The sequence below is a fragment of the Brucella tritici genome (genome assembly GCF_008932295.1).
Classification (GTDB): domain Bacteria; phylum Pseudomonadota; class Alphaproteobacteria; order Rhizobiales; family Rhizobiaceae; genus Brucella; species Brucella tritici.
Window position 1 is genome coordinate 110,287 of sequence record NZ_WBWA01000002.1, and the last position, 228,894, is coordinate 339,180.

Below are 228,894 nucleotides of genomic sequence, written 5' to 3' on the forward strand. Positions count from 1 at the left end.
GCGCGCCAAGCAGGAGAGCGATCCGAAAGCCGTCGAAAAAGCCGCGCGCGCTTCGATGAAACTGCATGTGCAGGCGATGGTCGATTTCTGGAATATGGGCATCCCGACCCTCGACTATGGCAATAATATTCGCCAGATGGCACTGGAAGAAGGCCTTGAAGACGCCTTTGCCTTCCCCGGCTTCGTGCCGGCCTATATCCGCCCGCTGTTCTGCCGCGGCATCGGTCCGTTCCGTTGGGCGGCCCTTTCCGGCGACCCGGAAGATATTGCGAAGACCGACGCCAAGGTGAAGGAACTGCTGCCGGACAACAAGCATCTGCACAACTGGCTCGACATGGCGAAAGAACGCATCGCGTTTCAGGGCCTGCCAGCGCGCATTTGCTGGGTTGGCCTCGGCGACCGCCATCGCCTCGGCCTCGCCTTCAACGAAATGGTCCGCAATGGCGAGCTGAAAGCGCCTATCGTCATCGGTCGCGACCATCTCGACAGCGGCTCGGTCGCCTCGCCGAACCGCGAAACGGAAGCCATGAAGGACGGTTCGGATGCCGTGTCCGATTGGCCGCTTCTGAACGCCCTCCTCAACACCGCTTCAGGTGCAACCTGGGTGTCACTGCATCATGGCGGCGGCGTCGGCATGGGCTTCAGCCAGCATTCGGGCATGGTCATCTGCTGCGACGGCACAGAAGATGCGGACCGCCGTCTGGAGCGCGTTCTGTGGAACGATCCGGCCACCGGCGTCATGCGCCATGCCGATGCGGGCTATGAAGAAGCGCTCGACTGGGCCAAGCAGCAGGGTCTGCGCCTGCCCGGCATTCTTGGGAACTGAGGTCGAATGGCCGTCACTCTTCTCAAGGCCGAAAATCATCGCCGCATGCCGTGGAAAAACGGCGGCGGCGTGACGGTTGAGATCGCCGTCCACCCGCAAGGCGCGTCAGTCGATGATTTCGACTGGCGCGTTTCCATGGCAACGGTCGCCAGCCACGGTCCGTTCTCCATCTTCCCCGGCATCGATCGCACCTTGTCGGTGCTGGAGGGCGACGGCATCCTGCTCGATGTCGACGGACAGGTGAGCACCCTCACCCGCGAAAGCACCCCCTTGGCTTTTGCGGCTGACAGCCGTTCGGCAGCGCGCCTGATCGGCTCCGCCATCACCGATCTCAACGTCATGACCCGACGCGGGCATTTTATCCATATGGTCCGGCGCCTGCCTGTCGGGGGCACCACACTCACCCAGGCCGACGGGAATCCGGTGCTTATCTTCTGCGCCGAAGGTCAGGTCGACCTGACATTTGTAGGTAAAACCGCAAAACTTGAGCAGCATGATTGCGCAGTCTTCACGAACTGCGACGCCTTGCCTCTTGAACTAAAGGGGAAGGGAACTGCTTACCTGATCGCAATTAATCCAGCCTGACCAGTAGCTTATGACTGTTCGCAGGGGATGGGAGGGCTCAAATATCCGCGACGAACTCTCTGGACAGACGACACGGTCCTGTTAATTTGACAGGAATGAAGGGACAAAAAAGTCTCACTATAAAAGGGGTACTACACATGAAGAAATCATTGCTCGCCGGAGCAGCACTAGCAGCATTCACGATCACATCGGCTGCGCACGCGGAAACTGCCGTTTCCATCGGCCTGTCCGGCTGGACCGGTTTTGCTCCGCTGACACTTGCGAAAGAAGCCGGTATTTTCAAGAAAAACGGCCTCGATGTGACGCTAACCAAAATCCCGCAGGCAAGCCGCCATCTGGCGCTCGCTTCCGGCGATATCCAGTGCGCGGCCACCACCGTCGAAACATGGATCGTCTGGAACGCGGCTGGCGTGAAAACCAAGCAGATATTCCAGATGGACAAGTCCTATGGTGCTGATGGTATCGCGGTACGCGCCGATGTGAACTCCTTCGCCGACCTGAAGGGCAAGACGGTTGCCGCTTCTGCACCGGGCACATCGCCTTACTTCCTTCTCGCCTTCATGCTTGCCAAGAACGGCATGACCACGAAGGACGTCAAGGTCGTCAATATGGAGCCGGGACCGGCTGCGCAGGCTTTCGTGGCAGGCCAGAACGACGCCGCCATGACCTACGAGCCTTATCTTTCCACCGTGCGCGCGGCACCCGACAAGGGCAAGATTCTGGCCACCACGCTCGATTATCCGGCAGTCATGGATACGGTCGGCTGCACGCCCGATTTCCTTGAAAAGAACCCCCAAGCTGCCAAAGCACTCGCCGACAGTTATTTTGAAGCGCTGCAATTGATCGCTTCCGACAAGGCCAAATCCTATGAAATCATGGGCAAGGACGTGAAGCAGTCGGGCGAGGATTTCGGCAAATCGGCCGATTATCTCCGCTGGCAGGACAAGGCGGCAAACCAGAAGTTCTTCGAGAAGGAATTCAAGGAATTCTCGACCGAAGCCGCCGACCTCCTGCTGCAGGCAGGCGTTAACAAGTCGAAGCCCAATCTCGATGATATCGTGGACACAAGCTTCATCAAGTAACATCGTTTCATGCGCCAGCCCGGACCAAGTGTCCGGGCTTCCTCATTTTCCGCCTGTCGAGTGCGGCAGATACGCGATCAAACGGAAAAATATATGCAGCCCTTGCAGCCGATAGGCAGTCAGCCCCGGATATTACTGGGTATTCTATTCTTCATTCTCTTTTTTGTGTTCTGGGGTATCGCCACTCTGGGCGGCTTCGTTTCCCCGACTTTTCTTGCCGATCCCATCACCATGGTGAAGGACGGCTGGGACCTCATTGCCAATCAGGGTTTCCTGAACGATATCGGCATGACGGTCTGGCGCGTGCTGGGCGGCTTCGTGCTGGCAAGCGTCGTTGCGATACCGCTCGGGATCGCCATGGGCGCCTACAAACCCATCGAAGCCCTGCTGGAGCCCTTCGTATCCTTCGCCCGCTATCTCCCGGCTTCCGCCTTCGTGCCCCTGCTGATCCTGTGGGCAGGCATTGGTGAAACCCAGAAGCTGCTGGTTATTTTCATCGGTGCGGTGTTCCAGATCATCCTCATGATCGCCGTGACCGTCTCCAATACACGGCGCGATCTTGTTGAAGCCGCCTATACGCTCGGCGCATCGAACAGCGGCATCATTCGCCGTGTCCTCATGCCTGCCAGTGCTCCGGACATAGCCGAAACGCTGCGCCTCGTGCTCGGCTGGGCCTGGACTTACGTGATCGTGGCCGAACTCATCGGCGCCTCGTCCGGCATCGGTTACATGATTATCAACAGCCAGGCGCTGATGGCCACCGGCCAGATCATCTTCGGCATCATCGTCATCGGCGTCATCGGCCTGATCTCCGACCTTGCCTTCAAATATTTCAACCGCTGGCTCTTCGCATGGAGGTTCGCATAATGGTTACGAAAGGCGATCAGGAACTTGTCATCAAGGGCGTGAGCCGCACCTTTCCGGGCGTGCATGGCGGCAAGCCGACACTGGCATTGCAGCCGACCGACCTCGTCATCCCGAAAAATGATTTCGTGACCGTTCTCGGTCCCTCGGGCTGCGGTAAGTCCACGCTCCTTCGCATCATCGCCGGTCTCGACAAGCCGACCACCGGCACCGTGACGCTGGAAGGAAAGCCTGTGACAGGCCCCGGTGCGGATCGCGGTATGGTCTTCCAGTCCTACACGCTGTTTCCGTGGCTCAATATCCGGCAGAATGTCGGCTTCGGGCTTCGTGAAAAAGGCGTGCCAGAAAAACAGGCGCGCGAAATCGTGGATAGCTATATCGACAAGGTCGGGCTGCGTGGTTTTGAAGATCACTGGCCGAAGCAGCTTTCGGGCGGCATGCAACAGCGCACGGCGATTGCCCGGGCACTCGCCAACGATCCAAAAATCCTGCTTCTCGACGAGCCGTTCGGCGCACTCGACAACCAGACCCGCGGGCTGATGCAGGAGCTTCTGCTCGGCATCTGGGAGCGGGAGCACAAGACAGTGATCTTCGTCACCCACGACATCGAGGAAGCCATCTTCATGGCGACCCGCGTGGTTACGATGACCGCTCGTCCGGGCAAGATCAAATCGATCACGCCAGTCGATATCGCGCATCCGCGCACCTACCACGTCAAGGCAAGCCCGGAATTTTCCGAACTGCGCCTGAAGTTGACGGAAGAAATCCGCAGCGAAGCCATTGCGGCAGCAAAACAGGCTGCCTGAAAATAGCTGTTTCCCATTGCAGCCGAGTGACTTATGAAAAGACTGCGACTTGATCGCAGTCTCTTCGTTTCAGGACACATTCCATCATGGCCGTTTCAGCAGAAGAACTCGAAAACCGCATCGTCTATGTCAACGGCGAATATGTCACCGCCCACGATGCGCGCATTTCCATCTTTGATCGTGGCTTCCTGTTCGGTGACGGTATTTACGAAGTAACCGCCGTGCTGGAAGGCAAGCTCATCGACAGCGAGCCCCATATGCGACGCCTGCGCCGCTCGACCGGCGAGATCGGCATTCCGATGCCGATGAACGAAGACGAGATCGTGGCCATTGAGCGCGAGTTGATCCGCCGCAACAATCTGACCGAAGGTCTGGTCTATCTGCAAGTGACGCGCGGCGACGGACGCGACCGCGATTTCATACCTGCAAAGGGCATGAAGCCATCAGTCGTCCTGTTCACACAGGAAGCCAATCTGCTCGACAAGCCCGCATTGAAAACCGGTGCCCGCGTGCTTTCGCTGGACGACCTGCGCTGGAAGCGCCGCGACATCAAGACGGTCTGCCTGTTGCCGCAGGCACTCGCCAAGGAAATCGCCAAGAATGCCGGTTGCGACGAAGCATGGATGATCGAAGACGGCTATGTGACTGAAGGCGCATCGTCCACCGCCTATATCCTGACCAAAGACGATGTCGTCGTCACGCGCCCGAATAGCAATTCCATCCTGCCCGGCTGCACGCGCATGTCGCTGCTGCAACTGATCGCCGAGACCGGCATGAAGCTGGAAGAGCGCCTCTTCACCATCGATGAAGCCTACGCGGCCAAGGAAGCCTTCCTTACCAGCGCAGGCACATTCGTCACACCGATCACCGTCATCGACGAGAAGACCATCGGCACTGGCAAGCCAGGACCAGTGGCCCAGCGCTTGCGTGAGATTTATCTTGATCACGCCCGCCGCACGGCGATCTAACAAAACAGAACCGCGCCGGAATTGCTTCCGGCGCGGTCTGGAGCTTCGCCCGCCCCCCGACGGCGAAGCCGCTGAAACATGTGACGCTGGCCTCCTTTGCAGGCCGCCAGAGTCAGAACATCAGCGCTTCTGGTTGTAGACGTCGATACAGACCGCACCCAGCAACACGATACCCTTGATGACCTGCTGATAGTCGATACCGATGCCGAGGATCGACATGCCGTTGTTCATCACGCCCATGATGAGCGCGCCGATCACGGCACCTGTCACACGACCCACACCGCCATAGGCGGAAGCACCGCCGATAAAGCAGGCCGCGATCACGTCCAGCTCGAAGCCGATACCGGCCTTGGGCGTTGCCGTATTCAGGCGCGCCGCGAAAACCAGACCGGCGAGAGCTGCCAGTACGCCCATATTGACGAAAGCGAGGAAGGTCAGCCGTTCGGTCTTCACCCCGGAAAGCTTGGCCGCATGGCGGTTGCCGCCAACCGCATAAATCTGCCGCCCAAGTACGGTCCGATTGGTAAGAAACGCATAGGCTGCAATCAGAACGGCCATGATGATGAGGACGTTCGGCAAGCCGCGATGCATGGAAATCAGCAACGACAGATAGGCAATCGCTGCAAAAAACAGGACGTTTTTGATGACGAACAGGCCAAAGGGCTCGGTTTCCACTTCATGCGCGATATGACGCTGACGCGATTTCACATTCTGCCAGATCATGAAGCCTGCCAGCAGCACGCCGATGATGAGCGACGTCAGATAGACGCCGCCTGTCGTGCCGATGATTTCAGGAATGAAGCCGGACGAGAGTTTCTGGAACACGACCGGGAACGGGCCGACCGATTGTCCGCCAAGCACGGCAAGCATGAGGCCCTTGAAGACCAGCATGCCTGCCAATGTGACGATGAAGGACGGAATATTGAAATAGGCGACCCAAAAGCCCTGCATCGCACCGATAATGCCGCCTGCCAGCAGGCACAATATGGCTGCGATGGGAAACGGCACGCCCCATTTGACCATCATCACAGCAGCAAGCGCACCGATAAACCCGCAGACAGAGCCAACCGAAAGGTCGATGTGGCCGGTGACGATAATGAGCAGCATACCGAGCGCCATGATGACGATATAGCTGTTCTGCAGGACCAGATTGGTAAGGTTCAGCGGCTTCATCAGCACGCCGCCAGTCACGATCTGGAAGAAGATCATGATCGCGACCAGCGAGATCAGCATGCCGGATTCGCGCAGATTGTTCTTGAGATAACGCCCCACGCTGCTCGCCGGAGCTTTCGATCCACTGCTTCCGATGATATTCTCGCTCATTGCCGTTTTCCCTTGTTCCGCATGATGGCGCGCATGATGTTTTCCTGCGTTGCTTCCTCGCCGGCGACTTCGCCGACAAAGGCACCTTCATGCATGACGACGATGCGGTCGCAGATGCCGATCAGCTCCGGCATTTCCGAAGAAATGACGACCACGCCCTTGCCGCTATCCGCCAGTGAATTGATGATCGTATAGATGTCGTACTTCGCGCCGACATCGATGCCGCGCGTCGGTTCATCAAGGATCAGCACGTCAGGCCCGGTGAAGAGCCACTTCGACAGCACCACCTTCTGCTGGTTGCCGCCCGAAAGCGTGCCTGTCTCCTGATAGACGTTGTGGCAGCGAATGCTCATCTGCTCGCGATAGGAGTTCGCGATCTTCATTTCGCGAATATCGTCGATGATGCCTTTCGGGCTGACACCGCGTAAATGCGCGAGAGAGATGTTGCGCGAAATGTTTTCGCCCAGGACGAGGCCGAGCTTCTTGCGATCCTCGGTCACATAGGCAAGCCCCGCCTTGATGGCCCGCGCCACAGTGGAAATATCGGCGTTGTTGCCGTTGATGCGCGCCTCGCCGCTGATATTGGTGCCCCATGAACGCCCGAACAGGCTCATGGCGAATTCTGTGCGGCCTGCGCCCATCAATCCGGCAATGCCGACGATCTCGCCTGCCCTGACTTTGAACGACACGTTCTTGACCGAGTGCCGTTCTGGATGCAGCGGGTGATGCACTGACCAGTTGTCGACTTCGAAGATCACCTCGCCGACCTTCGGATCGCGCTTCGGGTAACGACTTTCCAGATCGCGGTCGACCATCTTGCGAATGATGTCGTCTTCCTCAACCTCGCCCGCATTGCAATCAAGTGTCGCCACAGCCTTGCCATCGCGCAGCACAGTGATCTTGTCGGCAACCTCGCGGATTTCATTGAGCTTGTGCGAAATGAGGATCGACGTGATGCCCTGCGCGCGAAACTCGCGCAGAAGCGCCAGCAATGCCGCGCTGTCCGTCTCGTTGAGGCTTGCGGTTGGTTCATCCAGGATCAGAAGCCGCACGCGCTTCGACAATGCCTTGGCGATTTCGACAAGCTGCTGCTTGCCGACACCAATATCGGTGACGAGCGTATCGGGCGATTCAGACAGGCCGACCTTCTGCAAAAGTTCGCGGGTGCGCTTGTGCACCGTGCTGCGGTCGATGACGCCGTAGCTTGCCGGCGGATTGACGAGGAAAATGTTCTCGGCAATCGTCATGAGCGGTATGAGCGCCAGCTCCTGATGGATGATGACAATGCCAAGCGCCTCGGAATCGTTGATGTCGCGAAACTGCCGTTCTTCTCCGTCGAAGAAAATCGACCCCTCGTAGCTGCCATGCGGATAAACGCCTGACAGGACCTTCATCAAGGTCGATTTGCCTGCTCCGTTCTCGCCGACAAAGGCGTGAATTTCGCCCGGCATGACCGTGAAATTGACATCGCTCAGCGCTTTGACGACACCGAAGGACTTGCTGATGCCGCGCATTTCCAGAAGCGGCTTACCGGCAATTTCCGGCTCACCGTCTGGCTGCTCGCGCAGGACAGGATTGGCTACATTCATCGCTCGCTCCCATTACAAATCTGCTTTGCCATTGCCCTCAACGAAAAGACAACGCTGTCAACCGTCGAGCCTACCCCAGCCGAAGGGCCGGGGATTTGGGGCAATGGCATGCAGAAAGGTTACGGGCATATCCTCCGATACGCCCAAAACCGCATTACTGGATCTGGTCTTCCTTGTAGTAACCGCTATCGACCAGAACCTGCTTCCAGTTCGACTTGTCGACGATCACCGGCTTGAGCAGATAGGACGGCACGACCTTGACGCCATTGTCATAGGTCTTGGTGTCGTTGACTTCCGGCTCCTTGCCGGTCATCAGCGCATCGACCATGTCAACCGTGACCTTGGCGAGTTCGCGGGTATCCTTGAAGATGGTCGAATTCTGTTCGCCAGCGAGGATCGACTTCACCGAAGGCACTTCCGCGTCCTGACCCGAAACGACTGGCATCGGCATGTCGCCACTGCCATAGCCTACACCCTTGAGGGACGACAGGATACCGATGGAGATGCCGTCATAAGGCGACAGGACTGCATCGAGTTTCTTGTCGGAATAATAGGCCGAAAGGATCGAATCCATGCGGGCCTGAGCTGTTGCACCGTCCCAGCGCAGCGTTGCGACCTTGTCCATGCCGGTCTGGCCGCTGCCGATAACGACTTTGCCGCTATCGATATAAGGCTGCAGAACGGACATCGCGCCGTTGTAGAAGAAGTAGGCGTTGTTATCGTCCGGCGAACCGCCGAAAAGCTCGACATTGAACGGACCCGGCTTGTTCTTGAGGTCCAGCGCGGTTTCGATGGATTGGGCCTGCAGCACGCCAACCTGGAAATTGTCGAAGGTCGCATAATAATCGACATTCGGCGTATCGCGGATGAGGCGATCATAGGCGATAACCTTGATGCCCGCATCATGTGCCTTGGCCAGAACATCGGAAAGCGTCGTGCCGTCGATGGATGCAACGACGAGAACCTTGGCGCCCTTGGTCACCATGTTTTCGATCTGCGCCAGCTGGTTAGGTAGATCGTCTTCAGCATATTGAAGATCGGTCTGGTAGCCGCGTTCCTTCAGCACCTTGACCATGTTGTCGCCATCGGCAATCCAGCGTGCCGAAGACTTCGTCGGCATGGCGACGGCGACAAGACCCTTGTCTTCCGCATGCGCCAGACCGCTAAAGGCAAGCGCGGCCATCGCGACTGCCAGTGTTAGAGATTTCATGCCTGCCATTGTCTCACTCCCAAATTGGGACAGGCTTTTCCGCCTGTCGTTCTCCCAAAATTTCCGCCCCCGCCTTCCGGCCATGCGGAATTCCTTCAATCGCGAGCCTCCTCAGTCCGCGATCTTGTCCCATGCCGCAACCGCGCGTTCAGCGCGTTCGCGAACCTCAGCGACCGTCAATCCGGCCTTGTAAAGACTGGAACCGAGGCCAAAGCAGCTCACTCCCGCAGCCCGATAGGTCGCAAAATCAGCCTCTGAAACACCGCCCACGGCGCCCACCGGAATATCCTTCGGCAAGACGGCGCATATAGCCTTGATACCGTCCGCGCCCAGCACGCTGGCCGGAAAGAATTTCAGCGCCGATGCACCTGCCCGGATTGCCGAAAAGGCTTCCGTCGGCGTGAACACGCCCGGCATCGTCACCATGCCGTGCTGTCCGGCACGGCGGATGACATCCGGCTCGACATTGGGGCTGACCAGAAGCCTGCCGCCGACATCGTTGAGACGGTCCACATCTTCGACGCTCAATACGGTCCCGGCCCCGATCAACACGCCCGCAGGCGCAAGCTTCGCCGCCTTCTCAATCGAAACGAAAGGCTCCGGCGAATTGAGCGGAATTTCAATCGCCTCAAAACCGGTCTCGATCAGTGCACCAACGATTGCTTCCGTCTCTTCCGGACGAATACCGCGCAGGATAGCGACCAGCGGATAGCGCAGCTTTGGCCATGCGATGCGGTCGCTCATTGTTCCGCTCCTCCGAAAGCGTGTTTTGCGGCCATAAACAGACCGTCACGCACCAGCTCATCGGCTGCAACGCGCCTGACTGTCAGCCCTGCGATTTCAAGCGCGCTGGCATAGAGCGCGCCCATTGTGTCGTCCGAGAGGAGCAGTACTTCTTCGGGTTTGCCGTAAAGCGTACGCCCGCCTGCGACTTCCAGCCCGATCAACAAGCCCGACAAACGAGCCTGCTGGTCGGTCGGCTTGCGATCATGCACGAGCCAGCCTGCGCGAATGGAAAAAAGCGCATTGGAAATCAGCGCCGGGTTTTCGAGTGACGCTCTGACACCGGCCGCAAAAGCCTCACCATTCGGCTCCACCGCACCCGCACCTTCCAGCGCACCGGCCAGTACCGACTTGTCCTTCAAAAGGGCGAACATTTCGCCGGTCATGAAGGTTCGGTAATCGGCAAGACCGCCATCGGCAATCCGCACCCATTTGGCATGAGTGCCGGGCATCACCACTACAGCATCCCGTGTTCCACGATGCACAAGTCCAAGAAGCTTCGTCTCCTCGCCGCGCATAACATCGGGCGCCGTTTCGTCCCGACGCGCAACACCCGGCAGCATGATGACGTGACGGCGCGCAGGCACGCGCACCGCAGCCTTCACGATGCCATCCAGACCAGCGGGCAGGCTCATATAGGGTGCTTCAATCCAGCCGGTCCGCGATCCGGCCATGCCGCAGATCACCACGGGCAGATCATCCGGCGCGTCGACAGAAGCAAGGTGCCGTTCGAGCGTTGGCTCGAAACCGGCTTCCTTTGCCTGCAACAGGCCGTCATCGCCACGGCTTTCGCCCAGCACATTGCCATCGGCATCCAGCGTCCAGAGGCGGAACCGGGTGGTGCCCCAGTCCGCAACTGCCGCGAATGGCTTTTTATCGAGAGCCATCCGGGGAACCTTAGTGGTTATCTCGCGGCAGGCCACGCGTATGCGCGATGTCCTGATACTTGACCGCGTTTTCGAGAACCGCACCGGTTTCCATCTGGCCGACAACCGCGCGCTGGATTTCCTGCCACGGCGTCTGGCTTTCCGGATATTTGTAGCCACCGGCAGCTTCCAGCGCCTTGCGACGCTCCGCCAGCTCTTCGTCAGAGATCAGAATGTCCGCGCTGCCGCGACCAAGATCGATACGCACGCGGTCGCCGGTCTTGAGAATTGCCAGACCACCGCCAGCGGCAGCTTCCGGTGAGGCGTTGAGGATCGAAGGCGAACCCGACGTGCCCGACTGGCGACCGTCGCCGATGCATGGCAGCGAAGTGATGCCCTTCTTCAAAAGATAATCCGGGGCGCGCATGTTGACGACTTCCGCCGCACCCGGATAACCGATCGGGCCAGCGCCGCGCATGAACAGCACCGTATTCTCGTCGATTTCCAGCGCCGGATCGTCGATGCGATGATGATAATCTTCCGGTCCGTCAAACACGACCGCCTTGCCTTCAAAGGCATTCGGGTCCTTGTCGTCGGACAGGTAGCGGTTACGGAACTCGTCCGAAATCACGCTGAGCTTCATGATCGCCGACGAGAACAGATTGCCGCGCAACACGCGGAAACCGGCATGCTTCTTCAGCGGCTGGTCGTAGGTCTTGATGACATTGCCGTCTTCAATGCTCGCGTTCTTGCAGTTCTCGCCGATGGTCTTGCCGTTGACGGTCATCGCATCCTCATTGATAAGGCCCTGCCCCATCAACTGGTTGACGACGGCCGGTACGCCACCGGCATGGTAATAGTCCTCGCCGAGATATTCACCGGCGGGTTGGAGATTGACCAGAAGCGGAATTTCCTCGCCATATTTCTGCCAGTCATCGACCGTCAGCTCCACGCCGACATGGCGCGCAAGCGCGTTCAGATGGATCGGCGCATTGGTCGAACCGCCGATAGCGGAATTGACGCGGATGGCATTGACAAAGGCATCCTTGGTCAGAATGTCCGATGGCTTCAAATCCTCATGCACCATTTCCACGATGCGGCGTCCCGAAAGATAAGCAACTTCCTGACGGTCACGATAAGGAGCAGGAATGGCGGCGGAGCCCGGAAGCTGCATGCCGAGCGCTTCGGCGAGCGAATTCATCGTCGTGGCCGTGCCCATCGTATTGCAATAGCCGGTCGATGGAGCCGAGGAAGCAACGAGCTTGACGAAGCCCTGATAGTCGATTTCGCCCTTGGCAAGCAGCTCGCGCGCCTTCCAGACGATAGTGCCGGAACCTGTGCGTTCGCCGCGGAACCAGCCATTGAGCATTGGGCCGACCGAGAGCGCGATAGCTGGAATATTGACCGTCGCCGCTGCCATCAGGCAGGCAGGCGTGGTCTTGTCACAACCGATTGTCAGCACGACGCCATCGAGCGGATAGCCGTAAAGCACTTCCACGAGGCCAAGATAGGCAAGATTGCGGTCCAGACCAGCGGTCGGGCGCTTGCCGGTTTCCTGAATAGGATGAACCGGAAATTCGATAACGATACCGCCTGCCTCACGAACGCCCTCGCGGACGCGCTTGGCGAGTTCCAGATGATGACGGTTGCAAGGTGAGAGGTCGGAACCCGTCTGCGCAATGCCGATAATCGGACGACCGGACTGCAGCTCTTCCTGGCTCAGGCCATAGTTCATGTAGCGCTCCAGATAGAGCGCCGTCATATCGACGTTATCAGGATTGTCGAACCAGGCGCGAGAGCGGAGCTTTGGCGTTTTCGGAGAGACGGGCTTGTTCATTTCATTGTCCTGCGTGGGTGAGAGACCAGAAAGCGGTCTCGATTCCTTCGACGCCGATCCTTAAAATCAGATCGACATTCCAAATGTTTGGTTCATCGCGCATCTTGTCCGAAAACTGTTTCACACTTTTCGGGATGCGCTTTAATCTTCAAATGCTTCAACCACATGCCGCTTTCCAAGCAGAAACGCATCGGCCACATGGGTCAGCGGAGCGAGATCGACATCCGACCGCCCCGCGCCGATCAATTGCACGAAACGCTTGTAAAGTCGTTGATATTCGCGGTCCGGCTCGGCCATTTTCTCGGTCCCGGCAATGGTCAGGCGGCTGCCTCCATGGCTGAGCAGAACCGTGCCCTTATCGGTCTCCACACGAATATCCCAGGTCTGCGGGCCTGTCTGCCGCCAGTCCAGCTCGAACGAAACCGGAATGCCGCTTTCGGTCTGAAACTGGAGGTCGGCTGCAATGGGTGCCGCACGGTTTTCAGGAAAGTACAGATCGGACTGCGTCAGGAAAAAGCGTTCGGGCAGGATATGCGTGACGATGGAAAGCGCATTGATGCCAGGATCAAACACGCCAAGTCCACCCGGCTCCCATATCCATTGCTGGCCCGGATGCCAGTGGCGGACATCCTCCTTCCACGTGACCGAAACCGAGCGGATTTCCGCATCGTTCAGAAATTCCCGTGCCGGTTCGACCGCTGCCGCCTCGCGTGAATGCCAGGTGGCGTAAAGCGTTACATCTTCCGCTTGCGCAAGACGCTCCAGCGCCTGCACTTCCGAAATGGTCGCGCCCGGAGGCTTCTCCAGCATCACATGCTTGCGCGCCTTCAAGGCGGCGTAGGCCTGGCTAAAGCGCCCTTGCGGCGGCGTGCAGAGCGACACCGCTTCAATGGCGACATCGCTGCCAAGCAACTCATCGATATCATGAAAAGACGGCAGGCCATCCAGCCCCGCATTGCGGCTGGCAATGGCTTTCAGCTCAATGCCATCAACGGCTTCAATGGACGGCAGATGCTGGTCACGCGCGATCTTGCCCAGACCGACGATTGCGAGAGCGATGTTCGATTCCGCCGCCATTTCAGAGTGCCTTCACGACAACGTTTTCGGCCGCCGCCTGCGCCAGCCTGTTGACCAGCGGATAGCGGAATGGCTTGGCGGAAATCTCGAACTGGTCACCAGCTTCCGTCTTCACGCCCTCCGAAAAAGACAAGGTTGCCGTGCCGAAGAAATGGACATGAATATCGCCCGGACGGCGGAACAGCCCATATTTGAAATGATGGTGTTCCAGATTGGCAATCGTGTGCGACATGTTCGCTTCGCCCGACAGGAACGGCTTTTCGAAGATCACCTCATTGCCGCGACGAATGCGCGAAACGCCTTCCACGTGGTCAGGCAACGCTCCCACATAAAGCTCCGGCCCCAACGACGCCTGACGCAGCTTGGAATGGGCAAGCCAGAGATAGTTCTGCTTCTCGGTCACATGGTCGGAAAATTCATTGGCAAGGCAGAAGCCGAGCCGGAACGGCGTACCGTCCGGGCCAATCATATAGATGCCTGCAAGCTCCGGCTCTTCGCCGCCGTCTTCGGCGAAGGAAGGCGAAACCAGTTCGCCGCCGGTCGCGACCAGCGCGGAACCATCACCCTTGTAGAACCATTCCGGCTGCACGCCGGTCTCGCCCGGCTTCGGTTTGCCACCTTCGACACCCATCAGGAACATGCGCATGGAATCGGTTGGCTTTTCGGCAGCCTGCGCCGCCTTGTGCATCTTGTCGCGGCCATCGGCGGAGCCCAGATGCGTCAAACCAGTACCGGCAACGATGAGATGTGCCGGATCGGCATGTGTAATCGGCAGGCCGACACGGCCCGCAGCCAGAGCAGCGTCAATATCGACCGCCTCGCCCTTACCGCTGCGTGCGACTTGCTCCTCAAGGCTGATACCCGCTGCAATTGCCGCCGTGGCCAGCTCATAGGTCGTTGCCACGCCCTTGACGACATGCGCCGCTCCCTCACCATTGCAGGCAGCCACACGCATTTCTCCGCTTTCATCGCGGAACTGGACCAGACGTAACATTAAACCTCCCATTTTCCGCATACCCATTGCGGAATTCACCCCGACCGCTTGAAAAACACCATAAGGCGCCAATTTACGGTTCGTGTTATTAATATGACTATTTTGCCGTAACCCGCTTTGTCAAGCAAGCTGATGCCCCTCTAGGCGCAGTTCACGAAGAGCAGATGGGCACAGCGAACACAAACCATTGTTTTATATTTATAAATGGGAATATTGCCCGTTTGTCGCACCGGCATTTTGTTGGGAAATGTCGAAAGGCGCTTGCCATAAAGTAATATTATATGCTTCATAAATGCGAAGGCCGGGAGGGCCTTATTGGGAGGAACTATCATGAAACGCAGTTTGACGGTCCTGACGGCCGCCCTGATCTCTGCATCGTCTTTTGCCCTGATTTCGAGCGCATCCGCTGCATCACTGACGGTTGGCTTTTCGCAGATCGGTTCGGAATCGGGCTGGCGTGCCGCAGAAACGGCCTTGACCAAGCAGGAAGCCGAAAAGCGCGGCTACACGCTGAAATTCGCCGATGCCCAACAGAAGCAGGAAAACCAGATCAAGGCCGTTCGCGGCTTCATCGCTCAAGGGGTCGATGCAATCCTCATCGCACCGGTGGTCTCCACGGGTTGGGACGCCGTTCTGAAGGAAGCCAAGGAAGCCGAAATTCCGGTCGTCCTGCTCGACCGTCAGATCGATTCACCGGAAGACCTTTATCTGACCGCCGTTACCTCCGATCAGGTTCATGAAGGCAAGGTCGCCGGCGACTGGCTGGTGAAGGATGTGGGCGACAAGCCGTGCAATGTGGTTGAGCTTCAGGGCACCACCGGCTCCTCGCCCGCCATCAACCGCAAGAAGGGCTTTGAAGACGCCATCAAGGGTCACGACAACATCAAGATTTCCCGCTCGCAGACGGGTGACTTCACCCGCACCAAGGGCAAGGAAGTCATGGAAAGCTTCATCAAGGCCGAGGGTGGCGGCAAGAACATCTGCGCCGTCTACGCTCATAATGACGATATGGCTGTCGGCGCCATTCAGGCGATCAAGGAAGCTGGCTTGAAGCCGGGCACCGAGATCAAGATCGTGTCGATCGACTCCGTGCCGGACATCTTCCAGGCCATGGCGAACGGCGAAGCCAACGCGACCGTCGAACTGACGCCGAACATGGCAGGCCCGGCCTTCGACGCGATTGAAGCCTTCAAGGACAAGGGCACCGTTCCGCCGAAGTGGATCCAGACGGAGTCGAAGCTCTACACGCAGGCTGACGACCCGAAGGCCGTCTATGAAGCCAAGAAGGGTCTCGGCTACTGATCCTCTCGTCCTCGGGCCGCGTTTGTCGCGGCCCGGAATGACCTTTGCAAAATGCAATGGAAGACTGCCATGGCTGCAAAAGACGCTCCATCGGCGGCCGCAATGCCGCTTCTTGAAGCCCGTTCGATCACCAAATCCTTTCTGGGCGTGACCGCGCTCGACCATGTCGATTTCATGCTCAACCGGGGTGAAATCCATGCATTGCTTGGCGAAAACGGCGCTGGCAAATCCACGCTCATCAAGATATTGACCGGCGCCTATCATGGCTTCGACGGTTCGATCCTGCTTGAGGGCCAGCCGATTGCGCCCGCCTCCGTGGCGGAAGCGCAGACGCTTGGCATCGGCACAGTCTATCAGGAGGTCAACCTTCTCGAAAATCTGACGGTTGCACAGAACCTGTTTCTGGGACGCCAGCCGAAACGTTTCGGACTGGTTGACCAAGGCCGGATGGAAAAGGATGCGGCGAACCTTCTTTCCCGCTACGGCCTCAGCATCGATGTCGGTGCGCCTCTGTCCGCCTATTCGGTCGCCATCCGGCAGATCATTGCGATCGCGCGCGCCGTCGACCTTTCGGGCAAGGTACTGGTGCTCGACGAACCGACCGCCAGCCTCGACGCACGCGAAGTCGAGATGCTGTTCGGCGTGCTGCGCCAGTTGAAGGCCGAAGGCCTCGGCATCGTCGTCATCACCCATTTTGTGGATCAGGTCTATGCCATAGCCGATTGCGCCACCGTGCTGCGCAATGGATGGCTGGTCGGCAGCCGCAACCTGTCGGAACTGCCGCGCACTGATCTGATTTCCATGATGCTCGGCCATCAGTTGCAGGAAACCGTGCGTCGCCAGCTCACCGAGGAAGTAAGTCGCGAGACGGTGGCCCCGATCCGCTTTGCAGGCTTCGGCAAGAAGGGCAGCGTTGCGCCGTTCGATCTCTCGATCAAGCCCGGAGAAGCCGTTGGCATTGCGGGGCTGCTCGGTTCTGGCCGCACCGAAACTGCTCTTTTGATGTTCGGCGTCGATCAGACCGATAGTGGCACCTTGACCGTCGACGGAAAGGAAACCAGGCTCCCCTCGCCTGTTGCAGCCATTTCGGAGCGCTTCGCTTTCTGTCCGGAAGAACGCAAGACAGACGGCATCATCGGTGACTTCTCGATGGCGGAAAACATTGCGCTGGCGGTTCAGGCGAAGCGCGGCTGGTCCAGACCGATTTCGTCGCGCGAGAAGACGGCGCTTGCGCAGCGCTACATCAAGGCGCTCGATATTCGCCCGCCGGATCCTGACAAGCCGATCAAATTCCTGTCCGGCGGCAACCAGCAGAAGGCCATACTGGCACGCTGGCTTGCCACCGATCCCCGCCTGCTGATCCTCGATGAACCGACGCGCGGCATCGATATCGGCGCCCATGCCGAAATCCTGAAGCTCATCGGCGAACTTTGCGCTGAAGGCATGTCTCTGGTCATCATCTCTTCGGAATTCGAGGAGCTTGCCGCCGTCGCCAATCGCGTCATCGTCCTGTCCGACCGTCGCCATGTGGCGGAACTGAAGGGCGATGAAATCACTGCCGACAATATCGTGCGTGCAATCGCTGAGACCGGAAGCGAAAAGGAAGCTGCAGCATGATTGCCCGCATGACCAGAAAACTCAAAAGACTGGCGCCGCAACTGGCCGCCCTTGTGCTCATTCTGGTGGTGAACACCATCATCGCACCCGGCTTTCTCGACATTTCCTTCCAGAACGGGCGGCTCTATGGAAGCCTGATCGATATTCTGGTGCGTGCAGCGCCCGTTGCCATTCTGGCGGTTGGCATGACGCTGGTAATCGCAACGCGTGGCATCGATCTGTCGGTCGGCGCGGTCATGGCGATCAGCGGTGCTTTTGCCGCATCGCTCATCGTCGCGGGCTATCCGCTTGCAATCGTCATTCCGGCAGCGCTTGGCGTGGGCCTTCTGTGTGGCTTGTGGAACGGCTTTCTGGTTGCGGTCTTCGATATCCAGCCGATCATCGCGACGCTTATCCTGATGGTGGCAGGGCGCGGCATCGCACAGCTTATCACCGAAGGCGCGATCCTGACCTTCAACAATGATTCCTTTGCAGCGCTTGGCTCCGGCTCCTTCCTCAGCATTCCGATCCCGGTCCTGATATGGATTCTGGCCGGTCTGGTCGTGGGCATTGCAGTCCGCACCAGTGCGCTTGGCTTCCTGATCGAGGCGACCGGGATCAACCGTCGCGCAGCGATGCTGGCGGGGGTCAAGGCCCGCTTTCTCCTGTTCAGCGTCTATGCGGTTTCCGGCGTTGGCGCTGCCCTTGCAGGGCTTATCGCGGCTGCGGATATTCGCGGCGCGGATGCCAACAATGCCGGGCTGTGGCTTGAACTCGACGCCATTCTGGCCGTCGTCATCGGTGGCACCTCGCTCAATGGCGGGCGCTTCTCGATCATGGCCTCGCTGCTCGGTGCGCTCATCATCCAGTCGATCAACACAGGCATCCTGATGGCGGGCTTTCCGCCGGAATTCAACCTCATCATCAAGGCCGTCATCATCGTGATCGTGCTCACCTTCCAGTCACCGGCCATTGTCCAGCTCATTACCTTCCTGCGCTCGGAACGCAAGGGCAATGGAGCCAATCCGGTCCACCAAAGCCAGCAGGGAGCACGGCAATGAAAGCACTGCGCAATCTGCCTTTCCTGACCACGGTTGCAATTTTCCTGCTCGCCTATGCGATCTGCATCGTCCAGTTTCCGAACATGCTGTCGACGCGGGTGATCGGCAACCTTCTGACCGACAATGCCTTCCTCGGCATTGCAGCCGTCGGCATGACATTCGTGATCCTCTCCGGCGGCATCGACCTGTCGGTCGGTTCGGTCATCGCCTTCACCAGCGTCTTCGTCGCCGTGCTGGTCGGGCAGCTCGGCGTGCATCCGCTTGTGGCTTTCGCGCTCATACTGGTGATCGCGGCATTGTTCGGGGCGTGGATGGGCATGATGATCCATTTCTTGCGGATTCCACCCTTCGTAGCAACGCTTGCGGGCATGTTTCTGGCGCGCGGCGCGGCCTTCCTCATCTCGACGCAATCCGTGCCCATCGCGCATCCGTTTCTCGACACCTTGCAGGGACTTTATTTCCGCCTGCCGGGCGGCGGCAGGCTGACATTCATCGCCATGGTCATGCTTGCGGTCTTCATTGTCGGCGGCATCATCGCCCATCGCACGCGGTTCGGCGCCAATATCTACGCGCTGGGCGGCAACCAACAGTCGGCAGAGCTGATGGGCGTTCCGATTGCCCGCACGACAATCGGCATCTATACGATGTCGGGTATCCTTTCCGGCCTCGCCGGGATCGTCTATACGCTTTATACGTCGTCCGGCTATTCGCTGGCGACGGTGGGGGTAGAACTGGACGCCATCGCTTCGGTGGTGATCGGCGGGACATTGCTGACAGGTGGCGCAGGCCTTGTGGCCGGAACATTCGTCGGCATTCTCATACAGGGGCTGATCCAGACCTACATTGTTTTCGACGGAACGCTGTCTTCCTGGTGGACGAAAATAGCAATCGGTATATTGCTGTTCCTGTTCATTGCTCTGCAACGAGGACTTGCGTGGTTCTCTGATCTAAGGCGCATCCCGAAAAGTGGGAACCGGTTTTCGGGCAAGATGCGCGTTGAAACAAACAGCTAGCCAGGCAACGAATGAAGGAGGCCTGAATTGGGATTGCTGGAAACGGCCATAACCGGACGCAAGCGCCATAACAGCCACGCAGTCGTGGTGGGTGAACTGGGCCGTGGCATCGTCGCGGGAACCATTCCCGCAGGGTCCATCCTTCCGGGAGACCATGAATTGTCGCTGCGCTTCGGCGTTTCCCGCACCGTTCTGCGCGAGGCGATGAAAACCCTTGCCGCCAAGCGCCTCATCGAACCCAAGGCCAAGGTTGGCACACGCGTTCTGGGCCATGCAAGCTGGAACTTCTTCGATCCCGACGTGCTGACATGGCGCTTCGAGGCAGGCTTCGATGAAGTCTTCGTGGATCATCTGGCCGAAATGCGCATGGCGCTGGAACCGGCAGCCGCAGCGGCCGCAGCAGAGCGTGCCACCAGCGACGAGATTGTCGAACTTTACGCGCTCGCCGCCAAGTTCGACGATCCGAACCACACGCCTGAATCCATCGCCAAGGTTGATCTGGAGTTCCATCTGGCCATTGCGCGCATGTCCGGCAATCCGTTCATGCGCTCGGTCAGCGGATTGATCGAGGCGGCGCTGGCAATCTCGTTCCAGCTTTCGTCTCCGGCCTCATCGCGGGAAGGTATTGCCGAATGCGCGGCCAATCACCTGCGCATTGCCCACGCCATTGCGTCGCGTGATCCACAGAAGGCACGCCAGGCCATGGAAAGCGTCATCAAGCTCGGCGTCGATCGCATCCGGGATGTGATCTGAAGGTTACGATACCTTCAGATCAAACTGCGGCTCGCCGCGCAGCGTATTACTGACCGTGCAGATTTCCTCAGCCATTTCGGCGAGACGATGCTTTTCGTCGTCGGTCAGATCACCGCCGAAATGGAAGGTGATGTTGAACCGTTCGATACGCGACGGTCCTTCATGCGCCTTGTCGCCCTTCACTTCCACCCGCACATCGGTCAGCTTTTCCTTCAGTTCGAGCTTGGTTGCGGCAATGCGCGCGCTGAGCGCCATGCAGGCCGCGACCGACGAATAGATGAGATCGAGCGGATTGAAGCCCGCTTGACTGACACTCGTAACGAGCTCGACCACGCCGCCGGTCGGCGTGGTGATGACGGGGAGCTTTCCATGCGGCATTTCTGCGACGGCGCCCGTCTCGCGGGTTCTGACTTTCAGTTCGCTCATTCCTGAATTCTCCTGTAGTCCACATGCCGTGCCAGCCAGCAGCCGACGGTCATGCCTGTTATCTCGCCTTTGGCATCGCGATGGAAGACAAGTTTCCATTCGCCCGGCGACGGCGCATCCATCGAGCGTTGCACCGGCAGCAGCCAGACATCCGGCCCCGCCTCATAGAGCGAATACATATCGCTCTTGCCGAGAAATCCTTCAAAGGCCCCGTAAAAAGCACCGCCCTCATTGACGATCAGAAGATCGGCCTCAAGTTCGTCGCTGCGATAACGCCCCGCAACATCCTGCTTCGCCGCACCTTGCAGGCGTTGCATCGTGAGGCTCAGATTTTCATCCTCACGCGCCAGATGGATCGTGTCGCCATCGCGGCGGATCGTGGTCATCGAGGAACGCGCTTCGTTCTCGCCCACGACGTCCATCATTTCCGGGCCAGTGCCGAAACGTGCCTTCATGCGTCCGCGTCCGGCATCTTCAAGGCTCAGCACGAGGCCGGTTTCATGGTCGAGCCATGAACCGAACCAAGCGGCATCGGCTTCCACCCGCACCGGTTCCGATGTGGAAACGCCAAGCGCAATATTCATCAGCTTGAAGGCGACGTCGGACGCCCCGCCCTCAAAATTGAACAAAGCGATTGCCGAGAGACGCTCATCAGCGCAATGCCAGCGCTGGCTGCGCCAGCCGCGCAAAGCACCGCCATGGCCGGTCAGTCGCTTGCCGCCTGTTTCCTCGAATTTGAGGCCAAGACCATAAGGCGCTGCTGCACCATCGCTGAAAGTCTGCGGTCCGCTCAGGCGACGATAGATTCCATTTTCGTCGTCGCGGGTCGCATCGATGAACTGTTCCCAGGCAATCATGTCGTCAAGCGACGCGCAGATGCCGGCATCGCCCATCCAGTGGAGGCGATTGACGGCAGGCAGGAAGCCGCGCACCGTATCGCCCTCATAGCCGATGCATTCGTCGAACAGCGCGGTATCGGGGATAAGCTCCGCCGTCTTCATGCCCGCAGGCTGAAAAATGCGTTCCGACAGAAGTTCGATAAGCGTACGGCCTGTATGCTGCTCGATCAAATCAGCCAGAATGCGGAAATTGCCATTGCAGTAGGAATAATGCGTGCCCGGTGCAAAATGCGTGGTCTTCAGGCGGCGCAGCAGGCTTTGTGCCTGTTCGGGCATAAAGACGCCTTCCGGATCGGCCCCGCACAGAACCGTCAGCGCCCAGTAGTCACGCAGGCCCGACTGGTTGTTGCACAGATCGCGCACGCTGGGACGCTTTTCCGCAAATTTGTCGAGATAGCGGGCAAGCGCATCGTCAAGAACTTCCGGCTCGCCGACACTGTCGAGCAGAACGGCGCAGGTGAACTGCTTGCTGACGGAGCAGATTGGCATGCGCGTTTCAGGCGTCATCGCCTTGCGCGCGGCAAGATCGGCAAAGCCCCATGCATGGCGCAACACGACCTTGCCATCTTTCAGCACCGCGACAGCGCCGCCCGGCCCCTTATAATGCTGCGGAATGGTACGAACGAAGGCTTCAAGCGCTGAAAGATCGAATTTTGACATGATTGCTCGGGCGACTCAGATGAAAATCAACTGTCGCCACGAGGCATCATTTTGTCCTTTCGATCAAGGCCATGGCCGCATGCGGATTATGCGCCTTATAGCCGCTGATGACATAGAGGTAGACATCGCGGGCGACATGATCGGCAACAGGCGGCGTGACGGTTTTCAGTCCTTCGGGAAGCTCTCCCGCCGCAATCGCCTTGGCGCGCGCCGCCCACTGGTCGAGATGGCTTTCGCTATAGCCGAGCGGTTCATTTTCTTCTGTGCCCATGATGCGAAGATAGGCGAAAGGCGCGGTCATATCGGCGAACTGCGGAAAGTCGCTGTCGCCTGCAATCACGACGGCCACACCATATTCACGCAGCAGGGCAATGAACTCCGGTGAATTGAAACTGTCGTGGCGCACTTCCACCGCATGACGCACATCGCGCCCGTCGACACGCTTCGGCAGAAGCTTCAAGAAAGCCTCGAAATCTACGGGATCGAACTTCTTTGTTCCCATGAACTGCCAGTTGACGACGCCGAGCTTGTCCTTCAGCTCCATCATGCCGCCGGTCATGAACCGCTCGATGCTTTCGCCCGCCTCCGCCAGCACGCGGCGGTTGGTGGAAAAACGCGGTGCCTTCAATGAAAACACAAAACCTTCCGGCGTTTCATCGTGCCATTTGGCGAAGGTCGTGGGCTTCTGCGGACCATAATAGGTGCTGTTGATCTCGATGGATGTGAGCTTGCTTGAAGCATATTCAAGCTGGCGCTTCTTCGACAGCTTTTCAGGATAAAAGCTCTTGTCCCACGGTTCATAGGCCCATCCGCCAATACCGACGCGGATCTTGCCTGTGTTTTCCCTGGCCATCGCCATTCCTCCATACCGGTGCATCATGAGTTCATACAGTTTAGTCATGATGTTTAATCTGTATTCGCACCGCTGGCTATGTTCATATCAGCGTGCTTGACTGGGAGGAAAAGCAGACGGCTGAGGGTAAAACTCGGCCGCGAGACTAAGGCCCGGTGCACCTGTCGGCCATTTGGGTGCGTCTGACCATGAGTTCCCGTTCCCCCAAACACATGAATTGTCCGGATTTTCGGGACGATCTTTTTGAAAAGAGGCGGAAAAACCGCCCTTGCAAGGTAAGCCGGAATGGCGAGCCAGACATGGTGAGATTGAGGAAATGCATACAATGACGAGCAAACCCAATGCCCGTACCGGAGGCCAGATTTTGGTGGATGCGCTGCGCATCCATGGGGCCGACCGCGTCTTCTGCGTACCCGGCGAGAGCTATCTCGCCGCGCTTGACGCCTTTCATGATGCCAGCGACGCGATTGACCTGATCGTCTGCCGGCAGGAAGGCGGCGCGGCCTATATGGCGGAAGCCTATGGCAAGCTGACCGGCAAGCCCGGCATCTGCTTCGTCACACGCGGTCCAGGCGCAACCAATGCCTCGGTTGGCGTGCACACGGCTTTTCAGGATTCAACGCCGATGCTGCTCTTCATCGGTCAGGTCGCCAGCGATCAGGTCGAGCGCGAGGCATTTCAGGAAATCGATTACCGTCGCATGTTCGGCCAGATGGCCAAATGGGTCGTCCAGATCGACGACGCCGCCCGCATTCCGGAACTCGTCAGTCAGGCCTTTCACCGCGCCGTCAACGGACGTCCCGGCCCGGTCGTGATCGCCCTGCCGGAAGATATGTTGACATCCTATGCCGCCGTCAGCGACGCACCAGCCTTTAAACAGGTTCAGATGCATCCGGGTGCGAACCAGTTGCAGGACATGCAGGCGCTGCTTTCAAAGGCCGAGCGGCCTCTGGTGATCGTCGGCGGTGGCGGCTGGAATGCCAGAGCCATTGGCGACCTGCAGAAATTTGCCGAAAACATGCACCTGCCCGTCGCAGCGTCTTTCCGCTGCCAGGATATGTTCGACAACACCCACCCGCTTTATGCTGGCGAAATGGGAACCTCGATCAGCCCCAAGCTGGCGCAGCGCGTTCGCGATGCCGATCTGCTGATCGTGATCGGTGCCCGCCTCGGCGAAATGACGACGCAGGGCTACGAACTGGTATCCATTCCGGTGCCGCAGCAGAAGCTCGTCCATATCCATCCGGGCGCAGAAGAACTGGGCCGCGTTTATCATGCAGACGTTCCGGTCAATGCTTCCATGCCTGCCTTCTGTGCGGCAGCGGCAAAGCTTGCGCCGGTTGCCGATCCGCGCTGGAAGGCATGGACCGACAGCGCCAATGCCGATTACCGCGACAACATCAAGTCGCCGGTCATCCCCGGCGATGTGCAGATGGGCGAAGTGATGGAATGGCTGCGCGCACATCTGCCAGCCGACGCCATCATCACCAATGGCGCAGGCAACTATTCCGCCTGGCCGCACCGCTTCTACCAGTACCGTACCTATCGCAGCCAGTTGGCCCCCACCAACGGCTCGATGGGCTATGGCGTACCGGCTGCGGTCGCAGCCAAGCTCACCGCGCCGGAACGCACGGTGGTGGCTTTTGCGGGCGACGGCTGTTTCCTCATGAACGGTCAGGAACTGGCAACGGCGGCGCAATATGGCGCCAATGCCATCTTCATCGTCGTCAATAACGGCATGTACGGCACGATCCGCATGCATCAGGAACGCACCTATCCGGGCCGCGTTTCCGGCACCGGCCTTGCCAATCCCGACTTCGCAGCGCTTGCACGCGCCTATGGCCTGCATGGCGAAGTGGTGGAAAAGACCGCTGATTTCGCACCGGCCTTCGAGGCTTGCGAAAAGTCCGGCAAGCCGGGCCTCATCGAAATCCGCATCGATCCCGAAGCGCTTTCACCGAAGATGAGCCTCAGCCAGATGCGCGAGCAGGGTCTCGCCAAGCAGAGATAAAAGCAAAAAGCCCCGGTTTTCCGGGGCTTTTTCATAGAAGGCTCTGATCTTTACTTTACAGGCGGCGCGTACATCAGCCCGCCCTGGTTCCACAGCGCATTGATGCCGCGGTCGATCTTGAGCAGGCTGCCCTTGCCGATCGTGCGCTCGAACATTTCACCATAATTGCCGATCTTGGAGACGATATTATAGGCCCATTTCGGCTCAAGTCCGAGCTGCTGGCCGCTATCGCCTTCCGAACCGAGGAAACGGCGCACGTCCGGCTTCTTGGAATTGAGGTCCGCCTCTGCCGAAGCCTGCGTAATGCCCAGTTCCTCAGCCTCAAGCATTGCAAACAGGGTCCAGCGAACGATGTTGAACCATTTGTCGTCGCCCTGGCGGACGGCAGGTCCGAGCGGCTCCTTGGAAATCACTTCCGGCAAAACGGTGAATGCATCGGGTTCGGCAAGCTTCAGACGTTGCGCATAAAGTGCGGACGCATCGGTCGTGTAAACGTCACAGCGACCCGTTTCAAACGCCTTCAGGATACCATCGGCAGAATCGATCACCACCGGCTCATATTTGATATTGTTGGCATTGAAATAATCGGCAGCGTTCTGTTCGGTGGTCGTACCCTGTTCGGTGCAGACTGACGCGCCGTCGAGTTTCAGCGCGCTATCGATGCCCAGATCCTTGCGGATCATGAAGCCCTGACCGTCATAATAGGCCGTGCCGACGAAATGGACACCCATGCCCGCATCGCGCGAAAGTGTCCAGGTGGTCTGGCGCGAAAGCAGATCGACCGTGCCCGACTGCAACGCAGTGAAGCGCTCCTTGGTCGAAAGCGGTATGAAGCTCACCTTGTCAGGATCGCCGAAGACTGCCGCCGATACAGCGCGGCAGAAATCAATATCGAAGCCGGTCCATTTTCCCTGATCGTCGGGCGACGAAAAGCCTGCAACGCCCTGACTGACGCCGCAATTGATCTTGCCGCGCTCCTTCACGGTCGAAAGCGTATCCGCCTGCGCCCCACTTTGAGCAGACAGGGCAAAGCCCGCCGCCAATAACGAACCCAAAACTATTTTTTTCATTGTTCCTCCTCCCAGAGTTTCAGGCCAGAGTTTCGGCCCAGAATTTCGAAAAAGCCGATCCATTGCCCGGCAGCATGCCGCCGGGCCTGTTGTTATTCACATTCACTCGAAACTAGAGCAGTTCCTGTTTTGATTGAATCATTGGAAATGCTCTATCTGTTTGTTTTTACGCATGTCTTTATCCCGAAACCGGTTACCGCTTTCGGGAGACATGCTCTACTTCAGCGCAGCCGCGAAGCTATCCTCCAGAACGCTCAGCAGATGATCGGCATTGGCGCGCGTGAAGATCATCGGCGGGCGCATTTTCAGAACATTGTCGAACGGACCTTCGGTTCCCATCAGGATGCCGCGTTCGCGCGCGCCATCATTGATCTTCTTGGCCAGAGCCGTTGCCGGTTCCTTGGTCTTGCGATCCGTGACCAGCTCGATACCGAGGAACAGCCCCTGCCCGCGCACATCGCCGATGATATCGAAGCGCTTCTGCATCGAACGGAACCCGTCGATGAGATAGTTGCCTATATCGAGCGCGTTGCGGCGCAGATCGTTGCGTTCAATCACATCCAGCACTGCCAGACCTGTCGCGCAGGAAACCGGATTGCCGCCGAATGTGTTGAAATATTCCATCCCATTGTTGAAGCTGTTGGCTATTTCACGGGTCGTTACCACAGCCGACATCGGATGACCGTTGCCGATGGGCTTGCCCATGGTGACGATATCCGGCACCACGTCCTGCATTTCAAACGCCCACCAGTGGCTACCGACACGGCCGAAGCCGACCTGCACCTCATCCGCGATGCAGACACCACCAGCCGCCCGCACCATCGCGTAGACCTCCTGCAGATAGCCTTCCGGCAGGAAGACCTGACCGGCGACGCTCGGGATCGACTCGGCAATGAAATAAGCCGGGCCGCGTCCAAGGCTTTTGATGGCCTCGATCTGCTCGGCAATGCTTTCAGCAAAGCGCTTGCCATGTTCCGCCAGCGGCCAGTTTTCCGGCGCGCGGTAGCTGTCGGGGATGACGGCCTCGAACACATGGTCCGGACGTCCCTTGCCGCCCTTGCGCTTGTATTTGTAAGGGCTGAGATCAATCAGCTCCTGTGTCGTGCCGTGATAGGCCCAGTCGAGCACCAGCGCATCGCGCTGGCCCGAATGCGCACGTGCCATGCGCAGCGCCAGACTGTTCGCTTCACTGCCCGAGCAGGCAAACGAGGCTACCGTCAAGCCTTCCGGCAAGGTCGCCGTCAGGCGCTCGGCATAGGAAATGATGCTGTCATGCAGATAACGCGTATTGGTGTTGAGGATCGCGGCCTGTCTGGCAATCGCTTCCACCACTTGCGGATGAGCATGACCGAGATGGCAGACATTGTTGAAGCAATCGAGATAGGCACGGCCCCGATTGTCGATCAGCCATGCCCCTTCGCCGCGCACGAACTTGATCGGCTCGGAATAGGAGATGGAGAGGTTCGGCAGCAGAATATCCTTGCGGGCGCTGACGATTTCAGCGCGCGTACGTCCGGTCTGGTGGAACGCTTCTGCCGGAATATCGGCAAGGACTGCGGCATCCGGGAATATATCAGCCCAGACATCGAGATAGGCATATTCGCCAACGCCCAGAATTTCCGCTGCCGTGAGGCCGGTATCGGTCGAAATCTGGAAATGGAGATGCGGCGTCCAGCCACCATTCTCGTGCATGTCGCCCATAGCGCCGACAAGATCACCGGCGGCGAGCTTTTGCCCCGGCTTCAACCGGGCAACAGCTTCATGCGCCATATGGCCCCAGAGCGTGATGAAAGCCGGGCAGCCTTCCGGCTGATGCTCCAGCGCGATAAGCCCGCCATAGCCGAGCGGCGCGGTCTCGATCTCGACGCTTTTCACAGTGGCTGCAAGCGGCGTGTAGACGGGCGTGCCTGCCGGCATGAACAGGTCGAGGCCCAGATGGTGGACACGCCGCTCGCCTTCGACAAAGCGCGAACGGAACGCCTCATCGGTATAGACAGTACGCTTTTCGCCCCATGGACCGATGCCGAGCTGCACATGGTTGCGGGCGCAGAAATCGTCCCACCAGGCGGTCGCTTCCTTCGGGCGCTGCCCGGCGGAATCGACCGTCATCACATGAGCCGGGTCGCCATAGGGCACCAGCGCCTTGGTCATGGTCGCCGGATGCGGGTGAACGATCGGGGCGAAGTTCTTTCGGTTGGCACTGATCCAGTCGCGCACCGCACCCGCACCGTCGACAGCATCGAAACCGCAGGCCTTGCGCAAAATGGCGGTGGCAAAGCGCGGGTTCATGGCATCGAGCTTGTGCAGAAGCCGCCATGCAGGCGCTTCGCTGATCGCAAGATAAGGATTATCATCGGTCTTTTCGCGGCGTGAGGCCGACAGCGTGACGCTCGTGACGAGGCGCATCGCAATCAGATCGAATATGAGATCGATTTCCTGCGGCAAAAGCGGATATTTCGCATGGAACCCGGCAGCAAGAGCTGCGGCTGCACCAATCGGGTCGTCCATGTCCAGAATGGAATAGGCAGCGGCAATTGCCACTTCGGCGACCAGAACGGTGTGGACCGCATCGCCGAAATCGATCAGCCCGGCGATACGCTCGTTGTCCTGTGGGTCGACCAGCACATTCCAGTCATTGGCGTCGCTGTGGATCACCTGGGCGCGCTGGAGCGGCAGCTTTGGCGCGACATCGCGCTCGAAACGAACAAGGAAACGCTCGACGACGGCGCGGTCTTCCGGCTTGTCGATGAAATGCAGGCGGTCACGCGCCCGGCCCGCATGGCGCACGTCCCAGTCGAAATCGCGCAAGGCGCCCGGATGAATGAAGCCCTGCAAGGCGCGGTCCAGTTGCCCCAGCGCACCGCCCAGATTGTGCATCAGCGTGTTGGTGCGCTTGACCTCGGCCAGCGGCGTTCCGGGAAGCCAGCTTGCCACCCGCAACGCATGCGGCTTGCCCGCTTCCTTTTCGATAGAGGCCAGCACCTCACCCGACAGGCTCGCCTTCAGGCGCGGCACGGCAAGCGCCGGATCGGCCTTGGCCAGATGCTGCAGCAGCGCGGTCTGGAACTCGCTTTCGACACGCGGCTCGCTGGCATTGACGACCTTCAGAATCCAGCCCCCCGATCCATTGCCCGTCTTCAGCCGGAAATTGCGGTCGCGCTCGCTGTCGAGCGGCGAGGCACTCGCCGTCACGCCGAAATGAAGCTGGGCCAGCACTTCAGCCTCTTGCGGAGAAAAATCGGGAGCGGGATGCGAAAGATCGGTCATGGGAGGCGCTTCACGGGTTGAATATGAATGGGAAGTAACAGGATGAGCTTGGCATGTCCGCGATTTTCAGGCATCAGAAAAGGCGTCGGTCAGACCGGCACTTTGCCGGAATGGACCGGTACATTTACGGCAGCACGAAAGAACCGACCATGCGGGAACTGGATGCGAAAGATCGCGAGATACTGGCCATTCTCTCCAAGGAAGCGCGCATTCCGCTGAAAACGCTGGCGGGCCGCATCGGTCTTTCGCGCAGCGCAACCGGGGAGCGCGTCGCCAATCTTGAGAAGAATGGTGTCATTCGCGGCTACAGGGCGGATATCGGCCAGATCGACAAGAATGTCATTCGCGCCATGATTCTGGTCAGTCTCAAGCGCACCCCGGCACTCGGCCTCCTCGATGAACTGGCGCGTCATGCCGAAGTGCGCCGGGTCTCCTCGGTGAGCGGCCAGCTCGATTTGATTGTCGAGGTTGAAGTCCCCTCCATAGACCGGCTCAACAGCCTGCGCGATCTCATCGCCACTCATGAAACTGTAGAGGATCTCACTACGGCAATTGTGCTTCGCCGTGATATCGAGCGTGAAACCGTTTGAAATCAGGCTCCACAACTTTAGTTTGGACTACTACAATTTAAGGTAGACATTCTACCGCAAGTCGAACATAACGCCCCTGGGTTGAAAAGGAGGGGACATGAAGACGCTTAATCTATTCATTATCGGGTTCGGCTTTACCGCGCTCGTCATCACATGCATTTTCGCCATTGGCGGCGGTACGATCTGACCGGCAACGAACGACAATCTCCCTATAATTCATGCCCGCAGCAGGGATTCCCCAAGGAAAATTGCTGAAGATTCGCGCACCGAGCGGATCATGAAATCGCTCAGCACCCGGATTCGCGGTGCGGCCACCACATCAATGTGGCAGCTCATCCAGTATTCACGCACCAGATGCATTTCGCGCGGCAGAACCGGAACCAGTTCCGGATGCCGACTGGCGATGAAGTAAGGCAGCACGCACAGGCCATAGCCGATCTGCGTGGCGATAAGCTGCGCATGGATGCTTGAACTTTGATAGGTGCAGCGCTGCCCCGGCAGGATTTCGCGCATGTAATCGAGACCGGGCGTGAACACCATGTCGTCGATGTAGCCGATGAACGGGTGCCGTGCCATATCCTCGCGCGTCCTGATCGGCGGATGCCGCTCCAGATAATCGCGATGACCATAAATAAAAAGCCGATACGGCGTCAGCTTCTCGCTGTGATAGGGGCCGGTGCGCGGCATATGCAGCGTGATCGACAATTCCGCCTCGCGACGTGACAGCGACATGATCTGCTGGATCGTCACCACCTCCACGAACAGGCTCGGATAGGATTGCGCCAGCACCGGCAGACGGTCGGCAAGAAAGAAATTGCCGAAACCTTCCAGCGTCGAAAGGCGAACGACGCCTGACAGCGCCGCCAGATTGCCGGTGGCTTCGGTCTGGAACTTCATCGCCTCACGTTCCATGACTTCGGCGGAGTTCACCAGCCGTTCGCCGATCGGCGTCAGCAGATAGCCGCGCGGATTGCGCTCGAACAGCTTGGTCGCAAGGGCCTGTTCCAGCCGGTCGATCCGACGCAGAACCGTGACATGGCTGGTGCGCAATTGCCGCGCCGCCGTCGAGAGCTGGCCGGTGCGCGCAACCGCAAGAAAATATTGCAGATCGTCCCATGTGAACTGCCGCATGCACCCCTCCCAAACAATTGCAGCAGCTTATGCTGCTCTATCTGTACGTTTTTGAACAGACGGTGTTCAAAAATTGTTGTTCGTGTACGCATTTGTCAATGCTACCGTTCTAATTCAAAGCCCGAGCGGAGGAACAAATCGGGCGCAAGGGAGGGATGAACGACAAAGAGGATAAGTCGTTTCCTGCCTGGCAAAGACTGCTTGAAGGAGGATGCCGTGCGGTTTTTCCGCAATGGCTCAAAGTGTTGATTGGGAGGAGCACTTCATGAAATGTCTCGCACTTGCAACGGCAGCGCTTTTCGCCGCCACGGCCATTTCGTCGGCAGCGGAAATTTCCGACGGCAAGGTCAAGATCGGCATTCTGAACGACCAGTCGGGTGTCTATGCCGACTTCGGCGGCAAATGGTCGTTCGAAGCTGCCAAGATGGCAGCCGAAGATTTTGGCGGCAAAGTGCTCGATGCGCCAATTGAGATCATCACGGCGGACCACCAGAACAAACCGGACGTCGCCTCGAACATTGCCCGCCAATGGTACGACACGGAGCAGGTCGATTCCATCATGGAACTGACAACCTCGTCGGTCGGCCTCGCTGTGCAGGCTTTGTCGAAAGACAAGAAAAAGATCACCATCAACACAGGCGCAGCCACGTCGGAACTGACCGGCAAGCAGTGCACGCCTTATGGCTTCCACTGGGCCTATGACACCCATGCGCTTGCCGTCGGCACTGGCGGCTCGCTTGTGCAGCAGGGCGGCGATACCTGGTTCTTCCTCACTGCCGATTATGCATTCGGCTATTCGCTGGAAGAGCAGACAAGCAAATTCGTCGAATCCAAGGGCGGCAAGGTGCTGGGTTCCGTACGCCACCCGCTGGCAACGACCGATTATTCCTCCTTCCTGCTGCAGGCACAGGCCTCCGGCGCGAAGGTCGTGGGCCTCGCCAATGCCGGTCTCGACACGTCCAATGCGATCAAGCAGGCGGCTGAATTCGGCATCGTTGCCGGTGGACAGCGCCTCGCGGCCCTGCTCTTTACCCTGTCGGAAGTGCACGGTCTCGGCCTCGAAGCCGCTCAAGGCCTGACGCTGACTGAAGGTTTCTACTGGGATCGTGACGATGAATCGCGTGAATTCGGCAAGCGTTTCTTCGAGCGCACGGGCCGTATGCCGAACATGATCCAGGCAGGCACCTATTCCGCTGTCACCCAGTATCTGAAGGCGATCAAGGAAGCAGGCACGGATGAAACCGAAGCCGTCGCCAAGAAGCTTCATGAAATGCCGGTCGAAGACGTCTTTGCCCGTCATGGCAAGGTCGGCCCCAACGGACGCATGATCTATGACATGTATCTGATGGAAGTGAAGAAGCCTGATGAAAGCAAGGCGCCATGGGACTATTATAAGGTTCTAGCAACCATTCCCGGCGATCAGGCCTACATGAAGCCGGAAGAAAGCGGCTGCCCGCTGGTAACGCAGTAAGAGGCTGGTTGAATGAACGCAGCAACTGGCAATATGACGGCCCTGCCTGAAGCAGGGCCGAACGATGGTGGCTCATCTGGCGGTCGGACGGTTCTTTCGGCGCGCGGACTGGGCAAGTCGTTTGGCGGCTTTTACGCGGTGAAGAATGTCGATCTTGATGTGGAACATGCCCGCGTTCACGCGCTGATCGGCCCGAACGGCGCAGGCAAGACCACTGTTTTCAACCTCCTGACCAAATTCTTGCAGCCGTCGAGTGGCGAGATCACGCTTCTGGGCGAGACCATCACCAAGACCGATCCGGCCAGGGTGGCCCGCATGGGGCTGGTGCGCTCGTTCCAGATTTCAGCAACCTTTCCGCATCTGACTGTCCTGGAAAATGTGAAGGTCGCATTGCAGCGCCCCAACGGGCTTGCCACGCAATTCTGGCGGTCGCTCTCGGCACTCGACCGGCTCGATGCGCAGGCCGTCGAGCTTCTGGAACGTGTCGGCCTTGCCGATGCCCGTCATGCGCAGGCCGCCGATCTGTCCTATGGCCGCAAGCGCGCACTTGAGATCGCCACCACGCTGGCGCTCGATCCGAAAGTGCTGCTGCTCGACGAGCCGATGGCAGGCATGGGCCATGAAGACGTCCACATCATTGCCGCCCTCATTGCCGATGTGGCGAAGGACCGCGCGGTGCTGATGGTCGAACACAATCTCAAGGTGGTGGCCGACATTGCCCACCACGTCACGGTGCTGCAGCGCGGCGAAATCCTCGCCTCCGGCGATTATGCCACCGTCTCCAAAGACGAGCGCGTGCGCACCGCCTATATGGGAACCGAACATGACTAGAGGCCAACCGCTATTATCCGTGCGCGGGCTCAATGCCTGGTATGGCGAAAGCCATGCCCTGCACGGCGTCGACCTCGATATCTGGCCCGGCGAAACCATCACGCTTCTGGGCCGCAATGGCGTCGGCAAGACGACGACGCTGCGCGCCATCATGGGTATCATCCGCAAGCGCACCGGCAGTATCACCCTCGGCGGCAAGGACATCATGCGTGTGCCTTTGCACCGCATCGCCTATGAAGGTCTGGGCTTTGTGCCGGAAGAACGCGGCATCTTCGCCACGCTCAGCGTGCATGAGAACCTGCTACTGCCGCCGGTCGTCGCCAAAGGCGAGCAGAGCCTGATGTCATTGGACGAGATTTACGCGCTTTTCCCCAACCTGCATGAACGGCGCACCAGCCCCGGCACCAAACTGTCGGGCGGCGAACAGCAGATGCTGGCCATTGCGCGCATCCTGCGCACCGGCGTGAAGGTGCTGCTGCTGGACGAGCCGACCGAAGGTCTGGCGCCTGTCATCGTGCAGCGCATCGGCGATGTGCTGGTGGAATTGAAGAAGCGCGGCATGACCATCCTGCTGGTCGAGCAGAACTTCCGCTTTGCCGCCAAGGTCGCGGACCGCTTCTATCTCATGGATCATGGCGTGGTGACGGAGAACTTCCCGACCGCCGAGCTGCCCGACCGCATGGCAGCCCTGAACGAAGCCTTGGGAGTCTGACATGACAATGATCTTCGGTATCCCCCTGCAGGCGCTTCTCGGGCAGTTGCTGGTCGGCCTCATCAACGGCTCGTTCTATGCCATGCTGAGCCTTGGCCTTGCCATCATCTTCGGGCTTTTGCGCATCATCAACTTTGCCCATGGCGCTCAATATATGCTGGGTGCCTTTGTCGGTTATCTGCTGTTGAGCTGGCTTGGCATCGGTTATTGGCCAGCGCTTATCCTCGCCCCGCTCATCGTCGGGCTGGGCGGCGCGATCGTCGAGCGCGTGGCCCTGTCGCGGCTCTACAATCTCGACCCGCTCTATGGCCTGCTCTTCACCTTCGGCCTTGCCCTCGTGATCGAAGGCACGTTCCGCTATTATTATGGCGCTGCCGGCCAGCCCTATGCGGTGCCGCCTTCGCTTGCGGGCGGACACAATCTCGGCTTCATGTTCCTGCCGAACTATCGTGCCTGGGTCGTCGTCGCCTCGCTCTTCGTCTGCCTTGGCACCTGGCTCCTGATCGAAAAGACCAAGCTCGGCGCCTATCTGCGCGCCGCAACGGAAAACCCCACTTTGGTAAAAGCCTTCGGCATCAATGTGCCGCTGCTCCTCACCTTCACCTATGCGTTGGGTGCGGCGCTTGCCGGTGTGGCTGGCATCATGGCCGCGCCGATCTATCAGGTCAGTCCGCTGATGGGCTCCAACATCATCATCGTGGTCTTTGCCGTGGTGGTCGTCGGCGGCATGGGCTCGATCCTCGGCGCCATCATCACCGGCTATGTGCTGGGGCTGGCGGAAGGGCTCACCAAGGTCTTCTATCCGGAAGCCTCCAGCATCGTCATCTTCGTCATCATGGCTATCGTCCTTCTGGTTCGACCCGCCGGACTGTTCGGGAAGGAGGCCTGATATGGCTGATACCGCTCTCAAGCCCGCCCTCAAGGCAACCGCGACCCCGCGCGACAGCAAGGCGCCTGCCGTCAACAGCCTCTCGATCATCGTGCTCGGCATTGCCCTCGTCGGGCTGCTGGCAGCACCCTTCATGGTCTATCCCATCTTCCTGATGAAGATGCTGTGCTTTGCGCTGTTTGCCTCCGCCTTCAACCTTCTGTTGGGCTATACCGGCATTCTATCCTTCGGCCATGCGGCCTTCTTCGGCGGTGCTGCCTATATCACGGCCCATACGGTGAAAGTCTGGGGTGTCACGCCGGAACTCGGCCTCGTGCTGGGCGTTCTCGCCGCAGCAGCGCTTGGCCTCGTCATCGGTTATCTCGCCATTCGCCGCCAGGGCATTTATTCGACGATGATTACGCTGGCGCTGGCGCAGATGTTCTTCTTCTTCTGCCTGCAAGCCTCCTTCACCCATGGCGAGGACGGATTGCAGGGCGTGCCGCGCGGGTTTCTCTTCGGCATCATCGACCTCAACCAGCCGATGAACATGTATTACTTCGTGCTGGCCGTGTTCGTCCTTGGTGTCTTTATCATCTGGCGCATCATCAACTCGCCCTTCGGCATGATCCTGAAATCGGTGCGCGAAAATGAAAACCGCGCGATCTCGCTCGGTTACTCCGTCAACCGCTACAAGCTTGCAGCCTTCGTCATGTCGGCAGGGCTTGCAGGCCTCGCGGGCGGCTTGAAAGCGCTTGTCTTCCAGTTTGCAACGCTGACCGATGTCGGCTGGCAGATGTCGGGCGAGGTCATCCTGATGACGCTGCTCGGCGGCATCGGCACGCTGATCGGACCCATCGTCGGCGCCGCCTTCGTCGTCGCACTGCAGAACTATCTCGCTACATCCGACTTCCCAGTCACAATCGTCACGGGCCTCATCTTCATGGCATGCGTCCTCCTCTTCCGGAAAGGAATCGTAGGCGAGTTCTATGCATCGCGGATTGGAAAGAAACTCTTCGGCTAACCAACATTTCGGGAGCCGCACGCTCGCTCGATAGCGGCTTCGCCTTTTACTGGATATGAGATCATGACCGACACCTACGATTACATCGTGGTTGGCGCGGGCACGGCAGGTTGCGCCCTCGCGAACCGGCTTTCCGCAGACCAGAACCGCTCCGTACTGCTGCTGGAAGCAGGCGGAAAAGACAATTACGCCTGGATTCACATCCCGGTTGGCTATCTCTATTGCATCGGCAATCCACGCACCGACTGGTGCTTCACCACGGAAGCCGAACCGGGACTGAACGGACGTTCGCTCGGCTATCCGCGCGGCAAGGTGTTGGGCGGCTGCTCCTCGATCAATGGCATGATCTATATGCGCGGTCAGGCTCGCGACTACGATCTGTGGCGTCAGGCCGGGTGCGACGGCTGGGGCTGGGACGATGTCCTGCCGCTGTTCAAGAAGTCGGAAGATTATTTTGCAGGCGCTAGCGATCTGCACGGCGCGGGTGGCGAATGGCGCGTCGAAAGCGCCCGCCTGCACTGGGATATTCTGGATGCCTTCCGCGACGCAGCCGTATCTGCGGGCATCCCCGCCATCGACGATTTCAATCGCGGCGACAATGAAGGCGTGTCCTATTTCAAGGTCAACCAGAAGCGCGGCATCCGGTGGAATACGGCCAAGGCCTTTCTGCGCCCGGCACGAGGCCGCAAGAACCTGCGTGTCGAAACCGGCGCGCATGTGCGCCGCATCGAGATCGAGGAACTGCGCGCCACCGGCGTCACTTTCGACCAGAACGGCACCACCCGCACGGTGAAGGCAAAGCGCGAGGTCATTCTCGCTGCCGGTGCGGTCGGATCGCCGCAAATCCTCGAATTGTCGGGCATCGGGCGCGGCGACGTGCTGCAGCAGGCGGGTATCCCGGTCACGCTGGAGCGCAGGCAGCTTGGCGAAAACCTTCAGGATCACCTGCAATTGCGCTGTGCATATAAGGTCACCGGCATTCCGACGCTCAACGAGAAGGCAAACAAGCTGGTTGGCAAGGCGATGATCGGGCTGGAATATCTGCTGCGGCAATCCGGGCCGATGTCCATGGCGCCAAGCCAGCTCGGCGTCTTCACCCGTTCGGACCCGTCCTTTGAGACCGCCAATCTGCAATATCACGTGCAGCCGCTCAGTCTCGAAAAATTCGGCGAAAACGTTCACCCCTTCCCTGCCTTCACGGCAAGCGTGTGCAATCTGCGCCCCGACAGCCGCGGCTCGATCCATATCAAATCGCCGGATCATCGCGCCCAACCGGCAATCAAGCCGAATTATCTCGCCACCGAAAGCGACCGCCGCGTTGCCGCCGACGCCATCCGTATCACGCGCCGTATCGTGGCACAGGCACCGTTGCAGAAGTTCCGCCCCGAGGAATTCAAGCCCGGCCCCACTTACGAAACGCAGGAGCAATTGGAAAAGGCGGCCGGCGATATCGGCACGACGATCTTCCATCCGGTCGGCACCTGCCGCATGGGACAGGACGCGGAAGCAATCGTCGATCCGCGCCTGCGCTTCAACGGCATTGCGGGCCTTCGCGTCGCCGACGCCTCGGTCATGCCGACCATCACTTCCGGCAACACCAACTCGCCGACTCTCATGATCGCCGAGAAGGCCGCACAGATGATTATTGCCGACAACCGCTAGAACCAGATTCCTGTGAAGACGGTGAGCGGAAATGGCAATCCGCTCACCGTCTTGTGAACGCAATTTCGGCATCATCGCTCTGGCAAATTCTGAAATAATTTTCCTTGTTTATTGCCCGACAAAAGGGAATTATCGGCAACAAGGTGGGCAGGGGGAGAAAGATCATCTCAAAAGATCGCTTTCCGGGACCGGCTCTCCAAAAGTCTTTAAACAAGGAAAACAAAATGTCGTCAGTCCTTTCCCGCTATACGCTGACCCGTCGCGCCGGTCTGAAAGCCCTCCTCTTCACCGCAGCCGCACTGACTGTCGGCTTCGCGTCGGCGCCGAGCCACGCAGAAGACAAGACCATCAAGGTCGGCATCATGGGCGGTGAAGATGAAGACGTCTGGAAAGTCGTTGCCGAAGAAGGCAAAAAGCACGGCCTCAACATCGAGCGCGTGACCTTCAACGATTACAACCAGCCGAATGAAGCTCTGGAACGCAAGGAAATCGACGCCAACGCCTTCCAGCACAAGCCTTATCTGGATGAGCAGATCAAGCAGCACGGCTACAAGATCAGCGTTGCCGGCTACACCGCCGTCTGGCCGATCGGCATCTATTCACGCAAGCACAAGAGCCTTGACGAGCTGAAGGAAGGCGCGGTGGTCGGCGTGCCGAACGATCCGTCGAACGAAGGCCGTGCGCTTCGCGTCCTGGAAGAAAAGGGCCTCATCAAGCTTAAGCCGGATGCAGGCATTCTGGCCACCCCGATCGACATCGTCGAAAACCCGAAGAAGCTTGAGATCAAGGAACTCGACGCCGGTGTTGTTGGTCGTTCCATCGACGATCTTGATGCAGCCATCGTGAACAACGACTGGGCAGCAAAGGCAGGCCTCAACAAGGAAGAGGTAATCGGCTGGGAATCGAAGGAAAACAACCCGTACAACAACTTCATCGCAGTCCGCACCGAAGATGAAAACGCCGAATGGGTGAAGAATCTCGTGGCTTCGTTCCAGAACGACGCCGTGAAGGCCGAAATCGACCGTGCCTACAAGGGCACCGGCATCCCGGCCTGGAAATAATTGCCTTTGATGCTTGAAAGACCGCGCCGGAACCGTTTCCGGCGCGGCTTTTATTGACGTACCGACAAAAATTGCCCTAAAGCATCGCCACAGCAAAAGCTGATGGCTTGAGCGAGGCATCATCCTTCCTTGAACCTTAATAAAACAGCCGCTGTTCGCAGCGGCGCATCAAACTATAGAAGAATCGACCGTGACCATTGAAAAGCCACCCGCCACATCAGCGCCCATCGTCGAGATGAAAGACGTGCGCCGAATGTTCGGCGATACGGCAGCTATCAACGGCGTTTCGCTTTCCGTCGCGCGCGGCGAAATTCTCGGCATCATCGGTCGCAGCGGCGCGGGCAAGTCCACGCTGATCCGTTGCGTCAACGGCCTTGAAAAGCCGGATGCCGGTTCGATCCTGATCGAAGGGCGCGAAATCACCGGCCTTGGCGAAGACGCACTGCGTCCCGTGCGCCGTCGCATCGGCATGGTGTTCCAGCATTTCAACCTGCTTTCAGCCAAGACGGTTGCGGAAAACATCGCTTTGCCGCTGAAGATCGCGGGGAAGCCGAAGGCTGAACGCGCCAAGCGTGTTGCGGAACTTCTGGAACTGGTCGGCCTTTCCGACAAGGCAAAGCACTATCCCGCCCAGCTTTCCGGCGGCCAGAAACAGCGCGTTGGCATTGCCCGTGCCCTTGCTGCCGAACCGGCTGTACTGCTTTCGGACGAAGCGACGTCCGCGCTCGACCCGGAAACCACCCAGTCCATTCTGGCCCTGCTGAAAGACATCAACACCAAGCTCGGCCTTACCATCCTGCTCATCACGCATGAGATGGAAGTGATCCGCCGCATTGCCGACCGCGTGATCGTGCTGGACCACGGCGCCATCGCCGAGGAAGGCCCGGTCTGGAAGGTCTTCGCCAATCCGCAATCGCCCGTCACGCAGAGCATGTTGCAGGTGCTGACACCGGAACTGCCTGCCATCTGGCGCGACCGGCTGGAGAAATCCGGCGCCCTCGCCGTGCTGAAGGTAAAGCTGTCGGGCGCAGCCGCAAAAGGCGCGTTCTTCAACAATGTCGCTGCTGCCACCGGCGTGGCACCGCAGCTCATCCATGGCGGCATGGATACGATCCAGGGTGAGCCGGTCGGCACGCTCTTCATCGGCCTGCCCGCACAGGACAAGGCGAAACTCGACGCCGCAATCACCTATCTCAACATCCATGCAGACGCCACGGAGGTACTCGGCTATGTCTCAGGCGATGCTTGATCTTCTCTGGCGCTCCTTCTGGGAGACCATCATCATGACCGGCTTTTCGAGCCTGATTTCGCTCGTCGTCGGTCTGCCGCTGGCACTCATCATGATCCTGACGGAGCGTGGCGGCCTTGCACAGAACCTGACGCTGAACACGATCCTTGGCGCCATCATCAATGGCTTCCGCTCGGTTCCGTTCATTATTCTGCTGGTGGCGCTCATTCCCGTCACGCGCTTCATCGTCGGCACGTCAATCGGCACATGGGCCTCCATCGTGCCGCTTTCCATTGCCGCTATTCCCTATTATGCGCGCATTGCGGAAGTATCGCTGCGTGAAGTGGATCATGGCCTCATCGAAGCCGCACGCTCCATGGGCGCAAATCGCTGGACCATCGTGCGCGAAGTGCTCGTCCCCGAAGCCCTGCCCGGCATCATCGCAGGCTTCACGGTCACGATCATCACACTGGTCGGCGCATCGGCAATGGCGGGCGCTATTGGCGCAGGCGGTCTCGGCGATCTCGCCATTCGCTACGGCTATCAGCGCTTCGAGACGCAGATCATGATCGCGGTTGTAATCATCCTCATCATCATGGTTTGCGGCATCCAGTGGATCGGCGACCGGCTGGTGAGCCGTCTCGACAAGCGCAACCTACGCGCCTGATCTGTTCCCTGCCCGCTTATCTCTTCCTCTCACGGAAACCCGCTTCCAGCGTGTTTCCGTCGGGATCGAAGACCAGCGCTGCGTAATAGCCCATTTCTTCCGGCCCCTGATAGGCGGGGCCGCCGCTCTCCCTGCCGCCAGCCTTCAGCGCGGCCTCATGAAACGCCTCCACCGCCTCGCGGCTTCCGGCTGTAAACATGAGATGCAGACGGTCGCCGGGCTTGTCATCGCCATCACCCGCCCCATCGTGGCCGCCGTGAATCCACAGAAACGGAACCGGTGCCCGTTCTCCCCCGCTGACGAAGAAACCGCTGCCTGATCGGGCAATGACCTCCAGGCCAAGTTCGGGCATGCAGCTTTCGTAAAAAGAAAGGCTGCGATTGACGTTACGGGCTTTGAATCCGATGTGATCGAAGAGCGACATGAGATTCAATATATCGCGGCCAACTATAAAGAAAAGCGGCGCTTTCGATTTTGGAAAACGCCGCTATCACTCTTCAATTCTTGATAATATCGAAGGTTATCCGCGTGTACGGGCCAGACCGTCTTTTGCAGGCTGGTATTTCGGATCAAGCTGCACGGCACGCGAATAGGAATTCGCAGCCTTGGCCTTGTCGCCATTGTGCTCGTAGACAAGCGCCTGATTGGCCCAGCTTTCCGCCACGTTCTGGTCGAGCGTGATGGCGGTGTTGAAATCGTCGAAGGCGTTGTCGTAATCGCCAAGCGCCACATAGGAAATGCCGCGACCATTATATGGCTCCGGCGCCGTGGAATTAAGCGATATTGCCTTGGAGAAATCTTCGATGGCCTGCTTGTGCTGACCCTTGGCCTGATAGATCAGGCCGCGATTGTGATAGGCGCGACCATCGGTCGTCTGCAGGGCGATAGCCTGATTGAAGTCGCTGAGCGCCTGATCGAGACGTCCGGCCTGACGGTAGACATTGCCTCGCCCGATATAGGCGGCGTCATATTGCGAATTGAGCTGAATCGCCTTGCTGTAATCCTGCACGGCCTTGGTACTGTCGCCCATATAGCGATAGACCAGCGCGCGGTTGGCATAGGCCTGATAGAAATTCGGATTGAGCGCTATTGCCTGATCGAAATCGCGCAGCGCTTCCTTGTAGCGCCCGGACTTGCCATAGGCGGAACCGCGCACATTGTAGCCTTCCGGATCACGCGGATTGCTCTGGATCACGCTTGTCAGCGAACTGATGTTCTCGCTCGACCCCTGCGCCTTGTCGACAGTGCTGAGTGCCGTGGTTGTGGAGCTTTGGCAGCCGGCAACGGTCAAAGCCAGAAGTGCGGCGGCAATGAGAAGGCCGTTTCGGCCTGTTCCACCCAATGCTTCAATTCCCGAAACTTTCGTTCCGGACGATTGCATCATCTTCACGCGCGTGGGCAACGACTGCATTCCTTTCAGCTCGCATAGGGCGCAAGACCCTTCTGCCTCTTCTCCATCCCGTGCCAGCCCGGTTTCCAGGGCCTGCTCATGCCGGGCTATTCTGTCTGTTACGGTACTATACTGGCGTCAACCAGCAGATAAAAACAGCAAAAAGGCGGCATACTCTCAAGCTTGGTTTATAATTAGATAGTCCGCCTGACAGTTGGATATCCTAATCATTTGTTTTTACACATAATGGCGCGCGAGAAGTCCAGAAACTTTTCGTAACGCCGCATTAAAAATGGAAGCGGAATAGATGAAATTATATCTCGCTGACATGGATCGCGTCACACTATGTCTGGAAACGATCTCAAATATCTAAAGTCAAAACGTGCAAAATCCGGCGCAAGCGGAAGCCAGCACCGGAAAGCAAAAAAGGCGCCGTTCAACAGCGCCCGTTTTTAAAGTCGATCAGCGAGCGCCCGGACGGCCGCCGATGAGGCCTTCACGCTGAGCGCGCTTGCGGGCCAGCTTGCGTGCGCGACGAACGGCTTCTGCCTTTTCGCGAGCGCGCTTTTCGGACGGCTTTTCATAGTGGCCGCGCATCTTCATTTCGCGGAAGATACCTTCGCGCTGCATCTTTTTCTTGAGAGCGCGGAGAGCCTGATCAACATTATTATCGCGGACGAGTACCTGCACGTGTATTCCCGTATCGGTTAGAATTTCGGTTAAGCCTGAGGCCGTTAGGGGGTCTTTTAACGATTTCAGCCGGTCTGACCGGCCGATCAACGCCCAAAGGCTCCCAAGCTTCGCAACGGATACGCTGCAAATTGGTCGTGGCTATTACCAGAAAGAGCCAACCCTGTCCACCTCAAGATGCAACTTTGCCCACCGGCTTGCGTGAATTACCGGCTTGCGCACGATTTACTATGGTCGCAATCGCGTGAATAGGCTAAATGGCGCACGTTTCCCGCATAATTCGGCCTCAATGGCTACGCATAGCATTTTGCCAGCAAACCGATAATGCCCCCTCTCATTTTATCCGATTCTCCTGATGCCCCTCCGCAAACGACTCGTTATCCAGTTCACAGGCTATGAAGGCCTGCACCCGAAAGCCGTCCGCGTGCGCCACGCCCAGGCCCTGAAGGATTTCGACCGCCTGTGGAAGGCAAAGACCAAGCTTCCGCCCATGACGGAAGAGCCTGATGATTGCGGCACGACCACCGCCGTCACCATGGGCAATGGCTGGCAGACGGAAACCGAGTTCTGCCAGTTTGGCACTGCGGATATTTTCGACGATTACGCCGCGCGCTCGACACCGAAGCGGATGCTGACCGGCTTTCACGCATTCCTGAACATCCTCTTCACCGGAACGCTGTGGCGCTATCTGACGACGAGCTGGCGCTTTGTCCTGTTTTTCCTGTGGCCGTTTCTGCTGTCGCTGGCGATTCTGGCTATAGCTGCCCTGCTCGCCTTCGCACCGATAGCCGCAGGCATTCCGACGCTGCATCTCTTATGGTCGGTGCCGTTAGCCGCCATCGTCGCGACCCTGCTCGTGCGCAAGCCCGGCGACCGGTTTTTCATGTCCTATCTGCTCGACGACTGGTCCGCGGCCTATGATCGTATTCACGGGCGAAACGAAAAGCTCAACCAGCGGCGCAAGGCCTTTGCAGAAGCCCTGAAACGGAAGATCGAAGCCAGCGATGCCGATGAAGTCATCATCGTTGCGCATAGTCTCGGCACGGTTCCGGCAGTGGAAGCGCTTGCCGATCTGCAGCGCGAGCGTCCCGATCTTCTGGCAAAACAGCCGGTCTCTCTGCTTGCCATCGGCTCATGTCTGATGATGATCGCGCTTCACCCCAAGGCGAAATCATTGCGCGAGGACGCGCGGGTGGTGATCGAGGAAAGCCCGGTCCTGTGGTCGGAATTCCAGGCGCTGACCGACATCATCCACTTCTACGGTTCGGACCCGGCCAAGGTCCTCAAGCTGAAGACCGCCAACCCGCCGCTCATCAACCGCATCCGCTTCAAGAACGTGCACAGCGAAAACCGCTACAAGCGCTCGAAAGGCAATTTCTTCCTGATGCATCTGCTTTATATGCGCGGGGCGGAGAAGAAGAATTTCTACGACTTCGGCATGTTCCTGCACGGCCCGTTCTTCTTCCGCGAGCTGATGACGGAGCACAAAGAAAAAGCCGCCCCTCTCGATGAAGAAGGACGGCTTCCGGTTCAATACCGCAAAGCGGCTTAACCCTCCGGTGGCGCTACAACGGCAATCGTCAACCAGGTTGCCGTCAGCGCAGGCTTCAGCGAGTTTTCGATTTCCAGCGTCACATCATAGTGATTGACCACGCGGCCTGACGGACGGATATCCGCATCGGCAAGCTTGAAGCGGGCGCGCACGCGCGAACCGGTTTTGACCGGCGACAGGAAGCGCAGCTTGTCGAAGCCGTAATTGATGCCCATCGTAGCCCCCTCCAGCATCGGAAGCGCTTCATAGGCCAGTGTCGACAAAAGCGACAGCGTCAGAAAGCCATGCGCAATGGTGCCGCCAAACGGCGTTTCCTTGGCAGCGCGTTCCGGATCGACATGAATGAACTGATGATCGTCGGTTGCATCCGCGAACTGGCTGATCATTTCCTGCGTGACTTCGCGCCACTCGGAACATCCGATTTCCGTGCCGATTGCCTCGCGCAACTGGTCGAGCGTGATTGCGTCTTTCATTCGCTGGCTATTCCTGCTGATGTGATTTGCATTGTGTTTAACCAATAAAACTTAGGCGGCAACCAGAATTTCCCGGGCAATATCATCCCAGTGCGAGAAAACCTGATGCGCACCCTTGCCCGTCAATTTTTCTGCGTGCCCGGCATAAGTATGTCCGCCGCCAGTATAGCCGAATGCCGTCATGCCTGCCGCGATGGCTCCTTCGACACCGAAGGGTGAGTCCTCGATCACCACGCAACGCGCCGGATCGACACCCATTTTGTCGGCTGCGAACAGGAACAGGTCCGGCGCTGGCTTGCCGCGCTTGACCATGCTGGACGAATAGACCGCATCGCCGAAATAGTGGCTGATACCGGTCTTTTCCAGACTGAACGCGATGCGTTCGGGCTGCGACGACGAAGCCACGCAGCGCTTTTGCGGCAGTTCGCGCAGAAAACTGGCGATGCCAACGGTGGGCTGCAAGGCTTCGGCAAACAGGATCTTCGTTTCGGGCCAGAACTGGCTCGTGGCCTCTTCCGGCAGACGGTGTCCGGTCATATCCTCGATCATCTTCATGATATCGGCCTGCTTCATGCCGATGCCCTTGGCGACTGTGCCTTCCGGCAGTTTCATGCCGTGATTGGCATAGACCTGCTCAAAGGCAAGACAGGAAAGCGGCTCGCTATCGACGAGAACACCGTCACAGTCGAAGATCACGAGATCGAAAGGGGATACGCTGCTCATTTTGGCTCCGGTGGCCCTCTAAAAGGATGTATATTTTGTCGCGCAGTTTGAAGGTGCGCGCATGCCAGTGTTGATATAGAGACTGTTCATCCAATACGCATCTATAACAACATAAGCGTGACAAAATTACCGCGAAGAAGCGGCCTTGAAGTTTTGCGGAGAGTTTCATGACGACAAATGTGGCACTGGTTGGACTGGCGCGCGATCTTGCAGCGCGGGCCGAAACCGGCAAGCCGATCCGCATCGGTCTTATCGGCGCTGGCGAAATGGGCACCGACATCGTCACGCAGGTCGCGCGGATGCAAGGCATCGAAGTCGGAGCGCTTTCCGCCCGCAGGCTTCCCAACACGTTCAAAGCTGTGCGCACCGCCTATGGCGACGAAGACAACGCGCAAGAAGCCAATAGCGAAGCGGCAATGACCCGCGCCATCGAGAATGGCAAGATCGCCGTCACCGGCGACAATGACCTGATCCTTTCCAACCCGCTGCTCGATGTCATCATCGATGCGACCGGCATCCCGGAAGTGGGTGCCGAGACCGGCATCAAGGCGATCCGCAACGGCAAGCATCTCGTCATGATGAATGTCGAAGCCGATGTCACCATCGGGCCCTATCTCAAGGCCGAGGCCGACAAGCAGGGCGTGATCTATTCGCTGGGCGCTGGCGATGAACCGTCATCCTGCATGGAGCTGATCGAATTCGTGTCCGCCATGGGCCACAAGGTGGTAGCCGCTGGCAAGGGCAAGAACAATCCGCTCAATTTCGACGCCACGCCTGATGATTATCAGGAAGAAGCCGACCGCCGGAACATGAATGTCCGCCTGCTGGTGGAATTCATCGACGGCTCCAAGACGATGGTTGAAATGGCGGCCATCGCCAACGCCACCGGACTTGTGCCGGACATTGCGGGCATGCACGGCCCCAGAGCCGCAATCGACGAGCTGAACCGCACTTTGATCCCGAAGGAAGACGGCGGCGTGCTCAACAAGTCGGGCGTGGTCGATTATTCCATCGGGCGTGGTGTGTCGCCCGGCGTCTTCGTCATCGCCAAGATGGAGCATCCCCGCCTTGTCGAGCGTCTGGAAGATTTGAAGATGGGCAAAGGCCCCTATTTCACCTTCCACCGCCCCTTCCACCTCACTTCGCTGGAAGTGCCTCTGACCGTGGCGCGCGTGGTGTTGCACGGCAAGGCCGATATGGTGCCGCTGCCGAAGCCGGTGGCGGAAGTCTGCGCGGTTGCCAAGAAGGATTTGCAGCCCGGCGACCGTCTCGATGCCATCGGGCAATATTGCTACCGCTCATGGATCATGACGACGCCTGAAGCGCGTGCGGCCAAGGCCATTCCCTGCGGCCTTCTGCAAAACGGCTCGGTCATCGCGCCGATCAAGAAGGGCGAACTCATCACCTATGCCAATGCTGCACCGCAGCCCGGCTCGAAGATCGCCGAACTGCGCGCTTTGCAGGATGCGATGTTAGGGGAGTAAGGGAGTAAGGGAGTAAGGGAGTAAGGGAGTAAGGGAGTAAGGGAGTAAGGAAATACGGTCCGTATATTTGTAAGTCAAACATACTGCCCTATTCCCCTACTCCCCTATTCCCTTCTTAGTGGTCCAACGCCTTCACAATGCTCTCGACCATCTTCTTCGCATCGGCGAAGAGCATCATGGTGTTGTCGCGGAAGAACAGTTCGTTTTCCACGCCCGCATAGCCTGAGCCCATGCCGCGCTTGATGAACAGAACCGTGCCGGCCTTGTCGACATCGAGGATCGGCATGCCGAAGATCGGTGACTTCGGATCGGTCTTCGCGGCCGGATTGGTGACGTCATTCGCGCCGATCACGAAAGCCACATCGGCCTGCGCGAATTCCGAATTGATGTCTTCCAGCTCGAACACTTCATCGTAAGGCACGTTGGCCTCAGCCAGCAGCACGTTCATATGTCCCGGCATACGACCGGCCACCGGATGGATGGCGTATTTGACTTCCACGCCTTCCGCCTTGAGCTTGTCGGCCATTTCACGCAGCGCGTGCTGCGCCTGTGCGACCGCCATGCCGTAGCCCGGCACGATGATGACCTTGGAAGCGTTCTTCATGATGAAGGCCGCATCGTCGGCAGAACCCTGCTTGACCGGACGCTGTTCAACCTCGCCCGCCGGGCCGCCAGACGTATCGCCGCCAAAGCCGCCAAGAATGACCGAGATGAACGAGCGGTTCATGCCCTTACACATGATGTAGGACAGGATCGCGCCCGACGAACCGACCAGCGCGCCAGTGATGATCAGCGCCAGATTGCCAAGCGTGAAGCCGATGCCTGCCGCTGCCCAGCCCGAATAGGAATTGAGCATGGAGACCACGACCGGCATGTCCGCGCCGCCGATCGGCACGATGATCAGCACACCGAATACCAGCGACAGAAGCACGATCAGCCAGAACACGAAATGGCTTTCGGTGTTCACCAGCACAACAACCAGCAGCACGATAGCTGCGGCCAGCGCGGCATTGATGACATGACGTCCCGGCAGCATGATCGGCTTGCCCGACATGCGACCGTCGAGTTTGAGGAAGGCGATGATCGAGCCGGTGAAGGTGATCGCGCCAATGGCGACGCCCAGCGACATTTCGATCAGCGCCTGACCATGGATCTGACTTACTTCGCCGATACCGAAGGAATGCGGCGAGTAAATTGCGGCAGCGGCCACCAGAACGGCAGCAAGGCCGATCAGCGAGTGGAACGCGGCGACAAGCTGCGGCATGGCCGTCATGGCGATGCGGCGCGCAATGACTGCACCGATGCCACCACCGATGGCGATGCCGATGACGATCAGCGCCAGACCGCCGAAACTTGGACGCGCCAGCAGAAGCGTGGTGACGATGGAAATCGCCATACCGATCATGCCGTACATATTGCCCTGACGGCTGGTCGTCGGATGCGACAGGCCGCGCAGCGCCAGAATGAACAGCACGCCGGAAACGAGGTAAAGGAAGGCTGCGAGATTAACGCTCATAATGGTTCAGCCTCACTTTTCTTTTTTCTTGTACATGGCGAGCATGCGCTGGGTGACCAGGAAGCCGCCGAAAATGTTGACGCTCGCCAGAATTAGCGCAATGAAACCGAAGCCGGTTGCCCAGCCCGAAAGCGAAAGGCCGACGGCCAGAAGCGCACCCACCACGATCACCGATGAAATGGCGTTGGTAACGGCCATCAATGGGGTGTGCAGCGCAGGCGTAACCGACCACACGACGTAATAGCCGACGAAAATCGCCAGAATGAAAATCGCAAAGCGGAACACGAACGGATCGATCGCGCCGCCCGATGCGGCATGCGCGGCAGCCGCCGCAGCATCACCCAGACCACCGGCGTTTTCCGCAGCCTGACGGACAGCATCTGCGGCCTGGTTCAGGCTCTCAAGAGCTTTATCGAGACTAGTTTCGGCCATTATGCCTCTCCTCCATCAACAGGAGACTTGGGGGAAGACGAAGACTTTGCGGCAGCCTTCGGTGCTTTTGCAGGCGCTTTTTTCGCCACTTTCGGTGCCGGTTTGGCATCGCCGACTACTTCTGCCTTCGCCACTTTCGGCTTCGGTGCCGCTTTCGGCTTGGCAGCGGGTTTCGCTGGCTTTTCGGCTGCAGGCGCGGCATCAGCCTTGGCGAAAGCCGGATGCAGGATCGCGCCCTGATGGGTCAGAAGCGTTGCCTTGACCAGCTCGTCCTGCGGATCGATCTTGAGCAGCTTGGTTTCCTTGTCGACAAGCGTTTCAAGGAAAGCGATCAGGTTGCGCGCATAAAGCTGCGATGCGCTCGCAGCGATGCGGCCCGACATGTTGAGATGGCCGACAATTCTGACGCCATTCACTTCGGCAACTTGACCGGGCACAGCGCCTTCGACATTGCCGCCGCGCTCGACGGCGAGATCGACCAGAACGGAACCCGGACGCATGGAAGCGACCATTTCCTTGGACACCAGACGCGGGGCCGGACGGCCCGGAATGAGCGCCGTGGTAATGACGATATCCTGCTTGGCGATATGGTCGGCAACGAGTGCGGCCTGCTTCGCCTGATATTCCTTCGACATTTCCTTGGCGTAACCGCCAGAGGTTTCGGCAGCCTTGAACTCATCATCCTCGACGGCGATGAATTTCGCACCGAGCGAGGCGACCTGTTCCTTGGCGGCAGGGCGAACGTCGGTAGCCGTCACGACCGCACCGAGACGGCGTGCCGTTGCAATGGCCTGAAGACCGGCAACGCCTGCCCCCATCACGAAAACCTTGGCGGCGGGAACCGTACCGGCTGCCGTCATCATCATCGGCATGGCGCGGTCATAGACTTCCGCCGCGTCGATCACGGCCTGATAACCGGCAAGATTTGCCTGTGACGACAGCACGTCCATCACCTGCGCACGGGTGATGCGCGGCATGAACTCCATGGTGAAAGCAGAAATTCCGGCCTTGGCAAGTGCCGCCACCGCATCTTCATGACCATAGGGATCAAGCATGGCAAACAGTGCTGCGCCCGATTTATACCCTTTGAGTTCCGTATCCGTAGGACGGCGCACTTTCAAAATGACGTCTGCCGTTTTGGCATCCGCCGTCGTGCCGATGCGGGCACCGGCTGCCGTAAACTCGGCATCGGGAATGCGCGATTTCTCACCGGCGCCTTTTTCGACGACGACATCGAAGCCGAGCGCGATGAATTTCTTCACCGTCTCCGCCGATGCCGCAACGCGGGTCTCGCTGGGATCACTCTCTTTCGGGATAAATAACGTCTGGGCCAAGCTGGTTTCCCTTTCGTGGCGTTCATCCGGGGTTGATTCCGGTCGGCAGAATTACGGGCTTCGGAACATCTTGCAGCCAAATCTTTCCGTTTGGCGTCGCATAGATGCGGCTGGAATACTGGTTGGGCGCAAGGCGCTCCAGAGCTCGTTAAAATAGACTGAGATACAGACATGCATAAACCCTCGGCACGGTACCCCATGCCAAGGCATTCGATCAAATCGTGCGGGTTAATCCCGGTTCAGCACCAAAGCTGCATCGAACCGCTACCGGATGTATTTATCCGGCAGGGAATGAATGCGCTAGAGGATGAACCAGGCAGCGACACAGACTAGAATGAAAAGAACGGTCGCGGAGAAGAAACCACCAGCAAAAAAGCCGAACGCCATGGCAATCATAAGGGCAACGAGCGCCACCGTGGCCCATTTAACCAGGCCCGCAAAACCGGCATAAGTTTTCTCATGCTCAGCATAGTCCATCGGTGCGCCAAGTTCAGCCGGAGCCGTTGTATGATGTTCTGCCATTTTAGTTCCACCCATTCAGAATTTCCGCCCATACACCGTCATGTTAAGCGAAAATAACTGCAATCTTCAATGTGCGACCGAATAAACCCATGCATTGACAGCAAGGCTTTTCGTCGCAGCTACCCTCTCTCCGCAGAAGCGGTTCCGCAATCTTCGTAAAGCGAAACTACCCCTCTGGCTACATTTAATTGTTTAATATCCGGCGTTGTTTTTAGATTCTTATACACCGAGGCCAGTATATTTCGCCGTCGGCAAAATCGTCAGCGGCACGGAACTGCCGCGCATGTCGCCGAACATCGCTTGGCGTTCATGCGGCTGCGACTTGAAAAACGGAAAACGCACAGCCACCGCATCGCGGATATTGCGAATGGGAGCGGCGCCGAGCCCGACCCTGATTCCATAGCCCTCATGTTCGCGCGCATCGGCCATGACAGAAGTGCCGAAAATGCGCTTGTAGAACGCCATATGCTCCGGCTTGACCGAGGCCAGGCATTGATCCGCCGCGAAAAATTCAGACGCCATCGCCGCTATGCGCAGCGTTATGTAAGGAATGGCCGGATATTCGCTCAAAAGCTCCGGATCAGCGGCAAAACGGGTCGGATCGACAAAATGCATGCCGCTATTGAGCAGCGGATCGAGAATATCGGGGAACAGCGCATAGCTCGTGCCGCGACGATGATCGGGCGTGATGTGATGGATGCGTAGCGTGCTGACCAGTTGCCCGTCCACATATACGCCATAGACAAAGGCATGGCTGTCGCGGTCGATATCATCGACGATCGACGGCACTTCCGCCTCGTGCATGACATTGCGCGTACGATAGGAGCGGTAGCGCAGACGACCGATTTCCTCGAGATCCTCCGCGTGGACGATGCGGCGATATTCCACCCGATCGAGAAACTGCAACAGCTGTCGCGCGAAATTAGACAATGGCGGTTTATCGCCTGTAACAGCCGTATTCGTCATGCAATCGATTTTCCGCACCCCACAAATCAGTGCGCAGAATATGCACCTTTAACAGCGTGTAAAGATATAACTTTGTGCGCTGCCTTCCTATTGCCTTGCAATCAACACTCCGTCGCCACAATTGAACAGCGCTTTTGCGCGCTAAAAGCGGGATGAAAATGCAAAATGGCCCCATTCCGGGCCATTTTACGCTTCTGCCTTAATTTGAAAACGGACCCTCAAAGCGCGTTGGCGATAGCCTGAAACGCATGGATCGTTTCGTCCTTCATATCCTGTCCGTCGACATTGTAACTGGAATGCGCCGAGGTCTTTGCAATCACCACACCCTGGGCCGGATTGACATAGATGAACTGCCCATAGATGCCGACGGCGCTAAAGTCGCCCTGCCAGTCAACCGGCGTCCACCACTGATAGCCATAGCCGAAAGGAATCTTGCCAAGCGCATCCTTGCGACCCGGCATCAGATAGGGCGCATCCGGCGTTACCGAATCGTGCACCCATTGCGCGGGTACAAGCTGCTCGCCCTTGAAGTTGCGACCCTCATTAAGATAGAGCAGGCCGAAACGCGCATAGTCACGAAGGACTGCATTCATGCCAGCCGAAGCAGCAGCCTCGCCATGCGGGTCCACCGCCCAATATGCATCGGCCTCGGCCCCAAGCTTCGACCAGAGCTTGTCCTTCATGTAATCCTGAAAAGGAATACCGGTTGCGCCCTCCAGAACCAGCCCGAGAACCTGGGTATCCGCCGACACGTAGTGGCTGAGAGTTCCCTGCGGGCGCTCATTTTTCAGATGCGCGGTGAAATTCGTGATCGAGCCGGTCAGAAGCTCGACAGCATATCGAACGATATCGGAATTGAGATCGCCATAGTTCTCGTTGAATCCGATACCGGATGCCATCTGCAGCACGTTCTTGACGGTCACACCTTTGTAGCCGCCCTCAGCCAGCACCGGCGCATAGTGGTCGACCGGTTGGCTGATATCGATCAAGCCATCCCGAACGGCGTTACCGACAAGGAAGGAAACAACCGATTTCGAAACCGAAAATGCGATTGCCGGACTAGTCTCGCTATTGCCGTGGTCATATTCTTCATGAACGATCACACCATCCTTCAGCACGATGAACCCGGTTGTGCCGCCACGCTGCAGCCAATCGGAAACCTTGCAGATTTCGCCCTTATAGACGAAAGTTTCCGGCAGAGGCCGTTCCTCTTTCGGCAGCGGGCTGACCTCGCCCTCACGCGGGATGCGCACCGACGGATAGCGGTTGTAAACATTGCGGAAGTTTTCAAAAATTTCCGGTCCCTTGAATATCTGGGCATACTGATAAACAGCCCAGGTTTCGTGGATTTTCCTCCAGAACACAGCCGTTCCGACACCAGCAAGAACAACAAGCCCGATAAAACCATACAAAGCATAACGCAGAAATCGCTTCATCGCCTCCCCTTAAATAAATAAATTGAATTTTAAATTGACTTTATATAAGTATATTTACATATACTTATATAAATCCTCCTATCGCAATAGTGTCACGATAAAAGAACCGAAAAAATCCCTACTATTTCAATAATATTCAAATTTATGCCTTTTGTAAAAGAACCAGTACAGACGAGTTATGTAAAAAACGCGACATGCGCCCCAGCCATTCGAAAATTCGGGCAACGACAAGGCGCTAGAGCATGTCTCCCGAAAGGGGGAACCGGTTTCGGGATAAAGACATACGTGAAAACAAACAGATAGAGCATTTTCGAGCCAAAACTGAAAAGCCCTTTACGCGGAAACCAGTCCACCGGACTGGTTTCACATCACGCTTCGACGCGCAGGATAATGCGAGACAGTTTTCGCGATGCTGCTGGTCGGGGAATAATCAGGCGACGGTACGTCCGCCGTCGCGTCGCGCCGCGGCCTTTGCGGTCATGGCGCTGATCGCTTCGACAGGCACGGGCATGCCGAGAAGGTAGCCCTGCACGAGATCAGCGCCAGCCGCTACACGGATCAGCGCAAGCTGTTCCTCGGTTTCGACACCTTCGACCGTCACGCCCAGCCCAAGCTCGTGCGAAAGCTGGGTAACGCCGCGAAGCAGCATGAGCGAGCGCCGGTCGGTGGTGATGTCGCGCACGAAGGAGCGGTCGACCTTCACCTTGGTCAATGGCAAGGTGTTGAGATAGCTGAGACTGGAATAGCCGGTGCCGAAATCATCCAGTGCGATATTGATCCCGGCATTCTTGAGCCGCTGCAACACCATCGAAGTCTTGTTGCGGTCCGAGATGATGGCGCTTTCCGTCACTTCCACCTCAAGGCGGTGAGCCGGAAGGCCCGATTTCTGCAAGGCATTGGCGATGTCGCGGGCGATGTCATTGCTTTTCAGATCGATGGCCGAAAGATTGACCGAAACGCCGATGCGGTCGCCCCATGACAGACAGTCGGCACAGGCCTGCGCCAGCATGAAGCGGGTAATGTCGGTGATGATGCCCATTTCTTCCGCAAGCGGAATGAATTCCGCAGGCGGCACAAAGCCAAGCTGCGGATGCTCCCAGCGCGCCAGCGCTTCACACGCAACAACGCGCAGGGACTGCGCGCTGACGATGGGCTGATAGACGACCTTGATCTCGCCATGTTCGATGGCAAGCCGTAAATCGGCTTTGAGTTTCTGGCGCCCGCGATACTTGGTGTCCATCGCATCGATGAAGATCGACCAGGGCTTGTCTTCCATGCTTTTGGCTTCGTAGAGCGCCAGATCGGCGCTGATATGCATGCTGCCAACATCGCATCTTCCGATATCCTCGATCGCGATGCCCGCACTGATATCGATATGCACCTGATCGCCGTCGAGATCGTAGACGCCGGTCACGACGGTCATGATATGATCCATCACGCCTGCAACGTCGGCCTCGCTGCGCAGATTGAAGACGAACACCACGAATTCGTCGCCGCCGAAGCGTGACGCGACGAAGCGCTGCGGATCGAGCGAGTTCAGCCGCTCTGCAAACAGGCGCAGCAATACGTCACCGGTATGATGCCCCAACGTATCGTTGACATGCTTGAAATGATTGATGTCGATGACGATGAGCGCAGCCTGCGTGCCCGCTTGCTGGTGGGAACGCATGGATCGCACCAGGGTTTCGAAATAATTGCGGTTCGGCAGCCCTGTCAGGCCGTCATAACGCGCCATATGCTGAATGCGCGCTTCCGCTTCCACGCGCTGCGTCACGTCCTCGAACATCAGAACCGCCCCTTCATTGAGGGTCTGGTTGCCGATACATTCGATATAACGCTGGTTCGAAAGCTGGAAAATGTCGCGCGTGCGCTTGCCGAGCAAAAGATCCTGCATGCGCATATGCACGTTTTTCAGGTCGTTTTGCGGAAACAGTCCCTTCTTCGCGCAATAGCGCAGCAGGACATCGAGCTTGCGGCCATGCAGCTTGGTGTGCTCGGCGATCTGCAACATCGCCTTGGCCTTGTTGTTGATGACTGCAATGCGCTGCTGGCTGTCGAACATCAGCAGACCCTGCGGCATATTGTTGAGCGCCGCATCGAAACGCCCGGCCACAATGGACAGGCGTCGCTTGCCCATGACCGCAGCGAAGAGAAACTCGCGCAGGCCGTTTGCCATCTGGATATTGGACAGGAAATACGGGATCAGCAGCAGGCCAATGATGACGTGAAACGGCGTTCCCGCCAGAATAAGCCCGGCCAGAACCGGAATAAGCGTGCAGGCAGACATCAGAACAACGGCTTTCGCCGAAGCATAGTTGCGGCCCACAATGGAAACGACCGAAGCAAGCAGCACGGTCAGGCTGGCAAGTTCGGCGAAGGAATCCCTGAGCACATAACTTGAGAAGAAGCACAACATGCCGAGCGTCAGGCAAACGGCGGATGCGCCGATCAGATAGCGCGTTTCCCAGCGGTCGAGATCGGCATGAGACAGCGACTGCTGTTTTGCCTGGTCGAACTTGTGCATGTCGAAGATGCGACCAACAGCAATGATGGCGAACACACCGCCAAAAACCAGATAGCGCCAGTCATCGGTTTTCACATAGATGACGACACAGGCTACAACGTGCGCGAGCAAGCCAAACCAGAGCGTGGTACGATTACCATACAGCGCTCTGAGAAAAGATAGCCGCACATCTGCAGGTATCTCAGGTTTACGGCTTTGCCACATATCGATGCATTTATCCCTTATACGGGGAGGCAATATCGCACTAATGACTTAAAAATATCTTTCGGGATATTAAACCACAAGCTGTTACGACAACCACCATAAGATGTATTCAGATATTTTTTAAGGAAAACCACAGACGCACAACCCGCAACGGGCAATCACAACCATTGGCATACATGTTTTAGTCGTCCTAATATTACTGAAATGGCTAAAATGGGAGAACAGGGACAGGTTAGTTTCCGCATTCCCGAGAATTAATCCAGATTAGTCGATGTGGATATTCTACCGCCAGACCCCCGTCCGTTAGAGAAAAAACCTGCCATACAAGTCACGACGCGGGAAATAACCGCTAAAGAAACTTCCAACCTTGTCAGAGCTGATGACCGCCATCCACGGTAATGACGGAACCCGTCATATAGCGGCTGGCATCGGAAGCCAGCATCAGCACAACCCCGTCCAGATCCTCAGGCTCGCCGAGGCGCCGCATCGGGTTCCGCCCTTTGAAGTAGCCCCCGGCAGGACCTTGTAGCTGATCTTCATTGATTCGCGTTGGAAACCATCCAGGGGAAATCGCGTTGACGCGAATATCGTGCGCGGCCCATTCCAGCGCCAGTGCCCGCGTCATCTGCGTCACGCAGGCCTTGGACATGGAATAGGCGGCAGCCCCCTTCTGCGGACGCTCACCCAGAATGCTGGTCGTATTGACGATGGAGCCGCCCTCGCCGCGCTCGATCATGCGGCGCGCGGCTTCCTGCGCCACAAAAAAGGCGCCTGCGACATTGACCTCGAATATATGCTCCAGCATATCGCGCGTCGTGTCGAGCGCGCGTGCCATATGCGCGACCCCGGCATTGTTGAAAAGCGTCGTTATCGGTCCGAAGCGTTCTTCCGCTTCATCAAAAGCACGCACGATTTCATCCGGATGGGTTACATCCGCCATGATTTCCAGCACTTCGCCACCCGATGGGCAAATGCTTTCGCCTGCATGGGTGCGCGAGATCGAAATCACGCGCGCACCGTGCCCCGCCAGCACATGAACCATGCGCAGGCCCAACCCCGAAGACCCTCCCGTCACGGCAATAACCTTGCCCCTGACGGAAAAAAGCTGATCGTCAGTCATTCATCCCCTCAACTGCCAATCCCTCTTTATACCTTCCTAGAATATAGAGATCGGCATTTGAACCATCTTCGACCGTAAAAATCGGTTCAAATCAACACAATACACAGAAGGCACGACGAAAGGCCTATGGCGCAGCCGAAAGACGACACCTGTTCGTGATTGCGCGACCCATTGCGGAGAAGTAAGGAACAGAGCAGATAAGAGCATAATCCGACTGGTGGATACGAACATTATGCCCAAGACTTCTCGCCCTCTCGTTGCCGTACCGACCGATGTGAAGCCATTTGAAAACTACACCTGGCACGCAGCGCCCCAGCAATATCTGGCAGCCGCCATCGACGTCGCAGGTGTAACGCCGCTTCTGGTGCCAAGTTTTGGCGACAGAATAGATCTCGATGCCATTCTGGATGCGGTGGACGGTGTTCTCATCACGGGTTCCAAATCGAACGTTCACCCTGCCCTTTATGGTGTCGAGCCGAGCACGGCATTCGAGCCCTATGACAATGCTCGCGATGCCACTTCGCTGCCGCTCATCCGGGCCGCCATTGAAAAGGGTGTTCCGGTGCTGGCCATCTGCCGCGGCATACAGGAACTGAACGTCGCGCTGGGCGGCACGCTCGCCACCGAAATCCAGGACCTCGAAGGACGGATGGATCACCGCGCGCCGGAATCCGAAAGCCAGGCCGAGCGCTTCGCCATCCAGCACCCGATCAAGCTCAACCCGAATTCATGCCTTGCGGAAATCCTGAAAGAAGAAAGCGTGCGCGTGAATTCCGTTCACCGTCAGGCCATCGACAAGCTTGCCCCGCAGCTTGAAGTCGAGGCCGTTGCCGAAGACGGCACGGTAGAGGCCGTTTCGGTCAAGAACGCCAAGGGATTTGTCGTCGGCGTTCAGTGGCACCCGGAATATTGGGTGCATTCCGATGCCCCTTCCCGCAAGATCTTCGAGGCGTTCGGCGATGCGGTGCGCAAGCATAGTTTAGGGCAGTAGGGCAGTAGGGCAGTAGGGCAGTGAAGGATATGATCGTTGCGGTCATCTGCAATCACAACATATTCCCCTACTCCCTTACTCCCCTATTCCCTTAACATACTGCCTTATTTGCCCTATTGCCTCACTGCCTTAACATGAACCGTCTCCGGCACAGGCGTCAGCGCCGAACCGGTGTCGAACCATGCGATGAGATTGTCGATCACCAGATTGGCCATGTCACGACGGGTCCGGACCGAGGCCGAGCCGATATGCGGCAGAAGGACCGTGTTCGGCGCATCGAGCAGAGCCTGTGGCACGTGCGGCTCGTTCGCGAAGACATCGAGACCGGCAGCGGCAATCGTCCCGTTCTGCAGCGCTTCGGCAAGCGCGTCTTCATCCACCACCGAACCCCGTCCGATATTGATAAGCACACCTTCCGGACCAAGCGCCTTCAGCACTTCCGCATTCACGGCCTTGGCCGTTTCCGCGCCGCCCGGCGCAACCAGAATGAGGGTGTCGACTGCCCCGGCAAGCTCCTTGAGGCTCGGATGATATTCGTAGGCGACATCGGGCGACTTGCGGCGATTGTGATAGGCAATCGGCAGGCCGAATGCTTCGATCCGGTGAGCGACCGCCTTGCCGATGCGGCCAAGGCCGAAAATGCCGACCTTGCGTCCGCGCAAGGACAGCTTCGACAGCGGGTAGCGGCCTTCCTTGACCCAGTCGCCGGCGCGCAGGAATTCCTGTGACTTCGACAATTCACGCACCGTGTCGATCAAGAGGCCGATGGTCGTATCCGCCACTTCCTCGGTCAGCACGTCCGGCGTGTTGGTGACCATGACATTTTTCGCACCAGCATGTTTCGCGTCCACCGCGTCGTAGCCGACGCCGAAATTGCCGACGATTTCAAGATTGGGCAAAGCGTCGATCAGCGCCGCATCGACGGTCGACATGCTGGCGATACCCTTCACGTCCTTCGTCCATGCCGCATCCAGAAGTGCCGTGTCGCCGCGCGCGATACGCTGAACATTGAACTCGCCCGAGAGCCTCTGCACGGCATAATCATCAAAATTGCCGAGCACCAGAATAGTCGCATCGCGTTTTGTCATGGCATTCCTCATGTCGTAGAGCATTTCCAGCAAAAGTGCGCAGCGGTTTTGCGTTGGATAATGCGTAAAGCAAAACCGGTGCGGGGAAATCAGCCGTGTTTTGGCTTGGACGTCGATTGCCGGATATGCAGTTCCGGCTTGATGAGTTCCTGCATCGAAGAAACTTCGACGCCGTTGAGCTGGTCGAGCAGCGCGCGCGCGGCGCGGCGTCCCACTTCACGCTGGCCGTTCCAGACGGTCGTGAGCGCGGGCGTTGCGATGGCCGCTTCCTCAAGATCGTCATAGCCGGTCACGGAAATGTCCTCGCCCGGCACCAGCCCGGCGCGGGCAATGCCGTTCATCAGGCCGATGGCGGTCAGGTCGTTCCAGCAGACCGCAGCCGTCGGCTTGTCCTTCAGCGCCAGAAATTGCGGCGCGACTTCAAAACCGCCCTGCTTCGTGCGCGGCCCGGCAATACGCCAGTCGGGACGAACTTCAAGGCCAGCCTTGTCCATGGCCTGCACATAGCCGCGATAACGGTCACGGCCTGTCGAGGTCTGGTCTGTACCGCCGATCATGGCGATGCGCGTGTGCCCCAGCGAAATCAGGTGATTGGTGGCAAGGCCGATGCCATAGGCGTCGTCCCCCCGGAAAACCGGCGCATGAACACCCTCGACGCTACGCGCAATCAGCACGACCGGCAGGCCGTTATCTTCCGCAAGCTGTATATCTTCCGGCGGCGTGCCGATGGCGGGCGACATGATGACCCCGTCCGCGCCGAGCTGCAGAAGCGTATCCATGAAGGTGCGCTGCTTTTCGAGCTGGTCGTAATGGTTGGACAGAATGAAGGTCTGCCGCGACCGGTCCAGTTCCGTTTCGATGGATTTGAGAATTTCCGCGAAGAACGGGTTCATGATGTCATGCACCACGACGCCGACAATGCCGGAGCGCGAGGTGCGTAGGCTCGCGGCGCGACGGTTATAGATATAACCGATGGCGCGGGCATGTTCCTTGATCTTCTCGCGGGTCTGGTCTGCGACGAGGGGACTGTCGCGCAAAGCGAGCGAAACTGTGGCTGTCGAAACACCAAGCGCGTCAGCGATGGTCGATAGCTTTATTTTCTGGGCCAAGTCGCCTCCCCAAAATGGTCCGTGCCGCAGTCGGAGACGCGGCCGCAACCTGACAAGGTGAGACGCGACCGTTCGTCCTGCGAACGGTTATGCCATTGCAAACCTTGAATTGGAAGCATTTTCGATAGCACGCATCTTGAAAAGTGTTTCAGGCTTTCCCGCCAAGATGCGCGTCAAAACAAATAGTTAGAGCTTGATAAACGACAGGCCTATTCCACGTCGTCCTCTTCAAGCACTTCCGTTTCAGGCTCATCGGGAATGCGCGTGACACCGCGAAGCGCAAGATTGCTCTCCATCCGGCTCAGCATCTTGAGGAAGGTCTTGCGATCTTTCTTGTCGAGACCCTTCAGCATGTCCTTCTCGGTCTTGCGAATGGATTTCTCGATCGCCTTGATGGTCTCCAGACCCGTCTGCGTAAGATAGACATGCGACTGGCGCTGATCGGTTTCCGAGGCGCGCTTCGCCACGAACCCCTGCCCCTGCAGACGCGCGATGGTTTTGGTGATGGTCGGCGGACGCACACCCAGCCGCTGAGCAAGCACGCCCGGCGTCAGCCCGTCTTCGGCAGCCAGTTGCAACATGACCGCATCCTGCCCTGCATAAAGCCCCTGTTCCAGAAGCCGCGTGGCCAGCACCGTCCGCGACAGTCTTGCCACGGATTGCAGCCGGTAAAGTACAACCGCCTTATTGTCCTTGCTCATCGCCACCTCGCCCTTGTTTTTGACTTAGAGTGCATCCCCGAAAAGTGTGAAACAGTTTTCGGACGAGATGCGCTGTTCAAAATAAACTATTTCCTGTCGCCTGATCGATAGTCCCATCCATCCATATATCGTAAAATATTGTCCGACTTATGAAACAACAAGGCCCGGTTGCTGTCATGGCTAACGGACGTTACGCTCTGGGGCTCCATGAAATGAATAAAGCGAGGAAAACATGACCGATCTGCGCGATCAAAACAGCGACATGATTGTCGTCCTGCCCCTTGGCGCTCACGAACAGCATGGGCCTCACCTGCCATTTGAAACAGATACGATCATCGCCGAAGGCATTGTCGCGCGTGTCAGCGATGCGCTGCCGCCTGAGCTGAATGTCAATTTTCTGCCCGCACAGCCGGTCGGCTATTCCATCGAGCACATGGATACCGACGGAACCCAGAGCCTCGCCTTTGCCGAGGCCGTGAACCAGTGGATCGGTATTGGTGAAAACCTTCATGCCGGCGGCATTCGCAAACTGGTCATGCTGAACGCGCATGGCGGAAATTCGCCATTGATGACAATTGTCGCAACGGAACTGCGGACAAGGCTCGACATGCTGGCGGTTGCCACGAGCTGGACCCGTTTCGGCCTGCCGGAGGGCCTGATTACACCGGAGGAAAAAGCACTCGATATTCATGGCGGTTTCATCGAGACATCGGTGATGCTGGCGCTGCGCCCGGATCTGGTGGATATGTCGAAGGCACGCAATTTCTCCAACGCCCAGTTACGCTACGCCGAGGAGTTCAAGTTCCTGCGCGCCTACGGTCCCCACGCCTTCGGCTGGAAGATGCACGATCTCAACCCGGAAGGGGTTGCAGGCAACGCTGCTGCCGCGACGGCTGAAGCCGGAGAAAAACTGATCGCCAATGCGGTGTCCGGCTTTATCGAATTGCTGCGCGATGTCGACAGGTTCGATCTTGACCGGTTCAAATCGCAACGCCTCGCCAATCAGGCAGGATGATGCACTCGATCATCGCGCAAAGAAAACATGCCGAAGCATGGGCGCAATTGCGCCACGCACTCTGGCCCAACACCAGCCTTGAGCAGCATCTGCAGGATATTTGCGATACGCTCGATCAAGATAACCCTGATGCTGTAACGTTCATCGCGGAGAGTGCAATCGGCCAGATTGCGGGTTTCGCCGAAGCAGCGTTACGGCGTGACTATGTCAATGGCTGCTCGACATCGCCTGTCCTCTTCCTGGAGGGTATTTTTGTGTCTCCCGAATATCGCCAGCATGGCGTCGCGCGATTGCTTTGCGAAGCAATCGCAAACTGGGGCCGAGAAAAGGGCTGCACTGAATTTGCCTCCGATGTTTCACTTGAAAACCTTGACAGCCAGAACTTTCACGCAGCACTTGGTTTTGATGAAACGGAAAGGGTAATCTTCTATCGGAAACCTCTCTAGGAGATGTGGAATTTGCCCCTGCACCCTGACTGGCTTCGAGGAAAGCCACTGCCATCATCGTGAACGGCAACAATGTAATATTATAGCATTGCATATGGCATTCGCGCTGCCCTTCCCTTATATGAATTGTCCTATCCGAGGTTTCGGTGCTGTGCCGCTTTGCGCTGGCCGCGCACTGGCCACCTCGGGCCACGTTTTCAAAAGGCCACAACTTCAAGAGGCATAATCATGAGCCAGGCTGAAGCCCAAACCGAAGCTCCGTCTGCAACCGAGACGACCACTGAAGCTGGCCGCATTCCCGTGACCGTTCTGACCGGTTATCTGGGTTCGGGTAAGACCACTCTTCTCAACCGTATCCTGACCGAAAATCACGGCAAGCGTTATGCTGTCATCGTCAACGAGTTCGGCGAGATCGGCATCGACAACGACCTGATCGTCGAGTCGGACGAAGAAATCTACGAAATGAACAATGGCTGCATCTGCTGCACCGTTCGCGGCGACCTGATCCGCGTGGTGGAAGGCCTGATGCGCCGTCCGGGCCGTTTCGACGCCATCGTCGTGGAAACGACCGGCCTTGCCGATCCGGTTCCGGTTGCGCAGACCTTCTTCATGGACGACGACGTGCGCGCCAAGACCGGCCTTGATGCCGTTGTCGCCCTCGTGGATGCCAAGCACCTGCCGCTGCGCCTGAAGGACAGCCGCGAGGCGGAAGACCAGATCGCCTTTGCCGATGTCGTGCTCATCAACAAGACCGACCTCGTGACGCCGCAGGAGCTGGCCACAATCGAAGCCACCGTGCGCGCCATCAACCCGCATGCCATCATCCATCGCACCGAGCGCGCTTCCATCCCGCTCGACCGCGTACTGGATCGCGGCGCATTCGACCTGAAGCGCGTTCTGGACAACGATCCGCACTTCCTCGACCATGACCATCCCGATCACGTATGCGGACCGGATTGCGATCACGATCATGACCATCATGGTCACGACCATGGACATCATCATCATGCGCATGATCACGATCATCATGACCACCATCACGACCATGACCATGTGTGCGGTCCCGACTGCGATCATGACCATCACCACGATCACGCCTCGCCGATCCATGATGTGACGGTGAAGTCGGTGTCGCTCAGGGCTGGTGAAATCGACCCGGCGAAATTCTTCCCGTGGATTCAGAACATCACTCAGACGCAGGGACCGAACATTCTGCGCCTCAAGGGCATCATCGCTTTCAAGGACGATCCGGATCGCTATGTGGTCCAGGGCGTGCACATGATTATCGAGGGCGACCACCAGCGTGCGTGGAAGGAAGACGAAAAGCGTGAAAGCCGCCTCGTCTTCATCGGACGTGAACTCGACCCCGCCGCCCTGAAGGCCGGCTTCGAAAACAGTCAGGCCCGATGAAGCGCTTCCGGTTCCAATCGAACCGGGAAACCGCTTAACCGCCTATTTCTATGCATTTCCGGCAAAACCGCTTCTGCTGGAAATGCTCTCATCAATAAACAATACCGGAAGCCGATGCCTACAGTAGCTCCGCTCGACCTTGAAGGTCATTGTCTTTATGCGCGCTTTGTCAGCGGCATTCCCTTCTTTGCAATGGCCGATGGCTCGATCCATCAGCTCAATAACGGCAGCAAGACCTCAGCAGCCCATGACGGGCTGTTGAGCGCAACCGTTTCCGTTGACGGAAAGTCGCTCATCACTGGCGGCGAAGACGGTCGCGTGTGCCGTACCGACGTCGATGGGACGGTGACCGAACTTGCGAAGATACCGCGCAAATGGATGACCGCCGTGGCAGCAGGCCCCGGCGGAACTGTCGGTTTTGCATCGGGTCGCACTGCCTGGGTGCGCACGTCCGACGGCAAGGTGCAGGAATTTGCGCAGGAGCGCAGCGTCGAAGGCATAGCCTTTGCGCCAAAGGGCCAGCGGCTGGCAATTGCCCGCTATAATGGCGCAACCCTGATCTGGACCGGAACGGCGGCAAAACCCGTTGAACTGGAATGGAAGGGCGCGCATATCGGCGTGATCTTCTCGCCCGATGGCCGCTTCCTCATCACCTCGATGCAGGAAAATGCCCTGCATGGCTGGCGCCTTGAAGATACGAAGCACATGCGCATGACCGGCTATCCCGCGAAAGTGAAGGACTGGTCGTGGAGCGCCAAGGCCAAGTGGCTTGCCACTTCGGGCGCCCCGGCAGCAATCGTCTGGCCTTTTGCGGGCAAGGACGGCCCGATGGGCAAGGCCCCTCTGGAACTCGGCCTTCGTGGCGACAGCATGGTGACATCCGTTGCCTGCCATCCGGTCGAAGACATTGCTGCCATCGGCTATAATGACGGCATGATCCTGATCGTGCGTTTCGCCGACAGCAAGGAAGTTCTGCTGCGCCGCCCCGGCAAGGGCGCAATCACCAGCATGGGCTGGGATGAACAGGGCCACCGCCTCGTCTTCGGCTCCGAGGCCGGTGATTGCGGTGTGGTTTCGATAGCGGATTAGAGCGCATCCCGAAAAGTGTGAAACGATTTTCGGAAAAGATGCGCGTTAAGACAAATGATTAGAGCGCCGATCTGATCCGATCAGATCGAAACGCGCTCTAGACCCTGAACAGAAACCCTAGTCGCGGGGGAAACAGTCCTATGGACGATTCCCCGTTTCATCCACACAAGTGGACTGCTTGCAGATCCTCAGGCCTGACCGTTTCGTTTGGCGCGCGCCACGCCGAAAAGACCAGAGATCACCAGCGCCACGCCGACGCCCATCACCCCGTAACCCAATGCATTCGACGCAATGTCGCTCTGATTGGCGGAGGCAATGGCTGCGGCAGCTTCCGATGCGCCAGAGCCACCGGCCTTTGCATCCATCATAGCGACCATTCCCGGCTCGTTGCATTTCGGCAGCAACGACGATTTGGCATCGGCATTGTCACCATAAATATTCTGGATGATTTGTTCGCAGCGCTGTTGATCGGCACTCGAAACAGACGAGCCGCTTGCCTGATAATAAAATCCGCCTGCCACGAGAGCTGCGCCGATAACGGCCATCAGAACAGACGAACCTTTAGAACTTCTTCGAATCATACGATTTCCTTATTTAAATCTAGAATAGCTAATAGATCACACCGGCAACGGACCAACAATCGCAATCAATCCGCAGCGGTTTTATCCTGTTCATACAGGAGGAAGAGAATTTCAGTATGCTTTCACGTCGTTCTATTGTCCTCGGCGGAGTATCGGCAGTCTTTTCGACGTCCCTGCTCGTTGAAAAGACTTTCGCAACCGCCCCTGCGGCTGAGGTCGAACCATGGGCGCAAAAGCTGATTGCAGCGGCGGAAAGCCAGGTGGGAACGACGGTTCGCTATGACCCCGCCTATACGCAGTTGAAATATCCCGGCGGGGACGTTCCTCTCGATCGAGGCGTCTGTACGGATGTCATCATCCGCGCCTATCGACAGGCGTTGAATGCAGACCTGCAGGCCCTGGTCCATAACGATATGCGGAAAGCTTTCACGCAATATCCGAGAAACTGGGGCCTGAAGCGTCCCGACCCGAATATTGACCACCGTCGCGTGCCGAACCTTGCCGTGTTTTTCAACAGGAGCAATGCGGCTTTACCGGTTACAAAAGCCGCACAGGATTATCGTCCGGGCGACCTCGTTGCACAGATGCTTCCCGGAAACCTGCCGCATATAGCCATCGTTACACAGCGCTATAATGCCGAGGGCACACGTCCTTTGGTTGTTCACAATATTGGTGCAGGAACCCGGATTGAAGACCGGCTGTTTGAGTTCCCCATTACCGGCCACTTTCGCTATCGCCCAAATGCATGAAGCAAAGCCCGATCAGCGGGACTGACCGGGCTTCATTCAGGTTGACGCTAGCTTGTATTACTGGCCGCGTCGCGCAACCGCAGGCGCGCCATCCGGTCCGAGCGATGCCACCCATTGGCTGATGGCGGCGATATCCTTTTCACCCAGCATATGATCCGCATCGATGGTGCGGGCATCCACGCGGGCGCCACCGGAGCGCAGAAGTGCGGAAAGCGCTGGGGCAAACGGTGAGTAGAGCTTGTCTTCCTCACCCGTAATGGTCAGAACGCGCGCCTTGCTCAGATTGGCGACGGGGGCATTGTCCAGAACCGGCATCGAGCGCATCAGAACCGCGCGCTTCACCAGATCAGGATGCAGCATCATGGTCGCCGCCAGAAGATTGGCGCCGTTCGAATAGCCCACGAAGGTTGCATGGGTGAGATCGAGGTCCTTGTCGTCGGCCAGACGGGTCAGGAAGGTCACGAAGGCATTGGCTTCGAGCTTCACATCCTTCTGGTCGAACTTGACCGGCGAGATGCGCTTGTACCAGCGCGTGCCGCCGTCCTGCATCACGCGACCGCGAATGCCGAGCAGCGTGGCGCGCGGCCATATCTTGGAAGCCAGCGGCACAAGGCTGGTTTCATTCCCGCCCGAACCGTGCAGCAGGATCACCAGTTCATTCGAAGCATTTTCCGGCTTGTAGAAACGGTGGATGAACTGCTTGCTGCGCGAAAAATTCTGCTCCGGGGTTGTTTCCGTGTCCATCTTCTTCTCGCGCATTGTAACGCCTTCACCGAGCTTGGGAGCGCCCTGCTCTTCTTTCATCGATGCGGCAATAGCGTTCAGAGCCTTGCCCTGACCGTTCGTCGAAACAGGCTGTCCTTCAGCCAAAGCCGAGCCAGCCGTCACCGTGAGTGCAGCCGCCGCCAAAGCGGCAATAAACATCTTCTTTACCATGATCTCAACATAGCCAATGAGACGTTAACGAAGGTTTGAAGGCAGCTCTTCCCGGGTGCGTCCCCACCCCTGCCGGTGATAGTAATTTTATCCGACACATCTGTCCGAAATTGCTTCAGGCTCTTTCGGGATGCGCTAATGTAATGCCGTTAACAGCAGAGTTTTAGCGAGAATATGGCAGAATGCACGAAAAGTTACATCATGTTACAATTCTGTTACGCTTTCACGCGGTTTCAACAATGCGTGAACAAGGGGCAGGTCCCCAATTATCCATGCTTTTGACGCGTTTACGTGGGAGCCTATCTGCAACTTGAGGGTCAATTGTTTTGGAAGTGGGAGTAACCATGAGCAGCTTTAAACCGGGGCGTTTTTCATCCGCCCGCCTCACTTACGATGCGGTGACGCCCAAAAGCCTCTACCTGAACCGTCGCTCTTTCATGGTCGGCGCGGGTGCTCTGGCTGCTGCCGGTGTCGCATCGTCGGCTTTTGCCGACCCGCTCAAGGCAAAGGCTTCCGCCTATAAGGTGGATGAGAAGCTGACGCCGCAGGATGCTGTCACGACCTACAATAATTTCTACGAATTCGGCACGGACAAGAGCGACCCTTCCGCCAATTCCGGCAATTACAAGCCGCTGCCGTGGAAGCTCACCGTCGACGGCCTCGTGAAACAGCCGAAGGAATTCGACATTCAGGAACTGATTGCCAGCATGCCGCTTGAAGAGCGTATCTATCGGATGCGTTGCGTCGAGGCATGGTCGATGGTCATTCCGTGGATCGGATTTCCGCTCGCAAGCCTTCTGTCGCAGGTGGAACCGCTTGGTTCCGCCAAATACATCGCCTTTACCGGCGTCGTGCGACCGGAGGAAATGCCGGGCCAGACCGGTCTCTTTCAGGTTCTCGACTGGCCCTATATCGAGGGCCTGCGCCTCGATGAGGCCAATCATCCGCTGACGATTCTTTCGGTCGGCCTTTACGGCGAGACATTGCCCAATGCGAACGGCGCGCCGATCCGGCTCGTGGTGCCCTGGAAATACGGTTTCAAGGGGATCAAGGCGATCACGAAGATCAGCTTTGTCGAAAAGCAGCCGCCAACCTCGTGGCAACAGCAGGCGGCCAACGAATATGGCTTCTATGCCAATGTGAATCCGGAGGTCGATCATCCGCGCTGGAGCCAGGCGACCGAACGGCGCATCGGCGAAAGCGGTTTTTTGGGTTCGGGCCGCCGCCCTACATTGCCGTTCAACGGCTATGGCGAGGAAGTCGCATCACTTTACGCGGGCATGGACCTGAAGGCGAATTACTGACATGGCAGCAGCGACCCAGACGGTTAAAAAGAAGACGGCTCGTCCCGGCGAATGGAAGATCTGGTTGCTTTATGCGGTCGGTTTGGTCCCGGCCGTCTGGACCTTCTATCTGGGTGCAAGCGGCAATCTTGGCGCCGATCCGGTCAAGACTTTCGAACACACGCTTGGCCTTTGGGCTCTGCGTTTTTTGATTCTGACCCTGATGGTAACGCCGATCCGCGACCTGACCGGCATGGCTTTTCTGCGCTACCGTCGGGCGCTCGGCCTGCTCGCCTTCTATTATGCACTGATGCACTTCGCCACCTATATGGTGCTGGATCAGGGCCTGAACATTTCCGCCATCGTCACCGATATCGTGCGACGGCCTTTCATTACCATCGGCATGATCAGCCTGGTTCTGCTGGTGCCGCTGGCGCTGACCTCCAACAACTGGTCGATCCGCAAGCTCGGCCGCCGCTGGAACAGCCTGCACAAGCTGGTCTATGTCGCAATCGCAGGCGGCGCGATCCATTTCGTCATGTCGGTGAAAAGCTGGCCTGCCGAACCGGTCATCTATGCCGGGATCGTCAGCGCGCTGCTTTTATGGCGTCTGGTGCGCCCTCACGCCCGCAACCGCAAGCCCGTTTCCCGCCCACGCGGCGAAGCAATGGCGGTAAAGAAATAAGCCCTGGCACGCCAATAACTTTCTACAGTTTCTAATGTAGAAAGTTAAATTTACTATTCTAACGGTTCCCCCCATGACATAGGGATGCAAATCATGTCAGTATCGCCGCGATTTCCGCACACAGAATAATTCCTGGCAGCGGCAACCGACGAATACGGAATGCATATGTCATCTCTCCTGAAATCGGCTCCCGTCCGCATCGCAGGCAAGTTCGTCTTCATTTTATTCGTCCTTATCTTTGCGATATGGGCCAGCTTCGCCATGTGGTTCCAGTTGCCCTTCGGCGATGCCATGCGCGGATCGATCATCGCCGTGTGGCTTCTGATCTCTCTCGGGGTCATTGCAGGCGAAAGGCATTATAGCTGCTGGCGCAGGCGGCTGGTCTTCTGCCTTCTGGCGCTGGTGATGCTGGGGGCATGGTCCACCGTCCGCCCCTCCCTCAACCGCATATGGGCGCCCGACGTTGCCCGCACGGTGACGGGACAGATCAATGGCGACATTGTCACCCTTTCCAATGTCCGTGACTTCATCTGGCGGACGACCGAAGATTTTACGCCCAACTGGAAAGAGGAAACCTACGATCTCAGCAAGATCGCGACGGTAGACGTCTTTCTTTCCTACTGGTCGGGCCCGGCAATCGCCCATACGCTTCTGTCATTCGGTTTCGAGGATGGCCGTCATGTGGTCTTTTCCGGTGAAATCCGCCGCGAACACCATGAGGTCTATTCGCCAATCGCGGGTTTCTTCCGCAAATACGAGCTGGCGATGATTGCCGCCGAAGAGCAGGACATCATTTATCTGCGCACCAATGTCCGCAAGGAAAACGTCTATCGCTATCGCGTGAAGCTGCCGCCTGTGGGAGCGCGCGAACTGTTCCTGTCCTATGTCGAGCTTGGCAATGAGCTGGCAGAGCAACCGAAATTCTATAATACGCTGACCGCGAACTGCACCACGATCATCTTCCACATGGCACGGGTGCTGGACCCGACCTTCCCGTTCGATTACCGCATTCTTCTGTCAGGCTACCTGCCCGGCTATCTGTACGATCACGGCTGGATCGAAAATGGCGGCACGCTGGAGGAAGCACGGGAACGCGCATCTATAGATGCAAGGGCGCTTGCAGGCGGACGCGACGGCTTTTCGCAACGTATCCGTGAATAAAAAATCCGCCGAAGCGACTGCTCCGGCGGATATTCAGGTCAATCGAAAACAGCTCACACCGCAGCGGTGATGATGATTTCAACCTTGTAGTCAGGCGTTGCCAGCGCAGCTTCGCCGGTGGCGCGGGCGGGCGTGTGAGCCGGATCGACCCATGCGTCCCAGACAGCGTTCATTTCGCCAAAGTCCTTCATGTCGGCAAGCCAGATGATGGCCTGAAGGATCTTGGTCTTGTCGGAGCCCACTTCCTTGAGGAGGCGGTCCACCTCGGCCAGAACAGCCTTGGTCTGTTCGGTAACGCTGGCGCCCGGATTTCCCACCTGACCGGCGAGATAAACGGTGTTGCCGTGAATGACGGCCTGGCTCATGCGCGGACCGACTCCGATGCGACGGATGCTCATGGTGAACTCCTCTCAATAATGCTCTTCTGCGGAACCAGTCCCGCATGTGAAAATGTTGCGCATCCTTATTAAAGCCCTAGTTTGCTTTGGCAATGCCAATGCCGGTCCGAATGATGCAATTTCAGTAAAAAGAGCATTTCCAGCGACACCGCTCCAAAAAGGAGGTGGCATGAAAGAGGTCGCGCTCACTGGAAGAACGGATCGCTGAGATGCAGATGATTTTGGGACAGTCACGTTTTGTGCCGTTTGGCTTACCTTATTGGGGTTTGAAACGCTTCAATGAAGGAGAGCAAAACGTGACTGCACTTTATGATTACCACATCGGGGTCGATTACCACAAAGCCTATAGTCATCTGGTTGTTCAGGATTCCGCCGGGAAGACGCTACGGTCTGGCCGAGTGAAGAACGATCGGCAATCGCTTGCTTCATTTCTTGAGCGCTATCGAGACAACAGCCACGCTGTCGTAGAAGCCACGCGCAATTGGATGGTGATCTACGACTGGCTCGACGATATCTGCGACGATGTCGTGCTCGCCCATCCTTTGAAGGTGAAGGCGATCGCCGACGCGAAGATCAAGACAGACAAGATCGACGCAACCGTTCTTGCCCATCTTCTCCGCGCTGATCTGGTTCCAGAAGCTTATGCGCCGTCGGATAGGGCCCGGGAGCTACGCCTCGCGCTGCGTGAACGGATGTTTTACGTGCGGCTTCGCACGATGGTGAAGAACCGGATCGTGACAGCATTCGACCGTTATCCGGAGCAAACGGCGCAGTTGAAGAAGCTGGGCGACCTGTTTGGCAAAGTTGGGCGACAGCAGCTTGCCACGCTGGATGTGTCGGAAATCGACCGTGTTCAGATTGATCGGAGCCTGGCATTCATCGGCGACATCAACGAACGGATCAAACAGGCGGAAACCACGATCCGGGCGATGACGAAGACCAACGCAAATGTGAAGCTACTGAAGACCATCCCCGGTATCGGAGAGTTCTTCGCCAGACTGATCGATGCCGAGATTGATGACATTGGCCGTTTCCGCAATCCAAAGAAGCTGGCCGCCTATGCCGGTCTCGTTCCTTCGACCTATTCGTCGGGCGGCAAGACATATCACGGCAGGATCATCAAACAGGGCAACAAGTGGTTGCGCTGGGCTTTTGTCGAGGCTGTTCAGCCAGCCGTCGCGACCGACCCGCACCTTCGCGCCCAGTATGAGCATCTGAAATTGAGAGGAACCAACAAGGCGCGCGTTGCAATAGCACGCAAGCTTTTGACGATTGCCTTCCAGATCCTGCGTGATCAGCGCCCCTACGAGCGGCGCGACGCCAACGCAGAGGAAGGCGCATCGTCCACGATATCCCGGCTGTCCTGATGACTGGCTAGCGAGCCCGGCAGGTCTGGGCTGCGCTCTTAAAGGAGAATGGGAAGCCGGGAGCCGAACGCCACTCTGTGACCGAAGCCGGAAGAGAAACGGCATCAGGGGCACGAATTGGAGAATGGTTCAGAACCGAAGGGCGGCGAATATCTGTCCTTCGACGGGAAAGATTTACCGATCGGACCAAGTGCCGATCAAAACGCAACAGAACCCAGGGAAAAGCCACGCAAATCATGCGTTTTTGCCCTTGAGTTCTTTCATTGGAGCAAGCTCATGATGAACCGCCGTCAGATACTGGCCGCAACGGCAGCCGGTGCCGCAACGATTGCGATTTCAGGTGGCGAAAGCCTTGCGCAGCGCGTGCCGACGGTTGCGGAAGTGCTTTACGACAAGGAAATTCCTGTTCTGGGCAACCCGAACGGCAATGTGACCATCGTGGAATATTTCGACTACCAATGCCCCTATTGCAAGAAGGGGCACGGCGAACTGATGCGCGTGGTCAAGAATGACGGCAATGTTCGTCTTGTGATGAAGGACTGGATCATCTTCGGCGACACGTCGGCTTATGCCGCACGTCTCGTTCTGGCCGCAGAAAAGTCCGGCAATTATGTGAAGGCCATGGAAGCGTTGATGGCAACGCCAGGTCGTCTCACACCGGAACAGGTGGATGCGGCACTGAAGAAGGGCGGGCTCGACCCGGCAAAGCTCAATGCAGCCTATAAGGCCGATTCAAAGCGCATCAATGCTATTCTTGAACGCAATATGGATCAGGGTGAAGCTTTTAATTTCGGCGGCACGCCTTCCTTCGTCATCGGCACCAAGCTTTATGGCGGTGTCATGAAGGAGCCGGAATTGATCGAAGCGATCAAGGAAGCGCGAAAGTCTTGAGCTGATACGATTGACGAAGGGCGGAGCTAAAATAGCTCCGCCCTTTCTGATTCAAAACGGATAATGCTGCGGACCTTCGATGGTGATCCAGCGCAGATCGGTAAATTCATTAATGACGGCCTTTCCGCCGAAACGGCCATAGCCGGAAGACTTCACGCCGCCGAAAGGCATTTGCGCTTCGTCGGCAACCGTCGGGCCGTTGATGTGACAGATGCCGGTTTCAAGCTTTTTCGAAAGTGCCAGCGCCCGTTTCACATCCTGACTGAAGATCGCCGATGAGAGCCCATATTCGGTGTCGTTGGCCACGCGGATTGCCTCTTCAGCATCCTTGACGCGGATGATGGGTTTTACCGGCCCGAAGGATTCCTGCGCATAGATGTTCATGTCCGCCGTCACATGATCGATGATCGTCGCCTCGACGATTGAACCTTCGCGCTTGCCACCTGCCAGAACCTTGCCATCTTTCGCCACTGCATCCTTGATGAGTGCATCCATGCGCTCAGCCGATTTGAGGTCGACCAGCGAACCGAGAACAACGTTGCCGCGTGGATCACCGGCAGGCAGGGATTTTGCCTTGGCGGCAAGCTTTTCGGCGAAGGCATCCGCTACCTTTTCATGCACGATGAAGCGTTCCGTGGACATGCAGATCTGGCCCTGATTCATGAAAGCGCCAAAAGCTGCGGCTTCGACTGCCTGGTCCAAATCGGCATCTTCCAGCACGATGAAGGGCGCCTTGCCGCCCAATTCCAGCAGCACTGGCTTCAGATGTTCTGCGGCCTGTTTGGCGATGATCTTGCCGACATAGGTAGAGCCGGTGAAATTGATGCGGCGGATAGAAGGATGGGCGACAAGGGCCGCGACGATTTCCGGTGCGTCCTCAGGTGCATTGGAAATGACATTGACCACACCGGCAGGGAAGCCAGCATCGTTGAGTGTCTTGACGATCAGGTGATGAACGCCGGGGCAGGATTCGGACGAACGCAGAATAACCGTATTGCCGCAGGCAAGTGCTGCCGCTATGGCGCGCACGCCGAGAATGATCGGCGCATTCCACGGCGCCATGCCAAGCACCACACCAACCGGCTGGCGCACGGCCATGGAAACGATGCCGGGTTTGTCCGAAGGAATGATCTCGCCGGTAATCTGTGTGGTGAGCGCTGCGGCTTCGCGCAGCACGCCGGCCCCAAGATGGACGTTGAAGCCCGACCATGGGGCCGTTGCACCGGTTTCTTCGAGCATGAGACGGGTGAATTCGTCGGCCCGGCTTTCCATCAGGTCCGCTGCCTTGTTCAGAAGCGAACGACGCTCGTTCGGGCCGGTTTCAGACCAGTTTTCAAAGGCTTTCGCGGCAGATTTCGCAACCGTATCGACATCGGCGAGGTTGGCCGCAGGCGCGGTAGTAGCGATTTTTCCGGTGACCGGGTCCTTGCGGTCGAAGGTCCTGCCCGATGCGGATGCCGTTTCCTTGCCGTCGATGATGAAGCCGATTGTCGTCATGGTCTTCTCCCTGTTTACCTTTCATATCATGGTATAAAAGCAGGAAGCTTGCATGATCCTTATTTGTGAACAGACTGTGCAACGGCGCTGTTTCGAATTTGAAAGCAAGCAGCGGAGTGTAGCTTCGAGGCGGTGGCATTAGCCTTCCTTCATGCTCATATTGAAGGAATACGGACATGAACCTTATGACCATGAAGACCCACGACCCTGACGAAAATCGCTGGCAAAAGGTACTCGACCGCGACAAGGCGTCGGACGGTACATTTGTCTACGCCGTGCGCACTACAGGCGTTTATTGCCGTCCATCATGCCCATCGCGGCGTGGAAAGCGCGAAAATGTGCAGTTCTTCGACGTCTGCGAGGATGCGGAACGCGCTGGCTTCCGGCCATGCATGCGCTGCAAGCCGCATCTGTCCGAGACATTGGCAACGCAGAACAGCACCCGTTACGCCGATATGGTTGCGAGTGCCTGCCGCTTCATCGAGACGGCGGAAGAAGTGCCTTCGCTTGAAGAAATAGCAGCGCACGTGAAGGCGAGCCCTGCGCATTTTCATCGTGTATTCAAGGAGTTCACAGGACTGACCCCGAAAGCCTATGCCGATGCGCATCGCGCGAGGAAAATGCGGGCGGCGCTTGATGCGCCGGAAATCCGCGTAACTGACGCGATCTATGATGCCGGTTACAATTCCAGCAGCCGCTTTTATGAGGCTTCGGACAGGATTTTGGGAATGACTCCAAAGGCTTACAAGCAGGGTGGCAAGAATGCGGAGATCCGCTTTGCCATCGGCCAGTCGGCGCTCGGGGCGGTGCTGGTGGCTGCAAGCGACAAGGGCGTCTGCGCTATTCTGATGGGCGATGACCCGGAAGAACTGATCCGCGATCTGGAAAAGCGGTTTCCGCAGGCCAATCTCATTGGTGCGGACCGTGAGTTCGAGGATATGGTGGCGGAAGTGGTCGGCTTTGTCGAAGCGCCACGTGTCGGTCTCGACCTGCCGCTCGATCTGCAGGGAACCGCTTTCCAGCAGCGCGTCTGGCAGGCCTTGCGCGAAATTCCTGCGGGTAAAACAGTTAGTTACACTGAAATTGCCGAACGGATAGGCGCGTCGAAATCGGTACGCGCTGTGGCGCAGGCCTGCGCGGCCAACAAGATTGCTGTCGCGGTTCCGTGCCACCGGGTCGTGCGCAACGATGGCGGTCTCTCCGGCTATCGCTGGGGCGTCGAGCGCAAGCGTGATCTCCTGAAGCGGGAGAGCCAGGCATGAACAGAAATGAACCCTCACAGGCCGGAAACATCCCTGCCTATGACTGGCAAAAAATCGGCGCCGAACTGGATGAGTTCGGCGCCACAATCCTCGAAAACATAATTTCGTCACAAGAGTGCCGTGAATTGGCCGCCAGCTACTACAATCTGGCCGCATTTCGAACCGTTATTGCGATGCGAAAACACGGTTTTGGGCGCGGAGAATACAAATATTACGCAAATCCCATTCCGGCCTTAATTTGGAATCTGCGCCAGAAGCTCTATCCGCAGCTTGCGCCCATAGCCAATCGATGGAGTGAGAGACTGGGATCGGATATCCGTTTTCCTCCGACCCATGACGAATTTCTGGACTGGTGCCACGCGGCAGGGCAGACCCGTCCGACACCGCTCATCCTGCAATATGTCGAGGGCGACTATAATTGCCTGCATCAGGATATTTACGGCGATATCGCATTTCCGTTGCAGGTTGCGATTTTGCTTTCCGAACCTGAGAAGGATTTTACGGGCGGGGAATTCGTGCTGACCGAACAGCGCCCCCGGATGCAGAGCCGTGCGGAAGTCGTGCCGCTCCGGCAGGGCGACGGCGTGGTTTTCGCGGTTAATGACCGTCCAATGCAGGGCACGCGCGGCGATTATCGCGTCAAGATGCGGCACGGTGTTAGCCGCATCCGTTCCGGCCAGCGGCATACGCTGGGCATAATCTTTCACGATTCCAGATAAAGCATGTCTCCTCAAAGTGGGAACCGCCCTCGCGGGGAAATCAGTCCACTGGACTGATTTCTGGGCCCGCTACGATGGGATAAAGACATGCAAGAAAACAAAAGCTTAAAGCGTGTTGTGTGAATATGGTAAGATGCGACACGCTTTAGAGGTTGAAACCGGCGTTTCGATCGCCTTTGATCGCGGCTAGAGCATGATTCCGAAAAGTGGGAACCGGTTTTCGGGTAAAAACATGCTCAAACAAAAAGTTTCGAGCGGGATTATGGTTCAACTTGAAAACATCACGCTCTAAACGATCAAAGGAGTCGGATATGAGCGTGACCATCTACGGTATCAAGAACTGCGACACCATGAAGAAGGCGCGCACCTGGCTTGAAGACCATGGCATTGATTACGGATTTCACGATTACAAAAAGGAAGGACTCGACGGCGAAACGCTCGACCGCTTTCTGAAAAGCGTTCCGTGGGAACAGTTGCTCAACCGGGCCGGAACGACGTTTCGCAAACTGCCCGAGGAAGAACGCCAGAACGTCGATGCCGCCAAGGCGCGGGCACTGATGCTGGCGCAGCCATCCATGGTCAAGCGTCCGGTTCTCGACAAGGATGGAAAGCTGACGGTCGGTTTCAAGCCGGATCAGTATGAAAACTTCTTCAAACCTTGAGGTGGAGGAGCACTGCCATAGATAGCTGCCGATAAGCAGATGGAGAGATCTATGCGGCAGCGCGCGAATATGGTCGTTCAGCAATGGTCTGCAAGCTGGCGCGATTCTCTGATCGCTTCCTTCGCAGGCGGTGTCGCATGGCTGATCTGCCAGTTGGCGCTGGGCCAGCCGAAACCTGTCTTTGCGATGGTCACGGCGGTAATCTGCCTGGCGCCGAACCTGCCCAACCATGGCAAGCAGGCGATAGGGGTGATGGTCGGCGTCACGACAGGCGTGCTGGTCGGCGAGCTTTCTCTGCTCTTGCCCGAAACGGTGCCGGTCTTCCACACAAGCATAGTGACATTCGTTGCCATGGTTCTGGCGACCTCTTTCGGCATGGCCCCGGCAATTGCCATCCAGTCGGGCGTTTCGGCGATACTGGTTCTCGCCATGGGGCCGCAGGTCGCAGGCGTTACGCGGCTGGTCGATGTTCTGGTGGGAGCCGGGGTAGGCCTGCTATTCAGCCAGATATTGATGACGCCAAGTCCCCTGCTTTTGATTGATAAGGCCGCTCGCGGCCTGCTCGACCGCCTCGCAAAAGGCCTGAAACAATCGGCGGTGGCACTGGAAAAGCAGGACCCTGTGCGGGCACAAAGCGCAATCAACCAGTTCACATCGGCGCATCGGGCGGTGATCGCATTGGGCGACGGTATCGCATTGGCACGCAGCAATGCGCGCTGGTCGTTGCGCGGGCGACTGGTGGCGCGTGAGGTCACGGAAATGGCGGGCCGGTATGACCGGCGCGGCATTCGTCTTTATGCATCGGCGCTGCTGTTCGGCGAAGCGCTGGGCAATGCGCTGCGAAAGAAGGAGGCCCCACCGCCGCGCTGGCTGGTGGAAGCCTTGCAGATTGTCATCGCCAATTGTGAACTGGAGGAGGGGCAGGAACCAGGCCGGGTCCCGCCCATGCCAAACGATATTCCATTCGGCTGGCGCGATAGCGCGCACCGGCTGATATCGGTTCAGGATACGCTGCTGCACTTCCTGCATTCCGATCTGCCGGATAGCATTCCTATCGCCGGAAGGAAGACTGAAGAAAAGCCAACTGCAGCATAGGTGGGCGCACACTGCTGCTGCAGAAAGACGTCACGCCGCTGAAACTTCACGCCGTTCCAGTATGCGGTCGATCAACCCCCATTCGAGACCTGCCTCCGCAGTCATGAAATTATCGCGGTCAAGGGCGCGTTCCACCTCTTCATAGGTCCGACCGCAATGTTCGGCATAAAGACGCGTCATCAACCTCTTGGTTCGTTGTGCTTCCTCCGCATGGATGAAGATGTCCGATGCCTGCCCCTGAAAGCCACCGGAAGGCTGGTGAACAAGCAGGTTTGCGTTGGGAAGGGCAGCGCGATGACCGGGCTCTCCCGCCATCAGCAGGAAGGAGCCCATCGAGCGGGCCGTCCCCATGCAAAGCGTGTGCACGGGTGCACGGACATAGCGCATCGTGTCATAGATCGCGAGGCCGCTGGTCACAACGCCGCCCGGCGAGTTGATATAGAGATTGATCGGCTGTTTGGAATTTTCCGCTTCCAGAAACAGCAATTGTGCGCAGATAAGCGCGGATACGGTGTCATTCACTTCGCCATTGAGAAAGATGATCCTTTCGCGCAGCAGACGCGAATAGATATCGAATGACCGTTCGCCTCGGCTCGACTGTTCCACGACCATAGGGACGAGTTGCATGGTTTCGCGCATCGGCGAACTCCTCTTTTTTCTAGAGTTTCAGAGCGTCAGGCGGTCAAGCGGCGCGCATCATCGGCGCCCGGTTGCTGTTGGCGGCAACTGCCGCAGTGCGCTTCAGGCGAGTGTCGTTCAGTTCATGGAAGACGCGCAGACAGGTGCCGCCGGAAATGCCCGGTACAATGCGGAACGTGATCATGCTTTCCAGAAAGGGCGGTTCGCTTTCCCGCATCCGGTAGCTGATCTCCTCACCGGGCTTGCAGGATGCAGGCTCCGGATCGGCCAATGCTTCGGATGGAAGCCAGTTTTCGCGAAACTCCGGAATGCTGATTGCGCGCCAAACTTTCTGCGGCGCGGCATCCAACTCATATTCAAGCTCGATGGCTTTTTCGGGTGCTTCTTCCTGCCGGTCGGTCATTGGTCCATATCCTTCAGCAAGGTTTTGAGAGCGTCGATACGTTCCGGCCAATAGATGCGATATTTCGCGAGCCAGTTGGCGATGAGCGTCAGTCCGTTCGGATCGACTTCGTAATTGACGAAGCGCCCCTGGCGTTCCTCACGCACCAGTCCCGCACCGCGCAACACGGCCAGATGCTGCGACATGGCGGGCTGGCTGATTTCCACGCCCTCCCGTAGTGCACTGGCATTCATGCTGCCCGATGCCAGCTTCTCGAAAATCATCCGGCGGGTCGGGTCGGCAAGTGCCCTGAATACATCATTCTCATTCATGCAATCACATAAGCACTCACTTATGCGATTCGCAAGACCTTACTTGAAAACAGACGCCTCGATTAATCAGATGAATGAAACTGCATGGTGAAGACATTTCCGCCGATACCCTGCGCAAGTGATGGCGCAAGTTTCAGCGGCGTGCATTTTTCAACCGCCTCAATTGCAGCATTGACGAACGCCTTTCTCGCCTTGTCGTCACCCTGAACGTTGATCGCGCTGGCGCGAGGAGGTCCAATCAGACTTCCGTCACGTTTGAAGCTGAAGCTGAGGGTAACGGCAGAATTTTTGCTGTCCGAAGGTGGGGACCAGCAGGCGTTCAGTGCACTGCCGACATCGTCCATCGTCTTCAGTTCCTGCGCCTGAACGGTACCTGTGGCGGCGATTGTAACGGTGGCTAACAGACAAACGGATAGTCCCGATCTATTCATCCTGATCCTCCATCAAGAGAGTGTATTCAATCTATTGTAGGTCTGCTTCGGTAGAGTTCAAATCCAACTCTGTGGTTGCAGCCTCAATCCGCGTGATCGATCCGATCAGAAAAATTCAATTGTCCCTGGATGATTGAGGTTTATTTTCCCGCTGATGACCGAGACCTCCCTGGAAATGACCAAGCCTGCATCTTCACAACATCGCACTGCTGTCCGTTATGCTTTCGGCGGTTTTCTGGCCATGGCAGCAGCCATGGGGATCGGGCGTTTCATCTATACGCCGATCCTGCCGGGAATGATGGCCGATGTTGGCTTCACCACCGCCGATGCGGGTTTCATCGCATCGGCAAATTATATCGGCTATCTGCTGGGGGCCGTCGTCGCCGGTTATGGATGGTCTGCGGGCATCGAACGGAAAAGTGTGATCGCGGGCCTTATCGTCAGCGGATTGCTGTGCGCTGCCATGGCGCTCTTCGGCGGCGTCTGGCTGTTCTCCATCATCCGTTTTGCAGCGGGTTTCATCAGTGCGGTGACCATGATCCTTTGCACCGCAATCGTTCTAAGCCATGTTACTGCGGCGGAAAGAGCCGGGCTTGGCGCCCTGCATTTTGGCGGCGTCGGCAGCGGCATTGCACTGTCTGCCGTTCTTGTGGCGCTGATCCGTTTTGCCGGGCTCGACTGGCGCGCCGACTGGATCGGCGCTGCGGCTTTGACCATTGTGATGGCTGTTCTCGTTGCGGCTTTCGTCAGGGAAGGGCCGGTCGGTGGCAAAAGCGGCACGCGCGAACCGCCGCTTCCCCAAAGCTTCGCCTTCAACGCGCTGGCGCTGGCTTATGGCATTTTCGGCTTCGGCTATGTGATAACAGCCACGTTCCTCATTGCAATCGTGCGCGCGACCGATGGTGGCCCGCTGATGGAAGCGGCTGTGTGGGTAGTGACCGGCCTGACGGCTGCGCCCTCGATCTGGCTGTGGGCGCCGGTTGCCAGAAAATTCGGCCTCTTCAATGCATTTGCCCTGACGGCCATTCTGGAGGCTGTCGGCGTTGCCGCGAGCGTAGTGCTGGCTCCACCGCTCGGGCCTCTGGTGGGTGGTGCGCTTCTCGGCATCACTTTCATGGTATTGACGGCGTTCGGATTGCAGATCGCCCGCACACTCGCACCGGCTTCGCCAAAACGCGCTTTGGCGCGGATGACGGTCTGCTTCAGCATCGGCCAGATCGTCGGCCCGCTGGTTGCGGGCTTCATGGCGCAGCGCTCCGGTTCGTTTACTTCGGCTAGTCTGGCCGCAGCGCTTTCGCTGGTCGTCGTCGCGGTGCTTGGCATCATGGCGGGCCGCATGACAAGATCACAGAGCTGAAACCTTACAAGAATTTAACTGGTAAAGGTGCAAAGACCGGCGTTTTATGAAAAAAACCTCACGAAGCCGGACTGAAATTCAGTGTTTGTGTCATTCTTTCCTCGCCCGAAATTGTTCTTCTGGTCCGCGCTGGTCTGGAGCCTGCTTGCGGTGTTCGGCTGGTATGAAGGAGGGGAAAGGCTGGGCGCAACATTCGGTCTGCCGCCTCTGGCGCACGACGCGGCGCCGATCATCGGTGCAAGCCTGTTCTGGTCGGCGCCTTTTCTCTGGTTCTATATCTATTTCGCGGTGGCGACGTTCGCTTTCTACCTGTTCTGGGCATGGTTTTCACCCCATCGCTGGCAGCGCTGGTCGATACTCGGATCGGCTTTGATCCTGTTCACCACCTATTTCGGCGTGCAGGTCAGCGTTGCGGTCAATGCCTGGTATGGACCTTTCTACGATCTGGTTCAAAAGGCACTGACAACGCCCGGAGCCGTCAGCGCCTCCGATTTCTACTGGAGCATGGTCACCTTCGCCGAGATTGCCTTTATCGGCGTGACGGTCGGCGTTCTGAGCCTGTTCTTCGTCAGCCACTATATCTTCCGCTGGCGTTCGGCGATGAACGAATACTATGTCAGCCATTGGCCGAAACTGCGTTCCATTGAAGGTGCGGCCCAGCGCGTGCAGGAAGACACGATGCGCTTTTCCACGACGCTGGAACAGCTCGGTGTCAGCCTCGTCAAATCGGTGATGACGCTGATCGCCTTTCTGCCGGTCCTGTTCAGTTTTTCAGAAAAGGTCAGCGAGCTACCGGTGGTTGGCATGGTGCCGCATGCGCTGGTCGTGGCAGCGATTTTCTGGGCTGCTTTCGGCACCGGATTTCTGGCGCTCGTCGGTATCAAGCTGCCGGGGCTGGAGTTCAACAATCAGCGTGTCGAAGCGGCTTACCGCAAGGAACTGGTCTATGGCGAAGATCATGCGGATCGCGCGGAGCCGATCACGCTCGGCGAACTGTTTCGCAATGTCCGGCACAATTATTTCCGGCTCTATTTTCACTATGTCTATTTCAACGTCGCCCGCATTTTCTACATTCAGGCCGATAATATTTTCCCGACCCTGATCCTTGTTCCGTCGATTGTGGCTGGCAAGCTGACGCTTGGCCTGATGAACCAGATCACCAATGTCTTTTCGCAGGTGCAGGGATCGTTCCAGTATCTCGTCAATTCATGGACGACGATCATCGAGTTGCTGTCGATCTACAAGCGTCTGAGGGCCTTTGAGGCGGTCATCCATGACGAGCCGCTGCCGTCGCTCGATCAGGCAAATCTGAAGACGACACCCTCAACTTAAAGAGGGTGTTTAAGATCTGTTCTGGCCCGCATGGACGGCATCTTTGTCGAGACTGTCCAGATAATCGCTGTAGGTGGTGCATTTGACATCGGGCTTGGTGCAGACTTCCGTTACGAGCCGTTCCATAGCGCGCCAATAGGCGCCGTCATTCATCAGCACGAAATGGAAGCCGAGCTGCAGCGGAATGCGCTCGCCGGTATATTGCTTGTCGAATGCCGCCCGGAATGCCTTGTAGGCTCGTTCCTCGAAAGCCGCCGATTGCTGCGGCGCTTCCTTGCCTTTCGAGTGACGGATATAAAGATTATAGTCCATCGCCACGATAGGACGTTGTGACGGGCCTTCCGGAACAAGAGGCAATCCGAAAGAAGCAAACTGACCGGCAAGGGTCGGCTCTTCGGGACCGCGTGTGATGGAGGACGCCTGATAGCGGAACCCGTTTGCCTTGAGCGCATCCTGCACCGGCTTCGATGCGGCGAGATAGGGCGCTCGGAAACCGTCAATGCCCTTCAGCGCAAGATCGCGCCAGCCTTCCGGCTCGCCGTCGATGCCGTTATTCCTGTAGGCGTCAGCGGTGATGCGTCGGAATTCCTCGATCTCCTTGTCCCAGTCGGCGGTCGACCAGTCGGTGCCGTCAAAATGGCCGCAACCATGGCTGGCGATCTCGTTTCCTTCCAGATGCGCCTGCCAGATATTGCCAAGGCGGGCGACGACTTCGTCGCGGCTGAGCGCAAAGCCGACATTGGACGAACCCGCCCGCTTGTGAGGCGGCTTGTAGTCCCGCCGGTCCTGTTTGGTCAACAGGAAGACGCAGGAGAGGAAATAGGTGAAGTGGGCATTGTTCTTCTTCGCCAGCTTGCGCGAGCGGGTCCACAGCGCATTGTCATGTGCGCCATCGAAGGAAATCAGCACATATTGCGGCTTTGCAGACATTGGTTCTGCCTGCGCAGTGCAGGTGGCCAGAACCAAGGCGGACATAAGAACAGGGCGGGGGGACAGAAAGCGCATGATTCACGAAACGAAGCGGGGGAGGAACAGTTCCACTAGTTCTTGAATAAGGCTATTGTCGGACCGAAATGCACTTTGTGACACGTGTTTAGGCTTATTTCGCAGACGGGTCTTACATATGGCGCGAAATGCGACTAAAAGCGCCAGAACGAACAAATATGAACATCAATTTGGCTTTAGTGGCAGGTCCATGGCAGACGACAGTTTCATTCGCGAGGTAAACGAGGAAATCCGTTCGGAACGGGCAAAGCAGATCTGGCGGAATTTCGGTCCGCTGTTGATCGGCGGTGCTGTGGCCATCGTTCTGGGAACGGCTGGCTGGGTCGGCTATCAGCACTGGGTCGACAGCAAGGCTTCCGCTTCCGGTGACAAGTTCCTCGCCGCACTGGACCTCGCCTCGGAAGGCAAGAACGACGAAGCGCTGACCGCGCTCGACGATCTGGAGAAGACCGGCTACGGCTCCTATCCCGTGCTGGCACGCCTGCGCGCTGCATCGGTTCTCGCGGACAAGGGCGATGCCGCCGGTGCCGTGAAGGCTTTCGATGACGTCGCTGCCGATAATGCCGTGCCTGCACCGCTTCGCGATGTCGCGCGCCTGCGTGCCGGCTATCTGCTGGTCGACAACGGTTCGTATGATGACGTCGCCAAGCGCGTCGAAACGCTTTCCGCAGACGGCAACCCGATGCGCTCAAGCGCGCGCGAAGCGTTGGGTCTGGCTGCCTGGAAGGCTGAGCGTTTCGATGATGCGGTCAAACTGTTCCAGCAGATTGCCAATGACAGTCTTGCTCCGGCCAACATCCGCCAGCGTTCCAATACGATGCTCGATCTGATGCGCAGCGCAGGCGTCAACGTGCCTGACGCGCAAAGCACATAATAAAACAAGCGCATCCCGAAAAGTGCGAAGCGGTTTTCGGACAAGATGCGCGTCAAGATAAATAAATAGAGCGGTTCCACGTTTCGGTTGAAAGCGGAACCGCTCTGGTTTCTGGAGTTATCTTCTCCCATGGGTTTCACAGTCGCCATCGTCGGGCGTCCCAATGTCGGCAAGTCCACGCTGTTCAATCGCCTCGTCGGTCGCAAGCTGGCGCTGGTCGATGACCTGCCGGGCGTCACGCGCGACCGGCGCATCCACGATGCCAAGCTCTACGATCTGAAGTTTCAGGTTATCGACACGGCAGGTCTTGAAGAAGCTGCCAATGACAGCCTGGAAGCCCGCATGCGCGCGCAGACCGAGGCTGCCATTCAGGAAGCCGACGTGATCCTTTTCGTGGTCGATGCCAAGAACGGCCTGACGCCGACCGACAGCACCTTCGCGGAAGTGGTGCGCCGTTCCGGCAAGCCGGTCGTGCTGGTCGCCAACAAGGCGGAAGCGCGCGGCGCGCAGTCCGGCATGTACGACGCTTTCCAGCTTGGACTTGGCGAACCGTGCCCGATCTCTGCCGAACACGGTCAGGGAATGCCCGACCTGCGCGACGCCATTGTCGAACTCTTGGGCGAAGAGCGTGTCTTTGCCGACGAGAAGGAAGAGGAAGTTGCCGATGAGGTCTTCACGCCGAAAGCCGTCGGTGAATTGATCGGCGACGACATCGAAGACCCGGACGAAGAAGAAATCCCGGCCTATGATGCGACCAAGCCGCTGCGGATAGCCATTGTTGGCCGACCCAATGCTGGCAAGTCGACGCTCATCAATACGATGCTTGGTGAAGACCGCCTGCTGACGGGACCGGAAGCAGGTATTACCCGCGACTCGATCTCGGTGGATTGGGAATGGCGTGGCCGCAAGATCAAGCTGTTCGATACCGCCGGTCTGCGCCGCAAGTCGCGCGTGCAGGAAAAGCTCGAAAAGCTTTCGGTAGCTGACGGCCTGCGTGCGATCCGTTTTGCGGAAGTCGTCATCATCGTTCTCGATGCGACGATCCCGTTTGAAAAACAGGATCTGCAGATTGCCGATCTCATCATCCGTGAAGGCCGTGCGCCGATCATCGCGTTCAACAAATGGGATCTGATCGAGGACCGCCAGATGGTTCTGGCTGATCTTTACGAAAAGACGGCTCGCCTGCTGCCACAGGTGCGCGGGCTTCGCGCCGTGCCGATTTCCGGCGAGCGCGGACAGGGTATCGACAAGCTCATGGAGAATGTCGTCAAGACCCACGAAATCTGGAACCGCCGCGTTTCGACCGGGCGCCTCAACCGCTGGCTTGCAGGCGTCATCGCGCACCAGCCGCCACCGGCAGTTTCTGGGCGCCGCCTCAAGGTCAAATATATGACGCAGGTGAAGACCCGGCCGCCGGGCTTTGTCGTGTCCTGCTCGCGCCCCGATGCGATGCCGCAATCCTATGTGCGCTATCTCATCAACGGTCTGCGTGAAACTTTCGATATGCCAGGTGTGCCGATAAGGCTTTCATTGCGCACTTCGGATAATCCGTTCGCAGGCCGCGCGAAGAAAAAGAAATAAACGCCATAGAGAGAAAAAGCCCGGATCGCTCCGGGCTTTTTTGTTTGAAGGGGTGAGACGGCATCACGCCTTAGGCAGCACAAATTCGACACGCCGGTTCTGCGCCCGACCATCGGGATTGTCCTTGCCCTTGATCTCGTTGGGCGCGACAGGTTCGCTTTCGCCGCGTCCTTCCGGCTTCAACCTTGCAGATGTGACACCATTGCCAACGAGAAACTTGGTAACCGCATCGGCGCGGTTTTTCGACAGCTTGTCGTTATAGCTGTCGGACCCTTTGGAATCCGTATGGCCCACCACGCGGACGGCGGAATCCGGCATGCTTTCCAATATTCTGGCAATATCGGTCAGCGTTGCCTTGGCTTTGCCAGTCAGTTTGGCGCTGTCGAAATCGAACAGAATATCGCTCGTCACGGAAAGGACGATGCTGTCATCGGTTTCGCGCATGGTGATATTGCCGCTCTTCTCGACAATCTCCTGTGCCGCACCGGACAGGCCACGCGCCTTGCCATCGGTGCTGCCCGATGCCGAAACCAGATCACGGATTTCGGGCACCAGGTCGCGAATATAGACGCTGTTGTCGGTGCTTGTAGTCTGCGCTGCCGCAATGGACGGCAGGCAGAGTACGGCAAGCCCTAAAGCGATGCAGCCTTTGATCTGATTGGTCATGGCCGCCCCCTATTCGGCGGGAACCGCGAACGGTCCGAGTGGCTCGACCCCCTTGATATAGAGCGTCACCTTCTGGCCCTTCGGTGGAGCAGGAAAGACGCCGTGCCAGACACCGACCACATGACCCGTGCCGAACAAGGAAACAGACGCCGGAGCAAGCGGCTTGCCTTCGGAGTCTTTCAGCAGAAGATATTTCTTGTCGCCTGCGAGGAGATAGTAGTCATTCTCGTAGTCCTCGTCCGACAGCGCGGTGTAAAGCGTAGTGGAAACACTTCCGCCTTCTCTGGCGTTGATGAAGCGAACCTTGACCGTCAGCTTGTCGCCATCTGCCACGACACCGCTGACTTCTGCGGTGGCCTGACCGCTGCTGTGATAACCGCTTGCTATCGGCTGACTGGCCGTCTCCTGAGCATTTGCGGCGTGGGGAAGCGCACTGGCCGAGAGGAGAACAGTGGCAAGAACCGTACGTGAGAGAAACGCCATGAGTATCGCTTTCATTTGTTGGATAACCTAGAGCATAGCGAAGCCAGACAGAAAATATCTGGCGTTACGTGAAGGCGGTGAAAACAAATAAGCGGAGCAGTTCAGGGGGGTGTGAATGAAAGACGAACCACTCCAGTTGCGGCGCAGAAACCTAACAGGCAGAAGAAAGAGGTCATGTAAACTTTAAAAACACTCATTAACATTTGCGCGACCGGAAATTCTTCTCATCTAGACAGGGCAATTGAGATCGTGATCGCAGCAAATGTTTAAATAGGCACTTTCGGGTTGAGCTTGGCTTCCGCGGCTGCTAATTCGCCCGCTCCCCGGTTTTCTCCAAAAAAGGTGTAGTGATGACGAAGGCTGACCAGAGCCGTTTTGACGGCGTGACATTGGGCATCGACTTCGGCACGACGAACACCGTTCTGTCAGTGGCAGCACCCGACGGAACCACGGTCGTCCTGAGCGTTCCGAAGGATGGCGCCGAGATTACCGGCTATCGCTCGATCCTTTGCTTCTGGCAGGATCGCGAAACCGGCGAGCGCACTGTTGAAAGCGGACCTTGGGCGATGGACGCATTCGTCAATGCGCCGCATTCCACGCGCATGCTGCAATCGTTCAGACATTCGCGGCATCGAAATCCTTCACCGATACGCCGGTTTTCGGCAAGCGCTTCAAGTTCGAGGATATTCTGACGACCTTCCTCGAAACGGTCGCCGCGCGGCTGGGCGATCGCCTGCCGCCAAAGGGCAATCGCGTGGTCATCGGCAGGCCGGTGATCTTTGCGGGCGCTTCACCGGATGAAGCGCTGGCCATGCAGCGCTATGAAAAAGCGTTCCGGGCGTTCGGCTTCACCGATCTTCACTACGTTTATGAGCCGGTTGCTGCCGCTTACTTCTATGCACAGGAACTGAAAGCTGCATCCACCGTTCTGGTGGCCGACTTCGGCGGCGGTACGAGCGACTTTTCCATCGTGCGCTTCGAAGTGGGCAAGAATGGCCTCAGCTTCGCACCGCTCAGCCAGACGGGTCTTGGCATTGCGGGCGACACGTTCGACTATCGCATCATCGACAATGCCGTTTCGCCGCTGCTCGGAAAGGGTACGGAGTACCAGTCCTTCGGCAAAAGGCTGACCATACCGAACCATTATTATGCAAATTTTGCGCGCTGGAACACGCTGTTCCTGATGAACTCTCCGGCGACCATTCGCGATCTGGACGAATTGGCCCGGCAAGCGGTCGATCCAAAACCCCTCGAACATTTCATCAACCTGATCGAGAACGATTACGGTTACGAGATATACCGCGCCGTTTCAGACCTGAAGGTGCGTCTTTCCTCACAGCGCATGTCGGAACTGCACTTCAAGGCCGACGACTTCGAAATCCGTTCCGACATCACACGCAACGATTTCGAAAACTGGATCGCAGACGATGTGCGCCAGATTGAACAGTCGGTGCAGCAGGCGGTGGATAAAGCGGAGCTGGAAACGTCGTCTATCGACCGTGTTTTCCTGACCGGCGGCACATCTTTCGTGCCGGTCATCCGTACGGTGTTTGAAAACCGCTTTCCCGACGCCGTGGTGACGAGCTCGAACCAGTTCGATTCCATCGCCAACGGCCTCGCATTGATCGGGCAGAGCGCGGATATCGAACGCTGGTCAGTAAAATAGTAAGCAATGCCCGAATAGGTTTCCGTTCAAAACATGGAGATCATCGTGTCAGTCAGCACTTTTGAAACTTTCTCTGAACGCTTGCGCGAGAACAGCCAGCCATTCTGGTCGCAAGCCGTCGGCCATCGCCTCGTCGGTGAAATCTATACGGGCACGGTCGCACCTGATGTCATGACGCGCTATCTGGTGCAGGATCATCGCTTTATCGACTGCTTTCTGTCACTGCTGGGTGGAACGCTGGTCAATTGCGACAGGATGGAAGCCAAGCTGACATTGGGCCGTTTCATAGGCATGATCAGCAGCGATGAGAACTCCTATTTCGAACGCTCCTTTGCGAAACTCGCAGTCGCTGACGCCGAGCGTTTCGATACACCTGATGCGACGCCAACCGCTGCATTCAAGGAACTGATGCTGGAAGCTGCGCGTTCAGGCTCCTATGCGGTCTGCCTGTCGGTGCTGACCGTTGCCGAATGGCTTTATCTCGACTGGGCTGAAAAAGCGCCAAAGCCTCTGCCCGACGATTTTATTTTCGCGGAATGGATCGCGCTGCACGACAATCCATACTTCGTGGAATTTGTCGGTTTCCTGCGCTCGGAACTCGATAGGGTCGGCCCGGCAGCGGCAGAACAATGCCAGCAGTTCTTCCGGCGAGCGGTCGAACTGGAAAAGGCATTCTTCGATGCCGCCTATGGGAGCCAGAACTGATCAGTTGCTGGCGGCGGGGAAGGGGCAGTTGCTGTCGCCTTCCTCGCATTTGAGATATTTCTTGAGGTCGCTGACGCGCTCCGCCGTCAGGTCGGACAGGCAGATCGAATAGGCCATGCCGGAAATACTGCCGCCACCAACTGTCTGCATGTCGCATTCGGCGTCGCGAAAGGCGATCCATGTCCGTTGCGACTGAACCAGCTTTTTCTTCAGGTCCGCATCGTCGGCGCGGCGCTGCAAGGTCTTGAAGATCTTGTTCAGCTCGGCATCCGATTTCTTGTAGGCTTTGCCATAGCATTCATTGAGTGCGGACTGCGAACTGGCGTTCTGGCAGTCGTCGGCTTGCGCTGTGGCAATGATTGCAAAAGCACTGAACGCCACCCCGATAACCCCGATTTTCAAAACCTGCATAAATTTCCTCCCCGAAAATTTGACGATACTATCTTCATCACAAATAGAACGTTAGTCATTAAAGAAAAGATGACGCCAGAAGCATTTCCACTTTAAATAAAATGGAAGTGTCGGGAGTGCTATATTGTATTTGTTTTTCCGCGCATCTTGGTCTGATCGAAGCAGAATCAGAAATCAATCCACTGGACTGATTTCCTTGTGCAGCCAGGCGTTTCACTTTTTTCGGGATGCACTCTAATCCTCGAAGCGGCTCGACCCATCGCGGTCGCGTTCGTAGCCCTTCGTGTCCGGGAATGGTGGCAGCCAGGATTCGCGGCGGATGGTCCAGAGTTCATAGGTCGGCTTGAACTGGTCGATTGCGTCGAGTGACCCGAGATTGACTTCGACTTCATCTGCGCTGCGTCCGAAAACCGGCGACCCGCAGCGGGGGCAGAAAAATCGCCCCGCATAGTCACGGGTCTCTCCCTCGACCGTAACCGCAGCTTCCGGAAATATCGCCGAAGCGTGAAACAGGGCTCCGTGATGCTTGCGGCAGTCAAGGCAATGGCAGATGCCGACCCGATATGGCCGCCCTGACGCTTCAAAGCGGACATTGCCGCACAGGCATCCACCCGTAACCTTATCCATGATGCACCTCCTCACTACAGCAATCCGGTTTTCGCAAAGCTGAAACTGCTTAAACCCCGCATTAACCATATTCGTTCATGGTTAACGCGCTGCTGATAATGACTGTATTAGCCAGAGCCGCAAGCGTGTCCTCTACCCGCCGGACAAGGTTAATACTCCGTTATCGCCGCATCAGTTTAGTCAGTGTGAGTGGAGTGTGCGGTGCGTCTTGTATCTTTACGAGCGCTGTTTGGTCGAAGGAAGGCCGTTGCCGAGCCGGTGTGGCATTATCCCGTCGCGGGCTATTGCCCGGAGGAGGGGCGCTATTACGCGGTAAGGGCAAAGCCACGCCAGACAGTTCATAAGCCGCATCGCCTGGTGCCACTGGTTCTGGCAGCCATGACCTATCTCTTCAATTCCAATGCGATTGCCTTTCAGGACATGGCGAGCCTGGTGCCGTCGGCGGATCTGGGATCGCATCGCTGGACTGCCTTCGTCGCCAAGGCGCCGGTCGGCTCCGTGCATCAGGCCGAAATGCCGTTTGTGGACGCAACGACTGTAACGGGCAGCATCGCGACAAACGGCATTGAAGTGCCGGGCATCGGTCGTGTTGCGCTGTCCGGAGGCAAAAAGACGGCCAAGCTCGGCCCGGATGATCCGAACCCGGACGAAAACCGCATCAATCGCTCCGACAAGACGGGGCGTCTTGTCTCGGTGAAGCCCAAGGCGCCCGCCAAGGCCTTCACTGCCGGCAGCATGTTCGAAAAGATCAGCATGATTACGCGTCCGCCGGAAAAGACGGACGCGAAAATGGCCTTCTCCAGCAAGCTGGAGGGCAAGGAAGTCGCCATCACCATGGCGTTCCATGCGGTCAAGCCGCCAAAGCCGCGCTCCGAAATGCCGACCCAGCTTGCCAAGCTCATTACCAATGACCAGCCGGACGTGCTGGCCCTTGGTTATGCGCCTGCGACACCGGACTATGGCAAGACATCGCCTTTCGAAAGCATTTTGAAGCCGCAGCCGGATGAAGGCCGCTTCGTGCCGCCTATCGGCGAGAAGGACCATGAATGGGCAGCAACGCCGTTGCCACCTTCTGCTTTCAGCAAGAGCGAACAGACGTGCCTTGCCGAAGCTGTCTATTATGAAGCCCGCGGCGAAACGGTGAAGGGGCAGGTTGCCGTCGCGCAGGTCGTTCTCAACCGCGTGCGCAACCCGGCTTATCCGGGCTCGATCTGCGGCGTGGTCTACCAGAATCGCGACTGGCTCAATGCCTGCCAGTTTTCATTTGCCTGCGACGGCCAGAAGCACCGCGTGACCGAAATGCCGCAATGGCGCATGGCACAGCAGGTTGCAAAGACTGTCTCTGCCGGTCAGATATGGCTACCGGAAGTCGGTTCCGCCACGCATTACCACGCGACCTATGTTCGCCCGTTCTGGGCTCCGACCATGAAGAAGGTCGCCAAGATCGGCCTTCACATTTTCTATCGGACCTATGGCGGCGGATGGAGCTGATCGCTCCGTTCTCGCGCACTGGCGGGATCGACCGGTTTCAACTCACGTTTTTGTTAGCGGACTAATAGGCCGAACAGGCGCATAAGGCCGCCTTTCAGCCTCACCCGAACAGGGTGCGACCGTCCAAAATCGATTCCGTTTTTTTAGCCAATAATGTGGCCAATCTGATCCTTTGGTCGGAAAATGAGTCGCACCAATAACTAAGTATTTGATTTTTCTGGATAAAAAACCTTCTGGACCAATGCCTGCACCGCCTTGACTAGCGGACGGCGTGTCAATATGTTGCGCCCAACTTGGAAATGGGATTGAAATCCTCGTATTTCTTGAGAAAAGGAGCTGCCAATGGCGCGCGGGACTGAACCCGGAAAGCCATCCGGTACCATCAAGAATGCGAAGAACGAACCCGGTTCCGGGGAGCTGGATCAGCGTTTGAACCGCCTGGAGGCCGAACTGGCCAAGAAGGGTGTGCTCAAGCAACCGGCTTCCGAGGAGGAGCGATCGGCGACTGCAAGCTCGGTCGCGCAGGCCATGAAGATTTCCAGCGAGTTTATCGCAGGGGTTGTGGTGGGTGCGCTGATTGGCTGGTTCATTGATCGTGTCGCCGGCACATCGCCCTGGGGATTGATCGTATTTCTCCTTCTGGGCTTTGGTGCGGGCGTCCTCAACGTGCTTCGTTCCGCTGGGTATGTTGCCGAACAGGCTAACATTAAATCTAGCGCGGAAAAGAACGACAAGAAATAGGACTTGACGGGCTTCACGGTAAAGTTCGTTCAAGTGTAAGTGAACAAGTGGGCCTTCTGGCCCGAGACTAAAACGCCTTCGGGTAGACCAAATTGCCTGCGGGCAGACCAAATCGCCTTCGGGCAGGCCAAAATTGCCTTCGGGCAGGGAAGACAGACGAGGTTAAGGTGGCGAACGATCCGATCCATCAGTTCCAGGTTTCCCGGTGGATTCCCATCGATGTAGGCGGTGTGGACCTGTCATTCACGAATGTTTCGGCCTTCATGGTCGCAACCGTCGTGGTCGCTTCGGGCTTCCTTTATCTGACGTCTTCGGGCCGCGGCCTGATCCCGACCCGTCTTCAGTCGGTGTCGGAAATGGCTTACGAATTCGTGGCCACCAGCCTGCGGGATTCGGCAGGGTCGAAGGGCATGAAGTTCTTCCCCTTCGTCTTCTCGCTGTTCATGTTCGTTCTGGTTGCAAACTTCCTCGGTCTTTTCCCGTATTTCTATACGGTTACGAGCCAGATCATCGTGACCTTTGCCCTTGCCATTCTGGTTATCGGTACGGTTATCGTCTACGGTTTCTTCAAGCACGGCTTCGGCTTCCTCAAGCTGTTTGTGCCGAGCGGCGTTCCGGGCATCATCGTGCCGCTGGTTGTCGCCATTGAAATCATCTCGTTCCTGTCGCGTCCGATCAGCCTCTCTGTTCGTCTTTTTGCGAACATGCTTGCCGGTCACATCACGCTCAAGGTTTTTGCGGGCTTCGTCGTTTCGCTGGCTGCACTTGGCCCGATCGGCATCGGCGGCGCTGTGCTGCCACTGATCATGACGGTCGCAATCACCGCACTGGAATTCCTCGTAGCCTTCCTGCAGGCCTACGTGTTTACCGTTCTCACCTGCATGTACATCAACGACGCAGTACATCCGGGACACTGAGTTCAAGCCGGCGGGCGACCGCCAGAACTGAAATCCGCGCTTATATTCAATCCAGAAGGAGCTTAACATGGAAGCGGAAGCAGCAAAGTACATCGGCGCCGGTCTCGCCTGTTTCGGTATGGCCGGTACGGCTCTGGGCCTCGGCAATATCTTTGGCCAATACCTCTCCGGCGCTCTGCGCAACCCGTCCGCTGCTGACAGCCAGTTCGGCCGTCTGGTGTTCGGTTTCGCCGTTACGGAAGCTCTGGGCATCTTCTCGCTGCTCATCGCGCTTCTGCTCCTCTTCGCCGTCTAATCAACGGTCGCAAGAAACGGGCTGGCCGCGAAGCAGCTTTGGGAATATGGCCTTTCTGGTCGTATTCCGTCGAAAGATGCAGACGCGGCTGGCCTTTGCATATGTCGTCTGAGTAAGGCATGATCCTTCTCCACCTGGATCAGATCGTGCTGGATTAAAGGGGAAATCTGGATGTTCGTGTCCACGGCGTTTGCCCAAACCGCCACCGAATCGCAACCGGCACCTGCTGCTGGCGAGCACGGCGCAGCTGATGCTGTGCACACCGAAACCGGGGTCGCTCACGATGCCGGACACGGCAGCGGCGTATTCCCGCCGTTTGATTCCACCCACTATGCATCGCAGATCCTCTGGCTCGCGATCACCTTCGGTCTTTTCTATCTGTTCATGTCGCGCGTGGTTCTGCCGCGCATCGGTGGCGTGATCGAAACCCGTCGCGACCGTATCGCTCAGGATCTCGAGCAGGCAGCCCGCCTCAAGCAGGATGCCGACAACGCTATTGCTGCCTATGAGCAGGAACTGACCCAGGCCCGCACCAAGGCTGCTTCGATTGCCGAAGCCGCCCGTGAAAAGGGCAAGGGCGAAGCCGACGCAGAACGTGCTGCGGCTGAAGCTGCACTTGAAGGCAAGCTCAAGGAAGCCGAAGAACGTATCGCCGCGATCAAGACCAAGGCCATGAGCGACGTCGGCAACATTGCCGAGGAAACCACGGCAGAGATCGTCGAACAGCTTCTGGGCACCAAGGCCGACAAGGCTTCGGTAACAGCAGCCGTCAAGGCTTCGAACGCCTGAGGAGAGGACAATGGACGCTACATTCTGGGCACTGATTGGCCTCATTATCTTCCTGGCAATCCTGGCTTACCTGAAGGTTCCGGGCATGGTCGGTCGTTCGCTCGACGAACGCGCTGATCGCATCAAGAACGAACTGGAAGAAGCCCGCACGCTTCGCGAGGAAGCCCAGCAGCTGCTGGCCGAATATCATCGCAAGCGCAAGGAAGCCGAAAAGGAAGCTGGCGATATCGTTGCTTCCGCCGAGCGTGAAGCCAAGGCGCTTCTCGAAGACGCCAAGCGCGCGACGGAAGAATATGTTGCACGCCGCAACAAGCTGGCCGAACAGAAGATTGCAACGGCTGAAGTCGATGCCATCAACGCAGTTCGTGCTTCGGCAGTTGACCTCGCAGTCGCCGCAGCCGGCAAGATCGTTGCCGACAAGGTAGACACAAAGGTCGCAGGCAACCTGTTCAAGGATGCTCTGTCGCAGGTCAAGTCGAACCTGAACTAATCCCGACTCATATAGTTTCAGAGAAACGCCGCCTCAAAAGGGCGGCGTTTTTTGTTGGCTTGGGTCGAGAAATCGATTTCAATGCAGTCCGATCAGAGGCTGGCAGCCATGCCGTCCAGTCTGTCAAACAACGGTCGATGTTCCTCCAAAGCAAGATCGTCCAGTGCGCAAGCTTCCGCTGGCCTAAACCATCGCAGTTCCGTGTGTTCCCGGTCGCGAATGGTGGGGGTGGCCGTCCCAGGCGGTGACAGTAAAGAGGTGGAATGACGTGACCGGATTTGCGACCTCTATGGTGGTAAGGAACAAGAATAACCGGATTGTTAACCCGAGTTCCTCGTGGATTTCCCGTTGGAGTGCGCTTTCAAAGCTCTCGCCCGCTTCAACATGACCGCCCGGAAAACTCCACCGATCTGGATAGGCGCGACGATCCGGGCTGCGGCGCCCAAGAAGAATGCCCTTGGGCCCGACGAGAACCGCATTGACAATATCCGACGTGATGGCCCTCCGACGGTGCAAAGTGAGGTCAGTCCTTGAGGTCCGATAGATGTGTAAGCGGCAGCTCTCCTTGTGATTTGACCGTCTGGATGGCGAAGTTGCTGCGAATGTCGATCACGCCGGGAAGCCGTAACAGCGTGCCGGATAGAAAGCGTTCATAGGCAGCGAGATCAGCGACCACCACCTGCAAAAGAAAATCGGATTCTCCCGACACGAGGTGGCATGAAAAGACCTCCGGCAGATTCTGCACGGAGGTGCGAAATGCAGTCGCAGTTTCCTCGTGATGGCGCTCCACCCGGATGCCGACGAAAACAGTCAATCCAAGCCCGACCGCATTGCGGTCTAGTGCTGCATGATAACCTTGAATAGCACCTGCCTTTTCGAGCATCTTGACGCGCCGCAGGCATGGAGAGGGCGACAGGCCGACTTTCTCTGCCAGTTGTACATTGGAGAGCCGCGCATCTTCCTGAAGTGCGGTCAGTATCTTGCGGTCGATAGCGTCCAGTTTCAATTTTGGCATGATCCGACAATCTAAGTTAGTATACTGGTAGAATATATCACAAATCGGAAACCTTGAGCCATAAATCGCAAGGACATGCGCATGCGTCTCCGCATAGTTTCGATACGCCACTGCTTCGCATAGCGGACAGGCTGGCACTTTCTTTTTCGCATTATCCTACGCATCGAAGCGGGAAATGAAATCAGTCCAGTGAACTGATTTCCTTGCGTAGACGCTTCGCACTTTTGCTGGAAATGCTCTGGTGGACGATATCGATGGGTGAGATGTGGTTATATGCAGGCACATTGGCTGCTGCATTTCTTATTCCGGGACCGGATATGCTTCTGCTACTCCAGACCGGCGCGGCTGAGGGCAGGGCGCATGCGCTTGCAGCGGCAGCAGGGCTTGCAATAGCGCGTGCCTGTCATGTGGCACTTGCCGCACTTGGTCTCGCTGCGCTCCTTCATGCCTTTCCTGTAGCGTTTCAGTTGGTCCGGATTATCGGCGCCTGCTATCTGGTCTGGCTTGCCATAGGCATTCTGCGCCACCCGTTGCCGACAGTGGATACAGTCGGCGGTGTTCGTGAGCGCCGATCCTATATGGCGTCGGCCCGGAAAGGTCTTCTCACCAATCTCCTCAACCCGAAAGCGCTGCTTTTCTGTTCGGTTCTGCTGCCGCAGTTCGTTCATCCCGAAAATGGCAGTATTGCGCTCCAGTTTGCACTTCTGGGGGCGGTCATGACCACGGTGGGATTGTCGTTCGATACGATCTACGCCTTTACTGGCTCGTCGCTCGGAAGCCTGTTCAAGCGTTATCCTGCCATACAGTCAGTCCAGCGCTGGGGTTTTGCAGCGCTGCTTTTCGGCTTCGCGGCCAAGTTGGCGGCTGTTTAAAGCATAATCCGACCGGAGTGAAACGAGGATCGGTAAGATTATGCTTGAAATATAATAGCTTAGAGCGCCGATCTGATCCAATCAAAACGAAACGCGCTCTAAATGCTATAACGGCCTTTGATGGGCGCGAAAGTGTAGCGGTGGATACCGGGAACGGGGCCAGCCGCTTCGATTGCGGTGCGGTGCTTCACGGTCGCGTAACCCGCATGTATCTCCAACCCATAGGGTGGATGCGCCGCTCCGGCGCGGATCATCATCCGGTCGCGTGTTACCTTGGCGACGATGGAGGCAGCGGCGATGGAAACGGAGCGCTGATCGCCCTTGACCAGCGCCGAACCTGGGCAGGGAAGCCCCGGCGGAACATCACGTCCGTCGATCAGCGCGTGGCATGGCCTCAAGATCAGGCCGACAGAAGCGCGACGCATGGCTTCAAGCGCGGCCTTCCTGATGTCGCTTACGTCGATGCTGCGCGCGCTGAGGCTTGCCACCGAAATGGTGACGGCCTTTGTCAAAATGGTTTCGTAAAGCGCTTCACGCTTTGCAGCCGTGAGACGCTTGGAATCGTCCAGACCATCTGGAAGGTCATCGATATCAAGAACAACCGCAGCGGCAACCACAGGACCGGCCAAGGGCCCCCGTCCGGCTTCGTCGATGCCGACGATGTGTTTTAGTCCACACGAAAGCAGTCTTTTCTCTTCAGAAAAGTCAGGCGCGAGCGGGATATCAAAGAGGAGCGGAGAATCAGAAGCCGAGCGTTTCATTTGGCGGCAATGCTCGCATTGCTTCCGATTCTCCGCAAGGGCCCTGCTCGAGGACGGTGGCGTGAAAGCAGGTAGCCCCTCCGTCTGAAGGACAAATCAGACGGAAACTGAATTGACGACTGATAGGGTATGCAGTTTGAAAAACGATCCCAGCCCAAGGTTAGGCTTGCCTTTTCGCTGGGCGTCTTTCCTAAAACAGCGAAAGCTGCTTGCCTCCTTTTTCGACTGGTTCGAACAGATCGGTGCGCAACTGCAGCCGTCGTGCATTGAAGCCGAGCTTGCGGGCGGTAATCTCGAAACGACGCCCGATCTGCCATGCATAGGGGCCAGTGCCGCGCATGCGCTTTCCCCATTCGGCGTCATAATCCTTGCCGTCGCGCATGGAGCGCACCAGCGACATGACATGACGATAGCGATCCGGGTAATTGCGCAGCAGCCAGTCCTTGAACAAAGGCGCTACTTCGAGCGGCAGACGCAGCAGAACATAACCCGCTTCGCGCGCGCCCTGGGCATAGGCGGCATCCAGAATGCGCTCGATCTCGTGATCATTGATCCCCGGAATGACCGGCCCCATCATGACGGACGCTGGAACACCCGCATCGGCCAGCTTGCGGATGGCCTGAAGCCGCAGTGTCGGCGTCGAGGCGCGCGGCTCCATCGTGCGGGACAGATGGGCATCAAGCGTTGTGACCGACAAGGCGACCTTGGCCAGCCCTTTCTCGGCCATGCGGCTTAGAATATCAATGTCACGCACCACCAGGGCGGATTTCGTCACGATGCCGACCGGATGATTGGCGGCCTCCAGCACTTCGAGAATTTCACGCATGATGCGCCATTTCTTCTCGACCGGCTGATAGGGATCAGTGTTGGTGCCGATGGCGATGGTTTTCGGCTGATAATTGGGCTTGGCCAACTCGCGTTCCAGAAGGCGTGCGGCATCCGGTTTCGCGAACAGGCGGGATTCGAAATCGAGGCCGGCAGAAAGTCCCATGTAACTATGGGTCGGACGGGCAAAGCAATAGATACAGCCATGCTCGCAACCCCGATATGGATTGATCGAGCGGTCGAAATTGATGTCTGGTGAATCGTTGCGGGTGATGATCGTGCGCGGCTTTTCGATCTGCACGTCGGTCTTGAACGGCGGCAGTTCCTCAAGCGTGGTCCAGCCATCATCGAATTCATGCCGCGTCGTCGGCTCAAAGCGTCCGGTCGGATTTATGCCCGCGCCACGCCCGCGCCTGCGAGCGTGATCGATGCGCAAGCCAGCCTCACCGATCATCGCATTGGCGTGATCCGCGCGCCCACTACCGAAGGCAGCCCTGTCGGCCTGCTTGATGATATCTGCTTGCTGGATCACTTCCATCTTCGTCTCCCTGAATGGAAACATCGAGCGTTGCGCAATCACGACGAAAACAAACCGGGGAACAGCATAAAACCGTTCTGTTGTGCGTGTCGTGCTGCCATGCGACTCTGTTCTGATGAATCTATTCCTATCGCAAGATTTAGAACAAAGCAAGAACATATGCGTGACAGCTTTCCGCTCACGTATTCTTGATATATGAAGCGCGCATGTTGTCAGTCGTCATCGAAACCCTCAATTCTGAAAAACCGCTGGCCCACACGCTTTCGGCTTTGGTGTCGGCCGTCGTGGAGGGTTTACTGCGCCGCGTTACGGTCATCGACCGGGGATCATCGGACGAAACCGCTCTCGTAGCGCTGGGTGCAGGCTGTGCCTTTTATGCCGAAATGGATATTGAGGCGGCGCTCGATGAAATTCGCACGCCATGGGTGCTTTTGCTGAAGCCGGGCGCTATTCCGCAGGATGGGTGGGAGGAAGTCCTCCGTCGCCACATGGATCAGGATGGCGGTGTGGCGCGCTTTTCACTGCCGGAAGACGGCGGCTTCGGTACGGTCCGTAAAATCTTCGGTCACAAGGCGACACTCGATGCGGGGCTTCTGGTTCGGTTGGACATTGTAAAACCGCTGCTGCTCGACGGCGTGGCGTTTGACCAGCTTCCCCAGCGCTTGCGACCAACCCGCCTCAGGCACTCCATTCTGCCGCCCGACGAAGACTAAGAAAAGCAAAAAGGCGAAGCTGGAAGCTTCGCCTTTTTCGTCAGACATGCCGACCCGATTAGTTCTGGCCGGATTAGTTCTGGTAAGAGGAAGGCGAAGCATCGCCAAAGCGATGAGCCGAACCGTCCTGATAGACCGGAGCCTTGATCGAGGCAGGAGCTGTATAGTCGACCTTCTGGCTCTGCGTTGCAACCGGCGTACGGTCGTTTGCATAAAGATCGGCAGGTTCGCCAACATGTGGGTTTTCAGCGAAAGCAGCACCAGCGCTAAGGGCAACGGCAACGGCAGCAAGAGCAAACTTCTTCATTTTCTTAATCCTTATGATCGCCCCTTCGGATGGCATAGAAGCCTTTCCGGGGCTCCCGGGTGGCACCATGCCATCCATCGGGGAGATAACTGGGGGAAGCTGAATGATTGGGAGGAATATCCAGCTTGGGAATTTATCGGGGCGTCATCGGCTGGGAGGCTTTTTGACAACGCCCTGCGCCTAAGTTTTCAGAAAACTTAGTTCTGGTAGCTCGAAGGCGATGCATCACCGAAGCGATGAGCCGAACCGTCCTGGAATGAGGACTGGCTGATCGAAGCGGGAGCCGTGTAGTCAACCTTCTGGGAAGCAACCGGGGTGCGGTCGTTTGCATAAAGATCGGCAGGTTCGCCAACGCGTGGGTTTTCAGCAAAAGCAGCACCGGCGCTAAGAGCGAGGGCAGCGGCAGCAAGAACAATCTTTTTCATTTTCCTATCTCCTTGGAAAGTGGAGCGGCGTTTTGTTCGTCGTTCCGATGCATCTCAAATGGGTGACAGTGAGAAAAAGTTCCAGTCACGAAAATGTTTTCTTAATCACACATTTGTGCGGCCTAATTTCTGAAGTATTGATGACTTATAAGAAATAAATGAATGTATTCAATATATTGCATTATATATCAGCCTTCACGAAATTGTTGTACGAGGCCTTTTGTTCAAAAAGCGCGAACAGTCTGTCCCAATATATTGTCCAATGAGAGTGAACAATGGGGCAGTTTTGTGGAGTTTTGGATGGGAGCCGTCGAGAAACTATTTTCGGGACGGGACGCTTTGGGTCGCGATTACGAACCAGTCAGGCCTTTCGGCTGAAAGGCGTGCGGCTGCCTGTTCGGTGGCCGCCATGTCTTCAAAGATTGCATAGCAGGTGGCACCTGAACCCGACATCTGTGCGTAGAGCGCTCCGCTTGCGTGAAGCATCTCAAGCTTGTCACTGATCCGGGGTGCCAGTTTCAGCGCCGGGGCTAGAAGATCGTTGCGGGTTGTTTGCAGATAGGCGCAAAGGGGGGCGATATCTGCATGGGAAGCAAGGTTCAGTGCCGGATGATCGCGTTTGTCGAGCGCGCGAAAAACATCCGGCGTTGCGACAGCGGTTCCGTCATTGACGAGCAACATGGGCAAGGCCGGAAATTCGGCAACCGGGGTCAGGTCTTCGCCGATACCGCGTGCGGCCAATGGTGTTCCCTTTGATGCGCCATGCAGGCACATGGGCAGGTCGGCACCAAGAGCAAGCCCCATCATGGCGAATTGGTCGAAACCGAGATCAAGGCCCCACAACGCATCAAGTGCCAGCAGCGTTGCTGCGGCATCGCTCGATCCGCCGCCTATGCCCGACGCAATCGGAAGATTCTTCTCCAGATGAATGGCGACGGGCGGTACTGCCCTTTGCGCATGCTCGCGCAAGGTCTCGCGCGCTTTGAGAACCAGATTGCCGCCATCGAGCGGTATGCCCTTTGCAAAAGGACCGCTGACAGTGAAGCTGTCCTTTTCCGCAAATTCAACACGAACGCTGTCGCCAAAGCGCGCAAAGACGACCAGCATATCGAGTAGATGGTAGCCATCGTCACGACGCCCCGTCACATGCAGCGCGAGATTGATCTTGGCCGGGGCCAGTCGCGTCACGGAACCGGGAAATCCGGCATTGGCGGTTTTTTCGGTTTTCCGGGAAATGGTCATTTCTGGTTATGGACCGGCAATAGGGCATTTCCAGCAAAAGTGTGAAACGGTTTTGCGCAGGAAAATGCGATGAAACAAATAGTCAGAGCGGTTCCGACGATTCTGTTAAAATAGGAACCGCTCTAAAGAAACCATGGCCGTCCGGTTACGGAAGCCACCGCGCCGCTTCTTCGGCAACTGCTTCTGATGGAAAGATCAGTCCTTCTTGACGTAATATTCGCCGGTTTTAGGGTCTTGCACGAGTGTGCCATGAGCCCGGTTCTGCGCTTCCTTTTCTGCCTGACGCACACGCTGGGACACGCGCGAGGCTTCACGCTTGAACGAGCGGTAGCCGTACCAGGCGGCGGCGATGATCAGCAGCAGAAAGATGAGCTGGGGCATGGCCTCAAGTCCTTAAGGGTTGCATTTCGGATTACCAGATCGCAACGCCGAAATGCCGGATGTTCATGAAGGGGCGGGAAGCGGCCCACCCCGCTTTCTGACACCATATCATGGTGAAACGAGGGAATTCAAAGCTTTGGTTCGAAAATCGACGCCGATTTTCGCCTTCGCTTTATTTTTTACAGACCATAACGGCCCCAAAGCGCCTTTTCTTCGGCCACAGAAAGCAGACCGTCGCCGAGATGCGCGGCAATGGAAGCCGGTTCAAGATTACCGAGTGCCATATCCACACCGGGCATCTTGCGCCCCAGAAGACCGCGCTTCTGTTCCACGAGCTTGAGCTTAACCTTGTCTCCATAGGTTTTGCGCAGGAAGCTGCGCATATCGCCAAGCCCGTCAATCAGGCCAAGCTCATGCCCCTTGATGCCGGTCCAGAACAGCCCGGTAAACAGGTCCTTGTCTTCTGCAAGTTTCGTACCGCGCCGTTCCTTCACCATGTCGATGAAGGTCTCGTGGATTTCGAGTTGCAGTGATTTCAGCCGCTCAATGTCGGCCTTCTTCTCCGGCTGGAACGGGTCAAGCGTCACCTTGTTGGAGCCCGCCGTATAGACGCGGCGCTCGACACCGATCTTTTTCAGAAGCTCAGGGAAGCCGAACGAGGCCGACACAACGCCGATAGAGCCGACGATGGATGACGGATCGGCGATGATTTCGTCACCGGCCAGCGCAATCATATAGCCACCCGAGGCGGCGACATCTTCGACGAAGATGAGGACCTTCTTCTGATGTTCGGCTGCGAGATCGCGGATACGCCGGTAGATCAGGCGGGACTGAACCGGCGAACCGCCGGGCGAATTGAGCGAAATGGCAACGGCAGGCGCTTCCTTGTCGGTGAACGCCTTTTCAAGGACTGCTGCTGTCGACGCGAGTGAAAGCATCGGGCGGAATGCAGATCCACCGGACATGATGGCGCCATGCAGTCGCACGACAGGTATCTCGATGGAAACCGGGCGGAAGCGGCGTGGAACAAGGCGCGTCAATAAACCGGGCAAGGCTAACTCCTGCTAACTGAAACCATTCAGGCTCTCAGCCGGAATGTAGGAAGCAATATGGGAAACACAAAGGAAACCGCCCGGAATTTTTGCTTTCCGAGCGGCAGTATTGTTCCCGTCAGGCGTTTTTCGGTTTTGTGACCAGCCGCAGCAGAATATAGCCGCAGATAGCTGACAGGCCCGAGCCAGCCAGCACGCCAATCTTTGTTTCCGCTTGCATGAGTTCCGACGGGAAGGAGAGGAGGCCAATGAAGATGCTCATTGTGAAGCCGATCCCGCACAGGACCGCCACGCCGTAAAGCTGTATCCATGTGGCACCGAGCGGCTTTTGCGCCAGACCCGTCTTGATCGCGAGCCATGCCGCTCCAAAAACGCCAAGCTGCTTGCCGATGAAAAGGCCAAGCATGATGCCAAGCGTGAGTGTATCCCGCATCACCGAGGCATCGAGACCGGCGAACGATATGCCCGCATTGGCGAAGCCGAAAATAGGTACGATGATGAAGGCAACAGGCTTGGCCAGTGCGTGTTCCAGTATATGCAGCGGCGAGGTCATGTCGTCGGGCTTGCCGGGCGCGGGTTTCAGCGGAATCATCAGCGCCGTCACCACGCCTGCAACCGTTGCATGAACGCCGGAATTCAACACGAAGAACCAGAGCGCTGCTCCACCGATCAGGTAAGGCAGGAGCTTCATCACGCCCATCCGGTTCATGACGAACAGAACGATAGCCGCGGCGAAAGCTCCACCAAGATATGGCATGGAGATTTCGGCGGTATAGAAGATGGCGATGATGACGACGGCTGCGAGATCGTCCAGGATAGCAAGCGTCGCCAGAAACACCTTGAGGCTGGAAGGAACCCGCGACCCCAGAAGTGACAGAACGCCGAGCGCAAAAGCGATGTCGGTGGCAGATGGCACAGCCCAGCCACGCACCTTGGCGGGGTCGTGCCAGTTGAACGCGGTAAAGATGATGGCTGGCAGTATGACACCGCCTGCGGCCGCGATGCCGGGCAGCATGCGGTTTGGCCAGCTTGCCAGTTGCCCATCGAGAAATTCGCGTTTGATTTCCAGCCCTACAAGCAGGAAGAACACCGCCATCAAGGCATCGTTGATCCAGTCTGTCAGACTGAGCGGACCGATATGAGTGTGCAATATATCGAAATAGGCCTGCGAGAACGGAGAGTTCGCCACGATGAGCGCGAGCGCTGCCGCCGCCATCAGGCTTATGCCACCGGCAGATTCACTATCAAGAAAACGCCGCATGACGGATACCGGACGGCTTTTGTTTGGGCTGTGGTTCATTGGTTCCCGTTGCCTGTTCTTGTCGTTTTGTTGTTTGCGCTTTTTCGGAAAAGGGCGGCGGGGAGCCGCAGAACGAAAATTGCTGCTTTAGGAATATTGGCTCGAATATAGGGTTTCAATCAAAATCACCCGCTCGGACCGAAATCGGCAGGTCTGAACTGTCGGAACTTCTGAAATGCTGCCGTGTTATCCGATCCGGGAGGACACCGCGATGGTGCTCACGGCTATTTTCGCGCAGCTCAATTGTACCGACCTCGAACGCAGCACGGAGTGGTTCGCCACGATCTTCGATCGCAATCCCGATGCGCGACCAATGCAGGGACTGGCTGAGTGGCATCACGGTTCAGGTGCCGGGTTCCAGCTCTATCTGAATCCGGTGGAAGCCGGGCACGGAACGCTGACGCTCATTGTCCGCGACGTGCGGGTCGAGCATGCGCGGCTTTCCTTCGAAGGGATTCGCCCCGGAAATGTCGAGAGCGCCGACTATACGACGATCCTGAGATTGCACGATCCGGACCGCAATCTGGTCGTGCTGGCACAGCCTAATATTAAATAAGGGCGTCGAGCCCGTTATTGATGCCGTCGGCGCGACGCGTGAAACCATGCCCCTCGCTGCCATGGAGAACGAGCGCTGGCATGAGCGACAGACCGGCGCGGCTTCCGCGCGTGCCTGTCACGACGATGCGGATCGCCGCTGCATCGGGACGCGGCTGGACAGGAACGATCTTCAAGCCGCCAAACCGACCCGACAAAGCCTCAATGATGGGGGAAATGGAGCCGGGGCGGGCAATAATAGCAATGCCGCCGCCAGGCTTAACAATGCCTGCCGCAGTGCGCACCCATTGTTCGAACATGCCTTCGGGCATGACATGCGCTTCCGCCTTCAGCGGATCGGGCGTGCTGCGATCGCGCGCTTCGTTGAAGGGCGGATTCATGATAGCAAAGTCGAAACTGTTATCGGCCAGTCCTGCGGCGAGGCGTGCCTTGCCTCTCAGGGCGACGTCGGCCTCGATCACGCTGATACGACCAGCCAAGGCGGTATTCAGCGGATGCGCAATGCTTTTACGGGCAAAGCCCGCCATGAAGGCGGAACGCTCGACTAGGGTGATACTGGTGCCCGGGCATCGGGAGGCGACCGCAAGTCCGGCAGCACCTGCGCCGCTGCCAAGATCAACAACGCGTCCGGCAAAGCCGTTTGGAACGGCACTTGCCAGAATCATCGCATCCACGCCGGAACGATGGCCTTTCAATGCGGGCTGGATGAGATGAAACGCCCCGCGATGAAACACATCAAGCGTTTCTCCGGCTTCATCTTCGCTTTCCGAACTTGTTTCAGAATTCATTGATCGCGCAATTCGTGTTCAATCTCGGCATCGATCAAAATCTGCCGTGCTTCGTCAACCTGTTCTTCGCTGACCAGAAGGCGGCGCGGCAATACGCCCAAAGAGCCTTCGATAATGCTCATATTCGTGTCGGCAATGAAATAAGCGATCCCGGCCTCCTTCATCAAGGCCTCGGCAAAGGACAGCAGAACGGAATCATTTGTACGGATAAGTTCGATCATTTGAACAGTTTGTAGCGAATGCACCGCATTGACAACAGCTTCCTTCAATGGTGAACAGGCGTTGGAATAGTAACGCTTTGAGGGCGCTTTGGGGGCAGTTGCGTCTTGAGCAATCCGGTCCGTTTCAATAATGTGGCCGGGCAGCTAGGAGAAATGGCATTGGGTGTGGTTCTGAATCTGGACGGTAAAAAGAAACAGGAAGGCTCGGTTCAACCGCTTGTCGATCTGACAAAGGCCGACATGGCGCGGGTGAACGAGATGATCCTTTCCCGGGCCGGGTCCGATGTTGAAATGATACCGGAAGTCGCCAATCATCTGATTTCCTCCGGCGGCAAGCGCCTGCGTCCCATGATGACGCTCGCGGCAGCCCGCATGTTTGGTTACGAAGGCGACGGCCATGTGCGCCTCGCGACCGCTGTGGAATTCATGCACACAGCCACGTTGCTGCATGACGATGTGGTCGATGAAAGCGATCTGCGTCGCGGAAAAAGCACGGCGCGCATGATCTGGGGCAACCAGGCCAGCGTTCTCGTCGGCGACTTCCTCCTGGGGCAGGCCTTCAAGATGATGGTCGATGTCGGTTCGCTCGACGCGCTCGACGTTCTCGCGACCTCGGCGTCAGTGATCGCCGAAGGCGAAGTGATGCAGCTTGCCGCTGCCAAGAACATGGAAACCACCGAAGACGAATATCTGGCGGTCATCAAGGCCAAGACTGCGGCGCTGTTTTCGGCTGCCGGTGAAGTCGGCCCGATCATTGCCGGTGCACAGCGTTCGGATCGTGCAGCGCTGCGCGATTACGGCCTCAATCTCGGCCTTGCCTTCCAGCTTGTCGATGATGCGCTTGATTATGGCGGCTCGGCAGCCGATCTCGGCAAGAATACCGGTGACGATTTCCGGGAAGGCAAGATTACACTTCCGGTGATTCTGAGCTATCGTCGGGGCACCGACGATGAGCGTGCTTTCTGGAAGCACGCGATTGAGGACGGTGCGAGCGATGACGCCTCGCTTGAAAAGGCCATCGGCCTGATGACGAAGCACGGCGCGATTGCCGACACTGTGCAGCGCGCGCGGCATTTCGGCGAAATTGCCCGCGATGCTTTGGCACCTTTGAAAGCGACGCCTCAGAAGGACGCGCTGATCGAAGTCATCGATTTCTGCATCAGCCGCGTGAACTGACCGGCAATAGCCACAAACTCCGGCCAGCATTTCTTGCGGGCCAGCGATACACGGGAAAAGCACCTCATCACGGATGCTTTTCTTGCCCCGCCATCCCAAAAAGGCCATGCTTGGGGTGCCTTTTCCGGCAAAGAGACAGCGTGCCCGGCTTTTGAGCCAGTTGGGGTTCGCTTGCCGGTATCTGTCACAGGGATTTGAGAAGAGGATAGGGCTTTATGCGGCAAGGATCGAAATACCGCCCGCTTTATGGTTTGCTGCTCTCGCTTCTGGCGGGGATAGCGATCCCGACAAGCGGCGCTTTGGCCAAGACGACAGCCGATCCCACACCGTCTCCTGTCCGCGCCGGTTCGTTTGCCGGAGCCTATCTTGCCGGACGCACTGCCGAATCCGACAATAATCTCGCTACCGCCGTCGATTTCTATCGTCAGGCCATGGCGTTTGATCCGGGCAATGCGCAGATCAAGCAGGATTTGCTGCTGGTTCTGCTGACCGAAGGCCGCTTCAAGGATGCGCTGCCTCTGGCGGAAGAACTGAAGAACATCCCTGATATCGAGCGTTTTTCGCGCGTGGCACTGGCGATCGACGCCATCGACCGCAAGCAATATCGCAAGGTTGGACCGCTTCTGATGCTGTCGCTGCAATCCGATATGGATCGCCTCGCGACCGGCTTCATGAGCGCATGGGTAAAGGTCGGGCAGGGCAATGCCAAACAGGCGCTCGCCGACATCCAGAAAATGCAGGGACCAGAATGGTACGGTCTGTTCCGCACCTACAATTCCGCATTGATAGCCGATCTTGCTGGCCAGAACCAGGAAGCGCGTGATTTCTACCAGCAGGCTATCGATGACCGGCCCGGCGGAAGCGCTGCCCCCGACACTTATGAACGCATCGTGATGGCCTATGCCTCCTTCAAGCTTCGTCAGGGCGACAAGGAAGGTGCGATCAAGACGTTGAACGATGCAGCCGAACTCCTGAACGGTCGTATGACGATCACTGAAATGCGCGAAAAGATCGAGGCAGGCGAGAAATATGGCCGCCTGATCAAAACTGCTCAGGAAGGCACTGCTGAAGCGCTCTATACGCTTGGCACGGCGATTAACCGTAGCGGCGCGGAAGCTTTCGCCAAGCTTTATCTGCAGATGTCACTGCCGCTGCGTCCGGACAATGACGCAACGCTTTATCAGTTGGGCGATATTTCCGCCAAATTGCGCCAGCCGGAAAAGGCCATCGACTATTATGGCCGCGTGCCGGAGAAATCGCCTTACCGCCGCGATGCGGAAATGCAGCGTGCGCTCAATCTGGCGGAAAACAACCAGTCTGCTGAAGCCGTCAAGCAGTTGAAAGTTCTGCTCGACCGCGACAAGACCGACATGCGCACTTATCTGGCGCTCGGTGGTGTCTATGCGCAGGACAAGAATTTCGCCGATGCAGCGAAGATTTATGATGCTGCGGTGGAGCAGATCAAGACGCCGGAACGCAAGGACTGGCCGGTCTTCTACCAACGCGGCATTGCCTATGAACGCCTGAAGCAATGGGACAAGGCCGAGCCCAATTTCCGCAAGGCGCTGGAGCTTTACCCTGACCAGCCGCAGGTACTGAACTATCTTGGCTATTCCTGGGTTGACCGGGGTGAAAATCTCGATGAAGCGCTGGGCATGATTAAGAAGGCGGTCGAGCTGCGTCCGCAGGACGGTTATATCGTCGACTCACTGGGCTGGGCTTATTACATGCTGGGCCGGTATGACGAGGCGGTGGTTGAACTGGAAAAGGCGGTCAAGCTTCGTCCGGAAGACCCGACGATCAACGACCATATGGGCGATGCCTACTGGCGTGTCGGGCGCCTTCTGGAAGCGACCTTCCAGTGGAACCATGCCATCGCCGGCAAGCCCGAGCCGGAAGATTTGGTGAAGATCGAGGCGAAGCTGAAGAAGGGTTTGCCGGATATTCCGGGGCAATCTTCTGCCGATGCTGCAAAGCCCGACGAGAAAAAGCCTGTCGAGCAGAAGCCGGAAGTTCCTGTGCAATCGCCTGCGCCTGCCGCACCGTCCGACAAGGCTCCAGAAAAACCGGCAACTGACTAAGAGCTTCAGGCTGCGGGTTTCAAAGTGGTGTGACACCGAAACTGGCAGCCTGTGCTTGACCCTGCGTTACGGACAAATTAGACCGGGCCATCATTTCAATTACAAGGCCCGACCCCGTGTCCAGTACGTTGCCAGCACATATGCATCCCACCCGTTCCTTTCAGGGTCTGATCCTGACGCTCCATAACTATTGGGCGGAGCACGGTTGCGCCATTCTGCAGCCCTATGACATGGAAGTTGGTGCCGGTACGTTTCACCCGGCAACGACGCTGCGCTCGCTGGGGCCGAAGCCGTGGAAGGCTGCCTATGTGCAGCCATCGCGTCGTCCGAAGGATGGCCGTTACGGTGAAAACCCGAACCGCCTCCAGCACTATTACCAGTATCAGGTCATCATCAAGCCATCGCCGCCGAACCTTCAGGATCTCTATCTTGGTTCGCTGCGCGCCATCGGCCTTGATCCGACGCTGCATGACGTTCGCTTCGTGGAAGACGATTGGGAAAGCCCGACGCTCGGCGCATGGGGTCTCGGCTGGGAATGCTGGTGCGACGGCATGGAAGTGTCGCAGTTCACCTATTTCCAGCAGGTCTGCGGCATCGAATGCTCGCCGGTTTCCGGTGAGCTGACCTATGGTCTCGAACGCCTCGCCATGTATGTGCAGGGTGTGGACAATGTCTACGACCTCAACTTCAACGGCCTCGAAGGCGACGAGAAGGTCACTTATGGCGAGGTGTTCCTGCAGGCCGAGCAGGAATATTCCCGCTACAACTTTGAAATGGCCAATACCGAGGCTTTGCATCAGCATTTCATCGATGCCGAGCGCGAATGCGAGGCCATTCTGAAGGCTGGTGCGCCTGCTCCTGACGCCAATCATAAAATGCATAAGAGCGTTTTCCCGGCCTATGACCAGTGCATCAAGGCATCCCACGTGTTCAATCTGATGGATGCGCGCGGCGTGATCTCGGTCACCGAGCGTCAGAGCTATATTCTGCGCGTGCGCAATCTTGCGCGTCAGTGCGGCGAGGCATTCCTTCTGACGGATGCCGGTGGTTTCAATTTCAAGCGTGAGGGCGAGTAATGCCTGACCTACTTCTTGAACTCTTTTCCGAAGAAATCCCCGCTCGCATGCAGCGCAAGGCTGCCGGTGATCTGAAAAAGATGATTACCGATGGTCTGGTGGAAGCCGGTCTCACCTATGAAGCCGCGACCGCTTACTGGACGCCGCGTCGTCTGACGCTCGATATTCGCGGCCTCACCGTGCGTTCCAAGGACGTGCACGAAGACATCAAAGGCCCGTCGGTCACAGCGCCGGAACAGGCCATTCAGGGTTTTCTGCGCAAGGCTGGTCTCACTGATGTTTCTCAGGCCCATGTCCACTCCGATCCGAAGAAGGGTGATTTCTATGTCGCCCATCTGACGAAGCCGGGCCGCGCAGCGGAAGAGATCGTCGCCGAACTGGTGCCGCAGACGATCCGCAATTTCCCGTGGCCGAAATCCATGCGCTGGGGTGCGGCTTCTGCCAGGCCGGGTTCGCTTCGTTGGGTGCGCCCGCTGCAGTCGATCCTCTGCACCTTCGGTCCTGAAACCGAGGAAACAGTGGTCATCGATTTCGATGTCGATGGCATCAAGTCCGGCAATGTCACCTATGGCCATCGTTTCCTGAGCGACGGTCAGGCAATCAAGGTGCGCCGCTTCGAGGATTATGTCGAAAAACTCGAAAAGGCTTTCGTGGTTCTCGACGCGGAGCGCCGCAAGGAAATCATTTCGCAGGACGCGCATAATCTCGCCTTCGCTTCCGGTCTTGAGCTGGTCGAAGACGACGGGCTTCTGGAAGAAGTGTCCGGTCTGGTCGAATGGCCGGTCGTGCTGATGGGCGAATTCGAGGAAGAATTCCTGGCCATTCCGCCGGAAGTCATCCGCCTCACCATCCGCGCCAACCAGAAGTGCTTCGTCACCCGCAAGCAGGGCGAAGCCGAAGCGCTTTCCAACAAGTTCATTCTTGTATCGAACATTGCAGCCCGCGACGGCGGCACGGAAATCGCCTATGGCAACGGCAAGGTCGTGCGCGCACGCCTGTCGGATGCGCTCTATTTCTGGCACACTGATCAGCATGATCTGCCCGACCTCGACAAGCTGGCCGCCTCGGCGGAAAAGTTCGGTCTTGACCTGAAAAAGCCGCTCGATCAGCGCATGGCGCGTCTGGATGCACTGAATGTGACCTTCCATGCCAAGCTCGGCACGCAAGGCGCACGCGTTGAACGCATTCGCGAACTGGCTGCGCAGATTGCGCCGTTAGTGGGTGCCGATCCGAAGCTTGCTGCGCGCGCGGCAGTTCTGGCAAAGGCTGACCTCACCACGGAAGTTGTCGGCGAGTTCCCTGAGCTTCAGGGTGCGATGGGCCGCAAATATGCGTTGCTTCAGGGCGAAGACGATGCCGTCGCCGCTGCAATTGAAGAACATTACAAGCCGCAAGGTCCGTCCGATGTGGTGCCGAAGAACCCGGTTTCGGTTGCCGTTGCGCTTGCCGACAAGCTCGATACGCTGGTCGGTTTCTGGGCGATCGACGAAAAGCCGACCGGCTCGAAGGACCCGTTTGCGCTGCGCCGCGCGGCATTGGGCGTGATCCGTCTCCTGCTGTCACAGGAATGGAAGTTCCCACTGCTGCCGCTCTTCCGTTCGGCCTTTGCCGCGCTCAAAGAAGGTCAGGTCCAGCGCAAGCTGCGCGAATTTGAAGCCAAGCTTGCTGCGGAAAACTCCGGTGATGTCGACGGCGAGCAGGATGTCGACAACGCATTGGCCAGCTATGAAAAGCAGGTTCGCGCCGAGGCAGAAGCATCGTCCGAGCCGGTGCTGGCCGATCTTCTGTCCTTCTTCCACGACCGTTTCAAGGTACATCTGAAGGAAGAAGGCGCGCGCTACGACGCCATCGACGCCGTACTGTCGCCGGAAGCCGACAATCTGCTGCTGGTTGCCCGTCGTCTGGAAGCGCTGATCGTCTTCATCAATGAGGAAGACGGCAAGAACCTTCTGGCTGGCACCAAGCGCGCCGCCAACATCCTCGCTGCCGAAGAGAAGAAGGGTACGAAGGTTGCGCAAAGCGTGAGTGCGTCTCTTCTTCGCGAAGCGGAAGAGAAGGCATTGTTTGAAGCCGTCACTCTGGCTTCGCAAGATGCCGAGGCTGCAATTGCCCGTGAAGATTTCAACGGTGCGATGCTGGCGCTCGCCAAGCTGCGCGGTCCGGTCGATACGTTCTTCGAAAAAGTGCTGGTGAACGACGAGGACGAGAATGTCCGCGCCAATCGTCTGGCATTGCTCGACCAGATTCGTGCGGCAACCGGCAAAGTGGCGGATTTCTCCAAGATCGCGGGCTGATAATCAGCCACGTGCGGCTCCATTTTCCCTCATCCTGAGGAGCCTCCCTGAGCTTGTCGAAGGGAGGCGTCTCGAAGGGCTGAGGGAAAACGCACAGCGCCTGTCGCGCCCGTCGATTTTGCTTTCGCCTTCGATCCTTCGAGACGGCCCTGCGGACCTCCTCAGGATGAGAGGCGAGGGGCTGGCGCCATTTTTGTTTACTTCAGGCTGGGTCTGAGTTCGAGCGAACTGAGATCGATTTCATCCGATGCTCCGGCCCAGGGGTCGCCAACGACGCGCACCGGCTTTGTGGGGTCAAAGTCTTCTGCTGGCGCGGCGGCCGGCTCAAGCAGATCGTCCGGGACGGGCTGGCCCTGCATACGCGCCATATAGGCACGGGCGCGCTTGCGGCGAGCCTCGATTGCCTTCTGTGCGTCGAGTTCCGCAGCCTGCTTTTGTACACAGGCGCCGCAGATCGGCAGGCCATTGGCGCCGATCTTGTCATAGCCGATATAATCGATGGAGCCGACCTGATAGGGCGATGCCGTGCGCTCCCCCCCATTTGCGGAAGCAATTGCGGGCAGTCCGATGGCCGTCAGCGAAATAGCGATAAATCGCGATAACATTATTCACCTCACGCATGAATAATATCATTATGCCCTGAAAAACCTAACAAAACGCAATTTTTCATGCGCAATCGCGATCGTCTTGCCGTGATTGTGTCGGGATAGGGGAGGAGCTTGCTTGCACATCGCTTGCACCGGGGCTTGAGCTTGTGTAGGCAGAACGGGCTTAACTTGGGACGCCCGAGAGGCGGAAAACCAGTGTCCGATATAGTCAAATTCGATGATGAGGCAGTCCAGCGCGCGGTGGAAGTGCTGCGGCGCGGCGGTCTCGTCGCCATTCCAACCGAAACAGTCTATGGCCTTGCCGCCGACGCTTCCAACGGCGAGGGTGTGGCGGGTATTTTCGCGGCCAAGGGGCGGCCTCAGTTCAATCCGCTGATTGCGCATGTGAGCGGCATCGCCATGGCGGAGCGCTATGTCACTTTCGACGCCCTTTCACGCAAGCTTGCCGAACTGTTCTGGCCCGGTCCATTGACCATCGTGCTGCCGCTGAAGGACAGGCAGGATACGGACCGCCTCATTTATCGCCCGATCCATCCGCTTGTGACCGCCGGACTTTCGACCCTTGCCATCCGCATGCCGCTTGGCCGTGTGCGCGATATCATCGAGGAGCTTGATAGTCCGGTTGCAGCGCCAAGCGCCAACACGTCAGGTCGCATCAGCCCGACAAGCGCCGATGCGGTTGCAGACGATCTCGGCAGCAAGCTTGATCTGATCCTTGATGCCGGTCCTTGTGGTGTTGGGGTTGAATCCACCATCGTCAAGGTAGACGGTAATAAAGTACATCTGCTCCGTCCCGGCGGGCTGGCTGCGGAAGAAATCGAAGCCGTGATTGGTGAGAAGCTCGTGCGCGCCGACCACACATCGGCAATTCAGGCGCCGGGCATGATGGCCTCGCATTATGCGCCTGATGCTGCGATGCGGCTTGGTGTCGGCTCGGTGCAGCCGGGGGAAGCGCTGCTTGCCTTTGGCCCGCAGCGTGTGGCCGGGGCTGATGCGGCAAGGGCGATCATGAACCTGAGCGCCGATGGCAATTTGCGGGAAGCAGCGGCCAATCTGTTCGATTTCATGCGCAGGCTGGACGCGACAGGCGCCTCCACCATCGCCGTCGAGCCTATCCCCTTTGAAGGTCTCGGCGAGGCCATCAACGACCGTTTGAAACGCGCGGCGGCCCCGCGTTAACATCCTCCTATGTAAGAGACAGACTATGCTGGACACCGCTCTGATCGAACGTTTCTCCGCCATCGTGGGCGAAAAGAATGCGCTCACCGCGCCGGAAGATCTCGCCGCTTATCTCGTCGAGCAGCGCGATCTCTATCACGGTCGCACACCTCTCGTCCTTCGTCCGGGTTCGACGGAGGAAGTTGCGGCGATCATGAAGCTTGCCAGCGAGACGAAAACGCCGGTGGTGCCGCAGGGTGGCAATACGGGCCTCGTCGGCGGCCAGCAGCCCGATGAAAGCGGCGCAGCCATCATTCTGTCGCTCGGACGGATGAACCGCATCCGCAATCTCGATACGGTCGGCAATCTGGTAACGCTTGAAGCGGGTGTTATTCTGAAGAACCTTCAGGAAGCCGCTGAAAAAGCCGGCCGCCTGTTTCCGCTGTCGCTGGGTGCCGAAGGCTCTTGCCAGATCGGCGGCAATCTTGGCTCCAACGCTGGCGGTACGGCAGTGCTTGCCTATGGCAACATGCGCGAGCTCTGCCTCGGCCTTGAAGTTGTGCTGCCGACCGGAGAGATTCTCAACGATCTTCGCTATGTGAAGAAGGACAATACCGGCTACGACCTGAAAGACCTTTTCGTCGGCTCGGAAGGAACGCTTGGCGTCATCACAGCGGCAGTATTGAAAATCTTCCCGCAGCCGAAGGGCAAGGGCGTGGCCTATGCGGGCCTGCGCAATCCGGAGGATGTGCTGCGCCTGTTCCAGCTTGCGACGGAACATGCAGGCCCGTCGCTGACCGGCTTCGAATTGATGCCGCGCGTGGGTGTGGAATTTACAGTGCGCCATGTCGATGGCGTGCGCGATCCGCTCGAAAGCCAGCATGACTGGTATGTGCTGATCGATATTTCCTCTACCCGTTCGGAAGAAGATGCGCGCACGACGCTGGAAACGATCCTGACCGAAGCCTTTGAGAGCGACATTATTCAGGATGCGGCCATTGGCGAAAGCGTGGCGCAGGCACAGTCCTTCTGGAAGATGCGTGAGGAAATGTCCTGGGCACAGAAGCCGGAGGGTGGCTCGATCAAGCACGATATATCCGTGCCTGTTGCTTCCATCCCCGCCTTCATCCACGAAGCCAATGCCGCGACGCTGGAAATGATCCCCGGTGCGCGCATCGTCTGCTTCGGCCATATCGGTGACGGTAATCTGCATTACAACGTTTCGCAGCCTGTTGGCGCTGACAAGGAAGCCTTCCTTGCGCGCTGGCACGAACTGAACCATCGCATCCACACGATCGTCGCGAGCTATACGGGTTCGATTTCGGCTGAACACGGCATTGGTCAGCTCAAGCGGGAAGAACTGGCTTTCTTCAAGCAGGATGTTGCGCTCGACCTGATGCGCCGCATCAAGTCGGCTTTCGATCCGGCAGGCATCATGAACCCCGGCAAGGTTCTGTAAAAATAGCACAATTCCAGGAAGTAAGACGGGCGGTATTAACCGCCCGTTTTTTTTAGTAAACACTTCTTCAGAAGAATTTCCGAATTCTTACACCTGGTTGTAATCTGCTAACCAAAGGAAAAGGCAGGGAAAAGTTAACTTAACTCATTAAGCCCGTCGGTAATAAACCGCGCCTATTCTCCATCTCAACGAAGAGCAAAAAGCTTGACAAAGGGAAGTCGGAAAAACCGGCTCTCAAAAAAGCAAGTCCAGCAAAAGTGTGCAGCGGTTTTGCGTTCGGACTTGCGCAAAAAAGACAGAGAGACAGAGGCGTCGAAAATGATGAGCAAGGGACTGAAGCCCGACTGGGCAGGACGGGAATTGCGGCTCGATCCGTTTCACTTTCCGCAGGTTGTGAGCTACGCGACCCATGACGGGAGCAGCGACGTTACCTTCACCATCAATGAGCGCGGCGCTGTGATCCGGCAGGTTCTGCCTTCAAGCGGCCTGCCGATGTCGATCGCTCTCCCGGCCAACGCATTTGTCGGCGTTGCCGCCCGTGCAGTGGAAGACGAGTTCGGCGAAATCACGGTGACGCTGGAGCTGATGCATGAAGACCCGCAGCTTTCCGTTCCCCTGCTTGTCGCACATGATCTGACCGACGTTGCAGCCGACTGGCGCGCCTGGGCCGCAAGCTTCAATCTGCCGATGATGCTGGTTGAGGAAGACGGCGTCGCCCGCCCGCTTTACGAAAGCACGGGCGCGGTCCGCACCAGTCAGCCGCAGGCTCGTCGTCAGGGACAAGAGCCGCGCCGTCGCCGTCCGCGTTTTCTCGCTCGCCGCAAGACCGGTACGCTTGGCGTCCGTCTGGTGATCTCGGGCAAGGAAATTATCGCTCGAAATTGAATTGGAAAGGGTCGCTTGAGAAAAGCGACCCCTTCAAAAATTTAGGCTGACCTCCAAAAAGCCCCCGGATGTCTTGGGGCGCATCCCGAAAATCGGAAAAGATGCGCCCGCGAAAGAAGACATTCGGGTTTATTTTTTGCGCATAAGGAAGGCCATGACAGCCTCGCGGGCTTCATCCGAAGTCAGTCGTTCGGCGAAATGCCTGGCCTCGCGGGTGATGCGATCAGCGATATTCTCGGCGGGCAGGCGCATCAGGGCGCGGGCAATCTGCATGGCCTGCGGCGGTTTGGCGGCAATCTCTTCCGCCGCCTTCATCACTTCCGTCTCCAGCGCATCCTCGGCAACGATCTGATAGACGATCCCGGCTTCCTGCGCGGCTTCCGCTGTGAAGCCGTGGCCGAGCGCCAAGAGGGCAAAGGCCTTCTGACGGCCCATCAGCGACGGCGCAAGCAGGCTGGAACCTGCTTCCGGCACGAGGCCGAGATCGACAAACGGCGTGCGGAATAGAGCGCGCTGCGTTGCAAAAGTCAGATCGCAGTGAAAATGGATCGTCGTGCCGACCCCGATGGCGAGACCATCGACGCCCGAAACGATAGGCTTTTGGGTTTCTGCCAGCGGAATGAGGAAATCCAGAATTTCACTGCCGAAACTGCTGTCGCCCGTCGCAGCCGCCATGAAATCCTGCATGTCATTGCCGGAGGAAAAAGCGCCCGGACTCCCCAGAAACACATGCACACGCACGGCGTCATCGGCATCGCCGTCCTTGAGCGCCTTTGCCATAGTGGCATACATGGCGCGGGTGATGGCGTTTTTCTTTTCGGGCCGGTTAAGACGGATGATCTGGACCGCGCCTTTGCGTTCGATCAGGATATGTTCGCTCATGCTTACGCCTCCAGCGCAGATTTGGCGGCGGCAAGGCTGGCAGCGCCGGTGATGACGGTGTCCTTCAGGGACGATACTTCGGCAAGCATGTTTTCCGCGAAGAAGCGGCTCAGCACTGCGCGACCGCTGTCGCCGTCCGCAAGTGCTGCACGCGCGAGATAGGCGCCGCCTGAAACGAGCGACAAAAGCCGCTGATAAGGCGTGGCCCCGGCAAGTGCCGCTTCGATCTGCCCTTCGGCAACGGCCTTTTGCAGCCAGTCCGTGGCTTCGCGGGCCTCATTGATGGCCTTGGAAAGGCGCGTGCCGGTTTCACCGAGTTCCGGACGATTGGATGCCGCGGCCTTGTCGGCATCGCCTTCGAGTTCTGCGAGGAAGCCCTTGATGTGCTCGCCATGACCGAGCGGCAGCTTGCGCGCCACAAGGTCGATGGCCTGAATGCCATTGGTGCCTTCGTAGATCGGGGTGATGCGGGCATCGCGCAGCAATTGCGCGGCACCTGTCTCTTCGATGAAGCCCATGCCGCCGTGGATCTGGATGCCCAGCGAAGCAACATCCACACCCGCATCGGTCGCGAAGCTCTTGGCGAGTGGCGTCAGCAGACCGGCGCGATCCGACCAGAATTGCTGGTCTGCGCCATCCGTTGCATGGCTCATATCAATGGCATGTGCGCAGGAATAGGTGATCGAACGGGCAACCTGCGTCAGCGCCTTCATGGTCAGCAACATGCGCTGCACGTCTGGGTGTTCGATGATCGGGCTCATGCCGTCTTTCGGGTCAGCACCGATGGCGCGGCCCTGCTTGCGCTCCTTGGCATAGGCCAGCGCCTGCTGATAGGCGGCCTCGGCAACGCCGACACCCTGAATGCCGACCAGAAGGCGGGCATTGTTCATCATGGTGAACATGCAGGCTAACCCGCGATTTTCCTCGCCGATCAGGTAGCCGACGGCCCCCTGTTCCTCACCTTTCACGAAACCGTCGCCATAGATCATGGTGCAGGTCGGCGAGGCATGGATGCCCATCTTGTGTTCAAGGCCAGAGCAGAACAGATCGTTCCTGCGACCGAGCGAGCCGTCATTATTGACGAGGAATTTAGGCACGAGGAAAAGCGAAATGCCCTTCGTTCCAGCCGGGGCATCGGGCAGGCGAGCCAGCACCAGATGCACGATATTGTCGGTCAGGTCATGCTCGCCATAGGTGATGAAAATCTTCTGGCCGAAGATGCGATAGCTACCGTCACCGGCGCGTTCTGCACGGGTGCGAAGTACGCCAAGATCGGAACCGGCGTGCGGTTCGGTCAGGTTCATCGTGCCCATCCACTCGCCGGAAATGAGCTTTTCGAGATAGATATCCTTCAATTCCTTGGAGGCGTGCTTTTCCAGCGCTTCGACAGCACCCATGGTCAGCGTCGGCGCAATGGCGAATGCAAGCGTGCCGGAATTCCACATTTCGCTGACGGCGACCGACATCATGGTCGGCAGGCCCTGACCGCCATAGTCCGGCGTGCCGGTTAGCGAGTTCCAGCCGCCCGCGATCCAGTCGCGGTAAAGGTCTTTCCAGCCCGGGGCGGTGGTGACGACACCGTCCTTAACGGTAGCACCGTTGCGGTCGCCGGAAATGCGCAACGGCTCGACGCGCTCGGCTGCAAATCTTCCGGCTTCTTCGAGAATGGCTTCGGCCAGATCGGCGGAAAATTCGGGAAAGCGGTTGTCTTCCAGCGCTTTCTCAAGCCCCGCAACCTTCATCAGCGTATGGGAAATTTCAGAAACCGGCGCGCGATACATCTTTCCTCCACATCGTGCTCATCGAGGCTCCTCCTCGGGAACCCCGGCCTCCAATCTGCCAGCGGGCAGAGGGAGTATCAGTCTTCTTCATGATAAGAGCTACCGGCTTATTACGTAAACGTCAATATTTTCTCGCAGCCTATTGCATGATGAAAACAGGCTCCAATCGCATCCTATCTGTCAAAAGGATGCGATCATGCCGGTGCCGTCAATAAAACTATTTGCCGGAACGTTCCCGCTCCACGGCGCGCCAGCCGATGTCTGTGCGATAGAAACCTTCCGGCCAGTCGATCTTCTTGATGGCGTCATAAGCCTTGGCCTGCGCTTCAGCGACGGTTTTGCCCACGGCAGTCACGTTCAGCACGCGACCGCCATTGGCAACCAGCTGCCCGTCTTTCTCTGCCGTGCCAGCATGGAAAACCTTGACGCCGTCGATGCCGTCAAGCGCGTCGAGACCGCGAATGACGCTGCCCTTCTTCACATTGGTCGGATAGCCTTCCGCAGCCATGACGATGGTCAGCGCCGGATCATCTTTCCAGTCCAGCGAAACCTGATCCAGCTTGCCGTCGACAGCGGCATTGAGCAGCGCCAACAGGTCACTGTTGAGGCGCATCATCAGCACCTGGCATTCCGGGTCGCCGAAACGGGTGTTGTATTCGATCAGCTTCGGGCCGTCCTTGCCGATCATCAGGCCGAGGAACAAAACACCGGAGAAGGGCGCGCCAATTTCCGCCATGCCGCGCATGGTCGGTTCGATCAGTTCGCGCATGGTGCGCTCGACGATTTCCGGCGTCATGACCGGCGCTGGTGCATAGGCGCCCATGCCGCCCGTATTGGGACCGGTGTCGCCGTCGCCGACGCGCTTGTGGTCCTGCGCCGAGCCGAGCTGCACGGCGGTCTTGCCGTCGCAGATGTAGAAGAAGCTTGCTTCTTCGCCGTCCAGAAATTCTTCCACCACCACTTCGGCACCGGCAGAACCGAATGCGCCTTCAAAGCAGGCATCGACGGCATCCAGCGCTTCATCAAGCGTCATCGCGACGACCACGCCTTTGCCTGCCGCAAGGCCATCGGCCTTGACCACGATGGGAGCGCCCTGCTGGCGGATATAGGCCTTAGCCTTTGGTGCATTGTTGAAGCGGCCATAGGCTCCGGTCGGAATATCGAAGCGGGCGCAGAGATCCTTGGTGAAACCTTTGGAGCCTTCAAGCTGGGCTGCGGCCTTGGACGGGCCGAAAACGCGAATGTTCTCGGCGCGCAGATCGTCGGCAAGGCCTGCAACCAGCGGGCCTTCGGGGCCGACTACCACGAGATCGATGGCGTTTTCCTTGGCGAAAGCAATCACGGCCTTGTGGTCGCTGACATCCATATCGACCAGTTCGGCAGCTTCCGCGATGCCGGGATTGCCCGGTGCGCAATAGAGTTTTGTCAGTGACGGAGAAGCGGCCAGTTTCCAGGCCAGAGCATGTTCACGACCGCCAGAACCGATTAAAAGAACTCTCATTGCTTGCTCCGTCTTCGTCGGGGTTATAGTGATGGCTGCATATATCAAGGATTTCGCCATGTCACAGCCCGAACTACACGGATCGATTCAGTCACGCAATGCGCAAGGACGTGTAAAGGACGCTCCGTCGGGTCATTGGGTCTATAAGTTGTTGCCGCAGGGATTGTGGCCCTATGCGCAGCTTGCGCGCTGGGACCGTCCGATTGGCTGGCAGCTTCTGTTGTGGCCGTGCTGGTGGTCGGCGGCACTGGTGGCGGGCGCTGGTGCACATCCGGGTGATGGCGCGTGGTCGGTTGTGCCTTCAATCTGGCACCTGTTCCTGTTTCTGGTCGGCGCTATCGCCATGCGCGGTGCAGGCTGCACCTATAATGACCTTGTCGATCAGGATATTGACGATCAGGTGGATCGCACCCGGTCGCGTCCGCTGCCTGCCGGACAGGTGACGCGTGGTCAGGCCAAGGCCTTTCTCGTCCTGCAAGCGCTTGTCGGGCTTGTGGTGGTGCTGCAATTCAACTGGTTTTCGATTGCGCTCGGCATTTTCTCGCTTTTGATCGTCGCGGCCTATCCGTTCATGAAGCGCATTACCGACTGGCCACAATTCGTGCTGGGTCTTGCCTTTTCATGGGGCGCGCTGATGGGCTGGGCTGCGGTGGAAGGATCACTCTCCTTGCCGCCGGTGCTGCTTTATATCGGTGCGATCCTGTGGACCATCGGCTACGACACGATCTACGCGCATCAGGACAAGGAAGATGACGCGCTGGTCGGCGTTCGCTCCACGGCGCGCCTGTTCGGCAAACACACCAAGACTGCGCTGATGATCCTTTATGGCGGCGCTATCGGCTTCTTTGCTGCCGCCTTTGCCGTGGCGCAGGTGCCTATGCCCGCACTGGCTGGATTGCTGGCCGCTGGCGTGCATCTCTATCGCCAGATCATCGTGCTCGATATCGACAATCCCGATCAGTGCCTGAAACTGTTCAAGTCGAACAATATTGTCGGCTGGCTGATCTTCCTCGGCCTCGTTTTCGGCAGCCTCTGGGTGGCGATCAAGCCGATCGTGTAATTGAAGGGCGGGTGTAGACGCGCGACCCTCATCCTGAGCTTGTCGAAGGACCGATCCTTCGAGGCTTCGCTACGCTCCGCACCTTAGGATGAGGGCGGAGGCGTGTAGCGGTTTTCTATCCCTTACGGATAAAGCCGGTCCTTGTTCCAGTCACCTTCCGGCTTGAGCCGGGTGAACAAGACGCGGTCGTGCAGGCGGAACGGGCGGTCATGCCAGAATTCGATCGAGACCGGGCGAATACGGAAACCCGACCAGTAGGACGGGCGTGGAATGTCACCGATGGCATATTTTGCTGTATATTCCGCAACGGCCTTTTCCAGCGCGAAGCGGCTTTCCAGCGGGCGTGACTGCTTGGATGCCCATGCGCCGATGCGGCTGCCGCGCGGGCGCGAGGCGTAATAGGCATCCGCTTCGGCATCGCTTACTTTCTCCACCGCGCCGCGCACGCGCACCTGACGGCGCAGCGTCTTCCAATGAAAACACATTGCAGCCTTTTCCGCCGACAGGATTTCTCTGCCCTTGGTGCTCTCATAATTGGTGTAGAAGACGAAGCCCTGTTCGTCGAAATCCTTCAACAGCACCATGCGCACATTGGGCAGGCCATCCGGATCGACCGTTGCCAGCGCGACGGCGTTGGGATCGTTCGGTTCGCTCGCTTTGGCATCGGTCAGCCAGTCTGCGAAAAGTTTGAACGGCTGAGAGGATTCGGTGAAGTCGTCGCTTGCGTTTGTCATTTTGGATATTTCAACAGCCTGTCGGAATTTTGCGGATCATCCTGCAGGGGAATCCCCGCCAAAGAAACCCCAGATGGGGCGGGTCGGGAAGGAGCTTCTTCGATAACCGGCATTTTGTCCATGGCCTTGCCGGGATGTGTCGTCGCAGGGCTCGACATAGCTTTACTTGACGGGCAACTTCTTGTAGGCGCCGATCAAGGTGGGGGCTATGCCAAAACTCGATTTTCTGACGCTTTACATCGTAATTCTCTTAAATTCGCTGACGGTCTGCATCATCTGTTCAATGGGCAGAAACTCGTAATGACGGTGAGCATAGGTATCGCCAGCGAGGAGCGCGATAATGAAACGAGTGACCTCGACATTTTTGCCCGGGCCGATCTTGCGCTCGACAAGGTGAAACAGGCTGGCCGGAACGGCTATGCTACCCGCACCGCAACAGTGAACGCACCGCACCTTCACTGTCCCGAGCAGGATACAGAAAACCGGGAACATCATTTGACGGCTGAATAAAGTACGGAGTTGGGCGTTGTGCTCTGATTCCGATTTGTTTACCTTTCCGGCACACCGCTTGTTAACTCAAGTTCACCCATAATCCCTGCATCTTTAGCGTGTAGAAATAAGGGAATAGCGTTGGCCGTCGAGACGCTTCGCCGTAAACACAATCTCCGGAGCCTGAACAGCGGTGCAAAAACACTGTGCAGGGCTGTGATTGGCATATGCATGCTCTCGCTTGCCGGTTGTGCCATGGGTGGTGTGAGCATTGAAAAGGCCGTTCCCGATTCTTCCACGATCACCGGGTCCGTGAAGCAGCCGCAGCCGGTTGAGACCGATACAGGCAAGCTCTCCGATCAATCGGCGATAAAGAACGTTGTTTCTGCGCTCAATTTTACGCAATGGGGCAAAAAGCCCGTGCCGTGGGCCAATCCCGATACGGGCAGCCAGGGAACGATCACGACGATTGCCGAGAACAACAGGAATAATCAGCTTTGCCGCGAATTCGAAACCTCGCGTGAAGCTTTTGACGGAGTTTCCATCTATCGCGGCGAAACCTGCATGGAGCGCGGCGGTCAGTGGACGGTGACTTCTTTCGCTCCGATCTGAGTGTTTGATCCAAAAGACGCTGAAAAGAAAAGCTCGCCCTGACTGGAACTTTTCCGGCCACATGCGCATATTATGGGCAACGAGTCTTACTCATCTCACAGTTATTTTCCTGAAAGAGGAACTATATGCGCGATCCCTATAGCGTGCTGGGCGTCGCCAAAACGGCGAAGCCCGAGGAAATAAAATCGGCTTTCCGCAAACTGGCCAAAAAGCACCATCCGGATCAGAACAAGGACGATCCGAAGGCGCAGGAGCGCTTTGCAGAACTGAACCAGGCCTATGAAATTCTGGGCGACAAGGACAAGCGCGGACAATTCGACCGCGGCGAGATCGATGCTGAAGGCAAACCTGCCTTTCAGGGCTTCACCGGCGGACAAGGTTTCGGTGGCGCACATGGCGATCCGTTTGCCGGCTTCCGGCAGGGCGGCGGTGGCAACAGCCATTTCGAATTCCGTTCCGGTCCCGGTGGCTTTCAGCAGGGCGGCGGCTTCGGCGGTGCGGATGATATTCTGAACGATCTTTTCGGCGGAGCTTTCGGTGGCGGTGCCCGTGCAGGCGGAGCGCGTCAGCGCGGCCCGGCGAAGGGTGCCGATCTTTCCGCGTCCATCGACATTACGCTGGAACAGGCTGCCGGAGCGGAGAAGGTCGAAGCGATTTTCCCGAACGGCAAGCATTTGAAAATCAAATTGCCGAAATTCGTTGAAGACGGTCAGACCATTCGCCTGAAAGGGCAGGGCGAGCCGTTGATGGGCGGAACGGCAGGCGATGCGCTGGTCACGATACACTTCAAGGTGCATCCACGGTTTCGCATGGAAGGGCGTGATGTCCATGTAGACCTTCCGGTCGAACTTGCCGACGCGGTTCTTGGCGGCAAGCAGGAAGTCGAAACGCTGGACGGACGGATCGCGGTGAAAATACCGGTGTGGTCGAGCTCTGATCGCGTGTTGCGCCTGAAGGAAAAAGGCCTTCCGCTGAAAGCCGGGGGACGTGGCGATCTCTACGTGCATGTGCGGATCATGCTGCCGGAAGGCGGCGACAAGGAACTGGAAGAATTCCTGCAAAAGCGCAAAGTCGCTTGAAGCTTCACTTCAATCGGTTAAAGCCGGGTGTTGTCTCTTTGCGGCAGTAAAGTGACAATGCCCGGCTTTTTCACTGCAATTGCTTGAAGCAGAGCCGAGCCTGTGCGATAGGGCAACAAGTTAATTGTTTTCAATGAGGACCCCTAATGACCGCACAGTCAGGTTTGTTGCAGGGCAAGCGTGGATTGATTCTGGGCGTCGCCAACAACCGCTCCATCGCATGGGGTATTGCCAAGGCCGCTCGCGATGCAGGCGCAGAGCTCGCATTCACCTATCAGGGCGATGCATTGAAGAAGCGTGTCGAGCCGCTGGCTGAAGAGCTTGGCGCGTTCGTTGCCGGACATTGCGATGTGGCGGACGCCGCCAGCATCGATGCTGTTTTTGAGACGCTTGAAAAAAAGTGGGGCAAGCTCGACTTCGTCGTGCACGCCATCGGCTTTTCCGACAAGGATGAGCTGACCGGCCGTTATGTCGATACGTCGGAAGCCAATTTCACCAACACGATGCTGATTTCGGTCTATTCGCTGACCGCGATTTCGCGTCGTGCGGAAAAGCTGATGGCTGATGGTGGCTCGATCCTGACGCTGACCTATTACGGCGCCGAAAAGGTCATGCCGAACTATAACGTCATGGGTGTTGCCAAGGCTGCTCTCGAAGCAAGCGTGAAGTATCTGGCCGTTGATCTCGGGCCGCAGAACATTCGCGTCAACGCGATTTCGGCTGGTCCGATCAAGACGCTGGCCGCTTCGGGCATCGGCGACTTCCGCTATATCCTCAAGTGGAACGAGTACAACGCGCCGTTGCGTCGTACCGTTACCATCGAGGAAGTGGGCGATGTCGGCCTTTATTTCCTTTCCGACCTGTCCCGTTCGGTGACGGGCGAAGTCCATCACGCGGATAGCGGCTATCATGTCATCGGCATGAAAGCGGTTGACGCTCCGGATATTTCGGTCGTGAAAGACTGAAGCAGCGAATACGAAATCCCGAAAAGTTGACCGGCTTTTCGGGATTTTTCTTTGTCTTTCCCACTGCGGGGAAATTATCCAGATTATTCATTGACGGCAGATAGAGGTAGGGCTGTGGCTCGGGAGATTATCTACTTTTCGCGTCATGGCGAGACAGACTGGAATGTTTCGCAGCGTATTCAGGGACAGCTCGATATCGATATCAACGATAATGGGCGTAGCCAGGCCGATCGCAACGGCGATATGCTGAAATCGCTGATCGGTGACGGTGCAGGCTTTGATTTCGTTGCAAGCCCCCTGCGACGCACGCGCGAGACGATGGAACGCATTCGTTTGCGCATGGGCCTTGATCCTTACGAATACCGCACCGATCCGCAATTGATGGAAGTCAATTTCGGCGACTGGCAGGGCTTCATGATGGAAGACATTGCCAGGGAGCGCGAAGACCTTCTGGAAGCGCGCGCCCGCGACAAGTGGAATTTCGTGCCGCCCGGCACAACCGCCGAAAGCTATATGGGCCTTTCGCGCCGCATCGGGCGCTGGGTGGAAGCTGTGGAATGGCCCACCGTCTGCGTGACGCATGGTGGCTGTATCCGCACGCTGTTTTACCTTTATGGCGATATGGACGGCCATGCCGCTGCCAATCTTTCCATCCCGCAGGATAAGATTCTGAAGTTTGCAAACGGCAAGCTGGAATGGGTTTGATCCCGCAAATCAGTCTATAGTGACCGCGAACAGAGTTTTGCCAGCGATGGAGGCGTTACATGCCCTTCGAACGTTTCGCGGTCATATCGGATATTCACGGTAACAGCGATGCGCTGGCTGCGGTGCTGGCCGATATAGATGCTTTGCAAATCGAGACGACCATCATCTCGGCGATCATCTGAGCGGTCCCTTAGCCGCGCGTGAGACAGCAGATATGCTGATGGCGCGAGAAATGATCTGCATTCGCGGCAATCATGATCGCTGACTTGTGGAAAAGTCGCTCGCGGAGATGGGCCCCTCGGATCGGGTCGCACGCGAACAGCTCGATGACCGGCAAATCGAATGGCTGCGCGCAATGCCTGCATCGCGCTCTCTGGCTGATGGACGCATATTCATCTGCCACGGAACCCCATCGAGCGATACCACCTACTGGATGGAGAAAGTTACCGCGAATGGCGATGTTGTTCTGCGGTCCCGGGACGAGATCGAGGCGGAGGCCGAAAATATAGCGGCGTCTCTCATCCTTTGCGGCCATACGCATACGCCGCGGGTTGTTCGTCTTGGGGACGGGCGAATGCTGGTCAATCCGGGAAGCGTGGGTTGTCCCGGTTACGACGACGATCACCCGGTTCCACATATTGTCCAGACTGGCAATCCCAATGCGTCCTATGCCGTCATCGGGCAGACCGGGTCTGGCTGGCAGATAACCCTGCGCAATGTTCCCTACGATACGGCACGGATGGTCCAGATGGCGGAGAACAACGGTCGTGCCGAATGGGCGCGTGTTGTCAGAAGCGGCTGGTTCCAGCCCAAATAAAAAGAGCGGCTTATGAGCCGCTCATTTTTCTATAGGGGACGGTTTCGGGCTTACGGAGCTTCCTGAATGTCGGTGATGAAGCGCGTGCTGTCGACCATATCGTAGATGATAAGGACCTTCATGCCCTTGTTGATCGCGCTGTAATCGAACTCGCCGGGCAGCTTGTATGTCTGGCCGTCATCCAGCGTTATGGTTTCGCTGTCCTTGTTGATGCCGGTGATCTTGCCTTCGGCATCGTCTGCCATCGCCACCGTCGAGAAGAGCGACGCCACGATGAGAATTAATCCGACCAGATAATGCATGACTTTCCGTTCCTTTGGTTGTGCCTCGGGTTGGGTTGTCGCCTGACCGATTCGACACGATTGTCGTGATTGCGATTTTTAGCGCGTCGCGCCGGATATCCCACAGTGTAGCGTGCGGAATGTGTCAAAAAAAATGCCGGATATCGATCTTCAGAAGGAAATTTTACGTCACGGGGGAGCTTGATTTGACCGGCGTCAAAAAGCTCAATAAAACCGGGCCGTAAAGTAGCTGCTCTCTCCTTGACCTGCTCCGGACAAGGACAATTTATTCAGGCGTCGCGCATGTCTCACAATAGTTTCGGTCATCTGTTCCGCGTAACCACCTGGGGCGAAAGCCACGGTCTGGCGCTCGGTTGCGTTGTTGACGGCTGCCCGCCCGGCATCACGTTCACGGAAGCCGAAATTCAGGCCTATCTCGACAAGCGCAAGCCCGGCCAGTCCAAATATACGACGCAGCGCCGCGAACCCGATCAGGTGCGTGTGCTTTCCGGTGTTCTTCTGGGTGACGACGGCGTGACCATGACAACGACCGGCACACCGATCTCGATGATGATCGAGAACACCGATCAGCGCTCGAAGGATTATGGCGAGATTGCCCGCCAGTATCGTCCGGGCCACGCCGATTACACTTATGACGTCAAATACGGCATTCGCGACTATCGTGGCGGCGGGCGTTCGTCGGCGCGCGAAACGGCGGCCCGTGTTGCCGCGGGTGCCATTGCACGCAAGATCGTGCCGGGGCTGGAAGTCAAGGGCGCGCTGGTTGCCATGGGTGTACACGGTATCGACCGCCGCCGCTGGAACTGGTCGGAAGTGGACAACAATCCTTTCTTTTCGCCGGATGCGGGTTCGGTCGAGCTGTTCGCGGATTATCTTGATAGCATTCGCAAGAGCGGATCGTCGGTTGGCGCGGTCATCGAGATCGTTGCCGAGGGCGTGCCTGCTGGTATCGGAGCGCCGATCTACGGCAAGCTCGATCAGGATATTGCAAGCCTGCTGATGTCGATCAACGCCGTGAAGGGCGTGGAAATTGGTAACGGTTTCGAGGCTGCCCGTCTTACCGGTGAAGAAAATGCCGACGAAATGCGCATGGGCAATGACGGCAAGCCGCTGTTCCTGTCCAATCATGCAGGCGGCATTCTCGGTGGCATTGCGACCGGTGCGCCGGTTGTGGCGCGCTTTGCGGTCAAGCCGACCTCGTCTATCCTGACCCCGCGCCGCTCCATCGACAAGGACGGCAAGGAAGTGGATGTGATGACCAAGGGTCGTCACGATCCATGTGTGGGTATTCGCGCCGTGCCGATTGGCGAGGCGATGGTGGCTTGCGCGATTGCCGATCATTATCTGCGCCACCGCGGCCAAACTGGCCGCGTCTGAACAATTTGGGGCCAAACTGGCCGCGTCTGACTAACTTGGGGCCAAATTGGCCTCGTCTGATTGAATTCGGCCATATTGGCCATATCTGACCGACGATAGGGCCCGTTGGTTGCCTGACACATAGAGGTCGAAATGAGCTATAACCAGAAGCAGGTCGTGGATGCGCTTCGCGCTTTCGAACGCGGCGAAATCGTTGTGGTCATGGATGATGACGGGCGCGAGAACGAAGGCGACCTGATTGTTGCCGCCGTGCATTGCACGCCGGAAAAGATGGCCTTCATCGTTCGCCACACGTCCGGTATCGTCTGCACTCCGATGACCCGCGACGAAGCCAAGCGCCTCAACCTCGCGCCGATGGTTGCCGAAAACGAATCCGCTCACACGACTGCGTTCACCGTGACGGTCGATTACCGCCATGGCACGACGACAGGCATTTCGGCAGAAGACCGCACGCTGACCGTGCGCAATCTGGCGAACCCGAATGCCGGTGCTTCGGATTTCGTGCGTCCCGGCCATATTTTCCCGCTGGTTGCCCGCGAAGGCGGCGTCTTGATGCGCTCCGGCCATACGGAAGCCGCTGTCGACCTCTGCAAGCTCGCAAACCTGCCGCCCATCGGCGTTATCTGCGAACTGGTCAATGATGACGGTTCCGTCATGCGTGGTCCGGACGTGAAGGCTTTTGCTGAAAAGCACACGCTGCATCGGGTTACGGTCGCCGACCTCATCGCTTATCGCCAGCGCAAGGAAACGCTGGTCAAGCGCGTTGGTGATGCGCCGGTCAAGACCTGTGCAGGTGCGGCCCATGCCTACACCTACGAACTGCCGTGGGAACCCATGCAGCACGTAGCCGTCGTATTCGGCGATATTCGTGACGGCGAGGAAGTGCCGGTCCGCCTGCATCGCGAAGATGTGCTGAACGATGTCTTTGGCAAAGGCGGCAGCAATCTCGATGCCATCATGGAAAAGATGGGCAAGGAAGGCCGCGGCGTACTGGTGTATCTGCGCGAAGGTTCAGTTGGCGTGCGTTCCGATCACCACGACACCCGCGCTCGCGATGCAATCCAGAGCGAGCATGAAAGCCATGCCGAAGCGGTTGCCCGCGAGGAGGAGTGGCGTCAGATCGGTCTCGGCGCGCAGATATTGAAGGATCTCGGCATTACGTCGATTGTGCTTTTGGCATCGCGTGAGCGTCACTATGTCGGCCTTGAAGGCTTCGGCATCCACATCGCACGCACGGAAATCATCTGACCTCCTTCAGACAGAGCTGGCGCATGGCCAACATGGTCATGTGCTGGCGAGATGCTATAGTGAAACTATGACGACACGGCTTTACTGGCATCCGATCTATCTCGAACATCTGACGCCGCCCGGCCATCCCGAGCGCCCGGATCGTATTCGGGCGTTGATGAGCGAACTGGAGGGGCCGGATTTCTATCGGCTCGACCGGATAGAGGCCCCGCGCGGCGATGAGGCGTCGGTACTGCTTGCGCATCCTGAAAAACATCTGGAAGCCATACGCGCCGGAATACCGGAGCCAGCTTCGGACGAGGAAGCGCCAGCGCCTGTGGTGAAGCTCGACGGCGACACCTATGTCAGCCCGAAAAGTCTGGATGCGGCGCTGACGGCAATTGGTGCAGCAACGGCGGCGGTTGATGATGTCTTTTCCGGTGCTGCAAACAACGTCTTCGTTGCAGCCCGCCCGCCTGGACATCATGCCGAGCGTTCCACCGCGATGGGTTTCTGCCTTTTCAACAATATTGCGATTGCTGCCCGTCATGCGCAGCAGCGTCACGGCGCGGAGCGTGTCGCTATCGTTGATTGGGATGTCCATCACGGCAACGGAACGCAGGATATTTTCAAGGACGACCCAAGCGTCCTGTTCTGTTCGACGCATCAGTTTCCCTTGTATCCCGGCACGGGTGCGAAGGATGAAACCGGCGTCGGCAACATCTTCAATGCACCGCTTTCCCCTGATACGGGAAGTCGCGAGTTCCGTGAGGCATTTAATAGTCGTGTATTGCCCGCTTTGGACAATTTCCGGCCAGATTTGATCCTTATTTCGGCGGGCTTCGATGCTCATTTTCGCGATCCGCTGGCCGAGCTCAATCTTGACGAAGCGGATTTTGACTGGGCGACAGGCAAACTCATGGAGCGGGCAGAAAGGTTCTGCGATCACCGGCTAGTGAGTGTGCTTGAAGGTGGATATGATCTAGAGGGCTTGTCGCAGTCCGCGTCTACGCATATTACGCGGCTGTTGAAAGGATGAATCATGGTAACCGAACCGTCCAACGCCGACATTGCAGTAATGAGCTTCGAGGATGCATTGAAGCAGCTTGAGAAGATCGTCGACGATCTGGAGCGGGGCGACGTACCGCTGGAAGAGTCCATTCGCATCTATGAACGTGGCGAAGCCCTCAAGAAGCATTGCGATACGCTTCTGAAGTCTGCCGAGGACAAGGTGGAGAAGATTCGCATTGGCCGCGATGGCCAGCCGGTTGGAACCGAACCGCTTGATCCGGAATAGACTGGTCTAATAATTCTGCTCAGAACAGGGTTCTGAGCTGGGCGACATAAGGCGCGAGAATCCCGCTCAGCATATAGGGGCCAAGGCCCCAGGCCAGCGTCCACCCCGTAGCGCCGACGATGTTGGCTGCCAGAAAATGCAGCGGGTTCATTTTCATGGAACCCGCGACGATACCGTTCAACTGGCGCAGCAACACGACAAAACGCGCAGTCGCCACGACGTAGATTCCCTTGCTATCGAAAAGCTTCTCGAATTGCTCCAACCGTTCCGGTGTCAGCTTAACGAGATGCCCATATCGCAGGATCAGGCGACGGCCACCGAAACGGCCGATCAGGTAGCCAGTGCAATCGCCGAGAACGGCGCCGATGAATACGGCAATCAGCACCGCTTCGATGTTGAGCGTTCCATGCAAGGCAAGCAGCGAACTTGCGATCAGGGCGCTTTCACCGGGCAAGGGTGCGCCGAAAGATTCAAAATATACGATCACGAAAAGCGCCAGCGCGCCATAAGCGGCAATATATGGTTCCAGAAAGCTCATTGATTGGCGGGTCTTTCAGGCGACAGAACTAAAAAGGCTCCGGACGAGCCGGAGCCTGAATTACATGATTCAGTTTCAGCCGATAGAGCGTTTGCCGGAAATTGCGTGGTATACCCACAGCACCACGATGGCACCGATGATGGAAACGATCAGGCTGTATATGTTGAGGCCGGTGACGCCCTGTGCGCCGAAGAAGGTGAAGATGACGCCGCCGATGATGGCGCCGACAATGCCGAGAGCAATATCCAGAAAAAGGCCCTGGCCACTTTTATTGACGATCTTGCTGCCGATGAAGCCGGCAATCAAGCCTAGTATTATCCAGCTTATAACAGACATCTAATATCTCCCGATGCGTAAATACACTTTTGCATCACGCACTTAGGAAATTTTCACACTGCTACAAAATTTGCAAGGTATAATGCTTGTCAAATTGGGAAACCCATTTAACTTTAACTTACCGAATGCACAGTTGGCATCGGATAACAGGGAGTATCGTGTGATGGGAAGTTATGACGACAACTCAGGCAATTCGCCCATTCCCGGCGGAAGCCTCGCGAAACCGGTTCTGATTGCGCTCGGCGCCCTGCTGATCGGCAAGATGCTGAAGGGCAATAGCGATGATACGGCGGCCACTCAGGCGCAGCCCGTGCCAGTGCCGGATCAGTCGCAAGCGGGTGGCGGCCTGCTCGGCGGTATCCTTGGTGGGCTTGGTGGTCTGCTCGGCGGCGCGGCTGCCGGAAGTGCCTCTGCAGCTCCGTCGGCTCCAGGTTCACTGGGCGGTGGTCTTGGCGGCCTCCTCGATCAGCTGAAACAGGCGGGCCTTGGCGACAAGGTTGATTCCTGGGTCGGCCAGGGAACCAATCACTCAATCGAGCCGGGCCAGCTTGGCGACGCAATCGGCCAGAAAACCTTGAGCGAAATTGCTCAGCATGCCGGTATCGACCAGCAGGAATTGCTGGATCAGCTATCGCAGGTTCTGCCCGGTCTCGTAGACAAGCTGACGACTAACGGTCAGGTGCCAGACGCCAGCTCGCTCTCGAAGCTGTTGCAGGGACGCTGACCAAATTTGCATCATGATCAAACCGCACCGCTCGTCGGTGCGGTTTTGTTTTGAGGGCACATTCGATAAAGTGAGATCGCCGCCTACATAAGCACCATAGATCAACTGCTGGAGTTGCGTTTCATGAGTTTCTTTCCGTGTCCTGATCCGGTTCTTGGTGACAAGACTTCGGTAGACAGCATCGAAACGCTGGTCATCCCACGCACAAGCGATATTGGCGGACTGGAAGTGCGGCGAGCCTTGCCGACGGTGCGCCGCCGTCTGGTTGGGCCGTTTATCTTTTTCGATCGCATGGGACCAGCTGTGCTGCGGGATGGAGATGCGCTGGACGTACGTCCGCACCCGCATATCGGACTTTCGACCGTGACCTATCTGTTTGACGGACATATCCGCCACAGAGACAGCCTTGGCACTGAAATGGTTATCCGTCCCGGTGACGTGAATCTGATGACCGCAGGCCGCGGCATTGTGCATTCCGAGCGGTCTCCGGAAGAGGAACGCAACGGACCATTATCAATTTCCGGTATCCAGACCTGGCTCGCACTCCCCGATGCGCTGGAAGAAATCAGCCCTGAGTTTTTTCACACCAATGCGCCGGATCTGCCGGTGATGGAGGACCGTGATTTCTCCGGTCGGCTGATCATGGGTTCCATGCTTGGTGTGAAGTCTCCCGTGATCCAGCACGCCGATACGCTTTATGCGGACATTCGCATAGAGCCGAATGGACGCTTTCCGATCCCGCCCGTGGCCGAAGAGCGCGCTATCTATACATTGCAGGGCAATGTCGGCATTGGCGGCGAAGTGTTTCCGCCGGACCGCTTGCTGGCGTTTCGTCCCGGCGACGATATTGTCGTGAAGGCCGGACCGGAAGGCGCGCATATTATGCTTTTTGGCGGTGCAACTCTTGGTTCGAAGCGCTATGTATGGTGGAACTTCGTTTCCTCTTCGCGGGAAAGGATAGAACAGGCCAAGGAAGAATGGCGCAGTGGCCGCTTCGATATCGTGCCCGGTGACGAGCAGGATTTCATACCTTTGCCTGAATGAGGTGAATTGGGTTGGGCCGTAGGACACGATGTCCCGCCCTGCTTGATCCTGTCGCGTTGCTGCTATACCGACAACAATATCGAACCAGAAACAGGTTGTTTTAATGTCCCGACCTTTGACCCCATTGCTTGACAAGGCACCGATCCCGGAAGCCCTGCGCGCATTGCCGGAATCCGATCTGCCTCAGCTTGCGCAGGAGTTGCGAGCGGAGTTGATCGACGTGGTTTCGACCACTGGCGGGCATCTGGGAGCGGGACTGGGTGTGGTGGAGCTGACAGTGGCATTGCACCATGTCTTCGACACACCGCATGATCGTATCATCTGGGACGTTGGCCATCAGGCCTATCCACACAAGATATTGACCGGACGTCGTGACCGTATCCGTACATTGCGCCAGACCGGCGGCCTTTCGGGTTTCACCAAGCGCAGCGAAAGTGAATATGATCCTTTCGGAGCCGCGCATTCGTCGACGTCGATTTCGGCGGGCTTAGGCATGGCGGTCGCGTCTGACCTTTCGGGCGAAAAACGTAATGTGATTGCAGTCATCGGCGATGGTTCTATGTCGGCAGGCATGGCTTATGAGGCGATGAACAATGCCGGGGCGCTTGATGCTCGCCTTGTCGTCATCCTGAACGACAATGACATGTCGATTGCGCCGCCGACTGGTGCCATGAGCGCCTATCTGGCGCGTCTCGTCTCCGGCAAGACCTATCGCAGCGTCCGAGAGGCCGCAAAGCAGGTCGCCAAGAAACTGCCGAAATTCCTGCAGGACAAGGCCCGCAAATCGGAAGAATATGCGCGTGCCTTCTTCACCGGCGGCACCCTGTTCGAGGAGCTGGGCTTCTACTATGTCGGTCCTATCGACGGCCATAATCTGGATCATCTGCTGCCGATCCTGAAAAACGTACGCGATACGCAGGAAGGCCCGGTGCTCATTCATGTGGTGACGCAGAAGGGCAAGGGTTATGCGCCTGCAGAAGCTGCGGCCGATAAATATCACGGCGTCAACAAATTCGACGTCATTACGGGCAAGCAGTCGAAGCCGCCTGCAAACGCACCGAGCTACACCAAGATTTTCGGCACGAGCCTGATCGAGGAAGCCCGTCACGACGACAGAATAGTGGCGATCACCGCCGCCATGCCATCGGGCACGGGACTTGATCTTTTTGGCGAAGTGTTTCCGCAGCGCACATTCGATGTCGGCATTGCCGAGCAACATGCGGTAACCTTCGCTGCTGGGCTGGCAAGCGAGGGCTATAAGCCGTTCTGCGCGATTTATTCCACTTTCCTGCAGCGTGGCTACGATCAGGTCGTGCATGACGTGTCGATCCAGAATCTGCCTGTGCGTTTCCCAATCGACCGTGCCGGACTGGTTGGCGCCGATGGTCCAACCCATGCAGGCTCCTTCGATACCGGCTTTCTTGCAGCTCTCCCTGGTTTCGTGGTGATGGCTGCCTCAGATGAGGCTGAGCTACGCCATATGGTGCGCACGGCTGCCGAGTATAACGAAGGTCCGATTTCTTTCCGCTATCCGCGTGGCGACGGTGTCGGTGTTGACCTGCCGGAACGCGGGCAATTGCTTGAAATCGGCAAGGGACGCATCGTGCGTGAGGGTACAAAGGTCGCGCTCCTGTCCTTCGGGACGCGCTTGCAGGAATGTCTTGCCGCCGCTGATGAGCTGGGTGCTGCCGGTCTTTCGACCACGGTTGCCGATGCGCGTTTTGCCAAGCCGCTCGATCAGGATCTGATCCGTCGTCTGGCACGCGAACATGAAGTACTGGTGATGGTGGAAGAAGGCGCTGTTGGCGGCTTTGCTTCCCATGTTCTGCAATTTCTTGCCACCGATGGCCTTCTTGATCGTGGCCTCAAGGTGCGGGCTTTGACATTGCCGGATAGCTATCAGGACCACGGCAAGCCGGACGCTATGTATGCCGAGGCCGGTCTTGACCGGGCAGGCATCGTGCATGCGGTGTTTGCAGCTCTTGGCCGCGAGGCGGTTGCAGCGCCATTCAGCGCCTGACCGATGGGCGGGGAAACGAGCGACAAGAACCTGCGGCTCGATCAGCTGCTGGTAGAGCATGGGCTGTTTGCAACGCGCTCGCGGGCGCGTGATGCGATCCAGCGCGGCACGGTCAAGGTTGACGGCAAGCCTGTCACCAAGCCGGGCCAGACGGTTCTGCGCACTGCAAAGATCGCCGTGGATGATCCGGCAAGCTCTTATGTCTCCCGCGCTGCCTTGAAGCTTATCGCGGCGCTCGACCATTTTGACCTTGATGTGAAAGGGCAAACGGCGCTCGACATCGGTGCCTCGACAGGCGGCTTCACGCAAGTTCTGCTGGAGCGGGGCGCGAACCATGTTCTTGCCATTGATGTCGGCCACGACCAGTTGCACGAGACCCTGCGCGCCGATCCTCGCGTCACCAACAAGGAAGGGCTCAACGCCCGCGCTTTGGAACTTACCCATATGGATGGACGCGAAATCGATTGCGTGGTTTCGGATGTGAGTTTCATTTCGCTGAAACTCGCCTTGCCTCCGGCATTGGCCTTTGCGCAAAAAGGTGCTATCTGCGCGCTTCTCGTAAAACCGCAATTTGAAGCGGGCCGCGAGGCTATCGGCAAGGGCGGCATTTTGCGCGACCCGAAAGATGGCGAACGCATAGCAGAAGAACTGAGATCATGGCTGGAGACGCAAGCTGGCTGGCGCGCGCTCGGTCTTTGTCCGTCGCCCATCGAAGGCGGCGATGGCAATCGTGAATATCTCCTGGCAGGAAAGAAAGATCGATGACAACGCAGACAATGGGGCAAATAACAATCCGCTCGATTGGTGCGGGCGGCGATGGCGTCGCTAACCTTCCCGATGGCCAGATTTATGTGCCTTTCACGCTGCCGGGCGAAGTGGCCAATGTTGCGCGCGACAAGAACCGCGCGTCGGTTATGGCGCTTCTCGAAACATCGCCTGAGCGTCAGGCGCCTGCCTGCCAGCATTTCGAGGATTGCGGCGGCTGCGCGCTGCAGCATTGGCAGGATGAGCCCTATCGTTTGTGGAAGCGCGAGCTGGTTGTCGCCGCGCTGAAGGGCAGGGGGATTGAGGCGGAGGTTGCGCCTCTGGTTGCTTGCCAGCCGCGAACACGCCGCCGCGCTGTTTTTGCGGCGCGTAAGACGGAGAAGGGCGTGTTGCTCGGCTTCAACCGTCACCTCAGCCATGAAATCATCGATATCGTCGAATGTGCGGTAACCGTTCCGGAAATCATTGCGCGGCTTGATGATCTGCGTGAAGTCGGAGCTTTGATTGCACCCGGTTCCAAACCGTTCAAGCTGGCAGCAACACAGACGGAGTCCGGCCTCGATCTCGCGGCAAGCGGTTGCGGCAAGCTGAGCGATGAGCAACGGCGCGCACTGACGGCGCTTGTTATGAAGAAGGGCTTTGCGCGCCTTTCACATGAAGGCGAAATCATTGTCGAGCCGAAGAAGCCGCTCATTCATTTCGGCAAGGTGCCGGTTCCGGTTCCGCCTGGCTGTTTCTTGCAGGCAACTGCCGATGCTGAAGAAGCGATGGTGCAGCTCGTGCTGGATCATGTCGGCAAGGCCAAGCGTGTCGCGGACCTGTTCTGCGGTGTCGGCACATTTGCGCTGCGGATTGCAGAAAAGAGCGCGGTTCATGCCGTTGAAAATGACGCGCTGGCCCTTGCAGCTCTTGATCGTGGCGTGCGCCATGTGCAGGGATTGAAACCTGTTTCAGTTGAACGTCGCGACCTGTTCCGCCGTCCGCTAATGCCGAAAGAATTACTGCCCTATAACGCCGCGGTTTTCGATCCTCCGCGTGCAGGTGCGGAAGAACAGGCGCTTGAACTGGCAAAGTCCAAGGTGGAGAAGGTTGTTGCGGTCTCGTGCAATCCGGTGACGCTTGCTCGCGACTTGGCCATTCTAGTAAAGGGCGGCTATCGCGTTACACGTGTCACGCCGATTGACCAGTTCCTCTGGTCGCCACATGTCGAAGCCGTGGCGACGCTGGTGAAGAGATAAAGTTGGATAAAAGCCGGGCTCAATCGCCCGGCTTTTTTATTTCTATCGGCAATGTCAGTTTGCCAGCCCGTCGAAATTCGTCAGAATAGTGGTCCAGCCCCTGATGTGGCCGTCTCGCGCTTCAGGGCTGCGGAATTTGACCTGTTTCAGCGTAATATCGGTGGTATTCGGGTCCACTTCCTTCAGGTCTATCGTCACCACGCTGTCGTCCAGCGAATGAGGCGAATTCCACGTAAATGCCAAGCGCGAATGCGGATCGATTTCGAGATAAGTGCCCGAATGCGGCACGTCGCGGTCGACCATATGCATGACGATGGAAAAGCGACCGCCTTTTACCGCATCCGTGCTGACATCGGACGGCCCGGTGCTGTCGCTTGATGCGCGCATGAATTTCGCCAGCGTCATTGGCGAGAGCCATGCGTTGAAAACCTTCTCCCGTGGAGCGGCGATTCTGCGATTGACTGTCAGTTCAAGCTCACTCATTTTCCTGTTCCTTCGAAACGAGTACATCCTCCAGCGCCGTTAGGCGCAGTTCCCAGACAGACTTCAGTTCCGCGAACCATGCTTCCACTTCCCGCACGGGCTCCAGCTCGGCGGCAATGAAATGCTCGCGTCCTAAAGTCTTGCGGGTGACCAGCCCTGCCTCCTCCAGCACCTTGATGTGTTTGGAGACAGAGTTGAGCGACATGTCGAAATGAGCGGCGAGTGCAGTCACTCTTGACGCACCCTCCTGAACGAGCAGCGTCAAGATGCGCCGTCGGGTAACGTCCCCTACAGCCTTGAGAATATGTGACAGAGCATCATCGTTCATTATTCACCCGTAAGGTTGAATATACTACATTCTCGAAAACAGTCAACCATATGGTTGAATATTTAAAATATTTGCCATAGCCCTTCGCAGGAAGCAAGCGAATGGCGTTGAAATTCAGGAAGAATAGGCCGTTTCTGTGAGGTGGTATGGAGCGGCTTTCTCAAGGAGTTGGGGAAAGAGCGGCATCCACCGCCGCTTCTGCATGTAGCTGCGTCGTATCGAATACTGGCACCGGACTATCCTGCTGGCTGATGAGCAACATGATTTCGGTGCAGCCGAGAATGATGGCTTCGGCCCCGCGCTCAACCAGACGATTAATGACAGCGCGGTATTTTTCGCGTGACGCCTTGCGCACTTCGCCTACCACCAGCTCCTGATAGATGATGTCATGCACGGTTTTGCGGTCGGCATCGTCGGGCGTCAGAACCTCTAGTCCGTGTTTGGCCACAAGGCGGCCTTTGTAGAAATCCTGCTCCATCGTGAAGGCGGTGCCTAACAACCCGACTTTGGACAAGCCTGCGGCCTTGATCTTTTCTGCCGTCGGGTCGGCAATATGCACAAGCGGGATCGACGTGGCGTTTTCGACGTCATCGGCCATTTTATGCATGGTGTTGGTGCAGATCAGGATAAAATCCGCGCCGCCCTTTTCAAGGTTCTGCGCGGCCTCGATCATGAGCCCGGTCAGCTCGTCCCATTTGCCTTCATGCTGAAGCTGCTCGATTTCACCAAAATCCATCGACCACATCAGGCTTTTGGCCGAATGCGTGCCGCCGCGCCGTGTGCGGATTTCCTGATTGATGATGCGGTAATATTCCTGCGAGCTTTCCCAGCTCATCCCGCCTATCAGCCCGATAGTCTTCATCAATCCCTCCCGGATAAAATTAAGGGCGGATCGCTCCGCCCCTATCATTAGGTCATTTATTTTGGGCGGACCCGCGATTACATCTTTTCGATGATCTTCTGGTCGCCTTCGTGCGCCTTACCATTGGCGGCGATAATGGCAGGAACGATGTCCTCCGCCTTGTCGATGACGAGCGGCTTTACCTGGTGTGCGGTGTGCAGGAAACCTTCTGCCGTCATATGCTCCAGAAGCGAGAGCATCGGCTGCCAGAAATTGTTGATGTTAGCGAACACCATCGGCTTGCGATGCTTGCCGAGCTGCGCCCAGGTCATCATTTCCACGATTTCCTCAACAGTGCCAATGCCACCAGGAAGGGTGACGAACGCATCCGACTTCTGGAACATGAGGTGCTTGCGCTCATGCATGTCGCCAACGACGATAAGTTCGGTGAGTTGTTCAGCCTTTTCGAGGCTCGCTTCCTTGTCGAGCAGGAAGGTCGGGATAATGCCGGTGACTTCGCCGCCAGCTTCCATCACGCCTTGCGCAACCGCGCCCATGATGCCGCGTGTGCCGCCGCCATAGACGAGGCGCAAACCGTGTTCGGCAATGGACCGGCCAAGCGTAACGCCGGCTTCACGATAGATGGGATTCAGGCCCGTAGACGAGCCGCAATAAACGCAGATGGATCGAATCTCAGACATGATTTTCTTGTGCGCTTTTGACCTTTCAGCGTCAAGCGCCTGCGATTTCATTTTGCAGTGAAGATTGCTGCCAGCGGGACGTATAGATCAGGTTCCGGGTGGACATTCACAGCGATTGTTATATCTCAATCGTTATGTACTCCAGATTGAGAAGTGGATTGGATATGAAGAACTGGGTTGTGTTTCTCGGGCTCACCTTTGCCGCATCATCTGCATCGGCTGGCGAAATCAACATCAAACTGCCCGATGATACCGAAGTAACGACCAACGCTGTTCTGTACAAATGCGGTGAGAAAGATGTCTCGGTAACCTATTACAATGCCGGTGATATTTCGCTTGCTGAACTGGAGCTCGAAGACGAAACCGTCGTCGCGTCCAACGTTATCTCAGGGTCTGGAGCCAAATATGCTGGTGGTGTCTATATCTGGTGGACCAAGGGCGAGACGGCCGATCTCTATAACCTTATGGACGATCCCGACCAATCAAAGCCGACAAACTGTGTAGAACAGTAATCCTGCTAATAAAAAGCCTCGTACCTTTTGCTGTTTCAGTGCAGATTTCTTGTGGGGGGAAGCCAAAAGCTATAAACCCGTCATTAAAGTCTCTGGCGTGGGTTTCGAAGCGAAATGCAAAAGAACAGTTTAGGATTGCTCGGTATCGGGCTCGTCGCAATTGTCGCCGGGCTCGGCCTTTATTGGAATGCAACGCGATCCCGCGTTGAGGCGCCGCAACCCAATGCAACTGCGCCAGTGTCGACCCCGGCGTCGAGCAATGCGCCAGCGCAGCCACAAGCAACGCCATCCGAGACGAAAGCGCCTGAGGCTACCAAACCTGTAGGTGACGTTTCAGCAAACGATGCGACGCCGCAAGGCGCGCAATCCGAAGAGCCTGCCAAGCAGGCAGATGCCGCTCCCGCAGAGCAGGCCAGCAAGACGCCGGTTTTCGATCTTCTTCGCGTTGAGCCTGACGGTTCGGTCGTGATCGCGGGTAAGGCGCTCCCCAATGCCGATGTCGAGGTTGTCGCGGGTGCAACCGTCGTGGGTAAAGCCAAGGCGGGACCCAATGGCGATTTCGCCATTGTTCTGGATGAACCTTTGAAGGCGGGTGATCATCAGCTCGTCTTGCGTGCTACTGGAGCGGACAACAATGTAGCCACCTCCGCGCAGACCGCCATCGTGTCGGTGCCTGAAACCAAGTCGGGGCAGGTGCTGGCACTGGTTGAGGAGCCGGGGCAGGCGAGCCGCCTGATCACCAAGCCGGAGACAGCTCCTGCACCACAGGAAAATACGGATGCTGCCCCCGAAGTGACAGCCAAGGCCGACAAGCCGGAAGCCAAACCTGCGCAGGACTTGCCGATTGCAATCGAAGCGGTGGAGATTGAAGGCCAGTCGGTTTTTGTTGCGGGTAAAGCCAAGGGCGGCAATCGTGTGATCGTCCACGCCAATGATACGTTGCTTGGTGCAAGCCTCATTTCGCCTGATGGCCGTTTCCTCGTGCAGAGCAAGCAGCCTCTCAGCGTCGGCGACTATATCATTCGCGCTGATCTGCTCGATAATGCCAATCAGGTTCTGGCGACAGCCCGCGTCCCGTTCCGTCGCGAAGCTGGCGAGAATATCTCGGCTGTTGCTTCCGATACGGACGGCCAGACGGCCGCTCCATCGGGCGCGAATGGCGGTGAAGCCGCTTCGTCGGCAGCCCCGCTGCAGAAAGTCGATGGCTCCGTCATCATTCGGCGCGGAGATAATCTCTGGACGATATCCAAGCGCGCTTATGGCAAGGGTACGCGATATACGACGATCTATCTCGCCAATCGCGACCAGATCCGGAATCCCGATCTCATCTGGCCGGGCCAGGTATTCAACATGCCGAAGGAGCCCTTGGGTGAGGGCGAGGTCAAGCGCCAGTTGGAAGATAGCGCTAACTGACGGGGAGTTGTCGACGCTGAAACGCCGCTCTCAACATAGGGAAGCGCGTTTCAGTAATATGCGCCAGTCACGATAGTGTGTTTCCGTTTTGGCGGTCTTTTCTGGAATGAACGTCTCCAAATCTTGTATTCCGGAGCATAATCGTATATCGACGATATACGATGAAGATAGTTCTGGATAAAAGCTCGACCGAAGCTGTCGCCGATCTGGCGCAGCTCGGTATTGACGATGAAGCGGCAGCGCGCATTTGCGCTGCGCTGGGCCATCCTGTCCGCATTCGAATTATCCGCCAGTTGATGATGGAGGACGCCTGCTGCTGTAAGGATATTGTCGGCAAGCTCGACCTTGCCCAATCGACGGTTTCCCAACACCTAAAGGTCCTCGTGCAGGCCGGTCTAATCGATTATCGGCCTGAGCGTCAGTCTTCGCGTTACAGCGTCAACTGGCAGCAACTAAACGCTGTCCGCACGCATTTTGCTTCCTTCAAGAGCAGATGCTGCGGCTAGAGCGCATCCCGAAAAGTGGGAACCAGTTTTCGGAACAAGATGCGCGTAAAGACAAAAGATGGAGAATCCCGAAAAGCCCGAAATGGCTTTCGGAAGAGAAGCATCGATACAAACAGAAAAAGCGATGACGGAGTTTCATCTCGCACGAAATCGCTTGAGCCCACCGACTCGAAAGAACGCACCATGAGTTCCCCCAAAACGGTTTCCGCCGACTCCGGCGAGACCTTCAAGACACTGCGAAATCTCTGGCCCTATATGTGGCCGTCCGACAGGCCCGACCTGCGTATGCGCGTCGTCTGGGCCACCTTCTATCTGGTGATTTCCAAGATCGTGCTCATCCTCGTGCCCTATTTCTTCAAATGGGTGACGAATGCCTTGACCGGTCAATTGAACCCGCCGGACTATATCCCGCTGTTTCTGGTCGGCGCGGTGATGCTTGTACTGGCTTATAATGGCGCCAAGATTTTGCAGGCTGGTCTCAATCAGCTTCGTGATGCCTTGTTTGCGAGCGTCGGCCAATATGCCGTGCGTCAACTCGCCTACAGAACCTTCGTGCACATGCACCAGCTTTCGCTCAGGTTCCATCTTGAACGGCGTACGGGCGGGCTTTCGCGGGTCATCGAACGCGGCACCAAGGGCATCGAAACGATTGTCCGTTTCACTATCCTCAACACGTTGCCCACCATTCTTGAATTTGCACTGACGGCGGTGATTTTCGCCGTCGCCTACGGCATTTCCTATCTGCTCGTGGTCGCTGCGACGGTCTGGCTCTACACCTGGTTTACGATCAGGGCGAGCGACTGGCGTATCAATATCCGCCGCGAAATGAACGACTCCGATACCGATGCCAACACCAAGGCAATCGACTCGCTGCTCAACTTCGAAACGGTCAAATATTTCGGCAACGAGAACATGGAAGCAAAGCGCTTCGATGCTTCGATGGCGCGCTATGAAAAGGCAGCGACCCAGACCTGGACGTCGCTTGGCTGGCTGAACTTCGGTCAGGCCGTCATCTTTGGCGTTGGCATGGCGGTGGTCATGGTCATGTCAGCGCTTGAAGTCCGGGCCGGAACGCAATCTATCGGCGATTTCGTTTTCATCAATGCTATGCTGATGCAGCTTTCTATTCCTCTCAATTTCATCGGTTTCATCTATCGCGAAATCCGTCAGGGTTTGACCGATATCGAGCAGATGTTCGATCTCCTCGATGTGAAGCAGGAAGTTGTCGATAAGCCCAATGCACCAGCATTGAAAATCGATCACGGTGCGATCCGTTTCGATGATGTGCATTTCGCCTATGATGCAAACCGCCCGATCCTCAAGGGCATCAGTTTTGAAGTTCCGGCAGGAAAGACAGTCGCGATAGTCGGACCGTCGGGCGCGGGTAAATCCACGATCTCGCGCCTCCTGTTCCGCTTCTATGATGTCCAGTCGGGTTCAGTTTCCATCGACGGGCAGGATGTCCGCGACGTTACGCAGGAAAGCCTGCGCAAGGTTATCGGCATGGTGCCGCAGGACACTGTACTGTTCAACGATACGATCGCTTACAACATTCGCTATGGCCGTCCTGATGCCACGGCTGAAGAGGTGGAAAAGGCGGCAGAACTGGCGCAGATTTCCGGCTTCATCAAGCATCTGCCGGAAGGCTATCAGGCCATGGTCGGCGAACGCGGCCTCAAGCTTTCGGGCGGTGAGAAGCAGCGTGTTGCGATTGCCCGCACGATCCTCAAAGCGCCGCCGATCCTGATACTCGATGAGGCGACCTCCGCGCTTGATACGGCAACGGAGCAGGAAATCCAGTCCGCGCTCGACATCGTCAGCCGTGGCCGCACCACGCTAGTAATCGCGCACCGTCTTTCGACCGTGATCGGTGCGGACGAGATCATTGTCCTCAAGGACGGTCTGATTGCCGAGCGCGGCACCCACCGCATGCTTCTCAAGCATAAGGGGCTTTACGCGTCCATGTGGGCTCGCCAGCGCGAGGCTGATGAGGCTGAAGAGCGTCTGCGTCAGGTCCGGGAAAGCGACGAATTGGGTGTCGTTGCCCGTGGCGTTCCGGCAGCGGAATAGCCATTTTATCGGCGGCTCGTTATATTAGGGCACGATCACGTGCCCTAACAGCCGTGAATAATTTGCGAAATGGATTTCGATTCTGAACAGGATGAGGTAAATAACGGCCAAACTCAAAGGAAGAGCGATGAGCCTTACTGACACCATCCGCAATACTTTCGTGCCGATCCATCGGGAAGGCTATCCGTTTATCGCGGGCTTTTTCGTGGTTTCGCTCATTCTGGGCTGGCTGTGGAACCCGCTGTTCTGGATCGGGATGGTGCTGACCGTCTGGTGCATCTATTTCTATCGCGATCCAGAGCGTGTAACGCCAATGGACGACGATCTGGTCATCAGCCCTGCTGACGGCAAGGTTTCCTTCGTCGGCCCGGCTGTGCCGCCGGCCGAGCTGGATCTGGGCGCCGAACCGCTCATGCGGGTTTCGGTTTTCATGAACGTGTTCTCGGTTCATATCAACCGCTCTCCGGTGCGTGGCAAGATTGAAAAGGTCGTGCATCGTCCGGGCAAGTTCCTCAATGCAGAACTCGACAAGGCCAGCACGGAAAACGAACGCAACAGCGTTCTGATTGAAAGCCCACACGGCAAGATCGGGGTTGTTCAGATTGCTGGTCTGGTTGCCCGTCGTATCGTCTGCTGGTCCAACGAGGATGATGATCTGTCTGTGGGCGAGCGGTTTGGACTGATCCGTTTCGGATCGCGCGTCGATGTTTATCTTCCAGCCGATGCGACTGTTCGTGTTGCTATTGGCCAGACGGCAATTGCTGGTGAAACCGTGCTCGCCGATTATGGCAGCGTGCGCGGCGAGCCGGTGGTGCGGATCGGCTGAGCCGATGGAAACGCCCTTTCCGCCTTTTGAGCCCAATGGCCGCGTGGATTTATCGCGCGGCCCAAAGCTGTCGCAGATACCGCTGCGTATCGTCGTTCCCAACGTCATAACGGTTCTGGCCATCTGTGCCGGCCTGACCGGTATCCGTCTGGCTTTCGAGAACCGCTTCGAGCTTGCCGTCGTGATGGTGCTCGTGGCTGCCTTTCTGGATGGCATTGATGGGCGCGTCGCCCGCATGATGAAGGGATCGTCCAAGTTCGGCGCCCAGATGGATTCGCTTGCCGATATCGTCAATTTCGGTGTAGCGCCCGCCTTGGTGCTTTATGCCTTCATGCTTGATCAGGCACGCTCGTTCGGCTGGATCGCAGCACTTCTTTATGCCATTGCATGCTGCCTGCGGCTTGCGCGTTTCAATGTCATGCTCGAAGACCCGAACCGTCCGGCATGGCAAAGTAACTATTTCATTGGCGTGCCCGCACCGGCCGGTGCCATGCTCGTTCTGTTGCCGGTCTATCTTGGCTTTCTGGGTTTGACGCCAACGCGGGGACTCGCTTTTGGCGTGGCGATCTATACCGTGGCGATCGCGTTCCTGTTGGTAAGCCGTCTGCCAGTCTATAATGGCAAATCCGCCGGAAGCCTTGTCCGGCGCGATATCGTCATGCCGCTCATCCTGTTCGTGGTGGTTTACGTCGCCTTCCTGATGAGCTTCACCTGGCAGACCTTAAGCCTCACGGCGCTTGCCTATCTCGCATTTCTTCCGTTCAGCCTGGCTGCCTGGAACAAGCGCGAAGCTGCTGATCGAAAGGCCGAGGAAGAGGCCGTCACCGAAGAGGATAAGCCGTCAGAGGAAAACTGACGGCAATATCTGCTTGATGAAACTAACGCGCTCCTCGACCGATGATTTCGGCAGGAGCGCGATTTCATATCCAAGCCGTCTGTAGGTTTTATCCATCGCGTCGAAAGTGCGTGCGGCTTCCTCGAAATCCTGCTTCCGCTCGGCATCCTGACCGAAGATTTCTGCCCAAGGCGGGGCCAGAAAAACTGTTCTGTAGTACGGAAATTGCCGTGCGGCCTCTTCCATATGCTGGGGAACGGGCAGGTTGCACAGCATCAGATAGCCGATTACATCGGGCACGCCGCGGTCGAAGAAGACCGTCCCGCGCTGTTGTTTCGCCATCGTGTGCGAGCGCATTTCCCATGAAAGCATTTGCTCTGCAAAAAGCGCGCGATCACTCCAGGGCAGGGCCTTGCCGCCGATAGCGACCTGATCTTGAATAATGGCGCGTCCGGCTTCCACGGTGCGGGGAAAGCCCTGCCTTTCGAGTGCATCGATCAGTGTGCTTTTGCCTGATCCGGGCCCGCCCGTGATGATAATGAAACGCTGGTGATCTTCGGTCATAAGTCCTCCAATAGCAAAGTGAACGCGCGCCAAATTTGGCAGCACGTGACAAGGGGGTCTGAGAGGGGGAGAAATGCCCGCTGAAAAAAGAGCCAACAGATGGCTAAAGTGCATCCCGAAAAGTGCGAAGCGGTTTTCGGATAGGATACGCGTCAAAATAAAAAATTAGAACGCTGATCTGATTCAGTCAGATCGAAACGCGGTCCAAGCGGGAAACATTAATAAGTAAATACATAGAACCGGCCTTGCACATAGGCAAGGCCGGAGGGCCGAAATCAGCTCGGCAGATGATAGTCGAGGAAGCGGTCCTGACGCACGTCGAAAAGCTTGCCGCTAACTTCAAGGTTTGGATCGGCGAGCTTGACGATCTTTTCAGCGACTGACTGCGGTGTTGGCAGCGTTTCAGGATCTTCGCCCGGCATGGCCTGCGCGCGCATGGCGGTGCGGGTGGCGCCCGGATTGACAGAGTTGATCTTGAGCTTCATCTGCTTCGTTTCTTCAGCCCAGCTGCGTGCCATGACCTCGACAGCAGCTTTCGAGGCAGCATAGGGGCCCCAGAAAGCGCGGCAGGTATGCGCCACGCCGGAGGAAAGCAGAATGGCACGTCCCGCGTCGGAAGCGCGCAGCAGCGGATCAGTGGATCGAATGAGGCGCCAGACGCTGGTAACATTGACGTTCATGAGCTTCTCGAACGTCTTGGCCTCGACATGGCCAATCGGTGAAATCGTGCCAAGGACACCCGCATTCGCGACCATGATATCGAGCTTGCCCCAGCGCTCATGAATGGAGCCGCCGAGACGATCAATCGCTTCCATGTCGGTGATATCGAGAGGCACTAGCGTCGCATTGCCTCCCAGTTCGCGGATATCGTCGTCAAGTTCTTCAAGTCCGCCGACGGTGCGGGCAACCGCAATCACATGCGCGCCGCGCTTTGCCAGTTCAAGCGAAAGAAAGTAGCCAATACCGCGCGATGCGCCTGTTACCAGTGCGATGCGGCCCGTAAGGTCGATGCTCATCTAGTCCCCATATGATGCAAGAACATGAAACAGGCGGCCTATTGGGCCGCCTGCGTGAAGAATTGGGCGATCAACCGTTGCTTGCGAGCAGCGACAGCGTATGCACGTTGCTCTCGCCTTCCTGATCGAGGAGGCGGGTCGGATATTCGCCCGTGAAGTAGTGATCGGTGAAAGCTGGCGCCTTCGGATCACGCGGCTTCCCACCAACAGCCTTGTAGAGCCCGTCGATGGAAAGGAACGCTAGGGAATCCGCGCCGATGTAGCGGCACATGGATTCCAGGTCTTTGTGCTGGTTGGCCAGCAGCTTATCGGCATGGGGGGTGTCGATACCGTAGAAATCCGGGTGGTAGATCATTGGACTTGCCACGCGGATATGCACTTCCTTTGCGCCCGCGTCGCGGATCATCTGGACGATCTTGACGGACGTGGTGCCCCGTACGATGGAATCATCCACCAGCACGACCCGCTTGCCTTCGATCATGGCGCGATTGGCCGAATGCTTCAGCTTGACGCCAAGCGCGCGAATTTGTTGCGTCGGTTCGATGAAGGTGCGGCCCACATAATGGTTGCGGATGATGCCATATTCGAACGGAATGCCGCTTGCCTGCGCGAAGCCGAGAGCGGCAGGCGTGCCGCCATCTGGCACTGGCACGACAACATCAGCTTCGATGCCGGCTTCCTTGGCGAGTTCCATGCCCATATTCTTGCGCGCGACATAGACGCTGCGACCGCCGACGACGGAGTCGGGACGGGCGAAATAGACATATTCGAACAGGCAGAGCCGTTCCGGCTGCGGATTTTCAGCCTTGATGGATTCAGTGGTGATGGACCCGTCCTTCTGAATCTCGCAGATGACCACTTCGCCATTTTCGACGTCACGAACATATTTCGCGCCGATAATGTCGAGGGCACAGGTCTCCGAGCAGAAGATAGGCTTGCCGTCGAGCTCGCCCATGACGAGTGGGCGGATGCCGATAGGATCACGCGCGGCAATCAGTTTGGTTCGGGTCAGCGCCAGCATGGCATAGCCGCCTTCGACCTGCCGGATGGCATCGACGAAACGGTCAGAGGAAGATGAATGGCGCGAACGGGCAATCATATGCAGCACGACTTCCGTATCGGAGGTCGCCTGAAATATCGCGCCGGAAGCAATCAGCTGCTTGCGCAGCGTAATGCCGTTGGTGAAGTTGCCGTTATGGGCAATGGCGATGCCGCCGACTTCCAGTTCCGCGAACAATGGCTGCACGTTGCGCAGGATCGTCTCGCCGGTGGTGGAGTAGCGCACATGGCCGATGGCGCGGTCGCCGGGCAGACGATTCAGCGTCGCTGCATCGGTGAAATGATCGCCGACGAGACCCATATGGCGTTCGGAATGAAAACGGCGATTGTGATAAGAAACGATACCGGCGGCTTCCTGCCCACGATGCTGGAGGGCATGTAGGCCCAATGCGGTCAGCGCGGCTGCGTCTTCATGGCCAAGTATGCCAAATACGCCGCACTCTTCATGCAGGGTGTCTTCGTCCAGCATAAAGGAGGCATTTTCAGAAGAATGGCTGGTCATTGCCGCAAGGCCTTTCGATTGCAGAGGCAACTAAACCGCCTCTCTATCACAAGATGGCTTTTTGTTAAAAGCGAAGAGTTCACCGCTGCGTCGATATAGTCTCATGGACATTAGTATCACACGATGGTCGCGAATAATCTCGCAAATTCCCGCCTGAAATATGATCGCGGAACCGAAATGACAATGTGTGAGCGTCATTTTGGCCATTTCACATCGGTCGGCTTTGCCTCCGGAATTGAAAAAGCCGCCAGCGGGGCTGACGGCTTTTCGATACATCGGAACAGCTTATTGCTGTGCAGGCGTATCGTCCGGAACCGGCGCTTCTTCCTGCTCGCCAGAGGCCGGAGCATTGTGCTGTGGCTTGAACTTGTCGATCATCTGGTCGGGATTAGCCGGCAGAAGGTCGATCAGCTGCTGGCCGAACGAATCGAGCATTGGCTTCGATTTCGCGTTCGTCACCCAGGCTGGCTGGTTTGTCGGGACGAGCCAGTTGAAGAACAGCATGGCAACGACAACGAGAAGCACGCCGCGCACGCCGCCAAACAAAAAGCCGAGTGTACGGTCAAGCGCACCGATACGGCTATCGATGATGAAATCGGCGATCTTCATGGTGATCAGAGAAACGACGATCAGCACAACAAGGAAAACTGCGCCAGCGGCGGCAATCTTCGCGATGGTTTCGTTGTTGATATAGGGCTGCACGAAGGGCAGAACTGGCTGGTAGAAGAGATAGGCTGCAGCGGCTGCTGCCGCCCACGATACCAGCGACAGCACCTCGCGGGAAAAACCGCGCACCATCGCCAGAACGGCTGAAACCAGCGTTATCCCGAGTAGAATTCCATCAAGCATGGTTATCGGCATTCTGCCTGTCCTCAGTTATTATGCGCAATCACTTTAATACGCAGGGCAGTCAAAGATGCTGGAGCTTATCACCGGAAGGTTGACAGATTCTTCCAGTCATAAAACTCCAGATTTATTGCTTCTTTCCGGAGCCTGAAGCCGCGATACGGGCAACAAGGTCGGGCAGAGCCGAAGTTTCCATGAGGCGGAAGTTGCGATCTTTCCAAAGTTCGCCGCTGCCGCCGGGCACCTCTGCCTGCCGGAAACCGAGCTTCTCAGCTTCCTTGAGCCTCTGTACTGCATGCGTTACCGCGCGAACAGCACCGGAAAGGCTGATTTCGCCGAAATAAACACAATCTGGCGGAAGGGCAATACCGGCCATGGATGAAACCAGTGCAGCAGCCACAGCTATATCAGCGGCAGGCTCGCTGATACGATAGCCGCCCGCAACATTCAGATAGACGTCGTGCTGCCCAAAACGAACGCCGCAATGTGATTCGAGAACGGCGAGGATCATGGCAAGTCGTCCACCGTCCCAGCCGACGACCGCACGACGAGGGGTGCCGAGCGAGGAGGGGGCGACAAGCGCCTGTATTTCCACCAGCACCGGGCGCGTGCCTTCCATGCCAGCAAAGACTGCTGCACCTGGAGCCTTGGCGTTACGCTCGCCAAGGAAAAGCTCGGACGGATTGGAAACCTCGCGCAGTCCGCCATCGGACATCTCGAAGACGCCGATTTCGTCGGTCGGGCCAAAACGGTTCTTCACCGTGCGCAGGATACGATAGTGATGTCCGCCTTCACCCTCGAAGTAGAGGACACCATCGACCATGTGCTCGACCACACGGGGGCCTGCAATCTGGCCATCTTTGGTGACATGTCCCACCAGCACGACTGCGGAACCAGTCTGCTTGGCATAGCGGATCATGGCTTGCGCCGACGAACGCACCTGCGTGACCGTGCCAGGAGCAGAATCTGCCATATCGGTCCAGAGCGTCTGGATCGAATCGATGATGACGAGGTCGGGTCGCTTGTTATCGGAAATGGTAGCGATGATGTCTTCGACGTTGGTTTCGGCGGCAAGTTCCACCGCCGACGATGCCACGCCCAGACGCTGCGCACGCAGGCGAATCTGGGCAACCGCTTCTTCGCCCGAAACATAAACAATGCGATGGCCGCGATTGGAAAGGGCAGCTGCAGCCTGTGTCAAAAGTGTAGATTTTCCGATGCCGGGATCCCCGCCGATCAGAAGGGCTGAACCGCGCACAAAGCCGCCGCCGGTCACACGATCAAGTTCGCTGATACCGGAAATGATCCGCGGCGCATCTTCAATGTCGCCGGACAGGGAGGTGAGGGCTACAGCGCGACCTTTGCGCTTGGATAACATGGCGCCGGGGCCTGAACCGATCCCGCTATTGGTGCCTTCCTCGACGAGCGTGTTCCACTCGCCGCAGGAATCGCACTTGCCCGCCCAGCGCGTATGCACTGTGCCACAATTCTGGCAGATGAACTGAATGCGCGCCTTGGCCATCAGAGACGCGCCCTTTTCGAAGAGATATTATTCATACTGTTCGGGAAGATAGGAACCCTCGGCCAGATCTGCAAATCGCGTGAATTCGGACTGGAAGGCGAGCTTGACCGTTCCGGTCGGCCCGTGGCGCTGCTTGGCGATGATGACGTCAGCAGTGCCGCGCACTTTTTCAAAGTGCTGCTTCCATTCTTCATATTTCGGGTCGAATTCATCACGCGGTTCGAGGTTCTTGACGTAATATTCCTCGCGGAACACGAAAAGCACCACGTCGGCGTCCTGCTCGATGGAGCCCGATTCACGAAGGTCGGAGAGCTGTGGGCGCTTGTCGTCGCGGCTTTCCACCTGACGGGAGAGCTGTGAAAGCGCAATGATTGGAACATTCAGTTCCTTGCCAAGGGCCTTGAGGCCGGTGGTGATCTCGGTGATTTCCTGCACGCGGTTCTGTGCCGAGGCCTTCGACGAGCCGGTCATCAGCTGTACGTAGTCGATCACCAGAACGTCGAGGCCGCGCTGGCGCTTGAGGCGACGAGCGCGGGCGGCGAGCTGCGCAATCGAGATGCCACCGGTCTGGTCGATATAGAGCGGGATTTTCTGCATCACCTGCGAGCAGGCAACGAGCTTCTCGAAATCGGTCTCGGTGATGTCACCGCGACGGATCTTCGAGGAGGAAACTTCGGTCTGTTCGGAAATGATACGGGTTGCGAGCTGCTCCGCCGACATTTCGAGCGAGAAGAAGCCAACAACGCCGCCGTTGACGGCCTTCATCGAGCCATCGGCCTGTTGCTCGCCTTCATAAGAATTGGCGATATTGAACGCAATATTGGTTGCAAGCGAGGTCTTGCCCATACCCGGACGACCCGCAAGGATAATCAAGTCGGAAGGCTGCAAGCCACCCATCTTGCCATCGAGCGTATGGATGCCGGTGGAGACACCGGAAAGGTGGCCGTCACGCATGAAAGCGGCATTGGCCATGTCCACAGCCGTGGTGACGGCGTCCTTGAAGGGCAGGAAACCGCCGTCATAGCGACCTGTTTCCGCCAGTTCGAACAGGCGGCGCTCAGCGTCTTCGATCTGTTCCTGCGGCGCCATATCGACAGGTGCGTCATAGGCGACGTTCACCATGTCCTCGCCAATACCGATCAGCGCGCGGCGTGTCGCCAGATCGTAAATCGCGCGGCCATAATCCTCGGCATTGATGATGGTGACGGCTTCAGTTGCGAGACGGGTCACATACTGGAAGATCGTGAGATCGCCCACCTTGCCTTCGGTCGGCAGGAAGGTTTTCATCGTCACAGGATTTGCCATCTTGCCCACGCGAATGAGATCGGTCGTGATCTCATAGATGCGACGGTGCAGAGGCTCGAAGAAATGGGTTGGCTTGAGAAAGTCCGATACCCGGTAAAAGGCATCGTTATTGATCAGGATCGCGCCCAGCAGCGCCTGTTCCGCTTCAATATTGTGGGGGGCTTCCCGATAAAGCGCATCTTTCTGGTCCCGCGCATCGTCGAGTTTGCGTACCGCCGCTTCCGCCATGATTCTCAATCCTGTCCCTGATGCAACCAGCTAGCCCTCAAGCGATGCCAAACGCAACGCGACTTCGAGTGATTCCTGCTGGAAGAGACAAGCTATACCATGATTCACACTGATCCACAGTTCGGATCATGGTTTTGTCAGTCCGCTGTTGACGCGGACTGACATCTCGAATCGACGGGGTCGCTGTCAGGCGTTAATGCTTTTCTTGACGGCTCGGACCTCGCTATTGGCACCTTTCGGCGCGCTGTCGAGGCGCTTGAGACGCTTTTCCTCAGCCTCGATATAGTTGCGGGTCAGTGGAACGGATTCCTGCCTGTGGGCGATCTGAATGTGAAACACCATCATGTTCTGCCAGCGGAACGCGCTTTCCGATGCCGCCAGATAGAACTCCCACATGCGGCAGAAGCGCTCGTCATAAAGCGCCTTGGCCTTGTCGCGATTGGCCATGAACGCCTCCCGCCACGCCTTCAGCGTTTCCGCATAGTGCAGCCTGAGAATTTCTACGTCGGTGACATAGAGCCCGGCCTTTTCAATATGTGGCAGAACCTCTGAAAGTGCGGGAATATAGCCACCTGGGAAGATGTATTTGCGGATGAACGGATTGGTCGCTCCCGGACCATCTGCCCGTCCGATGGCATGCAGAAGGAAAACGCCGTCCGGCTTCATCAGGCGAGCGACGTGCTGGAAATATTCTGCGAAGTGGCCAACGCCTACATGTTCGAACATGCCAACCGACACCAGCCGGTCAAACTTGTCATCGATGTTGCGATAGTCGGTCAATTCGAACTTCGCACGGTCGGCCAGCCCCTCATCCAGAGCGCGCTGGTTGGCAATGGCGTGTTGTTCTTCGGACAAGGTCACGCCGGTGACGTTGGCCTTGAGATGGCGGGCGAGATATAGCCCCATGCCGCCCCAGCCACAGCCGATATCGAGCACCTTGTCGCCTTCCTTCACCAGCATCTTTGCGGCGATATGGCGCTTTTTGGCAAGCTGCGCCTCGGCCAGCGTGGCATTTGGCGGATCGAAATAGGCACAGGAATACTGCTTGTCGGGATCGAGAAACAGGTCGTAAAGCTCGCCCGAAAGATCATAGTGACTTTTGATGTTGTTTGACGAACGCGAAATCGTGTTCATCTGCTGGAAGCGGCGGAAAAAAATACGCAGTTTCGCCAGAGCCTTCATCCACGGCTCTGTGGCGGCTGTCGGCCCGGTATTTTCGAACACGATCCTGAGCAGCGCGTAAATATCGCCTTCCAGAAAGTCGATCTCACCGTCCATGAAGCATTCGGCGAGTTTCAGTTCCGGGTCGAGTGCTACGGCGCGCTCGGCATGCTTTGTCTTGAAGTGTATATGAACAGGCGCGCCCGTCTTGTCGCCATACTGCGAACGCGCACCACTAGAATCGGTAACCCTTAGGTCACCGGCTTTAATCATATGCGAAAGAACAGTACGCATCATTCCATACATCGGCCCCATCTCCTCTTGGGGATCGAAGCAGGCGCACGTCCATGCGTTTGCATGGCAGGCGGCGGTGCATAAGTATCAGAGCCGCACTGTCATCAGATTTTCAGGCAATATCCCTTTTGGCCAATCGGCCTCGGGAGTAATGCCCAAGCAACGCAGACGTTTCCGTCAGCACCCTCTCCAATCCAATACTAATATGCAGAATAGGGAGTTTTACCGATCTGAAAAGAGAAAATGCCCGGCGGAGGCCGCCGGGCACGATCATATAAAGTTTACTACGATGGGAATGCATGCCATCTGGCTGGCCATTCCCACGGATAATAGGTGGCTAAATTAAGCCTGATCTTCAGCTTCGTCTTCTTCGTCGAAAACTTCTTCCGACAGAGGCTGTTCTTCAATGCCGTAGATGGCTTCGATCGAGGTCAGGTCTTCACCCTTTGCCTGACGTTCGGCTTCTTCGGTCGAACGTGCGATGTTGACCGTAACCTGAACCTGAACTTCCGGATGCAGCGAAATCGAAACTTCGTGTAGGCCGATCGTCTTGATCGGATGGTTCAGTTCAACCTGGTTGCGGTGCAGGGTGAAGCCGTTAGCCGAGATGATGTCGGCGATGTCACGGGTCGAAACAGAACCGTAGAGCTGGCCGGTTTCACCAGCCGAACGCACAACGATGAAGCTTTCGCCATTGAGCTTTTCAGCAACGGCGCTGGCTTCGTTCTTGCGTTCCAGGTTCTGGGCTTCGAGCTGAGCGCGCTGGCCTTCGAACTTCTTCTTGTTGGCTTCGTTGGCACGAAGAGCCTTGCCCTGCGGGAGCAGGAAGTTACGGGCATAGCCGTCCTTGACCTTGACGGTTTCGCCCATCTGGCCGAGGCGGCCGATACGTTCCAGAAGAATAACGTCCATTGGAGTTTCCTTTCGAGTTTCTGATTCGGTTACTGATTGTCAGCGCCCGGCATTTTCGAGACTGGCGCGCCGCGCGAAGTGTCGAAAAGTCCGAGAACCATGAAGATGAAAAGCAGGAATGCGAAGAGTATGATCGCAAAATAGGCTAGCCACAGCGCCACCGGGCGCCACACCTTGCCGCGTGTGCGAAAATGCATGATGGCAAGGCCTGACATCATAAAACCAGCGCTGAGCGCGCCAGCAACGACGGTTGCGATCAATCCGGCGCCGCCGGGAAGGAATGCAACCGCAAGAGCGACAGCGAAGACGAGCAGGGCCGGGCGCGGCATGCGCAGCGTTGCGGGCCAGTCGTCACGCGGACGGCGCAGGCGACCCGACATGGAGATCAGGCGCTGTGCCAGATAAAGATTGCCAACGAGAATCGCGAGGCAGGTTGCCGGCTGGACTGCAGGCAGGGCGACCATCAGCAGCGACGTTACATTGTTGCGAATATCATCGCTGGCGGTGAACTGCGGATCGGCTTCAGCAACCCGGTCGATAAGCGTATTTGCGAGTTCGCGCGCCATGTCCGGACCAAAGCCCAGAATCGCACCGATGACGATGAAGCTGAGCGCCACCATCATGGCAAGCCGGAACACGATATCCGACAGCGGATACCAGACGAGAATATCCTTCGGTCCGCCGAGTTCTTCGGCTGGCCGCGCGAGGCCGGACAGATAGGCACCGGTCGCTGCGGGAATGAAGCTCGTCAATGCCATCAGGAGTGCTGCAAGCGGGACGGCGACAACGCCGACGGCAACCGTGGCTGTGGCGGCGGCAACGATACCGGCGCTCGAACCCCAGCCAAGGGCAACAACAAAGATAGGCAGTGGTGTCAGGAAGTAGAGAACCATGGCCATAGCCGCCATCGCACCACCCTGGGCGATGACGCCGGACGACATCAAGGCCGAGGCAAGCCCCGCCAATATGCCGATACCGATAATGGTTCCATTGAATTTCATCAGTTTCGCTGTCCTGCTCCGGTCTTGCCGGTTCGTGCAGTTAGAGGCGGCTGCCCCAACTTGGGTTTTTATTACGCTCCGTTGCGCCCATCGCAATGGAGGAAAGGGCACGGGAGGCGATCTCTGAGAGAGCGCCTCCCGAAATCTATTTCTTACTTCACAACGTAAGGCAGCAGGCCGAGGAAACGAGCGCGCTTGATCGCCTTGGCGAGTTCACGCTGCTTCTTCTGGCTGACAGCCGTAATACGGGAAGGAACGATCTTGCCGCGTTCGGAAATGTAACGCTGCAGAAGCTTGATGTCCTTGTAGTCGATCTTCGGTGCGTTTGCGCCGGAGAACGGGCACGTCTTGCGACGGCGATGGAAAGGACGACGGGTCGGGATCTGATTGATATCAACCATGATTATGCTCCTTCACCAGCTTCGTTGTCGCGCGGGCGACGTGGGCCGCGATCACCACGATCACCACGGTCGAAACCGCCTTCACGACGGCGCGGACGATCATCACCATCGCGTTCGCGACGGTCGTCACGGCGGGTGAGCATGGCCGACTGGCCTTCTTCGTGTTCTTCAACGCGAACGGTGAGGAAACGAAGAACGTCTTCGTTGATGCGCATCTGGCGTTCCATTTCGGCAACGGCCGCAGCCGGAGCGTCAATGTTTACGAGCGTGTAATACGCCTTGCGATTCTTCTTGATACGGTAGGTGAGGGGACGCAGACCCCAGCTTTCGACCTTACCGACCTTGCCGCCATTAGCTTCGAGGACACCCTTGTACTGTTCGACGAGAGCGTCGACCTGCTGCTGGGAAATGTCCTGGCGGGCAAGAAGCACATGTTCATAAAGAGCCATTGGCTTTGCCTTTCTTCGTTATATCACGCCGACACCAGCGGCTAAGCCCCTGCGACTTCTCTTTTGCCGGAAAACCGGTGAAGAAAGGACGCGTACTTGAGACGGTCGAGAGCGGAGACACGGGAGGCAGAAGCGCTTATGACTTCCAACGTAGTTCTAACTAAATCATTAGTTAGGGACACGGCCCTCCGTTCAGCCCCCAGCTGGTGCCGAGCAATGAACGGGCGGCTATTACGTGTTTTTCCCCTTGTTTGCAAGCGCGATATCCCCGAAAAACCGACAAATGCTTGACTTTTCGCCCAAGGCTAAGGCACATCGCGCCAAATTGTGCATTAATTGCAGGGCATGTCGGCGAAAACGGATATCGGTTTCGACATTATCATATGCTTAAAACCAGAATGAGGCATCAATGGCGGTAGCATTTACTTTCCCCGGACAAGGCAGCCAGGCTGTGGGCATGGGCAAGGCTCTGGCCGAGCAGTTCGCTGAAGCGCGCGCCGTTTTCGATGAAGTGGACGCGGCATTGGGCGAAAAGCTTTCCGCTACCATGTTTGAAGGACCGGAAGACGTATTGACGCTGACCGCGAATGCCCAGCCTGCGCTGATGGCCGTTTCGATGGCTGTGCTGCGCGTCATGGAAGCGCGTGGCTTCTCGCTGAAGGAAAAGGTTTCCTACGTGGCCGGTCATTCGCTGGGCGAATATTCGGCGCTTTGTGCTGCCGGCACGTTCTCGCTTGCCGATACGGCGCGTCTCCTGCGCATTCGCGGCAATGCGATGCAGAAGGCTGTTCCGGTTGGCGAAGGCGCGATGGCTGCCATCATTGGTCTGGAGCATGGCGACGTTGAAGCGATCTGCACGGAAGCCAAGGCTTCCGGTTCTGTTCAGATCGCCAATGACAATGGCGGCGGCCAGCTGGTGATTTCCGGTTCCAAGGCTGCGGTCGAGCTGGCGGCTTCGCTTGCTTCGGAAAAGGGCGCAAAGCGCGCCATCATGCTGCCGGTGTCCGCACCCTTCCATTCGACCCTGATGGCTCCTGCCGCCGAAGCGATGCGTGAAGCGCTTGCGTCAGTTGAAAAGCACAATCCGGTTGTGCCGCTCATCGCCAATGTGCGCGCAGCGCCGGTGACGGACGCCAGCGAAATTGCCGATCTGCTGGTTGAGCAGGTGACGGGTCAGGTGCGCTGGCGCGAGACCGTGGAATGGTTTGCCGCCAATGGCGTGACTTCGCTTTATGAAGTAGGTTCGGGCAAGGTTCTGACCGGTCTGGCGCGTCGCATCTCCAAGGATGTGTCCGGCGCCGCCGTTGGTTCGGCTGAAGAAATCGAAGCAGCGCTTGCTGCTCTCAACGCTTAAAAGGGATTTCGCATGTTTGATCTGACTGGCCGCAAGGCTCTGGTAACCGGCGCAACCGGCGGTCTTGGCGAAGCGATTGCCCGCGCTCTTCATGCGCAGGGCGCAATCGTCGGCCTGCACGGCACGCGCGAAGAAAAGCTGAAAGAGCTTGCCGCTGAACTTGGCGACCGCACCTTCATCTTCCCGGCCAATCTTTCTGACCGCGAAGCCGTAAAGGCCCTGGGCCAGAAGGCGGAGGAGGAAATGGGCGGTGTCGACATTCTGGTCAACAATGCTGGCATCACACGCGATGGCCTGTTTGTGCGCATGAGCGACGAAGACTGGGATGCGGTTCTCAATGTTAATCTTACGTCCGTTTTCAATCTGACGCGTGAATTGACCCATCCGATGATGCGCCGCCGCAATGGCCGCATCATCAACATTACGTCGATTGTTGGTGTGACCGGCAATCCGGGTCAGGCGAATTATTGCGCATCGAAGGCGGGTCTTATCGGCTTCTCCAAGTCGCTGGCGCAGGAAATCGCAAGCCGCAATGTGACGGTTAACTGCATCGCTCCGGGCTTCATCGAATCGGCCATGACCGACAAGCTGAACGAAAAGCAGAAGGAAGCGATCATGGCCAATATTCCCATGAAGCGCATGGGCGTGGGCGCCGATATCGCTGCTGCTGTGGTCTATCTGGCCAGCGATCAGGCCGGTTACGTGACGGGCCAGACGCTGCATATCAATGGCGGCATGGCCATGATCTAAGCGTCTGATCCAAAAGTCGCCATGCCGGTCTGCAAATGGCAATTTCTGTGCTTACCTAGGCTCACGTACCCAAATGTACGCTGCGCTCCGGTTCTCGAAATCACCATTTTCGCCTCGGCCTGCCGCTTTTTGATTCAGACACAAACACCTGGCGACCCCTGTTTTATGGTATAAAATGCCTTAATACCGGGGGCGTGACAGGAAAAGGCGCTTTGCCTCGCCCAAGAAGCATGGTAATGCGCCCATCGAGAGTTGCGGTGTTTCTAATGGAAATGCCGCGATCCTGTTCCGAAAGGAATATCCACAGGATGACTGTCCGGGCGGCTTCGCTCGAAACTTGGCAGACATCTTATAACTTGATTACAATCCTGCATGCCGCTAACCAAGGCAGAGCAACAAACACACAGGTCGAGGTTCCGACATGAGCGATACCGCAGAGCGCGTCAAGAAAATCGTTGTTGAACATCTGGGCGTAGATGCCGACAAGGTCACGGAAGGCGCAAGCTTCATCGATGACCTCGGCGCAGACAGCCTCGACACGGTCGAGCTGGTCATGGCTTTCGAAGAAGAATTCGGCGTTGAAATTCCTGACGACGCTGCCGAAACGATCCTTACGGTCGGCGACGCTGTGAAGTTCATCGACAAGGCTTCCGCCTAATCTGAACTTGGGCATTGGGCTGGGGTTCTTGCGAATCCCGGCCCTGCTTATTTTTGTCGTTTCATTCGTCTTCACGATCGGAACGCACATGCAAGAAGGCCGTTCATCGGCCTGTTTGTGAATCTGCCGGAACGCTGATCGGAGATCGTGTTCGACATGGCAGGCTCCGGTTTCAACAATTGGAGCACCATCCCTTCCAGTCAGGCCCGGACATATGTTCTGCCGGTTAAAGCCTGCGGGGCGGTGTTTGTGACATAACAAAGTTTTAAGGGGTGGATATGAGGCGTGTCGTCATCACCGGTCTTGGTCTGGTGTCGCCGCTTGCCAGCGGTGTCGAAGAGACCTGGAAGCGTCTTATTGCCGGTGAAAGCGGTGCTCGCCGCATCACGGAATTTGAAGTTGACGATCTGGCCTGCCAGATTGCCTGCCGTATTCCGGTTGGCGACGGCACCAATGGCACCTTCAACGCCGACCTCCATATGGAGCCCAAGGAACAGCGCAAGGTTGATCCCTTCATCGTCTATGCTGTCGGGGCTGCCGATCAGGCGCTGGACGATGCCGACTGGCATCCTGAAAGCGACGAGGATCAGGTCCGCACCGGTGTTCTCATCGGTTCCGGCATTGGCGGTATCGAAGGTATCGTCGAGGCAGGCTACACACTGCGCGACAAGGGTCCACGCCGTATTTCGCCGTTCTTTATTCCTGGCCGCCTGATCAATCTGGCTTCCGGCCACGTTTCCATCAAGCACGGGCTTCGCGGTCCAAACCACTCGGTCGTGACGGCTTGCGCGACTGGCACGCACGCTATCGGCGACGCTGCCCGTCTGATCGCTTTCGGCGATGCAGATGTCATGGTTGCCGGTGGAACGGAATCGCCGGTCAGCCGCATTTCGCTGGCAGGCTTTGCTGCCTGCAAGGCACTGTCCACCAAGCGTAACGACGACCCGACCGCAGCTTCCCGTCCTTATGACGAAGACCGTGACGGCTTCGTGATGGGCGAAGGCGCTGGCGTTGTGGTTCTCGAAGAGCTGGAACATGCACTGGCGCGCGGCGCGAAAATCTATGCGGAAGTCATCGGCTACGGTCTTTCGGGCGATGCCTATCACATCACTGCTCCGACCGAGAGCGGCGAGGGTGCCGAGCGTTGTATGGTCGCTGCCCTGAAGCGCGCTGAAATCACGCCGGACCAGATCGACTACATCAACGCCCATGGCACGTCGACCATGGCTGACACCATCGAACTCGGCGCTGTCGAGCGCGTGGTCGGCGATGCTGCATCGAAGATTTCGATGTCCTCGACTAAGTCGGCTATCGGCCATCTGCTGGGTGCGGCTGGTGCAGCCGAGGCGATTTTCTCGACGCTTGCCATCCGCGACAATATCGCGCCGGCAACGCTCAATCTCGACAATCCGGCTGTCTCGACGAAGATTGATCTGGTTCCGCACAAGGCGCGCGAACGCAAGATCGATGTGGCTCTGTCGAACTCTTTCGGGTTTGGCGGAACCAACGCTTCGCTGGTCCTGCGCCGATACTCCTGATCGGTGTCGCTGACGATAGAATATCGAATAAAAAAACGCGGGGATTTCTCCGCGTTTTTGCCAAAATATAACCCGATGCGATGTTTAAAATCGCGAACAGCGGTTAGTGTGGTCACGACTCCGAAGAGTTTTATCCGCTCTGACGAAAAATAAGTGCAAAAAGCCGTTATGGGCGGGCATTCGGCACAATGTGTCGAGAGGTTCGCCAAAATAGATAGACAGAGTCTTTTTCCTGGTTTGGTTTGAATCATCGAAATACTCTGGACCGAGGTGATTGAGTGAATTCAGAGGCGCCATCCGGAACTCCCCCTGCAGACGAGCAGCCCAAGGGCGCGACGCAGGAAACGAATGCGACGTCAAAGCCGTTCGTGCCGAAATCCGCGTCTGAAGCTCTGCGTCCCGAGCCGGGAACACCGCCGCCGCGCAAGCGTTCGCGCCATGCGCGCAGCCAGATCGTCGTCTTCATGAATTTCATGCTGTCGCTCGTCGTGCTTGTTCTGCTCGGCGCGTCAGCCCTGTTTTATTTCGGCAAGATGCAGTTTGACGGGCAAGGTCCGCTCACGGCTGAAACGACGTTTCTCGTCAAGCGCGGCGCTGGTATTGCCGAAGTTTCTAATAGTCTGGAAAACCGCGAAATCGTCAGTGATGCGCGTATTTTCCGCTACGGTATGCGGACGCTCGGTCATGAAAATGATCTGAAGGCCGGCGAATACGCCATTCCGGCGGGTGCTTCGATGCGCGATGTGATGAATATCCTCATCAGTGGCAAATCCATCATGTATCCGCTGACCATTCCGGAAGGCTTGACGGTCAAGCAAATTTTCGACCGTATCTCGGCTGATCCGACGCTGGTTGGCGACATGCCCAAGGACATGCCGCCGGAAGGCTCGCTCTTCACCGATACGCTGAATTTCACGCGCGGCACGACGCGTTCGGAAATCATCGATCGTATGGTTGCGTCCCAGAAGAAGCTCGTGGATGAGGCCTGGGCAAAGCGTAACCCCGACCTGCCGGTCAAGGACAAGAACGAATTCGTGACGCTGGCTTCGATCGTGGAAAAGGAAACCGGCATCGCGTCGGAACGTCCGCATGTTGCCTCGGTCTTCGTCAATCGTTTGAAGAAGGGCATGCGCATCCAGTCCGATCCGACCATTATTTATGGCCTGTTCGGCGGGGCTGGCAAACCTTCTGACCGACCGATCTTCAAGTCGGACATCGAAAAGCCAACCCCTTACAATACCTATGTGATCAACGGCCTTCCGCCGACGCCGATTGCCAATCCTGGCAAGGCTGCGCTGGAAGCCGTCGCTAATCCTCTGGATACGGAAGACCTCTACTTCGTAGCCGATGGCACCGGTGGTCACGTGTTCTCGAAGACGCTGCAGGAGCATAACGCCAATGTCCGCAAGTGGCGCTCTGTGGAACAACAGAACAATAGCGGCAGCAATACAGACCAGGGTTCGGGCCAGAATGCAGGCCAATAGCGCTTCGCTATGACCTTGGTTGATGTGAGAATGTGTAACCGAAGCCGGTGTTTGCCACCGGCTTCGGCTTGATTTTTAGAGTAAGTCCGCACTGTCGCGGGCGTGAGTTGAGGGGATGGAACGCATGGCGCTCCAAAGCATGACAGGATTTGCACGCCATGCCGTGCAACATGCCATGGAAGGCGGAGAGGCGCGCATCGTCTGGGAAGTGCGTTCCGTCAATGGCAAGGGGCTCGACCTTCGGCTGCGTCTGCCGCAAGGACTGGAAGCTGCCGAACATCCGGTACGCTCCATGCTGGCGCGTCATTTCTCGCGCGGTAATTTTCAGGCCAGTCTCAGTGTGGAACGCAGTGAGACGCAGGCCGGTTTCAGTATCAATCAGACCATGCTCGCGGAGGTCCTGAGGCTCGGTGCGGATTTGCAGGCGAAGCACGGACTGGCCCCCGCCAGCGTAGACGGCATTCTTTCATTGCGTGGTATCATCGATCAGGCGCAGATGGCTGATGACGAAGACGAACGCGGTGAACTGGAAGCTGCCATCGTTTCCGGCTTTGAGGGGACACTCAAGGCAATTGCCGATGCGCGCATGCAGGAGGGAAAAGCTCTCTTCACCATTCTTTCCGCTCATGTTGACAGTATAGAGTGCCTGACCGCGAATGCACGTCGCGACCCATCACGCGGCACGGACGCGATCAAAACCCGCCTCGCCGGACAGGTGGCGCTGCTGCTGGATGCCGCCCGCGAACTTGATGAAGCGCGACTCTATCAGGAAGCGGCGTTTCTTGCGACCAAGGCCGACATTCAGGAAGAGCTTGACCGGCTGGAGACCCATGTGGCATCCGCCCGCAAGCTTCTGGAGGACGGTGGTCCCGTCGGGCGCAAGCTCGATTTTCTTTCACAGGAATTTAATCGTGAAGCTAATACACTGTGTTCTAAATCGAATGCAGCGTCGATCACAGCCATCGGTCTGGAACTGAAGGCAGTCGTGGATCAGTTTCGCGAACAAGTACAAAATCTGGAGTAACAGGTATCATGGCCATCTCTTCGGTTGAAAATGGCGTCGCACGTAGAGGCTTAATGGTGGTGATCTCGTCGCCATCCGGCGCCGGTAAGTCCACCATTGCCCGGCTGTTGCTGGAAGATAAGAAGATGAACCTCTCGCTGTCGATCAGTGTGACGACGCGTCAGCGCCGCCCGAGCGAGATCGAAGGCGTCCATTATCATTTCAAGACGATCCGTGAATTTGAACGCCTGCGTGACAATGACGAGCTGATTGAATGGGCTGAGGTCCACGGCAATTTTTATGGCACACTGCGCGAAACGGCTGAAATCGCGCTGGCTGACGGTCAGGACATGCTCTTTGACATAGACTGGCAGGGCGCAGACCAATTGCAAGCGAAGATGCCAGCTGATGTGGTTTCGATTTTTATCCTGCCACCAACGATGCGCGAACTGCAACTGCGCCTGAACCGTCGTGCGGAAGATACAGCCGACGTCATTGAGACCCGCCTGCAGAATGCCCGCTTTGAAATCCAGAAATGGGTGAAGTACGATTATATAGTCATCAATGAAGATCTTGATCGCTCCTTTGCCGCGGTCAAGTCGATCATCGAGGCTGAACGTCTTCGCCGTGATCGTCGCCCGGGCCTGTTCGATTTTGTAACAGGTTTGCTGGAAGAAGATCCGGCAATATAAATTCTGGAAAGTTGCCTTAACCGTGTCGTTTGCAAGTGCAAAAAGCAAGCATTGGTCGATCGTGGAACTGCTTCACGAGACGGTAAAGAACCCGAATATTCATGTGCGTGGCAAGCATAGCTATTACAGCAATGCCTGGACGGGTTCGTTTGAAGAGAGCGTGGTTCGTTATCTTTATGGCGACGAATACAGTCTGAAGGCCTGGGAATCCCAATGGTCTGTCGATCAGCTCTATATTGGCGACTACGTTTGTATAGGCGCAGAGGCGGTCATTCTGATGGGTGGGAACCACACGCATCGCACGGACTGGTTCAGCCTCTATCCTTTTCCAGATGTCATTCTCGATGCCTACAAGGGAAATGGTGACACCATTATCGGGGATGGGGCATGGCTTGGAATGCGCTCCATGATTATGCCCGGGGTCACTATTGGGGAAGGCGCAATTATTGCGTCAGGTGCCATCGTCACCAAAGACGTTGCAGCTTACACTATCGTGGCTGGCAATCCTGCAGCCCCAATTCGCTCCCGTTTTCCGGCAGCTACGGTCGATACGCTTTTGAGGCTCGGAATTTACAAGTGGGAAGACAAGAAATTTGATGCGATGACAGCGTATCTTTGCGCGGATGATATCGATGCGCTTGTGAAAGCTTCCGCTGATTACGATAAGAACACCGGAACGGCAGAGTAAATCCGTTCACTCCAGCTTGATTGCCACACGATCCGTGTCGGCAACCAATTGCCGAAAGGCATCGAGAAACGGCTTCCCGCCACGTGTTGTCAGCTTGCCTAGAGATTCGGTATTCCTGAACACCAGTTCGCATTCACCAGGCCAGCCCGGACCTTGCCATTGCACAGCGTCCCAGAATGAGTCGAGTGTATAGCCGAAGGACTCCGGGTCTTGGGCGGGAACGGCCGAAAGATAGCGCTGCCAGAGCTCATCGGGATTTTCAACACCAGCACAGTCGATTTCGTAGGTGGGCAGCATGTCAGCCCAACAGGATCAGCAGGCCGTCCACCATGCCGAGGACAAGAATGAGTGCGCCCATCGTAATGGCTGTCACGACCAGCATACGCTTCTGCCGGTCGCGCTTCTCCGTTTGCTTGCCCGTCCAGTCGTAAGGCGATTCAGGCATTCCTCTCTCCAGATTGGCCTGGCATCGAATATCGCTGTGCAGGCCATAGTCCGTAACCTGCACTTTACTCCCTGTGTCTGCAAGTTAGATGACGCTGATAAGCGGAATAGCTCTTATACAGCCGTGCCGCCTACCGTTACCTGATCCATGCGCAGATGTGGCTGGCCGACGCCGACGGGAACCCACTGGCCACCCTTGCCGCAATTGCCGCTGCCGGTATCAAGCTTCATGTCGTTGCCGATCATCGAAATCCGCTGCATGGCATCCGGACCGTTGCCGATCAGCATTGCGCCTTTAATGGGCGCGCCGACCTTACCGTCCTCGATCATGTAGGCTTCCGTACAGCCGAACACGAACTTGCCGGATGTGATATCCACCTGACCACCGCCAAATGAAACGGCATAGATACCCTTCTTCATGGAGGCGATGATTTCCTCCGGCGTCTTGTCGCCGGAAAGCATGTAGGTGTTCGTCATGCGCGGCATGGGCGCGTGAGCATAGGATTCTCGGCGTCCATTGCCGGTCGCTTCCATGCCCATAAGGCGCGCATTCTGGCGATCCTGCATATAATTGACGAGTTTGCCGTCTTCGATCAGCACGGTGCGATTGGTCGGCGTGCCTTCATCGTCAATTGTGAGAGAACCGCGTCGCTCCGCGATAGTGCCGTCATCGACGACTGTCACACCCTTGGAAGCAACTTTCTGCCCAAGCAGACCCGCAAAGGCCGATGTTTTTTTGCGATTGAAGTCGCCTTCCAGCCCGTGCCCTACAGCTTCATGTAGCATGACGCCCGGCCAGCCATTGGCGAGAACGATATCGAATGTACCTGCCGGGGCAGGGATAGCTTCAAGATTGACGAGCGCCTGACGCAATGCCTCATCTGCTGCGTGCTGCCAGCTTTCGGCGGTGATGAATTCGCCGAACCCCTTGCGTCCGCCAACAGTATGCGAACCCGATTCCTGACGGTCGCCATCGCCAGCCACGACAGAAACGCTCAGGCGTACCATGGGCCGTATATCGCGCACGAAATTACCGTCGGCACGCAGAATTTCGACCTGCTGCCACGAGCCTGCGAGTGAAACGGAAACCTGACGTACTTTCGGGTTCTTGGCGCGCAGATAGGCATCAACCTGCTGCAAAAGCTGCACTTTCGCGTCGAATGACGGTGAACCGATGGGGTTCTCATCCGTGTAAAGGTGTCGGTTGGTGCCGGCAGGCGCCGCCGCGTAGTTTCCACCATAGCCCTTTAAGGTTGCGGAAACAGCGTCAGATGCGCGTTTCAACGCAGCAAGCGAAAGATCGCCAGCATGAGCATAACCGATGGCTTCGCCTGCGACCGAGCGCAGGCCAAAGCCTTGGTCCTGATTGAATGAGCCGGTCTTGAGGCGGCCGTTGTCGAAAACAAGCGCTTCCGCTTCGCGATATTCCACGAAGAGCTCGCCATCGTCGCTGCCTTTCAGGCTTTGGGCGACAAGGCGTTCGATATCGTCGCGGCTAGCGTCGAAACTGTCGATCAGGCTTTTCATAAAAATACATCCTGCAGCATGTGTTTGCTGCAGGATGTAAGCCTTAAACCGGTTAAGAACAACCACGCGATGAAGAACTGTTGAGATTCTGGTGATGGCACGGCGAAAACTGTGGGCCGCGAGAACCGAAGCGGAGTGTACTTTAAGGATACATGAGCACTGGAAGCGCAGCGGGATGCGGTTTGCAGCCCGCCAGCGCCGGAATATCGATAGTTCTTAGGGGAGGGCGTCGAAGCCTTCACCAAACCCCTTCAGATCAACCGGGATGCCTACGCCTTCTTCCGGTGTCTGGAAGACGATGAAGGTAGCTGCCTTGCCGGAACGCAATGTCTTGAGGAGATCATCCTCAAGGATCACCTCGGCGTAGCAGCCGTCTTCGAAGCAGCGGACGAAATAGGCGCGACCGATATCCTTGCCGTCGACATTGAGGCCAAGTCCGTTAGGCAGCAAAACGCCGAGCGGGGCCAACACGCGGAGAATGCGGGCTTTGTTGTCTGCCGTTTTGAGAACGACAACTGAAAGGCCCAGTTCAGGGCGCTTTGCTGCGACCACGTTCTGGATCAGCGCACACTGTTCCGTTTTGGCGCCAGCGGGCGTATCACAGAGAACTGACCACGCACCGTGCTGCGACTTGAGTTTGCCGCTCTGCTGAGGGCTGGGCGGAGCTGCCTGCGACTGGGCCGCGGGAGCTTCTTGCGGGGTTTGTAACTGTGCCGGTGTGTCCTGAGCAACCGAAGGAAGCGTTGCAACGGCAAGCGTCAAGCTGACGCCTGTTGCTAGAGTTGCGAGGCGCTGGCTGATCGTGCGGCGGGCAAGCATGCGAAAAGTCATGAAATCTCCAGATCGAATCACCGGGACGTTAACGCGCTGCATTGGCCATGAAAAGCGCCGTGATTGGCGTTTAACGGTCTTGGCCATCATAGCAACGGTGATACCGTCTGTTGCATCGATTGTCACGCGGCACGTTAAAAGAAACGTCTTGTCAAATCATGGCTTCATTATGGGTTTCGTGCGGTTTTCCCAAGTTTTCACGGTGAGAACCAGCGGCCCTCGCACATTGAATCAACGCAGACGTCTATCCTCCACTATGCGGGCTGCGCGCAAAAATGCCGCACAGGAACATATTCGCCTTCCTTGCGGTGTGCGCTAAGGTGTGGTTTGAACGCCGACGGGGGATGCGGCCGTCTTTAGCGTCCGGCGTCCAGCTCGAAAGGGCGAAAAGGGAGAGAGTTCTGGTGGATAAGATTGTTGCCACAACGAAGGGCGCCTTCGGCGGTGCTCTTGCAGTGCTGTGGACGACTGGTGCCGCTTTTGCGGATCAGCCCCGTCCCTGGGAATGGAGATTTCAGGACGCAGCGACTGGAATTGCCGAGCAGATTCATTGGTTTGAGCGTTATACGCTCTGGTTCATCATTCCAATTACCTTGCTGGTTCTGTTTTTGTTGCTCTGGGTCGTGTTTCGCTTTCGCGCGAGTGCAAACCCGGAACCATCCAAAACCAGCCATAATACCGCTATTGAAGTGATCTGGACCATCGGGCCTGTGATCATTCTTCTGTTCCTGGCGGTGCCGTCTTTCCAGCTTCTGACGGCGCAATATTCGCCTGAGGATCCGACGCTGACGGTGAAGGCAACGGGCTACCAGTGGTACTGGGGTTACGAATATCAGATCGATAATCCGGTCAGCTTTGATGCCCTTCTGCTGAAGGACAGTGATCGCGCTGCTGCCGGAAAAGAGGACCGTGCGCGTTATCCGCGTCTTCTCGCCGTCGACAATGAAGTCGTGGTTCCGGTTGGTGAAACGGTTCGCCTCCTCGTCACCGCTGCCGATGTGATCCATTCGTGGACGATCCCGGCTTTCGGCGTGAAGATGGATGCCGTTCCGGGTCGCATCAACGAAGCTTGGTTCAAGGCGGACAAGGAAGGCCTTTATTACGGTCAGTGCTCTGAGCTTTGCGGCAAGGATCATGGCTTCATGCCGATCGCCGTGCGCGTTGTCTCGAAGGAGCAGTATCAGACCTGGATCGCCGCTGCGGGATCGGATCTGAACGGCGCGAACAAAGCACTTCAGGCCGCTGTTGAAAGTGGCGCAAACGATAAGGTGGCTGCGGCGGGTCTCTGATCCCAAACGCCAAGACTGTTGAAAAACGGGAGCGAATTCCATGGCTGGCACAGCAGCTCACGAGCATGGTGCCCACGACGACCACAAGCCGCACGGCTGGGTTCGTTGGGTATACTCGACCAATCATAAAGACATCGGTACCCTGTACCTGATTTTTGCAATCATCGCCGGTATCATCGGCGGCGCACTGTCCATCGCGATGCGCGCCGAACTCCAGGAGCCGGGCATTCAGATTTTCCATGGGCTGGCGTCCATGGTCTACGGTGTTGAGGGCGATGCTGCGCTTGATGCCGGCAAGCAGATGTTCAATGTGTTCACCTCTGCGCACGCTCTGGTCATGATCTTTTTCATGGTCATGCCGGCACTGATCGGTGGTTTTGCCAACTGGATGGTGCCGCTGATGATCGGCGCGCCGGACATGGCTTTCCCGCGCATGAACAATATTTCGTTCTGGCTTCTGCCGCCTGCATTGTTGCTGCTGATGATTTCGCTGTTCATGCCTTCGGCGCCCGGTGGCTGGGGGCCTGGCGGCGGTTGGACGCTGTATCCGCCTCTGTCGACCTCGGGTCAGCCCGGACCAGCTGTGGACTTTGCCATTCTGGCAATCCACATTTCGGGTGCGTCGTCGATCCTCGGCGCGATCAATTTCATTACGACGATCCTGAACATGCGCGCGCCGGGCATGACGCTGCACAAGATGCCGCTCTTTGCCTGGGCTGTGCTGGTGACGGCGTTCTTGCTTCTGCTTTCGCTGCCGGTTCTGGCAGGCGGCATCACCATGCTGCTGACCGATCGTAACTTCGGAACGACTTTCTTCACCCCGGACGGCGGTGGTGATCCGATCCTTTACCAGCATCTTTTCTGGTTCTTCGGGCACCCGGAAGTGTACATTCTGATCCTGCCGGGCTTCGGCATTGTCAGCCACATCGTATCGACCTTCTCGCGCAAGCCGATCTTTGGTTACCTCGGCATGGCTTACGCTATGGTCGCGATTGGTGTCGTCGGCTTCGTCGTCTGGGCTCACCACATGTATACGGTCGGCCTGTCGCTCGATACGCAGCGTTACTTCGTGTTCGCGACGATGGTCATCGCGGTTCCCACAGGGATCAAGATCTTCTCGTGGATCGCGACGATGTGGGGTGGTTCGATCACCTTCCGCGCACCGATGTTGTGGGCAATCGGCTTCATCTTCCTGTTTACGGTTGGTGGCGTGACAGGCGTGCAGCTTGCCAATGCCGGTCTCGACCGTGCACTGCACGACACCTACTACGTTGTGGCGCACTTCCATTACGTTCTGTCGCTGGGTGCGGTGTTTGCGATCTTCGCGGGCTGGTACTATTGGTTCCCGAAGATGAGCGGCTACATGTACAATGAGTTCACGGCGAAGCTGCACTTCTGGGTCACCTTCGTTGGCGTGAACCTGGTTTTCTTCCCGCAGCACTTCCTTGGTCTTGCTGGCATGCCGCGCCGTTACATCGACTATCCGGATGCGTATGCAGGCTGGAACATGGTGTCGTCCTACGGCTCCTACATTTCGGGCTTCGCCGTCCTGATCTTCCTCTACAATGTCTTCGAGGCATTCGCGAAGAAGCGTGAAGCCGGTGCAAACCCGTGGGGTGAAGGCGCAACCACACTGGAATGGCAGCTTTCATCGCCACCGCCGTTCCACCAGTGGGAACAGCTGCCGCGTATCAAGTAATTGTGCGATGGGCGGAGTCGGGAAAAGACTTCGCCCATCTTTACAAAATGTGCTATGGGCGGGCGACATTCTGTTCCGCCCGTCGCCGGTAGACGAAAAGTCGGCCATCAAGCACGGCATTTCCGGCGGGAACAGAACGGTTTCCGGGAGGACATTGTTGTGATTGTGCCGATCCACGCTGTAGGGGCGTGGTGTTCGGGCCGGTGAACTTGAGGTTTTTGAAGTTAAAATGTCTCTGGTGGAAAAAAACGCAGGCACCGATGACGCACTCGTTCTCTCCGAGGCGACTGCGCGGGATTACCTTGTTCTTTTGAAGCCCCGGGTGATGTCCCTTGTGGTCTTCACCGGGCTGGTCGGTCTCGTGGTCGCGCCGGGACATATGAACCCTGTACTGGCTGCTATCAGCATCCTGTGCATCGCAGTCGGCGCAGGTGCCTCCGGCGCGCTGAACATGTGGTACGACGCGGATATCGATGCGGTCATGAAGCGTACGCGCAACCGGCCTATCCCGGCTGGCGTCATTGCGCCCAATCAGGTTCTGGCCTTCGGTTTGACCTTGTCAGCCTTCTCGGTGGTTACGTTTGGTCTGATGGTCAACTGGCTGGCGGCAGCGCTGCTGGCATTCACGATCTTTTTCTACGCGGTCATCTACACGATGTGGCTGAAGCGCTCGACGCCACAGAATATCGTCATCGGCGGTGCGGCAGGCGCATTCCCTCCGATGATCGGTTGGGCGGCTGCGACAGGCGAAATCACCTGGGACAGCATTGTTCTGTTCATGATTATCTTCCTGTGGACGCCTCCGCATTTCTGGGCGCTGTCGCTCTTTTCAGCCAATGACTACGAAGCGGCGCGCATTCCGATGATGCCGAACGTCAAGGGTGAGCTTTCGACCCGTCGTCAGGCGCTATTCTATTCGATCATTATGGCACCGGTTGGGGTTCTGCCTTGGGTGCTCGGTTTTGCTGGCCCTGTCTATGGCGCGGTTTCGACGCTGCTCGGACTGGCTTTCGTTTATTATGCATGGCGGCTTTGGGCTGCCGGATCGCAGCCAGCAATGCTGGCTGCTGCCCGCAAGCTGTTTCGTTTTTCGCTGCTCTACCTGTCGGGACTGTTTGCGGTACTGCTTGTCGAGACGCTGGTCATGAAGGCGTTGGTCGCCTTTGGAGTGTTCTAATGGATAAAACCGTACAGAAGCCGGTGGATAGCGAACTGGAGCTGATCGTTCCGACGGAGCAGCAGAAGCGAGCCCAGCGCAATCGCTCCTGGGGGCTGGCAATAGCACTGGCTCTGTTTGTGCTGCTTGTTTACGTCGGCACGATTGCCAAGCTGGGCGCTAACATTCTGGTACGGCCGCTTTAAATTTTATCTGGGAGGAAAAAATGGCGGATCAGCAGGAAAAAGATCAGAAGCTGAAAAAGCAGCAGCGTTCCAACGCGACGATTGCTTTTGCTTGCCTGTCGTTCTTTGTCTGCATGATCGGTGCGGCCTACGCCTCTGTGCCGCTATACCGTATTTTCTGTCAGGTGACGGGCTATGGCGGCACGACACAGCGTGTCGAACAGTACTCCGATACGATTCTCGATAGGACCATCAAGGTACGTTTTGACGCGAATACGGCCAACGGGCTGCCATGGGATTTCAAGCCCGTGCAGCGTGAGGTTACGGTTCGCATTGGCGAAACGACGATGATCAAATATGAAGCACGCAACCTGTTCGATCAGCCGACCTATGGCCGCGCAAGCTTCAACGTCGCGCCGGGCCGGGCTGGGGCTTATTTTAACAAGGTCGAGTGCTTCTGCTTCACGGATACGACCTTGAAGCCGGGCGAGGACATGGAAATGCCGGTGGTGTTCTTTGTCGATCCGGAGATCGTCAACGATCCCGATCTGAAGGACGTCAAGACGATCACGCTGTCCTATACGTTCTTTCCGATTGAGAAACCGAAGCCTGTCGCAAATGCCAAGGCGGAGACAACGACAGACGGAAGCTGATACCTAACGGCGCATAATGCCACAAAGACAAAACAATGAAGCGGTTTTATTCTGATAATAAATACCGCTTGTTACAGACAGACTTGCTTGGAACCGTATTGGCGGTTTAAGCAGGAAGGTACGAGAGAGGAGCCCCTAAGGGGATTTACGGGGAGAGACATGGCCGACGTTCATCAGAAAAATCACGACTATCATATCATCGCGCCCAGTCCTTGGCCGTTTCTGAGCTCGGTGGGTGCATTCGTGCTTGCCGTCGGCGGTATTGCGTGGATGCGTTACATCAATGCCGGTGAGCTGCCGTTCTTCGGCCTCAACGTTGTGACGCCATGGATTTTCTTCATCGGCCTCGCGATCGTGCTTTACTGCATGTATGGCTGGTGGTCAGATACGATCAAGGAAGGGCATGAGGGTCACCATACCCGCGTCGTGTCGCTGCATCTGCGCTACGGCATGATTATGTTCATCGCCTCGGAAGTCATGTTCTTCGTGGCTTGGTTCTGGGCGTTTTTCGACGCAAGCCTTTTCCCGAATGAAGTGCATCAGGTAGCGCGCGCCACATTCACGGGCGGCGTCTGGCCTCCAAAAGGCATCGAGGTTCTCGATCCTCTGCACCTGCCGCTCTACAATACCGTAATCCTGCTCCTGTCGGGCACGACGCTGACCTGGGCGCACCATGCGCTGTTGCACAATGATCGCAAGGGCATGATCACCGGTCTGGCGATCACGGTCGCTCTCGGCGTCCTGTTCTCCTTCGTGCAGGCCTATGAGTACGTTCACGCACCGTTTGCGTTCAAGGACTCGATCTACGGCGCAACCTTCTTCATGGCGACCGGTTTCCACGGATTCCACGTCATCATCGGCACGATCTTCCTTCTGGTCTGCCTTATCCGCGCCATCGGCGGTGACTTCACGCCAAAGCAGCATTTCGGTTTCGAAGCCGCTGCCTGGTACTGGCACTTCGTCGACGTGGTCTGGCTGTTCCTCTTCTTCGCCATCTATGTATGGGGTGGATGGGGCGCACCGATGCACGGTGGCTGATAGTTAGCAGTCACAAGTTTCGAGGCGGCCCTGGCAACATGGCCGCCTTTTGTTTGTGAACAGATAATGAGAAGGGAATCGCAATGCCGGATCACAATATTTATCCTCCCGTTGATCCAATAAAGAGTGGCATTGCCGGACATTGCCCGCGTTGCGGTGAGGGGAAGCTGTTCGACGGTTTCCTGAAAGTCGCTCCGCGCTGCAAAGCCTGCGGACTGGATTATTCGTTTGCCGATTCTGGTGACGGTCCCGCGGCATTTGTCATTTTGATTATTGGCTTCATTGTTGTCGGTCTTGCGCTCTGGATGGAAGTGAATTTCGGGCCCCCGCTCTGGGTGCATTTCATTCTTTGGGTGCCGCTAGCGATCATTCTCAGCCTTGTGGCCATGCGATGGGCCAAGGGTATCCTTATCAACATGCAATATCGCCATAAGGCCGCGCAGGGGCGTCTGGACAACCGACAGGATGACGGCCAATGACGGCAGCACAGCAGTCGCGTCGTTTTCCCTGGGGTGTGTTGATCGCTTCTGCCATAGCGCTCGTCATTCTGCTGGCGCTCGGCACCTGGCAGGTGGAACGCCTGCAATGGAAGGAAGCGCTGATCGCATCGACCGAACAGCGCATTCACGAACCGCCGCTGCCGCTTTCCGAAATGGAGAAAGTCTACAAGGCGGAGGGATCGGTCGAATATGGTCCGGTGACAGTCTCGGGCACTTTTATGCATCAGGGCGAACGGCATTTTCTGGCCACCTATGAGGGAGCAGCCGGATATAATGTCTATACCCCATTGATGCTTGAGGACGGGCGTTTCGTGCTGGTTAATCGCGGCTTCGTTCCTTACGAGAAGAAGGACCCGTCAACGCGCGCCGAAGGGCAGATAGACGGTCCGGTGAGCGTGACTGGGCTGGCGCGCGATCCCTTGTCGGCGAAGCCGGGTTTCTTCCTTCCCGAGAATGATGTTGCCAAGGATATCTTCTACTGGAAGGACTGGACGGCGATGGCGGAAAGCGCCGATCTGCCAAATCTGGATGAGGTCGTGCCGTTCTTCATTGATGCCGACAACAAGCCCAATCCGGGCGGTTTACCTATCGGTGGTGTAACGATTATCGATTTTCCCAACAACCATCTGCAATACGCGGCGACGTGGTATGGCCTCGCTCTGGCCCTGATAGGGGTTGTCGGGACGTGGTTGTGGCGCTATCGAAAGGGGTGAGGGCTTGACAACGGTCTCGTTGCAGCCCAACTCCGGGATTAAAGCATGTCTTCCAAAAGCGGGCACCGGTTTTGGGGACAAAGACATGAGTCAGAACAAAAACTGAAAGCGCAACGCGCTTGAGTTTAAAGCCACGCCGAACCTTGCGAGCACGCTTCATGACCGATCAGCGACCAACACTGGAAATTCGCCTTTGCGGCCCGCGCGGCTTTTGTGCCGGAGTGGACCGGGCGATCCAAATTGTCGTGCTGGCGCTGAAGAAATACGGCGCGCCGGTCTATGTTCGCCATGAGATCGTGCACAACCGCTATGTGGTAGAGGGTTTGCAGTCCCGTGGCGCGATTTTTGTGGAAGAACTGGACGAAATCCCCACAGCGCACCGCGATCAGCCAGTCGTGTTTTCTGCGCACGGTGTGCCAAAGTCCGTGCCTGCGGATGCGGAAGCCAAGAACCTGTTTTATCTCGATGCAACCTGTCCCCTTGTTTCCAAGGTGCACAAGCAGGCCATGCGCCATCAGCGCCTCGGTCGCCATGTTATTCTGATAGGTCATTCCGGCCATCCTGAAGTGATCGGCACCATGGGGCAATTGCCGGATGGTGCGGTGACGCTGATCGAAACCGTTGAGGATGCGCGTAACTGCCATTTCGATGATGAGAACAATCTCGGCTTCGTGACGCAGACGACGCTTTCGGTGGATGACACGGCCGGTATCATTGAGGAATTGCAGGCGCGCTTTCCGAACCTTTCGGCTCCGGCTGCGGAATCGATTTGCTATGCCACGACCAACCGGCAAGATGCGGTGCGATCTGCCGCTCCGGGATGTGATCTGTTTCTGATTGTCGGCGCACCGAATTCTTCCAATTCCAAACGTCTGGTTGAAGTGGCGGAAAAGGCTGGCGCGCGGATGTCGATGCTGGTTCAGCGCGCGACTGATATCGAATGGGAGCGCATAGGGGATATATCGGTGGTAGGCCTGTCGGCTGGGGCGTCGGCACCGGAAATCATCGTTGATGAAATCATTGATGCCTTCAAGGCGCGCTTCAACGTGAAGATCGAGCTGGCTGAAACGACGGTCGAAACCGAGAACTTCCTTGTGAACCGCGAGATTCGCGATGTGGAACTGACGGTGCAGGATATGGCATTCGTCAACGGGGAACACCGGGTGGTCGGTATTCCGAAATTGATGCCCAAGATCATACAAGGGAAATAAGCGGCATGGCCGTCTATACGGATATTAATGAAATCGAACTTGGCGCTTTCCTGCAGCAGTACGATATCGGCACACTGACATCTTACAAAGGCATCGCGGAAGGAGTGGAGAACTCCAACTATCTTCTGCACACCTCTTCAGGTTCCTTCATCCTGACGCTTTATGAGAAGCGCACCAATCGCGAAGACCTGCCATTCTTTCTCGGCCTGATGCAGCATCTGGCCAGCCGTAGCCTTGAATGCCCGCAGCCGGTGGTTCGTCGCGACGGCACGACAATCGGTGAACTTGCCGGACGGCCCGCCGCAATTGTCACTTTCCTTGAGGGCATGTGGATGCGCCGCCCGACGGTGGAACATTGCGAAGCTGTCGGTGAGGGGCTGGCGCATATGCATCTGGCAGGCGCTGATTTTTCGCTGCGCCGCCGCAATGGCCTGACGCTTTCTGACTGGCGCCCGCTGTGGAACCTGTCGCGTGAACGCGCGGATACGGTGGAGCCGGGTCTCGTCCGCGAGGCGGAAGCCGACCTTGCCTTTCTTGAAAAGAACTGGCCCGCCGATCTGCCGCAGGGCGTGATCCATGCCGATCTCTTTCCGGATAATGTCTTCTTCCTCGGCAACAGGCTTTCAGGCTTTATCGATTTCTATTTCGCCTGCACGGACATTCTTGCCTACGATGTCGCCGTCTGCCTGAATGCATGGTGCTTTGAGAAGGATTTCTCCTACAATCGCACCAAGGGAGCGGCGCTTCTGCGCGGCTACACCTCGGTTCGTCCGCTGTCTGCGGCTGAGGCCGATGCGCTGCCGGTTCTGGCACGTGGGGCTGCCATCCGTTTCATGCTCACCCGGCTTTACGACTGGCTCAACGTCCCGGAAGGCAGTTTCGTGGTCAAGAAAGACCCAATGGAATATGTGCGCAAGATGCGTTTCCATCGCCAGATTGAAACTGCAGCCGAATATGGGCTGGAGCAGCAGGGAGCGGCTGCGTGAAGCGGATTGAGGCTTTTACGGATGGTGCCTGCTCCGGCAATCCTGGTCCCGGCGGCTGGGGCGCAATTCTGCGCTGGAACGGCAATGTCAAGGAACTGAAGGGCGGCGAAGCCGACACGACCAACAACCGGATGGAGTTGATGGCGGCTATCTCTGCGCTTTCGGCACTCAAAGAACCGTGCGAAGTCGATCTCTATACGGACTCAGTCTATGTACGCGATGGCATTTCCGGCTGGATCGAAGGCTGGAAGCGCAACGGATGGAAGACCGCTGACAAGAAGCCGGTCAAGAATGCCGAACTGTGGCAGGCGCTCGACGAAGCGCGCAAACCGCACAGGGTCAACTGGCATTGGGTCAAGGGCCATGCCGGACATCCGGAAAATGAACGCGCCGATGAACTTGCCCGGGAGGGCATGGAGCCGTTCAAATATGGCGGCCGTAAATCATTGAAAGTGCAATAAACTTGCATGAAAAAGGGCGGCATTGCCGCCCTTTTTGTTAGAGCGCTTCCCGTTTTAATGAAATCGTTGGAAACGCTCTAACCATCTGTTTCTAAGCATTATCCTTGGCATCAAAGCGGGGCAGGAAATCAGTCCAGCGGACTAATTTCTCCGCGAAGGCGCTTCGAACTTTTGTTGGAAAGGCTCCGGATCAAAGCTGTTCGAGAATGCCCGACGCAGCCGATGTAACCGCCTGTCCGGCCTGTTCTTCGATGTTGAGCGTCTTGACGACACCGTCTTCCACAATTGCCGAATAACGCTTGGAACGGATGCCGAGGCCGCCAGCAGTGGCGTCGAGCTCGAGGCCTGCAGCCTTGGTGAAGGCTGCTGAACCATCAGCCAAATAGAGGATCTTGCCTTCGCCGCCCGTGCTTTGCGCCCATGCGCCCATGACGAAGGCGTCGTTTACCGCAACCACAGCAATCTGGTCGACACCCTTGGCAAGGATGGCGTCGCGATTATCAAGATAACCCGGCAGGTGATTGAGGCTGCAGGTCGGCGTGAAGGCGCCTGGAACGGCAAAGAGAACGACTTTCTTGCCCTTGAAGACTTCGTCGGTCGTCATTTCCTTGACGCCGTCTGCAGTCTTCACCTTGAAAGTCGCTGCAGGCAGCTTGTCGCCAACTTTGATCGTCATCTAATTTCTCCTCGGGGCAGGGGGCCGTCTGCTCCACTGCCTATTGTCAAACGCTAATCGCACCGCGAAGCGCGGGCGACACAGTTAAACCGATAACAGGTCGTCGGACAATTTCAAAACACGGATAAAAGCAGGAAAGGGCTAATCCAGGGTCACCTGACCGGCGACGGCTTTTCCATTTTGCACGATGGTATAGTCGATAACGGGCTTGTCGGCCTTTCCATGCATCTGGACGGAAAAACGATGCCCGGTCTGGCCGCTTTCAACTGCAACAGCGTCGGAAAGCCTGACCTTGTCGCTGGCAACGAACAGCTCCGCAGGGGTCGCGGGATCGGGAACGGTGAGATCGAAGACGGCCTTGTCTCCATCCCGTTTCACATTGCTTATGCCGAATGTCGAAGTTGCCGGTGTCGGGAGCCGGTCGAAAGCGGTCTCAATGATTGTGCGCGCAGCTATCGCTTGTGGCGAAGCCTGTTGTCCGTCTTCGTTGAGGGGGAAGTCGAAATTTGCCTGCACCGGAACGCAGATTTTCTCGCAGACCCCGAGAAAAACATGGCCCTTTAGCCGTGTGTCGGCGGATGTCAAATGAAACACGATTGGCAGCGAAACGGGGTGTTTATATCCGATGCCGCTTTCATCATCGCCGCCAAACCGGACAGGTGCCGGGAAATCGATCTGCGCTTTTGCATTTCCCTCGATATTGATCTGCGGTGGAACGCCTGCATCGCCGGGATTACGCCAATAGGTCTTCCAGCCGGGCTGCAACTCGATCTGCAAGGCACCGCGCCGTTCGCCACTGGCCGCATCGTTCGGGCCGTTGTCTTCAATAACGACACGCACACGCCCGCCGGGCGTCTCGGTCCACTCGGAGGTCGAGGCCAATGCTGGTAGTGCCAGTGAGGCCAACAAAAGCGGGGCGAAGGCAAAAGTTCGGTTGTTCATGGGCAAAAGATGGAACGAAAAGATGGTCGCTTCAAGTCCAATATTACCGGGATCGTCGGGCGCAAATTTGTTGCTTGTATGGCGGCGTTCCGTCCGGTTGTGCAAGCTGGGTTCTGCTTCGAATTCGGGGCTCAAAATAAATGGCCATTGTTATTTTGCGTAGTCTTGCTACCTTCATAATCATGACCATTCTCAAGACGCCGAACAAAGAGCAGGGTTTTCTAAACGGGCAATTCCTGCTTGCCATGCCCGGAATGAGCGACGAGCGTTTTGCCCGGTCAGTGGTCTATATCTGCGCGCATTCTGATGAAGGTGCGATGGGCTTCATCATCAATCAGCTTCAGCCGGTCGAGTTCCCTGACCTCCTGCGTCAGATCGGGGTTATCGATGAGGATGAACTGATTATTCTGCCGGATCGTGCGCAACATATGATGGTGCGCAATGGCGGTCCGGTGGACCGTACCCGCGGGTTCGTGCTGCATACCGACGATTATATGGTCGATTCCACCATGCCGGTTTCAGAGGATGTCTGCCTCACGGCAACGGTCGATATTCTGCGTGCCATTTACGGGGGCAGGGGACCATCACAAGCCCTGATGGCCCTTGGTTATTCCGGTTGGGCACCTGGTCAGATCGAAGTGGAACTGGCCGAGAATGGCTGGTTAACCTGTGATGCGCCGCTCGACATGTTGTTCGACAGCGATATCGAGGGCAAGTATTCGCGCCTGATGCTCCATATGGGCATTGATATGTCCCGGCTCGTTTCCGATGCGGGGCATGCGTGAGGAAGGGATTGAGGCGATAGGGCATTAAGGCAATATGTTTGAATTGCATACGGCCGAAACGACCATATTTTCCTACTGCCCTACTGCCCTACTGCCCTACTGCCCTACTGCCCTACTGCCCTACTGCCCTACTGCCCTACTGCCCTACTGCCCTAATCAAGCCGCCGCAGCGTCCAGTTGTTCGCGGATCATGCGGGTTGCTTCGTCCCGGCTGGTCGGCTGACCGAACATGAAACTCTGCACATATTCACAACCCATCTGGCGAAGCTGAAGCGCATCGCTTTCGCTCTCCACACCTTCGGTAACGACCGCAAGGCCGAGATCATGCGCCATGCTCACAATCGAGCGCAGCAAGGTGGCTTTCTGCGGCTGGTCGCCCTTCACGAACGACCGGTCGATCTTGATGATGTCGAAGGGGAAGCGCGTGAGATATGCCAGTGAGGAATAGCCCGTCCCGAAATCGTCAAGCGACAAGCCTATGCCCATCGCTTTAAGCCGGGCCAGGACATGCGTGGATTGTTCCGGATTTTCCATGAGAACAGATTCCGTCAGTTCAAGCTTGAGGCTGCCCGGATTGAGATGAATACGGGAGAGCACTGAACGGACATCATTGATGAGGTCCTGACGGATGAGTTGCGTGGATGAAAGATTGACTGAAACGAAAAGCTCAAGTTTCGGGAACAGTTCCTGCCACGCGAACAGGTCTTCCGCAGCCCTTTGCATCGCAAACAGACCAAGTTGAATGATAAGACCGGAATTTTCCGCAATTGGAATAAACTCCGAAGGCGAAATCGCGCCGCGCCGCGGATGTTCCCAGCGCATGAGCGCTTCGAAACCGGCAATCGTACCTTCATCAAGCTTGACGATGGGCTGATAGACAAGGCTGATTTCGTCGCGTTCAAGCGCACGACGCAGATCGGACTCAAGCTGGAGCTTATCGCTGCCGATGGCTCTGAATGCCGGACGGAACGGTTCGATCCGGTCACCACCGAAACGCTTTGCCTGATACATGGCAAGCTCGGCGTCCTTCACGAAATCTTCAGCGGTTGTCGCCGTTTTCGTCCAGGTAATCAGGCCGACGGATGACGTCAGAACGATTTCGCGCTTTGCATAGGCAATCGGTGCGCGCACGGCCTGACGCAGAGCTTCGGCGAAGGAGGCGATGCGTCCCGGATCGCTTTCAGACGCGAGCAGCAGGCCGAACTGGTCGGAAGACAGGCGCGAGAGAGTATCCTGCGGCTTCATGAGGCGTGCCAGACGACGTGAAATCGTCAGGAGGATTGTATCGCCTGCCGACATGCCAAGGCTGTCATTGACCTGTTTGAAGCGGTCTATGTCGATGATGAATACCGTCGGGTGCAGATTGCTTTCCCCGCGTGCCATGTTCATGACGTTGCTGAGACGGTCGAGGAACAATTCACGGTTCGGGAGGCCGGTCAGATTGTCGTGCACGGCATCGTGCAACAGGCGTTCCTCCGCCTTTTTCTGTTCCGTCACATTGACCAGCGTACCAACGCAACGCACCACTTCACCATCCGAACCGATGACGGGGCGCGCACGCAGCGCATACCAATGATAGTGGCCATCATTGGCGCGGAGCCGGAAAATCTGGCCAATCCGCCCGCGCCGGTTTTCCAGAATGGCATCAAGCGTCGAGCGGAAGCGATCGCGATCATCGGCATGCATGGCGGGAAGCCAGTTGCGCACCGGGCCTTGCAGGCTGTTGGCCGTATTGCCAAGATAATTGGCGATGTCTGGCGTAGTCACAACACGATCACGCGGTACATCCCAATCCCAAACGATGTCCCCTGCACCGATGACGGCGAGAGCCTGTCGCTCCATGTCGGACAGGAGGCCCTGTTGCAGCGCTCCGCCAGCAAAGGCGTGCTGCATGACGGTAAAGCCGATCAGAAGAACGATAAGGACCAGACCGCCACCAAGGGCAGGCTGCACGATATCATTGTCGAGCCTGCCTGAAACCGTCATCCAGGCACCCAGCAACCATATGAGGGTAAGGAGCCAGGCCGGTATCAACATGACGGCGCGATCATACCCTTTGACCGCCAGATAGCCGATAATGGCAACGCCGGACAGGACGGTTAGTGCCAGCGAAATGCGCGCAATACCGGAAGCTACGGGCGGATCGAAAACGGCAACCCCTGCAAGCGCCAGCAGACCCAGAACCCATGTTACCGCGCCATAGCTGAAATGATCGTGCCAGCGGTTGAGATTGAGATAGGTGAACAGGAAAATCACAAGCGAGGCGGCAAGCGCCACCTCGGTGCCCGCGCGCCAGATTTGTTCATTACCCGGCGTAATCTCCATCAGCTTGTTCCAGAAGCCGAAATCGACGCAGATATAGGCCAGAACCGCCCATGCAAGCGCGGCGGTGGCTGGAAAGAGCGAGGTGCCCTTGACGACGAAAAGGATAGTTAGAAACAGTGCCAGCAGGCCGGAAATGCCGAGCAGAATACCGCGATAAAGCGTGTAGGAATTGACCGCATCCTTGTAGGCTTCCGGCTCCCAGAGATAGAGCTGGGGCAGGTTGTGCGAAGACAGTTCGGCCACGAAGGTAACAACGCTGCCCGGATTGAGCGTGATGCGGAAGACGTCTGCATCAGCACTTGGCTGGCGGTCGAGCGCGAAGCCCTCGCTGGGCGTGATCGATGCAATGCGCGGAGAGCCAAGATCAGGCCAGATGACGCCGGAGCCGACAAGACGGAAATGCGGAGCCACAATCAGGCGGTCAATCTGCTCGTCGGTGGGGTTTGCAATCGAGAAAGCAGCCCAGTCGCCTGATGCCTTGCTGTTCTGATCGGCCTGCACTTCGATACGGCGCACAATGCCGTCAGGACCCGGTGCAGTCGATACCTGCACGCTCTCGCCCTTGTTGCGCAGAAGTTCGACAGCGCGAGACAGGTCGAGGGCCGTATCTTCCTTGGAAATCTTGATTGGTTCAATGGCCGATGCCTGGACGACCGAGATGGTCAGAAAAACCATGAGCGCGAGAAATCGCGCACCAGCAACAAACCACTTACCCGCAAAACCGGTCACGAGCGTCCAACCTTGCCATTGATCATGCGGCTATCCGTCATACGTTTGTCGCTTTCTATAAGGGCAAAAAGCAGGTGATCCTGCCAGAAGCCGTTTATCTTGAGATAGGAACGCAGCAGTCCTTCTCTCTGAAATCCGGCTTTTTCGAGAAGCCGTATCGAACGCTCGTTATGAGGGATACAGGCTGCTTCAATCCGGTGCAACCGGAGTTGATCGAATGCGAAGGGGATAACCAGCGATAGGGCTTCGGTCATATAGCCCTTGCCGGCGTAAGGCTCGCCGCTCCAGTAGCCGATCATGCCGTTCTGGCCGACGCCACGCCGGATATTGCCGAGCGTAATGCCGCCGACGAGCTTGTTGTCGCTATTGCGGAACACGAAAAATGGATAGCCGGTTCCAGCCGATATTTCATCTTGAAAACGGCGCATCCGATGGCGGAAGGCGCTCTTGGTGAGGTCGTCGTCGGGCCATGTTGGCTCCCACGGGGCAAGAAAGGCGCGGCTCTGTTCCCGCAGACTGGCCCAACTCGCAAAATCGCTCATCATCGGCTCACGCAGATAAATGCGCTGGCCACGCAGGACAGTCGGATTGCTTCTACGGAAGGGCAGGCCGATCATGACGGGATAAAGCAATATGGCAGTAAGTCAGTAAGGCAGTAGGGAAGGGTGGACGTATTCGCCGAGCTAAACATACTGCCCTACTCCCCTAATGCCCTATTGCCTCAATTATACAGCGATCTTCCTCGCATGCGCGCTGGTCGAAAGTGCATCCGATAGCCCGTCGAAGCTCATCAGTCGCCCAACTGGGCCGACACCGGCGATGGTGGGCTTGCTGTCGAGGAACAGGCGTCCTGCCAGATCGGTCAACCGTTCTGGCGTAATCAGCGAAAGACGATCCATCAGTTCGCTGTTATCGACAGGGCGACCATAGAGCAGGAACTGGCGCGCGACCTGTCCCGCACGGCTTGCAGCGCTCTCCTGTGACATGAGAAGGCTTGCACGATACTGCGCGCGGGCGCGGTCCACTTCTTCGAGGCTGATGGAGTCGGCTGCCTTATGCAGTTCATCGATGAGGACGGGAACCAGTTCGACCAGCTCGTCGCGACCCGTTGCAGCGTGGATGCCGAACAAACCGGTATCCGAGAAGCCCCAATGGAAGGCATAGACCGAATAGCAGAGGCCACGTTTCTCGCGCACTTCCTGGAAGAGGCGTGAGGACATGCCGCCGCCAAGGACCATGGAGAGAAGCTGCGAGGCATAGAAATCGCGCACATGGTAGGCACGGCCCTCGAAGCCGATCAGAACCTGTGCATCCATGAGTTCGCGATTTTCACGGAAATCACCGCCAACATAGTGAGCAAGGTCAAGGGTCGGCGCTGTATTGTGGGCGCGGAAACCGCCGAGGCGTTTTTCGACTTCCTTCACGAATGCATCGTGATCGACACCGCCCGCAGCCGTCACGACCATGCGGTCGGCGCTATACTGCTCGTCCATATACTGGCGCAGATCGGCAGAGGTAAAAGACATCACTGTCTCAGGTTCGCCGAGAATGGCGCGTCCGATCGGTTGATGGCGGTAGGCTGTTTCCGTGAAACGGTCGAAAACAATATCGTCGGGCGTGTCGTGTGCCGCGCCGATCTCCTGCATGATGACCTGTTTCTCGCGTTCCAGCTCAGCTTCGTCGAACTTGGACGCGGTCAGGATATCGGAGAGAATGTCGATAGCCAGCGGCACGTCATTGCGCAGAACACGCGCATAATAGGATGTGGTTTCGACGCTGGTGGCGGCATTGATCTCGCCGCCGACATTTTCAATATCCGATGCTATTTGCCAGGCAGTGCGGTTTTCGGTTCCCTTGAATGCCATATGCTCGAGAAGATGAGCAATGCCATGCCTGTCGGCAGCTTCGTTTCGCGCACCGGCCTTGACCCAGATTCCAAGCGCCACGCTTTCCACGTGGGACATTGTATCGGTGGCTATCGTCAATCCATTGGAAAGACGCGTTACTTCAACACCCATAAGCAAACTGCTCCCTGCATTCCCGCTCTGGTTCTCGTCTCGGAGCCGGTCTTTTTAAGCTCTCGAATGGCGGCGAACGTATTCTTCCACGATTTTCAGGTCGTTGTGAAGAACTGTGAAGCTTTCTTTTCGTTGCATCAAGTCCGAAAGCCATGCTGGAAGCTGTGGCTCGACACCACTGGCAGCCTTTACGGCATCGGGGAATTTGGCCGGATGCGCGGTTGCAAGAACAACCATCGGTGCAGCATCGGACACATTTTCGCGAGCGACCTTCACGCCGATTGCCGAATGCGGATCAAGCAGATAGCCGTCCGCCTCAAGCACGGATTTGATCGTTGCTGCGGTCTCGTCGACAGTCGAACGGCTGGCCGAGAATTCGCTGCGGATCGCCGAAAGAGGCTTTTCGGAGATCGAAAAGCCTCCTGATTGCTTCAGGCTGTCCATCAGGCCGCGCAATGCTGCCGCATCGCGTGCATGCGCTTCGAACAGGAGACGTTCGAAGTTTGAGGAAATCTGGATATCCATCGACGGTGATGTCGTCTGTGCAACACCGCGCATTTCATACGCGCCGGTTTCCAGCGTGCGCGAGAGAATGTCGTTGTCGTTGGTGGCGATAATCAGCTGGTTGATGGGCAATCCCATGCGCTTGGCCACATAGCCTGCGAAAATATCGCCGAAATTACCAGTCGGCACGGTGAAAGATACAGCGCGATCCGGCGCGCCGAGGCTCAGTGCGGCCGTAAAATAATAGACAACCTGCGGCATGATGCGCGCCCAGTTGATCGAGTTCACACCCGAAAGCGACAGCGCATCACGGAACTGAAGGTCGTTGAACATACCTTTCACAAGGTTTTGGCAATCGTCGAAATTGCCTTCGATGGAAAGGGCATGGACGTTGGAAAAACCGGATGATGTCATCTGGCGCTGCTGCACCGGCGATACGCGACCGTTCGGGAACAGAATAAAGATATCGGTATTGTCGCGACCACCAAAGGCTTCAATGGCTGCGCCGCCCGTATCGCCCGATGTGGCGCCGACGATAGTTGCACGTTCGCCGCGCTGTGCCAGCACATAATCCATCATGCGGGCGAGAAGCTGCATGGCGACGTCCTTGAAGGCGAGCGTCGGACCATGGAAGAGTTCAAGCACGAATTCGTTTGCGCCCGTCTGCACCAGCGGGCAGACCGCATCGTGGCGGAAAGTGCCGTAGGCTTCATGTACCATGCGACGGAAATCCGAATGCGGAATTTCGCCGTCGACAAATGGAGTGAGCACCGCCAGCGCAATATCCACATAGGATTTTCCGCGCAGATCGCGGATCTGTTCTGGCGAAAACTGGGGATAATCCTGCGGCAGATAGAGACCGCCATCCCGGGCGAGACCGGCGAGCAATGCATCGCTGAACCCCAGGACCGGCGCTTCCCCACGCGTGCTTACATATTTCATTTCTTGGGCCTTCATTTCAGATCGGCGCGGTTTTGAGCCGGGTAATGCAATAGAGCCTCCCTAAAAAAGCCGCAAGGTTTTAAAGCATGTTGACGTGTATGGGGTTGCTCTCCGGAGCAAAAAACGGGAAAACGTCATCGCGCTACACACATGCGTGATGTAGAAGACAGGTCGATCAGTGCAGGGAAGCCCGGTTTATGCAAACAGCACCACAGAATCGTTCATCGTTGTTTCCAGTCTTTGCAACGGTTTTGCTCGCAGCCCTCGCAGGCTGCACAACCAGTGGCACTGATAAGGCCGCCGACGGAGGCTCAGGTTCTTCGTTGACCACGCCCGCCTCTACCAGCGACCAGCGCATCAAGGAATCCGAGTTGCGCGCTTTCTGTCCCTCGGTTTCGCTGCGTGACGGTACGGCCTTCTTCAGTACATATGAAAAAGGTGGTGATAAGGATCCCGCACGTGTGATCTATCAGGCCGCTCTGACCGATACGACCCGTGCCTGCCAGTATGGCGCCGGGACTATGACGATTGACGTTGCCGCTGCCGGCAAGGTCGTACCCGGACCAAAATACAAGAGCGGCACCATCACCATGCCAATCCGCGTTGCCGTCCGCCAGGGCGATCAGGTTATCTATTCCAAGCTGCACAAGCAGGCGGTTACGATAGCCAATGGAGATACCGCTACACAGTTCGTCTTCAATGACAAGGCAATCACCGTGCCGATGACGGAAAAGAACAATATCCAGATTTTCGTGGGTTTTGACGAAGGCCCGTACGACACGAAATAATGATTTGCCGTCAGGCGCTTGATCATGAAACCGTTCTTTTAGTTATAATGCGCGGAAAGATATTTCCGCGCATTATTTAATTTTGGCCTTCCCATTTAATAACAGTCGACTTGACGTTTTGCTCAGTGGCCCGACAAAAACTTACGGAGTGCATGCTTGGCACGTTGAATGCCATGGTCATTAGAGACTGTGGGAAACGCAACCTTTTACGGTATCAATATAACAGGCATGATTTTCTTGATCCTGGTTGTCGAATAAATTTGCGGTTATGTATCGATGAACAAGGATGCTGCATTCTCGAAAACGGTTCGTGGTAGCGCACGTAGCTCGGACGCCTCATATGGAAGATGTTTAAAGTAAGTGGTCGTCAATTGGGCGACGGTTTCTGCCTGCGCACGATCACGCTGACGCTTAACTGGTTCACGATCTCCCCTTTGGGAGATCCAGAATTTATGAGCGGCAAAAATACGTGGGTCCGGAGCGACTATACGCAAAGGCTCGCCCTTTTCATCAATCGCAATTGCCTCGAAGGGTGGCGAATTTTCGAGCCAATCAAGCCCTTCGATCGCAGCGGCAACAAGTTCATCTTCACCGTTGCCAATGCTTTCACGGTTTTCCCTCCAAATGGGTTTGGCCGGAGGTTTGATTAAGTCAACCAAATATCCCTCTCGGTTCGCGGCGCGATAGCTGGAACGAGTACGTTCAAAAGATTTATCGACTTTCTTCAGAAGGCCGAGAAGTGAGTTATTCTTTATGTCGTCATCTACGACCATTTTGAGAGAACGACGCGCATCCATGAGCAGATCAATATCTTCAGTGGCGGTGATGCCTGGATCTACAAACACACCGGCGATTGCTTCGTAAGCAAATATCGCGTTAGTACCAACGATCCGAATCCCGGCACCAAGCAAGCCAGCATTGTCGACGGCTCGAATAATCCGAGCCGTAAGATGAGGTACGCGGCCAAGCCGTAGTGCGCGATTAACAGCTGTCTGGCGTTCCATTTGGGATTTGCGCGCGCTCAAGACCTCTTGAGCGGCTTGACGAGCTGCATCCCATTTGACTTTTATCGCCTCAGTTTCTGGTGAGCGGCGACCTTCCACCTTTTGACGTCTGACTCCGGCAGAATTATAATAGCTGCGCATCAAATGCTCGGTTCCGCCAACAGTATGCCAAACTAATGAACCACGGAAGCTTTTGACCGTTGCAGATGCTTGCTGAAAGGCTTCATAGCGTTGATCGGAATTAACCTTTTCACGCCTCTGATCATTATTTAGTTCTATAAAATCAATCATATCAACATAACCGACATAATTTACAACAAGCTGTTGCAGGCGCAGATTATGCAAATTTAATCAACGTTGCAACAGTTTCGATTGATAATATTATTATGTGTTGATCATATTGAAATTAATGTTCTTTTTTAGATTAAACGACTGTATGCCGTCAGATGAACGAGTGGTTCAGCCGCGCGCACGAAGATGTATGGCGCCGGTAACGATCCGTTTGCGGAGAACAAGACAGAAGCGCAGCAAAGCCGTCGCTGAAAAGTTTGATTGCGACAATGCTTGTGAATAAATGCACATCGATAAAATTCGAATTAAATGCGACTGCCTGCGTGAAATGAATGGCAACAGATTTACGCTAGTGTGTTCTCATGAAACAGAAATATGAACGCATTCTCGAACCGACGGACACTTGGGCGATCTTCGATACGTCCACTGGCGAACCCGTCATCATGGGAACCCGTATGCTGATCGGCCTCTCGGAGAGTGAAGCCGAAGAGCTTCTGGCAATTCTCAATGCCCCGCCAAAGGGGCGCAACAAGCAATCCGCCGCCTGACAATAGCCAGGCGTCGGATCAATTCACTCAGGCATCGGTCCAGACGGACAGGGCCTCGATAACGCTCGGCAGGTCCTTGTGGCGATGGATGACGGTTTCCGCACCGGCATCGGTCAACTTGTCGGCATGCCCCGGATAGGTGTGAGCACCACCCGTAAAGCCGATCACACGCATGCCAGCAGCGCGAGCACCCTGAATGCCATGCGCGGAATCTTCAATCACGATGACATCTCTCGGATCGACCCCGAATTGCTCGGCCGCATAAAGGAAAACGTCCGGCGCAGGCTTGGTCTTTTTGGTGCCGACTTCCTTGGCCGAAAAAATGTTCTGCGCAAACAGTTCGTAAAGGCCGACACGTTTCAGCATGCTTTCCAACCGATGGCTGGTCGAATTGGAGCAGATGCACTTCGGCAGTTTAAGTGCCGAGACCACTTCCACGATATCCTCAACCGCCTGAACTTCGTTCTCAAGCTTCTGGTCCAGAATTTTTTCGGATTTGTCGAGAAGTGATGCTGAAAGCGGAATTCCGGCTTCGCGCTCTACCGTCAGAAGAATATCCTGCCACGTCAGACCGGCAAAACGCTCGGCCATTTCATCAGCCGAGATCTGATAACCAGCTTCGGTGAGGAGGGCGGATTCGACTTCTGCCGCGATGATTTCGGAATCCACCAAAACGCCATCGCAATCGAAAATGATGAGGGACGGTGCCGCCATGATCATAGCCTTTTTATTGGGAGGAGTGGGCACCGGCAGCAGCCGGAAACACCGCGATTGAGCTACACCTTTATGGCGAAGCCGTCAAATCGGGGTTGGTGCGAATTCAGACCTCCCCGGAAACTTCGCGCCGCCGCCGGTCCAGTTCTTCGCTGTAGCGACGTAGCGTGTGTGCTTCACTGAGAAGGCCAAGTACCTTGCGCTCCTGCGCATTGTTTACCACGGCCAGCGCTTCGCTTTCTGCCCGGTCGAAACGGGCGACGGCTTCCTTGGCATTCATCTGGGGCAACAGGAACTCGTCCTGATATTTGAGAAGCTCGCTGATGCTGTGTTCGCCGTCGGATGTGTCGAAGCTGTCGGCATAGACCTCCGGAACCGGGATCATGCCGACATAGCGTCCATCGGCATCGACCGCGATGACACGCTGGGTCGAGCCGAGAGGGAAATCGTGCCGGAAGGTTTCTATATCGGTATCGATCAGCACGGTTCGCACATCGTGACGCATCATCCGGTTTACGGTCAGATTGCGTATCCAACCGATATCATGGGCGGACCGGATGGCCTCGCCACGCAGGTGAAAGCGCCATGTTGCGAAGGAGTAACCGAAGGTCTTCCGCACCATCAGCGAGGACGAGACGACAGCGCCGAGGACTAGCATTGCGATTGGAAAATCGCCGGTAAGTTCCAGTGCAAGGAAGGTCATGGTCATCGGACCGCCAACGACGGCGACGGCAAGTGAGCTCATGCCGATAACTGCATATACTTCAGGTGCAAGTGCCAGACCGGCAGGTAGAACGGCTCCGGCCACGGCTGCAAACAGCTTGCCCGTCAGTGCACCCAGAAACAGCGATGCGAAGAACAAGCCCCCACGAAAGCCCGCACCGATGGAGACAGCGGAAGCGAGAGACTTGGTGAAGATCAGCAGCAACAATGCCGGTATTGTAATGTTTGCATTCAGATCGAGGTGTAACGCTCCGTGGCCCGATGCCAGAACTTGCGGAGAAAAGAACGCGATCATACCGACAACGGCACCACCGATTGCTGGTGCCAAAACATTGGGCACTATGCTGCGTCGGGCGGTCGTTTCAACAAAAGTGACTCCACGCATGATGAGGATGGCAATACCTGCCGAAAAGAAGCCGAGAACGAGCGCTGGCACGTAGTCGCGCGGCGTGATGTCGTTGATCTGACCGATATCGATGACAAAGGGCGCTCCGCCAATTGCCTGCGTCACCAGCGCGCCAACGATCGCCGCCACGACGACAGGCGCCAGCGTGGCAATCGAATAGACGCCGATGATGAGTTCGAATGCATAGAATGCGCCAGTCAGCGGAGCATTGAAGGCGCTGGCAATAGCTGCCGCAGCGCCGCAGCCGACCAGCGTTCGCAAATCGGCGCGACGAAGCTTGAGTGCCCGACCGATACGGGATGCAAAACCGCTCGCAAGCTGCGTATAAGCGGCTTCAAGCCCGACCGATGCGCCGAAACCGTTCGAAATCAGGTTCTGTCCGACGAGAATGAAACTGTCCGTCAGCGATAGGCGTCCACCATGAAGTGCATTTGCTTCGATAGGGTCGACGATGGGCCGCTTGCGCCAGCGCGCGAGAACCCAGATCACGATCCCCATCAAGATGCCGCCCGCGAGCGGCGCGATATAAGCGCTGGGTTGCAATGATGCCGCCGAGCTCAGTTTCTCACCGGGTTCAAGAGCGAAGATTGCCTGATGCATCCATTGGGAAATGCTGCCAATCGCGGCAACCATCAGCCCTGAAATGATGCCGATGACGGTGCCGGCGATAACGAGGCCTATTTCGCTGCCGCGAACCAGTGCACGCATGCGAAAGGGTACAAAGAGAACCCGCAAATACCGGTTATGCCGCAGTTCAGCGATACTCATCATAAAATACACCGGACAAGCGGGGCGGCGCGCATGCCCGCCACGCAAATTCAGAAGTTGACTGCCGATTATAGGCAAAAAGGGATAACCAAGCCTTATCAAGGGCAAGAAGTTAAAGTTACAATTGCATAGCGATCGCGGCGTTAAGATGACAGGCGGCAAAATGTCGAGGGTCAATTGACCATGAAAAGCCCGGAACTGCGGACTTTCCACCTCGCTTAAGAAAAGATTTACGATTTCAATCACTTGGCGTTAACTGCATATTTACCCTACCCGGTAACCATAAGGACGAGTTTTTTGCGTCCACAGGTAATCGAGTATCCCATGTCTCTTGTACGTCTTGCACATGAGTTGCCCATTGAGGCTCCGCGTACCGCCTGGCTTGATTCCATCATCAAAGGTGATTGCGTCGCGGCTCTGGAACGCCTGCCGGATCATTCCGTGGACGTTATTTTTGCCGATCCTCCCTATAATCTCCAGCTTGGCGGCGATTTGCATCGCCCCGACCATTCGATGGTCAGCGCAGTTGACGATCACTGGGATCAGTTCGAGAGCTTTCAGGCCTATGATGCCTTCACGCGTGCATGGCTTATGGCCTGCCGTCGTGTCCTGAAGCCGAATGGCACCATCTGGGTCATCGGCTCCTACCACAATATCTTCCGGGTTGGCTCGCAGTTGCAGGATCTCGGCTTCTGGCTCCTGAACGATGTCATCTGGCGCAAGACGAACCCGATGCCGAATTTCCGCGGCCGTCGTTTCCAGAACGCTCATGAAACGCTAATCTGGGCTTCGCGCGATCAGAAGGGCAAAGGTTACACTTTCAATTATGAAGCGATGAAGGCCGCCAATGACGACGTACAGATGCGCTCGGACTGGCTGTTCCCGATCTGCACCGGTTCTGAACGCCTGAAAGACGAAAATGGCGACAAGGTTCATCCAACCCAGAAGCCGGAAGCTTTGCTTGCCCGCATCATGATGGCATCCAGCAAGCCTGGCGACGTCATTCTTGATCCGTTCTTCGGTTCTGGAACGACGGGTGCGGTTGCCAAGCGCCTCGGACGCCACTTCGTCGGTATCGAGCGCGAACAGAGCTATATCGATGCAGCGATGGCCCGTATTGACGCTGTTGAACCGCTCGGCAAAGCCGAACTGACGGTGATGACGGGCAAACGGGCCGAACCGCGTGTCGCGTTCACTAGCGTCCTCGAAGCGGGGCTTCTTCGTCCCGGCACGGTGCTTTGTGATGAACGTCGCCGTTTTGCTGCCATTGTTCGCGCGGATGGTACGCTGGCTGCCAACGGTGAAGCGGGTTCGATCCATCGTATCGGTGCAAAGGTTCAGGGCTTTGATGCCTGCAATGGATGGACTTTCTGGCACTACGAGGAAAACGGCGCGCTGAAGCCAATTGACGCCTTGCGTAAGGTCATTCGCGACCAGATGGCAGTTGCAGGCGCTTAAAGCGCGTCCCGAAAAGTGCGAAGCGGTTTTCGGATAAGATGCGCAAACGATTAGATATCGGACGGCCTCCAGCATAGTCTGATAGTGAGGCGCTCGAAGCATCGGCTTCGGGCGCCTTCGCTATTTTAGGCACGGAGCATTTCCTGTTTTGATTGAATCGTAGGAGATGCTCTATTCGTTTGTTTTTACGCATGTCTTTACCCCGAAGCCGGTTCCCGATTTCAGGGATGCTCTAAAGCGTGTCGCCGTTAACCGGATTCATGATTCCAGTTTGGCTTGAAGTATGCTTCACTTTGCCCATGGAAGGAGATGCACCATGGGCTAGCCGCATCCGATAGAGTTGCGTGAGCGTGTTGTTGCGCTTGTGAATGAGGGGCATGGCAACCGTGAAGCCGTTCGGCATTTCCGGGGTTCGCTTCGGTTCGTCAACAACATGGTGATCCTGCATCAGTAATCCGGTTCTCTGATCGCCGCCAAGCAGGACCACCCGCCTGGTGGTGCGAATCTCTTGGCTCATGGGGATTGGGTCCGCGAGCGGATGTCTGTCCGTAGAGTAACGACTTTGGACGAACTGTGGGTTGCGTTCGCGGAGCGCGGCATTGAAGTCCAACGTGCCACGGTAGGGCGATTTCTGCACCGGCTCGGGCTGAGCAATAAAAAAGCCCCAAGGCAAGCGAGCAGCGCAGGCTTGAGATCGCCAAGGCGCGTGACCTGCGGATCAACCGTCGAAAGCGGTTCTTCAACAAAGCCTTGGCGCGGCTCATCTTTATCGACGAGACCTCCACGAATACGCGCCTGACAAAACGCACCGGATGGTCGGCCAAAGGAAGTCGCTTTGCCGACTATGCTCCGTTCGGGAACTGGAAGACGCAGACCTTCATTGCCGGACTGTGCTGCCATGGCCTGACCGCGCCATGGATCGTCGACGCTCCGATGAACAGCCGCATCTTCGAAAAATGGATTGTGAGACACCGCTTGTGCCGACACTGTCGCCCGGTGACGTCGTGATCCTCGATAATGTCGGCTTCCACAAAAGCGAAAGGGCGGAACAGTTGGTCAAGGCGGAAGGCGCATGGCTTCTATTCCTGCCGTCCTATTCGCCAGACCTGAATCCCATCGAAATGGCCTTCTCAAAACTCAAGGCACTCCTGCGAAAGCGCGCCGCGCGAAGCTTCGATGCCATCTCCAATGCTCTCGGTGGCATCATCAGCCTCTTCTCCGTCACCGAATGCCTAAACTTCTTCAAGGCAGCAGGATATGAGGCTGAATAAATGCGACACGCTTTAGCCTGTTTTGCCTGTGACAGCCCTGATACAGGCAAGCACCATATCTTGCGCCCGTTTCCTGTGCTTTTATTCGCGGTCAACTTGTTATAAGGTTTTGGCAGGAACTTATAACGCTGCTAACGGTAAGATCGGCTATAAGGTTTTTGGCAGGAACTTATAACGACATAGTTCAACTCGCCGCCGGTACGACCAACTCATTCGAAAAGGCCAAGGATGAAAGAGATCGACATCAGCTATAGAACGATGTTCGCGGAGTTGGCGCAGCGGACAATGGATGCACAATTCGTAGCAGACTTCCCTTTAGAAGGATGGTTTGTGACTGTAACTGTCAAAGATCGCGATTATTGGTATTTCGACCTCCCCACCCCCGAGGGCAAAGACAAACGAAGCTACGTCGGCCCCGCGAGTGACGAAGCTATCACTAAGCGGGTAAGAGCCCACAAAGAGATCAAGGGCAACATCCGAGAGCGTAGACGCATGGTTAGCACGCTGCGACGCGCCGGCCTTCCCGGTCCTGATCCCTTCGCTGGTGACGTCACGAAAGCCTTGGCCGATGCTGGGTTGTTCCGGCTGCGCGCCATCTTGATTGGGTCGGTGGCATTCAGCACCTATGCTGGAATGCTCGGTGTCCGGCTGCCCTCTGCCGCGCTGCAGACAGGCGACGCAGACTTCGCTCAGGACTTCGCAATATCGGCTGGTGTCCAAGATAGTCTCCCGCCAATCCTCGAAATCCTCCAGTCAGTCGACCCTGAATTCCGCGCGATTCCGCACCAGGCCGATAAGGCTAAGGTGGTCGCCTTCGTGAACGCCAAGGGCTATCGGGTGGAGTTCTTGACCGGAAATCGGGGATCAGAAGAATACACTGGCAAGCCGTCGCCCATGCCCGCCCTCGGCGGCGCGTCGGCGGAGAATCTGCGGTTCCTTGATTACCTGATCTACGAGCCTATCCGCACAGTGCTACTTTTCCGCGAAGGCATAAACGTTCTCGTTCCTGCTCCCGAGAGGTATGCCGTACACAAGCTGATTGTGTCGTCGCGAAGACTCACTGACACGTTGGGGCGTTTGAAAGCTGACAAAGATCTAACGCAAGCCGCTTTGCTCTTCGAAGCCCTCGTGCAAACGCGCCACGGCATTGAACTAAGCGATGCTTGGGAGGAAGCATGGGAGCGCGGTGATGCATGGAAAGAGGGTATTGTCAGCGGCCTATCCAGACTACCCAAAAACGGAGTTGAAGCGTTAAGAGAGGCACTCGGGTCCGATTTTGTAGAAGGCTTACTGAAAAGGTGATTGACAGATTTCGCTAGAAACGAAAGACGACGACAGGCCAGTCTATGATTAGGCATAAAAGGCCGTGATCCGCTCTACCGCTGCCATAGCGAAAGGGCGTGACGTTGGTCAAGGCGGAAGGCGCATGGCTTCTATTCCTGCCGTCCTATTCGCCAGACCTGAATCCCATCGAAATGGCCTTCTCAAAACTTAAGGCACTCCTGCGAAAGCGAGCCGCACGAAGCTTCGATGCCATCTCCTATGCTCTCGGTGACATCATCAGCCTCTTCTCCGTCACCGAATGCCTAAACTTCTTCAAGGCAGCAGGATATGAGGCTGAATAAATGCGACACGCTTTAGAAGGCGAGACCCAGGGCTTTCAAATCAGCGCCCAACTTGCCCGCATCCGTAAAATGCACAGCCTGCCAGCCAGCCTGTCTGGCGCCATCCACATTGTGCATTGTGTCATCGATGAAAAGCGTTGCCGCGGGATCAAGGTCGAACGATGCAACGTGATGATCGTAGATTTCGCGGTCGGGTTTCAGCATATGAATGTCGCCCGATACGGTGACGCCCCGACTTTCGGCCAGAAAGGGAAAGCGAATCTGTGCTTCTCGGAAAGTGTCTAAAGCAAAATTCGTCAGCATGGTGACGTCATTGCCATGGCTGATCAGACCGCGCAGAATTTCGACGCTGTCCTCGTACGCATGGGGAACCATGCGGTTCCAGTTTTGCCGGAACGCACGAATATGATCGCGTTTCTCGGGATATGTATCGATCAGAAGTGATTCTGCTTCCTGCCAGCTTCTGCCGCGATCCTGTTCGATATTCCATGCGCTGGTGCAGATGTTTTCCAGAAACCACCGCCGTTCCGAAGCATCGGGAATGACATCGAGATAAGCAAGTTCAGGATCATAGTGGATCAGAACTCGGCCAATATCGAAGACGACATGCTTGACGGGACTGTTCAATGGTTTCTCCTCCCTCGTTTGAATGCTTCTGGTATGGCGGCGATGATCGCCTTTTTCATGACGGTGGGCAGCGCCTCATCGGAAAGGTCGTCTGGCTGTGACCACCATCCATCCGTAGACGCACTCTTGCTGACATTCTCGGAGCGATAGACCGACAATCTCAGTTCGAAATGTGTAAAAACATGCGTGATTGAACCGGAACCGTTCCATTGTGCCGCGAACGGTGCTGCAGCGATTGTTGCATCTCCGTCGATACGCGCCGTCCAGTGGCTGCCCGGAACTTCGGTCATTCCGGCAAGCAGGCCTTCACCTTTCCGCTTGCGCAGGAGAATTGAACCATCCTCCGCAATGGCGATGAATGCCGCCCCGGTGCGAATTGGCTTTTCTGCTTTGGGGGCCTTAACCGGAAACTCCTCCGGATCGCGTGATTTGAGAGCCAAGCAATCATCGTTGAGCGGGCAGATCGCACAGGCTGGCCGTCGTGGCGTGCATATGGTTGCGCCCAGATCCATCATGGCCTGAGCAAAGTCTCCCGGTCTGTCGATGGGCGTCATTTGACCCATGAGTGCGCGGATTTCAGCTTTTGCAGCGGGCAGGGGCGTGTCGATTGTGTAGAGCCGCGAAATTACACGCTCCACATTGCCGTCGACGACGGCAGCCGCCTCGCCAAACGCGATTGCCGCGATCGCCGCCGAAGTGTAATCGCCGATGCCCGGCAGTTCCTTCAGTGCAATGGCATTGTCCGGAAACTTGCCATCATGCTGTAAGGCTACGGCGTCGGCACATTTTTTCAAGTTACGTGCACGCGAATAATAACCGAGCCCGGCCCATGCACGCAGCATATCGTCTTCACTCGCCTTTGCCATGGCTTGAACGGTGGGCCAGCGTTCTACGAATTTCATGAAGTAAGACTTGACCGCCTCCACTGTCGTCTGTTGAAGCATAATCTCGGAGAGCCAGACGCGATAGGGATCGGGCTTGACGCCGGAGGCCTGTTCGGACGGGCTCACGCGCCACGGCAGAACGCGATGGTGCCGGTCATACCAGCGCAGGAGCTTTGTGGATTGATCGGAATTGGTAGAATTCAGCATGAGAAGGACATCGGTTAACAGTTGGGCAGCATTCTGATTAATGCCTTATTTTTACAATTGATAGAAACAACGCTGTGCATAATAGATCCTAGCGCGTAGAAGCCTCACTGTGGGCCTTCTGATGTACTCAGTTGGAAAGAGAATAAGTGGACCATTCTGTACCCGTCTATGTCATCAATCTTGCGCGATCACGGGATCGCTGGGACAGGCTGAAGTCCAATGCGGATGCGCTTTCGATCGATCTGAGGCGCGTGGAAGCTGTTGAGGGAAAACTTCTGTCCCCGGAAGAACTGACGGATTTCGATGATGCAGGCTTTCGTCGTTGGCATGGTAAAACTGTACTGCCCGCAGAAATTGGTTGTTATTTCAGCCATATCCAAGCGCTGGAAATGATAGCCGCAGCACCTGAATCTTTTGCGGTCATTGTGGAAGATGACGTAGTTTTCACTCCTGCTTTTCAACCGTTCCTGACGTATTTGACAAAGGTGACGGGTTGGGATGCGGTTAAACTCGTGAATCACAGGACGTCTGCCTTTCGCCCGTTTCAAAAAGCCGACGATCAGTTTTCCATAGGTCGCTGTCTGCATGGCCCGCTGGGCAGTTCAGCAGCATATGTCGTAACCAGGGAAGGCGCGTCGAAAATGCTGAAGGCGCTCCGGCCCATGCGACTGCCTTATGATGTTGCATTGGAACGTGGGTGGGCTGGTGCATATCAGGTTTTTACGACCGACAAGCCGGTCGTCGAGTTTTCGGATATTGCGATCTCTACGATCGCTCAGGGGCGTTCTGCCTACGCCAAGAAGCGTTTACCCGTATACAAAAGGATAACTACCCTTGTGTTTCGAGTAACTGATTATGTCCGACGAATCGCCTACGCTCTTGATAAGAAGGGCTTAAGAGAGGGCAGAGATTGAGTTATTTTAAAAAGTCTTTTCTCCTGCGGCGCCGGATAGATTCCTGGGTGCTCGGGATAGCGTCGGCCGCGATGCCCATTCGCATCGGTTTTGGACCGCTGATACTTTTCGTCTTTTCATGCATCGGCATTTATCTTGCCTGCGGACGTCACGCGACGACACGTATGTTCGCCAAAAAGTTCTATCTTTTCATAGTCTTATATGCTGTATGGTCGCTGGGCTTGATCCTGTTTCGAGGCGAGCCCTTCCACGATAACCGGCAGATCGGCTATACTCTGCTAATTGCCATTTTCGCTTTTGCTGGTTCGGGGATGGTGCTCGTTCGCGATCCGTTGCGAGCTTATGTTCTCGGCGCGCGGGTTGGAACGTTGCTTGCCGTGGTCATCGCACTTTATCTTGCTGTGACCAATGGCGGCCGTATTGGTGTCGGCGGCAATCAGGCAGTCTTTGCATTCGTTGCAGCAGTGGCGGCGATCTCGGCTGCAGTCCCCCTGCGCAACGCCTCCCGATATTTGCCGAACGGCCCACATTGGCTGGTGTTGGGGTTCACTGCGGTTTTAACTTCTGAAACACGAGCAGTCATTGTGGTCTTGCCGATATTTGCGGCCATAGAAATTCTTATTTTCCTAAGGCGTTTCAGCATCAGGCAACAGGGAGCGGCTTATGCGATACTGTTCGCAGCAATAGCGGCTCTCGTCGTTGTCGGACCGGTTGGCGATATTATCTCCAAACGGTTCGCGGGTATGGTGGAATACTATGACAGCGGCAACAGTTCCAACTGGGACGATAAAGTGTCTGCCGATATCCGTGAGGTCATGTGGACGAGCGCGTCCCATGTCATCAAAACTCACCCTTTCACAGGAGTAGGCTCCTATTCGAAGATGGATTTCGTGAAGACTGAGGCTGGTGACAAGGCTCCAATGTTGGAAGGCTTCCGTCATGTCCATAACACGATTCTTGATGAGTTACTGAACGACGGGATTATCGGCCTCATCTTTATGGCTTGTGCATTTATCTCGATCTTCGTCTATCTGTGGCGTACAGCCGATAGCTGGGCGATGCGACGAGCATTGATTTACTCCGCGGTGGTGTGCGGCAGCTACGGCATGTTGCACAATCCGCTTTTGCACGAGGTAACCATCGCCTCGACTATGTTCTTCCTTGCAGCACTTAATGCGGCTGCATCGCGGCGAATGATGGCCGCGCGCCGCGCAGGTCTCACCTCGTATATTTTTGGAAAGAAATCAGCCGCATGAAAGCCATTGTAACGGGCGCAGCCGGGTTTATCGGGTTCCACACGGCGCAACGACTGCTGGATGAAGGCTGGCAGGTCATTGGCATAGACAATGTGAACGACTATTATCCGGTTGCCCTGAAAGAAACCCGGCTCTCCAAACTTCATATGAGGGATGGTTTCAGGTTTGCGAAGGCGGATATTTCCGATGCAGAAGCGTTCAATGCGGCGATCGGCGCTGATCGGGATGCAGATATCATCGTGCATCTGGCAGCACAGGCGGGTGTGCGATACTCCATTGAGAACCCCACCGTCTATATCTCCGCTAATGTGCAGGGACAGGTCACGGTCTTCGAAACCGCGCTGAGACTGGATAAGCGACCGCCTGTCGTTTATGCCAGCTCATCGTCGGTCTATGGCGCGAATGAAAAGGTGCCTTTCTCCGAAAGCGATCCTGTCGATCATCCCGTCTCGATCTATGCCGCGACAAAGCGTTCGGGCGAACTACTGGCCTACTCCTACCGTCACGTGCACAAGCTCCACTCTGCGGGCTTGCGCTTCTTTACCGTCTACGGTCCTTACGGGCGGCCTGACATGGCGCCATGGCTGTTCACGTCCGCGATCCTCAAGGGTGAGCCGATCCGGGTGTTCAATAATGGTGAGATGCAGCGGGACTTCACCTTCGTGGACGATATCGTCAGCGGTGTAGTCGGTGCGGTACGGCGCATACTCGACAAGCCGGAAGATACCGCACCTGTTTATAATCTTGGCAACAACCGGCCCGTAATGCTGAACGATTTCATTGCTGCAATCGAGAAAGCGACGGGCAAGGAGGCAATCCGTAAGCTGGAACCTATGCCAGCCGCCGACGTGCCGCGCACCTATGCCGACATCACGCTTGCTGCTGGCGATCTTGGCTTTAGCCCGAAAACGACACTCGATCAGGGGATTCCTTTGTTTGTCGAGTGGTTTCGCGGCTATAATGGAGCGCGATGAGCGAACCAACATCCAGACGCGGCTTCAGGCCGCTGGCAGACATGGCTTCGGGTCTGGTGGACCCGATGCTGCAAAAGCGTGCCGGTATCAATCTCGCCTTGCTTCAGTCGTGGGAAGATATTGTCGGGCCTGCCATCGGTGCAACGTCACGTCCGCTGCGCATTATCTGGCCGCGCCGTCTGCATGAGGACGATCCGTTTTCACCAGCAACGCTGATTATCGCCTGCGAAGGCTTCGCTGCCTTGCAAGTCCAGCATGAAACAGGAGAAATTATCAGTCGTATTAATGGCTTTCTCGGCTTCTCGGCAGTCGGGCGCATTCGCATCGAACAGAAGCCACCAGTCATTCCAGCCAAGCGTCGGATAAAGAGGCTGGCGCCGCTTGGGCCTGCCGAAGAACGCCGCATCGACAAGGCCACGGACGGTATCGAAGATGACGCGCTTCGCGCAGCACTGGCACGTCTTGGCAAGAACATTCTCGCAGAGAAGCGGACAATCGGTCGAAAAGACGGTAAGGACAGCTGAATTCGGCCTGCTGCCATAAAATTGATGCAAGCTTTCAGCAGTTTGAACTTGGCACCCCAATTGATTGTCGCAAATATGAAGACAAAAAACGCAAGGCGCTGACTTTCATGTGAACGCTGCGGGTCTAGCGAAGTGCGATCTGCCGCTTTAGATTGTATGTCGAAGTCAACTATTGAAACAGGACTGGATGATTCGGATGCCTGCAGCGTTTAATCGCAGACACGTTATTTCTCTTGCCGGAGCAGCGGCTGCCGGGCTGGCGTTTGCCGGTGGCGCGAATGCGCAGCAGCGCGATCCTGAAGGCACCGTTGATGCGGCCAAGATTGCCGAACCCGGCAAGCTCAAGGATATGGTCTATGGCAAGGCTGACGCGCCGGTCACCATCGTTGAATATGCATCGCTGACCTGCCCACATTGCGCAGATTTTACGATCAACACATTCCCGAAAATCAAGGAAAAATATATCGATACGGGCAAAGCACGGCTCATCTTCCGTGAGTTCCCGTTCGATCCGCGCGCGACTGCCGCTTTCATGCTGGCGCGCTGCGCACCGGAAGACCGTTATTTCCCGATGGTCGACGTTTTCTTCAAGCAGCAGCAGCAGTGGGCAACCGCCGAAGACGGTGAGGCAGCTCTCCTGCAAATTGCAAAACTTGCCGGTTTTACACAGGAGTCCTTCAAGGCTTGCTTGACGAACCAGCAAGTTCTCGATGATGTGAGAGCAACGATGGAGCGTGGGTCGAAGGATTTCGGTGTGAATGCAACGCCGACTTTCTTCATTAACGGACAAAAATACGCTGGAGCGCTTTCGGTTGACGAAATGTCGGCAATCATCGACAAGCTTCTCTGATCCGTTTTTCAGATCGAAAAGCGGGCGCTTCTCTGCGCCCGCTTTTTGCGTTTTTGAGATAGGGCATTTCCAGCAAAATTGCGAAGCGGTTTTGCGTGGGATAATGCGTACAAACAATGAGCTGGAGCGGTTCCAGTACCCAGTTTTAACAGGCACCGCTCTCGCTGCAGGAGGGGCATTCTGATGCGCTTCTCCAAGCTGCGCCTTGTTGGTTTCAAATCCTTCGTCGAGCCCATGGAGTTCGTCATCGAAGGCGGGCTGACCGGCGTTGTCGGCCCAAATGGCTGCGGCAAATCCAATCTGGTCGAAGCGTTGCGCTGGGTGATGGGTGAAAACTCATACAAGAACATGCGCGCCTCCGGCATGGACGATGTGATCTTTTCCGGCTCGGCCACGCGGCCCGCGCGCAATACTGCGGAAGTCACGCTTTTTCTTGACAATTCCGACCGCACTGCGCCTGCCGCTTACAATGATGCGGACGAATTGCAGGTCTCTCGCCGTATCGAACGGGAATCCGGGTCGGTCTATCGCATCAATGGCAAGGAAGCGCGTGCCAAGGATGTGCAGCTTCTCTTTGCGGACCAGTCCACCGGCGCACGTTCGCCCTCCATGGTCGGGCAGGGGCGCATTGGCGAGCTTATTCAGGCAAAGCCGCAAGCCCGTCGTGCGCTTCTGGAAGAAGCGGCTGGCATCTCCGGCCTGCATACGCGCCGTCATGAGGCCGAGCTGCGCTTGCGTGCTGCTGAAACCAATCTCGAGCGTTTGGACGATGTGGTTGGCGAGCTTGGAAGCCAGATCGAAAGTCTGAAACGTCAGGCGCGTCAGGCAAACCGCTTCAAGGCACTTTCCGCAGATATTCGCCGGGCGGAAGCCGCACTTCTGCATTTGCGCTGGTCGCAGGCAAAGATGCAGGAAGGCGAGGCGCAAAGCGCCCTGGCGCAGGCAACCTCGGCTGTCGGTGACATGGCGCAAGCCCAGATGAACGCGGCGAAAGTACAGGCGGTCGGCGCACACAAACTGCCCGAACTGCGTGAGGCTGAAGCGAAAGCCGCGGCTGCATTGCAGCGCCTTTCCATTGCCAGAACGCAGCTTGATGAGGAAGGCGAACGTCTTCGTGCCCGTCGGGCAGAGTTGATAAAGCGTCTTGAGCAGCTTTCCGCCGACATCGCGCGCGAAGAAGAAATGATGCGTGAGAACGCCGACATTCTGGCGCGTCTCGATGACGAAGAACAGGAACTGATCGCTTCCGCTGAAGAATCCGGCGAGCGCGATCAGGAACTGCATGCACTGTTTGAGGAAGCGGAAGTTCAATTGCAGGACAGCGAGAGCGCTTTGTCCCGCGTGACGGCCGAACGTGCCGAAGCTGCCGCAGAGCGTGTGCAGATCGAACGTGTATTGAAGGAAACACGTGATCGTCGTGACCGTCTTTCTGTCCAGATGGAAGCGATCGAGCGCGACATCGCTGCTGTCGCGGAACAGATCGGTGGCCTGTTCGATCCGGCGGAAAAGCGCATCGTAGTCGATCGCTGTGCGGAAGCACTGGCATCCGCTGAGGAACTGGTCGCAAGCGCGGAAGAGCTCGTTGCAAGCGCGCGCGAAGCGGAAGCCGCCAGCCGCCAACCTTTGAGCGAGGCGCGTACCGAACTGAATCGCATCGAAACGGAAGCGCAGACGTTGGCCCGCATTCTGAATGCTGGTGAAACGGGGCAATTCCCGCCAGTGGTGGAAGAACTGCGTGTTGAGAAAGGCTATGAAGTAGCACTTGGTGCGGCACTCGGCGAAGATCTTGATGCGGCAAGCGATGAACATGCACCGGTCTACTGGGCTTACAATCCCGCAGCCAATGCCGATCCCGCTCTGCCCGACGGCGTGACACCCTTGGATCGGCTGGTAGAAGGGCCGCAGCAATTACGCCGTAGGCTGGCACAGGTCGGCGTTGTCTCGGAAAGTGAAGGCAAGCGCCTGCAGGCCATGTTGCGGCCCGGCCAGCGGCTCGTCAGCAAGACCGGAGCGCTCTGGCGCTGGGATGGCTATACGGCAAGCGCTGATGCGCCGACCCCGACAGCTCAGCGACTGGCACAAAAAAACCGGTTGGTGGAACTCGAACAGGAAGCGATTGCCGCGCGCAAACGTGCCGAGCAGGCTGAGCAGGATGTGCAGCGAACCGAAGCAGGCGTCCGCAAGGCCGTCGAACAGGAACGTGTCGCGCGCGATCAATGGCGTGCCAACCAGCGCAAGCTTGATGAAGCGCGTGAGGCTCTCGCGGCTGCGGAGCGTGCAGCAGGCCAATTGGCAACACGCCGTGCCGGTCTGGAAGACAGCAAGGCGCATCTGGAAGAAAATCTCGAAGAAGCGCAGATCCGTGTCACGGAAGCCGAAGAGCGGCTTGGCGAAATGCCGGATATCGATGCGATTGGCGAACGCCTTGCCGCATTGAGCAGCGAAGTCATGTCGGACCGCACGGCTTTGGCAGAAGCGCGCGCCGCCTATGAGGGGCTGCGGCGCGAGGCTGATGCTCGCAAACGGCGGCTGGAAATGATTGCGCTGGAGCGTCGCAACTGGAAATCCCGGGCCGAAAATGCTGACCGACATATAGCTGCTTTGAATGATCGCCGTGAGGAAACGGCGGATGAGGCCGAGACGCTTGCGGAAGCGCCTGACGAAATCGAGAACCGCCGCCGGGCGCTTTTGAACGAGCTTTCGCAGGCTGATGCCCTTCGAAAACAGGCTGGCGATATTCTGGCCGAGGCTGAGGCTGCGCAGGCGGAACTCGACAAGACGGCGACCCTTGCCATCCAGCAACTCGCGGCAAGTCGTGAACAGCGTGCGCGTGCCGAAGAACGTCTTGCGGCGGCGGAAGAGCGGCGCAAGGATGCCGAAGCCCGGATCGCCGAAGCGCTGAACTGCCCACCGCACGAGGCTATTCGCCAGACGGGTTTAAGGCCGGATGAAGCTTTGCCCGATCCCGATCAATTGGAACGCCAGTTGGAGCGGTTGAAGATTGAGCGGGAGCGGCTCGGGGCGGTTAATCTGCGCGCCGATGAGGAACAGGAAGAACTGTCCGGACGCCTGGATACCATCGTCTCCGAGCGTGAAGATGTGATCGAGGCGATCAAGAAATTGCGTCAGGCGATCCAGAGCCTCAATCGCGAGGGACGCGAACGTCTACTGGCTGCGTTCGACGTGGTGAATGTACAGTTCCAGCGCCTGTTCACACATCTGTTTGGCGGCGGCACGGCGGAACTGCAACTGATCGAAAGCGACGATCCGCTGGAAGCCGGTCTGGAAATCCTCGCCCGTCCGCCCGGCAAGAAGCCGCAGACCATGACGCTCCTTTCCGGCGGTGAGCAGGCGCTGACAGCCATGGCGCTCATCTTTGCTGTGTTCCTCACCAATCCGGCGCCGATCTGCGTACTCGATGAAGTGGATGCACCGCTGGATGACCACAATGTGGAGCGTTACTGCAATCTGATGGATGAAATGGCGGCTTCGACCGAAACGCGCTTCGTGGTCATCACGCATAATCCGATCACTATGGCACGCATGAACCGTCTCTTCGGCGTGACGATGGGTGAACAGGGCGTGAGTCAGCTCGTTTCTGTGGACTTGCAGACGGCTGAACGGCTGCGCGAAGCGGGATGACGATCATAAATCTTCAGAGCTAACAGTATGGGCGACAATTTCGGTCGCGTAAATCACTGGATCGTGTAACGTCCTAGCGCCACTTATATCCACCGGGCTGCCTGCCATTGCTGACGAAAACGTTTATCCGTCGCGACGGCACGGGCCGGAGGCATCATCAGCTCGGCAATCTGAGCCTGAATGTTGGGAAATGGCGCGCGCGCGAGGGCGATGTCGGTGCGGCGCAGAACAGCGTCGTTGCTTGGCGTTTCTGGAACAGCGCTTCGGGGAAGGTTACAAGGATGGCGGTGGCCTACCACTCCTGCCGACGCGGCTGATGGCAGGACTTGCAATCCTCCCGCCTATCTGCGCGATCTCTTCATCAGCCTCGCCAACGGTCATCTGGCCAAAGACATCGACGCCCTGATGCCATGGGCATATGCCGTCCACATCAATGCCTCTCAATGAGCTCATCCGGCACTATACGGCGAGCTCATTGCATCATTCACCGCATTTCAACGCAAAAGCGTGCCAACCAAGGACCAACGGTCGTTTGTTATGGGGGTTGCTGTGCCGTTTTGGAATTTGCCTGCCAACGGTCATATGAAGACCGATGACAGGCTGGCGATACAATCTATGCGCTGCTAAGGGCTACAGGGCAAAGTTAGCTGTTAATGATGAGAACTTACTTAGTCATTTCATCGACCGTCTTCACGAGCATGGGAAGGGCATCTTCAGGGGTAAGGTCGCCCCGCATAACCTTGGCAATGATGTCGCGTTCCGCACGCCAGATGCGCACCGACGATCCGGTCGGATACCCCTCCCACGGGCGCGCCAGCTCGATTTGGGATGCCACTGTTTTGAAGCGCGGTTCCTTTTGGTAAAAAGGAGCAAGATAATCAGCGCCGTCAGCCAGTTTGTTCGTCGGTAGATACCCTGTCGTTTCTACCACGATACTCTGTCCTTTCGGACCGGTGGCAAATTTCAGATATTCCCAGGCCGCTTTCTGCACGGCCTCATCTTGTGAAAGAATGATGCCTGCTGCGCCGCCCGTTGGGAGGCCGCCATTCTCCTTATCGTCAATCGGTACTCTTATCGTGTTCAGTTTGAAGCGGTCTCCTACAAGGCCGATAATCTGTGCAAGGCGGGCGGGAGTATCGATGAAATAGGCGGTTTGTCCAGCTGCGAATTGCTGGCGCGCCTGTTCAAATTCCAGCAAATTCTCGCCGCCCTCAGTCACGATACGACGGAGAATTTTGAGGGCTGCCAGACCCTTTTCATTGTTGAAGCCAGCCTTTCCTGTTTCAGGCTCGACGAGCTGCGTTCCTTCCTGCCGCAAAATGGTCTGCCAGAGCCAATCGTCGGGCCAATCGTAGATTGTATAACCGATGCCCGTCATCTTCGGGTCTGCGTCATGGATTTTCTTGGCGCGCGCCAGAAGATCGTCCCAAGTCGCAGGTACCTCCTTGGGGTCCAAACCTGCTTTCTCGACGGCGCTTTCATTGACGTAAAGAATTGGAAGCGACGCGTTGAAGGCCATACCGTATTTGACACCATCTACAACGCCAATATCGAGCATGGACTGCGAATAATTCTCCGTTATCCAGTTTTGTGGTTCGGCATCCAGAAACGGCTTGAGGTCTACGATCTGGTTGCGCTTGGACAAAGTGCGCGCAAGCTCGGGCATAAGATGGTAGCCGGGAAAGTAGAGGTCTGGAAGCTGATTGGTGACGGCCAGCCGCTGCATCAGGAGATGGCCTTCGTCGTAGTCCTTGGCAGGAGCCCGGAATTTTATCTTGATATCCGGGTGCTCCTTCATGAAGGCTTGAGAAATTGGATCATGGAACTTCGCGAAGCCGGATTGTGCGTAGAGCACGTCCAGTGTCACCTCGGCGGCGGGTGCCGTTCCCGCCATACAAAGCGTAAAGGTTCCGGCTGCGATGAATTTTGCTATGTGTTTCATATGTTCCTCCCTGGATTCAGACGTTTATATATTGAGGCTTCTTATTTGACACCGGTCATGGTGATGCCCTGAATGAAGCGCTTGCGCGCAATCAGGAAGCAGATCACGAGCGGGGCGGTGAGCATGGTGGCGGCCGCCGTCAGCGCTCCATAATTCGAGCCAGTTTCCGCGTCAGCGAAGAGCAGCATGCCAAGCGGCGGCGGTGCGAGCTGGTTGTCGGAAATGACGATGAGCGGCCAATAAAGGTCGTTCCAGTGCGCGACAATCGAGAACACCGCGAAAGCGGCGATTGCCGGCATGGCACTCGGCGTGACGATGCGCCAGATGATTTCAAGCTCGCCCATGCCGTCAAGTCGTGCGGCATTGATGATATCGTCGGGGAAACTCCTAAAAAACTGCCGGAACAGGAATATTGCGAAGGCTGACAGGAAAAACGGCAGCATCATCGAAAAATAGCTATTGAGCTGACCAGCCCAGGCCAGAGCGATATAGAGGGGAAGCGCTGGCACCTGGATGGGGATCGCCAGTGCCAGCAGGATCAGAACGAAGAAAAGGTTGCGGCCGGTAAATTTCAGCTTGGCCAGTGCGTAGGCACACGGGATCGCGACGATCAACTGGACCAGAAGGATACCGCTGCACACAATGACGCCGTTCAGCGCAAAGCGCAGCAAAGGTGCGCTTTCAAGCGCGAAGCTGTAATTTTCCACGCCATAAAACTGCGTTGGCCATAGCCGCAGCTGAGCGCTGAATATCTCATTTGGCGGTTTGATTGATGTGACGAGCATCCAGACGAAGGGCATGACGATGAAGATTGCACCTAAGATCAAGATGGCGTGGACCGCGATGAAGCCAAGTCCCCGTTTCAGCTCCGAGAAGCTGCGTGCAGGCGGGCTGGCGATTTGTGGCTGTTCGTCCGATAGCGGTGTCAATAGTGCACCCTCCTGTCGATGAAAAAGGTCTGGATGCCCGAAAAGATCAGGATGAATGCCAAAAACACCAGCGTCAGCGCTGCGGCATAGGCGGTCGAAAAATACTGGAAGCCTTCCAGATAGATCGCATAGAGAATCACATTGGTGGAATCTTGTGGGCCGCCCCGCGTGATCGCGACTACCGTGTCAAAGACCTTGAAGGCGGTGATGGATGTAGTGATGAGGACGAACATGGTCGTCGGCCCAAGCATCGGCCAGGTCACGGTCAGGAAGCGGTCGATCACGCCAGCTGCACCATCAATATCAGCGGCTTCATAGAGGTCTTTGGGGATCGCCGAGAGACCGGCCAAAAACAGCACCATGTTGAACCCGACAAGTTGCCAGATTCCAATGACCGCCAACGTCGGCAGCGCATAGGCAGGGTCGCTGAGGAAATTGACCGGCTGGAAGCCCAGGGCAACAATAATCGCGTTGATTGGTCCAAGGCTTGGATGAAGCAGGAATTTCCATACCGACGCCATGGCAATAAGCGTTGCCGTGACCGGCAGGAAGAAGATGACCTCATAGATTGCGCGGCTACGCGTTCGGCCATGGATGAGAAGGGCGAACAGGAGGCCGAGCCCCACTGATCCGGGAACCACGAAGGCCACGTAGATGAACGTGTTGAAGAGCGATCGACGGAAGGTTTCGTCGTGCAAGGCATTGGAAAAATTCTTGAGGCCGGCAAATGACAGCGTCAGGTCGCCAAGCTGATAATCGGTGAGACTGAGCACCACTAAGACAATCAGCGGCACGATATGGAGCAACAGGAGCAGTATGAATGCGGGTGCCGCCAGGCCAAGCCCTGTCAGCTTCTCAACGAATTCTCGCCGCCCGAGCCTTTGTCCAAGAGCCGGTTCAACGGGTTGAGCCATGTTTTGCCCTCCCGGAATCGTCGCCTGACAAGAGCACATGCGTTTTTTCCGCCCGCCGTCCGTCGGGGCCGAAAATATGGCAAAGCGTGGGGTCGAAGGTCAGTCGCACAGCATCGCCTTCGTGGATGTCTTCATGCGGCGAAGTCGTGCGCATGATGAAACTGGTCGCTTCCGTGCCGGTCAGGTCGAGGTGATGGAGAAATTCGGCGCCGAGATTTTCCGTGCGGCGCAGGCGTGCGTCGATGATTGGTTGACCTGTGGCCGTCTGCTTAAGCGAAAGAAGGTCGAGCGCCTCCGGCCTGATGCCGATGGTCACACTCTCGCCCTGCGGCAGGTTGACGGCGATGCCAAGTGGCCTGCCTTGTATTTCCACCCGACCGGCCGGTCCAATCGATGCGGGCATAGTATTGATTGTTGGGCTACCGATGAAGCGGGCCACTTCCAGATTGGTCGGATGCTCATAAAGTTCCGTCGGCGTCCCGAGCTGCTGCACCTTGCCGCCGTCCATCATTGCGACACGGTCCGACATGGTCATGGCTTCGATCTGGTCGTGCGTGACATAGATGAAGGTCGCGCCCATGCGCTTGTGCAGTTCGGTCAGTTCTGTGCGCATGTGGACGCGCAGTTTCGCGTCCAGATTGGATAGCGGTTCGTCCATCAAGAAGGCGCGCGGCTGGCGGACCATCGCCCGGCCGAGCGCCACGCGCTGGCGCTGCCCGCCAGAAAGCTGCGCAGGTTTGCGGCCAAGCAGCGCCTCAATCTTCAATTGGCCGGCCACGGCTTCGACCTGTTGTGCAATCTCTTGTGTTAGCCTTTTGCGGCGTGGCGAGAGATGTTTGATCAGCGGGATGCGCTCCAACAGGCTGAGTTTTTCTACTGTGAGGGGAACAGCGATGTTGTCGAAAGCCGTCATATGCGGATAAAGCGCGTAACTTTGAAACACCATCGACAGCTTGCGCTCATGCGGGCGCAGGTGGTTCACCGATGCGCCGTCCACGCTGATCGTACCTGCCGACTGGCTTTCCAGGCCGGCGATGATGCGCACGAGTGTCGACTTGCCGCAGCCCGAAGGTCCAACGAGGGTAAGAAATTCCCCGTCGCGGATCGAAATATTAATGTCGTCCAGTACCTTGAGGCTTCCGAACGATTTACTGATGTTTTGGATATCGACCTGGGACAAAAACTCTCCTCCAGCATTCGTCGCCCGCTCCAACTATCGCGGGGGGTAAACCTCATGCACAACGTCATCGATCCACATCATCTTCAGTTCCGGCAGATGTACACGCTTAAAGCTGAAACCTGAATCCGAGAAATCGTATCGTACGGCGCCAAGCTGCTTTTCGCCGCCCAAAGGCGGCTGCATGTCTGGACCAACCGCGAAGGCGGCTGACGGACACCAGACGAACTGGATGCCGTCGAGAACGAAATCGTGTGACAGATGAAGATGACCACTGGCGATAAGATCGACACCGAAGCGCTGCGTGAGGCGCTGCAGCCGGGTGCGTGGTTCCGGCCTTACTGACCAATAACCGTTGTCGATATCGTCCCAGCCATTGATAAACAGAGGTTGGTGGGTAAACCATGCGATGCGGCGGCCGTCCGCGCTCTGCATTTGTCGTTCCAGCCAGTGAAACTGCGCTTCTTCCGCCGCAAGACCGGAACTCAGGATCATGGAATCGAACCCGAGAAGGCGCCACTTTCCCACATCCTTTGCCCAGAAATCTGCGCCATACTGTCGGTTCCAGCGTTCCAAACGATGTTCATTGGTCGGCTGATGTGCGCTTTGCGGTTCGCCGACATCGTGGTTTCCAGGAACAACCAGCATCGGGGCGGGCAGGCCGACCATCACTTCGCGGCAGAAGGTAAAATCGTCCTCGACATCCGCGCCGTCCACGCTGATATCGCCGGAATGAATGATGAGATTGGGATTTTCACTGGCGAGCCAGTTTTTCAAAGGCTGCCAATTTTCCACGAAATGCGCCTTGTGGCGTCCAAGATGCGTGTCTGAAATCTGTATGACGCGGACCATTCCTTCATTCCCCTGATTGCAAACTGATCAGATCAATTCGCCGCATCGAAAAAGGTTTACAACTGTTGGTGTGGACTTGCAAATGTAACGTTCCGGTCAGTCGGTCAGTCATGTTCACCGATGAGGATATTGGCAGCGGTTATCGCAGCCGGTAATTCTGCTGCTCCGTTGACAACGAAAGCAGCGCCGCTGGCCTTGAGAAGCGAAGCCCGGTCGGGACGCGGATCTGCTGGATCGACAAATCCGATTGCAGTCATGCCTGCTGCATTGGCGGCGAGGACGCCGTGCGAACTGTCGTCGATCATCACGCAATGCTCCGGCTTGACGTGGAATTGTTCAGCGCAATGCAAAAGAAGGTCTGGGGCAGGCTTGGGTCTTGCCACCATCTGGGCGCTGAACACTGCGGGATGGAAATGCTCCCACAAATCAAGCTTGCCCAAACTGCTTTTGAGGCGCTCGATGGAACTGTTTGAGGCAACGCATTTGGGCCGCCTCACGCTTTTGACCACCGCATCAATGCCCGGCATCGATGTGAGCGAACACCCAAATTCCTCATAAAGACGCGTGTGCCAGGCGGAGAAATGGGCATCGATGTCGATCATGCCCAGTTCTTCCGCACAGATCCTGCGGATAGACGGTTCTGAATGGCCGGTGAACCTGACATGCGCCTCCTCGTCCGTGATGGACATGCCGGCATTGCGCAGCATTTCGGCAAGTGTCCGGCTGGCGATAGGCTCGCTGTCAATCAGCACCCCGTCACAGTCAAAAATGATGAGAGCAATATTTTCAAGAGCATCCAAGCCTGCTGATGTTATGTCGGTCATGGCAATCATCCCTGCACGCAGGGCATTGGATGGACGGCAGGAAAGCCAGCCCGCATATCGTACGGGATAGGTCGGTGTCGTTTTGCCCTTTTGATTTCCGGCGGCATCGCTCTTTCCTCCCGGTAATGCTTCAACTTTGACGACATTCAGTCTAGGTAGGTCGAAACAGTTGTCAATAGATAATTACAGATGTAAATACATTAGATATTGAAACAGTAGAATCAGCGATTTGTGCCGTAAATTCGGAGTGCCGGTATCTTTCCGTGCGGGAGAAGCGCTGCTACACCAAGGCAGACAGGCAGAGGGTCCGCCGGGCGGGCCCGGTTGGCAAATGAGGTTCTGATGATGAACGGAAAACCGTTGTTGAACGGTCCAGCTGCGCTCGCCGAAGAACAGATGCAGATGCGCGTCGTCTGGCAATATTTCATGGAAGGTCGGACACAAGGAGAAATCGCGCAGGCCTTCTCCACCAATCGCCTGCGCATCAATAAGATTATCGCCGAGGCGCGCCGGTCGGCGCTGGTGACGATCACGTTGAACTCTCGACTGGTGTCATGCGTAGAATTGGAGCGACAGCTCGTCGCCGATTTTTCGTTGCGGCACGCCAGTATCGTGCCGACGCCCGACAATCCTGAGCTGGTGCCTGTGCTGGTGGGACAGGCGACCGCCCATTATCTCTTAGACCAGCTGAACACCACCGACATATCGGGGATCGGTGTGGGGTGGGGCGCGACATTGCGTGAGATGGTGCGTCACATGCCTAAGCTGAAACGGCCCGATGTTTCCGTCAGTTCCGTCCTCGGCGGTCTCACGCATGGCATCGAGATCAATACATTCGATATTGCGAGTGATCTGGCGCGCCAGCTCAATGCGCAATGCGCTTACCTCGCCGCGCCGATTTACGCTGGCAGCCCCCAATCTCGCGACGCCATCGTCAGTCAGGACGTGTTCGAAAGCGCTTTTGAGCGGATCAGGAAGAACGACATCATCCTTGTCAGTATCGGCGACTTGACGATGCGTTCGCTGCTAATCCGCTACGGATTGCCGAGTGACGTTTCGTTGGATGAACTGATTGCAGCTGGTGCCTGCGGCGATATCGTCGCGCAGTTTATTGACCGGAATGGTAAGCCCATCGACCATCCGATCAACCGGCGCGCCATAGCGCCGTCATTCGAGACCCTAAAAAGCGTGCCGACTGTGGTGTTCGCGTCGGGCGGGCTTAACAAGGCAGAAGCGCTTGCTGCCGCGCTGCTCTCCGGCACCGGCAATGTACTCATTTGCGACGAGGAAACCGCGCGCCGTGCTCGCCAGATTGCGCTTGATGCATTAGGTGTTTCAGGCGAGTAGCCAGATCATCTACGTTCCAAACTGCACCGTTGGACGCTATCATCTTTAGCGATAAATAGCTCTCCTTAATGCTGGCCGCTTTTCTCCAATCAGCGGAAATTTTCAATCAAGCTTGGAAATTGCCAAATGCGAGCGATTTTTGGACATCAAGGGGAAAAATAACTATCGCATCAGGCTCCAAAAGCCATGTTTTCGGCCATGCACCTTTTTCAAATTCGCAACGTAGTCATCATGCGTTTTGAACTCTGCAAACTCTTCTATCTGATGTGCCAGAGACGCACATTCCATGAGATGTCGCGCGGCGTGCTTGTAACGACTGGAGCGAGCATAATTGAGCGTAAAATCGATCATGGCACGCAGAAGGAGGGTCGCTGCCAGTGGATATTTCGCGCTTAGCACTTCTGCTGCAGGAGAAAGCAGTTCGTAACGATCGCCATCTAGTCCGGCGGCTCGGTGCGTTACCAATTTGGCTGCTTCGGCAGGAGAAGGATAGTTCAAAAAGAGTATCAATGCCTGCTGGACATCGGGATGGGTCTGAGCGTATGCAAATGCCTTTTCCTCAGCCTCCACATCGTCAAAATCCGGTAATCGGCGCACAAATTCCTTCAGCATGCCGTCATTGAGAGACTGTTCAAAGCACTGCCAGCGAAACTGTTGTGCTTCTTCACCACGACCGAGCATTTCAAGAGCGTCGGCTCGTGTCGCCTGCCAATCGTAGGGAACTTGATACCGCTCACCGATTTGTGCGTTGTCAAGGGTTCTCAAAGCTTCCTCGGCTCGCCCTGCCGAAACCATCCTCCTGCCGATCTCTGTCGCTACTGTGGGGATAATATGCGTGTGCTCGGCATGCTGAGCGATATACAGGTCCACGTCACCTAACGCGTCAGCGATTTGCTGCAAGGACACTTTTGCTGTGAAGAATGCGCTACTCGCATGGACATCGTCCCGATAAACAGGCTCGTTTGAGCTCAAACCTATCAGTTGTCTGCTTTCGTTGGTTCGTTTCGTGTCGCGTGTCTTCGTTCCGCCTTCGAATAGCTGCTGCAATTGCCGCAGCCCTTCTTCGCCAAGGGCTGGTACCATGGATGGGATCAATCTGTCGAATTGACTGTAGCCATTGTTATTCTGGAGTGCTGCATAAATTCGCCCGACAAGGCTCTCCGTGGAGATCTTGACCTGTCCAGCTATCCGTCCTGCGTCATCAATTGCCTGATGAAAGCTTTCGGTGAGCGTTCCGCTACCGTCATGTGTGCGTTCGTAAATAGAATCTCCTAACAACAAAAACTGCCATATGAGTTCGAAAGCCTCATCGGGATTCGTCGGTGCTATTTTTTCGACGATTGTTTTACGCTGGGTTTCCAGATCGGATTTGACCGTCTTGACTTTCTGCCAGTCGATCCAACTCTTGGCACGAGCGATACTGCTGAGACGTTTGCGAACCTCCCTGGCCAATTCTTCCCCGCTAGAGTTACCAGCAAGTTCCATTCGAAGACGTCGTTTGTGGTTGGCATTTCCGGTACTGATTTCGATCAGCAGTTCAGCCAGTTTCTCTACGCCGAGCGCTTCGAGATTTTTTGCATTGAGCGTCGTTTTGGATGCCATGAAATAAGCCATTCGATTAATGCATAGCTGAAATCTGAATAGCGGACTGAACAGGTTTTCACCAGCATGATTAATCTCTTCTACGGACGGGTTTCCCTCGATTGAACTTTCAACGAACTCATTCTGGCACATCGCGATGCCGTTGGGAGCCGTCCACACCAACATGGAAGAAAAGTTGGTCATCGGGTTACATTTGTTTCACAAGATTCTCGCATCGTCTCAATGTGTATCGTTGGGGCGATTGTTGAAGGGTTGCTCCGACCATTGAGCACCGCGATCCAGCCTGAAGAAGAGGCGGAGCAAAAAGCCAGTATCGTTCAGGTTTGCCGGTCAGTTTGCCAGATGAGCGGCCATGGCACCTATCGCTTAGTTTGCCACGAAGGGTCATGACAGGGGGAGCATGGCCCCGAACAAAAATGAAGATCACGCTTTGTGTCATTGCGATTCGTCGCTTTAACCCGACGGGAGGAAACTTTAAATGAAGCGCAGTTTTGCGGTCTTTATCGTTTGACGAACCGGTTGACTTCTGCAGCCTCGTCCATTTCCTTTCGCCGGAAATAGATGGCGCGCCCGCAGCGGATCGGACTGTGTCCCTGTACAATGATGATCTGCTCATCCTTGCGCATGCTTTGAGTGATTTCGTGTGGCATGATCAGCGGGCGACGTTGGAAATTGAGGTTTTCGGATTTTCGCGAGGCGGTGTTTTTCGTATCCCAGCCGGTATTTCGTGAACTGCTTTTTACCTCCACCGTCATTTCCCCGCATTGGGCCGAGACGTTTCGCGCGGTATCGAGTGCCTTGATCGCCGCATAGCTTGTAAAGGCGCATCCATCGAGCCATGACAATGCACCGTCTTTGCCAAAATGGCGTTCCAACTGGCCGACGGATTGGTACATCAGCATCATGCTGATCCCGTATTTGCGACCGCGATCACGCGCTTCTTCAAGAACGCGCATATAGCCAAGCAGGTCAACCTCATCGAGCATGAACAAGGCACGGCGCTGGAATGCACCATCCGCCTCAATCATTGCATTGATCAGCGAGCCGATGATTACACGCCCGATCCCCGGATAGGAACGCAGGATCGATGCAGGGATATTTAGAAACACATCCTTTTTGCCTGTCGCGATCTCTGCGGATTTGAAGCTATCGCCACAGACGAGGGCAGCGTAATTGTCGAGAGATAGCCATTGTGTATCCTTCGATGCAGTCGAATAGACACCTGAAAACGTCTGCTCGGTCATATTGACGAAGACGCCAAGTGTTTCACGAATGAAGGCAGATTCTGAATGCTCCTGAACCTCTCGCAGCATGGCGAGCACGGATGTCTCGGGTTCGGAAACGATCTGTCGCAGGCTGCGCAAATTGCGTCGGCCGGAAAACTCCGGCGACAGCGTGACATGTGCGAGAAGCCCAGTGAGAAGATTATGGGCCTGATCTTGAAAGTAAGAGCCGGTCGAGCTTTCGAAGCGCACACTTTCCGACAGCAACATATGAGCGATACCGACAATATCCTCTTCTTTGCTGGTTGATGTCTCAATTGCGTCAAGCACATTGAAACCTGTAACAGGGTTTGCCGGGTCAAGGATCATGGCTTCTCGCCGCAGTTTCTTCCGGCGATGTTCGATTACCATTGGTGCCACTTCGGTCGAGGGATCAAGACAGATGATCGGACCGGTGTAGCGCAGCGCTGTCGGCACGACATTACTCGTCGTCTTGTAGCCGCCTGATCCGGCAAAGAAGAGCATGTGGGTGGAATCGAAATCCTGCTTGTAGGTAAGAAGCGGTGCCTTGCCGCCGCGTCCCCATGTGGCTGGGTCGTTTGGATCGAATGGTAGTTTATGAACGAGCTCCTTGTCGACGCGATAACGTTCGCCAACGACGATTTCGCCATCTTCCGGGAATAGTTGTGCTGCAGCACGCATTGGCAGCCAGTCTGCTTCGCCGAAGGTTGCGCACCGGGCGCGCATTACCTGTTCAGGCACGACACTGGAAATGCGTGCTGATACAGCAATGGCAATAAAGCCGATGACAGCGCTGACGACCGCGATCATATCAAGGTATGACAGCGCCTGGTCCCAACTCAATGCCCGGCTTTCCACGAAGGGGGAAAGACGGGTAATTTCGCGCAATGCGTAGAAGCCAGTTATGAGCAGGAAGCAGGCAAGGCTTGCCAGAGCGATCGGTTTCCGCCGATGCAATGGCAACATCCAGACAGTCAGGAGCCCGGCAAGCGGGCCGAATATAAGGGCTGGTACAGGAGACGCCCGTAAAATCCAGTATTGCGGTTTCCCTGATAAGCCAGCGGCCAATTCCGGCCAACGCCAGTTGGTAATATAGAATGCTAAACTGGAAACAGCGACTGGCACCAGGACGAGCAATTGGCTTGGATGCGGTTTTGCGCCAGTCGTCATTGCACAGCATCCGGCTTTTCTTGCCAATGAGGATCCGATGCTTTTGTGCGGAAAGCCATTTCACCGCGATTGCGCAAGCGCTGAAACTCAGCCGTATCCGGTAAAAGTCGCGCCAGTTCCAGTAAGCCACCGAGCAGGAATGCCCGGTCTGCCGTCGACAGACCGGCACGAACGACAATTTCGCCGAGTAGGTATTTTTTGCGAAGGTCTTTCTTGCGTTTAACTGACACGAGCAGCCTCCGTCGACGCGCCAGTCCCACCATTTGTCTTTCGATGCGACGCAGCGGATGCGTCACCGATGTTCCTTTTTTTCCTTTCGCGAAATCGTGTCGTAATTTCACTAATGATTTGATCGATCTCCGTATCGGCGATGTCCATTTCCGCCAAACCGGATTTCGTGGCTGCACGTGCAAAGCGCTCGGCGGACTTTACCAGCAGTTCTTTTCTGCGTTCGTGCAGCTTCTCGATTTGCATGTCGATATCAAGAATAGAATTTTTGCCTGCCATCTATCGGGTTCCTTCCCATTTCACCGTTTTGCCTCTTGTTAATTTAACTATATACAAAAAGATAGTTAAATATGTTATAAAGCGCAATTCTATAACATATTTTGCAGCAAAATCTGGTTTAACTGTCTAAAAAATCGATGTCGATCAAAGCTCGTGTGCCGAGATACGACGTTCTTTGAAGGTCTGGAGGAGTGTCATGGCGATCATGTTCGTCAGAGCGCAGGTGATCAGCAGAGGGGCGGGGCGCAGTATTGTCTCGGCTGCTGCCTATCGCCATCGTGCACGGATGATGGACGAGCAGGCGGGAACTTCATTTAGTTATCGTAGCGGGGCTGATGAACTCAAGCATGAGGAACTGGCGCTTCCCGATGAGATTCCTAACTGGCTGACGACAGCCATTGAAGGAAAGACGGTCGCCGCGGCAAGCGAAGTTTTATGGAATGCGGTCGACGCTTTTGAGAAGCGGGTGGATGCACAGCTTGCCCGTGAACTCGTTATTGCGCTACCGGAGGAACTGACACGTGCAGAAAACATTGCGCTCGTCCGCGAATTTATCAGGGAAAATCTGACCGCAAAGGGCATGGTTGCCGACTGGGTCTATCACGACAGGGACAGCAATCCGCATATCCATCTGATGATGACGTTGAGACCGCTGACGGAACAAGGGTTTGGCAGCAAGATGGTGGCTGTATCTGGCCCCGACGGCAAGCCGTTGCGGGTGATCAAGCCCGATCGTCCGAATGGTGCTATCGTTTACTCGCGCTGGGCCGGTGACAAGGAGACGATGAAGGAGTGGAAGATTGCCTGGGCGGAAACGACCAATCGGCATTTGGCGCTTGCTGGCCATGACATTCGTCTTGACGGACGCTCATATGCCGAACAGGGGGTCGATGGAATCGCGCAAAAGCATCTTGGACCGGAGAAGGCTGCTTTGGCGCGCAAGAATATGGAGATGTATTTCGCGCCGGTCGAGCTTGTTCGCCGCCAGGAAATGGCAGATCGGCTTCTTGTGGAGCCTGAACTTCTGTTAAAGCAGCTTGAACGCGAACGTTCCACTTTCAACGAACGCGACATCGCCAGAACGTTACATCGTTATGTTGATGATCCAGCCGATTTTGCCAGTATCCGCACACGGGTGATGGCGTCCAATAATCTGGTGTTGTTAAGGCCTCAGCAAGTTGACCGGCAAACTGGTAAGGTGGCGGAACCGGCTGTCTTTACGTCGCAAGAGATCTTGCGCATAGAATTTGACATGGTTGGTTCGGCGGAGGTTTTGTCCAAGCGAACTGGATTCAGGATCACTGACAAACGAAGAGCGGCGGCGTTGGTGGCCATCGAAACGGCTGATCCTGAAAAGCCCTTCAGACTTGAGCAGGAGCAGATTGACGCTGTCCATCATGTCACCAGTGACAGCGCTATTGCCGCCATTGTTGGTCTTGCCGGAGCGGGCAAATCGACGCTTCTTTCCGCTGCACGTATTGCGTGGGAAAGCGGGCATCATCGCGTTTTGGGTGCAGCACTTGCTGGCAAGGCAGCCGAGGGATTGGAGGAAAGTTCGGGTATCAAATCGCGAACTCTTGCCGCATGGGAACTTGCCTGGGCGAACGAACGCGATCTGCTGAAACGCGGCGATGTTTTTGTCATAGAAGAGGCCGGAATGGTGCCGTCGCAGCAGATGGCCCGTCTGTTGGAGGCAGCAAAGGATGCCGGAGCAAAAGTCGTCCTTGTCGGTGACGCGATGCAGCTTCAACCAATTCAGGCCGGGGCAGCGTTCCGCGCTATTGTTGAGCGGATAGGTTCTGCAGAACTTGCTGGTGTTCGTCGCCAGCGCGAAGGATGGGCACGCGACGCCTCACATCTGTTTGCACGTGGTGAAGTCGAAAAAGGTCTTGATGCATATTTAAAGCATGGGCACCTTGTCGAGGCGCGAACCCACGACGAGATTATCGGCCGTCTGGTTTCGGATTGGGCAGATGCACGCCGCTCGTTTCTCCAGCAATCAAGGGGAGAGGAAAGTGCATTTTCATATTGTGACAAATTGCTCGTGCTTGCCCATACCAACAAGGATGTAAGGCTCCTCAACGAATCTCTTCGTGAAGAAATGAAGAAGGAAAGCGCGTTGACCGTGCCGCGGGAATTCCGAACTGATCGTGGTATGCGGGAATTTGCTGTTGGTGATCGCATCATTTTCCTTGAAAATTCCAGGTTTATTGAGACGCGAGCAACCGGGCTCGGCCCACAATATGTCAAGAATGGTCTGCTTGGTACCGTCGTTTCCACGGGCAACAGACATGATGTTCCGCTGCTTTCCGTCCGTCTCGACAACGGTCGCGACGTTATTATAAGCGAGGATAGCTATCGAAATATTGATTATGGCTATGCTGCAACCATCCATAAAGCGCAAGGAACGACTGTCGAGCGGACCTTCGTGCTTGCCACTGGCATGATGGATCAGCATCTGACCTATGTGGCGATGACGCGACATCGGGATAGGACAGATCTTTATGCAGCACGTGAGGATTTTGAGCCGAAAGCGGAATGGGGTGGGAAATCGCGTATTGACCATGCGGCTGGCGTTACTGGGGAGCTGGTTGAGGCCGGCATGGCAAAGTTCCGACCGCAGGACGATGATGTTGACGAAAGCCCTTATGCCGACGTGAAGACTGATGACGGAACTGTGCATCGGCTTTGGGGCGTCAGCTTGCCCAAGGCGTTGTCCGACGCAGGCGTATCGGAAGGCGATACTGTTCTTTTGAAAAAAGACGGTGTCGAAATCGTCAAGGTCACAATTCCTGTCCTCAACACGGAAACGGGAAAGAATACTTACGAGGAAAGGCAGGTGGAGCGAAACGTCTGGACGGCAAAGCAGATTGAAACCGCAGCCATGCGTCTTGAGCGCATTGAGCGCGAAAGCCATCGCCCGGAACTCTTTGGACAGTTGGTTGAACGTCTTGGCCGTTCAGGCGCAAAAACCACAACACTCGATTTCGAGAACGAGGCCGACTATCAGGCGCATGTTCGCGACTTTGCCCGCAGGCGCGGTATCAACACAATTTCCGGGATGGCTGCAGACATAGAAGATAAGGTGACGCGCCAGTGGTCATGGATTGTGGAAAAGCGTGAGCAGGTGGCAAAACTTTGGGAGCGAGCAAATGTCGCGCTTGGCTTTACGATCGAGCATGAGAAAAATGTCTCCTATAATGAAGAGCGATCTGAAAAGCGTGCGGCCGACAATCCCATCGAGCGGGTCTATCTTATTCCACCGACAACCCGATTTGTCCGTAGCATAGAGGAAGATGCCAGGCTTGCTCAACTCAGTTCGGATCGCTGGAAGAAGCGGGAGGTAGTCCTCCGGTCGTTTTTGGAAAAGATCTATCGTGATCCCGATAGCGCTTTGGCCACATTGAATGGACTTGCATCGGATGCCAGCGTCGAGCCGCGTCGGGTTGCCGAAAATCTGCAGCATCTTGGCCATCTGCGTGGATCGGGTCGCCTGATCGACGATCATATTGCCCGAAATGACCGCAAGGCTGCACTCAACGCACTGTCGCAACTCGCTCCCTTGGTGCGAGCCCATGCGACAGAATTCCGACGTCAGGCCGAGCGCTTCAAAAATCGCGAAGAAAAACGTCGTTCATATATGGCCTTATCAATCCCGGCACTCTCGAAGCCGGCACTGGCCCGCCTCACCGAGATTGAAAGCGTGCGAGAACACGGTGGACCGGATGCCTACAAGATTGCATTTGCTTATGCCGTCGAGGATCGTTTGTTGGTTCAGGAGGTAAAGGCAGTCAATGAGGCGCTGACGGCTCGCTTCGGCCGGACTGCTTTTACTAAAAATGTCGATGCCGTCGGCGAACGCAACATGATTGAACGCATGCCGGAGGATCTTGATTCCGATAGACGCGATAAACTGACCGATCTGTTTGGAGCCATACGCCGATTATGCGACGAACAGAAACTTGCTGAACGGCAAGACCGTTCGCAGGTGGTTGCCGCCGCTAGCGTGGAGCCGGGGAAGAAAACGAGAGCCTTGTTGCCCATGCTTGCTGCTGTGACGGAGTTCCGGCTACCAGTTGAAGATGAGGCTCGGGCGAGGGCGCGCGATGTTGCCCACTATCGTCATGATCGAGCAGCCTTGGTGGAAATAGCCAAACGCATCTGGCGTGACCCGGCTGGCGCTGTCGACCAGATCGAGGCTCTTATCTTGAAGGGGTTTCCTGGCGAGCGGATTGCTAGAGCCATCGCGAATGAACCCTCAGCCTATGGTGCAATTCGTGGATCTGATCGTATCATGGATAGACTGTTGGCAATCGGTCGCGAGCGACGAAACGCCCTTAAGGCCTTGGGGGATGCGGAAAGTAAGATCCGGTCACTTGGTTCGTCCTATAGGACAGCGCTTGAAAACCAGGTCAAATCAATCACCGAGGAACGTCGACGTATGGCTATCGTCATCCCGGGCATGTCGCCAGCCGCCGAAAATGCATTGCGTAAGCTTGCAGATGTCACGAAGACGAAGGGTGCCAAACCCAATGTTGCCGCCAACTCGCTTGATGCCGTCATCTGTCAAGAGTTTGAACGGGTTAGCCGGGCGCTTGACCTTAGATTTGGACGTGATGCGATCTTGCGTGGGGAGAAAGCGGTCATCAACCATGTCTCGTTAGCACAGCGTCCAGATTTTGAGGCAATGCGGTTCAGGTTAAAAATTCTCCAGCAAACCGTTCGCAAGCAGGCGCGCGATAAGGTAATTGTTCAGCGCCGACAGCGCAGCGTCAATCAGGTACAGAGCATCGACCGATAAACTCGACTTAACCCGGTTAATTCATAGCCAATGAGATAGTGCTCTGAGAGCGCAAGAACGCGTGTGCTTATGCACGCGTTTTCCACAGGGGGCCGTACGCCGGTTTTGAACCTTCGTGGTGATTTCCGGGTTTGAAAGTTGCGATGTAGGGTTGAAGTTTCGGGGCGTTTCGCCCCGTTTTCTATGTCGTCAACTTTGGAATACGTTCGAGCACCAGACGAAGGATATTCTGGCTCGGGCATGAGGTCGGCAGATGGAGACGGATCTGTGTCTTCATTTCGATCCCCCGCCCGGCAATCTTGATCAGGCGCAGCCGCAATGTGAACCGCACCGGGTTTGCCGGAGACCCCAACTCGTGAGAAGTAGGGTCTATGACAAGCAAAACGACGAACAAATTCTCTCCTGAAGTCCGTGCCCGCGCGGTTCGAATGGTGACGGAGCATGAATCCGAACATCCCTCCCGCTGGGCGGCGGTATCATCGATAGCGGCCAAGATCGGCTGCTCGGCGCATACGCTCCATGAATGGGTGAAGAAGGCCGAGGTCGACAGCGGCAAGCGTGCAGGTTTGCCGAGCGACGTCGCGGAGAAGATGAAGGCTTTGGAGCGGGAGAACCGCGAACTTCGTCAGGCGAATGAGATTTTACGCAAAGCCTCTGCGTATTTTGCCCAGGCGGAGCTCGACCGCCCACTGAAGCGATGATTGCTTTCATCGACGAACACCGCTCAAGGCTCGGGGTCGAGCCGATCTGCAGGCTGCTGCCGATTGCCCCGTCCACCTATTATGAGGTCGCCGCCAAGCGCACGGACGTGGATCGCCTGTCGGCCCGCGCCCGGAGCGACATGGCCATGAAGATCGAGATACGCCGTGTGTTCAACGAGAACTTCCAGGTCTATGGTGCGCGCAAGGTCTGGCGGCAGTTGCAACGAGAAGGCTTCGACATCGCCCGCTGCACCGTCGCTCGGCTTATGAGAATGATGGGGCTTCAAGGCGTCATTCGCGGCAAGCCAGTCAGAACCACTGTGCCGGACAAAGCAACTCCATGCCCGCTTGATCGCGTGAACCGACAATTCTTCGCACCCGCACCAAACATGCTGTGGCTTTCTGATTTCACGTATGTGGCCACTTGGCAGGGTTTCGTCTACGTCGCTTTCGTGATCGATGCCTTCGCTCGCCGTATCGTCGGTTGGCGGGCAAGTCGGACTGCCCATGCAGGCTTTGTGCTCGATGCTCTTGACCAGGCGCTTCATGATCGGCGGCCCGCCCATCGTGGCGGACTCATTCATCATTCCGACAGGGGCTCGCAATACGTGTCCATTCGCTATTCCGAGCGACTGGCGGAAGCAGGCATTGAGCCTTCTGTCGGAAGCGTTGGCGACAGTTACGACAACGCTCTGGCCGAAACGATCAACGGTCTTTACAAGGCCGAGGTCATCCATCGACGGGGACCGTGGCGCAACTTCGAAGCCGTGGAGTTCGCCACGCTCGAATGGGTCGATTGGTTTAACAACCGCCGCCTTCTGGAGCCCATCGGAAACATTCCGCCCGCCGAGGCCGAAGAACGATACTATGCCATGCTGGACGCGCCAGCTATGGCCGCATAACTTAAACCAAACGGTCTCCGGTAAATACGGTGCGGTTCAATGTGTCGAACTGAGCGACGGCGAAGCATGAGCGCTTCGGCATCGCGGCGCGCAAGTCCCACATCAGCCAGTAGGCACCGGCATGCAGGAAGAGGCGGAACTGGTTGGCGGTTGCTTTGGTGCAGGACGTGCGGTCGGCTGCCAGATGCGTCTTCCACGACTTGATATGGTTTTCGGCCATACCACGCCGACAGTAGATATCCTCATAGAGCATTTTCGCCCGGCCAGCTGTAAGGTTCGTTACAATGAAGCGGGTATCTGTTCCCTGAGAACCGACTTCAACGCGTGCGGTGATACGCTCAACGCGGCTCCAGCTTACCGCACCATCAAGGAATTCCGTAAACCTGCGCACGTTGTCCGGCTTGGCCGAGGTCTCGAAACGTCTGAGTCCATCCGCTTCTACATTCCCAACATGCCTGCGCAGTGTTGTGGTTGGTGCAACACCGAGGATGAAGTCAACGCCATTGGCGCGACACCAGTCAATAACCAGTGGGCTGGTGTAATGGCTGTCAGCCCGGATCAGGATACGGGTATGGGGCCAGTTATTACGGATCATCCGGACAAGGCGGCGCAGATGGGCACGGATTTCAGCGCCGCCCGGCCGTCTTGCCGGACGCAGCACCGCAGAAACAAAACGGCCATCGCCATCGAACACAACGATTGGCTGGAAGCCGTATTCATCATAATGGCCATTGAACAGTCGCAGCTGCTGGCAACCATGAACGGCATCAAAGGTATCATCGATATCGAGCACGATCCGCTTGGGTACCTGCGCATGAGGCACAGTAAAGGTCGACCATTGCCTGCCCCATGGCAAGAAGTTCGCGAACATCCGGCAGGTTCTCCAGTTGGCACAGCGTTGACTGGGAGGCCAGTGACCGGCCTGAGGGTGAACTATTCTGCGCCATCTTGAAGACCGGATCGCTGCGAAGCTGGTTGGCGTCATTGCCATCCTCATAACCAGCCGCGATCATTTGCATGCGGAAACTGATCATCGTCGAAAGACTGTGCACGACTTGATCCGGGCGGCGAGGATCCTCAATGCAGGCGGCAAGGCGTTCGCCAACCCGTAATCTCTTTTCGATCTCGGCCAGCGCCAGAACGCCACCGTCGGACGAGAGCAAACCACCATCAAACCGCGCTATAGCATTCTTGCCATCAACGGGTGACAAACCGCGTAGCGGCAGCGTATGATCCTTCATGGCGGATGGTATCTCCCGGAAATCGTATGGATCGGATTAAGCAACCAAATCCTACGCTATTTCAACCGGTTATGATACATCCGCCTGCCAGCCATGAATTTTCCGGGCTAAATGAGATGGAACAAGAATGCTTAAAACCGCGATAGTTCCTTCAGTCATATATTTATAATGGACGCATGCGCTCAAAACTGGAGGACTATGTCGCTTGTATCTGGTATTGTTGACGAATGGAGATAGACGAGGACAAAATCGATGACGTGGTTCTGGCCCTGTTGTGGCTGACGCTCCACAACGAGCGTTGCGCCTGGAAGGGTTTTGACTGGTCATCGACGGATCGGTTGCATGACAAAGGCCTGATCTGTGATCCGGTGAACAAGTCGAAGTCATTGATCTTGACGGATGAAGGTCTGCGTCGTTCAGAAGAACTGTTTCGCCAGCTTTTTACGCGGTAAACATCGGCTTTTTGCCATCGTATTAAAACCGACATTCAGGATTTGCGGCGTATTCTTCAGCCCCATTTGTAGCCAAATATCCGTGGCCGTTGGCTTTCGGTGGGGTATCGCGGCGAAGGAAACGGGGATAAACAATAATGCAGCACTCTTTGCTGCAATCATGTGAAAAGTTTGAGTTTGCAGATAGTTCATTGAATTTCGGAATCCAAAGGGACATTGCAGAACCTGTCGGGATGCAACACCTAAAAATTTTAACCGATTGCGACGCATATCCGGTGTGAAACATTTGTCGGATTGGGGGAAATGTCCATTTCCCAGTTTATCATTTATTTATATTTCCTGGATCTTACAGG

221 protein-coding genes, 7 pseudogenes and 1 other annotated feature (1 of these 229 only partly in view) are annotated in these 228,894 nt (G+C 56.9%); of the genes and pseudogenes, 121 read left to right on the top strand and 107 right to left on the bottom strand.

What is annotated here, in order from left to right:
* The 6 genes from hutU to F9K91_RS02715 form a co-directional block, all read left to right on the top strand.
* On the top strand, window positions 1–826 hold the end of the coding sequence (gene hutU, locus F9K91_RS02690) for a urocanate hydratase (RefSeq protein ID WP_151677137.1). It extends 848 nt beyond the left edge of the window; 826 of the gene's 1,674 nt are visible here — the last part of the coding sequence; its start codon lies off the left edge, out of view; it ends in the stop codon at window positions 824–826.
* A gap of 6 nt (window positions 827–832) precedes the next feature.
* Window positions 833–1,411 carry a HutD/Ves family protein gene (locus F9K91_RS02695; RefSeq protein ID WP_151677138.1) on the top strand — a complete coding sequence of 193 codons (579 nt, stop codon included), beginning with the start codon at window positions 833–835 and terminating at the stop codon, window positions 1,409–1,411.
* 137 nt (window positions 1,412–1,548) lie between these two features.
* On the top strand, window positions 1,549–2,493 hold the full coding sequence (locus F9K91_RS02700; RefSeq protein ID WP_151677139.1) for an ABC transporter substrate-binding protein: 945 nt from the start codon (window positions 1,549–1,551) through the stop codon (window positions 2,491–2,493).
* 93 nt (window positions 2,494–2,586) lie between these two features.
* Complete coding sequence (locus F9K91_RS02705; protein ID WP_061345816.1) at window positions 2,587–3,360, top strand: ABC transporter permease; 774 nt, start codon at window positions 2,587–2,589, stop codon at window positions 3,358–3,360.
* Window positions 3,360–4,163: an ABC transporter ATP-binding protein gene (locus F9K91_RS02710; protein ID WP_151555983.1), complete on the top strand. Its 804-nt coding sequence runs from the start codon at window positions 3,360–3,362 to the stop codon at window positions 4,161–4,163. Before F9K91_RS02705 ends, F9K91_RS02710 begins: the two co-directional genes overlap by 1 nt.
* 86 nt (window positions 4,164–4,249) lie before the next feature.
* On the top strand, window positions 4,250–5,131 hold the full coding sequence (locus tag F9K91_RS02715) for a D-amino-acid transaminase (protein ID WP_151652594.1): 882 nt from the start codon (window positions 4,250–4,252) through the stop codon (window positions 5,129–5,131).
* Window positions 5,132–5,251: 120 nt separating this feature from the next.
* Here F9K91_RS02715 and mmsB read toward each other — a convergent pair whose 3' ends face one another.
* The 8 genes from mmsB to araD1 all read right to left on the bottom strand — a co-directional run bounded on the left by mmsB (window position 5,252) and on the right by araD1 (window position 14,810).
* Complete coding sequence (gene mmsB, locus F9K91_RS02720) at window positions 5,252–6,454, bottom strand: multiple monosaccharide ABC transporter permease (protein ID WP_061345813.1); 1,203 nt, start codon at window positions 6,452–6,454, stop codon at window positions 5,252–5,254.
* A complete protein-coding gene (gene mmsA / locus F9K91_RS02725) occupies window positions 6,451–8,043 on the bottom strand; it encodes a multiple monosaccharide ABC transporter ATP-binding protein (RefSeq protein ID WP_061345812.1) in 1,593 nt (530 codons plus the stop codon). The genes mmsB and mmsA overlap by 4 nt, the downstream gene beginning before the upstream one ends.
* 154 nt (window positions 8,044–8,197) lie before the next feature.
* On the bottom strand, window positions 8,198–9,262 hold the full coding sequence (gene chvE, locus F9K91_RS02730) for a multiple monosaccharide ABC transporter substrate-binding protein (RefSeq protein ID WP_151677140.1): 1,065 nt from the start codon (window positions 9,260–9,262) through the stop codon (window positions 8,198–8,200).
* 102 nt (window positions 9,263–9,364) lie between these two features.
* Window positions 9,365–9,997, bottom strand: a complete 633-nt coding sequence (locus F9K91_RS02735; RefSeq protein WP_151652596.1) for a 2-dehydro-3-deoxy-6-phosphogalactonate aldolase — start codon at window positions 9,995–9,997, stop codon at window positions 9,365–9,367.
* Window positions 9,994–10,923 carry a 2-dehydro-3-deoxygalactonokinase gene (locus tag F9K91_RS02740; RefSeq protein WP_151652597.1) on the bottom strand — a complete coding sequence of 310 codons (930 nt, stop codon included), beginning with the start codon at window positions 10,921–10,923 and terminating at the stop codon, window positions 9,994–9,996. Before F9K91_RS02740 ends, F9K91_RS02735 begins: the two co-directional genes overlap by 4 nt.
* 10 nt (window positions 10,924–10,933) lie before the next feature.
* The gene (locus F9K91_RS02745; protein WP_151652598.1) at window positions 10,934–12,739 is read right to left on the bottom strand and encodes an IlvD/Edd family dehydratase; all 1,806 of its coding nucleotides are present in this window, start codon (window positions 12,737–12,739) and stop codon (window positions 10,934–10,936) included.
* Window positions 12,740–12,880: 141 nt separating this feature from the next.
* Entirely contained in the window at window positions 12,881–13,816 is a 936-nt protein-coding gene (locus F9K91_RS02750; RefSeq protein WP_151555988.1) for a Gfo/Idh/MocA family protein, read from the bottom strand.
* A gap of 1 nt (window position 13,817) precedes the next feature.
* The gene (araD1, locus tag F9K91_RS02755) at window positions 13,818–14,810 is read right to left on the bottom strand and encodes an AraD1 family protein (protein WP_151555989.1); all 993 of its coding nucleotides are present in this window, start codon (window positions 14,808–14,810) and stop codon (window positions 13,818–13,820) included.
* A 330-nt stretch (window positions 14,811–15,140) separates the two neighbouring features.
* Between araD1 and ytfQ the strand changes: the two genes are divergently transcribed.
* The 5 genes from ytfQ (at window position 15,141) to F9K91_RS02780 (ending at window position 20,535) form a co-directional block, all read left to right on the top strand.
* Complete coding sequence (ytfQ, locus tag F9K91_RS02760; RefSeq protein ID WP_151555990.1) at window positions 15,141–16,112, top strand: galactofuranose ABC transporter, galactofuranose-binding protein YtfQ; 972 nt, start codon at window positions 15,141–15,143, stop codon at window positions 16,110–16,112.
* 69 nt (window positions 16,113–16,181) lie between these two features.
* Window positions 16,182–17,729: a sugar ABC transporter ATP-binding protein gene (locus tag F9K91_RS02765; protein ID WP_151677141.1), complete on the top strand. Its 1,548-nt coding sequence runs from the start codon at window positions 16,182–16,184 to the stop codon at window positions 17,727–17,729.
* Complete coding sequence (locus F9K91_RS02770) at window positions 17,726–18,769, top strand: ABC transporter permease (protein ID WP_151677142.1); 1,044 nt, start codon at window positions 17,726–17,728, stop codon at window positions 18,767–18,769. The genes F9K91_RS02765 and F9K91_RS02770 overlap by 4 nt, the downstream gene beginning before the upstream one ends.
* On the top strand, window positions 18,766–19,782 hold the full coding sequence (gene yjfF / locus F9K91_RS02775) for a galactofuranose ABC transporter, permease protein YjfF (RefSeq protein ID WP_061345803.1): 1,017 nt from the start codon (window positions 18,766–18,768) through the stop codon (window positions 19,780–19,782). Before F9K91_RS02770 ends, yjfF begins: the two co-directional genes overlap by 4 nt.
* Window positions 19,783–19,809: 27 nt before the next feature.
* Window positions 19,810–20,535 carry a FadR/GntR family transcriptional regulator gene (locus tag F9K91_RS02780; RefSeq protein WP_151555994.1) on the top strand — a complete coding sequence of 242 codons (726 nt, stop codon included), beginning with the start codon at window positions 19,810–19,812 and terminating at the stop codon, window positions 20,533–20,535.
* Between the two features lie 3 nt (window positions 20,536–20,538).
* On the opposite strand, the gene F9K91_RS02785 is transcribed toward F9K91_RS02780, so the two are convergent.
* Genes F9K91_RS02785 through F9K91_RS02795 form a run of 3 tightly spaced genes read right to left on the bottom strand, consistent with a single transcriptional unit; the run spans window position 20,539 to window position 23,373 of the window.
* Window positions 20,539–20,961 (bottom strand): OsmC family protein, encoded by a 423-nt coding sequence (locus tag F9K91_RS02785; RefSeq protein WP_151652601.1) that lies wholly within the window; start codon window positions 20,959–20,961, stop codon window positions 20,539–20,541.
* Window positions 20,958–22,520 carry a D-aminopeptidase gene (locus tag F9K91_RS02790; protein ID WP_151677143.1) on the bottom strand — a complete coding sequence of 521 codons (1,563 nt, stop codon included), beginning with the start codon at window positions 22,518–22,520 and terminating at the stop codon, window positions 20,958–20,960. The genes F9K91_RS02785 and F9K91_RS02790 overlap by 4 nt, the downstream gene beginning before the upstream one ends.
* A 46-nt stretch (window positions 22,521–22,566) precedes the next feature.
* The gene (locus F9K91_RS02795) at window positions 22,567–23,373 is read right to left on the bottom strand and encodes a DUF72 domain-containing protein (protein WP_151555997.1); all 807 of its coding nucleotides are present in this window, start codon (window positions 23,371–23,373) and stop codon (window positions 22,567–22,569) included.
* 325 nt (window positions 23,374–23,698) lie between these two features.
* On the opposite strand from F9K91_RS02795, the gene F9K91_RS02800 reads away from it, so the two are divergent.
* Window positions 23,699–25,384, top strand: coding sequence for a thiamine pyrophosphate-binding protein (locus F9K91_RS02800; RefSeq protein ID WP_151677144.1), 1,686 nt, complete (start codon window positions 23,699–23,701; stop codon window positions 25,382–25,384).
* Window positions 25,385–25,434: 50 nt separating this feature from the next.
* On the opposite strand, the gene F9K91_RS02805 is transcribed toward F9K91_RS02800, so the two are convergent.
* The gene (locus F9K91_RS02805; protein ID WP_061345798.1) at window positions 25,435–26,454 is read right to left on the bottom strand and encodes an amino acid ABC transporter substrate-binding protein; all 1,020 of its coding nucleotides are present in this window, start codon (window positions 26,452–26,454) and stop codon (window positions 25,435–25,437) included.
* A 216-nt stretch (window positions 26,455–26,670) separates the two neighbouring features.
* On the bottom strand, window positions 26,671–29,721 hold the full coding sequence (locus tag F9K91_RS02810) for an aminotransferase class III-fold pyridoxal phosphate-dependent enzyme (protein ID WP_151677145.1): 3,051 nt from the start codon (window positions 29,719–29,721) through the stop codon (window positions 26,671–26,673).
* 149 nt (window positions 29,722–29,870) lie between these two features.
* On the opposite strand from F9K91_RS02810, the gene F9K91_RS02815 reads away from it, so the two are divergent.
* Entirely contained in the window at window positions 29,871–30,311 is a 441-nt protein-coding gene (locus tag F9K91_RS02815) for an Lrp/AsnC family transcriptional regulator (RefSeq protein WP_109987376.1), read from the top strand.
* A gap of 216 nt (window positions 30,312–30,527) precedes the next feature.
* Here F9K91_RS02815 and F9K91_RS02820 read toward each other — a convergent pair whose 3' ends face one another.
* Complete coding sequence (locus tag F9K91_RS02820; RefSeq protein ID WP_151556001.1) at window positions 30,528–31,442, bottom strand: LysR family transcriptional regulator; 915 nt, start codon at window positions 31,440–31,442, stop codon at window positions 30,528–30,530.
* 265 nt (window positions 31,443–31,707) lie between these two features.
* On the opposite strand from F9K91_RS02820, the gene F9K91_RS02825 reads away from it, so the two are divergent.
* The 9 genes from F9K91_RS02825 (at window position 31,708) to F9K91_RS02865 (ending at window position 40,966) form a co-directional block, all read left to right on the top strand.
* Complete coding sequence (locus F9K91_RS02825) at window positions 31,708–32,913, top strand: ABC transporter substrate-binding protein (RefSeq protein WP_151556002.1); 1,206 nt, start codon at window positions 31,708–31,710, stop codon at window positions 32,911–32,913.
* Between the two features lie 12 nt (window positions 32,914–32,925).
* Complete coding sequence (locus tag F9K91_RS02830) at window positions 32,926–33,744, top strand: ABC transporter ATP-binding protein (RefSeq protein ID WP_151653712.1); 819 nt, start codon at window positions 32,926–32,928, stop codon at window positions 33,742–33,744.
* Window positions 33,737–34,456 carry an ABC transporter ATP-binding protein gene (locus F9K91_RS02835; RefSeq protein ID WP_151677146.1) on the top strand — a complete coding sequence of 240 codons (720 nt, stop codon included), beginning with the start codon at window positions 33,737–33,739 and terminating at the stop codon, window positions 34,454–34,456. Before F9K91_RS02830 ends, F9K91_RS02835 begins: the two co-directional genes overlap by 8 nt.
* A gap of 1 nt (window position 34,457) precedes the next feature.
* Window positions 34,458–35,345 carry a branched-chain amino acid ABC transporter permease gene (locus F9K91_RS02840; RefSeq protein WP_151677147.1) on the top strand — a complete coding sequence of 296 codons (888 nt, stop codon included), beginning with the start codon at window positions 34,458–34,460 and terminating at the stop codon, window positions 35,343–35,345.
* Window position 35,346: 1 nt separating this feature from the next.
* Window positions 35,347–36,348 (top strand): branched-chain amino acid ABC transporter permease, encoded by a 1,002-nt coding sequence (locus F9K91_RS02845; RefSeq protein ID WP_061345793.1) that lies wholly within the window; start codon window positions 35,347–35,349, stop codon window positions 36,346–36,348.
* A gap of 63 nt (window positions 36,349–36,411) precedes the next feature.
* A complete protein-coding gene (locus F9K91_RS02850) occupies window positions 36,412–38,010 on the top strand; it encodes a GMC family oxidoreductase (protein ID WP_151556006.1) in 1,599 nt (532 codons plus the stop codon).
* A gap of 224 nt (window positions 38,011–38,234) precedes the next feature.
* The gene (locus F9K91_RS02855; RefSeq protein WP_151556007.1) at window positions 38,235–39,071 is read left to right on the top strand and encodes a MetQ/NlpA family ABC transporter substrate-binding protein; all 837 of its coding nucleotides are present in this window, start codon (window positions 38,235–38,237) and stop codon (window positions 39,069–39,071) included.
* Between the two features lie 190 nt (window positions 39,072–39,261).
* Window positions 39,262–40,320, top strand: a complete 1,059-nt coding sequence (locus tag F9K91_RS02860; protein WP_151677148.1) for a methionine ABC transporter ATP-binding protein — start codon at window positions 39,262–39,264, stop codon at window positions 40,318–40,320.
* On the top strand, window positions 40,301–40,966 hold the full coding sequence (locus tag F9K91_RS02865; RefSeq protein ID WP_010659461.1) for a methionine ABC transporter permease: 666 nt from the start codon (window positions 40,301–40,303) through the stop codon (window positions 40,964–40,966). Before F9K91_RS02860 ends, F9K91_RS02865 begins: the two co-directional genes overlap by 20 nt.
* A 16-nt stretch (window positions 40,967–40,982) precedes the next feature.
* On the opposite strand, the gene F9K91_RS02870 is transcribed toward F9K91_RS02865, so the two are convergent.
* The 3 genes from F9K91_RS02870 to rpsU all read right to left on the bottom strand — a co-directional run bounded on the left by F9K91_RS02870 (window position 40,983) and on the right by rpsU (window position 43,046).
* Window positions 40,983–41,390: a VOC family protein gene (locus tag F9K91_RS02870; protein ID WP_061345789.1), complete on the bottom strand. Its 408-nt coding sequence runs from the start codon at window positions 41,388–41,390 to the stop codon at window positions 40,983–40,985.
* Between the two features lie 96 nt (window positions 41,391–41,486).
* On the bottom strand, window positions 41,487–42,377 hold the full coding sequence (locus F9K91_RS02875; protein WP_151653704.1) for a tetratricopeptide repeat protein: 891 nt from the start codon (window positions 42,375–42,377) through the stop codon (window positions 41,487–41,489).
* A 441-nt stretch (window positions 42,378–42,818) separates the two neighbouring features.
* Window positions 42,819–43,046: a 30S ribosomal protein S21 gene (gene rpsU / locus F9K91_RS02880; protein ID WP_010659458.1), complete on the bottom strand. Its 228-nt coding sequence runs from the start codon at window positions 43,044–43,046 to the stop codon at window positions 42,819–42,821.
* Between the two features lie 355 nt (window positions 43,047–43,401).
* Here rpsU and F9K91_RS02885 point away from each other — a divergent pair, with 355 nt between their 5' ends.
* The gene (locus F9K91_RS02885; RefSeq protein WP_151677149.1) at window positions 43,402–44,598 is read left to right on the top strand and encodes an alpha/beta hydrolase; all 1,197 of its coding nucleotides are present in this window, start codon (window positions 43,402–43,404) and stop codon (window positions 44,596–44,598) included.
* Here the strand turns inward: F9K91_RS02885 and F9K91_RS02890 are convergent.
* Window positions 44,595–45,071 carry a MaoC family dehydratase gene (locus tag F9K91_RS02890; protein ID WP_151677150.1) on the bottom strand — a complete coding sequence of 159 codons (477 nt, stop codon included), beginning with the start codon at window positions 45,069–45,071 and terminating at the stop codon, window positions 44,595–44,597. The genes F9K91_RS02885 and F9K91_RS02890 overlap by 4 nt on opposite strands.
* Window positions 45,072–45,122: 51 nt before the next feature.
* Window positions 45,123–45,794 carry an HAD family hydrolase gene (locus tag F9K91_RS02895; RefSeq protein WP_151556011.1) on the bottom strand — a complete coding sequence of 224 codons (672 nt, stop codon included), beginning with the start codon at window positions 45,792–45,794 and terminating at the stop codon, window positions 45,123–45,125.
* A gap of 167 nt (window positions 45,795–45,961) precedes the next feature.
* Here F9K91_RS02895 and F9K91_RS02900 point away from each other — a divergent pair, with 167 nt between their 5' ends.
* Window positions 45,962–47,278 carry a 1-deoxy-D-ribulose 5-phosphate reductoisomerase gene (locus F9K91_RS02900; protein WP_151677151.1) on the top strand — a complete coding sequence of 439 codons (1,317 nt, stop codon included), beginning with the start codon at window positions 45,962–45,964 and terminating at the stop codon, window positions 47,276–47,278.
* Window positions 47,279–47,393: 115 nt separating this feature from the next.
* On the opposite strand, the gene F9K91_RS02905 is transcribed toward F9K91_RS02900, so the two are convergent.
* The 8 genes from F9K91_RS02905 to F9K91_RS02940 form a co-directional block, all read right to left on the bottom strand.
* A complete protein-coding gene (locus F9K91_RS02905) occupies window positions 47,394–48,794 on the bottom strand; it encodes an NAD(P)(+) transhydrogenase (Re/Si-specific) subunit beta (RefSeq protein WP_151677152.1) in 1,401 nt (466 codons plus the stop codon).
* A 12-nt stretch (window positions 48,795–48,806) separates the two neighbouring features.
* A complete protein-coding gene (locus tag F9K91_RS02910; RefSeq protein ID WP_078341226.1) occupies window positions 48,807–49,226 on the bottom strand; it encodes an NAD(P) transhydrogenase subunit alpha part 2 in 420 nt (139 codons plus the stop codon).
* Entirely contained in the window at window positions 49,226–50,560 is a 1,335-nt protein-coding gene (locus F9K91_RS02915) for a Re/Si-specific NAD(P)(+) transhydrogenase subunit alpha (protein ID WP_151677153.1), read from the bottom strand. The genes F9K91_RS02910 and F9K91_RS02915 overlap by 1 nt, the downstream gene beginning before the upstream one ends.
* 300 nt (window positions 50,561–50,860) lie before the next feature.
* Complete coding sequence (locus tag F9K91_RS02920; RefSeq protein ID WP_061345780.1) at window positions 50,861–51,082, bottom strand: aa3-type cytochrome c oxidase subunit IV; 222 nt, start codon at window positions 51,080–51,082, stop codon at window positions 50,861–50,863.
* A 219-nt stretch (window positions 51,083–51,301) separates the two neighbouring features.
* The gene (locus F9K91_RS02925; protein ID WP_061345779.1) at window positions 51,302–52,048 is read right to left on the bottom strand and encodes an N-acyl amino acid synthase FeeM domain-containing protein; all 747 of its coding nucleotides are present in this window, start codon (window positions 52,046–52,048) and stop codon (window positions 51,302–51,304) included.
* A gap of 218 nt (window positions 52,049–52,266) precedes the next feature.
* Window positions 52,267–53,484, bottom strand: a complete 1,218-nt coding sequence (locus tag F9K91_RS02930) for a serine hydrolase domain-containing protein (protein WP_151677154.1) — start codon at window positions 53,482–53,484, stop codon at window positions 52,267–52,269.
* A gap of 430 nt (window positions 53,485–53,914) precedes the next feature.
* Entirely contained in the window at window positions 53,915–56,212 is a 2,298-nt protein-coding gene (locus tag F9K91_RS02935; RefSeq protein ID WP_151558715.1) for a putative bifunctional diguanylate cyclase/phosphodiesterase, read from the bottom strand.
* A 370-nt stretch (window positions 56,213–56,582) separates the two neighbouring features.
* The gene (locus tag F9K91_RS02940; RefSeq protein WP_012091458.1) at window positions 56,583–57,332 is read right to left on the bottom strand and encodes an SDR family NAD(P)-dependent oxidoreductase; all 750 of its coding nucleotides are present in this window, start codon (window positions 57,330–57,332) and stop codon (window positions 56,583–56,585) included.
* 232 nt (window positions 57,333–57,564) lie between these two features.
* Between F9K91_RS02940 and F9K91_RS02945 the strand changes: the two genes are divergently transcribed.
* Window positions 57,565–58,323, top strand: coding sequence for a gamma-glutamyl-gamma-aminobutyrate hydrolase family protein (locus tag F9K91_RS02945; protein ID WP_151558717.1), 759 nt, complete (start codon window positions 57,565–57,567; stop codon window positions 58,321–58,323).
* A 113-nt stretch (window positions 58,324–58,436) separates the two neighbouring features.
* Here the strand turns inward: F9K91_RS02945 and F9K91_RS02950 are convergent, their stop codons facing one another.
* The 3 genes from F9K91_RS02950 to F9K91_RS02960 all read right to left on the bottom strand — a co-directional run bounded on the left by F9K91_RS02950 (window position 58,437) and on the right by F9K91_RS02960 (window position 61,221).
* Entirely contained in the window at window positions 58,437–59,411 is a 975-nt protein-coding gene (locus F9K91_RS02950) for a 2-hydroxyacid dehydrogenase (RefSeq protein WP_151677155.1), read from the bottom strand.
* Window positions 59,412–59,500: 89 nt separating this feature from the next.
* Window positions 59,501–60,520, bottom strand: a complete 1,020-nt coding sequence (locus F9K91_RS02955; RefSeq protein WP_061345620.1) for a LacI family DNA-binding transcriptional regulator — start codon at window positions 60,518–60,520, stop codon at window positions 59,501–59,503.
* Between the two features lie 209 nt (window positions 60,521–60,729).
* Window positions 60,730–61,221: a MarR family winged helix-turn-helix transcriptional regulator gene (locus F9K91_RS02960; protein WP_012091455.1), complete on the bottom strand. Its 492-nt coding sequence runs from the start codon at window positions 61,219–61,221 to the stop codon at window positions 60,730–60,732.
* Between the two features lie 232 nt (window positions 61,222–61,453).
* Between F9K91_RS02960 and F9K91_RS02965 the strand changes: the two genes are divergently transcribed.
* The 4 genes from F9K91_RS02965 to F9K91_RS02980 all read left to right on the top strand — a co-directional run bounded on the left by F9K91_RS02965 (window position 61,454) and on the right by F9K91_RS02980 (window position 65,181).
* Window positions 61,454–62,236: a creatininase family protein gene (locus F9K91_RS02965; RefSeq protein ID WP_151558721.1), complete on the top strand. Its 783-nt coding sequence runs from the start codon at window positions 61,454–61,456 to the stop codon at window positions 62,234–62,236.
* Window positions 62,233–62,682, top strand: coding sequence for an aminoglycoside 6'-N-acetyltransferase (gene aac(6') / locus F9K91_RS02970; protein WP_412842135.1), 450 nt, complete (start codon window positions 62,233–62,235; stop codon window positions 62,680–62,682). The genes F9K91_RS02965 and aac(6') overlap by 4 nt, the downstream gene beginning before the upstream one ends.
* Before the next feature lie 228 nt (window positions 62,683–62,910).
* Entirely contained in the window at window positions 62,911–64,092 is a 1,182-nt protein-coding gene (locus F9K91_RS02975) for a CobW family GTP-binding protein (RefSeq protein ID WP_061345617.1), read from the top strand.
* 114 nt (window positions 64,093–64,206) lie between these two features.
* A complete protein-coding gene (locus F9K91_RS02980; RefSeq protein WP_151558725.1) occupies window positions 64,207–65,181 on the top strand; it encodes a WD40 repeat domain-containing protein in 975 nt (324 codons plus the stop codon).
* A gap of 188 nt (window positions 65,182–65,369) precedes the next feature.
* Here F9K91_RS02980 and F9K91_RS02985 read toward each other — a convergent pair whose 3' ends face one another.
* Window positions 65,370–65,762, bottom strand: coding sequence for a hypothetical protein (locus tag F9K91_RS02985; RefSeq protein WP_151558727.1), 393 nt, complete (start codon window positions 65,760–65,762; stop codon window positions 65,370–65,372).
* A gap of 116 nt (window positions 65,763–65,878) precedes the next feature.
* Here F9K91_RS02985 and F9K91_RS02990 point away from each other — a divergent pair, with 116 nt between their 5' ends.
* Window positions 65,879–66,511 carry a DUF1287 domain-containing protein gene (locus tag F9K91_RS02990; RefSeq protein ID WP_114216190.1) on the top strand — a complete coding sequence of 211 codons (633 nt, stop codon included), beginning with the start codon at window positions 65,879–65,881 and terminating at the stop codon, window positions 66,509–66,511.
* Window positions 66,512–66,568: 57 nt separating this feature from the next.
* Here the strand turns inward: F9K91_RS02990 and F9K91_RS02995 are convergent, their stop codons facing one another.
* Window positions 66,569–67,447 (bottom strand): alpha/beta hydrolase, encoded by an 879-nt coding sequence (locus F9K91_RS02995; protein WP_109988698.1) that lies wholly within the window; start codon window positions 67,445–67,447, stop codon window positions 66,569–66,571.
* A gap of 344 nt (window positions 67,448–67,791) precedes the next feature.
* On the opposite strand from F9K91_RS02995, the gene msrP reads away from it, so the two are divergent.
* From msrP to F9K91_RS03010, 3 genes are all read left to right on the top strand, one after another.
* Window positions 67,792–68,751, top strand: a complete 960-nt coding sequence (msrP, locus tag F9K91_RS03000) for a protein-methionine-sulfoxide reductase catalytic subunit MsrP (RefSeq protein ID WP_151677156.1) — start codon at window positions 67,792–67,794, stop codon at window positions 68,749–68,751.
* 1 nt (window position 68,752) lies between these two features.
* Entirely contained in the window at window positions 68,753–69,415 is a 663-nt protein-coding gene (msrQ, locus tag F9K91_RS03005) for a protein-methionine-sulfoxide reductase heme-binding subunit MsrQ (RefSeq protein ID WP_151677157.1), read from the top strand.
* A gap of 165 nt (window positions 69,416–69,580) precedes the next feature.
* Entirely contained in the window at window positions 69,581–70,576 is a 996-nt protein-coding gene (locus F9K91_RS03010) for an Lnb N-terminal periplasmic domain-containing protein (RefSeq protein WP_192799341.1), read from the top strand.
* Window positions 70,577–70,629: 53 nt separating this feature from the next.
* On the opposite strand, the gene F9K91_RS03015 is transcribed toward F9K91_RS03010, so the two are convergent.
* A complete protein-coding gene (locus F9K91_RS03015; protein ID WP_061345609.1) occupies window positions 70,630–70,974 on the bottom strand; it encodes a RidA family protein in 345 nt (114 codons plus the stop codon).
* A 296-nt stretch (window positions 70,975–71,270) separates the two neighbouring features.
* Between F9K91_RS03015 and F9K91_RS03020 the strand changes: the two genes are divergently transcribed.
* Window positions 71,271–72,341, top strand: a complete 1,071-nt coding sequence (locus F9K91_RS03020; RefSeq protein ID WP_151558936.1) for an IS110 family RNA-guided transposase — start codon at window positions 71,271–71,273, stop codon at window positions 72,339–72,341.
* A 276-nt stretch (window positions 72,342–72,617) separates the two neighbouring features.
* Entirely contained in the window at window positions 72,618–73,232 is a 615-nt protein-coding gene (locus tag F9K91_RS03025) for a DsbA family protein (protein ID WP_071633616.1), read from the top strand.
* A 51-nt stretch (window positions 73,233–73,283) separates the two neighbouring features.
* Here F9K91_RS03025 and F9K91_RS03030 read toward each other — a convergent pair whose 3' ends face one another.
* Window positions 73,284–74,729 carry an aldehyde dehydrogenase gene (locus tag F9K91_RS03030; protein WP_151651705.1) on the bottom strand — a complete coding sequence of 482 codons (1,446 nt, stop codon included), beginning with the start codon at window positions 74,727–74,729 and terminating at the stop codon, window positions 73,284–73,286.
* A gap of 176 nt (window positions 74,730–74,905) precedes the next feature.
* On the opposite strand from F9K91_RS03030, the gene ada reads away from it, so the two are divergent.
* The 4 genes from ada (at window position 74,906) to F9K91_RS03050 (ending at window position 78,467) form a co-directional block, all read left to right on the top strand.
* Window positions 74,906–75,991, top strand: coding sequence for a bifunctional DNA-binding transcriptional regulator/O6-methylguanine-DNA methyltransferase Ada (gene ada, locus F9K91_RS03035; protein WP_151651704.1), 1,086 nt, complete (start codon window positions 74,906–74,908; stop codon window positions 75,989–75,991).
* Entirely contained in the window at window positions 75,988–76,710 is a 723-nt protein-coding gene (locus F9K91_RS03040) for a 2OG-Fe(II) oxygenase (RefSeq protein WP_151554293.1), read from the top strand. The genes ada and F9K91_RS03040 overlap by 4 nt, the downstream gene beginning before the upstream one ends.
* A 311-nt stretch (window positions 76,711–77,021) precedes the next feature.
* Window positions 77,022–77,372 (top strand): ArsC family reductase, encoded by a 351-nt coding sequence (locus F9K91_RS03045; protein WP_061345067.1) that lies wholly within the window; start codon window positions 77,022–77,024, stop codon window positions 77,370–77,372.
* Between the two features lie 51 nt (window positions 77,373–77,423).
* Entirely contained in the window at window positions 77,424–78,467 is a 1,044-nt protein-coding gene (locus F9K91_RS03050) for an FUSC family protein (protein ID WP_061345068.1), read from the top strand.
* Window positions 78,468–78,497: 30 nt separating this feature from the next.
* On the opposite strand, the gene F9K91_RS03055 is transcribed toward F9K91_RS03050, so the two are convergent.
* From F9K91_RS03055 to F9K91_RS03070, 4 genes are all read right to left on the bottom strand, one after another.
* Window positions 78,498–79,106 carry an ATP-dependent Clp protease proteolytic subunit gene (locus tag F9K91_RS03055; protein WP_012090764.1) on the bottom strand — a complete coding sequence of 203 codons (609 nt, stop codon included), beginning with the start codon at window positions 79,104–79,106 and terminating at the stop codon, window positions 78,498–78,500.
* Between the two features lie 43 nt (window positions 79,107–79,149).
* Window positions 79,150–79,509, bottom strand: a complete 360-nt coding sequence (locus tag F9K91_RS03060; RefSeq protein WP_151677158.1) for an SRPBCC family protein — start codon at window positions 79,507–79,509, stop codon at window positions 79,150–79,152.
* Entirely contained in the window at window positions 79,506–79,820 is a 315-nt protein-coding gene (locus F9K91_RS03065; RefSeq protein ID WP_151651701.1) for an ArsR/SmtB family transcription factor, read from the bottom strand. Before F9K91_RS03065 ends, F9K91_RS03060 begins: the two co-directional genes overlap by 4 nt.
* A 62-nt stretch (window positions 79,821–79,882) precedes the next feature.
* On the bottom strand, window positions 79,883–80,251 hold the full coding sequence (locus F9K91_RS03070; RefSeq protein WP_151554290.1) for a hypothetical protein: 369 nt from the start codon (window positions 80,249–80,251) through the stop codon (window positions 79,883–79,885).
* Window positions 80,252–80,426: 175 nt separating this feature from the next.
* Here F9K91_RS03070 and F9K91_RS03075 point away from each other — a divergent pair, with 175 nt between their 5' ends.
* Together F9K91_RS03075 and sbmA are read left to right on the top strand one after the other, a co-directional pair.
* On the top strand, window positions 80,427–81,608 hold the full coding sequence (locus F9K91_RS03075) for a YbfB/YjiJ family MFS transporter (RefSeq protein WP_151554428.1): 1,182 nt from the start codon (window positions 80,427–80,429) through the stop codon (window positions 81,606–81,608).
* Window positions 81,609–81,689: 81 nt separating this feature from the next.
* Complete coding sequence (sbmA, locus tag F9K91_RS03080; protein ID WP_151651699.1) at window positions 81,690–82,940, top strand: peptide antibiotic transporter SbmA; 1,251 nt, start codon at window positions 81,690–81,692, stop codon at window positions 82,938–82,940.
* Window positions 82,941–82,949: 9 nt separating this feature from the next.
* Here sbmA and F9K91_RS03085 read toward each other — a convergent pair whose 3' ends face one another.
* Entirely contained in the window at window positions 82,950–83,945 is a 996-nt protein-coding gene (locus F9K91_RS03085) for a polysaccharide deacetylase family protein (protein WP_151651698.1), read from the bottom strand.
* A gap of 190 nt (window positions 83,946–84,135) precedes the next feature.
* On the opposite strand from F9K91_RS03085, the gene F9K91_RS03090 reads away from it, so the two are divergent.
* Both F9K91_RS03090 and der read left to right on the top strand, forming a co-directional pair.
* Entirely contained in the window at window positions 84,136–84,819 is a 684-nt protein-coding gene (locus F9K91_RS03090) for a tetratricopeptide repeat protein (protein WP_061345075.1), read from the top strand.
* A gap of 129 nt (window positions 84,820–84,948) precedes the next feature.
* Window positions 84,949–86,400, top strand: a complete 1,452-nt coding sequence (gene der, locus F9K91_RS03095) for a ribosome biogenesis GTPase Der (RefSeq protein ID WP_010658311.1) — start codon at window positions 84,949–84,951, stop codon at window positions 86,398–86,400.
* A 63-nt stretch (window positions 86,401–86,463) separates the two neighbouring features.
* Here der and F9K91_RS03100 read toward each other — a convergent pair whose 3' ends face one another.
* Entirely contained in the window at window positions 86,464–87,066 is a 603-nt protein-coding gene (locus F9K91_RS03100; protein WP_151554287.1) for an OmpA family protein, read from the bottom strand.
* A 9-nt stretch (window positions 87,067–87,075) separates the two neighbouring features.
* Window positions 87,076–87,564 carry a hypothetical protein gene (locus F9K91_RS03105; protein WP_151651697.1) on the bottom strand — a complete coding sequence of 163 codons (489 nt, stop codon included), beginning with the start codon at window positions 87,562–87,564 and terminating at the stop codon, window positions 87,076–87,078.
* Between the two features lie 335 nt (window positions 87,565–87,899).
* Between F9K91_RS03105 and F9K91_RS03110 the strand changes: the two are divergent.
* Window positions 87,900–89,215, top strand: a pseudogene (locus F9K91_RS03110) (Hsp70 family protein).
* 33 nt (window positions 89,216–89,248) lie between these two features.
* On the top strand, window positions 89,249–89,920 hold the full coding sequence (locus F9K91_RS03115; RefSeq protein ID WP_151554284.1) for a TenA family protein: 672 nt from the start codon (window positions 89,249–89,251) through the stop codon (window positions 89,918–89,920).
* On the opposite strand, the gene F9K91_RS03120 is transcribed toward F9K91_RS03115, so the two are convergent.
* Both F9K91_RS03120 and F9K91_RS03125 read right to left on the bottom strand, forming a co-directional pair.
* On the bottom strand, window positions 89,921–90,331 hold the full coding sequence (locus F9K91_RS03120; protein ID WP_151554283.1) for a lysozyme inhibitor LprI family protein: 411 nt from the start codon (window positions 90,329–90,331) through the stop codon (window positions 89,921–89,923).
* A gap of 234 nt (window positions 90,332–90,565) precedes the next feature.
* Window positions 90,566–90,958, bottom strand: coding sequence for a GFA family protein (locus F9K91_RS03125; RefSeq protein WP_151554282.1), 393 nt, complete (start codon window positions 90,956–90,958; stop codon window positions 90,566–90,568).
* A gap of 201 nt (window positions 90,959–91,159) precedes the next feature.
* Here F9K91_RS03125 and F9K91_RS03130 point away from each other — a divergent pair, with 201 nt between their 5' ends.
* From F9K91_RS03130 to F9K91_RS03155, 6 genes are all read left to right on the top strand, one after another.
* Window positions 91,160–92,449 carry a cell wall hydrolase gene (locus F9K91_RS03130; protein ID WP_151554281.1) on the top strand — a complete coding sequence of 430 codons (1,290 nt, stop codon included), beginning with the start codon at window positions 91,160–91,162 and terminating at the stop codon, window positions 92,447–92,449.
* Window positions 92,450–92,791: 342 nt separating this feature from the next.
* Window positions 92,792–93,190, top strand: a complete 399-nt coding sequence (locus F9K91_RS03135) for an AtpZ/AtpI family protein (protein ID WP_151554280.1) — start codon at window positions 92,792–92,794, stop codon at window positions 93,188–93,190.
* 167 nt (window positions 93,191–93,357) lie between these two features.
* Complete coding sequence (locus F9K91_RS03140; protein ID WP_061345083.1) at window positions 93,358–94,107, top strand: F0F1 ATP synthase subunit A; 750 nt, start codon at window positions 93,358–93,360, stop codon at window positions 94,105–94,107.
* 67 nt (window positions 94,108–94,174) lie between these two features.
* A complete protein-coding gene (locus F9K91_RS03145; RefSeq protein ID WP_002963544.1) occupies window positions 94,175–94,402 on the top strand; it encodes a F0F1 ATP synthase subunit C in 228 nt (75 codons plus the stop codon).
* Between the two features lie 171 nt (window positions 94,403–94,573).
* Complete coding sequence (locus F9K91_RS03150) at window positions 94,574–95,191, top strand: F0F1 ATP synthase subunit B (RefSeq protein WP_151554279.1); 618 nt, start codon at window positions 94,574–94,576, stop codon at window positions 95,189–95,191.
* Between the two features lie 10 nt (window positions 95,192–95,201).
* Window positions 95,202–95,681, top strand: coding sequence for a F0F1 ATP synthase subunit B (locus F9K91_RS03155; protein WP_010658323.1), 480 nt, complete (start codon window positions 95,202–95,204; stop codon window positions 95,679–95,681).
* Window positions 95,682–95,864: 183 nt separating this feature from the next.
* On the opposite strand, the gene F9K91_RS03160 is transcribed toward F9K91_RS03155, so the two are convergent.
* The gene (locus F9K91_RS03160) at window positions 95,865–96,197 is read right to left on the bottom strand and encodes an NUDIX domain-containing protein (RefSeq protein ID WP_235912744.1); all 333 of its coding nucleotides are present in this window, start codon (window positions 96,195–96,197) and stop codon (window positions 95,865–95,867) included.
* Between the two features lie 7 nt (window positions 96,198–96,204).
* Window positions 96,205–96,696: an Lrp/AsnC family transcriptional regulator gene (locus F9K91_RS03165; RefSeq protein WP_151554278.1), complete on the bottom strand. Its 492-nt coding sequence runs from the start codon at window positions 96,694–96,696 to the stop codon at window positions 96,205–96,207.
* Between the two features lie 254 nt (window positions 96,697–96,950).
* Between F9K91_RS03165 and F9K91_RS03170 the strand changes: the two genes are divergently transcribed.
* The gene (locus tag F9K91_RS03170) at window positions 96,951–97,568 is read left to right on the top strand and encodes a LysE family translocator (RefSeq protein WP_151554277.1); all 618 of its coding nucleotides are present in this window, start codon (window positions 96,951–96,953) and stop codon (window positions 97,566–97,568) included.
* Between the two features lie 98 nt (window positions 97,569–97,666).
* On the opposite strand, the gene F9K91_RS03175 is transcribed toward F9K91_RS03170, so the two are convergent.
* Window positions 97,667–98,329 (bottom strand): ribonuclease HII, encoded by a 663-nt coding sequence (locus F9K91_RS03175; RefSeq protein WP_151554276.1) that lies wholly within the window; start codon window positions 98,327–98,329, stop codon window positions 97,667–97,669.
* A gap of 190 nt (window positions 98,330–98,519) precedes the next feature.
* Complete coding sequence (locus tag F9K91_RS03180; RefSeq protein WP_151554275.1) at window positions 98,520–99,692, bottom strand: PA0069 family radical SAM protein; 1,173 nt, start codon at window positions 99,690–99,692, stop codon at window positions 98,520–98,522.
* A 206-nt stretch (window positions 99,693–99,898) separates the two neighbouring features.
* Between F9K91_RS03180 and F9K91_RS03185 the strand changes: the two genes are divergently transcribed.
* A complete protein-coding gene (locus F9K91_RS03185) occupies window positions 99,899–100,405 on the top strand; it encodes a glycosyl transferase (protein ID WP_151554274.1) in 507 nt (168 codons plus the stop codon).
* A gap of 73 nt (window positions 100,406–100,478) precedes the next feature.
* Here F9K91_RS03185 and F9K91_RS03190 read toward each other — a convergent pair whose 3' ends face one another.
* The 6 genes from F9K91_RS03190 to nhaA form a co-directional block, all read right to left on the bottom strand.
* Complete coding sequence (locus F9K91_RS03190; protein ID WP_061345244.1) at window positions 100,479–100,712, bottom strand: hypothetical protein; 234 nt, start codon at window positions 100,710–100,712, stop codon at window positions 100,479–100,481.
* Between the two features lie 197 nt (window positions 100,713–100,909).
* On the bottom strand, window positions 100,910–101,137 hold the full coding sequence (locus F9K91_RS03195; protein WP_012090790.1) for a hypothetical protein: 228 nt from the start codon (window positions 101,135–101,137) through the stop codon (window positions 100,910–100,912).
* A 318-nt stretch (window positions 101,138–101,455) separates the two neighbouring features.
* Entirely contained in the window at window positions 101,456–102,379 is a 924-nt protein-coding gene (locus F9K91_RS03200) for a 4-(cytidine 5'-diphospho)-2-C-methyl-D-erythritol kinase (protein ID WP_151554272.1), read from the bottom strand.
* A 195-nt stretch (window positions 102,380–102,574) separates the two neighbouring features.
* Window positions 102,575–102,760 carry a membrane protein gene (locus tag F9K91_RS03205; RefSeq protein WP_006466164.1) on the bottom strand — a complete coding sequence of 62 codons (186 nt, stop codon included), beginning with the start codon at window positions 102,758–102,760 and terminating at the stop codon, window positions 102,575–102,577.
* A 179-nt stretch (window positions 102,761–102,939) separates the two neighbouring features.
* A complete protein-coding gene (locus F9K91_RS03210) occupies window positions 102,940–103,812 on the bottom strand; it encodes a S49 family peptidase (RefSeq protein ID WP_151554271.1) in 873 nt (290 codons plus the stop codon).
* Between the two features lie 118 nt (window positions 103,813–103,930).
* Window positions 103,931–105,112 carry a Na+/H+ antiporter NhaA gene (gene nhaA, locus F9K91_RS03215; RefSeq protein WP_151554270.1) on the bottom strand — a complete coding sequence of 394 codons (1,182 nt, stop codon included), beginning with the start codon at window positions 105,110–105,112 and terminating at the stop codon, window positions 103,931–103,933.
* 211 nt (window positions 105,113–105,323) lie between these two features.
* Between nhaA and F9K91_RS03220 the strand changes: the two genes are divergently transcribed.
* A complete protein-coding gene (locus tag F9K91_RS03220; RefSeq protein ID WP_061345095.1) occupies window positions 105,324–105,668 on the top strand; it encodes a VOC family protein in 345 nt (114 codons plus the stop codon).
* Here F9K91_RS03220 and F9K91_RS03225 read toward each other — a convergent pair.
* A complete protein-coding gene (locus F9K91_RS03225; RefSeq protein WP_151554269.1) occupies window positions 105,661–106,455 on the bottom strand; it encodes a tRNA1(Val) (adenine(37)-N6)-methyltransferase in 795 nt (264 codons plus the stop codon). The genes F9K91_RS03220 and F9K91_RS03225 overlap by 8 nt on opposite strands.
* Window positions 106,452–106,676 (bottom strand): putative signal transducing protein, encoded by a 225-nt coding sequence (locus F9K91_RS03230; RefSeq protein WP_151554268.1) that lies wholly within the window; start codon window positions 106,674–106,676, stop codon window positions 106,452–106,454. Before F9K91_RS03230 ends, F9K91_RS03225 begins: the two co-directional genes overlap by 4 nt.
* Window positions 106,677–106,835: 159 nt before the next feature.
* On the opposite strand from F9K91_RS03230, the gene F9K91_RS03235 reads away from it, so the two are divergent.
* From F9K91_RS03235 to glyS, 4 genes are all read left to right on the top strand, one after another.
* Complete coding sequence (locus F9K91_RS03235) at window positions 106,836–107,852, top strand: polyprenyl synthetase family protein (RefSeq protein ID WP_010658340.1); 1,017 nt, start codon at window positions 106,836–106,838, stop codon at window positions 107,850–107,852.
* A 215-nt stretch (window positions 107,853–108,067) separates the two neighbouring features.
* Complete coding sequence (locus tag F9K91_RS03240) at window positions 108,068–109,933, top strand: tetratricopeptide repeat protein (protein ID WP_151677159.1); 1,866 nt, start codon at window positions 108,068–108,070, stop codon at window positions 109,931–109,933.
* A gap of 140 nt (window positions 109,934–110,073) precedes the next feature.
* The gene (locus tag F9K91_RS03245) at window positions 110,074–111,009 is read left to right on the top strand and encodes a glycine--tRNA ligase subunit alpha (RefSeq protein WP_061345098.1); all 936 of its coding nucleotides are present in this window, start codon (window positions 110,074–110,076) and stop codon (window positions 111,007–111,009) included.
* Complete coding sequence (gene glyS, locus F9K91_RS03250; RefSeq protein ID WP_151677160.1) at window positions 111,009–113,303, top strand: glycine--tRNA ligase subunit beta; 2,295 nt, start codon at window positions 111,009–111,011, stop codon at window positions 113,301–113,303. Before F9K91_RS03245 ends, glyS begins: the two co-directional genes overlap by 1 nt.
* Window positions 113,304–113,500: 197 nt before the next feature.
* Here glyS and F9K91_RS03255 read toward each other — a convergent pair whose 3' ends face one another.
* Complete coding sequence (locus tag F9K91_RS03255; protein WP_151651689.1) at window positions 113,501–113,908, bottom strand: hypothetical protein; 408 nt, start codon at window positions 113,906–113,908, stop codon at window positions 113,501–113,503.
* Between the two features lie 198 nt (window positions 113,909–114,106).
* Here F9K91_RS03255 and F9K91_RS03260 point away from each other — a divergent pair, with 198 nt between their 5' ends.
* The 3 genes from F9K91_RS03260 (at window position 114,107) to F9K91_RS03275 (ending at window position 117,413) form a co-directional block, all read left to right on the top strand.
* A complete protein-coding gene (locus F9K91_RS03260) occupies window positions 114,107–115,090 on the top strand; it encodes an L-threonylcarbamoyladenylate synthase (protein WP_151677161.1) in 984 nt (327 codons plus the stop codon).
* Window positions 115,091–115,115: 25 nt separating this feature from the next.
* Window positions 115,116–116,528 carry an FAD-binding oxidoreductase gene (locus F9K91_RS03265; protein ID WP_151677163.1) on the top strand — a complete coding sequence of 471 codons (1,413 nt, stop codon included), beginning with the start codon at window positions 115,116–115,118 and terminating at the stop codon, window positions 116,526–116,528.
* Between the two features lie 318 nt (window positions 116,529–116,846).
* Window positions 116,847–117,413 (top strand): DUF6101 family protein, encoded by a 567-nt coding sequence (locus F9K91_RS03275; RefSeq protein ID WP_010658347.1) that lies wholly within the window; start codon window positions 116,847–116,849, stop codon window positions 117,411–117,413.
* Window positions 117,414–117,542: 129 nt separating this feature from the next.
* Here the strand turns inward: F9K91_RS03275 and F9K91_RS03280 are convergent, their stop codons facing one another.
* From F9K91_RS03280 to purD, 3 genes are all read right to left on the bottom strand, one after another.
* Window positions 117,543–118,295: a crotonase/enoyl-CoA hydratase family protein gene (locus F9K91_RS03280; protein WP_151554261.1), complete on the bottom strand. Its 753-nt coding sequence runs from the start codon at window positions 118,293–118,295 to the stop codon at window positions 117,543–117,545.
* A 2-nt stretch (window positions 118,296–118,297) separates the two neighbouring features.
* The gene (locus F9K91_RS03285) at window positions 118,298–120,076 is read right to left on the bottom strand and encodes an acyl-CoA dehydrogenase (RefSeq protein WP_151663179.1); all 1,779 of its coding nucleotides are present in this window, start codon (window positions 120,074–120,076) and stop codon (window positions 118,298–118,300) included.
* Between the two features lie 217 nt (window positions 120,077–120,293).
* Window positions 120,294–121,577, bottom strand: coding sequence for a phosphoribosylamine--glycine ligase (gene purD, locus F9K91_RS03290; RefSeq protein WP_151677164.1), 1,284 nt, complete (start codon window positions 121,575–121,577; stop codon window positions 120,294–120,296).
* A gap of 58 nt (window positions 121,578–121,635) precedes the next feature.
* Here purD and ubiA point away from each other — a divergent pair, with 58 nt between their 5' ends.
* Entirely contained in the window at window positions 121,636–122,637 is a 1,002-nt protein-coding gene (gene ubiA, locus F9K91_RS03295; protein ID WP_151677266.1) for a 4-hydroxybenzoate octaprenyltransferase, read from the top strand.
* Window positions 122,638–122,759: 122 nt separating this feature from the next.
* Here the strand turns inward: ubiA and pdxH are convergent, their stop codons facing one another.
* The gene (pdxH, locus tag F9K91_RS03300) at window positions 122,760–123,371 is read right to left on the bottom strand and encodes a pyridoxamine 5'-phosphate oxidase (protein WP_151677166.1); all 612 of its coding nucleotides are present in this window, start codon (window positions 123,369–123,371) and stop codon (window positions 122,760–122,762) included.
* A gap of 120 nt (window positions 123,372–123,491) precedes the next feature.
* On the opposite strand from pdxH, the gene F9K91_RS26255 reads away from it, so the two are divergent.
* The 6 genes and pseudogenes from F9K91_RS26255 (at window position 123,492) to F9K91_RS03330 (ending at window position 128,038) form a co-directional block, all read left to right on the top strand.
* A complete protein-coding gene (locus F9K91_RS26255; protein ID WP_235912746.1) occupies window positions 123,492–123,881 on the top strand; it encodes a nucleotidyl cyclase domain-containing protein in 390 nt (129 codons plus the stop codon).
* Between the two features lie 162 nt (window positions 123,882–124,043).
* Window positions 124,044–124,472: an RT0821/Lpp0805 family surface protein gene (locus F9K91_RS03310; protein ID WP_247997223.1), complete on the top strand. Its 429-nt coding sequence runs from the start codon at window positions 124,044–124,046 to the stop codon at window positions 124,470–124,472.
* Window positions 124,473–124,597: 125 nt separating this feature from the next.
* Window positions 124,598–125,551 (top strand): DnaJ C-terminal domain-containing protein, encoded by a 954-nt coding sequence (locus F9K91_RS03315; RefSeq protein ID WP_151677168.1) that lies wholly within the window; start codon window positions 124,598–124,600, stop codon window positions 125,549–125,551.
* A gap of 146 nt (window positions 125,552–125,697) precedes the next feature.
* Window positions 125,698–126,516 carry an enoyl-ACP reductase FabI gene (fabI, locus tag F9K91_RS03320; RefSeq protein ID WP_006466187.1) on the top strand — a complete coding sequence of 273 codons (819 nt, stop codon included), beginning with the start codon at window positions 125,698–125,700 and terminating at the stop codon, window positions 126,514–126,516.
* Window positions 126,517–126,630: 114 nt separating this feature from the next.
* Window positions 126,631–127,221 (top strand): histidine phosphatase family protein, encoded by a 591-nt coding sequence (locus F9K91_RS03325; protein WP_151554253.1) that lies wholly within the window; start codon window positions 126,631–126,633, stop codon window positions 127,219–127,221.
* A 59-nt stretch (window positions 127,222–127,280) separates the two neighbouring features.
* Window positions 127,281–128,038, top strand: a pseudogene (locus F9K91_RS03330) (metallophosphoesterase family protein).
* A gap of 50 nt (window positions 128,039–128,088) precedes the next feature.
* Here F9K91_RS03330 and F9K91_RS03335 read toward each other — a convergent pair.
* Window positions 128,089–128,340 carry a DUF1344 domain-containing protein gene (locus F9K91_RS03335; protein ID WP_010658359.1) on the bottom strand — a complete coding sequence of 84 codons (252 nt, stop codon included), beginning with the start codon at window positions 128,338–128,340 and terminating at the stop codon, window positions 128,089–128,091.
* A 282-nt stretch (window positions 128,341–128,622) separates the two neighbouring features.
* Between F9K91_RS03335 and aroC the strand changes: the two genes are divergently transcribed.
* The 4 genes from aroC to F9K91_RS03355 all read left to right on the top strand — a co-directional run bounded on the left by aroC (window position 128,623) and on the right by F9K91_RS03355 (window position 132,241).
* Window positions 128,623–129,717: a chorismate synthase gene (aroC, locus tag F9K91_RS03340; protein ID WP_151677170.1), complete on the top strand. Its 1,095-nt coding sequence runs from the start codon at window positions 128,623–128,625 to the stop codon at window positions 129,715–129,717.
* A 132-nt stretch (window positions 129,718–129,849) separates the two neighbouring features.
* Window positions 129,850–130,965: a 3,4-dihydroxy-2-butanone-4-phosphate synthase gene (gene ribB, locus F9K91_RS03345; protein ID WP_012090813.1), complete on the top strand. Its 1,116-nt coding sequence runs from the start codon at window positions 129,850–129,852 to the stop codon at window positions 130,963–130,965.
* A 67-nt stretch (window positions 130,966–131,032) separates the two neighbouring features.
* Complete coding sequence (locus F9K91_RS03350) at window positions 131,033–131,983, top strand: histone deacetylase family protein (RefSeq protein ID WP_151651678.1); 951 nt, start codon at window positions 131,033–131,035, stop codon at window positions 131,981–131,983.
* A 3-nt stretch (window positions 131,984–131,986) separates the two neighbouring features.
* Entirely contained in the window at window positions 131,987–132,241 is a 255-nt protein-coding gene (locus tag F9K91_RS03355; RefSeq protein WP_002963588.1) for an exodeoxyribonuclease VII small subunit, read from the top strand.
* A gap of 19 nt (window positions 132,242–132,260) precedes the next feature.
* Here F9K91_RS03355 and F9K91_RS03360 read toward each other — a convergent pair whose 3' ends face one another.
* The gene (locus F9K91_RS03360) at window positions 132,261–132,779 is read right to left on the bottom strand and encodes a DedA family protein (protein ID WP_151651677.1); all 519 of its coding nucleotides are present in this window, start codon (window positions 132,777–132,779) and stop codon (window positions 132,261–132,263) included.
* Window positions 132,780–132,854: 75 nt separating this feature from the next.
* Window positions 132,855–133,115, bottom strand: coding sequence for a GlsB/YeaQ/YmgE family stress response membrane protein (locus F9K91_RS03365; RefSeq protein WP_061345118.1), 261 nt, complete (start codon window positions 133,113–133,115; stop codon window positions 132,855–132,857).
* Window positions 133,116–133,278: 163 nt separating this feature from the next.
* Here F9K91_RS03365 and F9K91_RS03370 point away from each other — a divergent pair, with 163 nt between their 5' ends.
* The 5 genes from F9K91_RS03370 to F9K91_RS03390 all read left to right on the top strand — a co-directional run bounded on the left by F9K91_RS03370 (window position 133,279) and on the right by F9K91_RS03390 (window position 138,906).
* Window positions 133,279–133,839, top strand: coding sequence for a YidB family protein (locus F9K91_RS03370; protein WP_151651676.1), 561 nt, complete (start codon window positions 133,279–133,281; stop codon window positions 133,837–133,839).
* 123 nt (window positions 133,840–133,962) lie between these two features.
* Window positions 133,963–134,883 carry a pirin family protein gene (locus F9K91_RS03375; protein WP_151651675.1) on the top strand — a complete coding sequence of 307 codons (921 nt, stop codon included), beginning with the start codon at window positions 133,963–133,965 and terminating at the stop codon, window positions 134,881–134,883.
* Between the two features lie 103 nt (window positions 134,884–134,986).
* Entirely contained in the window at window positions 134,987–136,903 is a 1,917-nt protein-coding gene (dxs, locus tag F9K91_RS03380) for a 1-deoxy-D-xylulose-5-phosphate synthase (protein WP_151554247.1), read from the top strand.
* 3 nt (window positions 136,904–136,906) lie between these two features.
* Window positions 136,907–137,668, top strand: a complete 762-nt coding sequence (locus F9K91_RS03385) for a TlyA family RNA methyltransferase (protein WP_151651673.1) — start codon at window positions 136,907–136,909, stop codon at window positions 137,666–137,668.
* Window positions 137,665–138,906: a class I SAM-dependent RNA methyltransferase gene (locus F9K91_RS03390; protein ID WP_151677172.1), complete on the top strand. Its 1,242-nt coding sequence runs from the start codon at window positions 137,665–137,667 to the stop codon at window positions 138,904–138,906. Before F9K91_RS03385 ends, F9K91_RS03390 begins: the two co-directional genes overlap by 4 nt.
* A gap of 54 nt (window positions 138,907–138,960) precedes the next feature.
* Here F9K91_RS03390 and F9K91_RS03395 read toward each other — a convergent pair whose 3' ends face one another.
* From F9K91_RS03395 to F9K91_RS03410, 4 genes are all read right to left on the bottom strand, one after another.
* Window positions 138,961–139,389, bottom strand: a complete 429-nt coding sequence (locus tag F9K91_RS03395; protein ID WP_151554244.1) for an SRPBCC family protein — start codon at window positions 139,387–139,389, stop codon at window positions 138,961–138,963.
* Window positions 139,382–139,717 (bottom strand): ArsR/SmtB family transcription factor, encoded by a 336-nt coding sequence (locus F9K91_RS03400; RefSeq protein ID WP_061345125.1) that lies wholly within the window; start codon window positions 139,715–139,717, stop codon window positions 139,382–139,384. Before F9K91_RS03400 ends, F9K91_RS03395 begins: the two co-directional genes overlap by 8 nt.
* A gap of 160 nt (window positions 139,718–139,877) precedes the next feature.
* The gene (locus F9K91_RS03405) at window positions 139,878–140,579 is read right to left on the bottom strand and encodes an aspartate/glutamate racemase family protein (protein WP_151651671.1); all 702 of its coding nucleotides are present in this window, start codon (window positions 140,577–140,579) and stop codon (window positions 139,878–139,880) included.
* Between the two features lie 77 nt (window positions 140,580–140,656).
* Window positions 140,657–141,259 carry an LOG family protein gene (locus F9K91_RS03410; RefSeq protein ID WP_061345248.1) on the bottom strand — a complete coding sequence of 201 codons (603 nt, stop codon included), beginning with the start codon at window positions 141,257–141,259 and terminating at the stop codon, window positions 140,657–140,659.
* Window positions 141,260–141,423: 164 nt separating this feature from the next.
* On the opposite strand from F9K91_RS03410, the gene F9K91_RS03415 reads away from it, so the two are divergent.
* The 6 genes from F9K91_RS03415 (at window position 141,424) to pssA (ending at window position 147,442) form a co-directional block, all read left to right on the top strand.
* Window positions 141,424–141,771, top strand: coding sequence for an MliC family protein (locus tag F9K91_RS03415; RefSeq protein WP_061345127.1), 348 nt, complete (start codon window positions 141,424–141,426; stop codon window positions 141,769–141,771).
* Window positions 141,772–141,885: 114 nt separating this feature from the next.
* Window positions 141,886–143,184 (top strand): Ig-like domain-containing protein, encoded by a 1,299-nt coding sequence (locus F9K91_RS03420; protein WP_151651670.1) that lies wholly within the window; start codon window positions 141,886–141,888, stop codon window positions 143,182–143,184.
* 161 nt (window positions 143,185–143,345) lie between these two features.
* The gene (locus tag F9K91_RS03425; RefSeq protein ID WP_109986155.1) at window positions 143,346–143,690 is read left to right on the top strand and encodes an ArsR/SmtB family transcription factor; all 345 of its coding nucleotides are present in this window, start codon (window positions 143,346–143,348) and stop codon (window positions 143,688–143,690) included.
* A 183-nt stretch (window positions 143,691–143,873) separates the two neighbouring features.
* Complete coding sequence (locus tag F9K91_RS03430; RefSeq protein WP_151677174.1) at window positions 143,874–145,760, top strand: ABCB family ABC transporter ATP-binding protein/permease; 1,887 nt, start codon at window positions 143,874–143,876, stop codon at window positions 145,758–145,760.
* A 127-nt stretch (window positions 145,761–145,887) separates the two neighbouring features.
* A complete protein-coding gene (locus F9K91_RS03435; RefSeq protein WP_061345131.1) occupies window positions 145,888–146,586 on the top strand; it encodes a phosphatidylserine decarboxylase in 699 nt (232 codons plus the stop codon).
* A gap of 4 nt (window positions 146,587–146,590) precedes the next feature.
* Complete coding sequence (gene pssA, locus F9K91_RS03440; RefSeq protein WP_151554240.1) at window positions 146,591–147,442, top strand: CDP-diacylglycerol--serine O-phosphatidyltransferase; 852 nt, start codon at window positions 146,591–146,593, stop codon at window positions 147,440–147,442.
* On the opposite strand, the gene F9K91_RS03445 is transcribed toward pssA, so the two are convergent.
* The 11 genes from F9K91_RS03445 to rpsF all read right to left on the bottom strand — a co-directional run bounded on the left by F9K91_RS03445 (window position 147,428) and on the right by rpsF (window position 158,681).
* On the bottom strand, window positions 147,428–147,985 hold the full coding sequence (locus tag F9K91_RS03445) for an AAA family ATPase (RefSeq protein WP_151554239.1): 558 nt from the start codon (window positions 147,983–147,985) through the stop codon (window positions 147,428–147,430). The genes pssA and F9K91_RS03445 overlap by 15 nt on opposite strands.
* A 275-nt stretch (window positions 147,986–148,260) precedes the next feature.
* Entirely contained in the window at window positions 148,261–149,001 is a 741-nt protein-coding gene (locus tag F9K91_RS03450; RefSeq protein WP_151554238.1) for an SDR family NAD(P)-dependent oxidoreductase, read from the bottom strand.
* 70 nt (window positions 149,002–149,071) lie between these two features.
* Entirely contained in the window at window positions 149,072–150,562 is a 1,491-nt protein-coding gene (purF, locus tag F9K91_RS03455) for an amidophosphoribosyltransferase (RefSeq protein ID WP_151554237.1), read from the bottom strand.
* A gap of 285 nt (window positions 150,563–150,847) precedes the next feature.
* Window positions 150,848–151,423, bottom strand: coding sequence for a CvpA family protein (locus F9K91_RS03465; RefSeq protein ID WP_029925541.1), 576 nt, complete (start codon window positions 151,421–151,423; stop codon window positions 150,848–150,850).
* A gap of 112 nt (window positions 151,424–151,535) precedes the next feature.
* Window positions 151,536–152,930, bottom strand: coding sequence for a DNA repair protein RadA (gene radA / locus F9K91_RS03470; protein WP_151554236.1), 1,395 nt, complete (start codon window positions 152,928–152,930; stop codon window positions 151,536–151,538).
* Between the two features lie 27 nt (window positions 152,931–152,957).
* Entirely contained in the window at window positions 152,958–154,463 is a 1,506-nt protein-coding gene (locus tag F9K91_RS03475) for a replicative DNA helicase (RefSeq protein ID WP_061345135.1), read from the bottom strand.
* A 186-nt stretch (window positions 154,464–154,649) separates the two neighbouring features.
* Window positions 154,650–155,930 carry an SAM-dependent methyltransferase gene (locus F9K91_RS03480; protein ID WP_151554235.1) on the bottom strand — a complete coding sequence of 427 codons (1,281 nt, stop codon included), beginning with the start codon at window positions 155,928–155,930 and terminating at the stop codon, window positions 154,650–154,652.
* A gap of 330 nt (window positions 155,931–156,260) precedes the next feature.
* Window positions 156,261–156,830: a 50S ribosomal protein L9 gene (rplI, locus tag F9K91_RS03485; RefSeq protein WP_151554234.1), complete on the bottom strand. Its 570-nt coding sequence runs from the start codon at window positions 156,828–156,830 to the stop codon at window positions 156,261–156,263.
* Window positions 156,831–156,859: 29 nt separating this feature from the next.
* A complete protein-coding gene (locus tag F9K91_RS03490; RefSeq protein ID WP_151554233.1) occupies window positions 156,860–157,831 on the bottom strand; it encodes a DUF2232 domain-containing protein in 972 nt (323 codons plus the stop codon).
* 152 nt (window positions 157,832–157,983) lie between these two features.
* Window positions 157,984–158,232 (bottom strand): 30S ribosomal protein S18, encoded by a 249-nt coding sequence (gene rpsR, locus F9K91_RS03495; protein WP_006466219.1) that lies wholly within the window; start codon window positions 158,230–158,232, stop codon window positions 157,984–157,986.
* A 2-nt stretch (window positions 158,233–158,234) separates the two neighbouring features.
* The gene (gene rpsF, locus F9K91_RS03500) at window positions 158,235–158,681 is read right to left on the bottom strand and encodes a 30S ribosomal protein S6 (RefSeq protein ID WP_151554232.1); all 447 of its coding nucleotides are present in this window, start codon (window positions 158,679–158,681) and stop codon (window positions 158,235–158,237) included.
* Between the two features lie 409 nt (window positions 158,682–159,090).
* Between rpsF and fabD the strand changes: the two genes are divergently transcribed.
* The 8 genes from fabD to F9K91_RS03550 all read left to right on the top strand — a co-directional run bounded on the left by fabD (window position 159,091) and on the right by F9K91_RS03550 (window position 166,848).
* Entirely contained in the window at window positions 159,091–160,035 is a 945-nt protein-coding gene (gene fabD / locus F9K91_RS03510) for an ACP S-malonyltransferase (RefSeq protein ID WP_151554231.1), read from the top strand.
* A gap of 12 nt (window positions 160,036–160,047) precedes the next feature.
* A complete protein-coding gene (fabG, locus tag F9K91_RS03515; RefSeq protein WP_151554230.1) occupies window positions 160,048–160,785 on the top strand; it encodes a 3-oxoacyl-[acyl-carrier-protein] reductase in 738 nt (245 codons plus the stop codon).
* 421 nt (window positions 160,786–161,206) lie between these two features.
* Window positions 161,207–161,443 carry an acyl carrier protein gene (locus F9K91_RS03525; protein ID WP_002963616.1) on the top strand — a complete coding sequence of 79 codons (237 nt, stop codon included), beginning with the start codon at window positions 161,207–161,209 and terminating at the stop codon, window positions 161,441–161,443.
* Window positions 161,444–161,721: 278 nt separating this feature from the next.
* Window positions 161,722–162,981 (top strand): beta-ketoacyl-ACP synthase II, encoded by a 1,260-nt coding sequence (gene fabF / locus F9K91_RS03530; protein WP_010658390.1) that lies wholly within the window; start codon window positions 161,722–161,724, stop codon window positions 162,979–162,981.
* 278 nt (window positions 162,982–163,259) lie between these two features.
* The gene (gene mltG, locus F9K91_RS03535) at window positions 163,260–164,465 is read left to right on the top strand and encodes an endolytic transglycosylase MltG (RefSeq protein WP_151554229.1); all 1,206 of its coding nucleotides are present in this window, start codon (window positions 163,260–163,262) and stop codon (window positions 164,463–164,465) included.
* Between the two features lie 124 nt (window positions 164,466–164,589).
* Window positions 164,590–165,489, top strand: coding sequence for a YicC/YloC family endoribonuclease (locus F9K91_RS03540; RefSeq protein WP_151677176.1), 900 nt, complete (start codon window positions 164,590–164,592; stop codon window positions 165,487–165,489).
* An 8-nt stretch (window positions 165,490–165,497) separates the two neighbouring features.
* On the top strand, window positions 165,498–166,160 hold the full coding sequence (gene gmk / locus F9K91_RS03545) for a guanylate kinase (protein ID WP_151677177.1): 663 nt from the start codon (window positions 165,498–165,500) through the stop codon (window positions 166,158–166,160).
* Window positions 166,161–166,182: 22 nt separating this feature from the next.
* A complete protein-coding gene (locus F9K91_RS03550) occupies window positions 166,183–166,848 on the top strand; it encodes a CatB-related O-acetyltransferase (protein ID WP_151677179.1) in 666 nt (221 codons plus the stop codon).
* A gap of 6 nt (window positions 166,849–166,854) precedes the next feature.
* Here the strand turns inward: F9K91_RS03550 and F9K91_RS03555 are convergent, their stop codons facing one another.
* From F9K91_RS03555 to F9K91_RS03565, 4 genes are all read right to left on the bottom strand, one after another.
* Entirely contained in the window at window positions 166,855–167,145 is a 291-nt protein-coding gene (locus tag F9K91_RS03555; protein ID WP_151677180.1) for a hypothetical protein, read from the bottom strand.
* Between the two features lies 1 nt (window position 167,146).
* On the bottom strand, window positions 167,147–167,293 hold the full coding sequence (locus F9K91_RS25880) for a hypothetical protein (protein ID WP_167522167.1): 147 nt from the start codon (window positions 167,291–167,293) through the stop codon (window positions 167,147–167,149).
* Between the two features lie 113 nt (window positions 167,294–167,406).
* Window positions 167,407–168,819: a metalloprotease TldD gene (gene tldD, locus F9K91_RS03560; RefSeq protein WP_151677181.1), complete on the bottom strand. Its 1,413-nt coding sequence runs from the start codon at window positions 168,817–168,819 to the stop codon at window positions 167,407–167,409.
* 216 nt (window positions 168,820–169,035) lie between these two features.
* The gene (locus tag F9K91_RS03565) at window positions 169,036–169,650 is read right to left on the bottom strand and encodes an invasion associated locus B family protein (protein WP_109986174.1); all 615 of its coding nucleotides are present in this window, start codon (window positions 169,648–169,650) and stop codon (window positions 169,036–169,038) included.
* 404 nt (window positions 169,651–170,054) lie between these two features.
* On the opposite strand from F9K91_RS03565, the gene coxB reads away from it, so the two are divergent.
* From coxB to rnhA, 11 genes are all read left to right on the top strand, one after another.
* Window positions 170,055–170,939 (top strand): cytochrome c oxidase subunit II, encoded by an 885-nt coding sequence (coxB, locus tag F9K91_RS03570; protein ID WP_151677182.1) that lies wholly within the window; start codon window positions 170,055–170,057, stop codon window positions 170,937–170,939.
* 40 nt (window positions 170,940–170,979) lie between these two features.
* Entirely contained in the window at window positions 170,980–172,638 is a 1,659-nt protein-coding gene (ctaD, locus tag F9K91_RS03575; protein ID WP_061345151.1) for a cytochrome c oxidase subunit I, read from the top strand.
* Window positions 172,639–172,867: 229 nt separating this feature from the next.
* The gene (locus tag F9K91_RS03580) at window positions 172,868–173,815 is read left to right on the top strand and encodes a heme o synthase (protein WP_151677183.1); all 948 of its coding nucleotides are present in this window, start codon (window positions 172,868–172,870) and stop codon (window positions 173,813–173,815) included.
* On the top strand, window positions 173,815–174,000 hold the full coding sequence (locus tag F9K91_RS03585) for a hypothetical protein (protein WP_061345153.1): 186 nt from the start codon (window positions 173,815–173,817) through the stop codon (window positions 173,998–174,000). Before F9K91_RS03580 ends, F9K91_RS03585 begins: the two co-directional genes overlap by 1 nt.
* A 20-nt stretch (window positions 174,001–174,020) precedes the next feature.
* On the top strand, window positions 174,021–174,632 hold the full coding sequence (locus F9K91_RS03590) for a cytochrome c oxidase assembly protein (protein WP_151677184.1): 612 nt from the start codon (window positions 174,021–174,023) through the stop codon (window positions 174,630–174,632).
* A 159-nt stretch (window positions 174,633–174,791) separates the two neighbouring features.
* Window positions 174,792–175,670 carry a cytochrome c oxidase subunit 3 gene (locus F9K91_RS03595; protein ID WP_061345155.1) on the top strand — a complete coding sequence of 293 codons (879 nt, stop codon included), beginning with the start codon at window positions 174,792–174,794 and terminating at the stop codon, window positions 175,668–175,670.
* 83 nt (window positions 175,671–175,753) lie between these two features.
* Complete coding sequence (locus F9K91_RS03600; protein WP_061345156.1) at window positions 175,754–176,149, top strand: DUF983 domain-containing protein; 396 nt, start codon at window positions 175,754–175,756, stop codon at window positions 176,147–176,149.
* Window positions 176,146–176,883 (top strand): SURF1 family protein, encoded by a 738-nt coding sequence (locus F9K91_RS03605; protein ID WP_151677185.1) that lies wholly within the window; start codon window positions 176,146–176,148, stop codon window positions 176,881–176,883. The genes F9K91_RS03600 and F9K91_RS03605 overlap by 4 nt, the downstream gene beginning before the upstream one ends.
* A gap of 158 nt (window positions 176,884–177,041) precedes the next feature.
* The gene (gene ispH, locus F9K91_RS03610) at window positions 177,042–178,094 is read left to right on the top strand and encodes a 4-hydroxy-3-methylbut-2-enyl diphosphate reductase (RefSeq protein ID WP_151677186.1); all 1,053 of its coding nucleotides are present in this window, start codon (window positions 177,042–177,044) and stop codon (window positions 178,092–178,094) included.
* A 5-nt stretch (window positions 178,095–178,099) separates the two neighbouring features.
* Window positions 178,100–179,080 (top strand): homoserine kinase, encoded by a 981-nt coding sequence (locus F9K91_RS03615; RefSeq protein WP_151554220.1) that lies wholly within the window; start codon window positions 178,100–178,102, stop codon window positions 179,078–179,080.
* On the top strand, window positions 179,077–179,541 hold the full coding sequence (gene rnhA / locus F9K91_RS03620) for a ribonuclease HI (protein WP_151677188.1): 465 nt from the start codon (window positions 179,077–179,079) through the stop codon (window positions 179,539–179,541). Before F9K91_RS03615 ends, rnhA begins: the two co-directional genes overlap by 4 nt.
* A gap of 190 nt (window positions 179,542–179,731) precedes the next feature.
* On the opposite strand, the gene F9K91_RS03625 is transcribed toward rnhA, so the two are convergent.
* Both F9K91_RS03625 and F9K91_RS03630 read right to left on the bottom strand, forming a co-directional pair.
* On the bottom strand, window positions 179,732–180,217 hold the full coding sequence (locus F9K91_RS03625) for a peroxiredoxin (RefSeq protein WP_061345161.1): 486 nt from the start codon (window positions 180,215–180,217) through the stop codon (window positions 179,732–179,734).
* Window positions 180,218–180,358: 141 nt separating this feature from the next.
* Window positions 180,359–181,159, bottom strand: a complete 801-nt coding sequence (locus F9K91_RS03630; protein ID WP_151677267.1) for a protein-disulfide reductase DsbD domain-containing protein — start codon at window positions 181,157–181,159, stop codon at window positions 180,359–180,361.
* Between the two features lie 182 nt (window positions 181,160–181,341).
* Here F9K91_RS03630 and F9K91_RS03635 point away from each other — a divergent pair, with 182 nt between their 5' ends.
* Window positions 181,342–181,944 carry a YqgE/AlgH family protein gene (locus F9K91_RS03635; protein ID WP_061345250.1) on the top strand — a complete coding sequence of 201 codons (603 nt, stop codon included), beginning with the start codon at window positions 181,342–181,344 and terminating at the stop codon, window positions 181,942–181,944.
* A 156-nt stretch (window positions 181,945–182,100) separates the two neighbouring features.
* Here the strand turns inward: F9K91_RS03635 and pdeA are convergent, their stop codons facing one another.
* From pdeA to thrC, 4 genes are all read right to left on the bottom strand, one after another.
* Window positions 182,101–184,944 carry a phosphodiesterase PdeA gene (gene pdeA / locus F9K91_RS03645; RefSeq protein WP_282188492.1) on the bottom strand — a complete coding sequence of 948 codons (2,844 nt, stop codon included), beginning with the start codon at window positions 184,942–184,944 and terminating at the stop codon, window positions 182,101–182,103.
* A gap of 50 nt (window positions 184,945–184,994) precedes the next feature.
* Window positions 184,995–185,615, bottom strand: coding sequence for a GNAT family N-acetyltransferase (locus F9K91_RS03650; protein WP_151677268.1), 621 nt, complete (start codon window positions 185,613–185,615; stop codon window positions 184,995–184,997).
* 108 nt (window positions 185,616–185,723) lie between these two features.
* Window positions 185,724–187,016, bottom strand: a complete 1,293-nt coding sequence (locus F9K91_RS03655) for a M16 family metallopeptidase (protein ID WP_151554216.1) — start codon at window positions 187,014–187,016, stop codon at window positions 185,724–185,726.
* Window positions 187,017–187,070: 54 nt separating this feature from the next.
* Window positions 187,071–188,462, bottom strand: coding sequence for a threonine synthase (thrC, locus tag F9K91_RS03660; RefSeq protein WP_151677192.1), 1,392 nt, complete (start codon window positions 188,460–188,462; stop codon window positions 187,071–187,073).
* Between the two features lie 197 nt (window positions 188,463–188,659).
* Here thrC and F9K91_RS03665 point away from each other — a divergent pair, with 197 nt between their 5' ends.
* Window positions 188,660–189,250, top strand: coding sequence for a hypothetical protein (locus F9K91_RS03665; RefSeq protein WP_151554214.1), 591 nt, complete (start codon window positions 188,660–188,662; stop codon window positions 189,248–189,250).
* 266 nt (window positions 189,251–189,516) lie between these two features.
* On the opposite strand, the gene F9K91_RS03670 is transcribed toward F9K91_RS03665, so the two are convergent.
* A complete protein-coding gene (locus F9K91_RS03670; protein WP_235912749.1) occupies window positions 189,517–190,599 on the bottom strand; it encodes a nucleotidyltransferase family protein in 1,083 nt (360 codons plus the stop codon).
* A 308-nt stretch (window positions 190,600–190,907) separates the two neighbouring features.
* Here F9K91_RS03670 and F9K91_RS03675 point away from each other — a divergent pair, with 308 nt between their 5' ends.
* On the top strand, window positions 190,908–191,093 hold the full coding sequence (locus F9K91_RS03675; RefSeq protein WP_012090863.1) for a hypothetical protein: 186 nt from the start codon (window positions 190,908–190,910) through the stop codon (window positions 191,091–191,093).
* 27 nt (window positions 191,094–191,120) lie between these two features.
* Here the strand turns inward: F9K91_RS03675 and F9K91_RS03680 are convergent, their stop codons facing one another.
* Together F9K91_RS03680 and F9K91_RS03685 are read right to left on the bottom strand one after the other, a co-directional pair.
* Window positions 191,121–191,807, bottom strand: coding sequence for an HAD family hydrolase (locus F9K91_RS03680; protein ID WP_151677193.1), 687 nt, complete (start codon window positions 191,805–191,807; stop codon window positions 191,121–191,123).
* A gap of 106 nt (window positions 191,808–191,913) precedes the next feature.
* Window positions 191,914–193,704 (bottom strand): chloride channel protein, encoded by a 1,791-nt coding sequence (locus F9K91_RS03685; protein WP_151677269.1) that lies wholly within the window; start codon window positions 193,702–193,704, stop codon window positions 191,914–191,916.
* A 324-nt stretch (window positions 193,705–194,028) separates the two neighbouring features.
* On the opposite strand from F9K91_RS03685, the gene F9K91_RS03690 reads away from it, so the two are divergent.
* Window positions 194,029–195,162, top strand: a complete 1,134-nt coding sequence (locus tag F9K91_RS03690; protein WP_109986196.1) for a site-specific DNA-methyltransferase — start codon at window positions 194,029–194,031, stop codon at window positions 195,160–195,162.
* Window positions 195,163–195,394: 232 nt separating this feature from the next.
* Here the strand turns inward: F9K91_RS03690 and F9K91_RS26260 are convergent, their stop codons facing one another.
* Window positions 195,395–195,679: a hypothetical protein gene (locus F9K91_RS26260; RefSeq protein WP_235894853.1), complete on the bottom strand. Its 285-nt coding sequence runs from the start codon at window positions 195,677–195,679 to the stop codon at window positions 195,395–195,397.
* 293 nt (window positions 195,680–195,972) lie between these two features.
* Here F9K91_RS26260 and F9K91_RS26265 point away from each other — a divergent pair.
* From F9K91_RS26265 to F9K91_RS03705, 3 genes and pseudogenes are all read left to right on the top strand, one after another.
* Window positions 195,973–196,433: pseudogene (locus F9K91_RS26265) on the top strand (IS630 family transposase); the annotation flags it as partial.
* 228 nt (window positions 196,434–196,661) lie between these two features.
* Window positions 196,662–197,735, top strand: a complete 1,074-nt coding sequence (locus tag F9K91_RS03700) for a nucleotidyltransferase family protein (RefSeq protein ID WP_151664554.1) — start codon at window positions 196,662–196,664, stop codon at window positions 197,733–197,735.
* 110 nt (window positions 197,736–197,845) lie between these two features.
* Window positions 197,846–198,058 (top strand): annotated as a pseudogene (locus F9K91_RS03705) (transposase); the annotation flags it as partial.
* Between the two features lie 12 nt (window positions 198,059–198,070).
* Here F9K91_RS03705 and F9K91_RS03710 read toward each other — a convergent pair.
* Window positions 198,071–198,685, bottom strand: coding sequence for an HAD-IA family hydrolase (locus F9K91_RS03710; RefSeq protein WP_109986198.1), 615 nt, complete (start codon window positions 198,683–198,685; stop codon window positions 198,071–198,073).
* Window positions 198,682–199,776 (bottom strand): A/G-specific adenine glycosylase, encoded by a 1,095-nt coding sequence (gene mutY, locus F9K91_RS03715; RefSeq protein WP_151677195.1) that lies wholly within the window; start codon window positions 199,774–199,776, stop codon window positions 198,682–198,684. Before mutY ends, F9K91_RS03710 begins: the two co-directional genes overlap by 4 nt.
* Window positions 199,777–199,922: 146 nt before the next feature.
* Here mutY and F9K91_RS03720 point away from each other — a divergent pair, with 146 nt between their 5' ends.
* The 8 genes and pseudogenes from F9K91_RS03720 to F9K91_RS25890 all read left to right on the top strand — a co-directional run.
* Window positions 199,923–200,690 carry a glycosyltransferase family 25 protein gene (locus F9K91_RS03720; RefSeq protein ID WP_151677196.1) on the top strand — a complete coding sequence of 256 codons (768 nt, stop codon included), beginning with the start codon at window positions 199,923–199,925 and terminating at the stop codon, window positions 200,688–200,690.
* Window positions 200,691–200,761: 71 nt separating this feature from the next.
* A complete protein-coding gene (locus F9K91_RS03725; RefSeq protein ID WP_235912751.1) occupies window positions 200,762–201,946 on the top strand; it encodes an O-antigen ligase family protein in 1,185 nt (394 codons plus the stop codon).
* Complete coding sequence (locus tag F9K91_RS03730) at window positions 201,943–202,920, top strand: SDR family NAD(P)-dependent oxidoreductase (RefSeq protein ID WP_151677200.1); 978 nt, start codon at window positions 201,943–201,945, stop codon at window positions 202,918–202,920. Before F9K91_RS03725 ends, F9K91_RS03730 begins: the two co-directional genes overlap by 4 nt.
* On the top strand, window positions 202,917–203,444 hold the full coding sequence (locus tag F9K91_RS03735; RefSeq protein ID WP_140019992.1) for a DUF721 domain-containing protein: 528 nt from the start codon (window positions 202,917–202,919) through the stop codon (window positions 203,442–203,444). The genes F9K91_RS03730 and F9K91_RS03735 overlap by 4 nt, the downstream gene beginning before the upstream one ends.
* A gap of 196 nt (window positions 203,445–203,640) precedes the next feature.
* Window positions 203,641–204,294, top strand: coding sequence for a DsbA family protein (locus F9K91_RS03740; RefSeq protein WP_040130231.1), 654 nt, complete (start codon window positions 203,641–203,643; stop codon window positions 204,292–204,294).
* Between the two features lie 183 nt (window positions 204,295–204,477).
* Window positions 204,478–207,936, top strand: coding sequence for a chromosome segregation protein SMC (gene smc, locus F9K91_RS03745; RefSeq protein ID WP_109986204.1), 3,459 nt, complete (start codon window positions 204,478–204,480; stop codon window positions 207,934–207,936).
* A gap of 107 nt (window positions 207,937–208,043) precedes the next feature.
* On the top strand, window positions 208,044–208,253 hold the full coding sequence (locus tag F9K91_RS25885) for a hypothetical protein (protein WP_167522161.1): 210 nt from the start codon (window positions 208,044–208,046) through the stop codon (window positions 208,251–208,253).
* A gap of 16 nt (window positions 208,254–208,269) precedes the next feature.
* Window positions 208,270–208,383 (top strand): annotated as a pseudogene (locus F9K91_RS25890) (transposase domain-containing protein); the annotation flags it as partial.
* A gap of 217 nt (window positions 208,384–208,600) precedes the next feature.
* Here the strand turns inward: F9K91_RS25890 and F9K91_RS03755 are convergent.
* The 6 genes from F9K91_RS03755 to F9K91_RS03780 all read right to left on the bottom strand — a co-directional run bounded on the left by F9K91_RS03755 (window position 208,601) and on the right by F9K91_RS03780 (window position 214,574).
* Window positions 208,601–209,878 carry an ABC transporter substrate-binding protein gene (locus F9K91_RS03755; RefSeq protein WP_109986205.1) on the bottom strand — a complete coding sequence of 426 codons (1,278 nt, stop codon included), beginning with the start codon at window positions 209,876–209,878 and terminating at the stop codon, window positions 208,601–208,603.
* 41 nt (window positions 209,879–209,919) lie between these two features.
* A complete protein-coding gene (locus tag F9K91_RS03760; RefSeq protein ID WP_176037291.1) occupies window positions 209,920–210,744 on the bottom strand; it encodes a carbohydrate ABC transporter permease in 825 nt (274 codons plus the stop codon).
* Window positions 210,745–210,803: 59 nt separating this feature from the next.
* Window positions 210,804–211,721: a carbohydrate ABC transporter permease gene (locus F9K91_RS03765; protein WP_109986207.1), complete on the bottom strand. Its 918-nt coding sequence runs from the start codon at window positions 211,719–211,721 to the stop codon at window positions 210,804–210,806.
* On the bottom strand, window positions 211,705–212,901 hold the full coding sequence (locus F9K91_RS03770) for an ABC transporter ATP-binding protein (RefSeq protein ID WP_109986208.1): 1,197 nt from the start codon (window positions 212,899–212,901) through the stop codon (window positions 211,705–211,707). The genes F9K91_RS03765 and F9K91_RS03770 overlap by 17 nt, the downstream gene beginning before the upstream one ends.
* Before the next feature lie 33 nt (window positions 212,902–212,934).
* The gene (locus F9K91_RS03775; protein WP_151677204.1) at window positions 212,935–213,750 is read right to left on the bottom strand and encodes a metallophosphoesterase family protein; all 816 of its coding nucleotides are present in this window, start codon (window positions 213,748–213,750) and stop codon (window positions 212,935–212,937) included.
* Between the two features lie 104 nt (window positions 213,751–213,854).
* Window positions 213,855–214,574, bottom strand: a complete 720-nt coding sequence (locus tag F9K91_RS03780; RefSeq protein WP_109986281.1) for an HAD family hydrolase — start codon at window positions 214,572–214,574, stop codon at window positions 213,855–213,857.
* Window positions 214,575–214,919: 345 nt separating this feature from the next.
* On the opposite strand from F9K91_RS03780, the gene F9K91_RS03785 reads away from it, so the two are divergent.
* Entirely contained in the window at window positions 214,920–215,921 is a 1,002-nt protein-coding gene (locus tag F9K91_RS03785) for a sugar-binding transcriptional regulator (protein ID WP_109986282.1), read from the top strand.
* Between the two features lie 162 nt (window positions 215,922–216,083).
* On the opposite strand, the gene F9K91_RS03790 is transcribed toward F9K91_RS03785, so the two are convergent.
* The 4 genes from F9K91_RS03790 to F9K91_RS03805 all read right to left on the bottom strand — a co-directional run bounded on the left by F9K91_RS03790 (window position 216,084) and on the right by F9K91_RS03805 (window position 220,444).
* Entirely contained in the window at window positions 216,084–217,523 is a 1,440-nt protein-coding gene (locus F9K91_RS03790; RefSeq protein ID WP_151677270.1) for a DUF6880 family protein, read from the bottom strand.
* A gap of 500 nt (window positions 217,524–218,023) precedes the next feature.
* The gene (gene traG / locus F9K91_RS03795; RefSeq protein WP_151677205.1) at window positions 218,024–219,937 is read right to left on the bottom strand and encodes a Ti-type conjugative transfer system protein TraG; all 1,914 of its coding nucleotides are present in this window, start codon (window positions 219,935–219,937) and stop codon (window positions 218,024–218,026) included.
* Window positions 219,934–220,167, bottom strand: coding sequence for a conjugal transfer protein TraD (locus tag F9K91_RS03800; RefSeq protein WP_151677206.1), 234 nt, complete (start codon window positions 220,165–220,167; stop codon window positions 219,934–219,936). The genes traG and F9K91_RS03800 overlap by 4 nt, the downstream gene beginning before the upstream one ends.
* Window positions 220,157–220,444 carry a TraC family protein gene (locus tag F9K91_RS03805; protein WP_151554197.1) on the bottom strand — a complete coding sequence of 96 codons (288 nt, stop codon included), beginning with the start codon at window positions 220,442–220,444 and terminating at the stop codon, window positions 220,157–220,159. The genes F9K91_RS03800 and F9K91_RS03805 overlap by 11 nt, the downstream gene beginning before the upstream one ends.
* Window positions 220,445–220,640: 196 nt before the next feature.
* On the opposite strand from F9K91_RS03805, the gene traA reads away from it, so the two are divergent.
* Entirely contained in the window at window positions 220,641–225,245 is a 4,605-nt protein-coding gene (gene traA / locus F9K91_RS03810; protein ID WP_151677207.1) for a Ti-type conjugative transfer relaxase TraA, read from the top strand.
* 181 nt (window positions 225,246–225,426) lie between these two features.
* Here the strand turns inward: traA and F9K91_RS03815 are convergent.
* A pseudogene (locus tag F9K91_RS03815) lies at window positions 225,427–225,567 on the bottom strand (transposase); the annotation flags it as partial.
* Window positions 225,568–225,616: 49 nt separating this feature from the next.
* On the opposite strand from F9K91_RS03815, the gene F9K91_RS03820 reads away from it, so the two are divergent.
* Window positions 225,617–226,848, top strand: a protein-coding gene (locus F9K91_RS03820) for an IS3 family transposase (RefSeq protein ID WP_151677208.1) whose coding sequence is annotated in 2 segments (ribosomal slippage) — window positions 225,617–225,908 and window positions 225,908–226,848 — 1,233 coding nt in all. Because the reading frame shifts where the segments join, the coding sequence is not laid out codon by codon here.
* Window positions 225,901–226,017 (top strand) — a sequence feature (AL1L pseudoknot). Its footprint overlaps the gene before it by 117 nt.
* A 37-nt stretch (window positions 226,849–226,885) precedes the next feature.
* Here the strand turns inward: F9K91_RS03820 and F9K91_RS03825 are convergent.
* Window positions 226,886–228,089: pseudogene (locus F9K91_RS03825) on the bottom strand (IS1380 family transposase); the annotation flags it as partial.
* 227 nt (window positions 228,090–228,316) lie between these two features.
* Here F9K91_RS03825 and F9K91_RS03830 point away from each other — a divergent pair.
* A complete protein-coding gene (locus F9K91_RS03830; protein WP_151677209.1) occupies window positions 228,317–228,541 on the top strand; it encodes a DUF6429 family protein in 225 nt (74 codons plus the stop codon).
* Here the strand turns inward: F9K91_RS03830 and F9K91_RS03835 are convergent.
* Window positions 228,506–228,733 carry a hypothetical protein gene (locus F9K91_RS03835; RefSeq protein ID WP_151677210.1) on the bottom strand — a complete coding sequence of 76 codons (228 nt, stop codon included), beginning with the start codon at window positions 228,731–228,733 and terminating at the stop codon, window positions 228,506–228,508. The two genes, F9K91_RS03830 and F9K91_RS03835, sit on opposite strands and share 36 nt — an antisense overlap.
* Between the last annotated feature and the right edge of the window lie 161 nt (window positions 228,734–228,894).

Coding starts and splice junctions, on each gene's coding strand:
- F9K91_RS02695 (WP_151677138.1), top strand. CDS start 833: ATGGCCGTCACTCTTCTCAAGGCCGAAAATCATCGCCGCATGCCGTGG.
- F9K91_RS02700 (WP_151677139.1), top strand. CDS start 1,549: ATGAAGAAATCATTGCTCGCCGGAGCAGCACTAGCAGCATTCACGATC.
- F9K91_RS02705 (WP_061345816.1), top strand. CDS start 2,587: ATGCAGCCCTTGCAGCCGATAGGCAGTCAGCCCCGGATATTACTGGGT.
- F9K91_RS02710 (WP_151555983.1), top strand. CDS start 3,360: ATGGTTACGAAAGGCGATCAGGAACTTGTCATCAAGGGCGTGAGCCGC.
- F9K91_RS02715 (WP_151652594.1), top strand. CDS start 4,250: ATGGCCGTTTCAGCAGAAGAACTCGAAAACCGCATCGTCTATGTCAAC.
- mmsB (WP_061345813.1), bottom strand. CDS start 6,454: ATGAGCGAGAATATCATCGGAAGCAGTGGATCGAAAGCTCCGGCGAGC.
- mmsA (WP_061345812.1), bottom strand. CDS start 8,043: ATGAATGTAGCCAATCCTGTCCTGCGCGAGCAGCCAGACGGTGAGCCG.
- chvE (WP_151677140.1), bottom strand. CDS start 9,262: ATGGCAGGCATGAAATCTCTAACACTGGCAGTCGCGATGGCCGCGCTT.
- F9K91_RS02735 (WP_151652596.1), bottom strand. CDS start 9,997: ATGAGCGACCGCATCGCATGGCCAAAGCTGCGCTATCCGCTGGTCGCT.
- F9K91_RS02740 (WP_151652597.1), bottom strand. CDS start 10,923: ATGGCTCTCGATAAAAAGCCATTCGCGGCAGTTGCGGACTGGGGCACC.
- F9K91_RS02745 (WP_151652598.1), bottom strand. CDS start 12,739: ATGAACAAGCCCGTCTCTCCGAAAACGCCAAAGCTCCGCTCTCGCGCC.
- F9K91_RS02750 (WP_151555988.1), bottom strand. CDS start 13,816: ATGGCGGCGGAATCGAACATCGCTCTCGCAATCGTCGGTCTGGGCAAG.
- araD1 (WP_151555989.1), bottom strand. CDS start 14,810: ATGTTACGTCTGGTCCAGTTCCGCGATGAAAGCGGAGAAATGCGTGTG.
- ytfQ (WP_151555990.1), top strand. CDS start 15,141: ATGAAACGCAGTTTGACGGTCCTGACGGCCGCCCTGATCTCTGCATCG.
- F9K91_RS02765 (WP_151677141.1), top strand. CDS start 16,182: ATGGCTGCAAAAGACGCTCCATCGGCGGCCGCAATGCCGCTTCTTGAA.
- F9K91_RS02770 (WP_151677142.1), top strand. CDS start 17,726: ATGATTGCCCGCATGACCAGAAAACTCAAAAGACTGGCGCCGCAACTG.
- yjfF (WP_061345803.1), top strand. CDS start 18,766: ATGAAAGCACTGCGCAATCTGCCTTTCCTGACCACGGTTGCAATTTTC.
- F9K91_RS02785 (WP_151652601.1), bottom strand. CDS start 20,961: ATGAGCGAACTGAAAGTCAGAACCCGCGAGACGGGCGCCGTCGCAGAA.
- F9K91_RS02790 (WP_151677143.1), bottom strand. CDS start 22,520: ATGTCAAAATTCGATCTTTCAGCGCTTGAAGCCTTCGTTCGTACCATT.
- F9K91_RS02795 (WP_151555997.1), bottom strand. CDS start 23,373: ATGGCCAGGGAAAACACAGGCAAGATCCGCGTCGGTATTGGCGGATGG.
- F9K91_RS02800 (WP_151677144.1), top strand. CDS start 23,699: ATGACGAGCAAACCCAATGCCCGTACCGGAGGCCAGATTTTGGTGGAT.
- F9K91_RS02805 (WP_061345798.1), bottom strand. CDS start 26,454: ATGAAAAAAATAGTTTTGGGTTCGTTATTGGCGGCGGGCTTTGCCCTG.
- F9K91_RS02810 (WP_151677145.1), bottom strand. CDS start 29,721: ATGACCGATCTTTCGCATCCCGCTCCCGATTTTTCTCCGCAAGAGGCT.
- F9K91_RS02815 (WP_109987376.1), top strand. CDS start 29,871: ATGCGGGAACTGGATGCGAAAGATCGCGAGATACTGGCCATTCTCTCC.
- F9K91_RS02820 (WP_151556001.1), bottom strand. CDS start 31,442: ATGCGGCAGTTCACATGGGACGATCTGCAATATTTTCTTGCGGTTGCG.
- F9K91_RS02825 (WP_151556002.1), top strand. CDS start 31,708: ATGAAATGTCTCGCACTTGCAACGGCAGCGCTTTTCGCCGCCACGGCC.
- F9K91_RS02830 (WP_151653712.1), top strand. CDS start 32,926: ATGAACGCAGCAACTGGCAATATGACGGCCCTGCCTGAAGCAGGGCCG.
- F9K91_RS02835 (WP_151677146.1), top strand. CDS start 33,737: ATGACTAGAGGCCAACCGCTATTATCCGTGCGCGGGCTCAATGCCTGG.
- F9K91_RS02840 (WP_151677147.1), top strand. CDS start 34,458: ATGACAATGATCTTCGGTATCCCCCTGCAGGCGCTTCTCGGGCAGTTG.
- F9K91_RS02845 (WP_061345793.1), top strand. CDS start 35,347: ATGGCTGATACCGCTCTCAAGCCCGCCCTCAAGGCAACCGCGACCCCG.
- F9K91_RS02850 (WP_151556006.1), top strand. CDS start 36,412: ATGACCGACACCTACGATTACATCGTGGTTGGCGCGGGCACGGCAGGT.
- F9K91_RS02855 (WP_151556007.1), top strand. CDS start 38,235: ATGTCGTCAGTCCTTTCCCGCTATACGCTGACCCGTCGCGCCGGTCTG.
- F9K91_RS02865 (WP_010659461.1), top strand. CDS start 40,301: ATGTCTCAGGCGATGCTTGATCTTCTCTGGCGCTCCTTCTGGGAGACC.
- F9K91_RS02870 (WP_061345789.1), bottom strand. CDS start 41,390: ATGTCGCTCTTCGATCACATCGGATTCAAAGCCCGTAACGTCAATCGC.
- F9K91_RS02875 (WP_151653704.1), bottom strand. CDS start 42,377: ATGCAGTCGTTGCCCACGCGCGTGAAGATGATGCAATCGTCCGGAACG.
- F9K91_RS02885 (WP_151677149.1), top strand. CDS start 43,402: ATGCCCCTCCGCAAACGACTCGTTATCCAGTTCACAGGCTATGAAGGC.
- F9K91_RS02890 (WP_151677150.1), bottom strand. CDS start 45,071: ATGAAAGACGCAATCACGCTCGACCAGTTGCGCGAGGCAATCGGCACG.
- F9K91_RS02895 (WP_151556011.1), bottom strand. CDS start 45,794: ATGAGCAGCGTATCCCCTTTCGATCTCGTGATCTTCGACTGTGACGGT.
- F9K91_RS02900 (WP_151677151.1), top strand. CDS start 45,962: ATGACGACAAATGTGGCACTGGTTGGACTGGCGCGCGATCTTGCAGCG.
- F9K91_RS02905 (WP_151677152.1), bottom strand. CDS start 48,794: ATGAGCGTTAATCTCGCAGCCTTCCTTTACCTCGTTTCCGGCGTGCTG.
- F9K91_RS02910 (WP_078341226.1), bottom strand. CDS start 49,226: ATGGCCGAAACTAGTCTCGATAAAGCTCTTGAGAGCCTGAACCAGGCC.
- F9K91_RS02920 (WP_061345780.1), bottom strand. CDS start 51,082: ATGGCAGAACATCATACAACGGCTCCGGCTGAACTTGGCGCACCGATG.
- F9K91_RS02925 (WP_061345779.1), bottom strand. CDS start 52,048: ATGACGAATACGGCTGTTACAGGCGATAAACCGCCATTGTCTAATTTC.
- F9K91_RS02930 (WP_151677154.1), bottom strand. CDS start 53,484: ATGAAGCGATTTCTGCGTTATGCTTTGTATGGTTTTATCGGGCTTGTT.
- F9K91_RS02935 (WP_151558715.1), bottom strand. CDS start 56,212: ATGTGGCAAAGCCGTAAACCTGAGATACCTGCAGATGTGCGGCTATCT.
- F9K91_RS02940 (WP_012091458.1), bottom strand. CDS start 57,332: ATGACTGACGATCAGCTTTTTTCCGTCAGGGGCAAGGTTATTGCCGTG.
- F9K91_RS02945 (WP_151558717.1), top strand. CDS start 57,565: ATGCCCAAGACTTCTCGCCCTCTCGTTGCCGTACCGACCGATGTGAAG.
- F9K91_RS02950 (WP_151677155.1), bottom strand. CDS start 59,411: ATGACAAAACGCGATGCGACTATTCTGGTGCTCGGCAATTTTGATGAT.
- F9K91_RS02960 (WP_012091455.1), bottom strand. CDS start 61,221: ATGAGCAAGGACAATAAGGCGGTTGTACTTTACCGGCTGCAATCCGTG.
- F9K91_RS02965 (WP_151558721.1), top strand. CDS start 61,454: ATGACCGATCTGCGCGATCAAAACAGCGACATGATTGTCGTCCTGCCC.
- F9K91_RS02975 (WP_061345617.1), top strand. CDS start 62,911: ATGAGCCAGGCTGAAGCCCAAACCGAAGCTCCGTCTGCAACCGAGACG.
- F9K91_RS02980 (WP_151558725.1), top strand. CDS start 64,207: ATGCCTACAGTAGCTCCGCTCGACCTTGAAGGTCATTGTCTTTATGCG.
- F9K91_RS02985 (WP_151558727.1), bottom strand. CDS start 65,762: ATGATTCGAAGAAGTTCTAAAGGTTCGTCTGTTCTGATGGCCGTTATC.
- F9K91_RS02990 (WP_114216190.1), top strand. CDS start 65,879: ATGCTTTCACGTCGTTCTATTGTCCTCGGCGGAGTATCGGCAGTCTTT.
- F9K91_RS02995 (WP_109988698.1), bottom strand. CDS start 67,447: ATGGTAAAGAAGATGTTTATTGCCGCTTTGGCGGCGGCTGCACTCACG.
- msrP (WP_151677156.1), top strand. CDS start 67,792: ATGAGCAGCTTTAAACCGGGGCGTTTTTCATCCGCCCGCCTCACTTAC.
- msrQ (WP_151677157.1), top strand. CDS start 68,753: ATGGCAGCAGCGACCCAGACGGTTAAAAAGAAGACGGCTCGTCCCGGC.
- F9K91_RS03010 (WP_192799341.1), top strand. CDS start 69,581: ATGTCATCTCTCCTGAAATCGGCTCCCGTCCGCATCGCAGGCAAGTTC.
- F9K91_RS03015 (WP_061345609.1), bottom strand. CDS start 70,974: ATGAGCATCCGTCGCATCGGAGTCGGTCCGCGCATGAGCCAGGCCGTC.
- F9K91_RS03025 (WP_071633616.1), top strand. CDS start 72,618: ATGATGAACCGCCGTCAGATACTGGCCGCAACGGCAGCCGGTGCCGCA.
- F9K91_RS03030 (WP_151651705.1), bottom strand. CDS start 74,729: ATGACGACAATCGGCTTCATCATCGACGGCAAGGAAACGGCATCCGCA.
- ada (WP_151651704.1), top strand. CDS start 74,906: ATGAACCTTATGACCATGAAGACCCACGACCCTGACGAAAATCGCTGG.
- F9K91_RS03040 (WP_151554293.1), top strand. CDS start 75,988: ATGAACAGAAATGAACCCTCACAGGCCGGAAACATCCCTGCCTATGAC.
- F9K91_RS03045 (WP_061345067.1), top strand. CDS start 77,022: ATGAGCGTGACCATCTACGGTATCAAGAACTGCGACACCATGAAGAAG.
- F9K91_RS03050 (WP_061345068.1), top strand. CDS start 77,424: ATGCGGCAGCGCGCGAATATGGTCGTTCAGCAATGGTCTGCAAGCTGG.
- F9K91_RS03055 (WP_012090764.1), bottom strand. CDS start 79,106: ATGCGCGAAACCATGCAACTCGTCCCTATGGTCGTGGAACAGTCGAGC.
- F9K91_RS03060 (WP_151677158.1), bottom strand. CDS start 79,509: ATGACCGACCGGCAGGAAGAAGCACCCGAAAAAGCCATCGAGCTTGAA.
- F9K91_RS03065 (WP_151651701.1), bottom strand. CDS start 79,820: ATGAATGAGAATGATGTATTCAGGGCACTTGCCGACCCGACCCGCCGG.
- F9K91_RS03070 (WP_151554290.1), bottom strand. CDS start 80,251: ATGAATAGATCGGGACTATCCGTTTGTCTGTTAGCCACCGTTACAATC.
- F9K91_RS03075 (WP_151554428.1), top strand. CDS start 80,427: ATGACCAAGCCTGCATCTTCACAACATCGCACTGCTGTCCGTTATGCT.
- F9K91_RS03085 (WP_151651698.1), bottom strand. CDS start 83,945: ATGCGCTTTCTGTCCCCCCGCCCTGTTCTTATGTCCGCCTTGGTTCTG.
- F9K91_RS03090 (WP_061345075.1), top strand. CDS start 84,136: ATGGCAGACGACAGTTTCATTCGCGAGGTAAACGAGGAAATCCGTTCG.
- der (WP_010658311.1), top strand. CDS start 84,949: ATGGGTTTCACAGTCGCCATCGTCGGGCGTCCCAATGTCGGCAAGTCC.
- F9K91_RS03100 (WP_151554287.1), bottom strand. CDS start 87,066: ATGACCAATCAGATCAAAGGCTGCATCGCTTTAGGGCTTGCCGTACTC.
- F9K91_RS03105 (WP_151651697.1), bottom strand. CDS start 87,564: ATGAAAGCGATACTCATGGCGTTTCTCTCACGTACGGTTCTTGCCACT.
- F9K91_RS03115 (WP_151554284.1), top strand. CDS start 89,249: ATGGAGATCATCGTGTCAGTCAGCACTTTTGAAACTTTCTCTGAACGC.
- F9K91_RS03120 (WP_151554283.1), bottom strand. CDS start 90,331: ATGCAGGTTTTGAAAATCGGGGTTATCGGGGTGGCGTTCAGTGCTTTT.
- F9K91_RS03125 (WP_151554282.1), bottom strand. CDS start 90,958: ATGGATAAGGTTACGGGTGGATGCCTGTGCGGCAATGTCCGCTTTGAA.
- F9K91_RS03135 (WP_151554280.1), top strand. CDS start 92,792: ATGGCGCGCGGGACTGAACCCGGAAAGCCATCCGGTACCATCAAGAAT.
- F9K91_RS03145 (WP_002963544.1), top strand. CDS start 94,175: ATGGAAGCGGAAGCAGCAAAGTACATCGGCGCCGGTCTCGCCTGTTTC.
- F9K91_RS03150 (WP_151554279.1), top strand. CDS start 94,574: ATGTTCGTGTCCACGGCGTTTGCCCAAACCGCCACCGAATCGCAACCG.
- F9K91_RS03155 (WP_010658323.1), top strand. CDS start 95,202: ATGGACGCTACATTCTGGGCACTGATTGGCCTCATTATCTTCCTGGCA.
- F9K91_RS03165 (WP_151554278.1), bottom strand. CDS start 96,696: ATGCCAAAATTGAAACTGGACGCTATCGACCGCAAGATACTGACCGCA.
- F9K91_RS03170 (WP_151554277.1), top strand. CDS start 96,951: ATGGGTGAGATGTGGTTATATGCAGGCACATTGGCTGCTGCATTTCTT.
- F9K91_RS03175 (WP_151554276.1), bottom strand. CDS start 98,329: ATGAAACGCTCGGCTTCTGATTCTCCGCTCCTCTTTGATATCCCGCTC.
- F9K91_RS03180 (WP_151554275.1), bottom strand. CDS start 99,692: ATGGAAGTGATCCAGCAAGCAGATATCATCAAGCAGGCCGACAGGGCT.
- F9K91_RS03185 (WP_151554274.1), top strand. CDS start 99,899: ATGTTGTCAGTCGTCATCGAAACCCTCAATTCTGAAAAACCGCTGGCC.
- F9K91_RS03190 (WP_061345244.1), bottom strand. CDS start 100,712: ATGAAGAAGTTTGCTCTTGCTGCCGTTGCCGTTGCCCTTAGCGCTGGT.
- F9K91_RS03195 (WP_012090790.1), bottom strand. CDS start 101,137: ATGAAAAAGATTGTTCTTGCTGCCGCTGCCCTCGCTCTTAGCGCCGGT.
- F9K91_RS03200 (WP_151554272.1), bottom strand. CDS start 102,379: ATGACCATTTCCCGGAAAACCGAAAAAACCGCCAATGCCGGATTTCCC.
- F9K91_RS03205 (WP_006466164.1), bottom strand. CDS start 102,760: ATGCCCCAGCTCATCTTTCTGCTGCTGATCATCGCCGCCGCCTGGTAC.
- nhaA (WP_151554270.1), bottom strand. CDS start 105,112: ATGAACCACAGCCCAAACAAAAGCCGTCCGGTATCCGTCATGCGGCGT.
- F9K91_RS03220 (WP_061345095.1), top strand. CDS start 105,324: ATGGTGCTCACGGCTATTTTCGCGCAGCTCAATTGTACCGACCTCGAA.
- F9K91_RS03225 (WP_151554269.1), bottom strand. CDS start 106,455: ATGAATTCTGAAACAAGTTCGGAAAGCGAAGATGAAGCCGGAGAAACG.
- F9K91_RS03230 (WP_151554268.1), bottom strand. CDS start 106,676: ATGATCGAACTTATCCGTACAAATGATTCCGTTCTGCTGTCCTTTGCC.
- F9K91_RS03240 (WP_151677159.1), top strand. CDS start 108,068: ATGCGGCAAGGATCGAAATACCGCCCGCTTTATGGTTTGCTGCTCTCG.
- F9K91_RS03245 (WP_061345098.1), top strand. CDS start 110,074: ATGCATCCCACCCGTTCCTTTCAGGGTCTGATCCTGACGCTCCATAAC.
- glyS (WP_151677160.1), top strand. CDS start 111,009: ATGCCTGACCTACTTCTTGAACTCTTTTCCGAAGAAATCCCCGCTCGC.
- F9K91_RS03255 (WP_151651689.1), bottom strand. CDS start 113,908: ATGTTATCGCGATTTATCGCTATTTCGCTGACGGCCATCGGACTGCCC.
- F9K91_RS03265 (WP_151677163.1), top strand. CDS start 115,116: ATGCTGGACACCGCTCTGATCGAACGTTTCTCCGCCATCGTGGGCGAA.
- F9K91_RS03275 (WP_010658347.1), top strand. CDS start 116,847: ATGATGAGCAAGGGACTGAAGCCCGACTGGGCAGGACGGGAATTGCGG.
- F9K91_RS03280 (WP_151554261.1), bottom strand. CDS start 118,295: ATGAGCGAACATATCCTGATCGAACGCAAAGGCGCGGTCCAGATCATC.
- F9K91_RS03285 (WP_151663179.1), bottom strand. CDS start 120,076: ATGTATCGCGCGCCGGTTTCTGAAATTTCCCATACGCTGATGAAGGTT.
- purD (WP_151677164.1), bottom strand. CDS start 121,577: ATGAGAGTTCTTTTAATCGGTTCTGGCGGTCGTGAACATGCTCTGGCC.
- ubiA (WP_151677266.1), top strand. CDS start 121,636: ATGTCACAGCCCGAACTACACGGATCGATTCAGTCACGCAATGCGCAA.
- pdxH (WP_151677166.1), bottom strand. CDS start 123,371: ATGACAAACGCAAGCGACGACTTCACCGAATCCTCTCAGCCGTTCAAA.
- F9K91_RS26255 (WP_235912746.1), top strand. CDS start 123,492: ATGGCCTTGCCGGGATGTGTCGTCGCAGGGCTCGACATAGCTTTACTT.
- F9K91_RS03315 (WP_151677168.1), top strand. CDS start 124,598: ATGCGCGATCCCTATAGCGTGCTGGGCGTCGCCAAAACGGCGAAGCCC.
- fabI (WP_006466187.1), top strand. CDS start 125,698: ATGACCGCACAGTCAGGTTTGTTGCAGGGCAAGCGTGGATTGATTCTG.
- F9K91_RS03335 (WP_010658359.1), bottom strand. CDS start 128,340: ATGCATTATCTGGTCGGATTAATTCTCATCGTGGCGTCGCTCTTCTCG.
- aroC (WP_151677170.1), top strand. CDS start 128,623: ATGTCTCACAATAGTTTCGGTCATCTGTTCCGCGTAACCACCTGGGGC.
- ribB (WP_012090813.1), top strand. CDS start 129,850: ATGAGCTATAACCAGAAGCAGGTCGTGGATGCGCTTCGCGCTTTCGAA.
- F9K91_RS03350 (WP_151651678.1), top strand. CDS start 131,033: ATGACGACACGGCTTTACTGGCATCCGATCTATCTCGAACATCTGACG.
- F9K91_RS03355 (WP_002963588.1), top strand. CDS start 131,987: ATGGTAACCGAACCGTCCAACGCCGACATTGCAGTAATGAGCTTCGAG.
- F9K91_RS03360 (WP_151651677.1), bottom strand. CDS start 132,779: ATGAGCTTTCTGGAACCATATATTGCCGCTTATGGCGCGCTGGCGCTT.
- F9K91_RS03365 (WP_061345118.1), bottom strand. CDS start 133,115: ATGTCTGTTATAAGCTGGATAATACTAGGCTTGATTGCCGGCTTCATC.
- F9K91_RS03370 (WP_151651676.1), top strand. CDS start 133,279: ATGGGAAGTTATGACGACAACTCAGGCAATTCGCCCATTCCCGGCGGA.
- F9K91_RS03375 (WP_151651675.1), top strand. CDS start 133,963: ATGAGTTTCTTTCCGTGTCCTGATCCGGTTCTTGGTGACAAGACTTCG.
- dxs (WP_151554247.1), top strand. CDS start 134,987: ATGTCCCGACCTTTGACCCCATTGCTTGACAAGGCACCGATCCCGGAA.
- F9K91_RS03385 (WP_151651673.1), top strand. CDS start 136,907: ATGGGCGGGGAAACGAGCGACAAGAACCTGCGGCTCGATCAGCTGCTG.
- F9K91_RS03390 (WP_151677172.1), top strand. CDS start 137,665: ATGACAACGCAGACAATGGGGCAAATAACAATCCGCTCGATTGGTGCG.
- F9K91_RS03395 (WP_151554244.1), bottom strand. CDS start 139,389: ATGAGTGAGCTTGAACTGACAGTCAATCGCAGAATCGCCGCTCCACGG.
- F9K91_RS03400 (WP_061345125.1), bottom strand. CDS start 139,717: ATGAACGATGATGCTCTGTCACATATTCTCAAGGCTGTAGGGGACGTT.
- F9K91_RS03405 (WP_151651671.1), bottom strand. CDS start 140,579: ATGAAGACTATCGGGCTGATAGGCGGGATGAGCTGGGAAAGCTCGCAG.
- F9K91_RS03410 (WP_061345248.1), bottom strand. CDS start 141,259: ATGTCTGAGATTCGATCCATCTGCGTTTATTGCGGCTCGTCTACGGGC.
- F9K91_RS03415 (WP_061345127.1), top strand. CDS start 141,424: ATGAAGAACTGGGTTGTGTTTCTCGGGCTCACCTTTGCCGCATCATCT.
- F9K91_RS03420 (WP_151651670.1), top strand. CDS start 141,886: ATGCAAAAGAACAGTTTAGGATTGCTCGGTATCGGGCTCGTCGCAATT.
- F9K91_RS03425 (WP_109986155.1), top strand. CDS start 143,346: ATGAAGATAGTTCTGGATAAAAGCTCGACCGAAGCTGTCGCCGATCTG.
- F9K91_RS03430 (WP_151677174.1), top strand. CDS start 143,874: ATGAGTTCCCCCAAAACGGTTTCCGCCGACTCCGGCGAGACCTTCAAG.
- F9K91_RS03435 (WP_061345131.1), top strand. CDS start 145,888: ATGAGCCTTACTGACACCATCCGCAATACTTTCGTGCCGATCCATCGG.
- pssA (WP_151554240.1), top strand. CDS start 146,591: ATGGAAACGCCCTTTCCGCCTTTTGAGCCCAATGGCCGCGTGGATTTA.
- F9K91_RS03445 (WP_151554239.1), bottom strand. CDS start 147,985: ATGACCGAAGATCACCAGCGTTTCATTATCATCACGGGCGGGCCCGGA.
- F9K91_RS03450 (WP_151554238.1), bottom strand. CDS start 149,001: ATGAGCATCGACCTTACGGGCCGCATCGCACTGGTAACAGGCGCATCG.
- purF (WP_151554237.1), bottom strand. CDS start 150,562: ATGACCAGCCATTCTTCTGAAAATGCCTCCTTTATGCTGGACGAAGAC.
- F9K91_RS03465 (WP_029925541.1), bottom strand. CDS start 151,423: ATGCCGATAACCATGCTTGATGGAATTCTACTCGGGATAACGCTGGTT.
- radA (WP_151554236.1), bottom strand. CDS start 152,930: ATGGCCAAGGCGCGCATTCAGTTCATCTGCCAGAATTGTGGCACAGTG.
- F9K91_RS03475 (WP_061345135.1), bottom strand. CDS start 154,463: ATGGCGGAAGCGGCGGTACGCAAACTCGACGATGCGCGGGACCAGAAA.
- F9K91_RS03480 (WP_151554235.1), bottom strand. CDS start 155,930: ATGTATGGAATGATGCGTACTGTTCTTTCGCATATGATTAAAGCCGGT.
- rplI (WP_151554234.1), bottom strand. CDS start 156,830: ATGGACGTTATTCTTCTGGAACGTATCGGCCGCCTCGGCCAGATGGGC.
- F9K91_RS03490 (WP_151554233.1), bottom strand. CDS start 157,831: ATGAAATTCAATGGAACCATTATCGGTATCGGCATATTGGCGGGGCTT.
- rpsR (WP_006466219.1), bottom strand. CDS start 158,232: ATGGTTGATATCAATCAGATCCCGACCCGTCGTCCTTTCCATCGCCGT.
- rpsF (WP_151554232.1), bottom strand. CDS start 158,681: ATGGCTCTTTATGAACATGTGCTTCTTGCCCGCCAGGACATTTCCCAG.
- fabD (WP_151554231.1), top strand. CDS start 159,091: ATGGCGGTAGCATTTACTTTCCCCGGACAAGGCAGCCAGGCTGTGGGC.
- fabG (WP_151554230.1), top strand. CDS start 160,048: ATGTTTGATCTGACTGGCCGCAAGGCTCTGGTAACCGGCGCAACCGGC.
- F9K91_RS03525 (WP_002963616.1), top strand. CDS start 161,207: ATGAGCGATACCGCAGAGCGCGTCAAGAAAATCGTTGTTGAACATCTG.
- fabF (WP_010658390.1), top strand. CDS start 161,722: ATGAGGCGTGTCGTCATCACCGGTCTTGGTCTGGTGTCGCCGCTTGCC.
- F9K91_RS03540 (WP_151677176.1), top strand. CDS start 164,590: ATGGCGCTCCAAAGCATGACAGGATTTGCACGCCATGCCGTGCAACAT.
- gmk (WP_151677177.1), top strand. CDS start 165,498: ATGGCCATCTCTTCGGTTGAAAATGGCGTCGCACGTAGAGGCTTAATG.
- F9K91_RS03555 (WP_151677180.1), bottom strand. CDS start 167,145: ATGCTGCCCACCTACGAAATCGACTGTGCTGGTGTTGAAAATCCCGAT.
- F9K91_RS25880 (WP_167522167.1), bottom strand. CDS start 167,293: ATGCCTGAATCGCCTTACGACTGGACGGGCAAGCAAACGGAGAAGCGC.
- tldD (WP_151677181.1), bottom strand. CDS start 168,819: ATGAAAAGCCTGATCGACAGTTTCGACGCTAGCCGCGACGATATCGAA.
- F9K91_RS03565 (WP_109986174.1), bottom strand. CDS start 169,650: ATGACTTTTCGCATGCTTGCCCGCCGCACGATCAGCCAGCGCCTCGCA.
- ctaD (WP_061345151.1), top strand. CDS start 170,980: ATGGCTGGCACAGCAGCTCACGAGCATGGTGCCCACGACGACCACAAG.
- F9K91_RS03580 (WP_151677183.1), top strand. CDS start 172,868: ATGTCTCTGGTGGAAAAAAACGCAGGCACCGATGACGCACTCGTTCTC.
- F9K91_RS03585 (WP_061345153.1), top strand. CDS start 173,815: ATGGATAAAACCGTACAGAAGCCGGTGGATAGCGAACTGGAGCTGATC.
- F9K91_RS03590 (WP_151677184.1), top strand. CDS start 174,021: ATGGCGGATCAGCAGGAAAAAGATCAGAAGCTGAAAAAGCAGCAGCGT.
- F9K91_RS03595 (WP_061345155.1), top strand. CDS start 174,792: ATGGCCGACGTTCATCAGAAAAATCACGACTATCATATCATCGCGCCC.
- F9K91_RS03600 (WP_061345156.1), top strand. CDS start 175,754: ATGCCGGATCACAATATTTATCCTCCCGTTGATCCAATAAAGAGTGGC.
- F9K91_RS03605 (WP_151677185.1), top strand. CDS start 176,146: ATGACGGCAGCACAGCAGTCGCGTCGTTTTCCCTGGGGTGTGTTGATC.
- ispH (WP_151677186.1), top strand. CDS start 177,042: ATGACCGATCAGCGACCAACACTGGAAATTCGCCTTTGCGGCCCGCGC.
- F9K91_RS03615 (WP_151554220.1), top strand. CDS start 178,100: ATGGCCGTCTATACGGATATTAATGAAATCGAACTTGGCGCTTTCCTG.
- F9K91_RS03625 (WP_061345161.1), bottom strand. CDS start 180,217: ATGACGATCAAAGTTGGCGACAAGCTGCCTGCAGCGACTTTCAAGGTG.
- F9K91_RS03630 (WP_151677267.1), bottom strand. CDS start 181,159: ATGAACAACCGAACTTTTGCCTTCGCCCCGCTTTTGTTGGCCTCACTG.
- F9K91_RS03635 (WP_061345250.1), top strand. CDS start 181,342: ATGACCATTCTCAAGACGCCGAACAAAGAGCAGGGTTTTCTAAACGGG.
- pdeA (WP_282188492.1), bottom strand. CDS start 184,944: ATGGTTTTTCTGACCATCTCGGTCGTCCAGGCATCGGCCATTGAACCA.
- F9K91_RS03650 (WP_151677268.1), bottom strand. CDS start 185,615: ATGATCGGCCTGCCCTTCCGTAGAAGCAATCCGACTGTCCTGCGTGGC.
- F9K91_RS03655 (WP_151554216.1), bottom strand. CDS start 187,016: ATGGGTGTTGAAGTAACGCGTCTTTCCAATGGATTGACGATAGCCACC.
- thrC (WP_151677192.1), bottom strand. CDS start 188,462: ATGAAATATGTAAGCACGCGTGGGGAAGCGCCGGTCCTGGGGTTCAGC.
- F9K91_RS03665 (WP_151554214.1), top strand. CDS start 188,660: ATGCAAACAGCACCACAGAATCGTTCATCGTTGTTTCCAGTCTTTGCA.
- F9K91_RS03675 (WP_012090863.1), top strand. CDS start 190,908: ATGAAACAGAAATATGAACGCATTCTCGAACCGACGGACACTTGGGCG.
- F9K91_RS03680 (WP_151677193.1), bottom strand. CDS start 191,807: ATGGCGGCACCGTCCCTCATCATTTTCGATTGCGATGGCGTTTTGGTG.
- F9K91_RS03685 (WP_151677269.1), bottom strand. CDS start 193,704: ATGAGTATCGCTGAACTGCGGCATAACCGGTATTTGCGGGTTCTCTTT.
- F9K91_RS03690 (WP_109986196.1), top strand. CDS start 194,029: ATGTCTCTTGTACGTCTTGCACATGAGTTGCCCATTGAGGCTCCGCGT.
- F9K91_RS26260 (WP_235894853.1), bottom strand. CDS start 195,679: ATGAGCCAAGAGATTCGCACCACCAGGCGGGTGGTCCTGCTTGGCGGC.
- F9K91_RS03700 (WP_151664554.1), top strand. CDS start 196,662: ATGAAAGAGATCGACATCAGCTATAGAACGATGTTCGCGGAGTTGGCG.
- mutY (WP_151677195.1), bottom strand. CDS start 199,776: ATGCTGAATTCTACCAATTCCGATCAATCCACAAAGCTCCTGCGCTGG.
- F9K91_RS03725 (WP_235912751.1), top strand. CDS start 200,762: ATGCCCATTCGCATCGGTTTTGGACCGCTGATACTTTTCGTCTTTTCA.
- F9K91_RS03730 (WP_151677200.1), top strand. CDS start 201,943: ATGAAAGCCATTGTAACGGGCGCAGCCGGGTTTATCGGGTTCCACACG.
- F9K91_RS03735 (WP_140019992.1), top strand. CDS start 202,917: ATGAGCGAACCAACATCCAGACGCGGCTTCAGGCCGCTGGCAGACATG.
- F9K91_RS03740 (WP_040130231.1), top strand. CDS start 203,641: ATGCCTGCAGCGTTTAATCGCAGACACGTTATTTCTCTTGCCGGAGCA.
- smc (WP_109986204.1), top strand. CDS start 204,478: ATGCGCTTCTCCAAGCTGCGCCTTGTTGGTTTCAAATCCTTCGTCGAG.
- F9K91_RS03755 (WP_109986205.1), bottom strand. CDS start 209,878: ATGAAACACATAGCAAAATTCATCGCAGCCGGAACCTTTACGCTTTGT.
- F9K91_RS03765 (WP_109986207.1), bottom strand. CDS start 211,721: ATGGCTCAACCCGTTGAACCGGCTCTTGGACAAAGGCTCGGGCGGCGA.
- F9K91_RS03775 (WP_151677204.1), bottom strand. CDS start 213,750: ATGGTCCGCGTCATACAGATTTCAGACACGCATCTTGGACGCCACAAG.
- F9K91_RS03780 (WP_109986281.1), bottom strand. CDS start 214,574: ATGACCGACATAACATCAGCAGGCTTGGATGCTCTTGAAAATATTGCT.
- F9K91_RS03785 (WP_109986282.1), top strand. CDS start 214,920: ATGAACGGAAAACCGTTGTTGAACGGTCCAGCTGCGCTCGCCGAAGAA.
- F9K91_RS03790 (WP_151677270.1), bottom strand. CDS start 217,523: ATGGCATCCAAAACGACGCTCAATGCAAAAAATCTCGAAGCGCTCGGC.
- traG (WP_151677205.1), bottom strand. CDS start 219,937: ATGACGACTGGCGCAAAACCGCATCCAAGCCAATTGCTCGTCCTGGTG.
- F9K91_RS03805 (WP_151554197.1), bottom strand. CDS start 220,444: ATGGCAGGCAAAAATTCTATTCTTGATATCGACATGCAAATCGAGAAG.
- traA (WP_151677207.1), top strand. CDS start 220,641: ATGGCGATCATGTTCGTCAGAGCGCAGGTGATCAGCAGAGGGGCGGGG.
- F9K91_RS03830 (WP_151677209.1), top strand. CDS start 228,317: ATGGAGATAGACGAGGACAAAATCGATGACGTGGTTCTGGCCCTGTTG.
- F9K91_RS03835 (WP_151677210.1), bottom strand. CDS start 228,733: ATGAACTATCTGCAAACTCAAACTTTTCACATGATTGCAGCAAAGAGT.